This is a genomic window from Streptomyces sp. NPDC058145, assembly GCF_042884245.1.
Classification (GTDB): domain Bacteria; phylum Actinomycetota; class Actinomycetes; order Streptomycetales; family Streptomycetaceae; genus Streptomyces.
In genome coordinates this window covers 97,537-308,307 of sequence record NZ_JBHVUH010000011.1, presented here as the reverse complement: position 1 = coordinate 308,307, position 210,771 = coordinate 97,537, and the positions used below count along the sequence as shown (strand labels likewise).

At 71.4% G+C, this 210,771-nt stretch carries 174 protein-coding genes, 5 tRNA genes, 5 pseudogenes and 1 riboswitch (1 of these 185 only partly in view); of the genes and pseudogenes, 56 read left to right on the top strand and 128 right to left on the bottom strand.

Annotation, left to right across the window (positions count from 1 at the left end; all coding sequences use genetic code 11):
* Window positions 1-1,791, top strand: a 1,791-nt coding sequence (locus ACFVVO_RS25955; protein WP_390057983.1) for an AAA family ATPase, incomplete at its 5' end; no start/stop codon positions are given.
* A gap of 75 nt (window positions 1,792-1,866) precedes the next feature.
* Here ACFVVO_RS25955 and ACFVVO_RS25950 read toward each other — a convergent pair.
* The 9 genes from ACFVVO_RS25950 to rimP form a co-directional block, all read right to left on the bottom strand.
* Window positions 1,867-2,814: a bifunctional riboflavin kinase/FAD synthetase gene (locus ACFVVO_RS25950; RefSeq protein WP_390057982.1), complete on the bottom strand. Its 948-nt coding sequence runs from the start codon at window positions 2,812-2,814 to the stop codon at window positions 1,867-1,869.
* 129 nt (window positions 2,815-2,943) lie between these two features.
* Window positions 2,944-6,381 (bottom strand): trypsin-like peptidase domain-containing protein, encoded by a 3,438-nt coding sequence (locus ACFVVO_RS25945; protein ID WP_390057981.1) that lies wholly within the window; start codon window positions 6,379-6,381, stop codon window positions 2,944-2,946.
* 1,201 nt (window positions 6,382-7,582) lie between these two features.
* Window positions 7,583-8,488: a tRNA pseudouridine(55) synthase TruB gene (truB, locus tag ACFVVO_RS25940; RefSeq protein WP_390057980.1), complete on the bottom strand. Its 906-nt coding sequence runs from the start codon at window positions 8,486-8,488 to the stop codon at window positions 7,583-7,585.
* The gene (gene rbfA / locus ACFVVO_RS25935) at window positions 8,485-8,946 is read right to left on the bottom strand and encodes a 30S ribosome-binding factor RbfA (protein ID WP_390057979.1); all 462 of its coding nucleotides are present in this window, start codon (window positions 8,944-8,946) and stop codon (window positions 8,485-8,487) included. The genes truB and rbfA overlap by 4 nt, the downstream gene beginning before the upstream one ends.
* Window positions 8,947-8,998: 52 nt before the next feature.
* On the bottom strand, window positions 8,999-9,292 hold the full coding sequence (locus ACFVVO_RS25930) for a DUF503 domain-containing protein (RefSeq protein WP_390057978.1): 294 nt from the start codon (window positions 9,290-9,292) through the stop codon (window positions 8,999-9,001).
* Window positions 9,293-9,503: 211 nt separating this feature from the next.
* On the bottom strand, window positions 9,504-12,575 hold the full coding sequence (gene infB, locus ACFVVO_RS25925) for a translation initiation factor IF-2 (RefSeq protein WP_390057977.1): 3,072 nt from the start codon (window positions 12,573-12,575) through the stop codon (window positions 9,504-9,506).
* 149 nt (window positions 12,576-12,724) lie between these two features.
* Window positions 12,725-13,030, bottom strand: a complete 306-nt coding sequence (locus ACFVVO_RS25920) for a YlxR family protein (RefSeq protein WP_390057976.1) — start codon at window positions 13,028-13,030, stop codon at window positions 12,725-12,727.
* Between the two features lie 101 nt (window positions 13,031-13,131).
* A complete protein-coding gene (gene nusA / locus ACFVVO_RS25915; RefSeq protein WP_351664219.1) occupies window positions 13,132-14,130 on the bottom strand; it encodes a transcription termination factor NusA in 999 nt (332 codons plus the stop codon).
* A gap of 2 nt (window positions 14,131-14,132) precedes the next feature.
* Window positions 14,133-14,642, bottom strand: coding sequence for a ribosome maturation factor RimP (gene rimP / locus ACFVVO_RS25910; protein ID WP_390057975.1), 510 nt, complete (start codon window positions 14,640-14,642; stop codon window positions 14,133-14,135).
* A gap of 228 nt (window positions 14,643-14,870) precedes the next feature.
* On the opposite strand from rimP, the gene ACFVVO_RS25905 reads away from it, so the two are divergent.
* From ACFVVO_RS25905 to ACFVVO_RS25895, 3 genes are read left to right on the top strand one after another with little or no spacing between them, the layout of a single operon-like run.
* Window positions 14,871-15,407: a hypothetical protein gene (locus tag ACFVVO_RS25905; RefSeq protein WP_390057974.1), complete on the top strand. Its 537-nt coding sequence runs from the start codon at window positions 14,871-14,873 to the stop codon at window positions 15,405-15,407.
* The gene (locus ACFVVO_RS25900; protein ID WP_390057973.1) at window positions 15,404-15,889 is read left to right on the top strand and encodes a ferritin-like domain-containing protein; all 486 of its coding nucleotides are present in this window, start codon (window positions 15,404-15,406) and stop codon (window positions 15,887-15,889) included. Before ACFVVO_RS25905 ends, ACFVVO_RS25900 begins: the two co-directional genes overlap by 4 nt.
* A 52-nt stretch (window positions 15,890-15,941) precedes the next feature.
* On the top strand, window positions 15,942-16,850 hold the full coding sequence (locus ACFVVO_RS25895; RefSeq protein ID WP_390057972.1) for an aminoglycoside phosphotransferase family protein: 909 nt from the start codon (window positions 15,942-15,944) through the stop codon (window positions 16,848-16,850).
* A 461-nt stretch (window positions 16,851-17,311) separates the two neighbouring features.
* Here the strand turns inward: ACFVVO_RS25895 and ACFVVO_RS25890 are convergent, their stop codons facing one another.
* The 3 genes from ACFVVO_RS25890 to ACFVVO_RS25880 all read right to left on the bottom strand — a co-directional run bounded on the left by ACFVVO_RS25890 (window position 17,312) and on the right by ACFVVO_RS25880 (window position 20,528).
* Window positions 17,312-19,015 (bottom strand): proline--tRNA ligase, encoded by a 1,704-nt coding sequence (locus ACFVVO_RS25890; RefSeq protein ID WP_390057971.1) that lies wholly within the window; start codon window positions 19,013-19,015, stop codon window positions 17,312-17,314.
* 109 nt (window positions 19,016-19,124) lie between these two features.
* Window positions 19,125-19,658, bottom strand: a complete 534-nt coding sequence (locus ACFVVO_RS25885) for a GNAT family N-acetyltransferase (RefSeq protein WP_390057970.1) — start codon at window positions 19,656-19,658, stop codon at window positions 19,125-19,127.
* Window positions 19,659-19,679: 21 nt separating this feature from the next.
* Complete coding sequence (locus tag ACFVVO_RS25880; protein ID WP_390057969.1) at window positions 19,680-20,528, bottom strand: GNAT family N-acetyltransferase; 849 nt, start codon at window positions 20,526-20,528, stop codon at window positions 19,680-19,682.
* A gap of 267 nt (window positions 20,529-20,795) precedes the next feature.
* Between ACFVVO_RS25880 and ACFVVO_RS25875 the strand changes: the two genes are divergently transcribed.
* Window positions 20,796-22,646, top strand: coding sequence for a SpoIIE family protein phosphatase (locus ACFVVO_RS25875; RefSeq protein WP_390057968.1), 1,851 nt, complete (start codon window positions 20,796-20,798; stop codon window positions 22,644-22,646).
* A 342-nt stretch (window positions 22,647-22,988) separates the two neighbouring features.
* Here the strand turns inward: ACFVVO_RS25875 and ispG are convergent, their stop codons facing one another.
* The 3 genes from ispG to dxr form a co-directional block, all read right to left on the bottom strand.
* Window positions 22,989-24,146, bottom strand: a complete 1,158-nt coding sequence (gene ispG / locus ACFVVO_RS25870) for a flavodoxin-dependent (E)-4-hydroxy-3-methylbut-2-enyl-diphosphate synthase (RefSeq protein ID WP_390057967.1) — start codon at window positions 24,144-24,146, stop codon at window positions 22,989-22,991.
* A 170-nt stretch (window positions 24,147-24,316) separates the two neighbouring features.
* Window positions 24,317-25,621, bottom strand: a complete 1,305-nt coding sequence (locus ACFVVO_RS25865) for a M50 family metallopeptidase (RefSeq protein WP_390057966.1) — start codon at window positions 25,619-25,621, stop codon at window positions 24,317-24,319.
* Complete coding sequence (dxr, locus tag ACFVVO_RS25860) at window positions 25,618-26,883, bottom strand: 1-deoxy-D-xylulose-5-phosphate reductoisomerase (RefSeq protein ID WP_390057965.1); 1,266 nt, start codon at window positions 26,881-26,883, stop codon at window positions 25,618-25,620. Before dxr ends, ACFVVO_RS25865 begins: the two co-directional genes overlap by 4 nt.
* Window positions 26,884-27,160: 277 nt before the next feature.
* Between dxr and ACFVVO_RS25855 the strand changes: the two genes are divergently transcribed.
* Window positions 27,161-27,622, top strand: a complete 462-nt coding sequence (locus ACFVVO_RS25855) for a hypothetical protein (RefSeq protein ID WP_390057964.1) — start codon at window positions 27,161-27,163, stop codon at window positions 27,620-27,622.
* A 29-nt stretch (window positions 27,623-27,651) separates the two neighbouring features.
* On the opposite strand, the gene ACFVVO_RS25850 is transcribed toward ACFVVO_RS25855, so the two are convergent.
* Window positions 27,652-29,589: an acyl-CoA dehydrogenase family protein gene (locus tag ACFVVO_RS25850; RefSeq protein WP_390057963.1), complete on the bottom strand. Its 1,938-nt coding sequence runs from the start codon at window positions 29,587-29,589 to the stop codon at window positions 27,652-27,654.
* 313 nt (window positions 29,590-29,902) lie between these two features.
* On the opposite strand from ACFVVO_RS25850, the gene ACFVVO_RS25845 reads away from it, so the two are divergent.
* Entirely contained in the window at window positions 29,903-30,916 is a 1,014-nt protein-coding gene (locus tag ACFVVO_RS25845; protein WP_390057962.1) for a LacI family DNA-binding transcriptional regulator, read from the top strand.
* A gap of 90 nt (window positions 30,917-31,006) precedes the next feature.
* Window positions 31,007-31,174 (top strand): hypothetical protein, encoded by a 168-nt coding sequence (locus ACFVVO_RS25840; RefSeq protein WP_390058026.1) that lies wholly within the window; start codon window positions 31,007-31,009, stop codon window positions 31,172-31,174.
* A 250-nt stretch (window positions 31,175-31,424) separates the two neighbouring features.
* On the opposite strand, the gene ACFVVO_RS25835 is transcribed toward ACFVVO_RS25840, so the two are convergent.
* From ACFVVO_RS25835 to ACFVVO_RS25825, 3 genes are all read right to left on the bottom strand, one after another.
* Entirely contained in the window at window positions 31,425-32,870 is a 1,446-nt protein-coding gene (locus ACFVVO_RS25835; protein WP_390057961.1) for an aldehyde dehydrogenase family protein, read from the bottom strand.
* A gap of 249 nt (window positions 32,871-33,119) precedes the next feature.
* Window positions 33,120-34,694 carry a PucR family transcriptional regulator gene (locus ACFVVO_RS25830; protein WP_390057960.1) on the bottom strand — a complete coding sequence of 525 codons (1,575 nt, stop codon included), beginning with the start codon at window positions 34,692-34,694 and terminating at the stop codon, window positions 33,120-33,122.
* Between the two features lie 139 nt (window positions 34,695-34,833).
* Window positions 34,834-36,960: an ATP-binding protein gene (locus ACFVVO_RS25825; RefSeq protein WP_390057959.1), complete on the bottom strand. Its 2,127-nt coding sequence runs from the start codon at window positions 36,958-36,960 to the stop codon at window positions 34,834-34,836.
* A gap of 289 nt (window positions 36,961-37,249) precedes the next feature.
* Between ACFVVO_RS25825 and gabT the strand changes: the two genes are divergently transcribed.
* Together gabT and ACFVVO_RS25815 are read left to right on the top strand one after the other, a co-directional pair.
* Window positions 37,250-38,584 carry a 4-aminobutyrate--2-oxoglutarate transaminase gene (gabT, locus tag ACFVVO_RS25820; RefSeq protein WP_390057958.1) on the top strand — a complete coding sequence of 445 codons (1,335 nt, stop codon included), beginning with the start codon at window positions 37,250-37,252 and terminating at the stop codon, window positions 38,582-38,584.
* A 374-nt stretch (window positions 38,585-38,958) separates the two neighbouring features.
* Window positions 38,959-39,618, top strand: a pseudogene (locus tag ACFVVO_RS25815) (phosphatase PAP2 family protein); the annotation flags it as partial.
* Here the strand turns inward: ACFVVO_RS25815 and ACFVVO_RS25810 are convergent.
* From ACFVVO_RS25810 to ACFVVO_RS25775, 8 genes are all read right to left on the bottom strand, one after another.
* Window positions 39,560-41,374: a chitinase gene (locus tag ACFVVO_RS25810; RefSeq protein WP_390057957.1), complete on the bottom strand. Its 1,815-nt coding sequence runs from the start codon at window positions 41,372-41,374 to the stop codon at window positions 39,560-39,562. The pseudogene ACFVVO_RS25815 and the gene ACFVVO_RS25810 overlap by 59 nt on opposite strands.
* A gap of 69 nt (window positions 41,375-41,443) precedes the next feature.
* Window positions 41,444-41,917, bottom strand: coding sequence for a hypothetical protein (locus ACFVVO_RS25805; protein ID WP_390057956.1), 474 nt, complete (start codon window positions 41,915-41,917; stop codon window positions 41,444-41,446).
* Window positions 41,918-42,040: 123 nt separating this feature from the next.
* On the bottom strand, window positions 42,041-43,471 hold the full coding sequence (locus ACFVVO_RS25800) for an NAD(P)/FAD-dependent oxidoreductase (RefSeq protein ID WP_390057955.1): 1,431 nt from the start codon (window positions 43,469-43,471) through the stop codon (window positions 42,041-42,043).
* Between the two features lie 23 nt (window positions 43,472-43,494).
* The gene (locus ACFVVO_RS25795; protein ID WP_390057954.1) at window positions 43,495-44,295 is read right to left on the bottom strand and encodes an ABC transporter permease; all 801 of its coding nucleotides are present in this window, start codon (window positions 44,293-44,295) and stop codon (window positions 43,495-43,497) included.
* Window positions 44,296-45,225, bottom strand: a complete 930-nt coding sequence (locus ACFVVO_RS25790) for an ABC transporter permease (RefSeq protein WP_390057953.1) — start codon at window positions 45,223-45,225, stop codon at window positions 44,296-44,298.
* A 2-nt stretch (window positions 45,226-45,227) separates the two neighbouring features.
* Window positions 45,228-46,397: an ABC transporter ATP-binding protein gene (locus ACFVVO_RS25785; RefSeq protein ID WP_390057952.1), complete on the bottom strand. Its 1,170-nt coding sequence runs from the start codon at window positions 46,395-46,397 to the stop codon at window positions 45,228-45,230.
* Between the two features lie 5 nt (window positions 46,398-46,402).
* Window positions 46,403-47,650 carry a PotD/PotF family extracellular solute-binding protein gene (locus ACFVVO_RS25780; protein WP_390057951.1) on the bottom strand — a complete coding sequence of 416 codons (1,248 nt, stop codon included), beginning with the start codon at window positions 47,648-47,650 and terminating at the stop codon, window positions 46,403-46,405.
* A 49-nt stretch (window positions 47,651-47,699) separates the two neighbouring features.
* Entirely contained in the window at window positions 47,700-49,238 is a 1,539-nt protein-coding gene (locus tag ACFVVO_RS25775; RefSeq protein ID WP_390057950.1) for a gamma-aminobutyraldehyde dehydrogenase, read from the bottom strand.
* A gap of 215 nt (window positions 49,239-49,453) precedes the next feature.
* Between ACFVVO_RS25775 and ACFVVO_RS25770 the strand changes: the two genes are divergently transcribed.
* Window positions 49,454-50,017 (top strand): NADAR family protein, encoded by a 564-nt coding sequence (locus ACFVVO_RS25770; RefSeq protein WP_390057949.1) that lies wholly within the window; start codon window positions 49,454-49,456, stop codon window positions 50,015-50,017.
* 37 nt (window positions 50,018-50,054) lie between these two features.
* Here ACFVVO_RS25770 and ACFVVO_RS25765 read toward each other — a convergent pair whose 3' ends face one another.
* Window positions 50,055-50,927, bottom strand: a complete 873-nt coding sequence (locus ACFVVO_RS25765) for a DUF4190 domain-containing protein (protein WP_390057948.1) — start codon at window positions 50,925-50,927, stop codon at window positions 50,055-50,057.
* A 123-nt stretch (window positions 50,928-51,050) separates the two neighbouring features.
* Between ACFVVO_RS25765 and ACFVVO_RS25760 the strand changes: the two are divergent.
* Together ACFVVO_RS25760 and ACFVVO_RS25755 are read left to right on the top strand one after the other, a co-directional pair.
* A pseudogene (locus ACFVVO_RS25760) lies at window positions 51,051-52,207 on the top strand (adenosine deaminase).
* A 62-nt stretch (window positions 52,208-52,269) separates the two neighbouring features.
* The gene (locus tag ACFVVO_RS25755) at window positions 52,270-52,971 is read left to right on the top strand and encodes a glycerophosphodiester phosphodiesterase (protein ID WP_390057947.1); all 702 of its coding nucleotides are present in this window, start codon (window positions 52,270-52,272) and stop codon (window positions 52,969-52,971) included.
* A 534-nt stretch (window positions 52,972-53,505) separates the two neighbouring features.
* Here ACFVVO_RS25755 and ACFVVO_RS25750 read toward each other — a convergent pair.
* Entirely contained in the window at window positions 53,506-54,012 is a 507-nt protein-coding gene (locus ACFVVO_RS25750; RefSeq protein ID WP_390057946.1) for a hypothetical protein, read from the bottom strand.
* A gap of 208 nt (window positions 54,013-54,220) precedes the next feature.
* On the opposite strand from ACFVVO_RS25750, the gene ACFVVO_RS25745 reads away from it, so the two are divergent.
* Window positions 54,221-56,617 (top strand): ATP-binding cassette domain-containing protein, encoded by a 2,397-nt coding sequence (locus ACFVVO_RS25745; protein ID WP_390057945.1) that lies wholly within the window; start codon window positions 54,221-54,223, stop codon window positions 56,615-56,617.
* Between the two features lie 6 nt (window positions 56,618-56,623).
* On the opposite strand, the pseudogene ACFVVO_RS25740 reads toward ACFVVO_RS25745, so the two are convergent.
* Together ACFVVO_RS25740 and ACFVVO_RS25735 are read right to left on the bottom strand one after the other, a co-directional pair.
* A pseudogene (locus tag ACFVVO_RS25740) lies at window positions 56,624-56,917 on the bottom strand (spermidine/putrescine ABC transporter substrate-binding protein); the annotation flags it as partial.
* A 167-nt stretch (window positions 56,918-57,084) separates the two neighbouring features.
* Window positions 57,085-58,524, bottom strand: a complete 1,440-nt coding sequence (locus ACFVVO_RS25735) for a gamma-aminobutyraldehyde dehydrogenase (protein ID WP_390057944.1) — start codon at window positions 58,522-58,524, stop codon at window positions 57,085-57,087.
* Window positions 58,525-58,729: 205 nt separating this feature from the next.
* Between ACFVVO_RS25735 and ACFVVO_RS25730 the strand changes: the two genes are divergently transcribed.
* The 7 genes from ACFVVO_RS25730 (at window position 58,730) to ACFVVO_RS25700 (ending at window position 65,488) form a co-directional block, all read left to right on the top strand.
* Window positions 58,730-59,251 carry an Lrp/AsnC family transcriptional regulator gene (locus tag ACFVVO_RS25730; protein ID WP_390057943.1) on the top strand — a complete coding sequence of 174 codons (522 nt, stop codon included), beginning with the start codon at window positions 58,730-58,732 and terminating at the stop codon, window positions 59,249-59,251.
* Window positions 59,236-60,618, top strand: coding sequence for an aspartate aminotransferase family protein (locus tag ACFVVO_RS25725; RefSeq protein ID WP_390057942.1), 1,383 nt, complete (start codon window positions 59,236-59,238; stop codon window positions 60,616-60,618). Before ACFVVO_RS25730 ends, ACFVVO_RS25725 begins: the two co-directional genes overlap by 16 nt.
* Window positions 60,619-60,827: 209 nt before the next feature.
* Window positions 60,828-61,568: an ABC transporter ATP-binding protein gene (locus tag ACFVVO_RS25720; RefSeq protein ID WP_390057941.1), complete on the top strand. Its 741-nt coding sequence runs from the start codon at window positions 60,828-60,830 to the stop codon at window positions 61,566-61,568.
* Entirely contained in the window at window positions 61,550-62,941 is a 1,392-nt protein-coding gene (locus tag ACFVVO_RS25715) for a hypothetical protein (protein ID WP_390057940.1), read from the top strand. The genes ACFVVO_RS25720 and ACFVVO_RS25715 overlap by 19 nt, the downstream gene beginning before the upstream one ends.
* A gap of 109 nt (window positions 62,942-63,050) precedes the next feature.
* Window positions 63,051-63,458, top strand: a complete 408-nt coding sequence (locus ACFVVO_RS25710; RefSeq protein WP_390057939.1) for a VOC family protein — start codon at window positions 63,051-63,053, stop codon at window positions 63,456-63,458.
* Between the two features lie 44 nt (window positions 63,459-63,502).
* Window positions 63,503-64,630: an LOG family protein gene (locus tag ACFVVO_RS25705; RefSeq protein ID WP_390057938.1), complete on the top strand. Its 1,128-nt coding sequence runs from the start codon at window positions 63,503-63,505 to the stop codon at window positions 64,628-64,630.
* Between the two features lie 159 nt (window positions 64,631-64,789).
* Entirely contained in the window at window positions 64,790-65,488 is a 699-nt protein-coding gene (locus ACFVVO_RS25700; protein ID WP_390057937.1) for an LAETG motif-containing sortase-dependent surface protein, read from the top strand.
* 75 nt (window positions 65,489-65,563) lie between these two features.
* Here ACFVVO_RS25700 and ACFVVO_RS25695 read toward each other — a convergent pair.
* The 6 genes and pseudogenes from ACFVVO_RS25695 to ACFVVO_RS25670 form a co-directional block, all read right to left on the bottom strand.
* Window positions 65,564-65,959, bottom strand: a pseudogene (locus ACFVVO_RS25695) (hypothetical protein); the annotation flags it as partial.
* 118 nt (window positions 65,960-66,077) lie between these two features.
* On the bottom strand, window positions 66,078-67,100 hold the full coding sequence (locus tag ACFVVO_RS25690) for an ABC transporter ATP-binding protein (protein WP_390057936.1): 1,023 nt from the start codon (window positions 67,098-67,100) through the stop codon (window positions 66,078-66,080).
* Window positions 67,100-68,701, bottom strand: a complete 1,602-nt coding sequence (locus ACFVVO_RS25685) for an ABC transporter permease (RefSeq protein ID WP_390058021.1) — start codon at window positions 68,699-68,701, stop codon at window positions 67,100-67,102. The genes ACFVVO_RS25690 and ACFVVO_RS25685 overlap by 1 nt, the downstream gene beginning before the upstream one ends.
* A 47-nt stretch (window positions 68,702-68,748) precedes the next feature.
* A complete protein-coding gene (locus ACFVVO_RS25680) occupies window positions 68,749-69,834 on the bottom strand; it encodes a thiamine ABC transporter substrate binding subunit (RefSeq protein WP_390057935.1) in 1,086 nt (361 codons plus the stop codon).
* Between the two features lie 80 nt (window positions 69,835-69,914).
* Window positions 69,915-70,022: riboswitch (TPP riboswitch) on the bottom strand.
* 23 nt (window positions 70,023-70,045) lie between these two features.
* Window positions 70,046-71,152 carry a 23S rRNA (adenine(2503)-C(2))-methyltransferase RlmN gene (gene rlmN / locus ACFVVO_RS25675; RefSeq protein ID WP_390057934.1) on the bottom strand — a complete coding sequence of 369 codons (1,107 nt, stop codon included), beginning with the start codon at window positions 71,150-71,152 and terminating at the stop codon, window positions 70,046-70,048.
* Between the two features lie 335 nt (window positions 71,153-71,487).
* Window positions 71,488-72,627, bottom strand: coding sequence for a PP2C family protein-serine/threonine phosphatase (locus tag ACFVVO_RS25670; RefSeq protein ID WP_390057933.1), 1,140 nt, complete (start codon window positions 72,625-72,627; stop codon window positions 71,488-71,490).
* Between the two features lie 327 nt (window positions 72,628-72,954).
* On the opposite strand from ACFVVO_RS25670, the gene ACFVVO_RS25665 reads away from it, so the two are divergent.
* A complete protein-coding gene (locus ACFVVO_RS25665; RefSeq protein WP_390057932.1) occupies window positions 72,955-73,608 on the top strand; it encodes a YceI family protein in 654 nt (217 codons plus the stop codon).
* Between the two features lie 72 nt (window positions 73,609-73,680).
* Here the strand turns inward: ACFVVO_RS25665 and ACFVVO_RS25660 are convergent, their stop codons facing one another.
* From ACFVVO_RS25660 to rpsB, 5 genes are all read right to left on the bottom strand, one after another.
* A complete protein-coding gene (locus ACFVVO_RS25660; protein WP_390057931.1) occupies window positions 73,681-74,784 on the bottom strand; it encodes a phosphatidate cytidylyltransferase in 1,104 nt (367 codons plus the stop codon).
* Window positions 74,784-75,341, bottom strand: coding sequence for a ribosome recycling factor (gene frr / locus ACFVVO_RS25655; RefSeq protein ID WP_390057930.1), 558 nt, complete (start codon window positions 75,339-75,341; stop codon window positions 74,784-74,786). The genes ACFVVO_RS25660 and frr overlap by 1 nt, the downstream gene beginning before the upstream one ends.
* A gap of 184 nt (window positions 75,342-75,525) precedes the next feature.
* Window positions 75,526-76,284 (bottom strand): UMP kinase, encoded by a 759-nt coding sequence (pyrH, locus tag ACFVVO_RS25650; protein WP_365718564.1) that lies wholly within the window; start codon window positions 76,282-76,284, stop codon window positions 75,526-75,528.
* Window positions 76,285-76,476: 192 nt separating this feature from the next.
* On the bottom strand, window positions 76,477-77,313 hold the full coding sequence (tsf, locus tag ACFVVO_RS25645) for a translation elongation factor Ts (protein WP_390057929.1): 837 nt from the start codon (window positions 77,311-77,313) through the stop codon (window positions 76,477-76,479).
* 172 nt (window positions 77,314-77,485) lie between these two features.
* A complete protein-coding gene (rpsB, locus tag ACFVVO_RS25640) occupies window positions 77,486-78,436 on the bottom strand; it encodes a 30S ribosomal protein S2 (protein WP_390057928.1) in 951 nt (316 codons plus the stop codon).
* 288 nt (window positions 78,437-78,724) lie between these two features.
* On the opposite strand from rpsB, the gene ACFVVO_RS25635 reads away from it, so the two are divergent.
* Window positions 78,725-79,300, top strand: coding sequence for a M23 family metallopeptidase (locus tag ACFVVO_RS25635; protein WP_390057927.1), 576 nt, complete (start codon window positions 78,725-78,727; stop codon window positions 79,298-79,300).
* A gap of 257 nt (window positions 79,301-79,557) precedes the next feature.
* On the opposite strand, the gene ACFVVO_RS25630 is transcribed toward ACFVVO_RS25635, so the two are convergent.
* From ACFVVO_RS25630 to ACFVVO_RS25550, 17 genes and pseudogenes are all read right to left on the bottom strand, one after another.
* Complete coding sequence (locus ACFVVO_RS25630; RefSeq protein WP_390058020.1) at window positions 79,558-80,115, bottom strand: TetR/AcrR family transcriptional regulator; 558 nt, start codon at window positions 80,113-80,115, stop codon at window positions 79,558-79,560.
* 65 nt (window positions 80,116-80,180) lie between these two features.
* On the bottom strand, window positions 80,181-81,023 hold the full coding sequence (gene whiG / locus ACFVVO_RS25625; RefSeq protein ID WP_390057926.1) for an RNA polymerase sigma factor WhiG: 843 nt from the start codon (window positions 81,021-81,023) through the stop codon (window positions 80,181-80,183).
* 349 nt (window positions 81,024-81,372) lie between these two features.
* Window positions 81,373-82,533: a DNA-processing protein DprA gene (dprA, locus tag ACFVVO_RS25620; RefSeq protein ID WP_390057925.1), complete on the bottom strand. Its 1,161-nt coding sequence runs from the start codon at window positions 82,531-82,533 to the stop codon at window positions 81,373-81,375.
* Window positions 82,530-84,149: a YifB family Mg chelatase-like AAA ATPase gene (locus tag ACFVVO_RS25615; protein WP_390057924.1), complete on the bottom strand. Its 1,620-nt coding sequence runs from the start codon at window positions 84,147-84,149 to the stop codon at window positions 82,530-82,532. The genes dprA and ACFVVO_RS25615 overlap by 4 nt, the downstream gene beginning before the upstream one ends.
* A gap of 1 nt (window position 84,150) precedes the next feature.
* A complete protein-coding gene (locus tag ACFVVO_RS25610) occupies window positions 84,151-84,546 on the bottom strand; it encodes a YraN family protein (protein ID WP_390057923.1) in 396 nt (131 codons plus the stop codon).
* An 85-nt stretch (window positions 84,547-84,631) separates the two neighbouring features.
* Complete coding sequence (locus tag ACFVVO_RS25605; protein ID WP_003965949.1) at window positions 84,632-84,940, bottom strand: DUF2469 domain-containing protein; 309 nt, start codon at window positions 84,938-84,940, stop codon at window positions 84,632-84,634.
* A gap of 56 nt (window positions 84,941-84,996) precedes the next feature.
* Window positions 84,997-85,521 (bottom strand): NUDIX hydrolase, encoded by a 525-nt coding sequence (locus ACFVVO_RS25600; RefSeq protein WP_390057922.1) that lies wholly within the window; start codon window positions 85,519-85,521, stop codon window positions 84,997-84,999.
* Window positions 85,511-86,287, bottom strand: a complete 777-nt coding sequence (lepB, locus tag ACFVVO_RS25595; RefSeq protein ID WP_390057921.1) for a signal peptidase I — start codon at window positions 86,285-86,287, stop codon at window positions 85,511-85,513. The genes ACFVVO_RS25600 and lepB (ACFVVO_RS25595) overlap by 11 nt, the downstream gene beginning before the upstream one ends.
* A gap of 111 nt (window positions 86,288-86,398) precedes the next feature.
* Window positions 86,399-87,412, bottom strand: coding sequence for a signal peptidase I (gene lepB / locus ACFVVO_RS25590; RefSeq protein ID WP_390057920.1), 1,014 nt, complete (start codon window positions 87,410-87,412; stop codon window positions 86,399-86,401).
* Window positions 87,303-88,397, bottom strand: a pseudogene (lepB, locus tag ACFVVO_RS25585) (signal peptidase I); the annotation flags it as partial. The pseudogene lepB (ACFVVO_RS25585) and the gene lepB (ACFVVO_RS25590), both read right to left, overlap by 110 nt.
* The gene (gene lepB / locus ACFVVO_RS25580) at window positions 88,390-89,094 is read right to left on the bottom strand and encodes a signal peptidase I (RefSeq protein ID WP_390057919.1); all 705 of its coding nucleotides are present in this window, start codon (window positions 89,092-89,094) and stop codon (window positions 88,390-88,392) included. The gene lepB (ACFVVO_RS25580) and the pseudogene lepB (ACFVVO_RS25585), both read right to left, overlap by 8 nt.
* A 45-nt stretch (window positions 89,095-89,139) precedes the next feature.
* Window positions 89,140-89,490 carry a 50S ribosomal protein L19 gene (gene rplS / locus ACFVVO_RS25575; protein ID WP_199212174.1) on the bottom strand — a complete coding sequence of 117 codons (351 nt, stop codon included), beginning with the start codon at window positions 89,488-89,490 and terminating at the stop codon, window positions 89,140-89,142.
* Between the two features lie 135 nt (window positions 89,491-89,625).
* The gene (gene trmD / locus ACFVVO_RS25570; RefSeq protein ID WP_390057918.1) at window positions 89,626-90,459 is read right to left on the bottom strand and encodes a tRNA (guanosine(37)-N1)-methyltransferase TrmD; all 834 of its coding nucleotides are present in this window, start codon (window positions 90,457-90,459) and stop codon (window positions 89,626-89,628) included.
* A complete protein-coding gene (gene rimM / locus ACFVVO_RS25565; RefSeq protein ID WP_390057917.1) occupies window positions 90,456-91,001 on the bottom strand; it encodes a ribosome maturation factor RimM in 546 nt (181 codons plus the stop codon). The genes trmD and rimM overlap by 4 nt, the downstream gene beginning before the upstream one ends.
* 83 nt (window positions 91,002-91,084) lie before the next feature.
* Window positions 91,085-91,324 carry an RNA-binding protein gene (locus ACFVVO_RS25560; protein WP_005479813.1) on the bottom strand — a complete coding sequence of 80 codons (240 nt, stop codon included), beginning with the start codon at window positions 91,322-91,324 and terminating at the stop codon, window positions 91,085-91,087.
* A 5-nt stretch (window positions 91,325-91,329) separates the two neighbouring features.
* Complete coding sequence (rpsP, locus tag ACFVVO_RS25555) at window positions 91,330-91,749, bottom strand: 30S ribosomal protein S16 (RefSeq protein WP_061925778.1); 420 nt, start codon at window positions 91,747-91,749, stop codon at window positions 91,330-91,332.
* 326 nt (window positions 91,750-92,075) lie between these two features.
* Window positions 92,076-92,672: a hypothetical protein gene (locus ACFVVO_RS25550; protein WP_390057916.1), complete on the bottom strand. Its 597-nt coding sequence runs from the start codon at window positions 92,670-92,672 to the stop codon at window positions 92,076-92,078.
* A gap of 525 nt (window positions 92,673-93,197) precedes the next feature.
* Between ACFVVO_RS25550 and ACFVVO_RS25545 the strand changes: the two genes are divergently transcribed.
* Entirely contained in the window at window positions 93,198-94,124 is a 927-nt protein-coding gene (locus ACFVVO_RS25545; RefSeq protein WP_390057915.1) for a class I SAM-dependent methyltransferase, read from the top strand.
* A 35-nt stretch (window positions 94,125-94,159) separates the two neighbouring features.
* Here the strand turns inward: ACFVVO_RS25545 and ftsH are convergent, their stop codons facing one another.
* The 6 genes from ftsH to ACFVVO_RS25515 form a co-directional block, all read right to left on the bottom strand.
* The gene (gene ftsH, locus ACFVVO_RS25540; protein WP_390057914.1) at window positions 94,160-96,097 is read right to left on the bottom strand and encodes an ATP-dependent zinc metalloprotease FtsH; all 1,938 of its coding nucleotides are present in this window, start codon (window positions 96,095-96,097) and stop codon (window positions 94,160-94,162) included.
* Between the two features lie 90 nt (window positions 96,098-96,187).
* Entirely contained in the window at window positions 96,188-97,735 is a 1,548-nt protein-coding gene (gene ffh, locus ACFVVO_RS25535) for a signal recognition particle protein (RefSeq protein ID WP_390057913.1), read from the bottom strand.
* Window positions 97,736-97,849: 114 nt separating this feature from the next.
* Window positions 97,850-100,300: a [protein-PII] uridylyltransferase gene (locus ACFVVO_RS25530; protein ID WP_390057912.1), complete on the bottom strand. Its 2,451-nt coding sequence runs from the start codon at window positions 100,298-100,300 to the stop codon at window positions 97,850-97,852.
* Window positions 100,301-100,326: 26 nt separating this feature from the next.
* Window positions 100,327-100,665, bottom strand: a complete 339-nt coding sequence (locus tag ACFVVO_RS25525; RefSeq protein ID WP_100828472.1) for a P-II family nitrogen regulator — start codon at window positions 100,663-100,665, stop codon at window positions 100,327-100,329.
* Window positions 100,662-102,005 carry an ammonium transporter gene (locus ACFVVO_RS25520; protein WP_390057911.1) on the bottom strand — a complete coding sequence of 448 codons (1,344 nt, stop codon included), beginning with the start codon at window positions 102,003-102,005 and terminating at the stop codon, window positions 100,662-100,664. Before ACFVVO_RS25520 ends, ACFVVO_RS25525 begins: the two co-directional genes overlap by 4 nt.
* 331 nt (window positions 102,006-102,336) lie before the next feature.
* A complete protein-coding gene (locus ACFVVO_RS25515) occupies window positions 102,337-103,815 on the bottom strand; it encodes a hypothetical protein (RefSeq protein WP_390058019.1) in 1,479 nt (492 codons plus the stop codon).
* Between the two features lie 456 nt (window positions 103,816-104,271).
* Between ACFVVO_RS25515 and ACFVVO_RS25510 the strand changes: the two genes are divergently transcribed.
* A complete protein-coding gene (locus tag ACFVVO_RS25510) occupies window positions 104,272-104,940 on the top strand; it encodes a bifunctional DNA primase/polymerase (RefSeq protein WP_390057910.1) in 669 nt (222 codons plus the stop codon).
* Between the two features lie 141 nt (window positions 104,941-105,081).
* On the opposite strand, the gene ftsY is transcribed toward ACFVVO_RS25510, so the two are convergent.
* Window positions 105,082-106,284: a signal recognition particle-docking protein FtsY gene (ftsY, locus tag ACFVVO_RS25505; RefSeq protein WP_390057909.1), complete on the bottom strand. Its 1,203-nt coding sequence runs from the start codon at window positions 106,282-106,284 to the stop codon at window positions 105,082-105,084.
* Between the two features lie 169 nt (window positions 106,285-106,453).
* Between ftsY and ACFVVO_RS25500 the strand changes: the two genes are divergently transcribed.
* Window positions 106,454-107,926, top strand: a complete 1,473-nt coding sequence (locus ACFVVO_RS25500; protein WP_390057908.1) for a cytosine permease — start codon at window positions 106,454-106,456, stop codon at window positions 107,924-107,926.
* A gap of 595 nt (window positions 107,927-108,521) precedes the next feature.
* Here ACFVVO_RS25500 and ACFVVO_RS25495 read toward each other — a convergent pair.
* From ACFVVO_RS25495 to ACFVVO_RS25480, 4 genes are all read right to left on the bottom strand, one after another.
* Entirely contained in the window at window positions 108,522-109,940 is a 1,419-nt protein-coding gene (locus tag ACFVVO_RS25495; protein ID WP_390057907.1) for a sugar porter family MFS transporter, read from the bottom strand.
* A 226-nt stretch (window positions 109,941-110,166) separates the two neighbouring features.
* Window positions 110,167-113,760, bottom strand: a complete 3,594-nt coding sequence (gene smc / locus ACFVVO_RS25490; protein ID WP_390057906.1) for a chromosome segregation protein SMC — start codon at window positions 113,758-113,760, stop codon at window positions 110,167-110,169.
* Window positions 113,761-114,003: 243 nt separating this feature from the next.
* On the bottom strand, window positions 114,004-114,207 hold the full coding sequence (locus ACFVVO_RS25485) for a hypothetical protein (RefSeq protein ID WP_018544743.1): 204 nt from the start codon (window positions 114,205-114,207) through the stop codon (window positions 114,004-114,006).
* Between the two features lie 381 nt (window positions 114,208-114,588).
* On the bottom strand, window positions 114,589-114,870 hold the full coding sequence (locus tag ACFVVO_RS25480; RefSeq protein ID WP_390057905.1) for an acylphosphatase: 282 nt from the start codon (window positions 114,868-114,870) through the stop codon (window positions 114,589-114,591).
* A 181-nt stretch (window positions 114,871-115,051) separates the two neighbouring features.
* On the opposite strand from ACFVVO_RS25480, the gene ACFVVO_RS25475 reads away from it, so the two are divergent.
* Entirely contained in the window at window positions 115,052-116,149 is a 1,098-nt protein-coding gene (locus ACFVVO_RS25475) for a CAP domain-containing protein (protein ID WP_390057904.1), read from the top strand.
* 20 nt (window positions 116,150-116,169) lie between these two features.
* Here ACFVVO_RS25475 and ACFVVO_RS25470 read toward each other — a convergent pair whose 3' ends face one another.
* Genes ACFVVO_RS25470 through ACFVVO_RS25455 form a run of 4 tightly spaced genes read right to left on the bottom strand, consistent with a single transcriptional unit; the run spans window position 116,170 to window position 119,352 of the window.
* Window positions 116,170-117,408, bottom strand: coding sequence for a tyrosine-type recombinase/integrase (locus ACFVVO_RS25470; protein WP_390057903.1), 1,239 nt, complete (start codon window positions 117,406-117,408; stop codon window positions 116,170-116,172).
* Window positions 117,408-117,599, bottom strand: coding sequence for an AlpA family transcriptional regulator (locus tag ACFVVO_RS25465; RefSeq protein WP_055493513.1), 192 nt, complete (start codon window positions 117,597-117,599; stop codon window positions 117,408-117,410). The genes ACFVVO_RS25470 and ACFVVO_RS25465 overlap by 1 nt, the downstream gene beginning before the upstream one ends.
* A complete protein-coding gene (repSA, locus tag ACFVVO_RS25460) occupies window positions 117,596-119,023 on the bottom strand; it encodes a replication initiator protein RepSA (protein ID WP_390057902.1) in 1,428 nt (475 codons plus the stop codon). The genes ACFVVO_RS25465 and repSA overlap by 4 nt, the downstream gene beginning before the upstream one ends.
* Window positions 119,020-119,352, bottom strand: coding sequence for a hypothetical protein (locus ACFVVO_RS25455; protein ID WP_390057901.1), 333 nt, complete (start codon window positions 119,350-119,352; stop codon window positions 119,020-119,022). The genes repSA and ACFVVO_RS25455 overlap by 4 nt, the downstream gene beginning before the upstream one ends.
* A 200-nt stretch (window positions 119,353-119,552) precedes the next feature.
* On the opposite strand from ACFVVO_RS25455, the gene ACFVVO_RS25450 reads away from it, so the two are divergent.
* From ACFVVO_RS25450 to ACFVVO_RS25440, 3 genes are all read left to right on the top strand, one after another.
* Window positions 119,553-120,311: a GntR family transcriptional regulator gene (locus ACFVVO_RS25450; protein WP_390057900.1), complete on the top strand. Its 759-nt coding sequence runs from the start codon at window positions 119,553-119,555 to the stop codon at window positions 120,309-120,311.
* The gene (locus ACFVVO_RS25445) at window positions 120,308-120,868 is read left to right on the top strand and encodes an AAA family ATPase (protein WP_390057899.1); all 561 of its coding nucleotides are present in this window, start codon (window positions 120,308-120,310) and stop codon (window positions 120,866-120,868) included. The genes ACFVVO_RS25450 and ACFVVO_RS25445 overlap by 4 nt, the downstream gene beginning before the upstream one ends.
* A gap of 444 nt (window positions 120,869-121,312) precedes the next feature.
* Window positions 121,313-121,996 carry a hypothetical protein gene (locus ACFVVO_RS25440; RefSeq protein WP_390057898.1) on the top strand — a complete coding sequence of 228 codons (684 nt, stop codon included), beginning with the start codon at window positions 121,313-121,315 and terminating at the stop codon, window positions 121,994-121,996.
* Between the two features lie 276 nt (window positions 121,997-122,272).
* Here ACFVVO_RS25440 and ACFVVO_RS25435 read toward each other — a convergent pair whose 3' ends face one another.
* Window positions 122,273-122,857, bottom strand: a complete 585-nt coding sequence (locus tag ACFVVO_RS25435) for a flavodoxin family protein (protein ID WP_390057897.1) — start codon at window positions 122,855-122,857, stop codon at window positions 122,273-122,275.
* A 115-nt stretch (window positions 122,858-122,972) separates the two neighbouring features.
* Between ACFVVO_RS25435 and ACFVVO_RS25430 the strand changes: the two genes are divergently transcribed.
* Window positions 122,973-123,371: a winged helix-turn-helix transcriptional regulator gene (locus ACFVVO_RS25430; RefSeq protein ID WP_390057896.1), complete on the top strand. Its 399-nt coding sequence runs from the start codon at window positions 122,973-122,975 to the stop codon at window positions 123,369-123,371.
* A gap of 13 nt (window positions 123,372-123,384) precedes the next feature.
* Here ACFVVO_RS25430 and mutM read toward each other — a convergent pair whose 3' ends face one another.
* The 8 genes from mutM to recG all read right to left on the bottom strand — a co-directional run bounded on the left by mutM (window position 123,385) and on the right by recG (window position 130,805).
* Complete coding sequence (gene mutM, locus ACFVVO_RS25425; protein WP_390057895.1) at window positions 123,385-124,242, bottom strand: bifunctional DNA-formamidopyrimidine glycosylase/DNA-(apurinic or apyrimidinic site) lyase; 858 nt, start codon at window positions 124,240-124,242, stop codon at window positions 123,385-123,387.
* A gap of 83 nt (window positions 124,243-124,325) precedes the next feature.
* Window positions 124,326-125,117, bottom strand: coding sequence for a ribonuclease III (rnc, locus tag ACFVVO_RS25420; protein ID WP_390057894.1), 792 nt, complete (start codon window positions 125,115-125,117; stop codon window positions 124,326-124,328).
* 8 nt (window positions 125,118-125,125) lie between these two features.
* Window positions 125,126-125,299, bottom strand: coding sequence for a 50S ribosomal protein L32 (gene rpmF, locus ACFVVO_RS25415; protein ID WP_007493396.1), 174 nt, complete (start codon window positions 125,297-125,299; stop codon window positions 125,126-125,128).
* A gap of 2 nt (window positions 125,300-125,301) precedes the next feature.
* Window positions 125,302-125,946, bottom strand: a complete 645-nt coding sequence (locus ACFVVO_RS25410) for a YceD family protein (RefSeq protein ID WP_390057893.1) — start codon at window positions 125,944-125,946, stop codon at window positions 125,302-125,304.
* Between the two features lie 145 nt (window positions 125,947-126,091).
* Window positions 126,092-127,327 carry a cell division initiation protein gene (locus ACFVVO_RS25405; protein WP_390057892.1) on the bottom strand — a complete coding sequence of 412 codons (1,236 nt, stop codon included), beginning with the start codon at window positions 127,325-127,327 and terminating at the stop codon, window positions 126,092-126,094.
* Between the two features lie 57 nt (window positions 127,328-127,384).
* Window positions 127,385-127,864 (bottom strand): pantetheine-phosphate adenylyltransferase, encoded by a 480-nt coding sequence (coaD, locus tag ACFVVO_RS25400; RefSeq protein WP_390058018.1) that lies wholly within the window; start codon window positions 127,862-127,864, stop codon window positions 127,385-127,387.
* 26 nt (window positions 127,865-127,890) lie between these two features.
* Window positions 127,891-128,478, bottom strand: a complete 588-nt coding sequence (rsmD, locus tag ACFVVO_RS25395) for a 16S rRNA (guanine(966)-N(2))-methyltransferase RsmD (protein WP_390057891.1) — start codon at window positions 128,476-128,478, stop codon at window positions 127,891-127,893.
* A 110-nt stretch (window positions 128,479-128,588) separates the two neighbouring features.
* Window positions 128,589-130,805, bottom strand: a complete 2,217-nt coding sequence (recG, locus tag ACFVVO_RS25390) for an ATP-dependent DNA helicase RecG (RefSeq protein ID WP_390057890.1) — start codon at window positions 130,803-130,805, stop codon at window positions 128,589-128,591.
* A gap of 202 nt (window positions 130,806-131,007) precedes the next feature.
* On the opposite strand from recG, the gene ACFVVO_RS25385 reads away from it, so the two are divergent.
* The gene (locus ACFVVO_RS25385; RefSeq protein WP_390057889.1) at window positions 131,008-132,834 is read left to right on the top strand and encodes an HSP90 family protein; all 1,827 of its coding nucleotides are present in this window, start codon (window positions 131,008-131,010) and stop codon (window positions 132,832-132,834) included.
* Complete coding sequence (locus ACFVVO_RS25380; protein ID WP_390057888.1) at window positions 132,834-135,782, top strand: tetratricopeptide repeat protein; 2,949 nt, start codon at window positions 132,834-132,836, stop codon at window positions 135,780-135,782. Before ACFVVO_RS25385 ends, ACFVVO_RS25380 begins: the two co-directional genes overlap by 1 nt.
* Window positions 135,783-135,805: 23 nt before the next feature.
* Here the strand turns inward: ACFVVO_RS25380 and ACFVVO_RS25375 are convergent, their stop codons facing one another.
* Complete coding sequence (locus tag ACFVVO_RS25375) at window positions 135,806-137,515, bottom strand: DAK2 domain-containing protein (protein ID WP_390057887.1); 1,710 nt, start codon at window positions 137,513-137,515, stop codon at window positions 135,806-135,808.
* Between the two features lie 260 nt (window positions 137,516-137,775).
* Here ACFVVO_RS25375 and rpmB point away from each other — a divergent pair, with 260 nt between their 5' ends.
* On the top strand, window positions 137,776-137,961 hold the full coding sequence (rpmB, locus tag ACFVVO_RS25370; RefSeq protein WP_003993230.1) for a 50S ribosomal protein L28: 186 nt from the start codon (window positions 137,776-137,778) through the stop codon (window positions 137,959-137,961).
* Between the two features lie 146 nt (window positions 137,962-138,107).
* Here the strand turns inward: rpmB and thiD are convergent, their stop codons facing one another.
* Together thiD and ACFVVO_RS25360 are read right to left on the bottom strand one after the other, a co-directional pair.
* A complete protein-coding gene (gene thiD, locus ACFVVO_RS25365; RefSeq protein ID WP_390057886.1) occupies window positions 138,108-138,899 on the bottom strand; it encodes a bifunctional hydroxymethylpyrimidine kinase/phosphomethylpyrimidine kinase in 792 nt (263 codons plus the stop codon).
* Window positions 138,896-139,861: a thiamine-phosphate kinase gene (locus tag ACFVVO_RS25360; RefSeq protein WP_390057885.1), complete on the bottom strand. Its 966-nt coding sequence runs from the start codon at window positions 139,859-139,861 to the stop codon at window positions 138,896-138,898. The genes thiD and ACFVVO_RS25360 overlap by 4 nt, the downstream gene beginning before the upstream one ends.
* A 205-nt stretch (window positions 139,862-140,066) precedes the next feature.
* On the opposite strand from ACFVVO_RS25360, the gene ACFVVO_RS25355 reads away from it, so the two are divergent.
* Together ACFVVO_RS25355 and ACFVVO_RS25350 are read left to right on the top strand one after the other, a co-directional pair.
* The gene (locus ACFVVO_RS25355) at window positions 140,067-140,300 is read left to right on the top strand and encodes an Lrp/AsnC family transcriptional regulator (protein WP_390057884.1); all 234 of its coding nucleotides are present in this window, start codon (window positions 140,067-140,069) and stop codon (window positions 140,298-140,300) included.
* Between the two features lie 20 nt (window positions 140,301-140,320).
* On the top strand, window positions 140,321-140,839 hold the full coding sequence (locus tag ACFVVO_RS25350; protein WP_390057883.1) for a DUF3515 domain-containing protein: 519 nt from the start codon (window positions 140,321-140,323) through the stop codon (window positions 140,837-140,839).
* 10 nt (window positions 140,840-140,849) lie between these two features.
* Here the strand turns inward: ACFVVO_RS25350 and ACFVVO_RS25345 are convergent, their stop codons facing one another.
* The 3 genes from ACFVVO_RS25345 to ACFVVO_RS25335 all read right to left on the bottom strand — a co-directional run bounded on the left by ACFVVO_RS25345 (window position 140,850) and on the right by ACFVVO_RS25335 (window position 143,981).
* Complete coding sequence (locus ACFVVO_RS25345) at window positions 140,850-142,007, bottom strand: D-alanine--D-alanine ligase family protein (protein ID WP_390057882.1); 1,158 nt, start codon at window positions 142,005-142,007, stop codon at window positions 140,850-140,852.
* Window positions 142,008-142,152: 145 nt separating this feature from the next.
* Entirely contained in the window at window positions 142,153-143,163 is a 1,011-nt protein-coding gene (locus tag ACFVVO_RS25340) for an NAD(P)H-dependent glycerol-3-phosphate dehydrogenase (protein ID WP_390057881.1), read from the bottom strand.
* Complete coding sequence (locus ACFVVO_RS25335) at window positions 143,160-143,981, bottom strand: lysophospholipid acyltransferase family protein (protein ID WP_390057880.1); 822 nt, start codon at window positions 143,979-143,981, stop codon at window positions 143,160-143,162. The genes ACFVVO_RS25340 and ACFVVO_RS25335 overlap by 4 nt, the downstream gene beginning before the upstream one ends.
* A 218-nt stretch (window positions 143,982-144,199) precedes the next feature.
* Here ACFVVO_RS25335 and cofC point away from each other — a divergent pair, with 218 nt between their 5' ends.
* Window positions 144,200-144,838, top strand: coding sequence for a 2-phospho-L-lactate guanylyltransferase (gene cofC / locus ACFVVO_RS25330; RefSeq protein WP_390057879.1), 639 nt, complete (start codon window positions 144,200-144,202; stop codon window positions 144,836-144,838).
* Between the two features lie 140 nt (window positions 144,839-144,978).
* On the top strand, window positions 144,979-145,182 hold the full coding sequence (locus ACFVVO_RS25325) for a hypothetical protein (RefSeq protein ID WP_390057878.1): 204 nt from the start codon (window positions 144,979-144,981) through the stop codon (window positions 145,180-145,182).
* Window positions 145,183-145,264: 82 nt separating this feature from the next.
* Here the strand turns inward: ACFVVO_RS25325 and ACFVVO_RS25320 are convergent, their stop codons facing one another.
* From ACFVVO_RS25320 to leuC, 4 genes are all read right to left on the bottom strand, one after another.
* Complete coding sequence (locus ACFVVO_RS25320) at window positions 145,265-145,915, bottom strand: HU family DNA-binding protein (RefSeq protein WP_390057877.1); 651 nt, start codon at window positions 145,913-145,915, stop codon at window positions 145,265-145,267.
* 136 nt (window positions 145,916-146,051) lie between these two features.
* Entirely contained in the window at window positions 146,052-146,282 is a 231-nt protein-coding gene (locus ACFVVO_RS25315) for a hypothetical protein (protein WP_390057876.1), read from the bottom strand.
* Between the two features lie 265 nt (window positions 146,283-146,547).
* Window positions 146,548-147,141 (bottom strand): 3-isopropylmalate dehydratase small subunit, encoded by a 594-nt coding sequence (leuD, locus tag ACFVVO_RS25310; protein WP_390057875.1) that lies wholly within the window; start codon window positions 147,139-147,141, stop codon window positions 146,548-146,550.
* 5 nt (window positions 147,142-147,146) lie between these two features.
* Complete coding sequence (gene leuC, locus ACFVVO_RS25305) at window positions 147,147-148,571, bottom strand: 3-isopropylmalate dehydratase large subunit (RefSeq protein ID WP_390057874.1); 1,425 nt, start codon at window positions 148,569-148,571, stop codon at window positions 147,147-147,149.
* A 189-nt stretch (window positions 148,572-148,760) separates the two neighbouring features.
* Here leuC and ndgR point away from each other — a divergent pair, with 189 nt between their 5' ends.
* Complete coding sequence (ndgR, locus tag ACFVVO_RS25300) at window positions 148,761-149,477, top strand: IclR family transcriptional regulator NdgR (protein ID WP_390057873.1); 717 nt, start codon at window positions 148,761-148,763, stop codon at window positions 149,475-149,477.
* Window positions 149,478-149,558: 81 nt separating this feature from the next.
* On the opposite strand, the gene ACFVVO_RS25295 is transcribed toward ndgR, so the two are convergent.
* Window positions 149,559-150,083, bottom strand: coding sequence for a DUF4188 domain-containing protein (locus ACFVVO_RS25295; protein WP_390057872.1), 525 nt, complete (start codon window positions 150,081-150,083; stop codon window positions 149,559-149,561).
* Between the two features lie 81 nt (window positions 150,084-150,164).
* Between ACFVVO_RS25295 and ACFVVO_RS25290 the strand changes: the two genes are divergently transcribed.
* Window positions 150,165-150,809 carry a MerR family transcriptional regulator gene (locus ACFVVO_RS25290; RefSeq protein WP_390057871.1) on the top strand — a complete coding sequence of 215 codons (645 nt, stop codon included), beginning with the start codon at window positions 150,165-150,167 and terminating at the stop codon, window positions 150,807-150,809.
* A gap of 53 nt (window positions 150,810-150,862) precedes the next feature.
* Here the strand turns inward: ACFVVO_RS25290 and ACFVVO_RS25285 are convergent.
* From ACFVVO_RS25285 to ACFVVO_RS25245, 9 genes are all read right to left on the bottom strand, one after another.
* Window positions 150,863-150,935: transfer RNA gene (locus ACFVVO_RS25285), tRNA-Glu, on the bottom strand.
* A gap of 28 nt (window positions 150,936-150,963) precedes the next feature.
* A tRNA-Gln gene (locus ACFVVO_RS25280) sits at window positions 150,964-151,035 on the bottom strand.
* A 21-nt stretch (window positions 151,036-151,056) separates the two neighbouring features.
* Window positions 151,057-151,129, bottom strand: a tRNA-Glu gene (locus ACFVVO_RS25275).
* A 29-nt stretch (window positions 151,130-151,158) separates the two neighbouring features.
* Window positions 151,159-151,231, bottom strand: a tRNA-Glu gene (locus ACFVVO_RS25270).
* 38 nt (window positions 151,232-151,269) lie between these two features.
* A tRNA-Gln gene (locus ACFVVO_RS25265) sits at window positions 151,270-151,341 on the bottom strand.
* Window positions 151,342-151,432: 91 nt separating this feature from the next.
* Entirely contained in the window at window positions 151,433-152,167 is a 735-nt protein-coding gene (locus tag ACFVVO_RS25260; RefSeq protein WP_390057870.1) for an HAD family hydrolase, read from the bottom strand.
* Between the two features lie 124 nt (window positions 152,168-152,291).
* A complete protein-coding gene (gene gltX / locus ACFVVO_RS25255; RefSeq protein WP_390057869.1) occupies window positions 152,292-153,776 on the bottom strand; it encodes a glutamate--tRNA ligase in 1,485 nt (494 codons plus the stop codon).
* On the bottom strand, window positions 153,769-154,554 hold the full coding sequence (locus tag ACFVVO_RS25250; protein ID WP_390057868.1) for a fumarylacetoacetate hydrolase family protein: 786 nt from the start codon (window positions 154,552-154,554) through the stop codon (window positions 153,769-153,771). The genes gltX and ACFVVO_RS25250 overlap by 8 nt, the downstream gene beginning before the upstream one ends.
* Window positions 154,555-155,018: 464 nt before the next feature.
* On the bottom strand, window positions 155,019-155,210 hold the full coding sequence (locus ACFVVO_RS25245) for a hypothetical protein (RefSeq protein WP_351664614.1): 192 nt from the start codon (window positions 155,208-155,210) through the stop codon (window positions 155,019-155,021).
* Between the two features lie 565 nt (window positions 155,211-155,775).
* Here ACFVVO_RS25245 and ACFVVO_RS25240 point away from each other — a divergent pair.
* The 8 genes from ACFVVO_RS25240 (at window position 155,776) to ACFVVO_RS25205 (ending at window position 166,293) form a co-directional block, all read left to right on the top strand.
* Window positions 155,776-159,507: a nitrate- and nitrite sensing domain-containing protein gene (locus ACFVVO_RS25240; RefSeq protein WP_390057867.1), complete on the top strand. Its 3,732-nt coding sequence runs from the start codon at window positions 155,776-155,778 to the stop codon at window positions 159,505-159,507.
* A gap of 9 nt (window positions 159,508-159,516) precedes the next feature.
* Window positions 159,517-159,930 carry a roadblock/LC7 domain-containing protein gene (locus ACFVVO_RS25235; protein WP_005479910.1) on the top strand — a complete coding sequence of 138 codons (414 nt, stop codon included), beginning with the start codon at window positions 159,517-159,519 and terminating at the stop codon, window positions 159,928-159,930.
* Window positions 159,931-160,041: 111 nt separating this feature from the next.
* Window positions 160,042-160,440 (top strand): DUF742 domain-containing protein, encoded by a 399-nt coding sequence (locus ACFVVO_RS25230; protein WP_143635912.1) that lies wholly within the window; start codon window positions 160,042-160,044, stop codon window positions 160,438-160,440.
* Window positions 160,421-160,996 (top strand): ATP/GTP-binding protein, encoded by a 576-nt coding sequence (locus ACFVVO_RS25225; RefSeq protein ID WP_390057866.1) that lies wholly within the window; start codon window positions 160,421-160,423, stop codon window positions 160,994-160,996. The genes ACFVVO_RS25230 and ACFVVO_RS25225 overlap by 20 nt, the downstream gene beginning before the upstream one ends.
* Before the next feature lie 377 nt (window positions 160,997-161,373).
* Entirely contained in the window at window positions 161,374-164,643 is a 3,270-nt protein-coding gene (locus ACFVVO_RS25220) for a nitrate- and nitrite sensing domain-containing protein (protein WP_390057865.1), read from the top strand.
* Window positions 164,644-164,653: 10 nt separating this feature from the next.
* Window positions 164,654-165,067, top strand: coding sequence for a roadblock/LC7 domain-containing protein (locus ACFVVO_RS25215; protein WP_005479603.1), 414 nt, complete (start codon window positions 164,654-164,656; stop codon window positions 165,065-165,067).
* Between the two features lie 94 nt (window positions 165,068-165,161).
* The gene (locus ACFVVO_RS25210; protein WP_390057864.1) at window positions 165,162-165,731 is read left to right on the top strand and encodes a DUF742 domain-containing protein; all 570 of its coding nucleotides are present in this window, start codon (window positions 165,162-165,164) and stop codon (window positions 165,729-165,731) included.
* Window positions 165,712-166,293 carry an ATP/GTP-binding protein gene (locus tag ACFVVO_RS25205; RefSeq protein ID WP_013000463.1) on the top strand — a complete coding sequence of 194 codons (582 nt, stop codon included), beginning with the start codon at window positions 165,712-165,714 and terminating at the stop codon, window positions 166,291-166,293. The genes ACFVVO_RS25210 and ACFVVO_RS25205 overlap by 20 nt, the downstream gene beginning before the upstream one ends.
* A 276-nt stretch (window positions 166,294-166,569) precedes the next feature.
* Here ACFVVO_RS25205 and ACFVVO_RS25200 read toward each other — a convergent pair whose 3' ends face one another.
* From ACFVVO_RS25200 to ACFVVO_RS25185, 4 genes are all read right to left on the bottom strand, one after another.
* Window positions 166,570-166,758 carry an acyl-CoA carboxylase subunit epsilon gene (locus ACFVVO_RS25200; RefSeq protein ID WP_390057863.1) on the bottom strand — a complete coding sequence of 63 codons (189 nt, stop codon included), beginning with the start codon at window positions 166,756-166,758 and terminating at the stop codon, window positions 166,570-166,572.
* A gap of 57 nt (window positions 166,759-166,815) precedes the next feature.
* Window positions 166,816-168,411, bottom strand: coding sequence for an acyl-CoA carboxylase subunit beta (locus ACFVVO_RS25195; RefSeq protein ID WP_390057862.1), 1,596 nt, complete (start codon window positions 168,409-168,411; stop codon window positions 166,816-166,818).
* Between the two features lie 154 nt (window positions 168,412-168,565).
* Window positions 168,566-170,893: a polysaccharide lyase 8 family protein gene (locus ACFVVO_RS25190; RefSeq protein WP_390057861.1), complete on the bottom strand. Its 2,328-nt coding sequence runs from the start codon at window positions 170,891-170,893 to the stop codon at window positions 168,566-168,568.
* A 24-nt stretch (window positions 170,894-170,917) separates the two neighbouring features.
* The gene (locus ACFVVO_RS25185) at window positions 170,918-171,424 is read right to left on the bottom strand and encodes a hypothetical protein (RefSeq protein WP_390057860.1); all 507 of its coding nucleotides are present in this window, start codon (window positions 171,422-171,424) and stop codon (window positions 170,918-170,920) included.
* A gap of 269 nt (window positions 171,425-171,693) precedes the next feature.
* Between ACFVVO_RS25185 and ACFVVO_RS25180 the strand changes: the two genes are divergently transcribed.
* Complete coding sequence (locus tag ACFVVO_RS25180; RefSeq protein ID WP_390057859.1) at window positions 171,694-172,299, top strand: YceI family protein; 606 nt, start codon at window positions 171,694-171,696, stop codon at window positions 172,297-172,299.
* A 123-nt stretch (window positions 172,300-172,422) separates the two neighbouring features.
* Here the strand turns inward: ACFVVO_RS25180 and ACFVVO_RS25175 are convergent, their stop codons facing one another.
* Entirely contained in the window at window positions 172,423-173,775 is a 1,353-nt protein-coding gene (locus tag ACFVVO_RS25175) for a hypothetical protein (protein ID WP_390057858.1), read from the bottom strand.
* A gap of 58 nt (window positions 173,776-173,833) precedes the next feature.
* Window positions 173,834-176,845: a carbohydrate binding domain-containing protein gene (locus ACFVVO_RS25170; protein WP_390057857.1), complete on the bottom strand. Its 3,012-nt coding sequence runs from the start codon at window positions 176,843-176,845 to the stop codon at window positions 173,834-173,836.
* A 235-nt stretch (window positions 176,846-177,080) separates the two neighbouring features.
* Here ACFVVO_RS25170 and ACFVVO_RS25165 point away from each other — a divergent pair, with 235 nt between their 5' ends.
* The 3 genes from ACFVVO_RS25165 to ACFVVO_RS25155 all read left to right on the top strand — a co-directional run bounded on the left by ACFVVO_RS25165 (window position 177,081) and on the right by ACFVVO_RS25155 (window position 180,150).
* Window positions 177,081-178,949 (top strand): ricin-type beta-trefoil lectin domain protein, encoded by a 1,869-nt coding sequence (locus ACFVVO_RS25165; RefSeq protein ID WP_390057856.1) that lies wholly within the window; start codon window positions 177,081-177,083, stop codon window positions 178,947-178,949.
* Between the two features lie 34 nt (window positions 178,950-178,983).
* Window positions 178,984-179,466, top strand: a complete 483-nt coding sequence (locus ACFVVO_RS25160) for a hypothetical protein (protein WP_390057855.1) — start codon at window positions 178,984-178,986, stop codon at window positions 179,464-179,466.
* Window positions 179,467-179,547: 81 nt separating this feature from the next.
* Complete coding sequence (locus ACFVVO_RS25155) at window positions 179,548-180,150, top strand: GPP34 family phosphoprotein (protein WP_390057854.1); 603 nt, start codon at window positions 179,548-179,550, stop codon at window positions 180,148-180,150.
* Window position 180,151: 1 nt separating this feature from the next.
* Here ACFVVO_RS25155 and ACFVVO_RS25150 read toward each other — a convergent pair whose 3' ends face one another.
* From ACFVVO_RS25150 to ACFVVO_RS25110, 9 genes are all read right to left on the bottom strand, one after another.
* A complete protein-coding gene (locus ACFVVO_RS25150) occupies window positions 180,152-180,580 on the bottom strand; it encodes a VOC family protein (protein ID WP_390057853.1) in 429 nt (142 codons plus the stop codon).
* Window positions 180,581-180,593: 13 nt separating this feature from the next.
* Window positions 180,594-182,204 carry a citramalate synthase gene (gene cimA / locus ACFVVO_RS25145; RefSeq protein WP_390057852.1) on the bottom strand — a complete coding sequence of 537 codons (1,611 nt, stop codon included), beginning with the start codon at window positions 182,202-182,204 and terminating at the stop codon, window positions 180,594-180,596.
* Between the two features lie 340 nt (window positions 182,205-182,544).
* Complete coding sequence (locus ACFVVO_RS25140; protein WP_390057851.1) at window positions 182,545-183,156, bottom strand: TetR/AcrR family transcriptional regulator; 612 nt, start codon at window positions 183,154-183,156, stop codon at window positions 182,545-182,547.
* A gap of 9 nt (window positions 183,157-183,165) precedes the next feature.
* Complete coding sequence (locus ACFVVO_RS25135; protein ID WP_390057850.1) at window positions 183,166-184,185, bottom strand: agmatine/peptidylarginine deiminase; 1,020 nt, start codon at window positions 184,183-184,185, stop codon at window positions 183,166-183,168.
* Between the two features lie 15 nt (window positions 184,186-184,200).
* Window positions 184,201-185,925 carry an urease subunit alpha gene (locus tag ACFVVO_RS25130; protein ID WP_390057849.1) on the bottom strand — a complete coding sequence of 575 codons (1,725 nt, stop codon included), beginning with the start codon at window positions 185,923-185,925 and terminating at the stop codon, window positions 184,201-184,203.
* The gene (gene ureA / locus ACFVVO_RS25125; protein ID WP_390057848.1) at window positions 185,922-186,632 is read right to left on the bottom strand and encodes an urease subunit gamma; all 711 of its coding nucleotides are present in this window, start codon (window positions 186,630-186,632) and stop codon (window positions 185,922-185,924) included. The genes ACFVVO_RS25130 and ureA overlap by 4 nt, the downstream gene beginning before the upstream one ends.
* 210 nt (window positions 186,633-186,842) lie before the next feature.
* Window positions 186,843-187,931 (bottom strand): branched-chain amino acid aminotransferase, encoded by a 1,089-nt coding sequence (locus ACFVVO_RS25120; RefSeq protein ID WP_390057847.1) that lies wholly within the window; start codon window positions 187,929-187,931, stop codon window positions 186,843-186,845.
* Window positions 187,932-188,177: 246 nt separating this feature from the next.
* Window positions 188,178-189,221, bottom strand: coding sequence for a 3-isopropylmalate dehydrogenase (locus ACFVVO_RS25115; protein ID WP_390057846.1), 1,044 nt, complete (start codon window positions 189,219-189,221; stop codon window positions 188,178-188,180).
* Window positions 189,222-189,359: 138 nt separating this feature from the next.
* Window positions 189,360-189,491, bottom strand: coding sequence for a hypothetical protein (locus ACFVVO_RS25110; RefSeq protein WP_359553267.1), 132 nt, complete (start codon window positions 189,489-189,491; stop codon window positions 189,360-189,362).
* Window positions 189,492-189,840: 349 nt separating this feature from the next.
* Here ACFVVO_RS25110 and ACFVVO_RS25105 point away from each other — a divergent pair, with 349 nt between their 5' ends.
* A complete protein-coding gene (locus ACFVVO_RS25105; RefSeq protein ID WP_390057845.1) occupies window positions 189,841-190,449 on the top strand; it encodes an SMI1/KNR4 family protein in 609 nt (202 codons plus the stop codon).
* A 68-nt stretch (window positions 190,450-190,517) separates the two neighbouring features.
* Here the strand turns inward: ACFVVO_RS25105 and ACFVVO_RS25100 are convergent, their stop codons facing one another.
* Complete coding sequence (locus tag ACFVVO_RS25100; RefSeq protein WP_390057844.1) at window positions 190,518-195,038, bottom strand: hypothetical protein; 4,521 nt, start codon at window positions 195,036-195,038, stop codon at window positions 190,518-190,520.
* Window positions 195,039-195,370: 332 nt separating this feature from the next.
* Between ACFVVO_RS25100 and ACFVVO_RS25095 the strand changes: the two genes are divergently transcribed.
* Window positions 195,371-196,249, top strand: a complete 879-nt coding sequence (locus ACFVVO_RS25095; RefSeq protein WP_390057843.1) for an alpha/beta fold hydrolase — start codon at window positions 195,371-195,373, stop codon at window positions 196,247-196,249.
* Here ACFVVO_RS25095 and ACFVVO_RS25090 read toward each other — a convergent pair.
* The 3 genes from ACFVVO_RS25090 to ACFVVO_RS25080 form a co-directional block, all read right to left on the bottom strand.
* A complete protein-coding gene (locus tag ACFVVO_RS25090) occupies window positions 196,209-197,078 on the bottom strand; it encodes an alpha/beta fold hydrolase (protein WP_390057842.1) in 870 nt (289 codons plus the stop codon). The genes ACFVVO_RS25095 and ACFVVO_RS25090 overlap by 41 nt on opposite strands.
* A gap of 91 nt (window positions 197,079-197,169) precedes the next feature.
* Window positions 197,170-198,801, bottom strand: coding sequence for an L-glutamate gamma-semialdehyde dehydrogenase (gene pruA / locus ACFVVO_RS25085; protein WP_390057841.1), 1,632 nt, complete (start codon window positions 198,799-198,801; stop codon window positions 197,170-197,172).
* 39 nt (window positions 198,802-198,840) lie between these two features.
* Window positions 198,841-199,767 (bottom strand): proline dehydrogenase family protein, encoded by a 927-nt coding sequence (locus ACFVVO_RS25080; protein ID WP_390057840.1) that lies wholly within the window; start codon window positions 199,765-199,767, stop codon window positions 198,841-198,843.
* Window positions 199,768-199,932: 165 nt separating this feature from the next.
* On the opposite strand from ACFVVO_RS25080, the gene ACFVVO_RS25075 reads away from it, so the two are divergent.
* On the top strand, window positions 199,933-201,150 hold the full coding sequence (locus tag ACFVVO_RS25075) for a PucR family transcriptional regulator (RefSeq protein ID WP_390057839.1): 1,218 nt from the start codon (window positions 199,933-199,935) through the stop codon (window positions 201,148-201,150).
* Window positions 201,151-201,166: 16 nt separating this feature from the next.
* Here the strand turns inward: ACFVVO_RS25075 and ACFVVO_RS25070 are convergent, their stop codons facing one another.
* Window positions 201,167-201,748, bottom strand: a complete 582-nt coding sequence (locus tag ACFVVO_RS25070; protein ID WP_390057838.1) for a TetR/AcrR family transcriptional regulator — start codon at window positions 201,746-201,748, stop codon at window positions 201,167-201,169.
* 98 nt (window positions 201,749-201,846) lie between these two features.
* On the opposite strand from ACFVVO_RS25070, the gene ACFVVO_RS25065 reads away from it, so the two are divergent.
* Window positions 201,847-203,394: an MFS transporter gene (locus tag ACFVVO_RS25065; RefSeq protein ID WP_390057837.1), complete on the top strand. Its 1,548-nt coding sequence runs from the start codon at window positions 201,847-201,849 to the stop codon at window positions 203,392-203,394.
* A 71-nt stretch (window positions 203,395-203,465) separates the two neighbouring features.
* On the opposite strand, the gene serA is transcribed toward ACFVVO_RS25065, so the two are convergent.
* From serA to ACFVVO_RS25040, 5 genes are all read right to left on the bottom strand, one after another.
* Window positions 203,466-205,055 (bottom strand): phosphoglycerate dehydrogenase, encoded by a 1,590-nt coding sequence (serA, locus tag ACFVVO_RS25060; protein WP_390057836.1) that lies wholly within the window; start codon window positions 205,053-205,055, stop codon window positions 203,466-203,468.
* A 229-nt stretch (window positions 205,056-205,284) separates the two neighbouring features.
* Entirely contained in the window at window positions 205,285-206,283 is a 999-nt protein-coding gene (gene ilvC, locus ACFVVO_RS25055; RefSeq protein ID WP_390057835.1) for a ketol-acid reductoisomerase, read from the bottom strand.
* Between the two features lie 118 nt (window positions 206,284-206,401).
* Window positions 206,402-206,926: an acetolactate synthase small subunit gene (ilvN, locus tag ACFVVO_RS25050; protein WP_390057834.1), complete on the bottom strand. Its 525-nt coding sequence runs from the start codon at window positions 206,924-206,926 to the stop codon at window positions 206,402-206,404.
* Between the two features lie 28 nt (window positions 206,927-206,954).
* Window positions 206,955-208,802: an acetolactate synthase large subunit gene (locus tag ACFVVO_RS25045; protein ID WP_390057833.1), complete on the bottom strand. Its 1,848-nt coding sequence runs from the start codon at window positions 208,800-208,802 to the stop codon at window positions 206,955-206,957.
* Window positions 208,803-209,046: 244 nt separating this feature from the next.
* Window positions 209,047-210,771 carry the 3' portion of a putative bifunctional diguanylate cyclase/phosphodiesterase gene (locus ACFVVO_RS25040; protein ID WP_390057832.1) on the bottom strand. Its footprint extends 1,299 nt past the window's final position, so 1,725 of the gene's 3,024 nt are visible here — the last part of the coding sequence; the start codon falls outside the window, past its right edge; it ends in the stop codon at window positions 209,047-209,049.

Here is a 210,771-nt window from a genome sequence, read left to right as displayed (position 1 = left end):
CCCACTCCCCCCGGCGGCTACGGCTTCCCCCAGCCCGGGCAACAGCAGCCGAACGCGACCGCACCCCAACCGCAGCAGCCCGGCACGCCCAACCCACCGGCCCAACCCGGCGGTTACGGCTTCCCCCAGCCCGGACAACAGCAGGCCCCCACCGGCCCCACTCCCCCCGGCGGCTACGGCTTCCCCCAGCCCGGGCAACAGCAGCCGAACGCGACCGCACCCCAACCGCAGCAGCCCGGCACGCCCAACCCCCCGGCCCAACCCGGCGGTTACGGCTTCCCCCAGCCGGGGCAGCACGGGCAGCCGCAGCCTCCCGCGCAGAGCCCGGAGGCCGGTCCGGCGGGCCAGGCCGCGCAGCCGGCCGCCGATCCCCGGGCCGGTGCCGCCTGGCCGCAGCCGATCCAGCACGACCAGCGGCAGCCGACCAACCCGGGGGCCGCGCCGCTGGGTTACACCGCGGCCGTGGAGCTGTCCTCGGACCGGCTGCTCAACAACAAGCGGCAGAAGGCGAAGAGCGGCCGGCCCGCCGCCGCGGGGTCCCGTTTCAAGCTGGGCGGGAAGAAGGAGGAGGCCGAGCGGCAGCGGAAGCTGGACCTGATCCGCACGCCGGTGCTGTCCTGCTACCGGATCGCGGTCATCAGCCTCAAGGGCGGCGTCGGCAAGACGACCACCACCACCGCCCTCGGCTCGACCCTCGCCTCCGAGCGGCAGGACAAGATCCTCGCGATCGACGCGAACCCGGACGCCGGCACGCTCGGCCGCCGGGTGCGCCGGGAGACCGGGGCGACCATCCGCGACCTGGTCCAGGCGATCCCGTACCTGAACTCGTACATGGACATCCGGCGGTTCACGTCGCAGGCGTCCTCCGGCCTGGAGATCATCGCCAACGACGTCGACCCGGCCGTCTCGACCACGTTCAACGACGAGGACTACCGGCGCGCCATCGACGTGCTGGGCAGGCAGTACCCGGTGATCCTCACCGACTCGGGCACGGGCCTGCTCTACAGCGCGATGCGCGGGGTGCTCGACCTCGCCGACCAGCTGATCATCATCTCGACGCCGTCCGTCGACGGGGCGAGCAGCGCCAGCACCACCCTGGACTGGCTGTCCGCGCACGGGTACGCCGACCTCGTCTCCCGGTCGCTCACGGTCATCTCCGGGGTGCGCGAGACCGGCAAGATGATCAAGGTCGAGGACATCGTGTCGCACTTCGAGACCCGCTGCCGCGGGGTGATCGTGGTGCCCTTCGACGAGCACCTGGCCGCCGGTGCCGAGGTCGACCTCGACATGATGCGGCCGAAGGTGCGTGAGGCGTACTTCAACCTCGCGGCCATGGTCGCCGAGGACCTCGTGCGGCACCAGCAGATGCACGGTCTGTGGACCAACGACGGCAACCCGCCGCCGGTGGCCGCCCCGCCGATGCCGGGCCAGCCGATGCCGGCCCAGCCGTACCCCGGTCAGCCGATGCCGGCCCAGCCGTACCCGGGCCAGCCCATGGCGGACCAGCCGTACCCGGGTCAGCCGTATCCGGGCCAGCCCCACCAGGGCCAGCCCTATCCGCCGCAGCCCGGCAGGCCGCAGCAGCCCGGCCAGCCGTACGCGCCGCAGCAGCAGCCGTACCCGCCGCAGCAGGCACAGCCTGGCCAGGCGCAGCCTTACCCGGAGCAGCAGGCTCAGCCGGGCCTGCCCCACCAGCAGGGCGCTCCCGCCCAGCCCTACCCGCCGCAGCCCGGCAGGCCCCAGGCGCAGCCGCCCCAGGCCCAGCCTCCGCAGGCTCCGCCGCGGCAGTAGGCCCCGGACAGGGGGACGGTACGACGAAGGGCGGCCGGTGCGCATCGCACCGGCCGCCCTTCCATGTCCCGGGGCCTACGCCTGCGCGGCCACGATCTCCCGGCACCGCTTCACGTCGTCGGCCATCTGCTCCAGCAGCGCCTCGAGCGACTCGAACTTCGCCTGGCCGCGGACGTAGGCGACGAAGTCGACGGCGACGTGCAGGCCGTACAGGTCGAGTCCGACGCGGTCGATGGCGTACGCCTCCACCGTGCGCTCGGTGCCGTCGAACTGCGGGTTGGTACCGACCGAGATCGCGGCCGGCATGAGCTCGCCCTGCGCGTGCAGATAACCGGCGTACACGCCGTCGGCCGGGATCGCGGTGTGCGGGAGCGTCTCCACGTTGGCCGTGGGGAAGCCCATCTCACGGCCGCGCTGGGCGCCGCGCACCACCACGCCCTCCACGCGGTGCGGACGGCCCAGGATCTCGCGGGCGCCGGTCACATCGCCCTCGGCGACCAGGCGCCGGGTCAGGGTCGAGGAGAACGGTTCGCCGCCGCCCGCCTCGCCGGTGACGTACAGGTCGACGACCTCGACCTCGAAGTCGTAGATCTTGCCCTGCTCGGTGAGGAACTCGACGTCGCCGGCGGCCTTGTGGCCGAAGCGGAAGTTCGGGCCCTCGACGACCGCCTTGGCGTGCAGCTTGTCGACCAGGACCTTGACCACGAACTCGGCGGGCGACAGCTTCGAGAACTCGGTCGTGAAGGGGAGGATCAGGACCGCGTCGACGCCCAGCTCCGTCATCAGCTCGGCCCGGCGGTGGTGCGGGGCGAGCAGCGGCGGGTGGCTGCCGGGGCGGACGACCTCGCTGGGGTGCGGGTCGAAGGTGACGACGACGGCCGGGACACCCAGTTCGCGGGCGCGGTCGACGGCGTGCTTGATGATCAGCTGGTGGCCGCGGTGGACGCCGTCGTAGGAACCGATGGTGACGACGCTGCGCCCCCAGTCCTGGGGGATGTCCTCCAAGCCACGCCAGCGCTGCACTGTGACCGCTCCTCGAACCCTTGTCCGTGTCTACCGTTGACCTCTTGTGCAGGTCTAAGGGTGCCATGCCGGGTGCCGGGTGCCCGCATCGGCATGGGGGCTGTGACCGGGCGCACGTTCCCCGGCAGCTCAGGCCGGTACGCGGACGCCGGCCAGGTTCTCGATCATGCGGTGCGCGCTGGGACCCACCACCGCGGCCCAGTCGTCGGGGGCCTCGCTCAGCCAGCGGGCCATCCGGGCGGCGAAGCCGGGCGCGTGCCGGGCCAGGTCGACCAGGGCGCAGTCGAAGCGGGTGGCGCCGTCGGGGGTGCGGACGAGGAGCAGGCCGGTGCGGTGGACCAGTGCGCGCAGCTCCGTCTCCCGGCCGTCTCCGTGCGGGGCCGCGGCGTACAGGACGGCGTCCAGGACGGCCGGTTCCCGCTCGTGGGCGAGCAGGAGGTCCAGCAGCTCGCGCCGCAGGGGCCGGGACGCGGGGGCTCCGGGAGCGGCGAGGACGGTGGCGAGGGCCGCCCGGACTTCTTCGGGGCCGTCGTCGAGCAGCCCGGTGACCAGGGGCAGCAGGACGGGGCGGGCGGCGGGCCCCCGGTCCAGGCAGCGGTCGACGTAGTCGGCCGCGGGTCCGGCCAGCTCCGGGCGCGTCTCCACCGCGTCCCGGACCAGGGCGGCGACCCGGCCGGCGACGCCATGGGGGGTGACGTCGGCGAGCGTGCGCAGCGTCTCCCCGGCGTCCGGGCCACCACCGCCGCTGAGGCGGGCGCGGAACGCCTCCAGGACCGGCTCGGGGTGGGTGTTCAGGGCCGGAACCAGGGCGCCGGGCGGGCACAGCGGATCGCCGTCGGCGAAGTGGCGCAGGGCTTCGGTCAGGTGCCCGTCGCGCGTCTCGGGGTCGCGGACCAGGAGGGCGAGGGCGCCGCCGTGCAGGGTGCGGTCGGCGGGGCGGGCGAGCAGGGCGAGGGCGGCGTAGCGCAGCAGCTCGCGATCGGCCGCCGAGTGGACGTGGGGGGCCGCGCGCAGCCCGGACGCGACGGCCGCGGCGCGGCGGGCGGGGCGCTCGTCGTGCGCCCAGCGGTCGACGGCCCGGCAGACCGCCGAGGGCTCGTCCTCGGCGAGGACGGCGAGCAGCTCGTCGGCGCGCGGGTGCTCACTGGTCACGAGGACCTCGGTCAGGTCGTCCAGGGCCCCGTGCCGATGGGTGTGCAGCAGCGCCTGCGCGGCGGTCGCCACGGTGGCGTCCGGGGTCGCGGGCAACGGCCGCTCGTCGTCGAACCAGCCGGTCAGGTAGGGCTGTACGACGCCGGGCTCGGTGGCCAGGAGCCGCGCCACGGCGTCGAGGTGGCGCCCGTCCGCGTCGGCCGGCTCCGGTGGCGCGGCGTCCGCCAGGACCAGCTCGCGCAGCAACGAGAGGCGTTCCTCGACCGGGACGGGCAGTGCGGTCCAGAAGGCGGGCCCGAACTCGGCCGGCACGACACGCTGTTCGCGGCGCCAGGTGACGATGTGGTCGGCGAGGATGCGCAGCACCCCGGTGTACGGCGTCGCGTCCGGGACGGCCAGCAGGGTACGGGCGAGGAGGCGGGCGGCCCACCAGGAGCTCGGCTCCAGGTCCAGGGCGTCCGTCAACTCGCGCAGTTGCAGCGCGAGTTCGCGGTGACCCTGCTGGCGGCCGAGGAGGAGCAGGGCCTGGACCACCGGGCCGACTCGGTGGTGCGGCAGGGGCGTGAGGTGCGGGTCCCCCGGGGTGCGGGGGCGGTGGACGAGGGCGTCGAGGGCCTCGTCCAGGTCGAGGTGCAGGCCCTGGATCCAGTCGGCCAGCTCCTCGTGGGCGAAGCGGTAGCCGTCGCCGGCCTGGACCAGGAGGCCTTCGGCGAGGACGGCGGAGGCCCAGCCGGAGCCGCCGCCCAGCCGGGCCGGAGCGGGCCCCCAGGGGAACACCGCCTCGAAGGACTTCCGGTCCAGCTCGCCCTGTCCGGTGCCGAGGCTGCGCCGGGCGGCCTCGTGCACCTGCCCGGCCACCCGGGCGGCGAGCCGCCGTACGGCCGTGCCGCGCAGGCCGTTCTCGGCGGCGAGGCGGACCGCGACGCGCAGGCACATCAGGTCGAGGTGGGCGGCGAAGACCTCGTGCCGGTCGACGGGACCGGCGGGTGGGGCGTCGTCCGGAAGGGCGGCCCGGACCTCGGAGAGCAGGCGCAGGGTGAGCGGGTGCCGGGCGTCGCGGTCGTCGAGGGCTCCCTCGGGGATGCGGTGGCGGGCGCGAGCCTCGCGGGCCTCCTCCCGGGTGAGCTCGGCGAGCCGCACGCACGGCGGGAGCGGGTATCCGGCGTCCGTCGCCGTGGGCGCGTGCAGCAGGCCGGCGGGGAACTCGGCCCCAACTCGCTCCCAGTACTCTTCCCGGCAGGCCACCACGAGCCGCGCCCCGGTCTGCCCCAGCCACTCCGCCGTGCCCCTGATCCACTCGGGCAATCGGCGGGCGAGGGCAGGCGGCATCTCCTCCGGTCCGTCGAGCAGGAGCAGCAGCGGGCGGCCGGCCCGCCGTGCGAGGCCGGCCACCCGCTCGGGGGTGAGGCAGGCGGTGGCGGCGGGCGGCGCGGAGGGGCCGGCGGCGACGATGCGTGCGGCTCGCGCCAGGCTGCGGCGCACCGCGTCGGCCACGGACTCGTCGGCGTCCTCCAGGTCGGCGCCACGCAGCCACAGGGTGGGGGCGGGCCGCTCGGCCCCGTGACGGCGGGCGGCGAGGGTCCCCAGTTCCGTCGTACGGCCGCTGCCCGGGGCGCCGACGAGGCCGAGCACGGCACGGCCGGCGACGTGATCGGCATCGGCATCGGCATCGGCGAAGGCGCTCAACTCGCCTGTCACTTGCTCTCGTTCGACCGGCCGCAGCGGAGTGGGGCCGGCCGCCCCGGTGTGTCCGGCCAGGGCTCCGGTCGGGCCGTCCTGGCCCACCGAGGTGGCGGTCAGTTCGAGGACACCGGCCAGGTTGAGGTCGGCGCCGTAGGCGGGCACGGTAGCCGCGTTGCGGGTGAGCAGTTCGGCGAGCGGGCCCTCGGCGGGTCGCAGGGGCACCGCGAATCCGGTGTCGCGCCGGGCGGAGTGCAGGGCGGTGCCGAGCACGGCGAGCACCGCGCCGGTCCCGGCGTCGAGCACCGGTCCCCCGGCCGCGCCACCCCCGAGCCGGAGCGCGTCCTGGCCCGCCGTTCCGATGGCCAGCTCCAGGGCGTCCTCGATGAGGTGGAAGCGGTCGGTGGCGGTGTAGGTCACCTGGGTGGCGGCCAGTACCCGTGCCTCGCGCCAGCAGCCGGCGGCGACTCGTACGTAGGCACCGGCCTCGACACGTTCGCGAACCGTCAGCGGCAGCGGCGCCACGTCCAGCCCCTCCGTACGGACCAGGGCGAGCCCGAGCTCGGGCAGCTCGGTGACGGCCTCGGCACCTACCAGGCAGGTGCGCTGCCCGGCGGCGTGCAGCACCAGCCGCCCGAGCCCGTCGACGGCCTCGTGGCTGGTGAGGAGGGTGCCACGGTGATCCGCGAGAAACCCTGTCCCACGAGGGCGTCCGGCCAGATCACGAATCAGCACGAGCCCGTCGAACCCGGCACGGTCCGTGCCGTCGCCGCGGCCGGCGACAACGGCCCGAGTCGGAACCGCGATCCGGCTCAGGTCACCGGCCCGCCCCGGATCACCGGTCCCCCTCGGGCCGCCGGTCGGCCCGAGACCGCCGGCACGGCGCGGGGCGCCAGTTCCACCCGTGACAGCGATCCGGCTCAAGTCGCCGGCCCGGCCCGGATCACCGGTCCCGCCCAGGTCTGCGACACCGCTGGAGCCGCCAGTCCGCCCCTGAACGGCGGGCCGGCTCGGGTCGCGAGTTCCACCCGGAACGGCGACCGGCCCCGAGTCGCCAGTCCCGCCGTGGTCGCCGGCGCAACTGGAGCCGCCAGTCCGACCCTGGACGGCAGGCCGGCTCGGCTCGCGAGTTCCACCCGGAACGGCGGCCGGCCCCGAGTCGCCAGTCCCGCCGTGGCCGCCGGCGCCACTGGAGTCACCGGTCCGGTCCTGGACGGCGGACCCGCTCGGGCCGCCGGTCCCGCTCGGGGCGGCGATCCAGCCCGGGAGGCCCACCCAGCTCGCATGGACGGTCCGCCTCGGGACACCGATCCCACCTGAGTCACCGACCCCGTCCGGCTCGCCGACCGGCCTAGGCGCGCCGGTCCCGCCGAGGTGGCCGATCGGGTCCGGGGCGCCGGCACGACCCGAAGCGGGGTCCCGGGCCGGATCGCCGGTCCGGGCCGGGAAGCCTGCACTCCGCCCCTCAGCCCCACCCGAGTCACCGACCCGGCCCCCGACGCCGATGTCGATGTCGTCCGTGAGCCCGACCGGGCTCGGACCGGCCGGGACGACAGCCCTGCTCGAGTTGCCTCCGCCGTGGTCCGGAAATCCCGCGTGGCTCCCGAACCGGGCAGCGTCGAAGACGTCGGTGGGCGCTGGCTTTTCGTCCCGTGCCGCCATGGCCGTACCCTCCCCGCCCGTACCCACGTGCCCTCGTCTTCGACGGTAGGCGGGGATGATCAGCGGGATAGTTCGCGGGGCGAAAGCGCCCCCTTCCGCTCCCCCGGTTCACTCCGAGCGCCTGCCCGGTCGGGTGAATGGGCGGGGGTGGCTGGATACACCCTAGGGGTGGGGGAACCGAGGGGGGACCGTGGAGCGGCGGCAGTGGCAGTACCCCGTGGCCGCCGCCGCTCCACGGGCAGGCTCGCGCGCCGGCCGGACGCCGGGTGCCTGGTCAGCCGAAGACGGCCAGGCTCTTCGCCTTGCCCTTGTGCTCCTCGACGAGGGCGAGGAATCGGCCCTCCAGGTCGAACACGGCGACGGGACCGGCGCCCGCGTACTCCTCGGGCATCTCCAGGCGGACGCCGTTGAGCAGCAGCCGGGCGCGCCGGACGTCCACCTGCCAGCGCGGGAACGCCGTCGTGGCCGCCTCGGCGATGGGCATCACGGTCAGCTCCTGCTGGAGCTGGTCCAGCGTCTTCGCGGAGTCGATCTTGTACGGCCCGACGCGCGTCCTGCGCAGCGCGGTGAGGTGGCCGCCGACGCCCAGGTCGGCGCCCAGGTCGCGGGCGAGGGCACGGATGTAGGTGCCGGACGAGCAGACCACCGAGACGACCAGGTCGAGCACGGCGGTGCCGTCCTCGGCGACGGCGTCCCGGACGTCGTACACGGCGAAGGAGGACACGGTGACCGGACGGGCCGGGATCTCGAACTCCTCGCCCTCCCGGGCCCGCTTGTACGACCGCACGCCGTTGATCTTGATGGCGCTGACCTTGGACGGCACCTGCATGATGTCGCCGGTCAGCTTGGCGATGCCGGCGTCGACGGCCTCCCGGGTCACCTTGGAGGCGTCCGTGGTGGAGGTGATCTCCCCCTCGGCGTCGTCGGTGACCGTGTTCTGGCCCAGGCGGATGGTGCCCAGGTACTCCTTCTCGGTCAGCGCGAGGTGCCCGAGGAGCTTGGTGGCGCGCTCGACGCCGAGGACCAGGACACCGGTCGCCATCGGGTCGAGGGTGCCGGCGTGGCCAACCCGTCGGGTCCGGGCGATGCCGCGCATCTTGGCGACCACGTCGTGCGAAGTGAAGCCCGACGGCTTGTCGACGATGACAAGGCCGTCGGGCGTGGTGTGCTTCTGGGTCATTCCGCGGCGTCGCCGTCCGTCTCGGCGCTCTCGTCCTCGCCCGGCGTGCGGTACGGGTCGGCGCCGCCCGCGTACGCCGCGCCCGCGGAGGCCTCACGGACCTTCGCGTCGGACTGCCGGGCCTTGTCGAGGAGGTCCTCGATGGTCCGGGCGGTGTCCGGAAGGGCGTCCGCGACGAAGGCGAGGGTCGGCGTGAACTTCACACCGGCCGCGCGGCCGACCTCGGAGCGCAGGATGCCCTTGGCGCTCTCCAGGCCGGCGGCCGCGGCCTGCCGCTCCTCGTCGTCCCCGTAGACCGTGTAGAAGACGGTCGCCTCCCGCAGGTCACCCGTGACCCGGGTGTCCGTGATGGTGACGTGCGAGCCGAGCCGCGGGTCCTTGATCCCACGCTGCAGCTTCTGGGCCACCACCTCCCGGATGAGGTCCGCCAGCCTTTTCGCCCGCGCGTTGTCGGCCACTGGTCCGTCTCCCGTTCTTTCTTCTTCTGGCGTTCTGTGGGTCTGTTCGTCGTCAGTCGTCTTCGCCGTGGAGGCGCCGTCTCACGGACAGCAGTTCCACTTCGGGGCGGCCGGCGACCAGCCGTTCGCACCGGTCCATTACGTCGGTGAGGTGCGCCGTGTCGGCGGAGACCATGGCCATGCCGATGATCGCTCGCCGGTGGAGGTCCATGTGGTCCACCTCGGCCGCGCTCACCGCGTACTTCCGCTGGAGTTCGGCGACGATCGGGCGGACGACGGAGCGCTTCTCCTTCAGCGAGTGGACGTCGCCGAGGAGCAGGTCGAAGGACAGAGTCCCCACGTACATGTGTGTAACCGGTTCACCCGCCGGTACGGGATCGGTGGCCCCGGGTCCGTATGGCCGGGGACACCAAGAACGGTACCCCGTACCTGCCGGTGACTCGACAGGGTTTCCACGGCACCGTCGGCTGGACCGCTGCCCGGGGGCGGAGCCCCCGGGCAGCGGAGCGCCGGCCGACGGGACCTCAGTCCCGCCGGCCGGCGGCGAACCGTGGGGGTTACACCCGCGGCTTCTCCCGCATCTCGTACGTCGCGATGACGTCGTCGACCTTGATGTCGTTGAAGTTTCCGAGGTTGATACCACCCTCGTAGCCTTCGCGGATCTCGGTGACGTCGTCCTTGAAGCGACGCAGGCCCTCGATGTTGAGGTTCTCCGCGACCACCTTGCCGTCGCGGATGAGGCGCGCCTTGGTGTTGCGCTTGACCTCGCCGGACCGGATGAGCACACCGGCGATGTTGCCCAGCTTGGACGACTTGAAGACCTCGCGGATCTCCGCCGTGCCGAGCTCGACCTCCTCGTACTCCGGCTTGAGCATGCCCTTGAGGGCCGCCTCGATCTCCTCGATCGCCTGGTAGATGACCGAGTAGTACCGGACGTCCACGCCCTCGCGCTCGGCCATCTGCGCCGCGCGGCCTGCCGCGCGGACGTTGAAGCCGATCACGATGGCGTCCGAGCCCATCGCCAGGTCGATGTCGGACTCCGTGACCGCACCGACGCCGCGGTGCAGGACGCGGATGTCGACCTCTTCGCCGACGTCCAGCTGGAGCAGGGAGGACTCGAGGGCCTCGACGGAACCGGAAGCGTCACCCTTGATGATCAGGTTCAGCTGCTGGACCTCGCCGGCCTTGAGCACCTTGTCCAGGTCCTCCAGGGACACGCGGCGCGTGCGCTTGGCGAACGCCGCGTTGCGCTCACGGGCGGCGCGCTTCTCGGCGATCTGACGGGCCGTACGGTCCTCGTCGACCACCAGGAAGTTGTCGCCCGCACCCGGGACGTTGGTCAGGCCCAGGACCTGGACCGGCGTCGAGGGTCCGGCCTCGGCGACGTTGTTGCCGTTGTCGTCGAGCATGGCGCGCACGCGACCGTAGGCGTCGCCCACGACCATCGTGTCGCCGACCCGCAGCGTGCCTCGCTGGACGAGGACCGTCGCCACGGCACCGCGGCCGCGGTCGAGACGGGACTCGATCGAGATGCCCTGCGCGTCCTGGTGCGGGTTGGCCCGCAGGTCGAGCGAGGCATCGGCCGTGAGGACCACGGCCTCCAGCAGCGAGTCGATGTGCAGACCCTGCTTGGCGGAGATGTCGACGAACATCGTGTCGCCGCCGTACTCCTCGGCCACCAGGCCGTACTCGGTCAGCTGACCGCGCACCTTGGTCGGGTCGGCACCCTCGACGTCGATCTTGTTGACCGCGACGACGATCGGCACCTCGGCGGCCTTGGCGTGGTTGAGCGCCTCGACCGTCTGCGGCATGACGCCGTCGTTGGCCGCGACGACCAGGATCGCGATGTCGGTCGACTTCGCACCACGGGCACGCATGGCGGTGAACGCCTCGTGACCCGGGGTGTCGATGAAGGTGATCTTGCGCTCTTCGTCGTTGACCTCGGTCGCGACCTGGTAGGCACCGATGTGCTGGGTGATGCCACCGGCCTCGCCCGCGATGACGTTCGTCTTGCGGATGGCGTCGAGCAGTCGGGTCTTACCGTGGTCGACGTGACCCATGACGGTCACGACCGGCGGACGGACGACCAGGTCCTCCTCGGAGCCCTCGTCCTCGCCGAACTCGATGTCGAAGGACTCGAGCAGCTCACGGTCCTCCTCCTCGGGGCTGACGATCTGAACGGTGTAGTTCATCTCGCCGGCGAGGAGCTGCAGGGTCTCGTCGGAGACGGACTGCGTGGCGGTGACCATCTCGCCGAGGTTCATCATGACCGCGACGAGGGACGCCGGGTTGGCGTTGATCTTCTCCGCGAAGTCCGTGAGCGACGCGCCGCGGGAGAGGCGGATGGCCTCACCGTTGCCGCGCGGCAGCATCACGCCGCCGACGCTCGGGGCCTGCATGGCCTCGTACTCCTGGCGCCTCTGACGCTTCGACTTGCGGCCACGACGCGCGGGACCGCCGGGACGGCCGAAGGCGCCCTGCGTGCCACCGCGGCCACCGGGACCGCCGGGACGGCCACCGAAGCCGGGACGGCCACCGCCGCCACCGGGACCACCGGGACGACCGGCGAAGCCGCCGCCGCCACCGGGAGCACCGGGACGACCGGCGAAGCCGCCACCGCCGCCACCCGGACGACCGGCGAAGCCGCCGCCGCCACCCGGACGACCGCCGCCGCCACCACCGGGACGACCGCCGCCGCCACCGGGACCACGGCCGCCGGGGCCACCGCCACCGGGACGCGGGCCGGCAGCGGGACGCTGCGGCATCATGCCGGGGTTCGGACGCGGACCGGCCGGGCCGGGACGCGGACCGCCCTGCGGGCGGGGCATGCCGGACGGCGACGGACGGTTACCGCCCGGAGACTGGGGACGCGGCCCGCCACCCTGGCCGCCGGCAGCCTGCGGACGGGGACCGGCGCCGGGGGCACCGGGACCGCCGGGACGCGGGCCGCCCTGCGGGCGGGGCGCCTGCGGGCGCGCCATACCGGTGGAACCACCGGAGGTGAAGGGGTTGTTACCCGGACGCGGGCCGGCCGGGCGGGCACCCGGACGCTGACCCTGGCCACCGGGGCGCTGGCCACCCTGGCCCGGACGGCCACCCTGGCCCTGACCGGCAGCCGCGGGACGGCCACCGGGCTTCGGCGCACCCGGACGGGCGCCGGGACGCGGACCCTGCGCGGCCGGACCCTGCGCGGCCGGAGCCTGCGGGGTCTGGGCGGGCGGAGCCGGCGGAGCCGGCGGAGCGGTGAACTCCGGGGCGGCCGGGGCCGGACGCGGCGCGGGCTTCGGACCCGGGACCGGACGCGGGCCGGGGGCCGGCGTCGAGGCCGCGGGAGCCGACGGAGCCGCGGGCTGCGGGGCAGCCGGCGGCTTGGGGGCGCCCGGCTTCGGGGCACCCGGACGGGCCGCCTGCGCCGGAGAGGGCGCGGCGGGCCTGGGGGCGGCCTTACGGGGGGCGGACTTGCCGGAGCCACCGCCCTGGAAGGCGTCGGTCAGCTTGCGTACTACGGGCGCTTCGATCGTCGAAGACGCCGAACGGACGAATTCACCGAGTTCCTGGAGCTTGGCCATGACGACCTTGCTCTCGACACCGAACTCCTTGGCGAGTTCGTAGACCCGGACCTTAGCCACTTCGCTCCTCTGAGGTCCGGGTTGCGTCCGGACCGTCGCTAGTTCATGGGCGTACTCATCGCGTACTCATCGAGTGCTCATCGCAATCTCGACCTGCTTTCGACTCGCGAGGTACCAGGCCGCACGGGGGGTTCCGCACGGCTCGCTTTTTACGGTGTTGCCTGCGTTGCCTGCTCGGCAACTGTCTGTCGCTCGACGTAGCGGCGCAACGCCTTTACGTCGAGCGGTCCGGGGACGCGGAGCGCCCGAGGGAACGCCCGGCGGCGCACCGCCTGATCGATACAGACCAGGTCGGGGTGTACGTAGGCACCCCGGCCGGGCAGCGTACCGCGAGGATCGGGAACGCACTGTTCCTGATCCGCCACGGTCCGCAGCAGAGCGTCCTTGGCCGCTCGCTGCCTGCACCCCACACAGGTGCGTTCAGGGCATGCGCGGGCTTGCGTCCGGCCAGACACTCCTAAGTCTACCTCCCCGCACCGACCTCACCCCACCGAGGGAGAAGTCGAGCAGTTGCTTGCTGCAGGCTGACGTGATCTCAGCGTCACTCGGCCGGGATCTATTCCCCGTCGCGGTCCCCGGCCTGCTCGGTGTCCGGCCGGATGTCGATCCGCCAGCCGGTCAGCCGGGCGGCGAGCCGGGCGTTCTGCCCTTCCTTGCCGATCGCCAGCGACAGCTGGTAGTCCGGCACGGTCACCCGGGCGGACCGGGCGGCCAGGTCCACGACGTCCACCTTGCTCACCCGGGCGGGTGACAGCGCGTTCGCCACCATCTCGGCCGGGTCGTCCGACCAGTCGACGATGTCGATCTTCTCACCGTTCAGCTCGCCCATGACGTTGCGCACCCGGCCGCCCATGGGGCCGATGCAGGCGCCCTTGGCGTTCAGGCCCGAACGGGTGGACCGCACGGCGATCTTGGTGCGGTGACCGGCCTCGCGGGCGATCGCGGCGATCTCGACCGAGCCGTCGGCGATCTCCGGCACCTCCAGGGCGAAGAGCTTCTTCACCAGGTTGGGGTGCGTGCGGGAGAGGGTCACCGAGGGGCCACGGACACCCTTGGCCACCCGGACGACGTACGACCGCAGGCGCATGCCGTGCGGGTACGTCTCGCCCGGCACCTGCTCCTGCACCGGCAGGATGGCCTCGAGCTTGCCGATGTCCACGAGCACGTTCTTGGGGTCGCGGCCCTGCTGGACCACGCCGGTGACGATGTCGCCCTCGCGGCCGGCGTACTCGCCGAGCGTCGCGTCGTCCTCGGCGTCGCGCAGCCGCTGCAGGATCACCTGCTTGGCGGTGGTGGCGGCGATCCTGCCGAAGCCGGACGGGGTGTCGTCGAACTCGCGGGGGGCCTGGCCCTCCTCGAGGTCCTCCGGGTCCTCCTTCGCCCACACGGTCACATGCCCGGTCTCCCGGTTGAGCTCCACGCGCGCGTGCCGGCGGCTTCCCTCGGTGCGGTGGTAGGCGATGAGGAGGGCCGACTCGATCGCCTCGACCAGCAGGTCGAAGGAGATCTCCTTCTCCCGCACCAAGCCCCGCAGGGCGCTCATGTCGATGTCCACGGCTACGCCTCCTCCTCTTCCTTCATGTCCTTCTTGTCCTTGCGGTTGAACTCGACCTGCACGCGCGCCTTCGCGATCTCCGGGAATCCGAGTCTGCGGGCGGTCGCCTTGCGGCCCTTCACCCCGGGCACCTCGACCTCGATGCCCTCCTCGCCCACTTCGAGGATCCTCGCGACCAGTTCGCCGCCCTCGGTCAGCTGGAACCTCACCAGCCGGTCGGTGGCGCGCACAAAGTGCCGGTGCTCGGTCAGGGCGCGCTCCGCGCCGGGGGTGCCGACCTCCAGGTCGTACGCGTCGTCGCCCATCGCGTTGGTCTCGTCGAGCTTCGCCGAGAGCGCGCGGCTCACATCGGCGATCCGGTCCAGGTCCGCTCCGGTGTCGGAGTCGACGGTCACACGCAGCACACGCTTGCGTCCGACGGATTCCACGGTGATCTCTTCGAGGTCCAACCCCTGAGAGGTGACGAGCGGTTCAAGCAGCTCTCGCAGCCTCTCGCTCTGGGTGGTGCTCATCCGGGTGACTCCTCGGCCGCGTGTGCTGTTGTGGGATGGGTCGCGTGTCTGGTCAAAGGGTATCCGGTCGCAGGGAGTGTTGCCGTCCACCTGTGTACGCGCGGTGCCGGTGAGTGGCGTACCAGCGGGGCGCGGGTACGGTGATCACGGGCATGCCGCCCGACGGTCGTTCCCCCTCCTTGCCGTTGCCTGCCGTTCCCTTCGTACGAGTGCCCGAGGACGTCTGCAGTGTCGTACCCCCCGCCGCCGCGCACCCCCTCGGGTCCGCGCAGAAGATCCCTGCTCGCCTCGGCCGCCGGGGCCGCCCTGCTGGTGGGCTGCTCGGCCGGTCCCGACTCCGCCGCCGGCGGGACTCCTTCGGCGACCGCGCGGGCACGCGCGCGTGCGGCCCGGGACAGCGAGGGGCTGCTGGAGCGGTACGACGCGGTGCTCGCCGCGCACCCCGCGCTGGCGGAGCCGCTGGGACCGCTGCGGGCGCAGGTCGCGGCACACCGGGCGGCGTTCGCCGGCCGCACCGCCGCCGGCACGCAGGCGCCCGCGTCCGCCCCTCCCGGTTCTGCCTCACCCACCGCTTCGTCGCCGGCCCTGGCCGTGCCCGCCGGTGAGAAGGACGCGCTGGCGTTCCTCGCCACCGCCGAACGGAGCCTCGCCGACCGCCGGGCGAAGGACCTGCTGGACGTGCCGGGCGAACTGGCCCGGCTGATGGCGTCGGCGTCGGCGGCCGGGGCGGCGCACGCGTACCTGCTGACCGAGGGGGCCAAGTGAGCGAGCGGGACAGGCCGGCCGAACTGACCGCGCTGCAGGCCGCGCTGGCGGCGGAGCACGCCGCGGTGTACGGGTACGGCGTCGTCGGCGGGCGCGTCGGCGACAAGCGGCTGACGCAGGCGCGGGCGGCCTACGACGCCCACCGGGCCCGCCGGGACGCGCTGGTGCGCGAGGTGCGCGAGCTGGGCGGCGAGCCGGTCGCCGCGAGCGCCGCGTACGCGCTGCCGTTCCCGGTGGCGGACACCGCGGCCGCGGTGCGGCTCGCCGCCGACCTGGAGGAGCGGGTGGCCGGGGTCTACTCGGACCTGGTGCGGGCGACGACCGGGGAGCGGCGCGGTGCGGCCGCCGGGGCGCTGCGGGAGGCCGCGGTGCGGGCGGTGCGCTGGAGCGGGGAGAGCGTAGCCTTCCCTGGGCTCGCCGAGCGGACCGGTGACGACACGGGTGCGGCGGGGCCGAGCACCTCGGCGTCCCCGTCGAGGTGACGGCGGAGCCGCCCGCAGGGCAGGCCCAGGAGAGGAAGGAAACGACTCGCGCATGGTTTTCGAACCGCCCCGGCGGCTGGTGCGGGCGCTCGGTGAGACGGCGCCGGCCGGGGACGACTGGCTGGCGCGGCTGCCGGAGACGGCCGAACGGACGGTCGCGCGGCGCGAGTTGACCGTGGAGCGGGTCCAGGTGCCGGGCGGCCGCAGCAGCCTGGTGGTACTGGTCCGGCGGGCGGACGGCACGCCGGCGGTGCTGAAGCTGGCTCCGGACCGGGCCCGGCCGGAGAGCGAGCGGGCGGCGCTGGCGCACTGGGCGGGACGGGGTGCCGTACAGCTGCTGGAGTCGGACGCCGGGGACAGTGCGGACGGGGTGCTGCTGCTGGAGCGGCTGCACCCGGACGTCTCGGTGCGGTCGCTGCCGGAGGCGAAGGCGCTGCTGGAGGCGGCGGGGACGCTGCGGCGGCTGTGGGTCGAGCCGCCGGGCGGGCACGCCTTCGAGACGGTGGCGGAGCGGACCGGGCGGCAGGCGGAGGCGATGCGGGCGGGCGCGCTGGCCGAGCCGGAGACGGCACCGCTGGTGGACGCGGCGCTCACGGCCCGTGAGGAGCTGCTGGCCGCACCGCCGGACCACCGGCTGCTGCACGGCACGTTCCGGCAGAGCAAGGTGCTCGCCGGGGAGCGGATGCACTGGCTGGCGGTGGGCCCGGACCCGGTGGTCGGCGAGTGTGCCTTCGACCTCGCGCGGCTGGTGCGCGACCGGGTGGAGGACCTGATCGCCAACCCGTCCGGCGCGTCCACCACCCGGCGCCGGATCAAGCGGCTCGCGGAGTCACTGGAGGTGGACCTGGACCGGCTGCGCGGCTGGACCCTGTTCCGCGCGGTGGAGTCCGGAGCCCGGGCCCTCCGGGTGGGCCGCCCGAAGGACGCGGAGCTGCTGCTCGAATTCGCGGGCTGGCTGTAGCCCCGCCGGGCAACGGCCGGTACGGCGAGACGCGCTGAGGCGTCGGCGCGTGTGGCGCACGGCCGGGGAAGGTCACCGACGCGGCGGGGCCCGGAGCGCCCAGGCTGTCTTCCCGCGCCCGGGCTCTCCTCCTGGGGACGCCGGACGCGCGCGGTGACCGCCCTGGGACCGGGTCCGCCGGCCGCCGCCATGAGCCCGAGCGCGGCGCCGACACGGCAGGAACCCGACAGGCGCCAAGCCCCGCGCCTTCCGGCCCGATGCACGAGCCACCCGCCCGCAACGGCTCCTTGCGGGACGCCGAGGCGCGTCAACGGCCACTCGACGCCCGGCCTGCCGGGCCACGAGCCCGAGCACGGCATGGACGCGGCGGCGACCCGGCGCGAACCCACGTAAACACCCAGGGCGCCCACGGCAGAACGCCCCGCGTCCCCGAACGGGGCGCGGGGCGCGGGCCGCCGGTGTCAGGCGGACAGGCGGTTGGTGGCGTCCTCGACGGACAGTTCCTCGCGCTCGCCGGTCCTGCGGTCCTTGAGTTCCAGCACGCCCTCGGCGGAGCGGCGACCGGCCACCAGGATCTGCGGTACGCCGATCAGCTCGGCGTCGGTGAACTTGACGCCCGGGGAGACACCGGCCCGGTCGTCGACCAGGACGCGCAGGCCGGCGGCCCGCAGCCGCTCCGCGACGTCGAGCGCCAGCTCGGTCTGCAGTGCCTTGCCGGCGGCGACGACGTGCACGTCGGCCGGGGCGACCTCCTTGGGCCAGACCAGGCCGTGCTCGTCGGCGTGCTGCTCGGCGAGGGCGGCGACGGCGCGGGAGACGCCGACGCCGTAGGAGCCCATGGTCACGCGGACCGGCTTGCCGTTCTGGCCGAGGACGTCCAGCTTGAGGGCGTCGGCGTACTTGCGGCCGAGCTGGAAGATGTGGCCGATCTCGATGGCGCGGTCCAGCTTCAGGCCGGTGCCGCACTTCGGGCAGGGGTCGCCGTCGCGCACCACCACGACGTCCACGTACTCGTCGACCTCGAAGTCACGGCCGGCGACCACGTTCCTGGCGTGCGTGTGCTCCTTGTTGGCGCCGGTGATCCAGGCGGTGCCGGGGGCCACGCGCGGGTCGGCGAGGTACTTGACCTTGTCGCCCAGGCCCTGCGGGCCGACGTAGCCGCGCACCAGGTCGGGGCGGCCGGCGAAGTCCGCCTCGGTGACCATCTCGACGCCGGCCGGGGCGAAGTGCTCCTCCAGCTTGCCGAGGTCCACCTCGCGGTCACCGGGCACGCCGACGGCGACGATCTCGCCGCCCACCTTGACCAGCAGGTTCTTCAGGGTGGCCGAGGCCGGCACACCGAGCGAGGCGGCGAGGGTCTCGATGGTCGGGGTGTCGGGGGTGGGGATCTCCTCGAGCGCGGGGACGTCCGAGCCGTCCACCGGCTTCAGCTCGTAGGTGATCGCCTCCGTGTTGGCGGCGAAGTCGCAGTTCGGGCAGTCCGCGAAGGTGTCCTCGCCGGCCTCGGCCGGAGCGAGGAACTCCTCGGACTTCGAGCCGCCCATGGCGCCGGCGGTGGCCGCGCAGATGCGGTAGTCGAGGCCGAGCCGGTCGAAGATGCGCTGGTAGGCCTGGCGGTGCAGGGCGTAGGACTTCGCCAGGCCCTCGTCCTCGAGGTCGAAGGAGTACGAGTCCTTCATCAGGAACTCGCGGCCGCGCAGGATGCCGGCGCGGGGGCGGGCCTCGTCACGGAACTTGGACTGGATCTGGTAGAGGATCACCGGCAGGTCCTTGTAGGACGTGCACTGGTCCTTGACCAGCAGGGTGAAGATCTCCTCGTGGGTCGGGCCGAGGAGGTAGTCGCCGCCCTTGCGGTCCTTCAGCCGGAACAGCTCCTGGCCGTACTCGTCCCATCGACCGGTCACCTCGTAGGGCTCGCGCGGCAGCAGAGCGGGGAGGGAGACCTCCTGGCCGCCGATGGCGTCCATCTCCTCGCGGACGATCCGCTCCACGTTGGCGAGGACCTTCTTGCCGAGCGGCAGCCAGGACCAGATGCCGGCGGCGGTGCGGCGGACGTAGCCGGCGCGGACGAGGAGTTTGTGGCTGAGGACCTCGGCGTCGGCCGGGTCGTCGCGCAGCGTCTTCGCCATCAACTGGGACATGCGCTGGACCGGTGCGTTCGCCATGGTTCTCGTACTCCTGCCGGATGGGGGTCCCCCGCTCGAGCGCGGCCGAGAACGGGGGATGGTGATGGCATAGGAGGTTAGCCGGGCGGGCTGTGCCGGTGGAAATCGGTTAACCCCGGCGTAGCGGCAGGGGGGCGCCCATCACTGCGTACGGCTTGGCGGCGCTCGGGAAGTGCACCTGGCGGGCGAGGTCGATGTAGCCGAGGGAGTGGTAGAGCCCGCGGGCGGGGCTCTCGGTGTCGATCGCGGAGAGGATCGAGCGGGGTTCGTCGGCGCTGTCGGTGATGGTGGTGATCAGGCGGCGGCCGATGCCCCGGTTCTGGTGGTCGGGGTGGACGTGCAGCTCGGTGATGACGAAGGAGTCGTCCAGCCAGAACTCGTTCCGCCGGGCGCGGAGGTAGGGCTCCACGACGGTGGACCACCAGTGGCCGCGGGAGTTGGGCATGCCGTAGACGAAACCCACGAGGTGGCCCTGCGGGGTCGTCGCGCCGAAGGCCCGGGCTCCCGGGTACTGCATGTGGCGCTGGACGATCTGGCGGCGTACGGCGACTTCCTCCGGGCCCAGTCCGAAGGCGAGGGCTTGGACGGACAACGCCTCGTCCACGTGGGCTGCGAGGTCCAAGGGGCCGATCACGAGGTCCATGTCGGGGAGGGTACAGGGGCCTCAGAAGAGGATGCTCATGAAGGCTCCCACCTCCTGGAAGCCCACCCGGCGGTACGTTCGTCGCGCCGCCGTGTTGAAGTCGTTCACGTACAGGCTGACCACGGGCGCCACGTCGGCCAGGGCGTAGCGCAGCACCGCCGCCATGCCGGGCGCCGCCAGGCCCCGGCCCCGGTACTCGGGGGCGACCCACACGCCCTGGATCTGGCAGGCCCGGGGGGTCGCCGCGCCGATCTCCGCCTTGAAGACGACCCTGCCGTGCTCGTCGAGGCGGGCGAAGGAGCGGCCGGAGCCGACGAGCTCGGCCACCCGGGCCTGGTACAGCAGGCCACCGTCCCCGGCCAGCGGGGACACCCCGACCTCCTCGGTGAACATCGCCACGCACGCCGGCATGATCGTCTCCACCTCGTCCTTGCGGATGCGACGGACGTAGGGATCCGGGGCGATGTCGTGGGGCATGTGGTCGGTGACCATCAGGGGCTGCTGGGCGCGGACCTCGCGGGCCGGGCCCCAGTGCGGTTCGAGCAGGCGCCACAGCTGGGCGGTGGAGTCGGCGGGCCCGACGATGGAGGAGCAGCGGCGGCCGGCCCTGCGGGCGCGGTCGGCGAAGGCGCGCACCGCGCGCGGGGAGGCGCAGATGGGGACGAGGTTGGCGCCGGCGTAGCAGAGGGACGTGAGCATGCCGTCCTCGTACCAGCCCCACATCTCGCCGCCGAGCCGCCAGGGGTCGAGGCCCGCCACCTGCACCCGGGAGGTCACGAAGGCGTTCGCGACCGGCTCGCGGTCGAGGACGGCGAGCGCGGCGTCAAGGTCGCTCGGTTCGAGCACCCGGGAGGTGGTCTGGGTCAACACGGGCGGGGCCTCACGCTGGGGTTCTGCTGATCTCCGCACTGTACCTGCGGATTCTGGGCGGCGCCGCCCCCGGTACCGGGCCCAGGGCTCGCAGGGGGGCGGGCGGCAACACGCCGTGCCGAAGGCGGAGCGGCCTGCGGGTAAAGGTGAAAATGCCACAAGAAGCCATTTTTCGGACGGCGACGGGAACGCGGTGGGTGCGGTGCCGGAACGCGCGGTGCCGGAACACCGGACGGCCGTCCGGTACGACGACGAGGGCGTGAGGACATGAGCGGGGCAGCCGCGAGCCGTGAGCCGGAGCTCCCGCACGCGATCCTGCGCGATCTGGGCACCGGTGTCTTCACCATCGACCTGGCCGGGCGCATCACGTACGTCAACCCGTGGGCCGAGCGGCTCCTGGGCAGGACGGCGGGCGAGATGCTCGGTCATGACGCGCACGACCTGCTGCACCGCCGCCCCGACGGCAGCGCGGTGCCCCGCGAACAGTGCCTGATGCGGGCACCGCTGCACGACAACCGGTCCGTCGGGCAGGGCAGTGAGGAGCACTTCCTGCGCGCCGACGGCACGACCCTGCCGATCATCTGGGCGACCACTCCCCTGCGGCTGGCGGGCCGCAGGGCTGGGCTGGCGATCGTCTTCAGCGACTTCAGCCTGCACCGGGAGGCCGAGCGGCGGGCGACGGCGCGCACCACCGCCCTGGAGGCGCTGACGGCCCGGCTGAACCTGGTGTCGAAGATCTCCTCCGTGCTGATCTCGGCCCGGAACCCGACCGCCCAGATGCGCCGGGTGCTGCGGATGCTCGTCCCGGAGCTGGGCGACTGGGCCGCGGTGGCCCTGCGCTCGGAGCGGACCGGGGCGCTGGAGCGGGTCGCCGTCCGCTGTCCGGCGCACCCGCACCGGGCGAAACGGCTGGAGGGACCACTGCCGCCGCTGCCGCCCAGGGCCCGCCGGGCGCTGACGCGGGCGACGAACAACGAGGAGCCCGTGCTGCTGGTCGCGGAGGAGCTGCGGGACCGGGACGCCCCGCTCGCCGCGACCCACGGGCCGCTGTTCGAGCGGCTCGGCGGTCGCTCGGCCGTCGTGGTACCGCTGCGCGCCCGCCGGCACCACTACGGGATGCTGACCGTCGGCCGCGCCGAGGCGTCCCCCGCGTTCACCGACGCCGAGGTAGGGCTCCTCGCCGACCTGGGCTGGCGCGTGGCGCTGGTGCTGGACAACGAGCGGCTCTACGAGGAGCAGCGCAACGTCGCCGCGACCATGCAGCGCCAGCTGCTGGCCCCGCTGCCCCAGGTGAACCACCTGCGGATGGCCGCGCGCTATCTGCCCGCGCAGCGGGCGATGGAGATCGGCGGCGACTGGTACGACGCCTTCCTGCTCAGCGACGGGGTGATGGCCCTGGTGATCGGGGACGTGGTGGGCCACGACCTGGAGGCCGCCGCCCACATGGCCGAGGTCCGCAACATGCTGCGGGGTCTGGCCTGGGTGGACCGGGAGCCGCCCAGCGTGATCATGCGCCGCCTCGACGAGGCGGTGACGAACACCAGCGACGCCCCGATGGCCACGCTGCTCTTCGCCCGGATCGAGGGTCCCCTGGGCGGTCCCTGGCGGCTGCGCTGGGTGAACGCCGGGCACCCGCCGCCGCTGCTGGTGACCCATGAGGGCGACGCGCGGTTCCTGACCGGCGGGCACGGGCCGCTGATCGGCATGAGCGCCACCCTGCACCTGGGCCTGAGCTGGCCGGACGCCTCCGAGGAACTGCCCGCCGAGTGCACGCTGCTGCTCTACACCGACGGTCTCGTGGAGAGCCGGGACCGGCCGATCGACCTCGGCATGGCCAAGCTGCGCCACCACGCCTCCATGCTGGCCCGGCGGCTGGACGAGGGGACCGTGGACGACTTCTGCGACGAGCTGCTGAAGCGGATAGGGCCGAGCGGTGACGACGTCGCCCTGCTCGCGCTGCGTCTGCCGGCCGCCGGCGCGGGCGCCCCCGGCGACCGCAGCGCCCCGCCGCCTCCGCAGTCCTCCTACAGCCCGGCCGCCCCGGACCGCGCCGCCCCCGGGTCCGTCCAGCAGGACGCCCCGGTACAGGACCCGACACGAGGCGAACCAGAGGAGTGAAGGGACCCGACGCATCCCGCCCGGCTCGCCGGGGGACTCCCGCTCCGTTCCGCGGCACGCCCGGGGACGGGGCCTGACACGGGGCGAACGAGTGGAGTGGACGGACCCGGCGCCGCCAAGCTCGCGGCCGGCCGTCGTGAGCGCCCGACGCGCCGCCGGGGACCCACGGACACGCCCGTCGACCTCGCCGCGCCGCCGCCTCCGTGCCTCCCCGACAGCCGGACGCCCCGCACCGGGGCCGCCCCGGATGCGTCCAGCAGGACGTTCCGGCGCAGGGCCCGGCACGGGCGCGCGACAGGGGGGAGCGGGCCCGGCGTTTCCCGGGCCGGTCCGTGTGGGGGCTCAGCCCGCTACCGAGACCTCGGGCTCGCCGGAGGCCACGCCGTCGGCCTCCATGGCCTCGGCGAGCTTCATGGCCTCCTCGATGAGGGTCTCCACGATCTTGGACTCCGGGACGGTCTTGATGACCTCGCCCTTGACGAAGATCTGGCCCTTGCCGTTGCCGGAGGCGACGCCGAGGTCGGCCTCACGGGCCTCGCCGGGGCCGTTCACGACGCAGCCCATGACGGCGACGCGGAGCGGGACCTCCATACCGGTCAGACCGGCGGTGACCTCTTCGGCGAGCTTGTAGACGTCGACCTGGGCGCGGCCGCAGGACGGGCAGGAGACGATCTCCAGGCCGCGCTGCTTGAGGTTCAGGGACTCCAGGATCTGGTTGCCGACCTTGACCTCCTCCACGGGAGGCGCGGAGAGGGAGACGCGGATGGTGTCGCCGATGCCCTGGGAGAGCAGGGCGCCGAAGGCGACCGCGGACTTGATCGTGCCCTGGAAGGCGGGGCCGGCCTCGGTGACGCCGAGGTGCAGCGGGTAGTCGCACTGCTCCGCGAGCTGCCGGTAGGCCTCGATCATCACGACCGGGTCGTTGTGCTTGACCGAGATCTTGATCTCGCGGAAGTCGTGCTCCTCGAAGAGGGACGCCTCCCACAGGGCCGACTCGACCAGCGCCTCCGGGGTGGCCTTGCCGTACTTCTGCAGCAGCCGCCGGTCCAGGGAGCCCGCGTTGACGCCGATCCGGATCGGGGTGCCGTGGTCCTTGGCGGCCCGCGCGATCTCGCGGACCTTGTCGTCGAACTGCTTGATGTTGCCGGGGTTGACGCGGACGGCGGCGCAGCCGGCCTCGATGGCGGCGAAGACGTACTTCGGCTGGAAGTGGATGTCCGCGATCACCGGGATCTGCGACTTGCGCGCGATGGTCGCGAGGGCGTCGGCGTCGTCCTGGGTGGGGCAGGCGACCCGGACGATCTGGCAGCCGGACGCGGTCAGCTCGGCGATCTGCTGCAGGGTCGCGCCCACGTCGGACGTACGGGTCGTGGTCATCGACTGGACCGATACGGGCGCGTCTCCGCCGACCGCCACGGTTCCGACCTGGATCTGCCGGCTCTTCCGGCGCTCGGCGAGCTTGGTCGGAACGGACGGCATGCCGAGAGAAATCGCAGTCATCTGCTGTGCAACCCCAAGTCGTGGATCAAGATCCGGTCCCGTGATCGGCGGGCTCCAGGCTTCGAGATTACGGCACCGGCGCGTGCGCGGGCACATCCCACCCGGCAAACACACTCATTGGAAGGCGGCCCGGAATACGGTGTCCCGGGCCGCCTTCCACCATCCGGTGGCTAGGAGATTTTCACCGGGTTAACGACGTCGGCGATCAGCACGAGGATCGTGAAGCAGACGAAGATCCCCGCCACCACGTACGCCACCGGCATCAGCTTCGCCACGTCGAAGGGGCCCGGGTCCGGACGGCGCAGCACGCGGGCCACGTTGCGCCGCAGCGACTCCCACAGGGCGCCCGCGATGTGCCCGCCGTCGAGCGGGAGCAGCGGGAGCATGTTGAACAGGAACAGGGAGAGGTTGAACCCGGCGACCACGAACACGGCCATGGCGAGCTGCTGCGAGGCCGGGATGTCCAGCGTGGCGATCTCGCCGGTGACGCGGGCCGCGCCGACGATGCCCATCGGGGAGTCCGGTTCGCGCGGGCCGTCGCCGAAGGCCGCGTCCCACAGGGCGGGGATCTTGCCGGGCAGGGCGATGAGCGAGTCGACGGCGTCGCCCACCCGGTCGGTCATCCAGGTCACGGACTGGCCGAAGTCCTGTTTGACGACGCCGGTGGCGGAGCTGAAGCCGAGGAACCCCGCCTTGACGTACTGGCCCTGGACGTAGGTTCCGCCGGAGTCCTTCTTGGCGACCTGGTTCGTGGCGATCTTCGCGTGCAGGGTCAGCTCCTGGCCCTTGCGGTCGACGACGATCGCGACGTCCTTGCCCGCGCTGTCCCGGATGAGGTCGGACAGCGTGTTCCAGTCCCCGGTCGGCGTGCCGGCGAAGGAGACGATGCGGTCGCCGTTCTTCATGCCGGCGGCCGCCGCCGGGGAGGCGGGGTCGGACTTCTTGCAGCTGTCGCGGTTCTCGCTCTGCGCGATGACGCAGGGCGAGACGGAGGCGACGGTGGTGGTCTGCTGCTGGATGCCGAAGCCCATCAGCACGGTGAGGAACAGGCCGATCGCGAGCACCAGGTTCATGAACGGGCCGGCGAACATGACGATGACGCGCTTCCACGGCTTGCGCGTGTAGAACATGCGCGTCTCGTCGCCCTCCTTCAGCTCCTCGAAGGCGGCGGAGCGGGCGTCCTCGATCATCCCGCGCCACGGAGAGGTGGAGCGGGCGGAGACCCGGCCGGCGTCGTCGGGCGGGAACATGCCGATCATGCGGATGTAGCCGCCGAGCGGGACGGCCTTGATGCCGTACTCGGTGTCGCCCTTCCTGCGCGACCAGATGGTCGGGCCGAATCCGACCATGTACTGCGGGACGCGGATGCCGAAGAGCTTGGCCGTGGACAGGTGGCCCAGCTCGTGCCACGCGATGGAGACGAGCAGGCCGACCGCGAAGACCACTATGCCGAGGATGAACATCAAGGTCGTCATGCACGCGCCTCCGCGGTCCGGTCTGTCAGTTCGAGGGCCCTGGCCCGGGCCCAGGTCTCCGCTTCGAGGACGTCCGACACGGTGAGTGAGGTTCCCGTGTCCGGGGTGCCGTGCTCCTCCACCACCCGGGTGACGGTCTCCATGATCCCGTTGAAGGGCAGTGCGCCGCTGCGGAACGCCTCGACGCATTCCTCGTTGGCGGCATTGAACACCGCCGGAGCGGTGCCCGCGAGCTGCCCCACGTGCCGGGCGAGGTTCACCGAGGGGAAGGCCTCGTCGTCGAGCGGGAAGAACTCCCACGTGGAGGCCTTGCTCCAGTCGAAGGCGGGCGCCGCGTCCGGGACGCGTTCGGGCCAGCCCAGACCGATGGCGATGGGCCCGCGCATGTCGGGGGGCGTCGCCTGGGCGATCGTGGATCCGTCGGTGAACTCGACCATCGAGTGGACATACGACTGCGGATGCACGACGACCTCAATGCGGTCGAAGGGAATGTCGTAGAGCAGGTGCGCCTCAATGACTTCCAGGCCCTTGTTGACGAGGGTCGCCGAGTTGATCGTGATCACCGGGCCCATCGCCCAGGTGGGGTGCGCGAGGGCGTCCTCGACGGTGACGTTCGCCAGCTCCGCCCTGGTCCGGCCGCGGAAGGGGCCGCCGGACGCGGTGACGACGAGCTTGCGCACGTCGGCGCGGGTGCCGGAGGCGAGGGCCTGGAACAGCGCGGCGTGCTCGGAGTCGACCGGGATGATCTGCCCGGGCTTGGCGAGCGCCTTGACCAGCGGGCCGCCGACGATCAGCGACTCCTTGTTGGCGAGCGCGAGGGTGCGGCCCGCCTCCAGGGCGGCCAGGGTGGGCGCGAGGCCGATGGACCCGGTGATGCCGTTCAGCACGGTGTGGCAGTCGGAGGCCGCGAGGTGGGTGGCCGCGTCCGGTCCGGCGAGGATCTCGGGCAGCGGCTCCGCGGCGCCGTAGAGCCCGGTCAGCGCCTCGCGCAGGGCCGGCACGGCGTCCTGGCGGGCGACCGCGACGGTCCGCGCCCGCAGGCGGTGCGCCTGCTCGGCGAGCAGGGCCGGGCGGGCGCCGTTCGCGGAGAGGGCGGTGACCCGGAAGCGGTCGGGATGGCGCAGTACGAGGTCGATGGCCTGGGTTCCGATGGACCCGGTGGAGCCGAGGATCACCACGTCCTTCGGGCCGTCTCCCGCGAGGGGGTCGTACACGAGGTGCGGGTCGGCGAGGGGCGCGGGGCTGGCGGGACTGTCGGTCATTCCCCCATTGTCGCCGCAAGCGGCGGCCGTCCGGACAGGACGTCCCTCATGGAAGGGCGCGTCACCTGTTTTCGTCGACGGAACGAGTTGATTGTCCGTATGTCTCCTGATGTGGGTCTGGCGTGAAAATCATCCATGCCCGGGGCGTCAACGACGCGACCGCGAGTACCGCCGGACCGGGTGAATTCCCGGGCGCGGGGCCCTCGCTCATGGCATTCTGCCCGCTGGAGCCAAGTCCAAGTGGCTCACAGGGGGAGGAGACACCACGATGAACCGCATGCGCACGACCGCGACCGTCCTGGCGGCGGCGGGGGTCGTCACCGCCGCTCAGCTCGGTCTGGGCGGTGTCGCGTCGGCCGCGACGGGGACGAGCACCGGCTGCCCGGTCGACCTGGTCTACCCGAGCCGTTTCTACGTCGACTCGCACGGCTGGGTGACCAACGGCGGCCTGTACTTCGGGATCAAGAACAAGAGCACCAGCAAGAGCTTCAAGAAGGTCACGTTCACCGTCACGAACGTCCGCAACATCCGCTTCGGCACGGCCAAGGCGAAGGGCGGCAAGGTCACCAAGAACACGACCAGGACGGTGTCCGTGTACACCACGACGCTCAAGAAGAAGACCAGCCTCGGGGTGAAGGTGCCCACGCACCTGCTCAACACCCGTTCCTACAAGGTGAAGTTCACCCTGAAGGGCACCGGCTGGAACTGCGCCTCGAACCAGGGCACCTGGGGCGTCTGAGCCCAGGTGCCCTGTCCGGGACGGGATGTTCAGGCGCCGAAGGGGCGCCGCTCGCTCGGCCGTGCGGACGGTCCGGGGGTCGCGTCGGCGATCCACGGGCCGTCCCCGGACGGGTCGACCACGCCCTCCTCCAGCCAGGTGTAGGCGCCGCCGAGGACTCCCTTGACCACCTTGCGGTCGAGGTCGTCGGTGTTGGCCCACAGGCGGCCGAAGAGTTCCTCGATCCGGATGCGGGCCTGGCGGCAGAAGGCGTCGGCGAGCTGGTAGGCCTCGCGGCCGTGCTCGCCCTCGTTGCGCAGCCGCTCGGCGCGGACACAGGCCGCGCTCATCGCGAACAGTTCGGCGCCGATGTCCACGATCCGGCCGAGGAAGCCCTGCTTGGTCTCCATCCGGCCCTGCCAGCGGGACATGGCGTAGAAGGTGGAGCGGGCCAGTTTGCGGGCGTGCCGCTCGACGTAGCGAAGGTGGCCGGAGAGGTCGACCTCGCGCTTGAACTCGCCGTAGGAAGACGGCAGTTGTCCGGGCCCGGCGACCAGCTTCGGCAGCCACTTGGCGTAGAAGACACCCGCGTTCGCGCCCGCCTTCGCCTTGTCCGAGAGGGTCTTGTCGGGGTCGATGAGGTCACCGGCGACCGAGAGGTGGGCGTCGACGGCCTCGCGGGCGATCAGCAGGTGCATGATCTCCGTGGAGCCCTCGAAGATGCGGTTGATGCGCAGGTCGCGCAGCATCTGCTCGGCGGGGACGGCCCGCTCGCCGCGCGCCCTCAGGGACTCGGCGGTCTCGTAGCCGCGGCCGCCGCGGATCTGGACCAGTTCGTCGGCCATCAGCCAGGCCATCTCGGAGCCGTAGAGCTTGGCGAGGGCGGCCTCGATGCGGATGTCGTTGCGGTCCTCGTCGGCCATCTGCGAGGACAGGTCGAGCACGGCCTCCAGGGCGAAGGTGGTGGCCGCGATGAAGCTGATCTTGGAGCCGACGGCCTCGTGCAGCGCGACCGGCTTGCCCCACTGCTCCCGCTCCGCCGCCCACTCCCGGGCGATCTTCAGACACCACTTGCCGGCACCGGCGCACATCGCGGGCAGCGACAGCCGGCCGGTGTTGAGGGTGGTGAGCGCGATCTTCAGACCCGCGCCCTCCGGGCCGATGCGGTTGGCGGCGGGCACCCGGACCTGGTGGAAGCGGGTGACGCCGTTCTCGATGCCGCGCAGCCCCATGAAGGCGTTGCGGTTCTCCACGGTGACGCCCTCGGCGGTGGCCTCCACCACGAAGGCGGTGATGCCGCCCTTGTGCCCCTCGGACTTCGGCACCCGGGCCATGACGACGAGCAGGTCGGCGACGACCCCGTTGGTGGTCCACAGCTTCACCCCGTCGAGGACGTAGTCGTCGCCCTCGGGCACGGCCGTGGTCGCCAGGCGCGCCGGGTCGGAGCCGACGTCCGGCTCGGTGAGCAGGAAGGCGGAGATGTCGGTGCGGGCGCAGCGGGGCAGGAAGGCGTCCTTCTGCTCCTGGGTGCCGAAGATCTTCAGCGGCTGCGGTACGCCGATCGACTGGTGGGCGGAGAGCAGGGCGCCGACCGCGGGGCTGGCGGAGCCGGCCAGGGCCAGCGCCTTGTTGTAGTAGAGCTGGGTCAGGCCGAGACCGCCGTACTTCGGGTCGATCTTCATGCCGAGGGCGCCGAGTTCCTTCAGGCCCGTGATGACCTCGTCGGGGATGCGGGCCTCGCGTTCGATGCGGGCGGAGTCGACCGTCGACTCGCAGAAGGCGCGCAGTTCGGCCAGGAACGCCTCGCCGCGCCGTACGGACTCGGCGTCGGGGAGCGGATGGGGGTGGATGAGGTCGAGCCGGAAGCGGCCGAGGAACAGTTCCTTGGCGAAACTCGGCTTGTGCCAGTCCTGTTCCCGGGCGGCCTCCGCCACCTGGCGGGCCTCACGTTCGGTGACGTTGGTGCGTTGGGTGGTGGGGGCGGACATTGAGGCTCACCTCGCCGCGAAGAGGGATCATTGAGGGTCGTTCACTACCGACCGGTGCTACTGGATCGTTGGTACCCGAAACGGGCCGACCTCACCACCCCTCGCGCGCCGTTCGGGTGGAATGGCCGCCGAAGGCCGGTGACGGCGAGGTGTACTGGTTTCCTGCGGCACTTCGGGCCCCGGGGATTTGCTGTCGAAGCGCTTCGACAGCCTATGCACACCCACTCGCACTGGGGCTACTGTCGAGACACCCTCACTCGCCCTTGTCAGCCATGCGCCGTGTCGAAGCGCTTCACAAAGCTTGGAGAGCTGGATGGTCACCCTCGCCGAGGTCGCCCAGCACGCCGGAGTCTCGGCGAGCACGGTGAGCTATGTCCTCAGCGGCAAGCGGTCCATCTCCGCCACCACCCGGGAACGGGTCGAGCAGAGCATCCGGGAGCTCGGCTACCACCCGAACGCCGGGGCCCGCGCCCTGGCGAGCAGCCGGTCGAACATCATCGCGCTGATGATCCCGCTGCGCACCGACCTGTACGTGCCGGTGATGATGGAGATCGCCATCGCGGTGGCCACCACGGCCCGCGCCCACGGGTACGACGTCCTGCTGCTCACCGGCGAGGAGGGCCCCGACGCGGTGCGCCGGGTCACCGGCAGCGGGCTCGCCGACGCGATGATCCTGATGGACGTGGAACTGGAGGACGAGCGGCTGCCGCTGCTGCGCGGCTCGCACCAGCCGTCCGTGCTGATCGGCCTGCCCGCCGACGCCGGCGGGCTGACCTGCGTCGACCTGGACTGGACGGCGACGGGCGCACTGTGCGTGGAGCATCTGGCCGGGCTCGGGCACCGCGACATCGCTGTCATCGGCGAGGCCCCTGCCGTGTACGAGCGGCACACCGGCTTCGCCGAGCGCACCCTCGACGGGCTCCGCTCCCGGGCCCGGCAGGCGGGCGTCCGGTTGCTGCACCGGCCCTGCGAGGGCGGGTACGACGCGATGGCCGTGACCCTGGCCCGGATCCTGGACGAGCGGCCCGGGACCACCGGGTTCGTCGTGCAGAACGAGTCCGCGGTGGAGCCGCTGCTCGCCCTGCTGCGCCAGCAGGGCCGGGCGGTGCCCGAGGACGTCTCCGTGGTCGCGATCTGCCCGGACCAGGTCGCCGTGCGGGCCTCGGTACGGCTGACCTCGGTCGCCATCCCCGCGCAGGAGATGGGCCGGCACGCCGTGGAACACCTGATGGCCAAGCTGGACGGGCGGGGCGGCGACGAGGTCGTGCTGATCACGCCCGAGCTGACGGTACGGGCGAGTACGGGGCCGGCGCCCGCCGCGCCCTGACCCTTCCCTCGCCTTCCCACCCCTCGCCCCGGCCGCCCGGGGCACACCGCTGCCTGCCTTCCCTGTCTGCACTCCTTCAGGAGCATGCCCGTGAACCAGCCTGCCGGAATTCAGCCCAAGGTCAGCCTCGCGCAGTCCTCCCCCACCGTCGGCACCTTCCGCGAGCGGGACGGCGCGCTACCACCGGCCGCACCGTCCTGGGCGGCGGGACGCCGGCCGCCGACGCCTACGACGTCCTGGCCGAGCAGTGCGCCCTGAGCATCCCAAGGAGAGCGGCGGCGCGCGGGAACCGGTCGAGCCGTGCGTCCCTCGGGTCCGCTCCCTGCGGCCCTGGCGGGCGGTCCGCAGGACAGTCATTCGGGGCCCTCTGCCCGGAAGGGAACGGCACCGCACGCGTGCCGCGTCCCCTGGCTCGCCCGCTGAGCCGGTCAGCCGGCCCGGAAAAGGGAGACGGCCGGAGCCCCCGCACAGTGGGCTCCGGCCGTCTTGCCGACCTGTTCGTGTCAGGTCAGAGCGCGAGCCCGGTGAGGACCAGCACGCGCTCGTATGTGTAGTCGTCCATCGCGAACCGCACGCCCTCACGGCCCACACCGGACTGCTTGGCGCCGCCGTACGGCATCTGGTCGGCGCGGTAGGACGGCACGTCGCCGATCACGACGCCGCCGACCTCGAGGGCGCGGTGGGCGCGGAAGGCGACCTGCAGGTCGTGGGTGAACACACCCGCCTGGAGGCCGTACTTGGAGTCGTTGGCGGCGGCGAAGGCCTCGGCCTCGCCGTCCACCTTCCGCACGGTGAGGACCGGCCCGAAGACCTCCTCGCAGGAGATCGTGGTGTCGGCGGGCACCTCGGTGAGGACGGTCGGCGCGTAGGAGGCGCCGTCGCGCTCGCCACCCGTGAGCAGCTTCGCCCCGGCGGCGACGGCCTCGTCCACCCAGGACTCGACGCGCCTGGCGGCGTCCTCGCTGACCAGCGGGCCGACGTCGGTCCTGGCGTCGCTCGGGTCACCGGTGACCTGGGCCTCGACGGCGGCGACGATGCGCGGCAGCAGACGGTCGTACACGGAGGCGTCCGCGATGACCCGCTGCACGGAGATGCAGGACTGGCCGCCCTGGTAGTTGGAGAAGGTCGCGATGCGGGTCGCGGCCCAGTCCAGGTCCTCGTCGCTCGCGAAGTCGCCGAGCACGACGGCCGCGCCGTTGCCGCCGAGTTCCAGGGTGCAGTGCTTGCGCGGCACCGAGTCCATGATCGCGTAGCCGACCTTCTCCGAACCGGTGAAGGAGATCACCGGCAGGCGCTCGTCCTGGACCAGGGCGGGCATCCGGTCGTTGGCGACCGGGAGGATCGACCAGGAACCGGCGGGCAGCTCGGTCTCGGCGAGCAGGTCACCGAGGATGAGGCCGGACAGCGGGGTGGCCGGGGCGGGCTTGAGGATGATCGGGGCGCCGGCGGCGATGGCCGGGGCGATCTTGTGCGCGCACAGGTTCAGCGGGAAGTTGAACGGCGCGATGCCGAGGACGACGCCCTTGGGGAAGCGGCGGGTCAGCGCCAGCCGGCCCTGGCCGCCGGCGTCGGTGTCCAGACGCTGGGCCTCGCCGCCGTTGAAGCGGCGTGCCTCCTCGGCGGCGAACCGGAAGACGGAGACGGCACGGCCGACCTCGCCCCGGGCCCACTTGATCGGCTTGCCGTTCTCGGCGGAGATCAGCTGGGCGATCTCCTCGGTGCGCTCGACCAGACGCTTGCTGACGTGGTCGAGGGCGGCGGCCCGCACGTGGGCCGGGGTGGCGGCGAAGTCCTCACGGACGGCGTACGCGGCGGCCACGGCCTCCTCGACCTGGGCCTCGGTCGGCACGCTGACCTTGCCGACGAGACGGCCGTCCCACGGGGAGGTGACGTCGAAGGTGTCCTCGCCGGTGGCCTGGCGGCCGGCGAGCCAGAAGGCGTGGGTGGAAGTCATTGAGTCGTCCCGGCCCTTCCGCGTTGTGGGTGTGCTTTCGGTTCGTGGTCCACGGTAGGGCGGGGGCAGGCGGCGGTCGCTTGTCCGAGTCGTAGCAGTCGGGGGGTGGGGTGCGCCGGTTTGGCGCGGTAGGGGTCGCGGGGGCGGGTTCTTCACCCCCGCACCCCCTGCCCGTGCCGTCCTCGAGGGGCTCCGCCTCGCGGACCCCGATCGGCCTGAACGGCCTCGTCCTCGAACGCCGGACGGACTTCATTGCTCCGACGACGTCGCCTTCAGGGCCAGCCACAGTTCCATGCGGACGTCAGGGTCGTCCAGGCTGCGCCCCAGGATCTCCTCGACGCGTCGCATCCGGTACCGCAGCGTGTGCCGGTGGACGCCCAGGTCCGCCGCGGCCGCGTCCCACTGGCCGTGCCGGGAGAGCCAGGCGCGCAGCGAGGCGACCAGGTCCCCGCGGCCCGTCGCGTCGTGCTCGTACAGGGGCCGCAGCAACCCGTCGGCGAAGGCCTTCACCGCGTCGTCGGCCAGCAGCGGCAGCACCGAGCCCGCGGCCAACTGGTCGTGCTCGACGAGCACCCGTCCGCGCCGCCGCGCCACCGAGAGCGCCTGCTCGGCCTGCTTGTAGGCAGCGGCCGCCGCGATCGGGCCGGCCGGCGCCGAGAGGCCGACGACCAGGTCGTCCTCCTCCGCCGCCCCCTGCTCGGGCACGGCCCGCGCGCCCTCCAGCGCCGACGCGTACCCGGTGCACGCGGCCACCGCCGCGCCCCCGTCGGCGACCAGCACCACCAGCCGCTCCCCCTCCGGCACCACGAGCACCGCCTCGGCGGAGCGTGCCGCCGCGGCCTCGACCGTCTCCGTGAGCGTGCCCAGCGGGTCGCCGCCGGACACCGACTCGGCGACGATCATCCGGAACGGCGCGTCGAGCAGCCCGCCGTACAGGTCCCCGGCGACCGCGCGGGCGTGGTCGGGCTCGCCGGCGAGCAGCATGCGCAGCACCGCCGCGCCGATCCGCTGTTCGGCCGCGTGCAGCGAGCGGGAGCGTTCGGTGGTGAGGGTGAGCAGGGCGATCGCGGAGTGCAGGGCGTAGCGCTCGGCGGTGCCCAGCGCGGCCGCCGTCCCCACGGCGAGCGCGTCCCGCGGGCGCTTCCCCGTCCCCAGGGAGTGCAGCTCCACCCGGTCCTCGTTCTCCGGTCCGCCCACCACCGACGACGCCGGAGCGGGCCGTTCCCGCAGCCGCTCCACCTCTGCGGTGAGCCGGGCGGCGCGGCGGCCTGCCCACTCGGGCGCGGCGGCCACGACGGCGCCCGAGGCGTCGTACAGCGCCGCCCAGCCGTCGATCTGCGCGGCGAGCGCGCCGAGCAGCCCCTCGGGGCCGGCGTTCAGCGCCTGCCGGGTCAGCTCGCGCTGGGCGGCGAAGCCTGCCGTGACGGCCCGGTACTGGTCGGCGGCGATCGCGGCGGAGACGGCCTTGCTGATGGCGAGGAACGGGGTGCGGCGGGGCACCTCCAGCAACGGCAGCCCCTCCTCCCCGGCGGCGTCGACGAGGGCCTCGGGGATCTCCTCGTAGTTGACCCCGACCGCGAAGCCGAGCCCGACCACTCCCGCGCCGGCCAGCCGCCGCACGTACCGCCGCATGGCCTGCGGGTCCTCCGCGTCCAGCTTGAGCGCGGTGATCAGCAGCAGCTCGCCGCCCTCCATGTAGGGCACGGGGTCGGCCAGCTCGCTCACGTGCGCCCACCGGACGGGCACGTCGAGGCGGTCCTCGCCCGCGCGCACGGTCAGCTTGAGCGCGGAGTGGTGGACGAGCGAGGCGAGGGTCGGGGGCATGGCGCCTTCAGGTCGTGGTGAACCGGTCGGACGGGAGTCCCGGTGACGGCCGGCTCGGGATCATTTGGCCGCCGCGTATGAACAGCCTATGCCGATTCTGCCGCACCGTACGGTCCGCCGATGCCCGTTCGGCCCTGTCTCAGCCCCGCAGATCCACCAGCAGCGGCGGCGCGTGCTCGCCCCGCACGGTCGTCAGCGACAGCACCGCGTGCCCGGGCGGCACCCCGTGCGCCAGCTCGGAGGCGGACCAGCGCTCGCGTTCCACCTGGCGGACGGTGACGGCCCGGGCGGTGGGCGCCTGCCCGGTGATGACCCGGCGCAGCATGTGCACGGCCTTGCCGGCCGGGGTCTCGGCGATGATCTGCCGGTCGGTGACGTCCCGGGTCTCGATCCACTCCTTGCCCCACACCTCGGCGAAGTCCTGCCCGTCCCAGGGAGTGAGCCCGGACAGCGCCATCCGGCATCCGGTGGAGCCGAGCAGCGGGCCGCGCAGCGGCCGGGGCACGTCGTCCAGGGTGCGCAGCGTCAGTACGGCGCCCGCGCCCGCCGACCGCAGCCGCTGGATGCCGCGGACCGCCTCGGGGGTGACCACGCCGGAGGCGTCGTCCAGCAGCAGGCAGGCGAAGAGCGACCGGTCCTCCCGCGCCGTCACACTGGCCGTGAACTGGGCGAGCACCAGCCGGGCCAGGATCCGGGAGGCGTCGGCGTGGCCGCGCTGCGGCAGGTCGATGCGGACCCGCACCGGGTGGTCGAGAGCCTTCAGCGAGAACGGCCGGGACTCCCCGGAGGTGTCGAAGAAGGCGGCGAAGGCGGGCCGGTCGAGCAGTGCGACCCGGTCGGCGAGCACCGCGCCGACATCGCCCGGGTGGGCCATCTGCCGCTCGCGGGCGTCCAGTTCGCGCAGCAGCGAGGCCTGCCCGGTGTCGGTGAGCGTCTTGCGGAGGGCGGCCAGCGGGCCGGGGGTGCCGTCGAGCAGCTGGCGCAGCTCGGGGACGGAGGGGAAACGGGCGTGGACGGCCCGGAAGGGGCCGAGGAGCTGGGCGAGGACGGTGGTGGAGCGGCGGCTGTCGCTGCCGGGGTGCGGGTCCGCGAGGTCGCCGACGAGGGCCTCGGCGAGTATGGCGGCGGCCTCGTCCGGGTCGGTGGTGCCGCCGTACAGGTCGAGGTCGTAGACGGAGTCGGGGTGCCCGACCCGCACGACGACGTCGTAGGACTCGGCCGGCCCGAGTCCGGCGCCCGCCGCGCCGACGACCACGAGCGCGGCCTGTCCGGCGAGCGCGTGCAGGCACAGCGACTCGGCGAGCGGCCGGACCACGGAGCCGGTCTTGCCGGAGCCGGCCGGGCCGACGGCGAGCAGGGAGGTGCCGAGCAGCTCGGGCCCGAGGGCGAGTCCGGCGCCCCGGTAGTGGTAGGGGTTGCGCGGGTCGTCGGCGGTGGTGCCGAGCCGCACCTGACCCGTGACCAGGTCGTGCCGGGCCTGCCGGGCGGGCAGGTCGCGCTCGCCGGAGGGGTGCGGGCAGGCGGCGGCGCCGTCCTGCAGCACGGCGCCCGTGAAGGTGGCGAGGCTGTGCGCGCCGGACCGCACGCCCTGCCAGGCCCGGCTGATCCGGGCGTGGTCGACGTCCCGCATCAGCCCGGCCCGCGCGTCGGCGGCCAGCCGGGCGGCGGCCTCGTGCGCGCCGGAGGCACGCAGCTGCGGCCACTCGGCGGGGTCCTGCTCGGGCGCGGGGGGCGGTTCGGTGGCGGGCGCGGCCGGACGCCAGGCGGGCGGCCCGTAGCGCCGCCAGACCTCGCCCCAGCGGCCGAGCCGGCCGACGACGAGCATGATGACGACGGCGATGAGCGTGTAGTACGAGTACCAGAGGACGGCGTTGCCGACGCGGCTGTTGCCCTGACGCCAGGAGTCCGGGGTGAACAGCTCGAGCGGCAGCACCCACCAGCCGCCGAGGTAGCCGTTCCACAGCAGGGACCACACCAGCCAGCCCACCAGGAACGCGATCAGCGCGCCGCTCAGCAGTTGCCGGGCGGGGATCAGCTCGGGTTCCTGTTCGGGCCGCGGCCGGTGCCCGAACCGCCACACGCCGGGCGCCGCCTGCGGCCTGGACGCCCGCAGCCAGGCGAGGAAGGCCGAGCCGTCCGGCCGCGGGGGCGCGCCCGGCGGAACCGGGGGCATGGGCGGTAGGGCGGCGCCCTCCGGGGGCGCCGCCGGGCGCGGCACCGGATTCGCATGCGTGCCGCGCGCGTCCCGCATCCCGTCGCTGTCCATGGCCCGTTCCCCCTGACCTGCCGTTCCGTCCACCGTCAGCGAGCCAATCTAACGCCCCGGGAACGGGAGTTCACCGCTTACGCGGCCGGGCGGACGGCCGGTCCTGGCACATCCGTCACCCGCTGCTATGTCCACCACGGACAACGGGCCTCCCCGACAACGCCCACATGGAGCATGCCCACCCACCTTTCCCGGCCCTAACCTGCGAAGAAAGAGACAAGCGTCCGAAAAACGCACCGTCCGGAACCCCCGGGAACACCCGGTACGCAAGATCACAGGGAGAGCCCCCATGACCGCACTTCCGCAGGAGCGCCGCGTCGCCACCGCCATCCCCGGCCCGAAGTCGCAGGAGCTGCAGGCCCGCCGCACCGCCGTGGTCGCGCAGGGCGTGGGCTCCACGCTGCCGGTCTTCGTCACCCGCGCCGGCGGCGGCATCATCGAGGACGTCGACGGCAACCGCCTGATCGACTTCGGTTCCGGCATCGCCGTGACCTCGGTCGGCGCCTCCGCCGAGGCCGTCGTGCGGCGCGCGGGCGCCCAGCTCGCCGACTTCACCCACACCTGTTTCATGGTCACCCCGTACGAGGGCTACGTGGCGGTCGCCGAGGCCCTCGCCGAGCTGACCCCGGGCGACCACGCCAAGAAGTCGGCGCTGTTCAACTCCGGCGCCGAGGCGGTCGAGAACGCCGTCAAGATCGCGCGTGCCTACACCAAGCGCCAGGCCGTCGTCGTGTTCGACCACGGATACCACGGCCGTACGAACCTGACCATGGCGCTGACCGCGAAGAACATGCCGTACAAGCACGGCTTCGGTCCGTTCGCCCCCGAGGTCTACCGCGTTCCGGTCGCCTACGGCTACCGCTGGCTCACCGGTCCGGAGAACGCGGGCCCGGAGGCCGCCGCCCAGGCCATCGACCAGATCACCAAGCAGGTCGGCGCCGACAACGTGGCCGCGATCATCATCGAGCCGGTGCTCGGCGAGGGCGGCTTCATCGAGCCGGCCAAGGGCTTCCTGCCGGCCATCCGCCAGTTCGCCGCCGACAACGGCATCGTGTTCGTCGCGGACGAGATCCAGTCCGGCTTCTGCCGTACCGGCCAGTGGTTCGCCTGTGAGGACGAGGGCATCGTCCCGGACCTGATCACCACCGCCAAGGGCATCGCCGGCGGTCTGCCGCTGGCCGCCGTCACCGGCCGTGCCGAGATCATGGACGCCGCGCACGCGGGCGGCCTCGGCGGCACCTACGGCGGCAACCCGGTGGCCTGCGCCGGTGCGCTCGGCGCCATCGAGACGATGAAGGAGCTGGACCTCAACGCCAGGGCGAAGAACATCGAGGCGATCATGAAGTCCCGCCTCGGTGCCATGGCCGAGAAGTTCGACATCATCGGTGACGTGCGCGGCCGCGGCGCGATGATCGCCATCGAGCTGGTCAAGGACCGCGCCACCAAGGAGCCGAACCCGGAGGCCACCGCGGCGCTCGCCAAGGCCTGCCACGCCGAGGGCCTGCTGGTGCTCACCTGCGGCACCTACGGCAACGTGCTGCGCTTCCTGCCCCCGCTGGTGATCGGCGAAGACCTGCTGAACGAGGGCCTCGACATCATCGAGCAGGCCTTCTCGCGCATCTGAGCGACCTGGTCGCACCTCTGAACAGTCCTGCGGCAGGCCATGTGAAGAAGGTGTGCGGGGTGGATGGCGGGACGCGATTCCGTCTGCCCAAGCGCCCCGGCCTGCCGTAGGTTCTACCCAGATGAGAGATACACCCCGCCCACAGGGGACTGTGGGCGACCTCAGGCCGGGGCCTCCCCAGCTTCGACCTGGTCGTGCCCTCGCGCACACAACCGGGGCCTGACGGCTCCGGGATCTCCTCACCGATCGGACGGTCGCCGCCCCAAACCCCCCGGGGCGAGCGACGTTCCGGTCCGGACGGCCGCCCCGGAACGCCCCCCCTGTTCCTGGGCGGCCGACCTCCTTCCCGGCCGAAACCTGCCAGTCTGTCCCCCATGGCTGTGCTCCTGGGTCTGTGCCTTCTCCTTCTTCTGCTCTTCGCGGTGATCACCTGGCAGGTGGTCGCCGACGGTCCGCTGACGCGTGTGGACGAGCGGCTCAGTCACGCCCTGGTCCACCCGGACCGGTTCTCCGGAGGACTCTCCGACCTCGGCAACGTCGAGGTGGCGGTCCCCGTGCTGCTCCTGGCCGCCGGGTACGTCGCCTGGCGCGGCCGCACCGCGGGCACGGACCTGTGGTGGCTGCGGCCGGCCACCGCGGCCGCCGTGATGGCTCTGGTCCCGGCGGTCGTCGTCCCGCTGAAGGAGTGGACCGCCCGCCCGGGAACACCCGTGGTGCCCCCGGGGACCGGCTACTTCCCGTCCGGTCATACGGCGACGGCGGCGATCGCGTACGGCTCCGCGACCCTGCTGCTGCTTCCCTGGCTCCGCTCCCCCACCGCCCGCCGGATCCTCGTCGGCGGCTGCGCGTCCCTCGTGCTCGGCGTCTCCTACGGTCTGGTCCGCCGAGGCTGGCACTGGCCGCTGGACGTGGTGGCCAGCTGGTGTCTGAGCACCGTGCTGCTGGCCACCCTGTTCCTCGTTCCCCGCGTCGTGCTCAGCCGAAGTACGCGTCGAAGTTCTTCCGGAACTCCCAGTTCGCGTAGCGGTCCCAGTTCACCGACCACGTCATCAGCCCCCGCAGGGCGGGCCAGGTCCCGTGGGTCGCGTACGAGCCGCAGTTCGTCCTCTTCGTGAGGCAGTCAAGGGTCTTGGTGACCTCGGACGGGGAGACGTAGCCGTTGCCCGCGTTGGTCGACGCCGGCATGCCGATGGCGACCTGGTCGGGGCGCAGCGGCGGGAAGACGTTGTTCGCGTCGCCCGCGACCGGGAAGCCGGTGAGCAGCATGTCGGTCATGGCGATGTGGAAGTCGGCGCCGCCCATGGAGTGGTACTGGTTGTCCAGGCCCATGATCGGGCCGGAGTTGTAGTCCTGCACGTGCAGCAGGGTCAGGTCGTCGCGCAGGGCGTGGATGACCGGGAGGTACGCCCCGCAGCGCGGGTCCTGGCCGCCCCACTTGCCGGTGCCGTAGAACTGGTAGCCGTTCTGCACGAAGAAGGTCTCCGGCGCCGCGCTCAGCACGAACTTCGAGCCGTACTCGGCCTTCAGGGTCTTCAGGGCCGAGATCAGGTTGACGATCACCGGGGTCGTGGGGTTCCTGAAGTCCGTGTCGTTCGCGTTCAGGAAGAGCGAGTGGCCCTCGAAGTCGATGTCGAGGCCGTCCAGGCCGTAGTCGTCGATGATCTTCGAGACCGAGGCGACGAAGGTGTCCCGCGCGGCCGTCGTGGTGAGCTGGACCTGGCCGTTCTGGCCGCCGATGGAGATCAGCACCTTCTTGCCGGCCGCCTGCTTGGCCTTGATCGCCGCCTTGAAGTCGGCGTCGCTCTCGACGTCGGGGCATTCGGTGACCGGGCAGCGGTCGAACCGGATGTCGCCGGAGGTGACCGAGGTCGGCTCACCGAAGGCGAGGTCGATGACGTCCCAGCTCTCGGGCACGTCGGCGAGGCGGGTGTAGCCGGAGCCGTTGGCGAAGGTGGTGTGGAGGTAGCCGACCAGCGCGTGCGCGGGCAGGCCGGGTGAGCCGCCGCCGGTGCCGCCCGGGGTCGTAGCGGTCACGGTGGCCGACTTGGCGGACTCGCCCGCGTCGTTGGTCGCGGTGACCTGGAAGCCGTATGCCGTCGAGGGCGTGAGTCCGGTGACGGTGGCCGAGGTGCCGCTCACCGTCTGCACCCTGACCCCGTCGCGGTAGACCGCGTAGCCGGTGGCGCCGGTCACCGCCGACCAGGACAGGGCGACGGAGGACGAGGTGACGGTGCCGGTCCTCAGTCCGGCGGGCACGGCGGGCGGCTGTCCCGTGCTTCCGCCGGGGCCGGTCAGGGAGATGTCGTCGGCGTAGTAGGCGCCGGTGCCGTACCAGCCGTGCGTGTAGACGGTCACCTTCGTGGTGGCGGCGCCGGTGGTGAAGGTGGTGGTCAGCTGCTGCCAGTCGGCGGCGGACTGGGTCCAGGTGGAGACGTCGGTGGTGCCGGTGCCGGTCGCGCCCAGGTAGACGTAGGAGCCGCGGACGTAGCCGGACAGGGTGTACCGCGCGTTGGGCCGCACGGTCACCGTCTGCGCGCACTGGGCGTTGTCGCTGCCGGCCGGGGTGGCCTGCAACGCGGAACCGCCGCTGTGCACGGGTGAGGTGACCGTAGTCCCGGCCGTGCAGGTCCAGCCGTCGAGGCCGGACTCGAAGCCGCCGTTGCGCGCGAGGTCCGCGTCGGCCGCGCGGGCGGCCGACGAGAGCGCGGTGATGCCTGGTACGGCCAGCAGCGCGGCCGTGAACAGGGCGAGGAGGGATCTGGGGCGTCGGTCGCGTCTGGCGCGGTCCACAAGGGCCTCCGGAGCGGGGGGAGTTGGAGGGGTGGAGCGCACTCAACTTGGTCCAGACCAATCCTGTTGTCAAGATGTCGAGCCGCTGTCCCTCCCTCTCCCGCCCCCGGCCAGCTCCGCCGCCGCCTCGTGCATCGCCAGTTCCAGCAGCGCGGGGTCGCTCAGCGTCCCCGAGCCGTCCGGCGGCACCAGCCAGCGCACGGTCCGGGTCGCCCGGCCCGGGTACGGCACGACGATCCAGGTTCCGGCGCCGGCGGTACGGATGCCGGTGCCCAGCCAGCGGGCCGCGGTGCCGGGCGGCACGAAGAAGCCGACCCGGCTGTCGCCGAAGTCGACGAGCACCGGGCCGGGCCGGTCGAGGACCCGGGTGAGCACGTCGAGCGTGGGATACCCGAGCTCCCCCGGCAGGATCAGCACGTCCCAGGCCCGGCCGGCGGGCAGCAGCGTGACCCCGAGCGGATTGCGCTCCCAGGCCCAGCGGCAGGCCTCGGGATCCGGCGCGACGGCCACCAGCCATTCGATCGCCGTCTTGGCCGCACTCATCAAGAAGACCTCCCTCTGCGTTCCGGACGCGGTCGCGTCCAGAAGGAAGAAGGAGGTCGTCCGGGATGCATTACGCGGGTTGCCGCTCCTCTTTCGAGTGAGCCGGGTCACCCCACGCCGGGTTCAGCTGTCGAAGCCGAGGCCCAGCCGGTCCATCGTGCGCAGCCACAGATTGCGCCGGCCGCCGTGCGCGTCCGCGCGGGCCAGGGACCACTTGGTCAGGGCGATGCCGGTCCAGGCGAAGGGCTCCGGCGGGAACGGCAGCGGTTTGCGGCGCACCATCTCCAGCTCGGTCCGCTCGGTGCGCTCCCCGTCCAGCAGGTCCAGCATCACGTCGGCGCCGAAGCGGGTGGCGCCGACGCCGAGGCCGGTGTAGCCCGCCGCGTACGCCACCTTGCCCTGGTGGGCGGTGCCGAAGAACGCCGAGAAGCGCGAGCAGGTGTCGATCGCGCCGCCCCAGGCGTGGGTGAAGCGGACGCCCTCCAGTTGCGGGAAGCAGGTGAAGAAGTGCCCGGCGAGCTTGGCGTAGGTCTCCGGGCGGTCGTCGTACTCGGCGCGCACCCGGCCACCGTAGTGGTGGACGGCGTCGTAGCCGCCCCACAGGATCCGGTTGTCGGCGGACAGCCGGAAGTAGTGGAACTGGTTCGCCGAGTCGCCGAGTCCCTGGCGGTTCTTCCAGCCGATGGACGCCAGTTGGCCGGCGCTCAGCGGCTCGGTCATCAGCGCGTAGTCGTAGACCGGGACGGTGTACGAGCGCACGCGCCGCAGCAGGCTCGGGAAGATGTTCGTGCCGAGCGCGACCCCGCGGGCACGGACCGAGCCGTACGGGGTGCGTACGGCCATAGCGGCGCCGTACTGCTTGAGGGTGAGGGCGGGTGTGTGCTCGTAGACGCGCACCCCGAGCTCCATACAGGCCCGCTTCAGGCCCCAGGCCAGCTTGGCCGGATGCAGCATGGCCACGCCCCGGCGGTCCCACAGGCCCGCCTCGAAGGTGGGCGAGTTCACCTGCTCGCGCACCGCGTCGGCGTCCAGGAACTCGATGCCGTCGGCGAGGCCCTCGGCCTCCATTTCCCGGTGCCAGTCGCGCAGTTCCCGGGCCTGATAGGTCTCGGTGGCCACGTCGATCTCACCGGTGCGCTCGAAGTCGCAGTCGATGCCGTGCCGGGCCACGGCGGCCTCGATGCCGTCGAGGTTGCGCCGGCCCAGCTCCTCCAGCCGGTGGATCTCGTCCGGCCAGCGGGTCAGGCCGTTGGGCAGGCCGTGGGTGAGGGAGGCGGCGCAGAAGCCGCCGTTGCGGCCGGAGGCGGCCCAGCCCACCTCGCGGCCTTCCAGCAGGACCACGTCCCGCCGCGGATCGCGCTCCTTGGCGTTGAGGGCGGTCCACAGTCCGCTGTACCCGCCGCCGACGACCAGCAGGTCACAGGTCTCGGTGCCGGTGAGGGCCGGCTCCGGGTGGGGCTTGCCGGGGTCTTCCAGCCAGTACGGGACCGGCTGGGCTTCGGAGAGAGCGGAGATCCAGTTGTCTTTGCCACGACTCATGGCGCTCGGGGCCATGATTTCAACTCCCTACAGGGCTGTTACGCCTTCTGGCTGTTACGGCGGTTGGTGATGAGCATCGAGACCAGGACGAACAGCACGGCGACGAGGAACATGGCCGTACCGATGACGTTGATCTGCACGGGCGTTCCGCGTTGCGCCGAGCCCCACACGAACATGGGGAAGGTGACGGTCGAACCGGCGTTGAAGTTGGTGATGATGAAGTCGTCGAAGGAGAGCGCGAACGACAGCAGCGCGCCCGCCGCGATGCCCGGTGCCGCGATCGGCAGGGTCACCCGCAGGAACGTCTGCACCGGCCCGGCGTACAGGTCGCGGGCGGCCTCCTCCAGGCGCGGGTCCATCGACATCACGCGCGCCTTGACCGCGACGACGACGAAGCTGAGGCAGAACATGATGTGCGCGATCAGGATCGTCCAGAAGCCGAGCTGAGCGCCCATGTTGAGGAACAGGGTGAGCAGCGAGGCCGCCATGACGACCTCGGGCATGGCCATCGGCAGGAAGATCAGCGAGTTCACGGCGGACCGCGCGCGGAAGCGGTAGCGGACCAGCGCGAAGGCGATCATGGTGCCGAGGAGGGTGGCCCCGACCGTCGCCCAGAAGGCGATCTGGAGGCTGAGGGACAGCGAGCCGCACATGTCGGCGACCCCGCACGGGTCCTTCCAGGCGGCCGTGGAGAACTGCTGCCACTCGTAGTTGAAGCGCCCCTTCGGCTTGTTGAAGGAGAACACGGTGACGACGATGTTCGGCAGCAGCAGATAGGCGAGCGTGAACAGCCCGCCGATGACCACGAGATGGCGCTTGAGCCAGGTGACGAAGGGCATTTAGACCAGGTCCTCCGTCCCGGACCGGCGGATGTAGACCGTGACCACGAGCAGGATCGCGGCCATGAGTATGAAGGACAGAGCCGCGGCGGTCGGATAGTCCAGGATCCTCAGGAACTGGGTCTGGATGACGTTTCCGATCATGCGGGTGTCGGTGGAACCGAGGAGTTCGGCGTTGACGTAGTCACCGGCCGCGGGAATGAAGGTGAGCAGCGTGCCGGAGACCACGCCCGGCATCGACAGCGGGAAGGTCACCTTGCGGAAGGTGGTCCACGGCTTGGCGTACAGGTCGCCGGCCGCCTCGTGCAGCCGCCCGTCTATCCGCTCCAGCGAGGTGTACAGCGGCAGGATCATGAACGGCAGGAAGTTGTACGTGAGACCGCACACCACCGCCAGCGGGGTGGCGAGGACGCGGTCGCCCGCCGTCCAGCCGATCCAGTTGGTCAGGTCCAGGACGTGCAGCGAGTTCAGCGTGTGCACGACCGGGCCGCTGTCGGCGAGGATCGTCTTCCAGGCCAGGGTGCGGATCAGGAAGCTGGTGAAGAACGGCGCGATCACCAACACCATGATCAGGTTGCGCCAGCGGCCCGCACGGAAGGCGATGAGGTAGGCCAGCGGGTAGCCGAGCAGCAGGCACAGGACGGTCGCGGCGGCCGCGTAGAGAACGGAGCGCAGGAACTGCGGCCAGTACTCGGCCAGGGCGTCCCAGTACGTCGCGAAGTGCCAGGTGACCTTGTAGCCGCCCTCCAGGGAGCCCGTCTGCACGGACGTGGAGGCCTGGTAGATCATCGGCAGCGCGAAGAACACGACCAGCCACAGCAGGCCGGGCAGCAGCAGCCAGTACGGAGTGAGCCGGCCGCGCCTGCGCGGGGGCTTCTGCGCGGGTTCGGCGGGGGCGAGGGGCGGTGGCGCCTCGGTCAGCGTCGACATGGTCAGGCTGCCTCTTCCTCGACGGTCTCCACACCTGCGGAGCCCACCGTCCCGGCGACCAGGGACTGCGCCGCGTCCATGCCGAAGGTGTGCGCCGGGCTCCAGTGCAGGACGACCTCGGCGCCGGGTACCAGGCGGCCGTCGCGCTCGACGTTCTGGACGTAGACCGCGAGATCGTCGCAGACGGGGCTGTCGATGACGTACTGCGTGGAGACGCCGATGAAACTGGCGTCGGCGATCCTGCCGGTGAGCCGGTTGCGGCCCTCGGGTATGGAGCCGGCGTCGTCGGCGTGGGTGAGGGCGATCTTCTCGGGCCGGATGCCGACCAGCACCTTGCCGCCGGCCGTCGCCGGGGCGGAACACCGGGCCTGAGGCAGCACCAGCCTGCCGTCGCCGGCCTTGAGCACGATGTCGTCGCCGTTCCTGGTGTCGACCTCGGCCTCGATGAGGTTGGACGTGCCGAGGAAGTTCGCCACGAAGGTCGTCCGCGGGTTCTCGTACAGGTCGCTGGGCGCGCCCAGTTGCTCGACCCGGCCGGCGTTCATCACCGCGACCGTGTCGGCCATCGTCATGGCCTCCTCCTGGTCGTGGGTGACGTGCACGAAGGTGATGCCGACCTCGGTCTGGATGCGCTTGAGCTCGAGCTGCATCTGGCGGCGCAGCTTGAGGTCGAGGGCGCCGAGGGGCTCGTCGAGGAGGAGCACCTTCGGGTGGTTGATCAGCGCGCGGGCCACCGCGACCCGCTGCTGCTGGCCGCCGGAGAGCTGGTGCGGTTTCTTGCGCGCCTGCTCGCCGAGCTGGACCAGTTCCAGCATCTCCTCGACCTGCTTCTTCACGCTCTTGACGCCGCGCCGGCGCAGGCCGAAGGCGACGTTCTCGAAGATGTCGAGGTGCGGGAAGAGGGCATAGGACTGGAAGACCGTGTTCACGGGCCGCTTGTACGGCGGCAGATGGGTGACGTCCTGGTCGCCGAGGTGCACGGTGCCGGAGGAGGGTTCCTCCAGGCCGGCGATCATGCGCAGGGTGGTCGTCTTGCCGCAGCCGGAGGCGCCGAGCAGGGCGAAGAAGGAACCCTGCGGCACGGTCAGGTCGAGCGGGTGCACGGCGGTGAAGGAGCCGTAGGTCTTGGAGATGCCGCTGAGGCGGACGTCGCCGCTGTTGTCTGTCGTCATGGTCGTCACGCCCCTGTGAGCTTCGCGAACTTCTCTTCGTATGCCGTCTCTTCCTTCTGGCTCAGCGAGCGGAAGGAGTGCGACTTGGCCTGCATGGCCTTGTCGGGAACGATCAGCGGGTTGTTGGCCGCGCCCTTGTCGATCTTCGCAAGGTAGGGCTTCACACCGTCGACGGGAGTCGCGTAGTTGATGTACGCGGCGAGCTCGGCGGCCTGCTCCGGCTCGTAGTAGAAGTCGATCAGCCGCTCGGCGTTCGTCTTGTGCCGCGCCTTGTTGGGCACCAGCAGGTTGTCGGTCGAGGTCATGTAGCCGCTGTCCGGGATGACGAAGTCGATGTCCGGGCTGTCCGCCTTGAGCTGGACCACGTCCCCGGCCCAGGCGACGCAGGCGGCGATGTCGCCCTTGGTCAGGTCCGAGGTGTAGTCGTTGCCGGTGAAGCGGCGGATCTGGCCCTTGTCGACGGCCTTCTGCAGCCGGGCTGTGACCGCGTCGAAGTCGTCGTCGGTGAACTTCGCCGGGTCCTTGCCCATGTCGAGCAGGGTCATGCCGATGCTGTCGCGCATCTCGGACAGGAAGGAGACGCGGCCCTTGAGCCTCGGGTTGTCGAGCAGGTCGGAGACCGACTTCACCTCGATGCCGTCGAGCGCCTTCTTGTTGTAGGCGATGACCGTCGGGATGCCCTGCCAGGGGTACGAGTAGGCGCGGCCGGGGTCCCAGTCGGGGTCGCGGAACTGCGGTGACAGGTTGGTGTAGGCGTGCGGCAGGTTGGACGGGTCCAGTTTCTGGACCCAGCCCAGGCGGATCAGCCGGGCGGCCAGCCAGTCGGTCAGGACGATCAGGTCGCGGCCGGTGGCCTGGCCGGCGGCGAGCTGCGGCTTGATCTTGCCGAAGAACTCGTTGTTGTCGTTGATGTCCTCGGTGTACTTGACCGTGATGCCGGTCCGCCTGCGGAACGCCTCGAGCGTGGGGTGGTGCTTTCCGCTGTCGTCGACGTCGATGTACTCGGTCCAGTTGGAGAAGTTCACGACCTTCTCCTGCGCCGAGTGGTCCTCGGCGGACGTGCCGCCCTGGGTCTTGCCCGCCGCGGGGATACCGCAGCCGCTCAGCGCCCCGAGACCGCCGACCGTGAGCGCGCCGCCCGCGGAGGCGCGCAGCAGCGACCGGCGGGTCATCGCGGCCCTGCCGTTGCGCAGACTGCGCCGCATCGCGGCGGCTTGGGCCGGGGAGAGGCGGTCGGGCTCGTACTGCTCCATGCGCGTGGTGCCCTTTCGGATGGGGTCGGCCTGGTCGGGCCGGTCGTCGCTAGCGGTCCCCGAACACGGTGCGGTGCCAGTCCTTCCTGGCAACCGCGGTGTTGTCGAACATGACGTGCTTGACCTGCGTGTACTCCTCGAACGAGTACGCGGACATGTCCTTGCCGAAGCCGGAGGCCTTGTAGCCGCCGTGCGGCATCTCGCTGATGATCGGGATGTGGTCGTTGATCCACACGCAGCCGGCCTTGATCTCGCGGGTGGCGCGCCCGGCCCGGTAGACGCCGCCGGTCCAGGCGGAGGCGGCCAGGCCGTACGGGGTGTCGTTGGCCAGCCGGATGCCCTCGTCATCACTGTCGAACGGCAGAACGACCAGCACGGGGCCGAAGATCTCGGACTGGACGATCTCGCTGTCCTGGGCCGCGCTGGTGACCAGGGTGGGCCGGTAGTAGGCGCCCTTGCCCAGGTCCCCCTGGGGCGCCTCGCCGCCGGTCACCACGCGCGCGTAGCCGCGCGCCCGGTCCACGAAGCCGGCGACCCGGTCGCGCTGGGCGTGCGAGACGAGCGGGCCGAGGTCGGTGCCGGACGCGAACGGGTCGCCGAGCCGTACGGTCTCCATCAGCGCGGCCGTCCGCTCCACGAAGGCCTCGTACAGCGGTCGCTGCACGTACGCGCGCGTGGCGGCCGTGCAGTCCTGGCCGGTGTTGATGAGCGCGCCGGCGACGGCTCCGTTGGCGGCCGCCTCCAGGTCCGCGTCGTCGAAGACGACGAAGGGTGCCTTTCCGCCCAGCTCCAGGTGGAGGCGCTTGACGGTGGCGGTGGCGATCTCGGCGACCCGCTTGCCGACGGCGGTGGACCCGGTGAAGGAGGTCATGGCCACGTCGGGGTGGCCGACGAGGTGCTCGCCGGCCTCCCTGCCGGTCCCGGTGACGATGTTGATCACCCCGCCCGGGATGCCCGCGTCCGTGGCGGCCTGTGCGAACAGCAGCGAGGTGAGCGGGGTCGGCTCGGCGGGCTTGAGCACGATGGTGTTGCCCGCGGCGACGGCCGGGAGGATCTTCCAGGCGGCCATCTGCAGCGGGTAGTTCCAGGGCGCGATCGACCCGACGACACCGATCGGCTCGCGCCGGACGTACGACGTGTGGTCACCGGAGTACTCACCGGCCGCCTGCCCCTGCAGATGACGGGCGGCACCGGCGAAGAAGGCGGTGTTGTCGATGGTCCCCGGCACGTCGAACTCACGGGTGAGCTTCAGCGGCTTCCCGCACTGCAGGGACTCGGCGCGGGCGAACTCCTCGGCGCGCTCCGCGAGCACGGCGGCGAACCGGTGCAGGGCGTCGGAGCGTTCGCCGGGGGTGGCGGCGGCCCAGCCCGGAAAGGCCTCGCGCGCCGCGGCGACGGCCGCGTCGACGTCGTCGGCGCCGGCCAGGTCGTAGGTGTACACCTCCTCGCCGGTGGCCGGGTCGACCACGGTGTGGGTACGGCCCGAGGTGCCCTTGGTCAGCCGGCCGGCGATGAACTGCGCGCCGTCCGCGAGGCGGTCCTGGGCGGGAAATCGTTCCGGGGTGGCGGTGCTGCCCGGGTTGTGCATGTCGCTCTCCTCCGCCGTTCGTCCCGTCCCCCGGGGGGGGGGTGGGTGGCGTAGCTCCAGCTCGATTTGAGTGCCGATCCTGACAGAGCAAGTGGACTCCAACAAGTGATTCCGTTGTTGCCTTTTGGTTACGCGACGAAATCTGTCGACCAGGTGTCGAGTCGGTACACAAAAGGACGGACGGAGTGTCAGTGGTGCGTGCCACACTCGCGTGCATGGGGAAGATCGACGGGGTGGAGGCCCTGATCAGAGAGGTCCGGGCGGGCGCCCGGATCAAATACCTGCACTTCTGGGGGCACCGGCCGCTGCCGGACGGCCGGATCGGCGCGAGCTGTCTGAGCCAGTGGTGGCCGTCACCGTTCGTGGTGGAGGGCGTCGGCTACGCGACGGCCGAGCACTGGATGATGGCGGAGAAGGCGCGGCTGTTCGGGGACGCGGAGGCGGAGCGCCGGGTGCTGGCGGCGGAGCATCCCGCCGAGGCCAAGAAGGCGGGGCGGCTGGTCCGCGGTTTCGACGAGGCGATATGGGAGCGGGAGCGCTTCCGGATCGTGGTCGAGGGCAGTGCGCACAAGTTCGCCGCGCACGCCGGTCTGGGCGCGTTCCTGCACGGCACCGGCGACCGGGTCCTGGTGGAGGCGAGCCCCGTGGACCGGGTGTGGGGCATCGGTCTGGCGGCCGGTGACGAGGCGGCGTCGGATCCCGAGCGCTGGCGGGGGCCGAATCTGCTGGGGTTCGCGCTGATGGAGGCGCGCGAGCGGCTCGCCGCGTCCGCGCGCTGAGCGCCGGGCGGCCCGGCCGGGCCGCCCGGGGTCAGGGTCAGTCCTGCGTCAGCACGGGTGCCGACACCCGGGGCGCGGAGTTGTAGTACGGGTCGTCGTACTCGCTGTCGTGCTTCTTGTCCTCGTTGACGGCCATCACGATGGCGAACACGAGGAACGCGGCGGCGGCCAGGCCGACGATGATCCCGATGATGCCCGTGATGAAGCCGGCCTGGGCCTGCCCGTGGTTGGTGGCCTCGCCCCGCTCGGCCCGCTTCTTGCCCTTGACGCCGAGCACCACGGCTATCACGCCGAGCACTATGGACACCACGCCGTAGAGGCAGAACAGGCAGATGGACAGGATGCCCAGCACCATCGCCGCGGTGCCCATGCCGTTCTGCGGGCCCATCGGCATGCCGGGCCAGCCGTAGCCCTGCTGCGGGTACGCGGGGTAGCCGTACCCGCCCGGGGCGGCGGGGCCCGGGCCACCGGGCGCGGCCGGCGGGGGCGGCATGGCGGACCCGGTCCAGCCCTGGGCCGGCGGCGGTGCGGGCGGGCCGTAGCCCGGCGCCGGCGCTCCGAAGCCGGCGCCCGGCGCGGAGATCATGGTGGCCTGGTCGTGCACGGACGGCTGCGGCGCCGGGGGCTGCTGCGGATCGGCGGCCGGGGGCTGCGGGGCCTGACCGGGCACCTGGTCCTGCGCGGGGGGCTGCTGTGCCGGGGGCTGCTGCGCGGGGGGCTGCTGTGCCGGGGGCTGCTGTGCCGGGGGCTGCTGCGCGGGGGGCTGCTGTGCCGGGGGCTGCTGCGCGGGGGGCTGCTGCCCGTACGCGCCGGGCTGCGGGCCCTTCTCCAGCGAAGGCTTGCTCTCGGGCGGCGCCCACGGGTCGAAGCCCCCGCCGCCGCCTGCGCCCTGCTGTCCCTGGTCCGCCACGTCCCCGCCCCTCCATCGATGGTCAGGCCATGGTAAAGCGTTGGTTCCGCGGCCCCGCGCCGGGTCGCCGTTCCCACCGGCACCGCGAGCACCGCCGCCGGCCCGGCCTACGATGACCCCCGAATCACCGATCAGCCGATCACCCGCGCCCGGACCACGGATCTCGGTCCGCGGGCGCCGTTCCCGGGGAGGAACCCTTGACCGACCGCAGCGCCGCATCCCGCTCGGTACCCGCCGCCGGCACGCCCGACCGCGATCTGCACGCCTTCATCGCCGGACTGCCCAAGGCCGAACTGCACGTCCACCACGTCGGCTCCGCCTCCCCGCGCATCGTCTCCGAACTGGCCGCCCGCCACCCGGACTCCAAGGTCCCCACCGACCCCGAGGCCCTGGCCGACTACTTCACGTTCACGGACTTCGGGCACTTCATCGAGGTGTACCTGTCCGTGGTGGACCTCATCCGCACCCCGGAGGACGTCCGGCTGCTGACCTACGAGGTGGCCCGCGACCTGGCCCGGCAGCAGGTGCGGTACGCCGAGCTGACCATCACCCCGTTCTCCTCGACCCGGCGCGGCATCGAGGAGACGGCCTTCATGTCGGCGATAGAGGACGCCCGCAAGGCGGCCGAGGCCGAGTTCGGGACCGTGCTCCGCTGGTGCTTCGACATCCCCGGCGAGGCCGGTCTGGAGTCCGCCGAGGAGACCGCCCGGCTGGCCACCGACGACCGGATCCGCCCGGAGGGCCTGGTGTCGTTCGGGCTCGGCGGCCCCGAGATCGGCGTACCGCGCCCGCAGTTCAAGCCGTACTTCGACCGGGCCATCGCCGCGGGCCTGCACTCCGTCCCGCACGCCGGCGAGACGACCGGCCCGGAGACGGTGTGGGACGCGCTGACCGAGCTGCGCGCCGAGCGCATCGGACACGGCACCAGCTCCGCGCGGGACCCCCGGCTGCTCGCCCACCTCGCCGAGCACCGCATCCCGCTGGAGGTCTGCCCGACCTCCAACATCGCCACCCGCGCGGTCGCCACCCTGGACGAGCACCCGGTCAAGGAGTTCGTCCGGGCCGGCGTGCTCGTCACGATCAACTCCGACGACCCGCCGATGTTCGGCACCGACCTCAACAACGAGTACGCGGTGGCCGCCCGCCTCCTCGAGCTGGACGAACGGGGGCTGGCCGGCCTGGCGAAGAACGCCGTCGAGGCGTCCTTCCTGGACGGGCCGGGCAAGGCGCGCATCGCGGCGGAGATCGACACCTACACCGACGCCTGGCTCGCCCCCTGAGGCCCTGACCGAAGCCCTGACCGAAGCCCTGCCCGTAGGGGGCGCACCCCACAATGGGGGCCATGCAGACCGTGACCGCCGTGGCCCACCGCGGCGCCCCCTACCGTTTCCGCGAGAACACCCTCGACTCGCTGCGTTGCGCGCCCGGCCTGGGCGCGGACGCGGTCGAGATCGACGTACGGCTCACCCGCGACGGCGTCCCCGTGCTGCTGCACGACGAGACGCTGGAGCGGCTGTGGGGGCACCCCCGGCCGCTGCGCTCGCTGTCGGCCGCCGAGCTGAGCGGGCTCACGGCGGGCGGGGTGCCGACGCTGGAGCAGGCGCTGGCCGCGACGGACGGCAGCCGGGTGATGGTGGACCTGTGCGGCCGGGTCGACCGCCGGACCGTGCGGGCGGTCATGGACGTCGTCCGGCAGGGCGGGGCCGGGGACCGGGTGTACTACTGCGCGGGCGCGGAGGCCATGCTCGCCGTACGGGCCGCCGATCCGGCCGCCGAGATCGCCCTGACCTGGACGACGCTCGCCCCGCCCCGGCCCGCGCTGCTGGACGCGGTGCGCCCCCGCTGGCTCAACTACCGCTTCTCGCTGGTCGACCGGGACCTGGCGGCCCGCGTCCACCGGGACGGCCACCTGCTGTCGGTGTGGACCCCGGACACCCGCCGCTCCCTGCGCCGCCTGCTCGACCTGGGCGTCGACTCGATCACCACGAACCGCGTGGACGCGCTGCACGCCCTGCGCACCGCCGGCCACCACCTCGAGCGCTGACCCGACGGGCGGCTCGCGACGTCGGAGAACGACCGGTGGACGGGAGCCGAGGTACCGGTGTGGCGGGAGCGGCGAGTCCGTCCGGCAGGGACGACCGCCCGCTCGTGATCCCGCCGGTGACCGCTTTCGGGCCGTGCGGACACAGCAGCGGTCGGGGAAGGGCCGGTCGCAGGGCTCCCCGCGCGCCCCGCCGACCAGCTCTCCGAGTCGGCGCTCCCGCACCGCCTCGAGGCCCGTGTCACGCCGGCCGACGGCCGGGCCACGACCCTGGAACTCGCCCTCGACCAGGGCGCGGGCGCCCAGCGCCGGGCTTTCCGCGTGGGCGAGGTCGGCGCGGTCCGCTTCACCCTCGACTCCGCCTGTCGGCCCTCCGCGACGAAGCAGGTGGCGATCGCCGAGATCGAGTTCTCCGGCCCGTCGAACGCGAACTGACGGACCGTGGCCCGTGCGACGACCGGCCCTGACGCCGCAGCGCTCGCCGGCGCGATCGCCGGGCTCACTGCCCTTCACGCTGCCCGCCGTGGCCGGTGCGCGCTACGGCGTCGGCCCGCTCATCCGCTCCAGCCGCTTGATCCTCTTCCGTACGACGTACAGCGGCAGGACGCCGAACACCCCGAAGGACATGTCGATCAGGGTCCACCAGAACGGGATCCCGCGGACCGGGCCGCACACGAGGGCGAGCGGGATGATCCCGGCGCAGGCGATCATCCCGAACTCGACGACCCAGACGTTGCGCACCGGGTCGCGGTAGGGCCCGTAGAAGGCGACGGCGATGACGAGGTGCGCGAAGGCCAGCCAGTCCGTGCCGTACAGAACGAACGGGTACTCGGCGTCGACGGCGTCGAGCCCCTCGCGCACCCGGGTGATCCAGTCCATGAGCCCCGGCAGCAGTTCGGGCACGGACAGCGCCCGAAGTCCGCCCTCCGTCCAGCGCAGTTCGTGCACCAGCGGAAACGCGGTGGCCCCGCTAAGCACGAGGCACACGACGAAGAGAACCAGCCAGACACGGATGCCCCGGAGCAGGGCGGCTCTGTCACTCATGGCAGAAGCGTACCCACTATTTGAACATGTTCAAAACTGCTTCCGGGCGAGAAATCGGCCGACCGGTCAGGAATCGAGAAGCGCCGGACCGGGGCGCGCGGCTAGCGTGCTGCCTGGACCGAGCCGGCGATCGAGCCGAGGGTCCGAACCGGGCGACGCCGAGGGAACCGCGCGGGCGGCGCCCCCAACGGATGGAGACAGGAAGAGCATGGCCACGAGGACGGACGCCACCCAGCCGCCTGCGCCGCACGTCGCCGACAGCCACGGCCTGATCCGGGTGCACGGCGCGCGCGAGAACAACCTCAAGGACGTCAGCATCGAGCTCCCCAAGCGCCGGCTGACGGTGTTCACCGGTGTCTCCGGCTCGGGCAAGAGCTCACTGGTGTTCGACACCATCGCGGCCGAGTCGCAGCGGCTGATCAACGAGACGTACAGCGCCTTCGTGCAGGGCTTCATGCCGGCCCTCGCCCGGCCCGAGGTCGACGTGCTCGACGGGCTCACGACCGCGATCACCGTCGACCAGCAGCGGATGGGCGGCGACCCGCGCTCCACGGTCGGCACCGCCACCGACGCCAACGCGATGCTGCGCATCCTCTTCAGCCGGCTCGGGCGGCCGCACATCGGCTCGCCCAAGGCGTTCTCCTTCAACGTCGCCTCGATCAGCGGCGCGGGCGCGGTCACCGTCCAGCGCGCCGGGCAGACCATGAAGGAGCGCCGCAGCTTCAGCATCACCGGCGGCATGTGCCCGCGCTGCGAAGGCCGGGGCACGGTCTCCGACATCGACCTCACCCAGCTCTACGACGACTCCAAGTCACTGAGCGAGGGGGCGCTCACCATCCCCGGCTACAAGGCGGGCGGCTGGAACTACCGTCTCTACAGCGAGTCGGGTTTCTACGACCCGGACAAGCCGATCAGCAAGTACACCAAGAAGGAGCTGCGGGACTTCCTGCACCGCGAGCCGACCCGGATGAAGATCGCGGGCATCAACATGACCTATGAGGGGCTGATCCCGCGGATCCAGAAGTCGATGCTCGCCAAGGACCGGGAGGCGATGCAGCCGCACATCCGGGAGTTCGTGGACCGCGCGGTCACCTTCACCACCTGCCCCGACTGCGACGGCACCCGGCTGAACGAGGGCGCCCGGTCGTCGAAGATCGGCGGGATGAGCATCGCCGACGCCTGCGCGATGCAGATCAGCGACCTGGCCGCATGGGTGCGCGACCTCGACGAGCCGTCGGTGGCGCCGCTGCTGGCGAAGCTGCGGCAGACCCTGGACTCGTTCGTGGAGATCGGCCTCGGCTACCTCGCCCTCGACCGGCCGGCGGGCACCCTCTCGGGCGGCGAGGCGCAGCGCGTGAAGATGATCCGCCACCTGGGCTCCTCGCTCACCGACGTCACGTACGTCTTCGACGAGCCCACCGCGGGTCTGCACCCGCACGACATCCAGCGGATGAACGAACTCCTGCTGCGGCTGCGGGACAAGGGCAACACGGTGCTCGTCGTGGAGCACAAGCCGGAGATGATCGCGATCGCCGACCATGTCGTCGACCTCGGCCCCGGCGCCGGTACGGCGGGCGGCGCCGTCTGCTTCGAGGGCACCCTCGAGGGCCTGCGGGCCAGTGGCACGCTGACCGGCCGTCATCTCGACGACCGGGCCGCCGTCAAGAAGACGGTGCGCAAGCCGACCGGCACCCTGCAGATCCGCGGGGCGTCGGCGAACAACCTGCGCGACGTCGACGTCGACATCCCGCTCGGGGTGCTCGCCGTCGTCACCGGTGTCGCCGGGTCCGGCAAGAGCTCCCTCGTGCACGGCTCGATCCCGGCCGGCGCGGGCGTGGTGTCGGTCGACCAGACCCCGATCCGCGGCTCTCGGCGCAGCAACCCGGCGACCTACACCGGGCTGCTCGACCCGATCCGCAAGGCGTTCGCCCAGGCCAACGGCGTCAAGCCGGCCCTGTTCAGCGCCAACTCCGAGGGCGCCTGCCCCACCTGCAACGGCGCCGGCGTCGTCTACACCGACCTGGCGATGATGGCCGGCGTCGCCACCACCTGCGAGGAGTGCGAGGGCAAGCGGTTCGAGGCGTCGGTGCTGGAGTACCACCTCGGCGGCCGCGACATCAGCGAGGTGCTCGCGATGTCGGTCTTCGAGGCCGAGGAGTTCTTCGGCGCCGGCGAGGCACGCACCCCGGCGGCGCACCGCGTCCTGGGCCGGCTCTCCGACGTCGGACTCGGCTACCTCACCCTCGGCCAGCCGCTCACCACCCTGTCCGGCGGCGAGCGGCAGCGGCTGAAGCTGGCCACCCACATGGGGGACAAGGGCGGCGTCTACGTCCTCGACGAACCCACCTCCGGTCTGCACCTCGCCGACGTCGAGCAACTGCTGGGCCTGCTCGACCGGCTCGTCGACTCCGGCAAGTCGGTCATCGTCGTCGAACACCACCAGGCGGTCATGGCACACGCCGACTGGATCATCGACCTCGGCCCCGGCGCCGGCCACGACGGCGGCCGGATCGTCTTCGAGGGCACCCCCACCGACCTGATCGCCGCCCGCCCGACCCTCACGGGCGAGCACCTGGCGGCCTACGTCGGCGACGGCGCGGTCTGACTCCTGGAGCCCCACGATCGTGTTCCAGCGCTTCGCGAGTTCCGGTCGTTCCGTGGAGGTGATGCCGCGGGCGATGGCCAGGCGTCCGCGCACGGTGGAGTCGGGGAAGATCAGGGGGTTGTGGGCCAGGGCGGCCGTGTCCTTGTCCTTGGACGCGGCCAGGACCTCCCTGGCCGCCGGCACGGGGCAGACGTAGTTGACCCAGGCGGCGAGCTCCGCGGCGACCTCGGGTTCGTAGTAGTGGTCGATCAGTCGCCCGCCGCTGGACCTGTGGCGGGCCCGGTCGGGGATCATGACGGTGCGTCGAGCGGACCGGGCCGTACCCGACACCCTGTCCATCGGCATCGAGGCCCGCCGTACGAGCGCACTGCCCCGGACGGGGAGGTGTCCCGTCCGGGGCAGCGCGGGCCTGCCCTCGGGTCCACGAGCCAGGGGCCCGGGCGCCGGAGGCCTGAGCGTCAGGGGCCCTACGCGTCGAGCGACGTCATCACGTGCTTGATCCGCGTGTAGTCCTCGAAGCCGTACGCCGACAGGTCCTTGCCGTAGCCGGACTTCTTGAAGCCGCCGTGCGGCATCTCGGCGACCAGCGGGATGTGGGTGTTGATCCACACGCAGCCGAAGTCGAGCTTCTTGGACATGCGCATCGCGCGGCCGTGGTCCTTGGTCCACACCGAGGAGGCGAGGGCGTACTCGACGCCGTTGGCCCACTCGACGGCCTGGTCCTCGTCCGCGAAGGACTGGACGGTGATGACCGGGCCGAAGACCTCGTTCTGGATGATCTCGTCGTCCTGCTTCAGGCCGGAGACGACGGTCGGGGCGTAGAAGTAGCCCTTGTCGCCGACCTGCTGGCCGCCCGCCTCCACCTTGGCGTGCGCGGGCAGCCGCTCGATGAAGCCGACGACCTGCTTGAGCTGGTTGGGGTTGTTCAGCGGGCCGAAGAGGACGTCCTCGTCGTCCGGCTGTCCGGTCTTGGTCTCGGCGGCGGCCTTGGCCAGCGCGGAGACGAACTCGTCGTGGATGGACTCGTGGACCAGGACGCGGGTCGCGGCCGTGCAGTCCTGGCCGGCGTTGAAGAAGCCCGCCACGGAGATGTCCTCGACGGCCTTGGCGATGTCGGTGTCCTCGAAGACCACGACGGGGGCCTTGCCGCCCAGCTCCAGGTGGACCCGCTTGACGTCCTTGGACGCGGACTCGGCGACCGACATGCCGGCCCGGACGGAACCGGTGATGGAGGCCATCGCCGGGGTCGGGTGCTCGACCATCAGGCGGCCGGAGTCGCGGTCGCCGCAGATGACGTTGAAGACGCCCTTGGGCAGGATCGAGCCGAGGATCTCGGCGATCAGCACGGTCGAGGCGGGGGTGGTGTCCGAGGGCTTCAGCACGACCGTGTTGCCCGCGGCGATGGCCGGGGCGAACTTCCACACGGCCATCATCATCGGGTAGTTCCACGGGGCCACCTGGGCGCAGACGCCCACCGGCTCGCGGCGGATGATCGAGGTCATCCCGTCCATGTACTCGCCGGCCGAGCGGCCCTCGAGCAGCCGGGCCGCACCCGCGAAGAAGCGGATCTGGTCGACCATCGGCGGGATCTCCTCGGAGCGGGTCAGCCCGGTCGGCTTGCCCGTGTTCTCCACCTCGGCCGCGATCAGGTCCTCGGCGCGCTCCTCGAACGCGTCGGCGATCTTCAACAGGGCCTTCTGGCGCTCCGCGGGGGTGGTGTCGCGCCAGGCCGGGAAGGCCGCGGCGGCGGCCGCCATCGCGGCGTCCACGTCCGCCTGGCCGGACAGCGGCGCGGTCGCGTACGCCTCGCCCGTCGCGGGGTTGACCACCTCGGTGGTCCGTCCGTCGGCGGCGTCCCGGAACTCACCGTCGATGTAGTTGCGCAGACGACGCAGCTCGGTGCTCACTGCCGGCCTCCTGATCTGGTTCGAGGGTTCGAGCTGTCCAGCCCGGACAGCCGCTCCGGCTGTCCGAAGACTGAGACACCCCACCCTAATCGGCACGCCCACGTTTTCAACACCCCCGTCGCCACCTGTTCTGCGAAATCCGCACGGTTGGGAGTCGTAAACAACGAATTTCATCGCCACGGCCTTGCGATTCTGTCGAGACGTCGTGCAGAGTGAGCCCGTGGCCAGTCGAAGCGCAGACCAGAGGGACTCGCCCCGCGAGTCCAGGAACGGCAGCAGTCCCCAGCTGGACGCCGTCTCCCTCGCCATCATTCAGCAGCTCCAGGAGGACGGCCGCCGGCCGTACGCCGCGATCGGCAAGGCCGTCGGCCTGTCCGAGGCGGCCGTGCGCCAGCGCGTCCAGAAGCTGCTGGACCAGGGCGTGATGCAGATCGTCGCCGTCACGGACCCGCTCACCGTGGGCTTCCGCAGGCAGGCGATGGTCGGGATCAACGTCGAGGGCGATGTCGAGTCGATCGCGGACGCGCTGACCGGCATGTCGGAGGTCGAGTACGTGGTGATGGCCGCGGGCTCGTTCGACATCCTCGCCGAGATCGTCTGCGAGGACGACGACCACCTGCTGGACGTCATCAACAAACGCATCCGGGCCCTGCCCGGCGTGCGCTCCACCGAGAGCTTCGTCTACCTGAAGCTCAAGAAGCAGACCTACATGTGGGGAACCCGATAACCGTGACCGAGAAGGACCTCAGCCGCACCGCGTACGACCACCTGTGGATGCACTTCACCCGCATGTCCTCGTACGAGAACTCCCCCGTCCCGACCATCGTCCGGGGCGAGGGCACCTACATCTACGACGACAAGGGCAGGCGCTACCTCGACGGTCTCGCGGGCCTGTTCGTGGTCCAGGCCGGTCACGGCCGCACCGAACTCGCCGAGACCGCCTTCAAGCAGGCCCAGGAGCTGGCCTTCTTCCCGGTGTGGTCCTACGCCCACCCCAAGGCCGTCGAGCTGGCCGAGCGCCTGGCTCACCACGCCCCGGGCGATCTGAACAAGGTCTTCTTCACCACCGGCGGCGGCGAGGCCGTCGAGACCGCCTGGAAGCTCGCCAAGCAGTACTTCAAGCTGCAGGGCAAGCCGACCAAGTACAAGGTCATCTCGCGTGCGGTCGCCTACCACGGCACCCCGCAGGGCGCCCTGTCAATCACCGGCCTGCCCGCCCTGAAGGCCCCCTTCGAGCCGCTGGTGCCCGGCGCGCACAAGGTCCCGAACACCAACATCTACCGTGCGCCGATCTTCGGTGACGACCCGGAGGCCTTCGGCCGCTGGGCCGCCGACCAGATCGAGCAGCAGATCCTCTTCGAGGGCGCGGACACGGTCGCCGCGGTCTTCCTGGAGCCGGTGCAGAACGCCGGCGGCTGCTTCCCGCCCCCGCCCGGCTACTTCCAGCGCGTGCGCGAGATATGCGACAAGTACGACGTGCTGCTCGTCTCGGACGAGGTCATCTGCGCCTTCGGCCGCCTGGGCACGATGTTCGCCTGTGACAAGTTCGGCTACGTCCCGGACATGATCACCTGCGCCAAGGGCATGACCTCGGGCTACTCCCCGATCGGCGCCTGCATCGTCTCCGACCGCCTCGCCGAGCCGTTCTACAAGGGCGACAACACCTTCCTGCACGGCTACACCTTCGGCGGCCACCCGGTGTCGGCCGCGGTGGGCCTCGCCAACCTCGACCTGTTCGAGCGCGAGGGCCTGAACCAGCACGTGCTGGACAACGAGGGCGCGTTCCTGCGGACCCTGCAGAAGCTGCACGACCTGCCGATCGTCGGCGACGTCCGCGGCAACGGCTTCTTCTACGGCATCGAGCTGGTGAAGGACAAGAACACCAAGGAGTCCTTCAACGAGGAGGAGACCGAGCGCGTCCTGTACGGCTTCCTCTCCAAGGCGCTGTTCGACAACGGCCTGTACTGCCGTGCCGACGACCGCGGCGACCCGGTCATCCAGCTCGCCCCGCCGCTGATCTCCAACCAGGAGACGTTCGACGAGATCGAGCAGATCCTGCGCGCCACCCTCACGGAGGCGTGGACGAAGCTCTGAGCCTCCGGCGCGAGCCCGGATCATCCGACCGGATGATCAACACCGGCCCCGGTGCCGCCCGTTCGAGTGAGAACGGCGGCCCGGGGCCGTGTGCTGTCCGGGCTCCCGCGGTGGGCTGCCTAGCGTGCCAGTGACCGATCGGCGCTGCCTTCGTTCACCCGGACGAGCGATCAGGCACGGGAAAACGGATCAGAACCGAGGTGTACGCCATGGAGGCCCCGCCGGACAACGACGTGCTCTGGGCACGCTCCCTGCACTTCAGGCACCAGGACGGCTCCCCCGGCCTCGCCGGGGTCTCGCTCGGCGTGCGGGTGGGCGAGATCCTCGCCGTCGCCGGCCCGCGCGGCAGCGGCAAGACGACCCTGCTGCACTGCCTGTCCGGACTCCTCCCGGTGCGCGAGGGCGAGGTCTGGTTCAACAGCTCGCCCGTGCACACCATGGGCCCGACGGCCCGCGAGCGGCTGCGCCGCGACCACTTCGGCTGGGTCGAACCGGCCCCGGCGCTGGTACCGGAGCTGAACGTCTGGGAGAACACCGCCCTGCCCCTGATGCTGCGCGGCATCGGCCGCCGGCGCGCCAAGGTGGCCGCGCTGGAGTGGCTGGAGCGCCTCGACGCCGGCGAGCACGCGCGCAGGCACCCGCGGGAGCTGCAACAGGCCGAACGCCAGCGCGTGGCCATCGCCCGCGCGCTCGCCCCGGGGCCCACGGTCCTCTTCGCGGACGAGCCGACGGCCCCGCTGCACCGCGGTGACCGGGCGCACGTGCTGCGCACCCTCACCACGGCGGCCCGCTCGCACGGCATCACGGTCGTTCTGGCCACGCACGACGCCGACACCGCCGCCCTCGCCGACCGCACCGTCTCCCTGCTGGACGGGCGGCGGGTGCGGACCGTGTCGCTGCCGGAGGCCGCGGAGACGGAAGGCCGGGCCGCGTGCTCGCTCTCCGTCTGACCCGCGCGGCCCGGCCCGCCGTCCAACTGCGCCGGCTGCTCGTGGCCGCGGCCTCCGCGGGCACCGGTTTCCTCCTCCTGTCCTCCCTCGGCTACGCGCTGGCCCACCCCGGGGCACCGGGCGCGGCGGTGCCGCGGCTGGCCTGGTGCGTGGCCCCGCTCGCGGCCACGGTGTACTTCGCGCTCGCCGTGGCCCGCACGGATCCCGGCACCAGGCCCCGTCCGGGTCTGTCGGCTGTGGGCCTCGGCCCGGCGCGGCTGATGGCGGTCTCGGTCCTGACCACCGTGCTGTCCTGCGGCCTGGGTTCGCTGCTGGCCCTGCTGCTCTTCCTGCACCTGCGCGGCGACCTGGCGGGCACACCGCTGGACGGCGCGGCGGCCCGGTTCCTGGCCACGGACCAGCCCCTGCCGCTGCCCGCGGCGCTGACCCTGCTGACCCTGGTCCCGACGCTCGCCGCCGCGACGGTCGCGGTCGCCCTGCGCCCCCGGGACCCGCATCCGCCGGCCGGCGCCCCGCGCGCCCTCGGCCGCTTCGGCGCGTACGGCCACTCGGCGCCCCGGGAGACGTTCGGGGCGTACGGAAGGTTCGGGGCGCGGCTGCGCACACCCGCGGCGACGAAGCAGGGCGCCGCCCGGCCCCCGGCCGCCGGGGCCACCACGGCGGCGGTCACCGAGCCCGAGGTGCACGGGTCCGAGGTGAACGGGGCCGAGGTGAACGGGGCCGAGGTCCTGGACGCCGACGACGCCGGCACTCCCGGCCGCCGGCCCTCCCCGGCCGCCACCCCCGCCGGTCTGCCCTGGGGCATCGCGGCCGTCGCCGCCGGGCTCGCCGTACAGGCCTACTCTGGCGGGCCCGCGTCCGCCCCCGCCCTCACCCATCTGCCCACCGAGGCCATGGCCGTCCTGGCCGGCTGGATCCTCACCGCCGCCGGGCTCGTGCTCGCCACCCCCGGCCTCACCCACCTGTGCGGGCGCCTGCTGCAGTCCACCCACCCCGGAGCGCTCCGGCTGCTGGCCGGCCGCGTGCTCATGGCGGAGGCCCCACGGATCGGCCGGCCGCTCGGCGTGGCCTGCGCGGCCGCCTCGGCCACGTACGCCATGACCGTCCTGTACGAGGGCCCGGCCGCGTCCCCCGGCCCGCTCACCGCGCTCGGCGCGCTCGTGGTCACCGGATGCACCGTGGCCACCCTGCTGACGGCGGCCGTCGAGGCCCGTCAGTGCCGTGCCGAGACCACCGCCGCCCTGCTGCGGCTCGGCGCCCCGGCGGGAATGCTGCGTACCGCCGCCGCCCTGCGCGCGGCCGCCCTGCTGGCGCTGTTCGGCCCGCTCACGCTGGTGATCGCCCATCTCGCGGCGCTGGCGTCGGCCCACTGAGATCCCGCGCCGGAGCCGGGCGGAAGAAGATCGCCACCCGGCGATGAGTTTTCCCGCCGCCCGGTGTCCAACCCACGACAGCAGCGACCGCAGCCCAGGGAGGCACCCCGTGTACCAGCAGATGATCTTCGTGAACCTGGCCACCGACGACGTCGAGGCCTCGAGGAAGTTCTTCACCGGGCTCGGCTACTCGATCAACCCGCAGTTCAGCACCGACGACTGCGCCTGCGTGGTGATCAGCGACACGATCGTCGCGATGCTGCTGAGCAAGCAGCGCTACGCCGATTTCACCAAGAAGGAGATCGCGGACTCCACCAGGACCAGCGAGGTGCTGATCTGCCTGAGCGCGGAGAGCCGCGAGAAGGTGGACGAGCTGGTCGACGGGGCGATCGCGGCCGGCGGCTCGGCGAGCGGCGAGACCCAGGACCACGGCTTCATGTACGGCCGCGCCTTCGACGACCTCGACGGCCACACCTGGGAGGTGATGTGGATGGACCCGGCCGCGGTCCAGGGCTGACCCTTCCGGCCGGGCACGCGCACACGCACGCCTAGCATGGGCGGGTGGATCAGACACCCGCCCAGCCGAACCGAGCCGCCCACGACCGTGAGATCGAGTCCCTCGCCGAGTTCGACGAGGTGGTCGCCGCGCACGGCTCGCTGACCCGATTCCGTGTCCAGGCCGTCGATCTGACGGCACGTACGAACGAGCTGCTCACCGCCGACACCGCGGGCGCCGTCTTCCTCGGCTGCCCGATGGACCCCGAGGCCGCCGCGCACGTCCGCTCGGCCGGCGCCCTGGTCTTCCCGCCGATACCGGGGCTCCCCTTCGATCCGTACCGCGGGTTCGCCTACACGCCCGACGAGTTGTTCGAGTCACTCGACGACGGCTACGAGGCGACGCCCGACGCGCGGGCCTACGCCTGGTTCCAGCGCACCAAGGCGGACGGCGACGTCTTCGCCTCGATGCTGCGCGCGATCCACGACGACTCGGTCTCCGACTCCCTGGACGAACTCCTCGCCGGCGCCCGGGTGGTGGGCGTCATGGGCGGACACGCGATGGCCCGTGGCACCGCCGAGTACGCCGGCGCGGCCCGGCTGGGCCGCGAGCTGACGCGCGCCGGGTTCACGGTCGCCACGGGTGGCGGACCGGGCGCGATGGAGGCGGCGAACCTCGGCGCGTACGCCGCGCCCTTCGCCGACGGCATGCTCGAGGAGGCGCTCCTGCTCCTCGCCAAGACGCCGTCCTTCCGGCCGTCCGTCACCGACTGGGCACGGGCCGCCTTCGAGGTGCGCGAACGCTGGCCCGGCGGTGGGGAGTCGGTGGGCATCCCGACCTGGTTCTACGGGCACGAGCCGCCGAACGCCTTCGCCGCGCACATCGCGAAGTACTTCACCAACGCCATCCGCGAGGACGGCCTGCTGGCCCGCTCCACCGCCGGGGTGGTGTTCCTGCCGGGCGCGGCCGGGACCGTACAGGAGATCTTCGACAACGCGACGCCGAACTACTACGAGTCGCGGGGTGGGCCCACTCCCATGGTGCTCGTGGACGAGGAGCACTGGACGCGGCGGCTGCCCGCCTGGCCGCTGCTGCGGTCGCTGGCCGGGGGCCGGGCGATGGAGTCCCGAATCAGCCTGGTTGACCGGATCGAGCAGGCTCCCGAGGCATTGAAACGCCTGCGAGGGCAATAAGAAGGCAAAGCCAACGTGCGTTGCGGGCATATGCATTGACACTTCTTATGGAACGCTTATAGACCTGTGTGTCTCTTGGGGGTGCTGGGATCTCATCTCATCCATGTGCCTCAACACCCCCTCTACCCCCCGCAGTTATGCACTCTGTAAAGGACAAACGTGTCCATAACTCGCCGTAACGCACGTCGTTCCGTGCGCATCCTGGGCGTCGCCTCCGCCTCCGCCGCGCTGGCGCTCGGTGTCGCGGGCTCCGCCTCGGCCTGCAACATCCGCGACTTCACGGCCGTGGCCGGCTGCACCGGTGAACAGGGCCAGATCACCGTCACGGACACCGACGCCTCCGGCACCAACGCCACCGTCACCGTCTACGAGAAGACCGACGCCGGCGAGACGAAGGTCGGTCAGAAGGACGTCCAGGGTTCGGGCGGCGCAGGCACGCCGGTCGTCTTCGACGTGGACTGGAAGGCCAGCACGACCTACCGCATCCACGTCGACGTCAAGACCCAGCGGTTCGACGTCAACGATGACATCAAGCCCGACCTGACGACCCCGGCCACGGCCTGCAAGAAGGAGGAGTCCTCCTCCCCGAGCGCGCCGGCGAGCCCGTCGTCGAAGCCGTCCCCGTCCGCCCCGGAGGAGTCCGCCACGCCGACTCCGTCTGAGTCGGAGAGCAGCACCGCCCCGGCGGGCACCTCGAGCAACGCGCCGTCCCCGGCGGCCGGTGACTCGAACCTGGCCGAGACCGGTGCGAACTCCAACACCGGCATGATCGCCGGTGTCGCCGGCGCGCTGGTCGTCGTCGGCGGTGGCGCGGTCTTCTTCGGCATGCGCCGCCGTGGGGCGAAGAACGGCGGCTGACGCCCTACTTCGCACACCCCTCGTGCAACACCGCGGCCCGTCCCCGTATCCCCGGGGGACGGGCCGCGGTCGTGCTCAGCCGAAGCTGGTCCGCTCGAGCCAGAACTCCAGCACCGCGCGCTCGCCCAGCACTTCGAGACCGGGCGCGTCCAGCGGCAGCCTGCGGTAGAAGGCGAGCAGCACCGAGGTGAGCGGGCCGCGCAGGGCGACGGTGGCCTTCTCGTGGCCGCGGCGCCGGCCGACGCCCTCCTCGCCCAGTTCGACGATCCACTCGGCGTTCAGCGCCGGGTCGGTGTCCGTGGCGTGCAGGTGGATGCCATGCCCGGGGCCGCGCAGTTCCGCCGCGGCCGGATGCGCCGCGTTCCGCTGGACCCACTCCACGAGCTGGAGCCACTCGTCCAGCGCGTCGGCGGCGATGTCGGGCGCCACCTCGTAGGGCAGGCCGGCCGCGAGCGTCGCGTCGGCGCGGTGGCGGCGAAATCAGCGCGGAGGTCACCACGGCCCTCAACTGCTGTACCTGACGGTCGATTTCGTCGCAGTACCGGTCATGTGCGAGCAAGGTCGTGCCCTCACCCCAGGCACGCGGTGATCACCCGAGCACGACGATCTCGGCCGCGTCGAACGCGAGCCCCACCTCGGCCCCGGGCTCCGGCGCGGCCCGGAGCGCGCAGGCCGCCTCCAGGGGCGGGCCGCCGTCCCGGGGCAGCAGCCGGACGGCCACATGGGTGCCCTTGAAGGTACGGGCGGTCACCGCGCAGGGCAGACCCTCGTCCGCCGCCACGAGCCGCACACCCGCGGGCCGGACCAGCAGCGGGCGGTCGCCCTGGGGCGAGCCGTCGGGGACGGGCAGCTTGCCCCAGGGGGTGTCCGCGGCGCCGTCGGAGACGGTCGCGGGCACCACGTTCTCGAAGCCGAGGAACCGGGCCACAAACTCGTCCGCGGGCCGCTGCCAGACCTCCAGCGGGGTGCCGGACTGGGCGATCCGCCCGTCCCGCATCACGACCACCCGGTCGGCCAGCGCGAACGCCTCGCCCTGGTCGTGCGTCACGGCGAGCACAGTGGTACCCAACCGGCGGAAGAGTTCGCGGAGTTCGACCACGAGCCGGTCCCGGAGCGAGCGGTCGAGCTGGCCCAGCGGCTCGTCCAGCATCAGCAGCCGGGGCCGGGGCGCGAGCGCCCGGGCCAGCGCCACCCGCTGCTGCTCGCCGCCGGACAGCCCGGCCACGGCCCGCCGGGCCGCCCCCGGCAGACCGACCAGCTCCAGCAACTCCCCCACCTCGGTGTCCCGTTGCCCCTTGCCGACCCCGTGCATCCGCAGCCCGAAGGCCACGTTGCCGCCGACGTCCCGCTGCGGGAAGAGCTGGTGGTCCTGGAACATCAGCCCGACACCGCGCTTGTGCGCCGGCACGCCCGCCTGGTCCCGGCCGCCGAGCAGCACCCGCCCCGAGTCCAGCGGCTGCAACCCGGCCACCGCCCTGAGCAGCGTCGACTTCCCGCTGCCGCTGGGCCCGAGCACACACACCACCTCGTGCTCGGCGACGTCGAGGCCCACCGCGTCGAGCACGGCCCGTCCGCCCAGGCGCACGGTCGCGGCCTCGAGGCTCAGCAGCATCAGAACTCCCCCGTCCGGTCCGTGCGCAGCCGCTCCAGGACCAGCAGCGCGGCGGCGCACACCACCATCAGAATCGTGGACAGGGCCATCGCCTGCCCGTAGTTGAGCTCCCCGGGCCGGCTCAGCAGCCGGGCCACGGCGACCGGAAGCGTCGGGTTGTCGGGCCGCGCGATGAACACGGTCGCCCCGAACTCCCCCAGCGACACCGCGAAGGCGAACCCGGCCGCGACCAGCAGCGCCCGCCGCACCAGCGGCAGGTCGACCTCCCGCCACACCCGCCAGGGCGAGGCGCCGAGCACGGCCGCCGCCTCCCGCAGCCGGCCGTCCACCGCCCGCAGCACGGGCAGCATGGTCCGTACCACGAAGGGGGCGCCGACCAGCGCCTGGGCGAGCGGAACGAGGATCCAGGACTGCCTGAGGTCCAGCGGCGGCCGGTCCAGGGCGATCAGGAAGCCGAAGCCGACGGTGACGGCGGAGACGCCGAGCGGCAGCATCAGCAGCGCGTCGAAGCCGCGCACCAGCCGTCCCGCGTCCCGGCGGGCCAGCGCGGCGGCGGCGAGACCCCCGATCAACAGGGCGATGGCGGTGGCGGCGACGGCGTACTCCAGGGAGGTCCACACGGCGTGCAGCGGCGCCACCAGGAAGGTGCCGCCGTCGGCGTCGGTCAGCGCCCGGTAGTAGCCGAGGCCGGGTGCGTCCAGGGAGCGCTGCACGAGGACGGCGAGCGGCAGCACGAGCAGCAGCACGACGGTGAGCAGGACGCCGGCGAGCAACGCCCACTGCCCGGCGCCACGCGGCCGGCGGGCGGTCACCTTCGGGTCGACCAGACGCAGGGCGCTCTCGCGCCGCCTCACCGTCCAGGCGTGCACGGCGAGGATCGCGCCCACCGCGACGAACTGGAGAAGGGTCAGGACGGCCGCCGTGGAGAGGTCGAAGACCTCCGAGGTCTGCCGGTAGATCTCCACTTCCAGGGTGGAGAACATGGGGCCGCCGAGGATCTGCACCACGCCGAAGGAGGTGAAGGTGAACAGGAAGACCATCAGCGCGGCGGCGGCCACGGCGGGCGCGAGGGCGGGGAGGGTGACCTTCCGCCACGCCGTCAGCGGTGAGGCGCCCAGCATCCGCGCGGCCTGTTCCTGCCGGGGGTCGAGCTGGGCCCACAGCCCGCCGACGGTCCGTACGACGACCGCGTAGTTGAAGAAGACGTGCGCCAGCAGGATCGCCCACACGGTGGTGTCCAGCCGTACGCCCCACAGGTCGTCGAGCAGCCCGCCGCGTCCGACGAGCGCCAGGAACGCCGTGCCCACGACGACGGTCGGCAGCACGAACGGGACCGTGACGACCGCCCGCAGCAGATGTTTGCCGGGGAAGTCGAGGCGGGCGAAGACATGGGCGGCGGGCAGCGCGAGCAGCAGGGTGAGCGCGGTGGAGGCGAGCGCCTGCCAGGCGGTGAACCACAGCACGTGCCGGATGTCCGGCTGGGTGACGACGTCCGCCATCCGCCCGAACTGCCAGACACCGTCCGCCTTCAGCCCGCGCGCCACGATCGCGGCGACGGGCCAGGCGAAGAACACGGCGAAGAACGCGACGGGCAGGGCCATCAGCCCCAGCCGCGCCGCGCTCCCGCGCGCGGTGCCCTCGCGGGCCGCTACCTCAGTACGAGCGACGTCCACGACTTGACCCAACTGTCACGGTTGGTGGCGATGGCGCCGGGGGCCATGGTCTCGGGGTTCTTGGCCTGCGGCCCGTACTTCGCGAAGTCCGGCGGCACCGCCGCGCCCTCGCGCACCGGGTAGACGAACATGTTGAGCGGCATGTCCTCCTGGAACTCCTTGGTGAGCAGGAAGTCGAGGAACGCCTTGCCGCCCTTGGTGTTCTTCGCGTTGCTCAGCAGGCCCGCGTACTCGGTCTGCCGGAAGCAGGTGCCCTGGGACACCCCGGTGGGGGCGGTGCTGGGCCGCTTCTTCGCGTAGATGACCTCCGCGGGCGGCGAGGAGGCGTACGACACCACCAGCGGCCGGTCGCCGCCGGCCTTCCTGCCCTCCGACGACCCGGAGAACTCCTGGTAGTAGGCCTGCTCCCAGCCGTCGACGACCTTGACGCCGTTGGCCTTGAGCTTCTTCCAGTAGTCCTGCCAATTGTCGTTGCCGAACTTCGCGGCGCTGCCCAGCAGGAAGCCGAGGCCCGGCGAGGAGGTGGCGGCGTTCTCGGTGACGAGGAGGTTCCTGTACGCGGGCTTGGCGAGGTCGGCGAAGGACTGCGGCGGGGTCAGCTTGTGCTCGCTGAAGTAGGCCTTGTCGTAGTTGACGCAGATGTCGCCGGTGTCCACGGGTGTGACGCGGTGCTTGTCCTGGTCGACGCGGTACTGGGGCAGTACCAGGCCGGAGCCCTTCGGCTCGTAGGACTGGAACAGCCCGTTGTCCAGGGCGCGGGAGAGCAGGGTGTTGTCGACGCCGAAGAAGACGTCGCCCTGCGGGTTGTCCTTGGTCAGCAGCGCCTTGTTCACGGCCTGCCCGGCGTCGCCGCTCTTGAGGACCTTGACCTTGTACCCGGACTTCTTCTCGAAGTCCTTCATGACGCTCTTGGAGACGAGCCACGAGTCGTGGCTGACGAGGGTCACGGTCCTGGAGTCGGCGGCGGAGTCCTTGGCGTCGCCCGACCCGCACCCGGTCAGCACGGGCAGGGCGAGGAGGCCGAGCCCGGTCGCCACGGCCACGAGGGTCTTGTTGTGCACTGGATGTCCTCCTGGGGTTGGCCAGGAAGAGACGCGGCCCTGCCCGGGCTCCACGGGGAAGTCCGGGCAGGGCGCAACAGCTTGAGTGATGACCGAACTTCCTACCCAGAATGACCTGGGCGAGGTTCAGAGGGTCTGCGGCCCGGTTGCCGCACTCTCAGCGCTGTGGCGCTCCCCTGTCGGAATATGCAGATGTGTTGACGTGGCCAGATTATCGCTCGGTCGCCGCGAGCTGACCACAGGCCCCGTCGATCTCCTGCCCCCGGGTGTCCCGGACCGTGACCGGTACGCCATGGGCCGCGATCGCCTCCACGAACGCCTTCTCGTCCTCGGGCCGCGAGGCGGTCCACTTCGAGCCCGGCGTCGGGTTCAGCGGAATGAGGTTGACGTGCACGGGCCTGCCCCTGAGCAGCCGGCCGAGCCGGTCGCCGCGCCAGGCCTGGTCGTTGATGTCCCGGATCAGCGCGTACTCGATGGACAGCCGGCGCCCGGACTTCGCGGCGTACTCGAAGCCGGCGTCCAGCACCTCGCGCACCTTCCACCGCGTGTTCACGGGGACGAGGGTGTCACGCAGCTCGTCGTCGGGGGCGTGCAGGGAGATCGCGAGCCGGCACTTGAAGCCCTCGTCGGAGAACCGGTGGATGGCCGGGACCAGCCCGACCGTCGACACGGTGATGCCGCGCTGCGACAGCCCGAGCCCGTCGGGAGCGGGGTCGGTCAGCGCCCGGACGGCACCCACGACCCGCTTGTAGTTGGCGAGCGGCTCCCCCATGCCCATGAAGACGATGTTGGAGAGCCGCGCGGGCCCGCCCGGCACCTCTCCGTCCCGCAGCGCCCGCATCCCGTCCACGATCTGGTGCACGATCTCCGCGGTGGACAGGTTGCGGTCCAGCCCGGCCTGCCCGGTCGCGCAGAACGGGCAGTTCATCCCGCACCCGGCCTGCGAGCTGATGCACATGGTGACCCGGTCCGGGTACCGCATCAGCACGGACTCCACGAGCGTGCCGTCGAACAGCCGCCACAGCGTCTTGCGGGTCGTCCCCTGGTCGGTCGACAGATGCCGCACGACGGTCATCAGCTCGGGCAGCAACGCTTCCCGCAGTCTGCCGCGCGCGGCGGCGGGGATGTCGGTCCACTCCGCCGGGTCGTGCGCGTACCGCGCGAAGTAGTGCTGCGACAGCTGCTTGGCACGGAACGGCTTCTCACCGATCTCGGCCACGGCGTCCTTGCGCTCGGCAGGCGTGAGATCAGCAAGATGCCGCGGCGGCTTCTTGGCTCCGCGGGGGGCGACGAAAGTGAGTTCTCCGGGCTTGGGCATGGTGGTACCAGTGTCGCAGATCCAATCGGGTGACCTGCGGCCGTCGCTCGCCACGCCTGTGGTGAGGAGCCGTCACCGTTCGTCACGAGCGACACCGGACGGCCCGAAGACGGCCCAGCGGTGATCATCGGTGAAGCCGCACGGCTCTACGCCGATGAGTGGACCGTCTCCATCACCGACGTCACATCGCTCACCCGCTGCATCCACGCGCACGTACAGGACGCAGAACCTCGACGCCGCACGGCAACTGCCGCCCACCCCGGGCCGGAGCCCGCTGCAATGGGCACTGGAGCGGACCGGTTCCGGGCAGGAGAAGCGCTCGGGCACCGCGTGGTTCACGGGGTGTGTCCGAAGCCGCTCGAGTGGATGACGCGGCCGTGACGGCGGTGTCCGTGGCGGTCCGGGTGGCGGTGCAGGGCGACGAGAGCGGCGTCGTCGTTGAGGCGTCCGCGGGTGTGGGAGAGCAGATCGCGGTGGATGTGGTGGAGCAGCGATTCGGGGCCGGTCCTGTTCCACTGGGCGACCCGCGTCTCCAGGGGGTAGAAGCGGCCGTCGCGGTCGCGGGCTTCGATGACGCCGTCCGTGTAGAGCAGCAGGGTGTCGCCCGGCTCGAAGGAAGCCGCGTCGATGGCGTACGCCTCCGGTCCCGTTTCCGTGGTCCCCAGCGGTGGTGCGGGGTGCAGGCTGGGGACCGTGAGGGTGCTGTTCGGACTGAGCAGCAGCGGAGGGGGGTGGCCGCAACTGATCATCCGGATGGTGTGGTCGTCGTCGGGGAGTTCCAGCAGCAGCATGGTCGCGAAACGCTCGCCGGCCTCCGCGGTCGGCTCGAAGTCGGCCAGGTACCGGGTCACGCTGTGGTCCAGCGTGGTGGCCAGGTCGGGAAGGGTGGCGTGGCGGTGGGCGGCCTCGCGGAAGGCGCCGAGGAGAAGGGCGGCCTCGCCGATGGCGGACAGCCCCTTGCCCCGGACATCACCGATCATGATGCGCACGCCGCCGGTGACGCGGGTGGCCGCGTACAGGTCGCCGCCGATCTTCGCTTCGTCCTCGGCGGCCAGGTACAGACAGGCGATCTGCAGGGGCCCCATACGCTCCGGCAGCGGCCACAGCAGGCCGTGCTGTGCGGCCTCGGCGACCGACCGCACCTGGGCCAGTTGGCGCTGGCGGCGCTCGCGCATCAGGCAGAAGACCACGCTCAGGGCCGAGAGCACCGCCAGGGCGAGAATCTGGACCAGCACGTTGCGCGAGAAGAGCACGCCGAAGTGCCAGCCGATGTACGCCTGTGCCGCCACCGCCAGGGAGCCGATCACGCCAGTGAGCCACGCGCCCGTGAACGAGGCGGTGATCGCGGGGGCGATCACGAGCAGCGGGCCGAGATGGATGTCCTCCGGGACCAGCTGGTCGACCGCCGTGATCACGACGATGAGGACGATCGGAATCAGCAGCAACGCGTGACTCGACCGCCGTAGCTGCCACATACCGGCTGAGCTGTCCTCAGCTTTCACATCTCCCACATTGCCACCGTCGAGGACGCCCGACGAGCAGACGCCACGGCGCCCGGGGCACACATGCCGGCCGAGGGCGTCGGCGCCGGCCGTTTCGTCACGACAGCCCTGTCCGGGCCGGGAACGACGGTCAGGACAGCGAGGACACCGGCCAGGGCGACCAGTTGTAAAACACTCGCTCAACATCGCACCGGCGCCCGGGTCCACTCTCCTCCCCACCTGTGAAGTTCTGCGGGTGAACGGTCGGGTTTCCTGGTCGGGTCTTGCCGGGCCGGGCGTGCTGCCGTAGCAAGGTGCTCCATGAACCTTTTCGGCCGCAGCCCTTTCCAGCGGCGTCTGGAGGCGCCCGCCTCCCCCGCCACGCACCCCGCCTCGGCGTCCGGTGCCACCGCTGTCCTGCCCGATCCCGGACTGGCGTCCCTCACCGGGGAGTGGGCGATCGACCCCGCGCACAGCAGGATCGGGTTCTCCGTGCGGCACGCGATGGTGACCACGGTGCGCGGTGCCTTCACGGAGTACGAGAGCAGGCTCTACTTCGACGCCGGTGACCCGGCCCGCTCCCGGGCCGACATCGTGATGTACACGGCCAGCGTGGACACCGGGGTGGAGCAGCGCGACGCCCATCTGATGGGCCGCGAGTTCCTGGACGCGGCGACGTATCCGCGGATGACCTTCACGAGCAACGCCGTACGGCTCGCCGGCGAGGACGTCTACCGGATGACCGGCGACCTCACCATCAAGAACGTCAGCCGCCCCGTCGACCTGGAACTCACCTACATCGGTCATGTGACGGACCCGTTCGGCTACGAGCGGGTCGGCTTCGACGGCACCACGACCATCAACCGGTGCGACTGGGGTCTGACCTACGACGCCAGGCTCGCCCAGGGCGGGGCCATGGTGAGCGAGAAGGTCCGCCTCCAGTTCGACATCGCCGCCATCCGCACCACCTCCTGAACTCAGCGCGTACGACGACGGGCCCCACCCTGTGGCCAGGATGGGGCCCGTCTTCCGTGCGCTCCGGGCGGCTCAGGCGGAGCCGACGAACAGCACCAGGAGGAGCCAGACCACCGGCGCGGTCGGCAGCAGCGAGTCCAGGCGGTCCATGATGCCGCCGTGACCGGGGAGCAGGGTGCCCATGTCCTTGATGCCCAGGTCGCGCTTGATCATGGATTCGCCGAGGTCCCCGAGGGTGGCGCTGGCGGCGACGGCGAGGCCGAGGAGGAGGCCCTGCCACCAGCGGCCGTCGTCGATCAGGAACTGCATGCACAGCGCGCCCGCGACCATGGCGAACAGCACCGCGCCGAGCAGACCCTCACGGGTCTTGCCGGGGCTGATGCGCGGGGCGAGCTTGTTCTTGCCGAAGCGCCAGCCGACGGCATACGCGCCGGTGTCGCTGACCACCGTCAGGAGCAGGAAGGTCAGCACACGCCAGGAACCGTCGTCGGCGGTGAGCATCATCGCGACGAACGTGGCCAGGAACGGCACGTAGAACGCCGCGAAGACACCGGCGGTGACGTCCTTGAGATAGCCCTCCGGCGGTTCCGTCATGCGCCAGACCAGTACCGCGAGCGCGGTCAGCGCCATCGCGACCCACGCGCCCTCGGCGCCGCGGACGTACCCGGCGGCCACCATCGCCGCACCGCCCACCGCGAGCGGCACCAGCGGCGCCCCGATGTCCTTGCGCTCCCGCAGCCTGCTGGTCAGCTCCCACAGCCCGACGACCACAGCGACCGCGATCACGCCCACGAAGACGGCCTTGACGACGAACAGGGACGCGATGATCACCACACCGAGCCCGACTCCGACGCCTATCGCGGCGCTCAGGTCGCGGCCCGCGCTCTTCTTCTGCGGCGCGGGCGCCGGCTGCGGGGCGTCGGGCATGGGCTCCGGATTCTGCGTCTCGTTGCGGAACAAGGGGCCACTCAGCCGAGCGGCCCCCCGGTCGTCGTCCTGGTCTCCGCCATGCGCGGGTACGTCGGGCACGATGGGCATGGGGCGAGTCTGCTGCGCCTCAGGCGCATCGTACGCGGGACCCGCCGGGGCAGCCCCCTGGACAGGCCCACCCTCGGTGGGCCCCCAGTAGCCGGTCTGCCCCGCCGTTGGCGGCGCCCCCCAGGAAGAGTGGCTCATCAGACTTCGAGCAGCTCCGCTTCCTTGTGCTTCAGGAGCTCGTCCACCTGAGCGACGTACTTCGCGGTGGTGTCGTCGAGCTCCTTCTCCGCACGGCGGCCCTCGTCCTCACCGACCTCGCCGTCCTTGATCAGCTTGTCGATGGCGTCCTTGGCCTTGCGGCGCACCGAGCGGATCGACACCCGGGCGTCCTCCGCCTTGCTCTTGGCGACCTTGATGTAGTCGCGGCGGCGCTCCTCGGTGAGCTCGGGGAACACCACGCGGATGATGTTGCCGTCGTTGCTCGGGTTGACGCCCAGGTCGGAGTCCCGGATCGCCTGCTCGATGTTGCGCAGCGCGCTCTTGTCGAACGGGGTCACGACCGCCATGCGCGGCTCCGGCACGGAGAACGAAGCCAGCTGGTTGATCGGCGTCGGCGCGCCGTAGTAGTCGGCCACGATCTTGTTGAACATCGCCGGGTGCGCACGGCCGGTGCGGATCGCGGCGAAGTCCTCCTTGGCGACCACGACGGCCTTCTCCATCTTCTCCTCGGCCTCGAGGAGGGTCTCTTCGATCACCACTTGCTCCTGCGTGTCTTGAGTAAGGCCCGGCTGCGGTTCCTCTGTCGGGCGGCGGCCGGCTGCGTCGCGTCTTCTTCCTGCACGGTTCCCGACCGGCAGGACATTGTCCATCCCCCGGCCAGGGCGCGTCCCGTCCGTCCCCCGGACAGGTGTCGTACCCCGGGCGCCCGGGGTGTGCCGGTCAGTCCCGGCTGCCCTGGTCACCCACCAGCGTGCCGATCTTCTCACCCTTGACGGCCCGGGCGATATTGCCCTCGGCGAGCAGCTCGAACACGAGGATCGGCAGCTTGTTGTCACGGCACAGGGTGATGGCGGTGGCGTCGGCGACCTTGAGGTCCCGGGTGATGACCTCGCCGTAGCCGAGGGCGTCGAACTTGACGGCGTCGGGGTTGGTCTTGGGGTCGGAGTCGTAGACGCCGTCCACGCCGTTCTTGCCCATGAGCAGCGCCTCGGCGTCGATCTCCAGGGCGCGCTGGGCGGCGGTGGTGTCGGTGGAGAAGTACGGCATGCCCATTCCGGCGCCGAAGATGACCACGCGGCCCTTCTCCAGGTGGCGCACGGCGCGCAGCGGGATGTACGGCTCGGCGACCTGGCCCATGGTGATGGCGGTCTGCACCCGGCTGTCGATGCCCTCCTTCTCCAGGAAGTCCTGGAGGGCGAGGCAGTTCATCACGGTGCCGAGCATGCCCATGTAGTCGGAGCGGGCGCGGTCCATGCCGCGCTGCTGGAGTTCGGCACCGCGGAAGAAGTTGCCGCCGCCGATGACGACCGCGACCTCCGCGCCGTCCCGGACGACGGCCGCGATCTCGCGGGCGATCTTGTGCACCACGTCCGGGTCCACGCCCAGGCCCCCGCCACCGGAGAAGGCCTCTCCGGACAGCTTCAGCAGAAACCGGCCGCGTACTTTGCCGTCGTCGCTCTTCTGGGCCTTGGTGGTCATGGGGATCCCGCCTCTTTCACGTGTTGCACATACGAAGAAGGCCATTGCCGGTTGGGGTCGCTTTTCGCTCCCATGCGCGGCAATGGCCTCCTCGTCAGATCTGCTGCCGTCCGCCACGTGCCCGGGTGTGGCGGTGTGCGCGGACGACTGCTGTCGACCCTATAGCGGTCGCGCGTCGATCGCGGTACGGACTCAGATGCCGACCTTGATGCGCGAGAAGCGCTTCAGGGTGACACCGGCCTCGTCCAGTACCTTCTGGACCGACTTCTTGTTGTCCAGCGCGTACGGCTGGCCGAGCAGCGTGGCGTCCTTGAAGAAGCCGTTGACGCGACCGTCGACGATCTTGGCGATCGCGGCCTCGGGCTTGCCCTCGGCGCGGGTGGTCTCCTCGGCGATGCGACGCTCGGCCTCGACGACCTCGGCCGGCACGTCCTCCTTGGCGAGGTACTTCGGCGCGAAGGCGGCGATGTGCTGGGCGATGCCCTTGGCGACCTCGGCGTTCGGCTTGTCCAGCTCGACGAGGACACCGATCTGCGGGGGCAGGTCGGGCATGGTGCGGTGCATGTACGCGGTGACGAAGCCGTCGGAGAACTGCGCGAAGCGGTCCAGGACGATCTTCTCGCCGAGGTTGGCGTTGGCCTCGTCCACGAACGCCTGCACGGTCTTACCGGCCTCGATCTCGGAGGCGAGCAGGGCCTCGAGGTCGGCCGGGGAGGTCTTCGCGACGTGCTCGGCGATGGTCCGGGCCACGGCCTGGAACTTGTCGCCCTTGGCCACGAAGTCCGTCTCGCACTTCAGCTCGACGATGACGCCGGAGGAGTTGTCGTCGGCGATGACGGAGACCACGGCGCCGTTCTCGGCGGAGCGGCCCTCGCGCTTGGCGACGCCCTTCTGGCCCTTGATGCGAAGCGCCTCGACGGCCTTCTCGACGTTGCCCTCGGCCTCGTCCAGCGCCTTCTTGCAGTCCATCATGCCGGCGCCGGTCAGCTCACGGAGCTTCTTGACGTCGGCGGCGGTGTAGTTCGCCATGAGTCTGTGAGTCTTTCTCGAAGTCTTCGGAGAACGGAGATCCGCACGGTCCGTGTCCACTTGTAGCCGTGGATCGCGGACGGCGTGCCGACCTACGGGTGAACGGTGGGGGCGGACTTACCCGCGCCGGAGGCGCAATGGATCCGTACCGCCCCCACCGTCGACGCTGACGTCAGGCCTGCTCGCCCTCGGCGGCCGGGGCGGCCTCGGCGGCGGGGGCCTCAGCCGGCTTCTCGGCCTCGGCGGCGGGGGCCTCGGCGGGCTTCTCGGCCTCGGCGGCGGGGGCCTCGGCCGGCTTCTCGGCCTCGGCGGCCGGAGCAGCCTCGGCGGGAGCGGCCTCGTCGGCCTTCTTCTCGCCCTCGAGCAGGTCGCGCTCCCACTCGGCGAGCGGCTCGGCCGCGGCCTTCTCGCCCTTGTCACCGGTGGCGACACGAGAGCGGGAGATGAGGCCCTCGGCGACCGCGTCGGCGATCACACGGGTGAGCAGGGTGACGGAGCGGATCGCGTCGTCGTTGCCCGGGATCTTGTAGTCGACCTCGTCGGGGTCGCAGTTGGTGTCGAGAATCGCGACGACCGGGATGTTCAGCTTCCGGGCCTCACCAACGGCGATGTGCTCCTTCTTGGTGTCCACGATCCAGACGGCGCTGGGCACCTTCTGCATCTCGCGGATACCGCCGAGGGTCTTCTCCAGCTTGGCCTTCTCGCGGGAGAGGACGAGCAGCTCCTTCTTGGTGAGGCCGGAGGCGGCCACGTCCTCGAAGTCGATCTGCTCGAGCTCCTTCAGGCGCTGCAGGCGCTTGTAGACGGTCGAGAAGTTGGTGAGCATGCCGCCCAGCCAGCGCTGGTTGACGTAGGGCATGCCGACGCGGGTGGCCTGCTCGGCGATGGCCTCCTGCGCCTGCTTCTTCGTACCGACGAACATGACCGTGCCGCCATGGGCGACGGTCTCCTTGACGAACTCGTAGGCGCGGTCGATGTACGACAGCGACTGGAGCAGGTCGATGATGTAGATGCCGTTGCGCTCGGTGAAGATGAAGCGCTTCATCTTCGGGTTCCAGCGACGGGTCTGGTGACCGAAGTGGACGCCGCTCTCCAGCAGCTCCCGCATCGTGACGACGGCCATGGCCGTATCTCCTTGAGTTTCTCGGTTGTGCCGCGACTGCCGGTCGGCCGTCGCGCCTGACGCCCGCGTTGCGCCGGTGCCACGAAGGACCGAGGGGCGCTGATACGGACCGTCCGACAAACGTCGTCCGACGAGACCCGTACCGGGGCGTGCGAAGTCGACCCGGTGACCCGGATCGCCAGAGAAAGTGTACGGGACCGCCGGGGCAGCGGGTGACGCCGCTGTCCACAACCGGGGGGTGGTCCACAGATCCCGGCCGTGATCACTCGGGTGCGGGAGGGTTCCGGCATGCGACGAGTGATGCGGCATTCGGGTGTGTGGGCGGGCTTGGTGCTCGGTCTCGCGGCACTCGTGCCTACGCCCCTGGCCTCCGCGGACACCCCGGCCCCGGCGCCCTCACCGCCTTCGCGGGCACCGGTTCCGGCCATCGCCCGCGCCTGGCCGGTGGGGGTCCGGCCGGTGGTGGTACGGGGCTGGGAGCCGCCGGCGACGGTGTACGGCCCCGGGCACCGGGGTGTGGACCTGGGCGCGCCGGCCGGTGCCCCGGTACGGGCGGTGGCACCCGGACGGGTGTCCTTCGCGGGACGGGTGGCGGGGCGTGGCGTGGTGTCGGTGGAACTGACGGGGACGGATCTGCGCACGACGTACGAGCCGGTGGCCCCGTCGGTGCGGAAGGGGGACGAGGTCGGGGCGGGTGACGTGGTCGGCACGGTGGAGGCCACGGCCCCGCACTGCCCCACCACCTGCGTGCACTGGGGCCTGCTGACCGGCGAGACCTACCTGAACCCGCTGACCCTGCTACCACCGTGGCTACTGCGCAGGGGACCATCCCGACTGCTACCGGTGCTGAACGTGCCGGCTTAGCGGCCTGGCGGCGGCCGGCTACCCGTAGCCGCGGGCATGCGTGCCCTCCCCCAGTGCCTCAAGGGTCGGGGGGACCCAGGGCGGCACGGGTGGGCGATGGGGGTCCCCCCGCTCGAGCGGAGCCGCGGGTGAGGGAAGCCGCGAGTGAGGGAAGCACCCCGCAAGCGCGGGCAAGCGCAACACCTGCCGGCCCACACCGGCAAAGGGCGCCCTGAAAGCACGAGGCCCAAACCCCGCCCAGCCTCGCGGCAGCCCCTTCAGCCCTGAACCCCCCGCAGAGCCATCCGGACAGCGGCGTCCGTGATCCTGGCCGGCTCCTCGGCCGCACCCAGCTCGATCCGCCGCACGGCCGCGTCCACGACCCCCTGCAACAGCATCGCCGCCAGCCGGGGCTGCTCGTGCCCCATCTCCGCCAGGGCCTCGACGACCATCGCGACCAGCCCTCCGTGAGCCGCGCGGATCTTCTCGCGCGCCCCCGCGTCCAGCTCACTCGCCGAGATCGCCACGACGGCCCGGTGCCGCCGGTCCCCGACCAGCGCCAGCTGCTGCCGCACGTACGCCTCGACCTTGCCCTCGGCCGTCGCCGCGCGCTCCATCGCCGTCGCGACCTCCGCCGCCCAGACGGGGAAGTCGACCTCGCACAGCTCCTCGACCACGGCGGCGCGCGAGCGGAAGTACTCGTACACGGACGACCGTGCCAGGCCCGTCCGTTCGGCCAGCGCGGGAAACGTCAGCGCGTCGGTCCCGCCAGCGGACAGCAGGGACCGAGCCGCGTCCAGCAGGGCGGCTCGCTGCATCGACCGGTGCTCGGCCACGGAGGCCGCTCGAATCCTTGGCACGTCGACCACTTTACGGACGCGTCCCCGTGAACGGGAACGACTCAGCGTCCGAAGCTCGCCAGCTTCGCCCTCAGCTGGAGCACTGACTTGGTGTGGATCTGGCTGACCCGGCTCTCGGTGACCCCGAGCACATTGCCGATCTCGGCGAGGGTGAGCCCCTCGTAGTAGTAGAGCGTGACGACCGTCTTCTCCCGCTCCGGCAGCGTGTTGATCGCGCGCGCGAGGAACCGCCGCAGTTCCCGGTCCTCGACGACCTCCACCGGGTTGTCGGCGGCGGTGTCCTCGAGCGTGTCCATGAGGCTGAGCCGGTCGCCGCCGTCGCCGCCGACATGCAGCAGCTCCTCCAGCGCGACCACGTTGGCCAGCGACAACTGGCTGAACACGGCGTGCAGCTCGTCCACCTCCATGTCCAGCTCGGCGGCGACCTCCCCCTCCGTCGGGGTTCGCCGCAGCCGCGCCTCCAGGGTGGCGTAGGCCCGTTCGACATTGCGCGCCTTCTGCCGGACGGACCGGGGGATCCAGTCCAGCGCCCGCAGCTCGTCGATCATGGCGCCCCGGATCCGGGTGATCGCGTACGTCTCGAACTTGATCTCCCGGTCGATGTCGAACTTCTCGATCGCGTCGATCAGTCCGAACACTCCCGAGGAGACGAAGTCGGCCTGCTCCACGTTGGGCGGCAGACCGACGCTGACCCGGCCCGCCACGTACTTGACCAGCGGCGAGTAGTGCAGGATCAGTTGCTCCCGCAGCCGCTCGTCCCCCGTCGCCTTGTACGACCGCCACAGTTCGTCGAGCGTCGAGGGAGCGGGCGGCCGCACGCTGCCACCGTCGCGGGCGGCTGGTGGGACCGCCGCCCGGTCGGAGCCGGAGGTGTGCTGGGGCATTCGTCGCCTTGTGCCGTTCTGCCGTGAAGTGCCGTGATCTGCCGTGAAGTGCTGCGAGGTGGGGTGGTGAGCGGAAGTGGTGCGCGGTGGATCACCTTGGGTGAAGTGGGGCACCCGGGTGAGCTGTCGGTCTGATGGCGAGTCGGCGCGGTCTGCGCCCGGACTTCGTGAGCGTAGCGTGACTGTGGAGTCGCGGTGTGCGAACAACGAGGCACCACCCCTGCGCGGAGCTTCTCCACGGGTCGCACCATCACAGTCGCCGGCTCGCTCTGCGTGACCACCCGGATGCGCCAACTCCGGGAATTCCCAAGGGCTTAGGGCATTCCCCCGGACGGCCGAACACGCTCGGTCAGCACGGAGATGGGCCGCCCCGGGCCGAGATCAGCGCCTGGCGTGTCAACTTCCAGCCATCGCCGTGTCGTTCGACGTAACCAAGTGCTCGGAGTTCGTACAGTCTCGCGATCACCTCGTCCGGGGTGGTCCGCGCGCCGCGCGCGATCTCCCCGGCGTCGGCCAGGCCGTTTCCGGGCAGGGCGGCGAGGACGGCCCGCGCGGCCGGTTCCAGCAGGTCACGCGGGAGCACGGGGCCACGCCGGGGCGGGGCCAGCTCACCCATGTCACCCACGAGTTCGATGACGTCCGCGGCATCGGTGACCAGCGTGGCCCCGCCGCGCAGCAGTTCGTGCACGCCGGAGGAGAGAGAGCTGGTGACCGGCCCCGGGACACCCATCGTGAACCTGCCGAGCCGCTCGGCGGCCCGCGCGGTGACCAGCGAGCCGCTGCGGCAGGCGGCCTCCACGACGACGGTGCCCCGGGTGAGCGCCGCGATCACCCGGTTCCGCAGGATGAACCGGCTCGGCGTCGGGTGATCGCCGGGCGGCAGCTCCCCCACCACCAGGCCCTGCTCCGCGATCCGGTTGATCAGCGCGGTGTGCCCGCGCGGGTAGGGCCGGTCGACGCCGCAGGCCAGCACGGCGACGGTGGCCCCGCCGGCCGCGAGGGCGCCCCGGTGGGCGGCCCCGTCGATGCCGTAGGCCCCGCCGGACACGACGACCCATCCCCGCTCTGCCAGCTCGGCGGCGAGGGTGGCCGCCACATGCGTCCCGTACTCGGTGCAGGCGCGCGCCCCGACCACGGCGACGGAGCCGAGCGCCCATATCCGCAGACTGGGCGTGCCGCGCACCCACAGGCCCGTGGGCCGCTCGTCGCCCAGGTCGTCGAGCCGGCCCGGCCACTCGATGTCGCCCGGGCACACGAACCGCACACCGGCGTTCCGCGCCTCCTCAAGGTCCCGCTCCGGCTCGGCCCGTCCGGCCCGCGCCACCAGTCCGGCCCACCGTTTGCCGCTCACCCCCGGCAGCCGCCGCCCGCCGTCGCGCAACCGCCGGACCACTTCCGCCACCCCGAACTCCCGCAGCCACCGCCCGCCGGCCTCGTCCCCCGGCTCCATGACCCGGGCGAGGAAGACCCGCCCCAGCCGCTCCTCCCCCGCGTCGGCCCCCATGGTCATGCCAGGACCCCGAGGGCCATGGGCACGCCCCGTGGAATCCCGGTGCGCAGTTGCAGGGCGAGGCAGACGTCGCCGGCGTCCGGGCGGTCGTGGCCGACGAGGTCCGCGACCGTCCAGGCGACGCGCAGCACCCGGTCGATGCCACGGGCCGTGAGCACGCCCCGCTCGAGGCTGCGCTCGGCCTCGTCCATCGCACCGGCGGCGGCGTGGAAGCGGCTTCGCAGCTCTCTTCCGGGCACCTCGCTGTTGCTGCCCCAGGGAGTTCCGGCGAGGCGGGCCGCGGCCCGCTCCCGGGCCGCCCGGACCCGGTCGGCGACGGTCGCCGAGGACTCGCCCCGGGCCCCGGGTTCGGTGAGCTGGGCACGGGTGACCGGATCGACCTCGACCCGCAGGTCGACCCGGTCCAGCAGCGGGCCGGACAGCCGGGCCTGGTACCGGCGGATCGCCGACGGCGGGCAGTCGCACAGGGAGTCCCGCTGCGAGAACCGCCCGCAGGGGCAGGGGTTGGCCGCCAGGACCATCAGGAACCGGGCGGGGAACCGGACCACTCCCGCGCTGCGGGCGATCACCACGTGCCCGGACTCCAGCGGCTGCCGCAGGGCGTCCAGCGTCTGGCCGTGGAACTCGGGCGCCTCGTCCAGGAACAACACGCCACGGTGGGCCAGGGACACGGCGCCGGGCCGCGCGACGCCCGGGCCGCCCCCGACGAGGGACTGCATCGTGGCCGAGTGGTGCGGGGCGCAGTAGGGCGCGACCTCGACGAGGGGTTTGCCAGGGGGGAGCAGTCCGGCCACCGAGTGGACCGCCGTGACCTCCAGGGACTCCTGCCGGGTGAGCGGGGGCAGCACGGCGGGCAGCCGCTCGGCGAGCATGGTCTTGCCCGCTCCCGGCGGGCCCTCGAGGAACAGGTGGTGCCCGCCGGCGGCGGCCACCTCGACGGCCGTGCGCGCCGAGGTCTGGCCCACGACGTCGGCGAGATCGTGGTCGGGCTGCTGGGCGCCGCCGCCGAGCATGCCGGTGGCCGCCCCGGTGCCGGGTACGCGCAGCCCGGCCAGCAGGGGGTCCGGGCGCCCCTGCCCGTCCGGTTCCTCCTCGGGCACGGGCTCGTCGGTGAGGACGGCGATCAGCTGTCGCAGGCTGCGGACGCCGAGCACGGACACCCCGGGGACCAGCGAGGCCTCGGCGGCGGCGCTCTCGGGCACGACCACCTGTTCGTATCCCGCGTCGGCGGCGGCGAGGACGGCGGGCAGGATGCCCCGCACCGGCCGCACCCGGCCGTCCAGCCCCAGCTCTCCGATCATCACGATCTCGGCGAGGACCCGCGGGTCGATCCGCTCGGCGGCGCCTAGCACCGCGCAGGCGACGGCCAGGTCGAAGCCGGAGCCGGCCTTGGGCACGGACGCCGGGCTCAGTCCGACGGTGAGCTTCTTCTGCGGCCATTCGCCGCCCGAGTTCACCACCGCCGCCCGGACCCGGTCCCGGCTCTCCGTCAGGCTCTTGTCCGGCAGGCCCACCAGGGTGAAGGCCGCCACGCCGGGTTCCAGGTCGGCCTGCACCTCGACGACCACGCCCTCGACGCCGACGAGGGCGACGGAGCACGTACGGGCGAATCCCATCTCAGGCCACCCCCCGCGCGTGCTCGACGGCCGGGGCGCCCCGACGGGGCAGCAGCACGCCGACCAGGTCGATGCGCACGCCGCCCGGCGGGGCTCCGCCGTGGGCCTGGATCCAGCGTTCGGCCAGGCCGTGCAGGCGTCGGGCCTTCTCGGGCGTGACGGCGGCCATCGGGTGCTGGAAGCCACCGGCCCTGCGGGTCTTCACCTCGCAGACGACCAGTGTGTTCCCGTCCCGGGCCACGATGTCGATCTCACCGGAACGACCGCAGCGCCAGTTGCGCCGCAGGATGGTCATCCCTGCCTCGGTCAGCCGCCGCGCGGCCAGATCCTCGCCGTACCTGCCGAGTCCACTGCGTGCCCTGCTCATGTCGGCACCACCTCCGGCACCCACGGTCACGCAGCATGCGAGCAGAAGTGGATCTTGGTGGGCTACTCGCCGGTTGTGGAGAACCCCGTCACCCGTACGACGGATTCCGGGGTCGTCAGCCGCCCGGAAGCTCGAGGTCGCTCTTGTTCAGCTCCTCGATGTTCACGTCCTTGAAGGTGAGGACACGCACCTGCTTCACGAAACGGGCCGGCCGGTACATGTCCCAGACCCAGGCGTCCGCCATCGACACCTCGAAGAACACCTCGCCCTGGACCGAGTGCACCTGCATCTCGTAGTCGTTGGTGAGGTAGAAGCGCCGCTCGGTCTCGATAACGTATTTGAACAGACCGACGACATCTCGATACTCCCGGTAGAGCTTCAGCTCCATCTCGGTCTCGTACTTTTCGAGGTCCTCGGCGCTCATGGCATGTTCCCCTTCAGCCGTGCGATCCCCCCATTGTGCGCCAGTCCGACGAGCCCTCAGACGATTTCCGTGTCCAGAGTCACGGGCCTGGCGGGGGGACCTTCGTCGAGCAGCGTGCGCAGCAGCCCGGCGAGTCTGGTCGGATACACCGTCTCATGTGCCCGGGTCAGTTCCTGGCACGTCCACCAGCGCGCTCCGGCGACACTGCGCCGCTCCAGCTCGGTCAGGCCCAGGGCCGCGGTGGCCGTCTGGGTCGTGCGGGCCAGGTAGTACCACTCGTCCTGGTCCCAGCGCCGGCCCGCGAACGGGAAGGAGCATTGCCTGCGCCACAGCACGGGGCCCAGGGCGACGTCGGTGATGCCGGTCTCCTCGGCGAGTTCCCTCAGCGCGGCCTCTTCGCGCGTCTCGTCGCCCTCCAGACCGCCGCCGGGGGTGAACCACCAGTCGTCGGCCGGATCGTCCGGCTCATGACCGTGCAGCAGAAGGATGCGGTCCTCGGGGTCGAGCAGGACCACCCGGGCCACCCTGCGCGGTCCGCCTTCGTAGGTGTCCTCGCCCGGCCGCGTGGTCTCAGCGGGCACCGGCGGGCCCCGGGCGGTTGCGCTTGCGGCCCAGCCGCTTGGCGATCGAGCCGTACGCGCCGCCGCCGAGGACCAGGACGGCGCCGGCGACGATCACCAGCTCGATGATCCTGAGCGGGCCCGGCTGGGAGAGGGCACCCAGCGTCTCGAATCCGGTGGGGCGCTCGAGCATGCCGTTCATGGGCCAGACGACGGAGTCGACACGCGCGGAGACGGCGCCGCGCGCCACCGTGCCCCGGGCGGCGTCGGTGAGGTGGGCGGTGGAGTCCAGGGAGCCCTGGCGTTCGTCGCCGAGGAGGAACAGCCGGCCCTTGGGGACGGTGATGGTCGGGAAGTTCGTGATCTCGGCCGGGCTGCCCGCGGGCAGGTAGGGCTCGTCGATCTTCTTGCCGTTGACGGTGAGCTTGCCGTCGGTGCAGCAGGAGACGGTGTCACCGCCGACCGCGACGACCCGCTTGACCACGTTGGCGTCGGTGACCCAGCTCTTGTCGCGGAAGACGACCACGTCGCCGCGCCGCACCTCAGTGCCGTCGACCCGCTGGGCCAGTACCCGGTCACCGGCGTCGATGGTCGGCGTCATCGAGCTGGTCGGCACGGTGTACGGCCGGTAGACCACGGCTCCCCAGGCGAAACCACCGAGGAACAGCACCAGGCCCAGCGCCATGGCCACCCCGGAAAGCCGCTCCCCGAGCCGGCCACCGCCGGCCCGTGCCGTGCCTGTGCCCGCGGTGCGCGGGGCCGTACGCGTGGTGCTCTCGCCGCTCATGGACCCGCACCCTACCTGCCGGTACCGAACGGGGGCAGCCCCTCTTTCAGGACCCTGGGAACAGCTTTCCCAGAGCTTCACAGAGGGGCCCCACACGCACGGCCAGCAGGCTCAGCGCTTTCCGGCGGCCTCCGTCGCCTGGACGCCGGTCCGCAGCCGGTCCGCGCGCCTGCGCCGCCAGACCGCCACCGGCAGCACGGCCGCCAGCGCCACGCCCTGCGGCGCCACGGTCAGGGACGCCGCCGCGGAGGACTGCACACCGAGGCCGGGCTGGTCGAAGGTGTCCGGCACCGGCAGCGTGCCCCAGCGGTTGATGGGCCAGGCGCGCACGATGGCGCGGCCGACGACCTTGTCGACGGGGACCATGCCGTGGTGGCTGTCGGACTGGTTGTAGCGGGAGTCACGGGAGTTCTGGCGGTGGTCGCCCATCACCCAGATGTAGCCCTGGGGAACCTTCACCTTGAACTGGCCGCCCTGGTCGTCCAGGCTGCACGGCGTGTTGCCGGGGTAGACGAACGGCTCGTTCAGCGCCTTGCCGTTGACCTGCAGCGGGCCGTTCTTGTTGCACTCGATCGTGTCGCCGCCGACCCCGATCACCCGCTTGATCAGGTCCTTCTCCTCGGCGGACGGCATCAGGCCGATCCAGCTGAGGACCTTCTGCACCGGGTTCGGGTTGGGCGCGGGCTCGCCCGCCAGCCAGTTGTCCGGGTCGTGGAAGACGACGACCTCGCCGCGCTCGGGCTCGGAGCCGAACCACGGGGTGAGCTTGTCGACCAGGACGCGGTCACCCTGCTGGAGGGTGTTCTGCATCGAGTCCGAGGGGATCGAGAACGCCTGCACCAGGAACGTCTTGATCAGCAGCGCCAGGACCAGCGCGATGCCGATCAGGATCGGCAACTCCTTCCAGAAGGAACGCGGCTTCTTCGGCCGGTTCGCCGTGCCGTCCGTGCCCTCGCCGTCGCTCCGGAGCCGGTGCTCCTCCGGCCCGCCGTCCCCGGACGCCGAGAAGTCGGAGTTCCCGGACGTCACGGCGCCGTCCGGAGCGGGGGCGTTCGCCTCCACGGGGTGCCCGCGGTGCTCCTCGCCGTCGTGTCCCGACCGTGCGCCAACCGCCACATCCCCCACGCCAACTCCTTACTCTCTGCCGCCGCCTGCGCCATCCACGATGCAGGCCCACCACTCCCATAACGAGCGGGAGTTCCGCAGGGGTCGGGAGTCGGTTCGTTCCGTTCGGATCGCCGGAGGCAACCCTATGCGACAGCGGAGGGGCCGCGGTCGACCCCGACACGGAGTTGGCAACGCTTGCGAAGGTTTTAGGTTCGTCGAGGCTGGTCCAGTGGCCGATGGGCCAGCCGATCACCATGGCCCGGCCCACCACCGAGTCCTCGGAGACCGTGCCGCCGTACGGGGTGTTCTGATGCGCGCGCGAGTCGGCGGAGTTGTCGCGGTGGTCGCCCATCACCCACAGCCGTCCCTGCGGCACGGTGATGTCGAACGGGGTGACGGACGGGGCACTGCCCGGATTCAGGTAGTCGGTCTCGCTGAGCGGACTTCCGTTGACGGTGATCCGGCCCTGCGCGTCACAGCACTTGACGTGGTCCCCGCCGACCCCGATGACCCGCTTGATCAGGTCCTTCTCGTTGTCGGAGGGCAGCAGGCCGATGAAGGTGAGGCCTTCCTTGAACTGCTTGACGACCACCGGGTCGTCCTTCTTCTGGGTGGTCTGCTCGTCGGCCAGCCAGCCGCCCGGGTCGTGGAAGACGACGACGTCCCCGCGCTGCGGCTTGGAGCCGAACCACGGGGTGAGCTTGTCGACCAGGACACGGTCGCCGATCCGGATCGTCTGCTCCATGGAGCCGGACGGGATCACGAACGCCTGCACGAGGAACGTCTTCAGGACCAGGGCTATGAGCACCGCGACACCGACGAGAAGGGGGATCTCCCGAACGGCTGACCGCCTGCGCTTGCGCTTCACCTTGCGCTGGAGCTTGCGTCGCTCCGCGCGCGTGCGGCCACCGCCCGTTCCGGAGCTGGTGCGGCGGGTCCCGGTGGGCAGCAGGCTCTCGGCGGCGGCAGCCGGCACTCCGCGCGGCTTGCCACGGTTACCCACGCGCGCCCCTCGCGGGGGTGGCCGCGGGCACGCGCGCGTAGGCCGACGGCCGCGTCAGATGCCGCCAGTGCCCGTAGGGCCAGGCGACCCAGTCCGCCCGGCCGATGACGTCTTCCACCGGGATCATGCCGCCGCCGGGCGAGCCCAGGTGGTCGCGGGAGTCGCTGGAGCGACTGCGGTGGTCCCCGAGGACGAACATGCGGTCCGCGGGCACGACGACGTCGAAGGGGACGCTGGACGGGCTGTCCCCGGGATGGAGGAACGCCGTCTCGTCGACCGGCCGGCCGTTCACCTCGAGCCTCCCCTCCTTGTCGCAGCAGACCACATGGTCTCCCTCTAGTCCCGCAACGCGCTTTATGTAGTCGGCGTCCCCGAAATACCCGGTTCCGTCGAAGACAACCACGTCACCGCGGAGCGGCTGGGCACCGAAACGGTACGCCAACTTATTTACGAGGACGCGGTCACCGATCCTCAATCCCTGTTCCATGGATCCGCTCGGAATCTGGAACGGTTGCACCACGAAAGCGTTGAGGAGGAGCAAAAACGCCAGACAGACGAAGAGGGTGAGGGTGATCCTGCCGCCCGGCAGCCATGCGGCGAGCCGCGGCACCAACGCGAAACGCGACCGTCCCTCCGTCCCCGTGGTACCGGGTCGGGAGGAGCGATCGCGTTGCGTCGGCTGTGCTTCGGTGTCCATCGAGGCCAGATGCTATCCGCCCCGATGTGACCGAAGGAAAAGCGCTCAGTTCTCGCGCTTCTCCTTGATCTTCGCGGCCTTGCCGCGGAGCTCACGGAGGTAGTACAGCTTGGCGCGGCGCACGTCACCACGGGTGACCAGCTCGATCTTCTCGACGATCGGGGTGTGCACCGGGAAGGTGCGCTCGACGCCGACGGAGAACGAGACCTTGCGGACCGTGAAGGTCTCGCGGACGCCGGAGCCCTGGCGACGGATCACAACGCCCTTGAACTGCTGCACACGGGAGCGGTTGCCCTCGATGACGCGGACGTGGACGTTGACGGTGTCACCCGGGCGGAAGGCGGGGACGTCGCTGCGCAGCGACGCGGCGTCGACGGTGTCGAGCAGGTGAGACATTTCGTCTGCTTTCTTCGCTGATGCCACAGGTCATCAACGGGAACTAGGTTTCCATGAGGACTGCCGTGCGGGTCGGTGCGGGCGTCGTGTCCCCCTGTGGCAGGGGCGCACGCCGGACGGGCGCACAACAGCGGCCTATTGTTCCATGCCGCCGGCCTGGCGCCAAAACCGGCCGTACGGCTCCCCCTCCGGGTCCGGTTCCCAGCCCAGGATGGAGAGCATCTCCCGGTCCTTCTTGTCGAAGGCCTTGGGGTCGCAGCGCTCGATCAGGTCGGGCCGGTGGGCCGTGGTGCGCCGCAGGGCCTCGTCGCGGCGCCAGCGGGCGATCCGGCCGTGGTGGCCGCTGAGCAGCGTCTCGGGGATGTCCCGGCCGCGCCAGACGGGCGGTTTGGTGTAGACCGGGCCTTCCAGGAGGTTGGCCATCGCGCCGGGCGCGAAGGAGTCGTCCCGGTGGGACTCGGCGTTGCCGAGGACACCGGGCAGCAGCCGGGCCACGGCCTCGGTCACGACCAGGACGGCCGCCTCACCGCCGGCGAGCACGTAGTCGCCGATGGAGACCTCGTAGACGGGCATCCGGGTCGCGTACTCGTCCATGACGCGCCGGTCGATGCCCTCGTAGCGGGCCGGTGTGAAGATCAGCCAGGGGCGCCCGGAGAGTTCGACCGCCAGTTCCTGGGTGAAAGGACGGCCGCTGGGGGTGGGGACGATCAGCGCGGGGGCCCGGGCGCCGGTCTCGTAGCCGTCGGCGAGCACCGTGTCGAGCGCGTCGCCCCAGGGCCCGGTCTTCATGACCATGCCGGGGCCGCCGCCGTAGGGCGTGTCGTCGACGGTGTTGTGCCGGTCGTACGTCCACGCGCGCAGGTCGTGCACATGGACGTTCAGCTGCCCACGCGCGCGTGCCTTGCCGACGAGGGAGACGTTCAGCGGCTCGAGGTACTCGGGGAAGATCGTGACGACGTCGAGCCTCATGCGTCCTCTTCCCGGGACGAGGCGATCTCGGCGCTGTCGTCGATCAGGCCCGGCGGGGGCGAGATGACGGCCTTCTGCTCCTCGAGGTCGATCTCGGTCACGATCTCCTCCACGAAGGGGATCATCACCTCGCTGCCGTCCGGGCGCTCGACGATGAACAGGTCCTGGGAGGGCAGGTGCGAGATCTCGGTGATCCGGCCGACCTCCGTGCCGTCCTCGGTGACCACGTCGAGATCCATGAGCTGGTGGTCGTAGTACTCGTCCTCGCCCTCGGGCAGTTCCTCGGGGTCGATCTCGGCGATCAGCAGGGTGTTGCGCAGCGCTTCGGCGGCGGTGCGGTCGCCGACACCCTCGAAGCGCAGCAGGAGGCGGCCGCTGTGCACCCGGCCGGTGGCGATGGTGAGCGGTCCGGCGGAGGCCGGGTCGGTGGCCAGAACGGCTCCCGGGGGGAGCCGCAGCTCCGGCTCGTCGGTACGTACCTCGACGGTGACCTCGCCCTTGATGCCGTGGGCGCGGCCGATCCGTGCGACTACCAGCTGCACTGTGCTCGATCTCCTGTCATACGACTACGGGCCGGGGACGGCCCAGTGGCCCTCCCCGGCCCGAGCCGGTGCTGCGCTGAGCGTCAGCGGACGTGGTCCACGTCGACGAGGTCGACGCGGACACCACGGCCACCGATGGCACCCACGACGGTACGCAGAGCACGCGCGGTACGACCGTTACGGCCGATCACCTTGCCGAGGTCGTCGGGGTGGACCCGGACCTCCAGCACGCGCCCGCGGCGCAGGTCGCGCGAGGCGACCTGCACATCGTCAGGGTTGTCGACGATGCCCTTCACGAGGTGCTCAAGGGCCTCTTCGAGCATGCTGCTCAGGCCTCGGTCGACTCGGACTCGGCAGCGGCCTCGTCCTTCTTCTCAGCCTTCTTCTTCTGGGTGATCGCCTCACCCTTGCCCTCGTCGTCACCGCCGAGAGCCTCGAACGACGGACGCGTGGCCTTCGGCTCGGCGACGAGCAGCGGCGCGGGAGCCGGCTCGCCCTTGAACTTCTGCCAGTCGCCGGTCTTCTTCAGGATGGCGAGAACGGGCTCGGTCGGCTGCGCGCCGACACCCAGCCAGTACGCCACCCGCTCGGCGTCCACCTCGATGACCGACGGGTTGTAGGTCGGGTGGTACTTGCCGATCTCCTCGATGGCCCGGCCGTCACGGCGGGTACGGGAGTCGGCGACGACGATGCGGTAGTGAGGCGAACGGATCTTGCCCAGACGCTTCAGCTTGATCTTGACTGCCACGGGAGTGGACTCTCCTGGTTTTGACGTGGTTGGGCACGGCGAGTTGCCGCGTGGGGTTGCGGTACCCGAATGCCCGATGGACGCGTCAGCCGGAGGAGAGAGGGGTCCTGTGCGGCTGTCGAGTGCAGCTAGCCATTCTGCCATACCCATCGGGTCACTCTTCGCCACGGGGGTACGGACTGATCCTGGGCATGCCCGAGCGGCACCCGGCGCGGGGGTGAGGTCACGTCGGGTGCGCCGCTCGGCGCCGCGAGGCGCCGACGGCAGCCACGCGGGGACGAGCCCGCGTCCGGCACCCACGAGATGCCGGTACTCGCGGCTCGCGACTACGCCACTCCCACGACCTCCGGGATCCGGAACGGCTTGCCGCAGCCGCCGCACACGATGGGGGCCTGGGCCAGGACCGAGGGCACCACCCGGACGTTGCGGCCGCAGTCGCAGACCGCCTTGACGCGGACGCCGCCGCCGGAGGAGCCGTGGCGCGCCGCCGGGCCGCGGAAGGTGCGTGAGGTGTCGGCGGAGGTGGCTGCCGTGTGGGCCTTCAGGGCGCGCTGGAGGCGTTCGATGGTCGGACGGTAGCGCCGCTTCGCCTCGGGATTGAGCGTGACCAGCGAGAAGCCGCTGCTGGGATGCGGCTCCTCGGGGTGGTCCAGGCCCAGTTCCTCGGCGATGGCCAGGAAGCGGCGGTTGTGGTAGCGGCCGGCGCGGGAGGTGTCGCGGACACCGCGGGCGGCGGCGATGCCGTGGACGGCCTCGTGGAGCAGGCGCTCGAAGGAGAGTTCGTGACCGCACGCGGACGACGACTCCCCGATCAGGGACTCTGGCGCGGCAAGGTCAGGCAGCTCGGGGTGGTACCGCTGAATGTCGGCCCACGCCTGTGCCAGCTCTGCGGCGAGAACAGGTGGTGTCTGTGTCGTGCTCACGTAATGACAACGAGCGTGGGTGCCACTCTGTTCCTATTCCGGGCCATCCCAAATAATTTGCACGTACCCGTCAGTTGCCGCTGATGCGTCCTGACGAGGGCGGGTGCGCTGATCTGCGGAGAAGCCTCACAGCTCGTACCAAGCCGGTGCGTAGTCCGACGTACGACGCGACATGTAAGCGGTGCTGTGGCGGTGGGCGGCGGATGCGCAAGGTGCGTTTCGGTCGCTCTCGCGTGTGGCCGTCACCTCTGTCAGCGTCCGCGCCGATCGTGACGTTACCGGGTGCGTCCGCACCCCTCGTCACCGGCCCGTCCCTCCCGAGAGCGGACACCGTACGGTCGCCCGGGTTGCGTGGATGTGAAATCTCGCCACTTGTGTGCTCAGTCCCCAAGCAGGGCCCCACGACCCCTGGACGGCATCGCGAGCCGGGAGTTACCTGACATAGGTGGAGGGTGCGAGCGATCGGCACGGGGGCCTCGCAATCGGGCACTGCGACGAACTGTCGGCGGATTGGGGCGCTTACCTATGACACCTACGCTCGTGCGGGAGCGCTTGTCTCACGCGGGTTCCGTACCACCCGGCGTGAACCCGTGCGCACGCGCGCGTGACTGGTCCGAGATCCAGGAGCGGATGCTGGTCCCGCTCTACGAGGCCGTCTACGAGCGGCTCGAGGTGGGGCCGGCGACACGGCTGCTGGGCCTGCACTGCGGTTCCGGTCTCGCCCTGCTGATGGCGTCCTCCAGAGGGGCCGCCGTGACCGGCGTCGACTCCTGCCGGGAACTGCTCGCCCTCGCGCGCGAGCGCCTGTCGCCGGACGCCACGCGGGGCACGCGCGCGCGTACGCGTCCGGGCACGGAAACGGCCACGGGCAGAGGAAGTGGCACGGGACCGGGCGCGGGCAGGGAAACGGGCACGAGGCTCGTCGAGGACTTACCGGGCCACGGGGCGGCCGCGGAGACCCCTGCGTACACCCTGATGACCGTCTTCGAGCCGATCGGCTGTCTGGCGGGCGACTCCGAGGGCCTGGGCGGCGTGCTGGCGGGCGCGCTGCCGCTGGCCGCGCGCGGGGCGGCCGTGGTGCTGGCCGGCTGGGGCCCGCCGGAGCGCTGCGCCACCTCCTCCGTGCTGCGGGTGGCGACGAAGCTCGCCGATCCGCTGCGCAGCCCGGGCAGTTGGCGGCCCGCCCGCCGCGACGACCTGGAGGAGGTCGCCCAGCGGGCCGGGCTGAAGCCGGACGGCTCGGGACGGGTGACCTGCCCGTTCGGGTACGCCGATGTCGACAGCGCGGTACGCGGCCTGCTGTCGACCGGACTCTTCGACGCGGCGATCGCGGCCACCGACGGCAAGCAGGTGGACAAGGAGCTGGCGGAGGCGCTGCATCCGTACCGGCGCGCGGACGGGACGGTCTGGATGCCGAACGTCTTCCGCTATCTGATCGCCCGCGTGCCGTAGACGCGCTCCCCGCCCGGTATCGCAGGCCTGTCCCTCTAGGCTTCCGCGTCCTTGGCCAGGCGGGTGACGCCGGCGATCCGGTAGGCGTCCGCCTCCTCCAGCGTCTCGTTCTCCAGCAGCGCCTGTGCCAGTGCGTCCAGCCGGCCGCGGTGGTCGCGCAGCTTCTGGCAGGCCTCCGCGTAGCACTCGTCGACGATCCGGCGCATCTCGGCGTCGATCACGTCGAGGGTCTGCGGGGCGGCCGACAGTCCGTACGCCTGCTGGGCGTCGCTGGGGAGCGCGGAGAGCCGGCCGACACGCTCGCTCATGCCCCAGCGGGCCACCATCCCGCGCGCGATGTTGGTGACCTGCTCGAGGTCGCTCTCGGCGCCGGTGGTGACGACTCCGTAGACGACCTCCTCCGCGGCCATGCCGCCGAGCGCGCCGATGATGCGGCCGCGCAGATAGCCCTCCGAGTGCGCGTACCGCTCCACCTCGGGCGTGGACATGGTCACCCCGAGCGCCCGTCCGCGCGGCACGATGGTGATCTTTCGGACCGGGTCGGCGCCGGTCTGCAGCATGCCGAGCAGGGCGTGGCCGCTCTCGTGGTAAGCGGTGCGGCGGCGGTCCTCCTCGGGCATCACCAGGGTGCGCTCGGCGCCCAGTTGCACCTTCTCCAGTGCCTCGGACAGGTCTGCCCGCGTCACCTGCTCCTGCTTGCCCTTGACCGCGAGCAGCGCGGCCTCGTTGGCGAGATTGGCCAGATCCGCACCCGTCATTCCGGGTGTCACCCGCGCCAGCCGGGCCAGGTCCACATCGTCGGCGAGCGGCATCTCCCGGGTGTGGATCCGCAGGATCGCCTCGCGTCCGCCGCGGTCCGGCGGGGCCACGCTGACCACCCGGTCGAAGCGGCCGGGCCGGGTCAGCGCCGGGTCGAGGATGTCCGCGCGGTTGGTCGCCGCGATGACGATCACGCCCTCGGAGCCGGAGAAGCCGTCCATCTCGGTGAGGATCTGGTTCAGGGTCTGCTCGCGCTCGTCATGGCCGCTCATCGAGGCGCCGCCGCCGCGCACCCGTCCGATGGTGTCGATCTCGTCGATGAAGATGATCGACGGTGCCACCTTGCGGGCCTCGGCGAACAGCTCACGGACCCGGGACGCGCCGACGCCGACGATCATCTCGATGAACTCGGACGCCGAGGCCGAGAAGAACGGCACGCCGGCCTCGCCCGCGACCGCGCGCGCGAGCAGGGTCTTGCCGGTGCCCGGGGATCCCGCGAGCAGGACTCCACGGGGCAGCTTGGCGCCCATCTTGCGGTAGGTGTCGGGGTGCTTGAGGAAGTCGACCACGTCGTCCAGCTCGCCCTTGACCTCGTCGATGCCGGCCACGTCGGCGAACGTGGTGCGCCCGTTGCCGGGCCGCAGCTCGACCGGTTTGGGCGGTGCCTTGCGCCCGAACATGCCGCCCGCGCCGCCCAGCCCCGTGCCGACCCGCCGGGCGATGAAGATCCACACCGCGGCCAGCAGCACGATCGGGATCAGGGAGATCAGCAGGTTGGAGAGGAGTCCGCGCTCCTGTACGACCGGACGTGCCGTCACCGTGATGCCGTGGCTGCTCAGGTTCTGCCACAGCTTGTCGTCGGCGAAGGCGGGCCGCTGTGTCCGGAACTTGGTGTAGTCACCGCCGCCGTCGGGGTTGGCTCGGGGGCTCTTGAGCTGGCCCTGGATCGCGTCGCCCTTGGAGTAGATCTTGGCGACGTTGCCGGCGCCGACCTCCCGGCTGAACTCCGTGTAGGAGATCGTCGGCTCGTTTCCCTGGCCCAGGTAGTTGAGGCCGACGTACGCCAGCAGGAAGACGATCACCGCGGTGACGAGCAGGCCCCACCACTTGCCGCCGCGCAGTCCGCCGCCGGACGGCCGGGGCGTCTCGTCCGGGGTGCCCTCGGCGCGCCACGGCTGGTCAGGGGCCTTGCGGGGTGGCGCCGCATTGCTCATACCTGGACGTTACGGCACCACGCCTGCCTCGGCATGCGCTGAGGGCGCCCCCTGACTCAGGGGGCGCCCTCAGGGATGTACCGGCGGGACTCAGCCCATGAACTTCTTGAACTCGTCCGGCAGCTCGAACTCCTGGCCGCCCTGCTGCGGCAGCCCGAAGGCGCCGCCCTCAGCGGCCGCCGCGCGCCGGGCCGCCTCCTCCTGCTCCTGCTGCTTGCGCTTCATCGGGTTGCCGGAGCGCTGCTTGCCCTTGGCCTTCTTCGGCTGCTTCTTGGTCCGGCCGGGGCCACCGCCCATGCCCGGAATCCCCGGCATGCCCGGCATACCGCCGCCCTGCGCCATGCGGGACATCATCTTGCGGGCCTCGAAGAACCGCTCGACGAGGTTCTTCACCGCGCTGACGTCGACGCCGGAACCCTTGGCGATGCGGGCGCGACGGGAGCCGTTGATGATCGTCGGCTCCTGGCGCTCGACCGGGGTCATCGACTTGATGATCGCGGCGGTGCGGTCGACGTCCCGCTCGTCCAGGTTGTTGATCTGGTCCTTGATCTGGCCCATGCCCGGGAGCATGCCGAGCAGCTTGGAGATGGAGCCCATCTTCCTGACCTGCTCCATCTGGGCCAGGAAGTCGTCCAGGGTGAAGTCCTGGCCCTTCTTCGACGCCAGCTTGGAGGCCATCTTGGCGGCCTCTTCCTGGCTGAAGGTCTTCTCCGCCTGCTCGATCAGGGTGAGCAGGTCACCCAGGTCGAGGATGCGGGAGGCCATCCGGTCCGGGTGGAACGCGTCGAAGTCGTCGAGCTTCTCGCCGTTCGACGCGAACATGATCGGCTTGCCGGTGATCTGCCGGATCGACAGGGCGGCACCACCGCGGGCGTCACCGTCGAGCTTGGAGAGCACCACGCCGTCGAAGCCGACGCCGTCGCTGAAGGCCTCGGCGGTGTTGACGGCGTCCTGACCGATCATCGCGTCGACGACGAACAGGATCTCGTCCGGGGAGACGGCGTCGCGGATGTCCGCGGCCTGCTGCATCATCTCCTGGTCGATACCGAGACGGCCGGCGGTGTCCACGATCACGATGTCGTGGACCTTGGTCCGCGCGTGCTCGATGGAGTCCCTGGCGACCTTGACCGGGTCGCCGACACCGTTGCCCGGCTCCGGGGCGTAGACGGCGATACCGGCGCGCTCGGCGACGACGCTCAGCTGGTTGACGGCGTTCGGGCGCTGGAGGTCGGCGGCGACGAGCAGCGGCGAGTGGCCCTGCTCCTTGAGCCACTTGCCGAGCTTGCCCGCGAGGGTGGTCTTACCGGCACCCTGCAGACCCGCGAGCATGATCACGGTGGGGGGCTGCTTGGCGAAGCGGAGCCGGCGGGTCTCGCCGCCGAGGATGGTCACCAGTTCGTCGTTGACGATCTTGAGGACCTGCTGGGCGGGGTTCAGCGCCTTGGAAACCTCGGCGCCGAGCGCGCGTTCCTTGACGTTCTTGATGAACGACCGGACGACGGGCAGGGCCACGTCGGCTTCGAGAAGTGCGATGCGGATCTCGCGCGCCGTGGCGTCGATGTCCGCTTCGCTCAGTCGGCCTTTCCCACGGAGGTTCTTGAAGGTCGCACTGAGGCGGTCGGAGAGGGTATCGAACACGGCGGCGTCGGTCCTCGGAAGTCGGGGGCGTTCTGGGCTGTCCTCCAGGGTATCCGCCCGGAGGGCGGATATCCCCCGCCCGCCCCACGCAGCGGACGGGAACGGCACCTCACGTCATCCGCGCAACGTCTCCTCCAGCACCTTGGCCGTCGACGCCGCGTCCTCCGGCGGCAGCGGCGCTCCGGTGCCCGTCGTCACGTAGAAGGCGTCGACCGCGTTGGAGCCCAGGGTGCTGACGTGCATGCTGCGCACCCGCACCGCCGCCTTCTCCAGGGCCATCCCGATCCGGAACAGCAGCCCGGGGGCGTCCTGCGCGCGTACCTCGATCACCGTGGCGTGGTGGGATGCCGCCGGGGCCACCGTCACCCGGGGCGGCGGGGCCACCCAGCCGCGGCGGCGCGGGTAGGCCGCGTCCCGCTCGGCGAGGCGGCCGGCGATGTCGAGGGAGCCGTCGAGGGCCCGGACCAGGTCGGCACGCAGCCGGGTGGCCTGCGGCAGGGAGCCGTACTCGGCGGCGACCCGCCAGTTCAGCAGCAGGACCGACGCGTCTTCGACGTCGTGGGGCAGGCGCAGGGCGCGCAGCCCGGCCGTGCGGACGGTCAGCCGGTGCACGGCGAGGACGCCGGCGACCGCCGGCAGCACGCCCGGCTGGTCCGGTACGGCGATGAGCAGTTCGACGCCGAGCGGTTCGGGCTCGCCCTGGGCCTCCTCCTCGGGCGCCGGTTCGGGCTGCGCGCGCAGCGCGAGGACGGGGCTGCCGGTGCGGAAGGCCTCGATGGCGAGGCGTTCCTGCTCGGCGGTGGGCGCGGCGGGCTCGGGTTCCTCGACCGCGTCGCCGGCCAGGACCGCGGCCACGCGCCGCACCAGGTCGGCGACGAGGGAGCCGCGCCAGGAGGACCAGGCGGCGGGGCCGGTCGCGAGCGCGTCGGCCTCGGTGAGGGCGTGCAGCAGTTCCAGGGTGCTCTGGCTGCCGACGGCCTCGGCGACCGAGTGGACGGTGGCGGGGTCGTCCAGGTCGCGCCGGGTGGCCGTCTCGATCAGCAGCAGATGGTGCCGGACGAGCGTGGACAGCACCGTGACGTCGGCGCGGTCGAAGCCGATCCGCATGGCCACGTCCTTGGCGATGATCTCGCCGGCCACGGAGTGGTCGCCGGGCCAGCCCTTGCCGATGTCGTGCAGCAGCGCGGAGACGAGGAGCAGGTCGGGGCGGCTGACGCGGCGGGTCAGCTCGGATGCGCGGACCGCGGTCTCGATCAGATGCCGGTCCACCGTCCAGATGTGGACGGCGTTGCGCTGCGGCCGGCAGCGGACCCGTTCCCAGTCGGGCAGGAGCCGGCTGATCAGGCCCTCCGCCTCCAGTGCCTCCCAGACGTCGATGGTCGGGCGGCCGGAGCCGAGCAGTGTGACCAGTTGTTCGCGGGCCTCGGCGGGCCAGGGCGTGGGCAGCGGGCGTGTGGTGGCGGCCATGCGCCGTACGGCGTGCAGCGAGAGCGGAAGGCCGGCCTGGGCCGCCGCGGCCGCGGCGCGCAGCGGCAGCACGGGGTCGCGTTCGGGGCGTGCGGCGCGGGCGAGCACCACCTCGCCGTCCTGCTCGACCACGCCCTCGGCCAGCGGCGAGCGCTCGGTGACCGGTTTTCCGCCGCCCAGCATGGCGCGTAGGCGCGGACGGACGGCGCGCGAGCGCAGCACGCGCCCCACCTCGCGCCAGGTGACGTCGCTGGCGTACGAGATCACCCGCGCCGCCTCGTACACCTGGCGCAGCAGGGTGTCGGCGTCCAGCAGGCCCAGCCCGGCCGCGACCTGGTCCTGTTCCTGGAGTGCCAGCCGGTCGGTGGCACGGCCGGTGGCCAGGTGCAGGGCGTCCCGGACGTCGAGCAGGTGCCGGCGGGCGTCCGCGAGACCCTCGCGCGGAGCGTCGGCCAGCCAGGAGGCGGCGACGGCGCGCAGGGCGGTGGCGTCCCGGAGGCCGCCGCGGGCCTCCTTGAGATCGGGTTCCAGCAGGTACTGCAGCTCACCCTGCCGTTCGGCGCGCTCGGCGCAGAGTTCCTGCAGCTCGGGGAGGCGTTTGGGGGCCTGGTTGCGCCAGTCGGCCAGGACGGCGGTGCGCAGTCCCGCGGTGAGGCCGAGGTCGCCGGCGAGGTGCCGGGCGTCCAGCAGGCCGAGCTGGACCTTCAGGTCCTCGCCGGCCGTTCTGCGGGCCTCGGCCGGGGTGCGCACCGAGTGGTCGAGGGCGAGGCCGAGATCCCAGACCGGGTACCAGAGGCGGTCGGCCAGGGCGGCGACCGCGCCGGGGTCACCGCCGTCGTGCAGCAGCAGGAGATCGAGGTCGCTGCGCGGGGACAGCTCCCCGCGGCCGTAGCCGCCGACGGCGACGAGCGAGACGCCCCTCAGTCCCCCGGCCGCGGCCGTGAAGAGGCCGGAGAGCCAGTCGTCGGTCAGCTCGGCGAGCGCGGAACGGCGCGGCGGCCCGGACCGCGCCTCCTCGGTGAGGAGGCGCAGCCGGGCCGCCGCGTAGCCGCCGGGTCCCGAGTCGTCCGTCTCTTTGCGCACATTCGTACCCGTCACCCAGCGACTCCTGTCCTAGCGTCGTGTCAGAGCGCGTCCGGGCCGCGCTCGCCGGTGCGGACGCGTACGGCCGTCTCCACCGGCAGCGACCAGACCTTGCCGTCACCGATCTTGCCGGTGCGGGCCGCCTTGACGATGACCTCGACCAGCTGCTCGGCGTCGTCGTCCTCAGCCAGTACCTCGATACGGATCTTCGGAACCAGGTCGACGGTGTACTCGGCACCGCGGTAGACCTCGGTGTGGCCCCGCTGACGACCGTAACCGCTGGCCTCGGTGACCGTCAGTCCGTGGACGCCGAAGGCCTGAAGGGCCTCCTTGATCTCATCCAGCCGGTGTGGCTTGACGACGGCGGTGATGAGCTTCATGCGTCCACCTTCTTGGAGGGCTTGGCGGCCGGGGCCGGACCGGGGGTGGCAGAGCCGATGACACCGCCGCCGGTGCCGCTGAAGTCGTAGGCGCTCTCGGCGTGCTCGGCCTGGTCGATGCCGGAGATCTCCTCGTCCTCGGTGACCCGCATGCCGATCGTCCGGTCGATCAGGAAGGCGAGGACGGCGGAGGCGACCAGAGAGTAGGCGAGGACCGCGAAGACACCGGCGCACTGCTTCCACAGCTGGTCGAAGGAGTGGTCGCCGTAGAAGACGCCGGTGGCGTCGGACTGACCCTTTCCGGTGGCGAAGAAGCCGATGAGCAGCGAGCCGATGATGCCGCCGACCATGTGGACGCCGACGACGTCGAGGGAGTCGTCGTAGCCCCACTTGAACTTCAGGCCGACGGCCGCGGCGCAGGCGACACCGGCGATGACGCCGACGGCGATCGCGCCGAGCGGGGAGACCGCGCCGCCCGACGGGGTGATCGCGACCAGGCCGGCGACCGCGCCGGAGGCGGCGCCCAGCGTGGTGAACGCGCCGTGGCGGATCTTCTCGTAGGCGAGCCAGGCGAGCATGGCGGCGGCGGTGGCGACCTGCGTGTTCACGAACATCAGCGCGCCTACGCCGTCGTCGTTGCCCAGCCAGGAGCCGGCGTTGAACCCGAACCAGCCGAACCACAGCAGACCGGCGCCGAGCATGACCAGCGGAAGGCTGTGCGGTCGCATCGGGTCCCTCTTGAAGCCGACCCGCTTGCCGATGACCAGGATGACGCCGAGGGCCGCGGCACCGGCGTTGATGTGGACCGCGGTACCACCGGCGAAGTCGATCACGCCGAGCTTGTAGGCCCAGCCGTCGGCGCCCCACACCCAGTGGGCGACCGGGACGTAGACGATCGTGGCCCACAGCGCGATGAACAGCGACCAGGCCGAGAACTTGACGCGGTCGGCCAGGGCACCGCTTATCAGGGCCGGCGTGATGATGGCGAACATCATCTGGAAGACCATGAAGACGTAGACCGGGATCGTGTAGCCGTCCCAGAGCTCCGTCAGCCCGATGTTGCTGAGGCCGAGCCAGTCGGCGTTCCACCCGAGCAGGCCGGATCCCGAGCCGAAGGCGAGGGAGAAGCCGTAGAGCACCCAGAGGATGGTGATGATGCCCATGCTGATGAAGCTCATCATCAGCATGTTCAGGGTGCTCTTGACGCGGACCATGCCTCCGTAGAAGAAGGCCAGGCCCGGGGTCATGATCAGCACCAGGGCGGAACAGATGAGCATGAAGCCTGTGTTCGCGGCGGACAACTTGGGTGCCTCCGCGGCAAGCGTGATGGCTGGTGCCATCGGCGTCTCCTCGTCGGTTGGTACGGCCCCGTGCGGGCGGTGCCTGAGCGGTCCGGTCGGGTGAGGGGCGGGCCGGTTATGCGCCATGAGACTGGCGCAGCGCGGTTTCGGCGGAGGCCCCTCGTTGTTTCGCCGGGGTGACGAAGGCGCCCTGCGTGTTACGCGTCGATGAAGAGCGAGATGTCGGGCTGCGGGATCGTTATCGTGGCGCAACCTTCGCGGAAGGAAAAAAACCGGCCGCGGCGGGCCTCTCCGATGACCTGGCGCGGGGGAGCCGAGTCGGGCGGTTCGGGAGGACCGGCCGCGGCCGGCGTATGGGTGTCCTGCGGGGTCAGACGGCCTCTGCGGCCTCCGGCAGGTCCACGGCGAGCTGGTCGGAGAGGTCGACGACGGCGGTGAGGTCGCCGAAGTCGCGCACGGCGGTGTCGACCGTCTTGCGGATCCGGGTGTTCACCCGCTCGGAACGCACCTTCTTGGCGACCCGCATGGCGTCGGAGGCGTACTGGGTGCTCTGCTCGGGCTCGCGCCGCAGCAGGTGCACGGTGGCCATGCCGATCAGGTTCAGCGCGTACGACCGCTGGTGCTCCTGGTCCTTGGCGAACAGCTCCACCGCCCGCTCCATCAGCGGCTGGGCCAGGGAGGCGTAGGTGGGGCTGCGGCCGGCCACGTAGGCGAGATCGCGGTAGGAGTGCGAGTTCTCCGCGAACAGTTCGGCCTCGGAGAAGAAGCGGATCCAGTCGGGGTCCGGCTCGTCCCACTCGTCGGCATCGGCGAAGGTGTCCTCGGCCATGCGGACCGCCCGCTTGCACTTCCCGGGCTGGCCCATATTGGCGTAGGCGCGGGCCTCCATCGCATACAGCATGGCCTGGGTGCGCGGGCCGGCGCAGTCGCGGCTGCCGTACTGGGCGAGATGGATCAGCTCCAGGGCGTCGTCGGGCCGGCCGAGATGGATCATCTGGCGGCTCATGTCGGACAGGACGTAGGAGCCGAGCGGTTTGTCGCCGGCCTCCTTCGCGGCGTGCAGGGCGAGGACGAAGTACTTCTGCGCGGTGGGCTGGAGACCCACGTCGTACGACATCCAGCCCGCGAGTTCGGCGAGTTCGGCGGCGACCTTGAAGAGCTTGCGGCTGGTGGCCTCGGGCTGGGGCTCCTGGAGCAGGTCGGTGACCTCGTGCAGCTGCCCGACGACCGCCTTGCGGCGCAGGCCGCCACCGCACTGGGCGTCCCACTGGCGGAACATCCGCGTGGTGGACTCCAGCAGCTCGAGCTCGGGTTTGGAGAGCCGGCCCGGCCTGCGGGAGTCGAGGGCGGTCTCGGGCTCCGGCGCGTGTGGCGAGGAGGGAGCCGGCACGAGCCAGCGCTGCAGGGGCTCGACCAGGGACGGGCCGGCGGCCAGGGCCAGCGAGGTCCCGAGGAAGCCGCGCCGCGCCAGCATCAGGTCGCTGCGCGAGAACTCGCTGAGCAGGGCCACCGCCTGCGGGCCCGTCCAGGGCAGGTCGACGCCGGACGCGGAGGGTGCCTGGCGGGCGGCGCGCAGGCCGAGGTCCTCGATGGAGACGACGCAGCCGAAGCGCTCGGACAACAGCTCGGAGAGGATCCGCGGGATCGGCTCGCGCGGGTTCTCGCCGTCCAGCCAGCGACGCACCCGCGAGGTGTCCGTGGAGATGTGGTTGGCACCCAACTGGCGTGCCCTGCGGTTCACTTGGCGGGCCAGCTCACCCTTGGACCAGCCGCTGCGCACGAACCACGAACCGAGCAGCTCGTTGGGGCGCTTGTCAGCGTTCGTCCCGCTTCCGCCGTTGCCGCCCACTGGCACGCCCCCATCCCTGAGACCACTTGCCGCCGAGTGCGCCAAGCCCTATCAGAATGCCGGTAAATAGGGCCTCCCGTCCGCCGGTTCTCACCCTTCGAACGAACCGACGGCTTGCCTCCGGCATACCCGCGAGAGCATGTGCCCCCAGGCCTCACACACTCACAGTAATCCCACGATCACCCGTCCAGCCATGGCGAACCTGGAAACGCCACCATTCGCCACCCCTTCGAATGAACTCCCGGTCGGCACAACGCGATTCACTTGACATAGGACGACAGGACGTCGGCGGGGTGATGCACGCGGGGGCGCACGATCCTCCTCACGCCACCCACGACGCTTCGACGCGCCGCCTCGGCCTCACGGAGCGAGCGGAACCGCAGCCGTAGCGTCACGTTCCGCTTCCGTCTCGTTCCGCGTCGTAACCACCGGCGCGCCGGACCCGTTGGAGGGGGCATGGGCTTCACGATCGGCGGTATGCGCGAGATCCGCTCCGGCACGCGTCGGCGCGGCCGTTCGTCGGAGTGCACCGCCGTCGCGGCGTTCACCGGACTGTGGGGCTGGGACGTGGTGCCCGGCGCGCGGGCCGCGGGGGGCGTCTGCTCCTGCGGGCGCGCCGGCTGCCGGGCCCCGGGCGCGCATCCGCTCGGCTTCGCGCCGCCGGTGCCGGCCGGCGCCACGCTCGACGAGGTGACCAGGGCCTGGGCCGGGTTCCCGGGCGCCTCCGTGATGCTCGCGGTCGGCCGTGCGTTCGACGTCATCGAGGTGGCCGAGCCCGCCGGGCGCCGCGCCCTGGTCCGGCTCGAGCGCATGGGCCTCCCGCTCGGCCCGGTCACCGCGACCCCCGACGGACGCGCTCACTTCTTCGTCACCCCGGGCGGCGCCGCCGACCTCCCCCAGCTCCTCTACCGCATGGGCTGGGACGACCCGTCCACGCTGGACCTGCGCGGCCTCGGCCCCGGGACGCACATCACCGCGCCGCCCTCCGACCGGGGCGGCCTCGGCCCGGTGCGCTGGCTGCGCCCGCCCGCGCTGGACTCGGTGACCCGGCTCCCGGCCGCCCGGCTGCTGCTGGGCACGCTGGCCTATGTGGCCCACCGGTCGCGGGCGCGGGCGCGGGCCTGAGCGCCCTGCGCGCGAGGGCCTTCCGCATGAGCGTCGTCCGCGCGACCGCCTCGTGGCGGCGTGCCGGAAAGGGCGAAGCGCCCGCCCCACTGTCCTGGGGGCGGGCGCTTCTTGGATCCGGCGGGTGAACACACCCCGTCGTCAGTCACCGATGAGCGCATCCACGAACGCCTCCGGCTCGAACGGCGCCAGGTCGTCCGCGCCCTCACCGAGGCCGATCAGCTTGACCGGGACGCCCAGCTCGCGCTGGACCGCGACCACGATGCCGCCCTTGGCGGTTCCGTCGAGCTTGGTCAGCACGATGCCGGTGATGTTCACGACCTCGGCGAACACGCGGGCCTGCACCAGACCGTTCTGGCCGGTGGTGGCGTCCAGGACGAGCAGCACCTCGTCCAGCGGCGCGTGCTTCTCGACCACGCGCTTGACCTTGCCCAGCTCGTCCATGAGGCCGGTCTTGGTGTGCAGTCGGCCGGCGGTGTCGATGAGGACCACGTCGACCCCCATCTCCTTGCCCTCCTTGACCGCGTCGAAGGCGACGGAGGCGGGGTCACCGGCCTCGGGGCCGCGCACGGTGTAGGCACCGACGCGCTCGCCCCAGGTCTGGAGCTGGTCGGCGGCGGCGGCCCGGAAGGTGTCGGCGGCGCCCAGCACGACGGTGCGGCCGTCGGCCACGAGCACCCGGGCGAGCTTGCCGGTGGTGGTGGTCTTTCCGGTGCCGTTGACCCCGACGACCATCACGATGCCGGGCTTGCGGTCCTCGGGCTCGGTCCTGACCGAGCGGTCGACCTCGGTGCCGACCAGCTTGAGCAGTTCCTCGCGCAGCAGACTGCGCAGCTCCTGCGGGGTGCGGGTGCCGAGCACCTTCACCCGCTCGCGCAGCCGCTCGACCAGCTCCTGGGTGGGCTGCACACCGACGTCGGCGGTGAGCAGCGTGTCCTCGACCTCCTCCCAGGTGTCCTCGTCGAGGTGCTCGCGGGACAGCAGCGTGAGCAGGCCCTTGCCCAGGGCGTTCTGCGAGCGGGAGAGACGGGTGCGCAGGCGGACCAGCCGCCCCGCGGTGGGCTCCGGGATCTCGATCTCGAAAGCCTCGACGGTGGGCGGCTCCTCGACGACGACCGGGGCGGGGCCGCCGGGAAGATCCACCTCCTCGATCGTCCGGCGCGGTTCGTCGCGCGGGGTCTCGGCCTCTTCGCCGACGTGCGGCTCGGCCGGGGGCGCGGTGATGTCGGGCGTGCTGGGCGGCGGCGGGGGCAGCGGCTTGCGGCGCCGGCTGCCGACGATGAGCCCGCCGAGCGCGCCGAGGACGACCACGGCGATGACTACAGCAAGGATGATGGTTTCCATAACGCGTCCAGTATCGGCCATGGGTACGCCGCCGCCGGGTTCGTGGCTTCCTCCGAGAGACAAAAGCCACTGGAAGGCAGGAGTCGGATCAAAGTACGATGGTATTGACTCCGTCCACGCGCGTAGAGTCCCCGACGTCCCGTCCCCCCACCCCGAGGCACCCTCTTTCATGAGCAAGACAGCCGAGGCCGAAGGCGCTCTCGAGACCCGTGGCATCGAGCAGGTACCCGACCACGAGCGGACCGCGAGAACCCGTGAACTGTTCCCGACCTGGGTCGGCGCCAACATCAGCGTGCTGCTGCTCACCATGGGCGCGAGCCTGGTGGTGGCGTACGGCCTGAACATCTGGCAGGCCCTCGTCGTCGCGGCCGCCGCGCCGGTCGTGGCGTACGGGCTGGTCGGCCTGATCGGCATCGCCGGCAAGCGGGGCGGCGCCCCGGGCATGGCACTGTCGCGCGCGGTGTTCGGCCAGCGCGGCAATCTGCTGCCCGGTTCGCTGATCTGGGTCGCCCGCTGGGGCTGGGAGACGATCAACGCGGTGACCGGCGCGTACGCGATGCTCACCATCGTGGACATCGTGTTCGGCATCAGGGCGAACAGCGTGCTGGACATGGTGATGCTGCTGGCCTTCGTCGTCGCGACCTTCGCGATCTCCGGTCTCGGCATCAACGCCGTGCAGAAGTGCAACAAGTACGCGACCTATGTGTTCGGCGTCTTCTCCGTGCTGGTCCTGGGCTACCTGGCCGTGAACACGGACTGGTCGAAGGTGATGCACCACGGCGCCGGCTCCACGGCCGCCGTGATCACCGGCATCGGGATGATCGCGGCGGGCGGGGTCAGCTGGATCCCGTCCGCGCCGGACTTCACCCGTTACCTGCCGCGCACCGCGTCGTCGAAGGCGATCGTGGGCACGGCGGTGGGCGGCGCCGGGATCGTCGTACTGCCGATGGTGCTGATGGGCGCGGTCATGGCGGTCTCGACTCCGGACCTGGCCTCGGCGGCGGACCCGGTCTCCTTCCTGGGCGAGATCCTGCCGACGTGGATCGCGGTGCCGTACCTGCTCATCGCGCTGATCGGCATGCTGCTGATCAACTCCATGTCGATGTACTCGGCGGGCTTCACCGCGCAGACCCTGGGCTTCAAGGTGCCGCGCCGCTGGGCGGTCTCGGTGAACGCCATGATCTCGCTGATCCTCGGCGGGGTGCTGATGCTGGTGGCGACGAGCTTCATGGGCTCGTTCATCGCCTTCCTCTCCCTGCTGGCGGTCGCCTTCTCGGCCTGGGTGGGCGTGTTCGGCGCGGACATGCTGCGGCGCACGGAGTACGACGGCCGGGCCATGGCCGACACCACGCGCACCAGCGCCTACTGGTACCGGGGCGGCTTCTCCCCCGCCGCGGTGGTGGCCTGGGCGGTCGGTCTCGTCGCGGGCCTGCTGTTCACCACCTCGGACTGGTTCACCGGCCCGCTGGCGAAGAACAACGTCGTCGGCGAGTACGGCCTCGGCTGGGTCGCCACGGTCGTGATCTCCGGGCTGCTGTACGCGGCCCTGCCGAAGCCGGCGGTGGCGCCCCCGACGGAGGCCGGCGAGCCCGCCGCCGGATCCGGCGAGCCCGCCGAGGAGCCCGCGACCGCCGCCGTCTGACCGGGCCCGCCCGCGGGGCCGCGATGGCCTTCTGACGCTCCGCCGGCCGACGTCCCCCTGCACACCCGCAGGGGGACGCAGCCATGCCCGGCACGGTCGTACGTTTCAACCCGGCCGAACCAGGCGCCACCCCCGCCGCCGAGAGCCCGCTGCCGCACCTCGCCGGGGATCCGGACCGGGCCCGGGCCGGGTACGGCGAGCACTTCCCGCACCAGACGCGGGCGTACGCCTCCTCGCAGTCCGGCGGGACCCGCTCGGCGGTGCGGTCGGCGGTCCACGACGGTCCGCGACCTGCGCGAGGAGGGCGTGTACCGGGTCCTCACCCCGGGCAGTGCGTGAGCCTGCGCCTGGCCGGCCTCGTCCTGCATCCGCTGGTGGGCGGGATGCCGCCGGCGGAGGGCCGGCGGAGCCTGCGGCTGTTCGCGGAGCGGGTGGCCCCGGCGCTGGACGGCCGACCCCGGCGAGGCCGGCTGCCGGCGTGCGCCCGCCGGCAAAGAGCCGCCCCCGCTCGGGCAGTGACCGAGCGGGGGCGGCGGGGGTTCGAGGAGAGGGGCAGCGGGGACTTGGCCCTTCTCCTCGGGACTTGGCGGGGCGGTCAGCCCATCTCCTCCAGCGTCTTGCCCTTCGTCTCCTTGACGAACTTCAGGACGAACGGGATGGAGAGCGCGGCAAAGACCGTGTAGATCACGTACGTGCCGGACAGGTTCCAGTCGGCCAGCGACGGGAAGCTCGCGGTGATCGCCCAGTTGGCGATCCACTGGGCGGCGGCTGCCACGCCCAGCGCGGCGGCACGGATCCGGTTCGGGAACATCTCGCCGAGCATGACCCAGACGACCACGCCCCAGGACAGGGCGAAGAAGAGCACGAAGATGTGGGCGGCGACCAGGGCGACCCAGCCCTGGGTCGCGGGCAGCTTGCCGTCGACGAGGTGGTACGAGAACGCCCAGGCCTCCAGCGCCAAGCCCACGGCCATGCCGACGGAGCCGATGAGGGCGAGCGGCTTGCGGCCGATGCGGTCCACGAAGATCATCGCGATCACGGTGCCGAGGATGTTGATGATCGACGTCGTGAAGGAGTAGAAGAACGAGTCCGTCGGGTCGACACCGACCGACTGCCACAGCGTCGAGGAGTAGTAGAACGCGACGTTGATGCCGACGAACTGCTGGAACACAGACAGGCCGATACCGACCCAGACGATCGGCTTGAAGAAGAAGCCACCGCCGAGCAGGTCCTTGAAGGTGGATTTGTCCTCGCTCTTCATCGCGTGCTCGATCTCGGCGACGCGTGCGTCCAGGTCCACGTCCTTGCCCTCGACCTCGGCGAGGATCGCGCGGGCGCGGTCACGCTTGCCGACGGAGAGCAGGAAGCGCGGGGACTCCGGGATCGCGAAGGAGAGCAGACCGTACAGAGCGGCGGGGACCACCATGACGCCGAGCATGACCTGCCAGGCCTCGATGCCCATCAGCGTGCCCCGCTGGTCGCCGCCGGCGGCGTTCAGCAGACCCCAGTTGACCAGCTGGGAGATGGCGATACCGACGACGATCGCGGCCTGCTGGAAGGAGCCGAGCCGGCCGCGGTAGGCGGGCGGGGCGACCTCGGCGATGTAGGCCGGGCCGATGACGGAGGCCATGCCGATGGCGAAGCCGCCGACGATGCGCCAGAAAGCGAGGTCCCACAGCGCGAAGGGCAGCGCGGAGCCGACGGCGCTGACCGTGAACAGCGCGGCGGCGATCTGCATGCAGCGGATGCGGCCGATCCGGTCGGCTATCCGGCCGGCGGTCGCGGCACCGATGGCACAGCCGATCAGCGCGACGGCGATGACCTGGGCCAGGGCCGCGGACCCGATGTCGTAGCGATCCCGGATGGCCTCGACGGCGCCGTTGATCACCGAGCTGTCGTAGCCGAACAGGAAACCGCCCATGGCGGCCGCCGCCGCGATGAAGATGACGTGCCCGAGATGATCGGGGTGAGCCGTCCCGGCTCTCGACTTGGGTGCCTGCGCAGTGCTGGTCACGAATAACTCCTCGGGCCACGGCAACGCTGCCGCGTGGGGGTGAGCCCTTACAGGTATCCCGTGGCGTCGCGATCACACCACTTAGACCTGAAGGTAAAAGCAACGTTGCAGAGACTATGCCTTCAAGTTTCGAAGTCAATACTTGTGTTGCTGTGAGTTTTGAGACGCACTGGATCACCCTGTGTTCAAATGGTGAACACAGGGTGGGTGGATCTTGGAGTAGGGATCAGCGAAGGCGCTGCGAGATGACCTTCGACACGCCGTCGCCCTGCATGGAGACGCCGTAGAGCGCGTCGGCGACCTCCATCGTGCGCTTCTGGTGTGTGATCACGATCAGCTGCGAGCTCTCCTGGAGCTCCTGCATGATCCGGATCAGCCGCTGGAGGTTGGTGTCGTCCAGGGCCGCCTCGACCTCGTCCATGACGTAGAACGGGCTGGGCCGGGCCTTGAAGATCGACACCAGCAGCGCCACGGCGGTCAGCGAGCGCTCGCCACCGGAGAGCAGGGACAGCCGCTTGACCTTCTTGCCCGGCGGACGCGCCTCGACGTCCACGCCCGTGGTGAGCATGTTGTCGGGGTCGGTCAGCACCAGGCGTCCCTCGCCGCCCGGGAAGAGCCGGCTGAACACGCCCTCGAACTCCCGCGCGGTGTCCCGGTAGGCCTCGGTGAAGACCTGCTCGACGCGCTCGTCCACCTCCTTGACCACCTGAAGGAGGTCGGCGCGGGTCTTCTTCAGGTCCTCCAGCTGCTCGCTGAGGAACTTGTGCCGCTCCTCCAGCGCCGCGAACTCCTCCAGCGCCAGCGGGTTGACCTTGCCGAGCTGCTGGTAGGCGCGCTCGGCGGCCTTGAGCCGCTTCTCCTGCTCGGCACGCGCGAACGGCAGGGGCCGGTTGCGCGGGTGCTCCGGATCCTCGGGCAGCTCCTCGCCGACGGCGGGGGGCGAGGGCGGCACGAGCTGGTGCGGGCCGTACTCCGCGACCAGCCCCGCCGGCTCGACGCCCAGCTCCTCCAGCGCCTTCGTCTCCAGCTGCTCGATCCGCAGCCGCTTCTCGGCGCCGAGCACCTCGCCCCGGTGCACCGAGTCCGTCAGCTTGTCGAGTTGCGACTTCAGTTCACGGCCCGCGTTCCGGGCGGCGGTCAGCTCCTGCTCCCGCCAGGTCTTCGCGGCCTCGGCGGCGGCCCGCTCCTCCGCCGCCCGCCCGAGGGACACCTCGACGTGCGCGAGCAGTTGCCGGGCGCCGGAGGCGACGGCCTCCGCGACGGCGGCCTCGTGCCTGAGCCGGGCCCGCCGCTGCTCGGCACGCGCGCGTGCCTCGCGCTCAGCGCGGGCGGCCCGGTCCAGCGAGTCGGCGCGTCCCGCGAGTCCCTTGACCCGTTCCTCGTGCGTACGGACCTGGAGGCGGGCCTCCATCTCGGTCTGCCGCGCGTTGGCGCCGTCGGCGGCGAGCCGGTCCCGCACCGAGGTGTCCGGCTCCTCCTCCACCGGCATCTCCTCGGCGACGGCGAGCCGTTCGGCCAGCTCCTCGGCCTCCTGTACGGCCCTGTCCAGCGCCTCCTGCGCGCGTGCCGCGGCCGCGGCCGACCGCTCGGCCTCCCCCGCCGCGCCCCGCGCCTGTCCCGCGAGCCGCCCGAGCTGCTGGGCCACGGCCGACTTCTCCCGGTCGGCGGCCCGCCGCCGCTCCCCCAGCTCCTCCACGAGCGTGGCGGCTCCGGTGCGCCGCTCGGCCGCCGCGTGCTGGGCCCCGGTCAGCTCCTCGCAGCGGACGGCCAGCTCCTCCAGCTCGGCGGCCGCCTCGTCCACGGATGCCTGCACCTCCAGCAGGCTGGGCGCGCCGGCCGAGCCACCGTGCGCGAAATGCGCGCCGAGCAGATCGCCCTCGGCGGTGACGGCGGTCAGTCCGGGGTGCGCGTGGACCAGGTCCTCGGCGTCCTCCAGCGTGCCGACGACCACGATCCGGCGCAGCAGCCGCCGGACGGCGGGCATGAGCTCGGCGGGGCCCCGCACCAGGTCGGCGGCGAAGGGGCTTCCACCGAGGCGCCCGTCCTGGGGTCCGTCGCCGGAGACGTCCGGGCCGCCCGGGCCGCCGTCGGAGGCCCCCCGGGTGTCGGTCAGGAGCAGGGCCGCCCGCCCTCCGTCCTGTTTACGGAGGAGGCGGATCGCGTCGGCCGCCGAGGCCGGGGACGTCACGGCGACGGCGTCGGCCGCAGCGCCGAAGGCCGCGGCCAGCGCCACCTCGTGGCCGGGGGTCACCGTCAGCAGTTCCGCCGCCGGGCCCAGGACTCCGGTGAGGCGGTCCCGGGCGTCCAGGAGTATGCCGGTGCCGTCCTTGCGCCTCAGGCCCAGCGCCAGCGCCTCGTGCCGGGCCTGGGTCGCGGCGCGCCGGCGTTCCGCGGCGGTGGCCGCCTCGCGGGCCTCGGTCAGCGCGGACTCGGCCTCGGCGAGCGCCCGCTTCGCCGTCTCGTGCCGCTCGGCGAGGTCGGCGTCGTCGGCGTCGAGACCGTCGACCTCCGTTCTCAGGGCCTCGTACTCCTCCTGGGCCCGGACCGCGCGCTCCTGGGCCTCGTCGCGGCTGGCGGCCAGCCGGTCGATCTCGGCCTGGGCGGAGGCGGCGCGCGAACGGGCCGCGTTGACCTGCCCGGAGAGGCGGGCGAGGCCCTCGCGGCGGTCGGCGATGGCGCGGGCGACGTCCTTCAGCCGGCGTTCCTCGACACCGAGTTGGCGCTCCAGCTCGGCGCGGTGGGCGACCGTGTCGTCCAGGGCCCGCTGGGCGGCCTCCAGAGCCGCCTCCAGCTCGGCCTCCTGCTCGCGGATGCGGGCGGCCTCGCGCTCCATGTCCTCGGGGTCGCGGCCGCGCCGCTCCTCGGGGGGCGCGGAGGTGGCGCTCTTCACGCGGGCGTCGGCCAGCGAGACGGTGCCGCGGACCCGTTCGGCAAGCTGGGACAGCTCGTACCAGGTCTGCTGGGCGCGCTGCAGGCGCGGTGTGAGCCGCCGTACCTCGTCCTCCAGCAGGGCCTCCCGCTGGAGCGCCTTCCTCAGCTCCCGCTCGGCGGACTCCTTGCGCTCCTTCAGGGCCGCCTCGTCGGCGATCTCGGACTTCAGTGCCTCGCGCAGGCGTACGAGGTCGTCGGCGAGGAGACGCAGCCGGGCGTCGCGGAGGTCCGCCTGGATGACGGCGGCGCGGCGGGCCACCGCCGCCTGCCGGCCGAGCGGTTTGAGCTGGCGGCGCAGTTCGTCGGTGAGGTCCTGCACGCGCGCGAGGTTGGCCTGCATCGCGTCGAGCTTCCGCAGCGCCTTCTCCTTGCGCTTGCGGTGCTTGAGGACACCGGCGGCCTCCTCGATGAACGCCCGGCGGCCGGTCGGGTCCGCGTGCAGGACGGAGTCGAGCTGGCCCTGGCCGACGATGACGTGCATCTCGCGGCCGATGCCGGAGTCGGAGAGCAGGTCCTGGATGTCCAGCAGACGGCAGGTGTCGCCGTTGATCTGGTACTCGCTGCCGCCGTTGCGGAACATGATCCGCGTGATGGTGACCTCGGCGTACTCGATGGGCAGGGCGCCGTCGGAGTTGTCGATGGTCAGGGACACCTCGGCACGGCCCAGCGGCGGGCGGCCGGTGGTGCCGGCGAAGATGACGTCCTCCATCTTGCCGCCGCGCAGCGACTTGGCGCCCTGCTCGCCCATGACCCAGCTCAGTGCGTCCACGACATTGGACTTGCCCGAGCCGTTCGGACCGACGACGCACGTGATACCCGGTTCGAACCGGAGCGTGGTCGCCGAGGCGAACGACTTGAACCCGCGGAGAGTCAGGGCCTTGAGGTGCACGCCGCTGGACTCTACCCGCCGCCGCTATCTCACTCCACGGACACTCGCAACCGCACGGTTTCGCCATTGAACACGCAGGGCAAACCAAACGTTAAAGACGGTGAAAGGATGCACGGGGGAAGAAAGAAGGGACGCCGAAGCGTCCCTTGCAACTCTGGCGACCGGGTCGCGGTTGCTTACAACTAGTGCGGTTGATACGGGCACCCCAACCGCTGCGACTGCTGTCGTGGAGCGATGCAGCGATCAGGTGAGCGCAGGCTCCGCCTGGTGTGCGTCGATGCTCTCCATGATCCTGTCCTGAGAAGCGGCAGCCGCCAGCGCGTCGTTCTCCGCCTGGATCCGTACGAGCTCGGACTCCAGGTCCTGTACACGCTGCTGCAGCCGTCGCATCTCGGCGAGGAGTCGAGGGTCGGAGCCGCCGACGTAACCGAGAAGCGCCTTTGCCATGATGGATGGTCCTCCACAATGAGTGACCGACCGATGCGGTGTGGGTCGTGAGGGATTCGCACCCGCGGTGCTTGACACACTCGAGTGTTGCTCTGCGTTCCTACATGCCAAACAGCGAAGGTGCGCGGGGCTTTCAGCGTCTCACCAAAAAGTTTGACGGTCAACACGATCACACCCCGTATTGGCGGGCGAACCCGGGGCGCACGGCCACCGGACGGCGGCGCTGCGTCTCCTGCGGGGCCCTCAGGGCGTGGCGATCAGCTGTATCTGCGGAGCCTGCCACGTGGCGCTCTTCTTGGCAACCACCAGCCCATTTCTGCTGCGGGCATGTGCCAGGGGCAGGTCACCACGCGGTGGCCTGGGCGGCTTTACAAAATCGGTTCAGCGGATGGCGAAGCCGTCGTAGCCGCCACGGGGTGTGTCCCAGATCTCGGTGACCCCGTCGACGCGTCCGGGCGTGTCGCCGTCCTGGAGCCAGTCCAGCAGACCCTCGCAGCCCTTCCGGGACCCCTCGGCGACGACCTGGACGCGACCGTCGCCCAAATTGAGAGCAAAACCACTCAGGCCGCCGAGCTCCAGCGCCTTGGCCCGCGTGAACCAGCGGAAACCCACACCTTGGACGCGTCCCCTCACCCAGGCGACCAGTCGAACATCCTCGCTCATGGGTGCAACCTAACCGGCCAATGTCACTCGGGACACACCCCGCCCCAGTGGCATGCGGTACCGTCCCGACCCAATGAATCTCATATGAAACTCACTCGTTCGAGTGAGTGGAGTTGACCATACGGAGTCGCTCACCACCATGGCGCCGGGTCGACCGCGAGACGAGGAAGAGGGCAAGGGCATGGGACGCCACCGACGCTCCGCCGCCGGCCGCGCCGCCACCGGCCGGGCCACGGGGGTCGCGCAGACCCACCACTCGGCCACGGGCGGCGAGAACCCGCAGGAGTCGTACGCGGGCGACCGCGCGCCCATGGGCATCGCGCCGTATCTGCACCCGGAGGCGTACGCCGAGACCACCGCCCGGAGCACCGCCTACCTGTACTCGGTGTACGACGAGCCCGCGCAGGCACCCGGCGACGACGGCTTCACCCCGGCCGGCGGCCCGCCCCACGGCCGCCGGCGCAGGAAGAAGGCGGCCACCCCGGTGCGCACCGGGCTGCTCGGCGTCTCCGCCGCCGTGGCCCTCGGCACTGTGGCGGTGGCCACCGGTGTGGTGCCCGGCCTGGAGAACTACCAGCTCGGCGGCGGCACGAACACCACCGGCGGCGACCAGGTGCAGGCGGCGGACTCCCCCAGCAACACCGCGTCCGAGCAGGGTGGCAACTCGGGCAGCGCGGACAGCCGCGACGGCGGCTCCGCCGCGAGCCGCGACACCCAGCGGGCGACCTCACCGGCCCCCTCCGACTCCGCGTCCAGGTCCGCCTCGGCCTCCCCCACCCCGACGAAGGCGCCGTCGAAGAAGCCCTCGCCCCCGGCGAAGGCCCCCGAGCGGAAGAGCACCCCGTCGCGCACGTCGACCAAGGCCCCGAAGCGGACCTCCGCGCCGGTGACGGTGTCGACGCAGACCGCCGTCGAGGCGGAGGTGCTCAAGCTGGTCAACGAGGAGCGGGCCAAGGTCGGGTGCACCGCGCTCTCGGCGAACTCCTCGCTGACCGCGCTGGCCGAGGCCTTCAGCGACGACATGGCCGCGCGGGGCTTCTTCGACCACACCGACCCGGGCGGGGCCACCCCCTGGGACCGGGCTGCGAAGGCGGGCATAACCGACCTCGGCGGCGAGAACATAGCCCGCGGCCAGGCGGACGCGGCGGCCGTGATGGAAGCCTGGATGAACAGCCCCGGCCACCGCGCCAACATACTGAACTGCGACTTCAAGACCCTCGGAGTCGGCGTGCACCTGGGCTCGGGCGGTCCTTGGTGGACGCAGGACTTCGGCTATTGAGATAACCGCAGGTCAGCGCCCTATGAGGTGCCCTGGGCCGTCTCAGGGCCGTCATCGGTAACCGAGTCGTCCCCGAAGACCGCATCCACGGCGGCCCGAGTCCGGGTCGCGCTGGTCGGCATGAGGTGGGTGTAGGTCCGCAGGGTGAAACCGGGGTCGTGGTGGCCCAGGTACTCGCTCAGGGCCTTGATGCTCTCCCCCGCGTCCAGGAGAACCGACGCGTAGAAGTGCCGTAGGGCATGCATGCCGTTGTCCCGCCCCGCAGTCACACCGGCAGCGCGGAGGGCAGGACGCCACTGCCGGTCGTTGAAGCGGTTGCGGTTGAGAGGCAGTCCCTCAGGACTCCGGAAGATCAGCGTTGCCGTGACCGGCGGCCCGTCCAGGGTCTTCCACGGCAAGGTCACCTCGGCGGCCGGGAAGCGCGTCAAGTGGCCGGCGAGCGCGAAGGCGATGGACTCGGGCAACGGTACGTCCCGCTCCTTGCCTCCCTTGGGTGGCGCGAAGACCGGCCGGTTTCGCAGCAGCTTGACTTGCCGGACGACGTGGACCAGGCCGCCGAGGAAGTCGACGTCTTCGACCGCCAGGCCGAACGCCTCCCCCTGACGAAGGCCACAACCGGCAGCACAGTCCACGAGCGCCCGATACTGCTCGGGCAGCTCAGTCCGCACGGCCTTCACCCGCTCAGTAGGCCAAGGCTTCACCTTGCGAGGGTCGAGCCGCGGGGCCTTCACCGATCGAGAGCTGCACGGATTCGCCCGGATGAGCCGGTCCTCCACGGCCGCCGTGAACACCGTCGAGACGTGGGCGAAGATCCCGCGCCGGTAGGCCGCTGACAGCCCGGAGTCTTCCAGCGCGCGCATCCAGAGGCGCAGGTGTGACGGATTGAAGGAGCCCAAGGGACGCTTGCCGATGTGCGGGATGGCATGCACCCGAAGCCGCATCTCGACGGATTCGCGCGTCGCCGGGTCCGTCATCTGCGTGCGCATCCACCTGGTGGCGTACTGCTCGAACGTGACGTTGCCAGCGTCTGGAGCGATGTAGTCGCCACGCGACATGTCCGCTTCGATGTTGGCCAGCCACGTCTCAGCCTTGCGCTTCTGCTTGTCCGGGAAGCTCTTGGACTTCTCCGTCCCATCCGGGCCGATGTAGCGCGCGCGATAGCGCAGGCCCACGCCGTAACGGTCAGTCTTGACCTTCACTGGCTTGCCGTCCGGGCCGGTCTCGACCTTGTACCAGCGGTCCTGAATGTGCCCAGCCATCAGGCAGCCTCCATCAGGTTGTTGACCCAGGCGCGCACGTCTTCGGGGTCGAAGCGGAGATGCCGGCCAACGCGGAAGCCCCGAGGCCCGGTTCCCTTGCGCCGCCACTGGTAGACGGTTTCGACGGGCACGCCTAGGAGGTCAGCGAGGTCCACGGGCGTCAGGTAGCGATCAGGCAGCGTGCGCTTCACGCCGACACCTCCCAGCCGTCCAGGTCGGGCAGATCGGCGAGAGCTTCGCGCGCCGTCTCTCGGTTCAGGCGGATGTCCCTTGCGATCGAGGCGGCCAGCCAGGACTCACCGGGGGTGTGGCCCTGCCCGGCGTAGGCCCAGTGGGCGAGCACGAGCGTGGAACCCTCCGTGTCGTCGAGGTCCTCTGAGAGCCCGCGTTCGTGCCGTTCCTGCCGGGCTCGGTAGTCGGCGCGGACCTGGCGCAGAGCGCGAAGGGTGGTCGAGTAGCGGCGGGACTTGGTGGAGAAGTGGCCGCGGAAGCCGAGCATGTGAGCCCAGCGGGCCAGCAGCCGTTCCGGGTAGGCGTCGTCCAAGTCCCAGCAGGCTTCGATCAGGCGTCGGGTGTGGGGAGGAAGCGGCAGGCGGTCGAGTTCGGAGAGCTCCCCGATCCGGCGGTCGAGCGTGCCAGTGGTCTCGGCTGCCTTGGTGGCGTACTTGGCCACGTAGGACGCAACGGCCTGTTCGGTCAGCTCCTCCTGCCCCAGGGCACCGATGGGCTGCACATCGACTTGCGATCCCCACCGAAGGGAGCGCGCCGGAAAGTCGCCGGACGCGGGCACCGGCACGGCTACTCGAGCGGCAGCAGCAGTGATGGCTCCGTCCAGGAGCGCGACCGTGGCCCATGCCGGCGGGGCGGAGTTCGGGCCGTCCGGGCCATCGAGCCGCACCACGGCGTGGAAGTGGACCAAGCCGCGCTTCTGGAACTCCGCGACTTTGCCGAAGGAGACCCGGCACACCTCTTTGAGGGCCGACTGAGTTAGGCCCGCACGGGCGGCGATCTCTCGGCGCAGGTAGATGGTGAAGCGCCGCCACAGGTCCCCGGCGTGGTTGTTCCACAACACCGCGCCCGCGTAGTCGTAGCGCTCCGGGTCCAGAGCTGTGCCCAGCGCCGCATCGTCCTCGGCGTGGGAGCTCCCGCAGCGGCAACGGCCGGTGTCGGGCCGGTTGTGGACCGGGCCGAAGGACGGAGCGGTGAGGGTGGCGAAGACCCGGGGGTGGTCCCGGACCGTCGCCGGGACGTCCTTGCGTGCATCGCCGGTGATCCCAGCCCGGATCAGGTGGTACGTATCCCCGGCGTACGTCCAAGCACAGGCAGGGCAGCGAGAGGCCCGCCGGTTGCCGCACGCGACCCGCAGCATGCCGCCCGGCTCCTGCTCAGTGCTGTAGGAGTAGAGGACGTCACCGCTCTTGGCGTCACGGGTGACGGTCCCGCCCGTAAGGCGGATTGGGCTGGCACAGCCGCCTGTGCGTCGGATCTGTTCCTGCCAGCGGTCGAAGCCCGGCGAGTTCGCCACCCGCAGTAAGTCAGCCAGGGTGATCGGGTCGGTGCCCAGAGAGGCCGCAGCGCCAGCTACGGCCTCAGGGGCGACAGGGAAGGCTGTCACGCGGCCACCGCCACCGGGGTCGTGGATACGAGCGCGGTCAGGTGGGCGACGTACTCCGCGTGCCGCTTCTTGGCACGGTCGCTGATCTGCGCTGAGGTGATCCCGCCGGGCGAGTACTCGTTGAGGCCCGAGCCATCGCACCAGCCGCAGAAGATCTCCAGCGGTGCCTCTTCACCGGCCCAGCCCGTGCCGTCACAGGCGGTGCAGTCGCCCCACGGGCGCGAGGTCAGGAAGTACAGGCACTCTGCCGGGTCGGCACACCGAACCTCTAAGCAAGCCGGGCAAGCCCGCTGGAGCGAGAGGTGCACTCGGATGGGAGAGGAAGGCATCATGGAGCTCCCTTTGAGGGGCCCAGGGGCGGCGATTCTTCTTGGCGGATGAGCGCCGCCCTTGGGTTAGGCGTAGTGGTGCCGGACGTACCTACAGGCCGGACGGCCCGTCAGGTACATCCCTAAGGTTCCCTAGGGCACCCTAGGGTGTCAAGCGGTATGCTAGGCAACCGATGCACTTTTCAGAGGGAGCTGACGAGATGTCGGACCAGGCCGACAATCGAGCGCCGTACGCGCAGATTGCCGCCCACTACGCGGGGCTGATCACGTCCGGCGAGCTTGAGCCGGGCACGCTCTTGCCGAGCATCAAGACACTCTCGCAAGAGTGGAAGGTCAGTACGGCGACGGCCGAGAAGGCCCTGCGGAAGCTGCGCAACGAGGGGCTCGTCAGGGGCATCCACGGGATCGGCACTGAAGTGCTGGACCGGCCCGGCCCGATGTCTTCGGGGTCTCAGCGGCAGGACCGAGGACGCCGTACCGGATCGAGTTGGGGTTCCGGCGAACGGTCCGACTCCCATCAGGCCGCAGTGGTGCCGGCGCCCGCGGATGTCGCGCAGGCGTTGGACATCAAGCCTGGCTCCGATGTGATCAGGCGCTGTCGCGTGTACCGCGACCGACACGGCATCGTGGCCCACTCCACGTCGTGGATTCCTACTCGGTACCTCAAGCTGATCCCGCAGTTGGCGAAGAGCGACCGACTGACCGGGGGCACGTCGCTACAGCTCATCACGGAGGCCACAGGCCGCCCGATCGCTCAGCGAATCGACACCGCGTCGGCGCGATTGCTGACGCCTGAGGACGCCGAGCTCCTGGAGCTGGACCCCTCGAAGCCGCCGACTGCGCCAGTAGTCGTGATGACGGCGAAGTTCGTCGACAGAGACGGCAACGTCGTGGAGTACGGCGTAGACCTTGGAGGCCCCGGCCGTACGTGGCGCACGGAATCGGAAGTCACCCAGTGACGGCCCCCAACGACACCCGGCGGCCGTTCTGTGTCCTGATGGTGGGCCTCCCCGGCTCGGGCAAGACGACGCTGGCGCGTGCCCTTGTTGCCCACGGCTTCGTCAGGCTGTGCCCGGACGAGGAGATGTTCCGTCGACACGGCGTGTACGGGGTCGACTTTCCCCGGGGGACGTTTCCGACCCTGGAGCGTCCTGTCCTCGAAGAGATCTCCTTGGAGCTCCGGGAGGAGCTTCGGTCCGGGCATGACGTGGTGGTCGATCATGGCTTCTGGACACCGGAGGACCGCGCACGGTGGCGATCGATCGCTACAGATGTCGGTGCGACTCCGGTGGTGGTCTACCTGGAGGCAAGCCACGAAGAGCTGTGGTCACGCGTGAGCAAGCGGAACGCACTCCACGAAGCCGACCCGAACTCGATCTTCTTCGCTGAAAGCGACCTGCTGCGCTACCGGACCCGGTTCGTGCCGCCCGAGCCGGACGAGCCCCACGTCCTCTACAACGGTGATCCCGCTTCGGTGCTCAAGGCTCTGGAAGAGGACTCGACGCCACGTCCGTGACCATGGGACCAAGCACGCGCAGGAGCGAATCGCACCAAGTGCCGAGCGATCCCGTTACAGGTTTCTCTACCTCATCAAGCCCCGGCTGCGCTCCGCTCCGCCGGGCGCGCTCCCGGCTCCGCTGCGGGCGCCGCTCCTGCCTCCGGCCCGCTCCGCCCGCGCTGCGCCGACGCGCGCCCTGGTCAGGGTTGGCCGGCAGCATGAGGGCAGAACACGTCGTGGCTGGGGCGGTCGGCTCCACGGCTTTAGGCAGCCACCTTGGCGCGAGCCTCGAAGATCATGGCCCCAACGTCGTGCTTTACCGGGCAGGTCCACAGACTGCCCGACTCGCCGGAAGCTTACGGGGCCATGATCACTCGCGCCAAGGCAGCTCCAGCCCAAAGCCGCTCCACCGACCTGATTATTCGGCTGACTCAAGCACGGAGCGAATGCCACACTAAGCCCATGGATGAACTCGACTTCTCACTCATTGAGTCAGTTTCGAGACGACTAGCCTGGGGAGTCGTAGATAGAGCGATCAGTGGCGGCCTAGTCAACCTTGCCGAAATGACCGACGAGGAAGTGGTGAGCACCGCGCTTTTCGGATTCCTCAATCAAAGGGAGCCCGGGGATTCGGCACCCGAAGCGAACGACAAGTCCGCCAGCGATGAAGTACATGTGGTCACCGATCACTCTGAAGACCTGCTCCGCAAGGCATCCGAGGCCTTGGAATGCGAGGAGTACTGGTTTGCGATCCTCTTCTACGCCACATGGGTCGAGCATTGGATCAACAACATCCTGATCGGCCTGAGCTGTCGATCCAACATCCCTGAAGGCGTAGCAGTAGCACTAATTCGCAGCTGTAGCTTCAATCTAAAAATGAAGGACGTTTGGACATCATTGGGGGCGGCGCCAATCGAAAAAGATGTCATGCGCACCATGACTGAGCTTATGGAATTAAGGAATGGGTTCGTGCACTACAAATGGCAGGCGCGAATACACGCCGACAAAGAGCGCCAAGACCAGCGGGTGAAAGAAGTGGCACTTGAAGGGCAGAAGTTGATTACGATTCTGCAAGAAGTCGAGGATCAAGTCCTATTCCTCGGGCGCCGAAAATCACTTCGCGCTCAACTCGGACTCTTCGACTGAGCGCCCTAACCTGTGGCCGCCGGTGAGATCTATGCAGCCTTGAGCGGTCCGCCCTCATCCGCCCATACCTGATGCACCCTCCGGGCCGTCTCGGGGCCGTCAGAGGGCGCTCAACGCCGACCAACGCTGACAACCACCGACAGCTAAGTCGCAGGTCACAGCGTTGATCGATAACACGGCCGCAGGTCAGAGACCCGACCCGTCACTTCTTCGGCTACTGAGCCGGCCCCCCGCGCGCCCGGTCACGCGTCGGGCGCGCTGACCGCTTCCCGCTCGTCAGGCCGCCGCGCGGCCGCGGGCCAGTACGCGGGCCGTCTCGGTGACCCGGCGGCCAAGGTGTTCCGCCGTGGCGATGTCCGCCTTGTGCACGGCGTCCGGGCCCTCGTCCACGTTGGTCTGGGCGGCCGCGCCCGCGAAGACGCCGAGGCGGTTGAGGTCGTGCTCGGAGCCCTCGCTGTTGTTCCAGCCCGGGTGCAGGCCCAGGTTGACCCAGTGCATGCCGTGCTGCCCGGCGAGGATCTGGAAGAACTGCAGCGTGTGCAGCTTGTCGCCGCTCTTGGAACCGGAGTTGGTGAAGCCGGCCGCCAGCTTGTCCTTCCAGTCCTGCCCGAACCAGCGCTTGGAGGACGCCTCTGCGAAGACGTGGAAGGCGCCGGAGGCGGTGCCCATGTAGGTGGGTGAGCCGAAGACGATGGCGTCGGAGCGGTCCAGCGTCTCCCACTGCTCGTCGGTGATCTCGTCGACCTTGATCAGGTGGACCTCCGCACCTGCCTCCGCGGCACCGGCACGGACGGCCTCGGCGAGCACGGCGGTGTGGCCGTAGCCGGAGTGGTAGGCGATGGAGACAACGGGCGTGGTCATACGAACTCCTCGAACATCCTCGAAGGGGCAGCTCACTAACGATGATGAAAGGAAAGCACTAACTTCTGGTTAGTGCAACCTAGTGGTGAGCGCTGTGTTCGCGTACGCTTGTGGTATGAGCACAGACCAGCAGCCCGTCATCGAGGACGACCTCGCGTTCAACGTGTTCGCCAAGGCGTGCCCCTCGCGCGGCACGCTCGAGCACGTCACGGGCCGCTGGGGCGGGCTGACGCTCGGCGCGCTTCACGAGGGCTCGCTGCGCTTCAACGAGCTGCGCCGCCGCGTCGACGGCGTGAGCGAGAAGATGCTGTCCCAGACGCTGCACGCGCTGGAGCGCGACGGTCTGGTGCACCGCGAGGCCCAGCCGACCAACCCGCCGCGCGTCGACTACGAGCTGACCCCGCTCGGTCACCGGGTCGCGGAGCGACTGCTCGCCCTCATCCACTGTGTGGAGGGCTCGATGGACGACGTGCTCGCCTCCCGCGCGGCCTACGACGCCCGGCAGCCGTACTAGGACCTGCCGTCGACTACTGGTCGCGCGGGGCCCGTTGGCACTTCGGGCAGAAGTAGCTGGACCGGTTCATCCACGGGCGGCGCCGCATGGGCGTGCCGCACCGCTTGCAGGGCAGACCCTCGCGGCCGTACGCGTCCAGGGACCGGTCGAAGTAGCCCGACTCGCCGTTCACGTTGACGTAGAGGCTGTCGAAACTGGTGCCGCCGACGGCGAGGGCCGCGTTCATCACATCACGGACGTGGCCGAGGAGTTCGGCGGTGCGCGGCCGGGTGAGGCCGGCCGTGGGCCGTTCGTAGTGGAGGCGGGAGCGCCACAGGGCCTCGTCCGCGTAGATGTTGCCGACCCCGCTGATCAGCGACTGGTCCAGCAGGGCGCGCTTGATGGTGGTGCGCTTGCGGCGCAGGGCGAGGTGGAAGGCCTCGTCGTCGAACAGCGGGTCGAGGGGGTCGCGGGCGATGTGCGCGATGACGTCGGGCAGGCCGTCCGGGGTGTTGTCGTGCAGCGAGAGTCCGCCGAACGTCCGCTGGTCGACGAAGCGCAGCTCGGTGCCGAGGGAGTCGGCGAACCGGACCCGGACGCGCAGGTGCTTCTCGTCCGCCGTCTCGTGCGGCTGCACCAGCAGCTGGCCGCTCATGCCGAGGTGGGCGAGGACCGACTGGTTCGTCTCCTCCAGCGGCAGCCACAGATACTTGCCGCGCCGGCTTGGCGTACCGATGTGGTGGCCCTTGAGCCGGTGCGCGAAGTCGTCGGCGCCCGCGACATGCCGGCGCACGGCACGCGGGTGCAGCACCTCGACGTCGGCGACCGTGCGGTGGGCGACCCACCGCTCCAGGCCGCGCCGGACGACCTCGACCTCGGGCAACTCGGGCATCGTGACCCCCGTACGAACCGTGGGATGAAGGCGAGCGCCCGCCCCGGCGTGAACGTCGGGGCGGGCGCTCGGTGTTGCTCTCGTCAGGCGGGCGCGGACGACGTGTCGTCGTCCTCGACGGCCTCCTTGGCCGCCTTGGCGCGCTCGTCCGCGGCGGCCCGGATGGCCCGCCAGGCGGACTCGGCGGCCTGCTGCTCCGCCTCTTTCTTGCTGCGGCCGGTGCCGGTGCCGTACGAGACGCCTCCGACGCGGGCGGCAGCAGTGAAGGTCTTCTCGTGATCCGGACCGGTTTCCGTGACCAGGTACTCGGGGACGCCGAGCCCTTCGGTCGCGGTCAGCTCCTGGAGACTGGTCTTCCAGTCCAGGCCGGCACCGAGATTCGAGGACTTCTCGATCAGCGGGTCGAACAGGCGGTGCACCAGTTCGGAGGCCGCGTCGAGGCCCTGGTCGAGATAGACCGCGCCGATCACCGCTTCAAGGGTGTCGGCGAGGATGGACGCCTTGTCCCGGCCGCCCGTGCCCTCTTCACCCCGGCCGAGCCGGATGAAGGCGCCCAGGTCGAGCCCGCGGCCCACCTCCGCCAGCGCACGCGAGTTGACCACCGCGGCCCGCAGCTTGGCCAGCTGGCCTTCGGGCAGGTCGGGGTGGGTGCGGTACAGCGTGTCCGTGACGACGAGGCCGAGCACGGAGTCCCCGAGGAACTCCAGCCGCTCGTTCGTCGGCAGACCGCCGTTCTCGTACGCGTAGGAACGGTGGGTCAGCGCTCGCACCAGAAGGGCGGACTCGAGCTGATAGCCGAGCCGCCCTTCCAGAAGCGTGTGGGACGAGGCCTGGTTTTCCGCCGCCTTCTTGGGACTGGACACAGTGCCTCTCACCAGCCCGCTCAGACTTCGAGGACCTGGCGCTTGTTGTAGGTGCCGCAAGACGGGCACGCGATGTGCTGCAGCTTGGGCTCGTGGCAGCGCTCGCACGCAACCAGGGTGGGGACCGCAGCCTTCCACTGCGACCGGCGGTGGCGCGTGTTGCTGCGCGACATCTTCCGCTTCGGAACAGCCACGGCTACTTCTCCTGCTTCTCGTCGACGCCCGCTTCGGCGCCGCTCATCTCGTCCTTCTCGCCGTCCTGCATGGTGCCGGCGAGTCCCTGCAATGCCGCCCAACGAATGTCGACGGCGTCATGGTGGTGGTCCGGGTCGTCCGCGAGCCGCGCTCCACACTCGGAGCACAGGCCCGGGCAGTCGTCCTGGCACACCGGCTGCATCGGCAGTGCGAGCACCACCGCATCGCGCAGCAGAGGTTCGAGGTCGAAAAGTCCGTCCTCGAGGAAGAACCTGTCCTCGTCGTCCTCGGCGTCGTCGCCCGGTTCCGCGATCACACGGCCCCGGTCGTCGGCGTCAGGGTACGAGAACAGCTCCTGGAAGTCCGCTTCGAGCTCCAGCCCGAGCGGCTCCAGACACCTTACGCACTCCCCCTCGGCCTGTGCACGGGCGGTGCCCGTGACGAGCACCCCTTCCATGACCGACTCGAGTCGGAGTTCGAGCTCCACCGGGGCGCCTTCCGGCACTCCGATGACTCCCTGCAGACCGAGGTCCCTGGGGGCGTCGATCGTGCGGGTCAGGCGCTGCAGCGCGCCAGGACGCCGACCCAGCTCGTGCGAATCGAACACGAGGGGGTTGCGGTGGTCCAGCCGGGCGTTGGAAGCCATTCCTGCTTTCGATCTTCGAACTCGGAGGGCCGCCACCCGTCGGTGTTCCGGGCAGCGGTGATCGCGGACGTACACGCGACCGAAGAGCCAGGATACTGGACCTTTCGCTCAGGGCCCAATCCGGTGGTGGCTCCAGGGGCACCGGCTACAGGCCGCGCCCCTGTTCGTACGCCCGCAGCTGCTCCGCGCTGATCATGCCGGTGTCGAAGAGGCTGGTCTCGTCGAGGGCGTAGCCCTGCTGCTCCTGCGCCTGCTGGGACTGGTGCGGCTGCTGGGACTGGTGGGTCTGCTGGGGGTCGTACGGGGCCTGCTGGGGGTCGTACGGGGCCTGCTGGGGGTCGTACGGGGCCTGCTGGGAGTCGTACGCGGCCTGCTGGGAGTCGTAGGCGCCCTGCTGGGAGTCGTAGGCGCCCTGCTGGGAGTCGTAGGCGCCCTGATAGGCGTAGGGGTCGGCCTGCTGGTAGCCGTACGGGTCCTGCTGCGCGTAGTCGGGCTGCCGCGGGAAGCCCCCGTACGGGTCGGGCTGCTGCTGGACGGGGGCGCTTGCCGCCGGGGCGTAGCCGGAGGCGGGGGAATAGGCCGGCTGCGGCTCGTACGACGGCTGCGGCGGCTGGACGGGCTGCGGTGGCTGCTGGGCCGGTGCGGGGCGCGCGGCCGGGACGTCGGCGAGGGCCGCGAGGTCGGCCAGGTAGTCGGCGTCGCTGGAGTGCTGGAAGGTCGTGGTGTCGTCGGCGAGGGCGCCGAGGTCGTCCGTGGCGATCCGGCCGTGCAGCTTCTGCCGGCCGCGGCCGACGGCCTCCAGGGTCTTGGCCAGGACCGCCTCGAAGGCACCGAGCTTGACGTCGACGTACGCGTCGGCGTTGTGGCGCAGGGTCTCGGGGTCCTGGCTGCGCTCAGGCGCGTCCTCGTCCTCGTAGCCGTTCTCGTCCAGGCCGGGGCCGGTGCCGAGCAGCTTCTCGCGGCCGCGGCCGACCGAGCCGAGGGTCTTGGTGAGGACGACCTCGAAGTTGGCGAGCTTGGAGTCGACGTAGTCATCGGCCTCGGCGCGGATCTCCTCGGCCTCCGTACGGGCCTCGGTGAGGATCCGGTCGGCCTCGGCCTGGGAGCGGCGGGCGATCTCGGTGTCGGAGATCAGCGAGCCGCGCTCGGCGTGGGCGCTCTCGATGATCCGCCCGGCCTCGACGCGGGCCTGCTCGACCATCTGCTCACGGTCGCCGATCAGCTCCTGGGCCTGCGCGAGCGAGCCGGGCAGCGCCTGGCGCACCTCGTCGAGGAGCGCGAGCAGCTCGGCGCGGTTGACCACACACGAGGCCGACATCGGCATGGACCGGGCGCCGGTGACCGCGGCGACGATCTCGTCGAGCTTCTTCTGGACGTCCACCTGTGCTCGCCACTCTCTACAGCTGTGTTGGAGACGGACGGGACGACTGTAGTCCCATCAGCCCTTGCGCAGACGCCCGTTCAGGGCCTCGAGAACCGCGGGCGGAACCAGGTGGGAGACGTCGCCGCCCCAGGCCGCGACCTCCTTGACCAGCGAGGAGGAGAGGAAGCTGTAGGTGGGGTTGGTGGGCACGAACAGCGTTTCGACCCCGGTGAGGCCGATGTTCATCTGGGCCATCTGCAGCTCGTAGTCGAAGTCGCTGACCGCGCGCAGGCCCTTGACGATGGCGGGGATGTCGCGCTGCTTGCAGAAGTCCACGAGGAGGCCGTGGAAGGCCTCGACCCGGACGTTGCCGTACTCGGCGGTGACCTCGCGGATCAGCTCGATCCGCTCCTCGATCTCGAACAGGCCCTTCTTGGACTGGTTGATCATCACCGCCACGTAGACCTCGTCGTACAGACGCGAGGCGCGGGCGATGATGTCGAGGTGTCCGTTGGTGATCGGGTCGAACGACCCGGGACAGACGGCGCGGCGCACTTGTGATCCCTCGCTCTCCGGTCCGGTCATCGTGCGTCTTCGCACGTTGAGGCGGCGCGACCGTACCAAAACGTTCCCTCGCCGTAGCGACGGGACCGGATCGCCTCGAAGCCGTCCGGCCAGTGGAATTGGCCGCCTCTGGTGCTGCGCTCCACGGTGACGAGGGCTTCTTCGGCGAGCCAGCCCCCCGTGCGGAGTGTGAGCAGGATCTCCCGAAGATCGTCGTCCGTGACGGCGTACGGAGGATCCAGGAAGGCCAGCTCGTAGGGGGCGGCGGGGGGTGCCGTTCTGATCACTTGTTCCGCTTTGCCCGCTCTCACCTCGGCGCCGGGCAGGCCCAGGTTCCGCACGTTGTCCCGGACGGTCTTCGCCGCGCGGGCGTCCGCTTCGACCAGGAGGGTGTGGCCGGCGCCCCGGGAGAGGGCCTCCAGGCCCACGGCACCGGATCCGGCGTAGAGGTCGAGGACCCGTTCGCCGTCCAGGGGGCCGCCGAGCAGGGACTGCCAGGTGGAGAAGAGACCTTCGCGGGCGCGGTCGGACGTGGGGCGGGTTCCGGTGCCGGGTGGTACTGACAGGCGCCGTCCGCCGGCCCGGCCGGCGATCACGCGGGTCATGTGGGGGTCCTTCTCCGTGGGCGGCTTTACGCCTCATTGTGGCCGGTCGCGCCCGCGCGGCGGTAGCCGCCCGCGGAGTACGGCCCCGTGCCCCTGCGGGTGGGTCCGCGTCAGCCCTTCTCCAGGTACTGCTCCCGCTCCTCGTCCAGCAGGGCGTCCAGGGCGGTCCGGAGGCCCGGAAGGTTCGCCAGCTCGGGGTCGGCCGCCACCACCGCCGCCGCCTCCTGCCTGGCCTCGGCGATGAGTTCCTCGTCCTCGATGACCGCGAGGACGCGGAGGCTGGTGCGGGCGCCGGACTGGGCCTGGCCGAGGACGTCGCCCTCGCGGCGCTGCTCGAGGTCGATGCGGGAGAGCTCGAAGCCGTCGAGGGTGGCGGCGACGGCGTTCAGGCGCTGGCGGGCGGGACTGGCCTCGGGCATCTCGCTGACCAGGAGGCAGAGGCCGGGGGCCGAGCCGCGGCCCACCCGGCCGCGGAGCTGGTGGAGCTGGGAGACGCCGAACCGGTCCGCGTCCATGATCACCATGGCGGTGGCGTTGGGTACGTTGACGCCGACCTCGATGACCGTGGTGGCGACCAGGACGTCCGTCTCGCCGGCCGCGAAGCGGCGCATGACGGCGTCCTTGTCGTCCGGGTGCATTCGGCCGTGCAGGACCTCGATCCGCAGGCCCTGGAGCGGGCCGCGGGCGAGCTGGTCGGCCACCTCGAGCACCGCGAGCGGCGGGCGTTTCTCGGCCTCGTCCTCGGCGGACTTCTTCGCGCCCTTCCCGGGGTCGTCCTCCTCGTCGCCGATCCGCGGGCAGACCACGTAGGCCTGGTGGCCGTTCTGCACCTCCTCGCGGACCCGCTCCCAGGCGCGGGCGAGGAAGTGCGGCTTGTCGGCGGCGGGGACGACATGGCTGGCGATCGGCGAGCGGCCGGCCGGGAGCTGGTCGAGGACGGAGGTCTCCAGGTCGCCGAAGACGGTCATGGCGACCGTGCGCGGGATGGGGGTCGCCGTCATGACCAGCAGGTGCGGGGGCTGCTTGCCCTTGCCGCGCAGGGCGTCGCGCTGCTCGACGCCGAAGCGGTGCTGTTCGTCCACGACCACCAGGCCGAGGTCGTGGAACTGGACCTTGTCCTCGATCAGGGCGTGGGTGCCGATGACCAGGCCGGCCTCCCCGGTGACCAGGTCGAGCAGGGCCTGGCGGCGGGCGGCCGCGCCCATCGAGCCGGTGAGCAGCACCACCTTGGTGGCGTGCTCGGCGCCGCCCAGCATGCCTCCCTCGGCCAGCTCGCCCATCATCTCGGTGACCGAGCGGTGGTGCTGCTGGGCGAGGACCTCGGTGGGCGCGAGCATCGCGGCCTGGCCGCCCGCGTCGACCACGGCGAGCATGGCGCGCAGCGCTACGAGCGTCTTGCCGGAGCCGACCTCGCCCTGGAGGAGGCGGTGCATCGGGTGCTCGGTGGCGAGGTCGTCGAAGATCTCCTCGGAGACCTTCCGCTGGCCCTCGGTGAGGGTGAAGGGCAGCCGGTCGTCGAAGGCCGTCAGGAGGCCGTCGGGTTCGGGTCTGCGGGCCACCGCCGGGAGCTGGGCGTCGGCGTGGCGGCGGCGGGCGAGGGCGACCTGGAGGACGAAGGCCTCGTCCCACTTCAGGCGGGCCCGGGCGTCGGCGATGTCGGCCGGGGTGTGCGGGCGGTGGATCTTGAGCAGGGCCTCGGGGAGGCCGACAAGGCCGCGGCCCTCCTGGAGGGCGGGCGGCAGGGGGTCCACGGCTTCCTGGGCGCTGGGCAGCACCGTCTGGACCGCCTTGCCGATCTTCCAGGACTCCAGTTTGGCGGTGGCCGGGTAGATCGGGATCAGGGCGCCGGCCCAGGTCTCGACGGTCTCCTCGCTGTCACCGCGCAGCAGTTCGTAGGCCGGATGGGCGAGTTGGAGGCGGCGGTTGAAGACGGAGACCTTGCCGGCGAACATCGCCCGCGTGCCCGGCAGCAGCTCCATGTGGGGCTTGTGCACGCCGTTGCCGAAGAAGACCAGCTGGAGCCTGCCGCTGCCGTCGGTGATCGTGACCTCGAGGCGCTGCCCCTTGCCGCGCGGGGCCCGGGACGAGGCGAAGGTGTGCAGGCGGGCGTCCGCGACCTGGGCGACCACCGTGACGTGCTCGTCCATCGGGAGTTCGGCGAGGGGGGTGAGCCGGCCGCGCTCCTCGTATCTGCGCGGGTAGTGGTGCAGGAGGTCGCCGACTGAAGTCAGGCCGAGGTGCTCGGCCATCACCTTCGCGGTGGCGGGGCCGAGCACTGACTTCAGTGGTTGCTTCAGTGGTTCTTCCAGTGCGGGCACGGGATCCATTGCACACCACCGCACTGACAAAGCCGTAGAGGCCGCCCGACGGCTTCGGGTCCGCGAGCCGTACCGATTCGGGAAACCGCTGGTCAGGTGGTCCGCTCCGGCTCTAGGATGGCGCGCTCCGGCCATCCCCCGCGGTCACCGCCCCATCCGGGACCGCCCGACCCCGCGCCGAACGCACGCTCCCCCCGCCGGCGCTGCGACGATGGACTCCCAGACCTCACAGTCATCCCAGGCATCCCAGTCACCCCACACGTTCCAGGTCGACCTGCGCGGTCTGGTGGACCTGCTCTCCCATCACCTCTACTCCAGTCCCAAGGTCTATCTGCGCGAGCTGCTGCAGAACGCGGTGGACGCCATCACGGCCCGGCGGGCCGAGGACCCCGGCGCCCCGGCGCGGGTGCGGCTGCACGCGGCGGACGGGACGCTGCGGGTGGAGGACTCCGGCGTCGGGCTCACCGAGTCGGACGTGCACAGCCTGCTGGCGACCATCGGCCGCAGCTCCAAGCGGGCGGACGGCCTGCAAGAGGCCCGGTCCGACTTCCTCGGGCAGTTCGGCATCGGTCTGCTGGCCTGTTTCGTGGTCGCCGAGCGGATCCGGGTGGTCAGCCGCAGCGCCCGTACGCCCGGGGCCCCGCCGGTGGAGTGGACGGCCCGCGACGACGGCTCGTACACCGTGCGCACGCTGCCGGACGCGGAGCGGCCCGAGCCGGGCACCACCGTGCACCTGGTGGCCCGGGCCGGTGCGGCGGAGTGGCTGTCGCCCGAGCGGGTCCGTGCCCTGGCCCGGGACTTCGGTTCGCTGCTGCCGTACGACGTCCGGGTGGGCGAGGAGGCGGTCACCGACCTGCCGGCGCCCTGGGACCGCACGTACCCCTCTCCGGCCGCCCGGAGGGTGGCGCTGGCCCGGCACTGCCACGAGCTGTTCGGGTTCACGCCCCTGGACTCGATCGGCCTGGACGTGCCGGTCGCCGGGATCCGCGGGGTCGCGTACGTGCTGCCGTCGGCGGTCAGCCCGGCGCAGCGGGCAACGCACCGGGTGCACCTGAAGGGCATGCTGCTCACCGAGCGGGCCGAACAGCTCCTGCCGGACTGGGCGTTCTTCGTGCGCTGTGTGCTGGACACCGACAGCCTGCGGCCCACGGCCTCGCGCGAGGCGCTGTACGAGGACGAGACGCTGGCGGCCGTGCGGGAGGCCCTGGGCGAGCGGATCAGGTCCTGGCTGACCGGGCTGGCGGCCGGCGACCCGGAGCGGCTGGCCGCGTTCCTCGCCGTGCACCACCTGGGGGTGAAGTCCCTGGCCCGGCACGACGGGGAGATGCTGCGCACGATGCTGCCGTGGCTGCCGTTCGAGACCACCGACGGTCAGCTCTCCCTGGAGGAGTTCGCGCAGCGGCACCCGGTGGTGCACTTCACGCGGACGGTCGAGGAGTACCGGCAGGTCGCGCCGATCGCCTCCGCGCAGGGCGTCGGGGTGGTCAACGGCGGTTACACGTACGACAGCGAGCTGGTGGAGGCGCTGCCTTCGGTGCGGCCGGGCACGGTGGTCGCCGAACTGGACGCGGACACGGTGACCGCGCACCTGGACGCGGTGGATCCGGCGGAGGAGCTGGCGCTGTCCGGCTTCCTGGCGGCGGCGCGGGCGAAGCTCGATCCCCTGGGCTGCGATGTCGTCCTGCGCGCGTTCCACCCGCTGTCGGTGCCCGCGCTGCACCTGGACGACCGGGCCGCCCGGCACGAACAGGCCCGGGCCGAGGCCGAGGAGCGGGCCGACGACCTGTGGGCGGGCATCCTGGGCTCGCTGCGCGGCAGCGCACCGCGCGCGCGGCTGGTGCTCAACCATCTCAACCCGCTGATCCGGCGGATCGCTTCGGTCAGGGACCCGGAGCTGATCGGCACCGCCACCGAGTCGCTGTACGGGCAGGCGCTGCTGATGGCGCGGCGCCCGCTCAGGCCGGCGGACTCGGCGCTGCTCAACCGGGCGTTCATCGGCCTGCTGGAGTGGGCCACACACGGGGAGAACGGTCACTGATGGGCGAGATCACGGACTTCGACGCGCTGCGCCGGGCGATGGCGGAGAACTCCGGGCAGCCGGAGGGGCCGGCCCGCAACGCGCGCGCGGAGCAGTTGCTCGCCGAGGCCGAGCGGCTGAACCTCCCGCTCGCCGTGATCGAGGCGCTCGGACACCAGCTGAAGGTCTACAACTACAGCTCCGAGAAGGACAAGATGTTCGTCCCGTTCGCGCGGCTGCTGCGCCTGTGGGACGAACGGCCCGAGGACTTCGACGAGTACGAGACGCACTCGCTGCACTGGGTCTTCAAGTGGATGTCGGCCGGCATGCTGGACCAGCCGCACGTCCCGCTGGCCTCGGTCGAGAAGTGGCTCGGCGAGATGGAGCACCGCTACCGGCTCGCCGGGCACTCCGAACGGGCCGTGCGCGCCGCCGAGTTCAGCGTGGCCGCGCACATCGGTGACCTGGCCCGGGCCGGGCGGGCGTTCGCCGCCTGGCTGGCCGCGGACCGGGACCGGATGGCCGACTGCCACGCCTGCGAGCTGCACGGGCAGGGCACCTGGCAGGTGGAGTGCGGCGAGGACGCGGAGGCGCTGCGACTGTGGCGGCCGGTGCTGGAGGGCGAGTACAGCTGCGCCCACGAGCCGCACACCGTGCTGGCCTCCTCGCTGGCGCCGTTGCTGCGGCTGGGCCGGACGGACGAGGCCCGCGCCCACCATCTGCGCGGTTTCCGCCTGGTGCGCCCCATGGAGAGCATGCGCGGCGCCTACGCCGACCATGTGGAGTTCTGCGCGCTGACCGGCAACGAGGCGCGCGGTCTGGAGCTGCTGGCCGAGCGGCCGGCGTACTTCACGGACACCGGGCATCCGCGCAGCCGGCTGGACTTCCTGGCCGTGGTGGCCCTGCTGATGGACCGGATGACCGTCCTCGGTCTGGGCGGGCAGCGGGTGCCGGGGCCAGCCGGGCGGGCCTGGACCGCGGGGGAACTGGCCGCCCACGCGCGCGCGGAGGCGCTGGAGCTGGCCGCGCGGTTCGACGCGCGCAACGGCACGTCGTACGTCGGCGACCGCGTCCGCGCGCGGATGGCCCAGGAACCGCTGGTGGAGCGGCTGCCGCTGGGAGTGCGCACGGTGCGCGCCCACCCTGCGCCGGTGGCCGCGCCGCCCGTGCCCGCGGCGCCCGAGAGGGACGCGGGCTCCGGCGAGTCCGGCCTGGCCGCCCTGCTGGCCGAGGCGCGCCGGCTGTCGGACACACTGCGGCCGCACGCGCTGGAGGCGTGGGCGGCGGTCGCGCGGGCCGCCGAGGGGGTGGAGCTGGAGCCGCGCGGCCGGGCGGAGATCGCCGACCACGAGGCGATGGAACGCGGCCCCGAGGGTGGTCCCCTGTTCGAGCGGGCCGCCGCGCTGTACGCGGAGGCGGGCGACCCCGGCGAGGCGCTGGCGGCACGCGCGCGCGGTGCGTATGTGCGGGCGCTGGCGGGTGAGGTGGACGCGGCGGTGACGGCGGTCGCCGCGCTCCGCGACGAGGTGCTCGCGCTGTACGCCGCGGAGGACACCGGTGTACGGCAGGCGGCGGCGGTGCTGATGAGCCGGGCGCGGATCCTCGTGCGGCGGCTGCACGACCGCGGCGGGGACGGCGACGTCGGCGACCCGGAGGAGACGCTCGCGGAGGCCGGGCGGGCCGTTCGGGAGGTGCTGGCGCTCGTCGGGGGACGCGCGGACGGCGACGTACGGCTGGCCGCTCGGGCCGCCGAGGCGCGCGGGATGCTCGCCGGGCTGGCCGCGCTCGCCGGGGACGCGGAGCGGGCCGCCGAGGGTTACCGGCTGGCCGCCGCCGAGTACGTGGCGGCCGGTCTGCCCTGGTTCGCGGTGGAGTACGAGGTCGAGGCGGCCGGGCTGGCCCATGGGCTCGGCGATCCGGCCGGGACCGAGCGGGCGCTGCGGTCGGCGCTGGAGCACGGCGGCCCGTACGTGGAGCCGGCCGGGCGGGCCCAGCTGCATCTCCAGCTCGCCGAGGTGATCGGCGGCCGGGGCGGGACCGGGGAGGCCGCGGAGCACGCGCTGGAGGCCGCGCACTGGGCCGACGCGGCGGGCGAGAGCGGCACCCTGGGCGCGTGGGCACGGCACCAGCTCGGCGGTTTCCTGCTGCGTGAGGGGCGGTGCGCGGAGGCCGCCGAGGTGCTGGAGTCGGCGCTGCCCGACCTGACCGCCGAGACGCACGGCGAAGGAGCCGTCGTACAGGCGCAGTGGTGGCTCGGGGACTGCCTGAGCGAACTGGGCGAGCACCGGGCGGCGGCGGAACGGCGGCTGCGGGCCGCCGAGATCGCCCGGCACTGGCCCGAGCAGCAGGACCACGCCACGCTCGCCCATCTCGCCGCGGAGTCGCTGGGCGACGCGGGGCTGCTCGAGGACGCGGACCGCGCCTACGCGCGCGCGGGCGAGCTGTGGCGCGGGCTCGGCAACCCGTACTTCCTGGTGCGCTCGCTGCGTGCCCGTGCCTGGCTGGCGTTGCGCGGCGAGGGGCCGGCGGACGGGGCGCGGGAGCTGATGGCGGAGGCGGTGCGCGAGTGCGAGCACGCCCTGGAGGCGGCGGAGCCGGCGGTCCGGGACCGGCTCACCGCGGAACTGGCGAACACTCACCTTCAGTTCGGTGATCTGCTGGCCCGGTCGGCGGCCGGGGGCACCGAGGACGGGGACCAGGAGATCAAGGAGACCTTCGAGGCGGCGATGGCCCGGATGGACCGCGCGGCCGAGGTGTTCGGCTCGCTCGGCGCGGAGGGGCTGCACGGCCGCACCGGCGCCGAACTCGCCGCGGGCCGGCTGGCGGCCGACCTCGGACGTCCGGCGGAGGCGGCGGCACGCGCGCGCGGTGTCCTCGCTGCCTACGAGGACACCCGCACCCCGGACGACACGGCCCGCTCCCGCCGCGCCGAGGCCGAGGAGCTCCTCGACGCCCTGCCGGAGCACTGAGCGGGCGCCTCACACCACCGGGGTCACTCCACGCCGATGAGCAGCAGGGATCCCTGGCGGCCACCCCGGTGGACCAGCGTGTCCACCGCGAGGTAGGACTCGCGGACGTGGGTCTCCAGGTGGGTGGCGACGGACTCGGGGGCCTCGTCCCCGACGACGAGGGTGACCAGTTCGCCGCCCGCCCGGAGCATACGGTCCAGGAGGGTCACGGCGGTGGCGATGAGGTCCGGCCCGATCACCGCCACATCGCCGTCGATCAGGCCCAGCACGTCCCCGGCCTGGCAGATGCCGGCCGACGTCCAGGACTGGCGTTCGGCGACGAGCACCTCGGCGTACCGGGTGGCGCCCGCCGCCGAGGTCATCTGGACGACGTCCTCGTCGAACCGCCGCTCCGGCGCGTGCACGGCGAGCGCGGCGATGCCCTGGACCGCCGAGCGGGTCGGGATCAGGGCGACCCGGATGCCCTCGGTGCGGGCCTGCTCGGCGGCCGCGGCGGCGGTGTGGCGCAGTTCGGCGTCGTTGGGCAGCAGCACCACCTCGCGCGCGTGGGCACGCCGTACGGCCTGCACCAGCTCCCCGCTGGCGGGCGGCTCTCCGGGACGGGCGAGCACGGTGGTCGCGCCGGCCTCGCCGTACAGCCCGGCCAGACCCTCGCCGGGCACGACGGCGACGACCGCCCGCTGGGCGCGCTCGCGCGGCGGCCGCTCGCCCCCGGTGTGCACGTCGCCGGCCCCGAAGTGGGTGATCCGGATCCGGTACGGCCGGCCCGCCTCGACGCCCGCCTCGACGGCGGCCCCCGCGTCGTCGACGTGCACGTGCACGTTCCACAGTCCGTCGCCGCCGACCACGACGAGGGAGTCCCCGAGGGCGTCGAGCCGCGCGCGCAGCCGGGCCACGGCCTCGTCGCCGGCCTCCAGGAGATAGATCACCTCGTAGGCGGGGCCGTCGTCGTCGGTGCCGTCGGCGCAGGTCTCGGCGTCGGGGACGGCCGCCACGCGCGCGTGCGCCTCGGCGACGGCGGCCGCGGTCTCGCGGACGGCCTCCCGCGCCCTGGGGATCTCGTTGACCGCCTCTCCCGTGCACGCCTCCACCAGGGCGCCGAGCACCGTGACCAGCCCCCGGCCGCCCGCGTCGACCACTCCGGCCCGCCGCAGCACGGCCAGCTGGCCCGGGGTCGCCGCGAGTGCCAGGCCGGCGCCCTCGTAGGCGGCCCGGGCGACCGCCCCGCAGTCGCCCTCCGCTCCCCCGGCGGCGGCCGCGGCATCCGCGGCCGCCGCGGCGACGGTGAGCACGGTGCCCTCGACGGGGTGGGCCACGGCCCGGCGGGCGGAGTCGGCGGCGTGCCGCAGGGCCAGGCGCAGCCCGGCGCCGTCGCAGTGGGACGCAGCACCCGCCTCTCCCCCGGCGAGCACCTGGGCCATGCCCCGCAGCAGCTGGGCGAGGATCGTGCCGGAGTTGCCCCGGGCCCCGATGAGCGCCCCGTGGGCCATCGCGTGCGCGGCGTCCGCGAGGGAGGGCTCCTCGGCCCCGGTCCCGTACCCGGCGAACACGGCCTCCACGGCGGTGGCCGCCGATTCCACGGTCAGGTACAGATTGGTCCCGGTGTCACCGTCGGCCACGGGATAGACGTTGATCGCGTCGATCTCCTCGCGCGCCCTCCCGAGCGCGCGCAGCGCCAGACCGCACCAGGTGCGCACCGCGAGAGCATCCAGTGTCTGCGGCACCTGCGCCACCTGCGCCTCCCTGAGCTGCTTGGACGTGGACGCAGCGTAGACCCCGGAGCGGTGGCCTCCGGAGGAAGGCCGGGAGCGGGCCCCTGAGCTGCCATGGTAGTTTCGCGGTACGGACGCAGCCGTTGTATGCTGCTCCGGTTGCCCGATCCTGATCGGGCCATTCCCCCCTGGCAGCGCCACTCAAGATCTCAGATCCTAGGATCTCGATCCCGGCATGCCGGGATCAACCGTAAGTGCATCTGAAGTCTTTGGAGTGACCCGTGGCTGCCAACTGCGACGTCTGCGGCAAGGGGCCGGGCTTCGGCAACAACATCTCGCACTCGCACCGCCGTACGTCCCGCCGCTGGAACCCGAACATCCAGCGTGTGCGTACCGTGGTCGGTGGGACGCCGAAGCGCGTGAACGCCTGCACCTCGTGCATCAAGGCCGGCAAGGTCTCGCGCTGACGCATAGTTGAGCGCGCGGCCACTGTCCGGTCCGCTGCACTGAGCCGGTCCACCTCCGGGTGGGCCGGCTTTTTGCCGTATCCGCGCTCACGGCCCGTACGCGCGCGATCGTCTCCCGCACGGGATCATCTCCCCCAGCGGCAAGATCACTTCGGTGACCGGAACCGCCAACCGTGGTCTACCGGTCCGATCCCGGCGCCCAGCGCGAACCCGGCGGCGATCGCCCCGGTCACGTACTCCTTGGCCCGCGTCACCGCCTCCGGCACGGTCAGTCCCTTCGCCAGCCCCGACGCGACGGCCGAGGCGAGCGTGCAGCCCGTGCCGTGCGTGTGCCGGTTGTCGTGGCGCGGGGCCCGCAGCCAGTGCTCCCGCGAGCCGTCCGTGAGCAGATCCACGGCGTCGCCGGGCAGATGCCCGCCCTTGATCAGCACCCATCGCGGCCCGTACTCCAGCACGGCCGCCGCGGCCCGGCGCAGATCGCCCTCGGACTCGACCCGGACCCCTGTGAGTTGGGTCACCTCGTCGAGGTTGGGCGTGGCCACGGTCGCCACCGGCAGCAGCCTGCCCCGGACCGAGTCCAGGGCGGAGGCGGCGAGCAGCGGATCGCCGTGCTTGGAGACGCCCACCGGGTCCACGACGGCCGGAGCGTCGGTGCCGGAGATCAACTCGGCGACCGCCTCGACCAGTTCCGCCGAGGCGAGCATCCCGGTCTTCACGGCCTGCACGCCGATGTCGTCGACCACGCTGCGGTACTGGGCCCGTACGGCCTCCACCGGCAGCTCCCAGGCGCCCTGCACGCCCAGCGAGTTCTGCGCGGTCACCGCCGTGATCACGCTCATCCCGTGCACGCCGAGCGCCAGCATCGTCTTCAGGTCTGCCTGCACGCCCGCACCGCCGCCCGAGTCGGACCCGGCGACGGTGAGTACCCGGGGGATCACGATTCGATGTCCCCGAAGTGGTCCCAGCCGCCCTTGCTGGTCCACGGGGCCCCGTCGACGGTCACCTGGGGCAGCGCCGAGGGGTTGAGGACCTCGCCGATCACCTTCCAGCGGGCCGGGAGCTTGGCGTCCGGTGGGAACGTGGCCACGATCGCGTGGTCCTCTCCCCCGGTCAGCACCCACTGGAGCGGGTCGACGCCGACGGCCTGCCCGATGTCGTTCATCTGCGTCGGGATGTCGATCGCGCCGGACCGGATGTCGATGCGCACCTTGCTGGCCTCGGCGATGTGCCCGAGGTCGGCGATCAGGCCGTCGCTGACGTCGCACATCGCGGTGGCGCCGAGCGCGGCGGCGGCCGGACCCGCGTGGTACGGCGGCTCGGGGCGCCGGTGGGCCTCCACGAAGGCGCGCGGCGAGCGGAAGCCGCGGGAGAGCACCGCGTAGCCGGCCGCGGACCAGCCCAGCCAGCCCGTGACGGCCACGAGGTCGCCGGGCTGGGCGCCGGCGCGGGTCACCGGCTCCTGGTTGCGCAGATCGCCGAGCGCGGTGATCGACACCATGATGGTGTCCCCGCGCACGACGTCCCCGCCCACCACCGCGGCACCCGCGACCTGGCACTCGTCGCGCAGCCCGTCCATCAGCTCGGTCGGCCAGGTGACCGGGAGTTCGGCCGGGACGACCAGGCCGAGCAACACCGCGGTCGGTACGGCGCCCATCGCGGCGATGTCCGCCAGGTTCTGCGCCGCGGCCTTGCGCCCGACGTCGTACGCCGTGGACCAGTCGCGGCGGAAGTGCCGTCCCTCCAGCAGGATGTCGGTGCTCGCCACCACCCTGCGGTCGGGCGCGGCGACCACCGCGGCGTCGTCACCGGGGCCGACCCGGACCACCGGGGTCGTGGTGAGACGGGAGGTCAGCTCCCGGATGAGCCCGAACTCACCCAACTCACCCACTGTGCCCTTCATTGCCTCAAGCCCCTTCTGTGCCTCTGCGTGCCCGGTCGCGCGTCATCAGTCTCCCCGATACCGTCGAGGTGACCGTCAACTTCTGTCGTGCCTGCACCCCCGGCGCGCAAGCCCGGTCCCCGCGGGTCTCCCCGCGGGGAGCGGCGACGCGATACCGTGGCGTTCCTTTTCCCCACATGATCCTCGTGGCCGCCCTGGAGGTTCCGTGGTACAGGCGTACATCCTGATCCAGACGGAGGTCGGCAAGGCGTCGACCGTCGCCGAGACGATCGGCAAGATCCCTGGAGTGATCCAGGCCGAGGACGTGACGGGACCGTACGACGTCATCGTGCGCGCCCAGTCCGAGACGGTCGACGAGCTCGGCCGCATGGTGGTCGCGAAGGTCCAGCAAGTGGACGGCATCACCCGCACCCTGACCTGTCCGGTCGTCCATCTGTAGCCCCCGTCTACGCTTGGCCGGTGAACTTCTTCCGCCACCGGCCGTTCGGCCTGCTCGCGCCCGCGCTGCTGCTCGCGGTCGCGGGCTGCTCCACAGCAGACGACAGCGCCACGTCCGCGGTTCCCACCCCCGACGCGAAGACGGCGAAGGCCTGCCGGGACCTGCACCGGGCGCTGCCCGGGAAGCTCGACGGACGGAGCCGTCACGACCCCGAGCCCCGGTCCGCCTACACGGCGGGCTGGGGAAGCCCGGCGATCATACTGCGCTGCGGTGTCGTACGGCCGCCGAAGATGGTCGACCCCAAGGTGGCACAGGGCGGCGACCCGGACGCCGTCGCGGGCCGGGTGAACGGTGTCGACTGGCTGATGGAGAAGCGCGGCGACGGCACCTGGCGCTTCACCACGGCGAACCGCGTGGCCTATGCGCAGGTGAGCCTGCCCGGGGGGATGTCGGCACAGGACGAGGGCGCCTCGGTGCTCACGGACCTGGCGGACGCCGTGAAGAAGGCGATCCCCAAGGGGATCGCCTCCATGCGGTGAGCGCGCGGGGTCAGCGCAGTCCGGTCGAGCGGCGCAGGGCCGCCTGCACCAGCCGGTCCACCAGCTCCGGGTAACTGATCCCGGTGGCCTGCCACATCTGCGGGTACATCGAGATCGGCGTGAACCCGGGCATGGTGTTGATCTCGTTGATCACGAACTCGCCGTCCTCGTCGAGGAAGAAGTCGGCGCGGACCAGGCCCTCGCAGGAGGCCGCCTCGAACGCCTCCACCGCGAGCCCCCGCACCTCGGCGGTCTCCTCGTCGGTGAGCGGGGCCGGGACGATGCCGGGCGTGGAGTCGATGTACTTGGCCTCGAAGTCGTAGTACGCGTGCGCGTCCGGCGGCGGGATCTCGGCCGGCACGGAGGCGCGCGGTCCGTCCTCGAACTCCAGGACACCACACTCGATCTCGCGGCCGCGGACGGCGGCCTCGATCAGGATCTTCGGGTCGTGCGACTGGGCCTCGGCGATCGCCTCGTCCAGGCCGGAGAGGTCGTCGACCTTGGTGATGCCGATGGAGGAACCCGCGCGCGCGGGCTTCACGAACAACGGCCAGCCGTGCTCGCCGGCGAAGTCGACGATCCGCTTGCGGGCCGCGGACTCGTTCTGCTCCCACTCGCGGGGGCGGATCACCATGTACGGGCCGACCTTGAGCCCGAAGGAGGTGAACACCCGCTTCATGTACTCCTTGTCCTGGCCGACGGCCGAGGCGAGCACACCCGAGCCCACGTACGGCACTCCGGACAGCTCGAGGAGGCCCTGGAGGGTGCCGTCCTCGCCGTACGGGCCGTGCAGCACCGGGAAGACCACGTCGACCTCGCCGAGGGCCTTGGGCACCGAGCCGGGCTCGCTGTAGACGACCTCGCGGTTCGCGGGGTCGACGGGGAGCACCACACCGCCCTCGTCCGACTCCGCCAGCTCGGCCACACTCGGGGTGCGGCGGTCGGTGATGCCCATCCGGTCCGGCTCGTCGGCTGTCAGCGCCCAACGGCCGTCCGCGGTGATGCCGATCGGCAGGACGTCGTACTTCGTCCGGTCGATGGCCTTGAGGACGGCGCCCGCGGTGACCACGGAGATCCCGTGCTCGGAGCTGCGCCCGCCGAACACGACGGCCACACGCGGCTTGCGGGACGGCTGGTCAGGGCTCTGGGGGAGGTTCTCGGTGCTCATATCGGGTTGAGAGTACCCGTTGGTATTCCCCAAGTCAGCGGCCGCTCCGGCGCGGTCGCTCAGCGTCGCGCGGACGGTCGCTCAGCGTCGCGCGGACGGTCGCCCGGCGCCGGGCCGACACCGCCCGGCGCCGCGTGGGAGGGGTTCAGCGCCGCTCGGACTTGGCGCTGCGCGACATCAGCTCCTTGAGGGCGACCACCGGCGGCTTGCCCTCGTGCACGATGTCCACGACCGTCTCGGTGATGGGCATCTCGACACCGTGCCGACGGGCCAGATCCGCCACCGACTCGCAGGACTTGACGCCCTCGGCGGTCTGCTTGGTGACCGCGATGGTCTGCTCGAGGGTCATGCCCTTGCCGAGGTTGGTGCCGAAGGTGTGGTTGCGGGACAGCGGCGAGGAGCAGGTGGCCACCAGGTCGCCGAGGCCCGCTAGGCCGGAGAACGTCAGCGGGTCCGCGCCGAGCGCCATGCCGAGCCGGGTGGTCTCGGCGAGGCCGCGCGTGATGAGCGAGCCCTTGGCGTTGTCACCGAGGCCCATGCCGTCGGCGATGCCGACCGCGAGGCCGATGACGTTCTTGACGGCGCCGCCGAGTTCGCAGCCGACCACGTCGGTGTTGGTGTACGGCCGGAAGTACGGCGTGTGGCAGGCGGCCTGGAGCCGCTGGGCGACGGCCTCGTCGGTGCAGGCCACCACGGCCGCGGCGGGCATGCGGGCGGCGATCTCCCGGGCCAGGTTGGGCCCGGTGACGACGGCGATGCGGTCGGCGCCGACCTTGGCGACGTCGTCGATCACCTCGCTCATCCGCATGGTGGAGCCCAGCTCGACGCCCTTCATCAGGGAGACGAGCACGGTGCCCGGCGCGAGCAGCGGGGTCCACTCGGCGAGGTTGGCGCGCAGGGTCTGGGAGGGGACGGCGAGGACGGTGAAGTCCGCGTCGCGCAGCGCCTCGGCGGCGTCGGCGGTGGCCCTGAGGTTCCGCGGGAGTTCGACGCCGGGCAGGTAGTCGGGGTTGGTGCGGGTGGAGTTGACCGCCTCGGCCAGCTCCGGACGGCGGGCCCACAGGGTCACCTCGCAGCCCGCGTCGGCGAGGACCATGCCGAAGGCGGTGCCCCACGAACCGGTGCCCATGACGGCGGCACGGACAGTCCTGCTCACTTGGCGCTCTCCTCCTCGGTGCCGGTCCGCGAGACTTCCCGGCCGGCCTCCGTGGCCTCCGGGCCGGTGGCCGCCGGCGCGGCCTGCGCGGCGGTCCTGCGGCGCTGCTCGATCCGCTCGCGGCGCGGGTCGTAGGGGGTCTCGGGCGCCTTCTCGCCGCGGATCTCCTCGAGCAGGCGGGTGACGGCCGCCATGATGACCTCGGTGACCTCCTTCAGGAGGTCGGCGGTCATCTCCTTGTCGTAGAAGGGGGAGAGGTCCACGGGCGGGCCCGCCAGGACCTGGTGCGTCTTGCGCGGCAGGAGGTGGGGCTTCTTGGCGTAGGGCGGCAGCAGTTCGTTGCAGCCCCACTGGGCGACCGGGATCACCGGGCATTTGGTCTGCAGGGCCACGCGGGCGGCGCCGGTCTTGGCGGTCATGGGCCAGCCGTCGGGGTCACGGGTGAGGGTGCCCTCGGGGTAGAAGGCGACGCACTCGCCGCGCTCCACGGCGTCGATCGCGGCCCGGAACGCGCTGAGCGCGTCCGTGCTCTCGCGGTAGACGGGGATCTGTCCGGTGCCGCGCATGGCGGCGCCGACGAATCCCTTCTTGAAAAGGCCGCTCTTCGCCAGGAATCGCGGAACCCGTCCGGTGTTGTACTGATAGTGCGCGTACGCGAAGGGGTCGACGTGTGAATTGTGGTTCACCGCGGTGATAAATCCGCCCTCGGCCGGAATGTGCTCCATTCCACGCCAGTCCCGCTTGATCAGAACCACCAGCGGCGGTTTGCAGAGGACCGCAGCGAAGCGGTACCAGAACCCGATTTGGCGGCGGGGCACGCGGACACCTTCCTCTAGGCCTCTAAGGGCTGTCACCTCGGCACCTCGGCCAGGGGCCGCACAAGTGTCGCCCCAGGCCGCCGGTCTGTCGAGAACACCGTACGCCCGCCCGTCCCCGGCCACCGCCCTGCCGGGAGCCTCGCGTCCTCACCGGTACCCGGCCCGGCCGGACGCGGCCCGGGTGACAATGAGCGCGACAAGAGAGGGGCGGTACGCCGGTGCAGTGGACCTTGGTCATCCCCCTGAAGCCTCTGGCGCGGGCCAAGAGCAGGCTCTCGGACACCGCCGCGGACGGGGTGCGCCCCGGGCTGGCGCTGGCGTTCGCGCAGGACACGGTGGCCGCGACGCTGGCCTGCACCGCGGTCGCGGATGTGGTGGTCGTCACGGACGACGCGCTGGCCGGCCGGACGCTTCAGGCGCTGGGCGCCCGGATCGTCCCGGACGCTCCGGGCAGTGGGCTGAACGCCGCGCTCGGGCACGGGGCGGCCGCCGTAAGGGAATCGCGCCCGGCCGCCGCGGTCGCGGCGCTGAACGCGGATCTCCCGGCGCTGCGCCCAATGGAATTGTCCCGGGTGCTGGAAGCGGCGGCCGAATATCCGCGGGCCTTTCTCGCGGACGCGGCCGCGGTGGGCACCACTCTGCTGAGCGCGGCGCCGGGACGGCCGTTGCGGCCGGCATTCGGCACCGATTCCCGGGCCCGGCACCGGGCATCGGGTGCCGCGGAACTCGGGCTCACGGACGTGAATTCCGTACGGCAGGACGTGGACACCGGCGAGGATCTGCGGGCCGCGCTCGCGCTGGGGGTGGGGCCGTACACGGCGGCGGTGTCCGCGGGGTTGCTGATTCCGGGGTCCTGAGACGGCTGTCCGGTCGCCCGGTGTGGAGGCGGCGGGGGTGCTGCGCCCGCCCGCGCCGGCGGGGTGCCGCCGCGCCCACCCGTGCCGCCCCTGGCGGTACGCATGCCCGCAGCCATGCAGGGGGCGTTACGCTGGCCGTCATGCAGGCCACCGCATACACGTACGACCCCGGCACCCGCAGCGGGCAGGTGCTGCTCGACGACGGGACCCCCGTGCCCTTCGACGCGGCGGCGTTCGACGCGGGCGGGCTGCGGTTGCTGCGGCCCGGGCAGCGGGTGCGGATCGAGACGGAGCGCGAGGGCGCGGCCGTACGGATCACCCTGGTGACCCTGCAGACGTTCTAGGGGTGTTGATCAGGGCGGCACACACGCCGCGGGCCGGGCTCCCGAGGGGAGTCCGGCCCGGCGCGTGAGTGCCCTGGCGACCTCAGGAGGCCTTGCGGGCGGTGGCCTTCTTGGCGGTGGTCTTGCGGGCCGTCGACTTCTTGGCCGGCGCCTTCTTGGCAGTGACCTTCTTGGCCGGGGCCTTCTTGGCCGTCGCCTTCTTCGCGGTGGTCTTCTTCGCCGCGGCGGTCTTGGCGGTCGCCGTGGTCTTCTTGGCGGTCGTCTTCTTCGCCGTGGCCTTCTTCGCGGCGGCGGTGGTCTTCTTCGCCGGTGCCGCCTTCTTGGCGGTGGCCTTCTTCGCCGCGGCCGCCTTGGTCGTCTTCTTCGCGGCGGCCTTCTTGACCGTGGCGGAAGCGCCGCCGGTCAGGCTGCCCTTGGGCGCCTTCTTCACCGAGACCTCGCCGCCCCGCGGCAGCTTCTTCGAGCCGCTCACCAGGTCCTTGAAGCCCTGGCCCGCGCGGAAGCGCGGCACCGAGGTCTTCTTGACGCGAACCCGCTCGCCCGTCTGGGGGTTACGGGCGTAGCGGGCGGGGCGGTCCACCTTCTCGAAGGACCCGAAGCCGGTGACCGAGACCCGCTCGCCCGCGACGACCGCGCGGACGATGGCGTCCAGGACATGATCGACAGCCTCGGCGGCCTGCTGGCGGCCGCCCATCCTGTCGGCAATCGCTTCTACGAGCTGCGCCTTGTTCACGTCTTCCCCTTCGGAGACATCGCCAGAACGAAAGTGTTCAAGCTTTTTCGCACGTTAGGCAGATATATACCGCAAATCAAACACGAAACGGGCTTATCACCCTTGTGCCGCAGCGAAATCGGCTGTCCCGGACCGCTCAGTGGCCCTCTTCGGGGATTCGTCCCTCGTCGAGGTCCGCGTTGAACCGCTCCAGTCGCCTTGCCGCACCGGCGAGATCGTGCTTGGCCGCGGCCGTAATGACCAACAGCTTCCGGGTCAGCGCCATCCGTACGCCCTCCGGGACTTGCAGTGCGCGCACTCTTGAGTGCGCTTCCTTGAGTTGGTCCGCGACCGCCGTATAGAGCTCGAGTTGGCCGTCGTGTTCCATGCACAGATTGTGCCATCTGGGGCGAGTTGTCGCCTGCGCAGGGTGCAACTGCCGCGCCGGACAGTCCTGTCGGCGCTCGCGCGGACCCCCGGCCCCGCAGAGCGCCTACCCGGCCAACCAACGCTCTAACGTGGGACGTTGTGCGGGCCGAGGGGCTGGCGTGGGGCCGTTCGGGTGCAGACACGGCTGTACCCCCAATCGTGGCGATCGGGGGTACAGCCGGTGTGTTGGGGTGGCCGAAAGTCGACCTGCCGGGGCCGCCGGGTCAGAGCTGGAGCGTGCGCGGCTTGTAGGCGGGCCGCTTGCCCTCGTAATCGGCGATGTCGGGCTCGTTCCGCAGGGTGATGGAGATGTCGTCCAGCCCGTTCAGCAGCCGCCAGCGGGAGTTCTCGTCGAGCTCGAAGGAGGCGGTGACGCCCTCGGCGCGCACCTCGCGGGTCTGCAGGTCGACGGTGATCTCGGCCTGCGGGTCCGCCTCGGTCAGCGCCCACAGCGCGTCCACGACCTGCTGGTCGAGCACCACCGTGAGCAGGCCGTTCTTCAGCGAGTTGCCCCGGAAGATGTCCGCGAAGCGGGAGGAGATCACGGTCTTGAAGCCGTAGTTCTGCAGCGCCCACACGGCGTGCTCCCGGGAGGAGCCGGTGCCGAAGTCGGGACCGGCGACCAGGACGGTCGCGCCCTGCCGCTCGGGACGGTTGAGCACGAACTCCGCGTCCTTGCGCCAGGCCTCGAACAGCCCGTCCTCGAAGCCGTCCCGGGTCACCTTCTTGAGCCAGTGGGCGGGGATGATCTGGTCGGTGTCGACGTTGCTGCGGCGCAGCGGGACGGCCCGGCCGGTATGGGTGGTGAAGGCTTCCATGATTCTCAGACTCCAGCGGGCGTGCGGTCGTCGGTCAGGTCGGCGGGCGAGGCCAGGTGCCCCAGGACCGCGGTGGCCGCCGCGACCTGCGGCGACACCAGGTGGGTACGGCCGCCCTTGCCCTGCCGGCCCTCGAAGTTGCGGTTGGAGGTGGACGCGGAACGCTCACCCGGGGCCAGCTGGTCGGGGTTCATGCCGAGACACATCGAGCAGCCCGCGTGCCGCCATTCGGCGCCGGCCTCCTTGAAGACCACGTCCAGGCCCTCGGAGACGGCCTGCAGACCGACCCGGACGGAGCCCGGGACGACCAGCATCCGTACGCCGTCGGCGACTTTGCGGCCGCGCAGCAGATCGGCGGCGGCACGCAGGTCCTCGATGCGGCCGTTGGTGCAGGAGCCTACGAAGACGGTGTCCACGTCGATGGAGCGCAGCGGCTGGCCGGCCGCCAACCCCATGTACTTCAGGGCGTTTTCGGCGGCGAGGCGCTCCGAAGCGTCTTCGTACGAAGCCGGGTCGGGGACGGACGCCGAAAGCGGCGCGCCCTGGCCGGGGTTGGTACCCCAGGTGACGAACGGCGACAGCTCGTCGGCGGCGATGACGACCTCGGCGTCGAAGACCGCGTCCTCGTCGGTGCGCAGGGTCTTCCAGTACTCGACCGCGGCGTCCCAGTCGGCGCCCTCGGGGGCGTGCGGACGGCCCTTGAGGTACTCGAAGGTGGTCTCGTCGGGGGCGATCATGCCCGCGCGGGCGCCGGCCTCGATCGACATGTTGCAGATGGTCATCCGGGCCTCCATCGAGAGCTTCTCGATGGCGGAGCCGCGGTACTCCAGGACGTAGCCCTGACCGCCGCCGGTGCCGATCCGCGCGATGATCGCCAGGATCAGGTCCTTGGCGGTGACGCCCTCGGGCAGCTCGCCCTCGACGGTGATGGCCATGGTCTTCGGGCGGGCCATCGGCAGCGTCTGGGTGGCCAGCACATGCTCCACCTGGGAGGTGCCGATGCCGAACGCCAGCGCGCCGAACGCGCCGTGCGTCGAGGTGTGGGAGTCGCCGCAGACCACGGTGGTGCCGGGCTGGGTCAGGCCCAGCTGGGGGCCGACGACGTGCACGACGCCCTGCTCGACGTCGCCCAGCGGGTGCAGCCGCACCCCGAACTCGGCGCAGTTCTTGCGCAGCGTCTCCAGCTGGGCGCGGGAGACCGGGTCGGCGATGGGCTTGTCGATGTCGAGGGTCGGGGTGTTGTGGTCCTCGGTCGCGATGGTGAGGTCGAGACGGCGCACCTGACGACCGCTCTTGCGCAGGCCGTCGAAGGCCTGCGGGCTGGTCACCTCGTGCAGCAGGTGCAGATCGATGTAGAGGAGGTCGGGCTCGCCCTCGGCGCGCCGGACGACGTGGTCGTCCCAGACCTTCTCCGCGAGTGTCCTACCCATCGCTTTCCCTCCGGCCGGCAAGCGTCCACCGGCCCAACTCGAGATCTTGGGGAGACGGCGCCCGCGCCCCGGTTCTCGGACGTCCGCCGCCGGGCCCTGTGGTGCACGGGCCGCTGTGTGATTCCAGGGTGGCGCGTTCCACGGAAAATTGAACTTGCGTTTCACAGAGTGAGACGCGAGTATCGTTTCATGGACAACAGTAGCGGCGTCGGCGTTCTGGACAAGGCGGCCCTCGTCCTGAGCGCTCTGGAGTCCGGTCCGGCCACCCTCGCGGGTCTGGTCGGCGCCACCGGACTGGCACGACCCACGGCCCACCGCCTGGCCGTGGCCCTGGAACACCACCGCATGGTGGCACGCGACATGCAGGGCCGGTTCATCCTCGGCCCGCGCCTCGCGGAACTGGCGGCGGCGGCCGGCGAGGACCGCCTGCTCGCCACGGCGGGCCCCGTGCTCACCCACCTCCGCGATGTCACCGGCGAGAGCGCGCAGCTCTACCGGCGCCAGGGTGACATGCGGATCTGCGTGGCCGCGGCGGAGCGTCTGTCCGGCCTGCGGGACACGGTCCCGGTCGGCTCCACGCTGACCATGAAGGCCGGCTCCTCCGCCCAGATCCTGATGGCCTGGGAGGAGCCGGAGCGCCTGCACCGCGGTCTGCAGGGCGCCCGTTTCACGGCGACGGCCCTGTCGGGCGTACGGCGGCGCGGCTGGGCCCAGTCCATCGGCGAGCGCGAACCGGGCGTGGCGTCCGTCTCCTCGCCCGTGCGCGGCCCCTCCAACCGTGTGGTGGCCGCGGTGTCCGTCTCCGGCCCGATCGAGCGCCTGACCCGTCACCCGGGCCGTATGCACGCCCAGGCGGTCATCGACGCGGCGGCCCGCCTCTCCGAGGCGCTGCGCCGCACCGGCTGAGCCGCGAATCCCCGGGAACGTCACCGGGGAGGGTCCGCCCCAACGCCGCGGCGAGCCCTCCCCGGTCCCCCGATCCCCCCGTCAGACGGTCTTCCCGGACTCCTGCGCCCGCTGCGAGCGGTACGCGAACCGGTCCTCTGCATGGCGGCCGCGCCGCTCCACGGGCACCTGGCCGTGCGCCTTCGCCAGGCCGAAGGCCGGCATGTCGAAGTAGATGGACTCGTGGGAGCCCTCGGGCGCGACGTACGTCTCGTGCCACAGGCCCACGTGTCCGCGTGCCTTGCCCTGGCGCTCCTTGCGGTTGACGACCGCCCAGGCCCGGTGGTGGAACATGTCCGGCGAGGTCGCGTAGGCGTACAGCTTCTCCTTGGACTCCCAGTACTGGACGACGTAGTACGTCCGCGGCGAGGCCGTCAGCAGTACGTGCCCCAGCAGCCCCCGGTCAGGGTCCCGCGCGAGCTCCCCCAGCATGCGGATCATCGACAGCATGACCGGAAGCCACTGGTGCACCGCCCGGAAGTGGTTGATCCGCATGCCGATGAGCAGTACCACCACATCACCCTCGGCCGCCGCGGTCGTACGGCCCCGCACAGGCTTTGCGAACATGCCGGTCCCCCTCATCAGATAGCGACACTATCCTTCTGGCGATGATTGGATAGTGGCACTTCCCAAGGAGAGGCGCAAGAGATGCGGCTGGCGGAGCTCAGCGAGCGCAGCGGTGTGTCCACGGCGACGATCAAGTACTACCTGCGTGAAGGGCTGTTGCCGCCGGGCCGCCAGGTCAACGCCAGGACGGCCGAGTACGACGAGGAGCATCTGCGCCGGCTGCGGCTGGTACGGGCGATGATCCAGGTGGGCCGGGTGCCGGTGGCGAAGGTGCGCGAGGTGCTCGGGCACGTGGACGACGACTCCCTGGGCCGCACGATCCGCCTGGGAGCGGCGATGTGGGCGCTGCCGCAGGTGCCGGATCCGGACGAGGAGGACGAGGACGTCCGGGCCGCGCACGAGGAGGTCGCCGCGCTCCTGGACCGGCTCGGCTGGGAGAACGCCAAACGGCTGACGACCATCTCCCCCGCGTACCGCTCACTGGTGGTGGGAGTGGCCGCCTTCCGCCGGCTCGGCTACGGCTGGGGGGCCGAACAGCTCGCGCCGTACGCCGAGTTGATGCACCGGACAGCCGTCCTCGACCTGGACAACATGGAGACGCATCCGTCGGAGGCCGAGCGGATCGAGTTCGCCGTCCTGGGGGCGATCCTCAACGAGCCGGTGCTGCAGGCGCTGCACCGGCTGGCCCAGGAGGAGGAGACGGCGCGGCGGTACGGCTTCGAGTAGCCGGCGCCGGGAACGGCGAAGGCCCTCCGCCGAAGCGAAGGGCCTTCCTGTTGTACCCCCGACCGGATTCGAACCGGCGCTACCGCCTTGAGAGGGCGGCGTGCTAGGCCGCTACACAACGGGGGCGTGGACACTGCGTTTCCGCAGGTCCGAGCTGGTCTACCTGGACTCGAACCAAGACTAACTGAACCAGAATCAGTCGTGCTGCCAATTACACCATAGACCAATGACGGCTTAGACCAGTCAGTACCCCCGACCGGATTCGAACCGGCGCTACCGCCTTGAGAGGGCGGCGTGCTAGGCCGCTACACAACGGGGGCCCTAGCGATCTCGAGTTGACCGAGATCAGTACCCCCGACCGGATTCGAACCGGCGCTACTGCCTTGAGAGGGCAGCGTGCTAGGCCGCTACACAACGGGGGCTTGCGGATGTGATCCGCGGCGCAGATGAGCTCTGCGAGCTGGCCTACCTGGACTCGAACCAAGACTAACTGAACCAGAATCAGTCGTGCTGCCAATTACACCATAGGCCACTGGAACTCAAGCCCCGGAAGGGTTCTCGTTCTAGTTTGCTCCTCCGGTTCGCGGCCTTTCGGCCCGCTCCCCGGCGGCGCAGGAAGAACATTACCCGAAGGTGGACGGGGCTCCAAAACGACTATCCGCGCCGAGGAGTCCGGGGAGTTCGGAGAGGGACGCGATGCGGTGCGGTCCGGTGGGCGGATCCAGGGTCGCGTAGGCGCCGCCGCGGTCGATCCAGACCGACAGCAGCCCCGCGTCGGCGGCACCCCGTCCGTCGATCTCCGGGTGGTCGCCGACGTACGCGACCTCGTGCGGGGCGAGCGAGAGGGCGTCGCAGGCGGCCAGGAAGGCGCCGGCCCGGGGCTTGGAGACGCCCAGCTCGGCGGCGCACAGCAGGGTCTCGAAGCGGTCGCGCACGCCGAGCAGGCGCAGCTTGCGGTCCTGAACGGTCAGGCTGGAGTTGGACAGCACCGCGTGCCGGTGGCTGGCGGCCAGGGCGTCGAGCACCGGCAGGACGTCCGGGAACAGGGACCAGGCGGCCTCGTAGTGCCGCACGTACCGCTGGAACCAGTCGTCGGCCTCGGTGTCCGTCAGCTCCGGCCGGTCCAGGAAGACCCGGGCGCGGTCGCGCCGCTGTGTGACGAAGTCGACCTCGCCGGCGGCGAAGCGGGCCCACTGCAGGTCGGTGATCTCCCGCCAGCGCCCGAGCGCCTCGTCCGGCGACCCGTACCCGGCGAGGAGCCCTTCTGCCACCAGGTGGGCGCGCATGCCCTCGCGGTCGGCGGTGGTGTAGTCGAAGAGGGTGTCGTCCACGTCCCAGACCACGGCGCGAATGCTCATGTCCCGACCGTAACCGGCGAGCGGCCACCGTGTCCGGGGGACGGGACGCGCACGGACCGCGGAGGGGTACGGCGGAGGGCGGCACCCGGCTGTCCCGGATGCCGCCCTCGGTGTGTCGCGTTCGTTACGCCGCGAGCTTCGCCAGTGCCGCGTCGACGCGGGCCAGCGTCCGCTCCTTGCCCAGGACCTCCAGGGACTCGAAGAGGGGCAGGCCGACCGTGCGGCCGGTGACGGCGACGCGGATCGGGGCCTGGGCCTTGCCGAGCTTGAGGCCGTGCGCCTCGCCGGCGGCCAGGACGGCCTCCTTCAGGGACTCGGCCGAGGTCCAGTCGGCCGACTCCAGCTTCTCCCTCGCCGTGCGCAGGAGGGCGTCGGAACCCTCCTTCATCGCCTTCGCCCAGGACGCCTCGTCGTAGACCGGCTCGGCCAGGAACAGGAAGTCGACGTTGTCGGTGATCTCGGACAGGACCTTCAGACGGGTCTGCGCGTGCGGGGCGATCGCCTGCCACTTGGCCTCGTCGAAGTCCTCCGGCGCCCAGGGGGCGACCGGGGCCTTCAGCCACGGGCGGCAGCGCTCGGTGAAGTCCTTGACCTCCAGCAGCCGGATGTGGTCGGCGTTGATCGCCTCGCACTTCTTCAGGTCGAAGCGCGCCGGGTTGGGGTTCACGTCCGCGATGTCGAAGGCCGCGACCATCTCCTCGATCGAGAAGATGTCCTGGTCGGCCGAGAGTGACCAGCCCAGCAGCGAGAGGTAGTTGAGCAGGCCCTCGGGCAGGAAGCCGCGCTCGCGGTAGAGGTTGAGCGAGGACTGCGGGTCGCGCTTGGAGAGCTTCTTGTTGCCCTCGCCCATGACGTACGGCAGGTGGCCGAAGGCCGGGGTCTGCTTGGCGATGCCCAGCTCGGTCAGTGCCTTGTACAGGGCGACCTGGCGCGGGGTGGAGGAGAGCAGGTCCTCGCCGCGCAGGACGTGGGTGATCTCCATCAGGGCGTCGTCGACCGGGTTCACCAGCGTGTACAGCGGAGCGCCGTTGGCGCGCACGATGCCGTAGTCCGGCACGTTCTCCGGGAGGTACGTGATCTCGCCGCGGACCAGGTCGGTGAAGGTGATCGGCTCGTCCGGCATGCGGAAGCGGACGATCGGGGTGCGGCCCTGGGCCTTGTACTCCTCGACCTCCGCCTCGCCCAGGTCGCGGCAGTGGCCGTCGTAGCCGGACGGCTTGCCCGCGGCGCGCGCGGCCTCGCGGCGGGTGTCCAGCTCCTCCTGGGAGCAGTAGCAGTGGTAGGCGTGGCCGGCGTCCAGGAGCTTCTGGGCGACGTCCTTGTAGAGGTCCATGCGCTGCGACTGGCGGTACGGCGCGTGCGGGCCGCCGATCTCGGGGCCCTCGTCCCAGTCGAAGCCCAGCCAGCGCATCGCGTCGAGCAGCTGGTTGTAGGACTCCTCGGAGTCGCGGGCCGCGTCGGTGTCCTCGATGCGGAAGACCAGGGTGCCCTGGTGGTGCCGGGCGAACGCCCAGTTGAACAGGGCGGTGCGGACCAGGCCCACGTGGGGGTTACCGGTGGGCGAGGGACAGAAACGGACGCGTACGGGTGAGCCGGATGCGCTAGCCACGCTTGACAACCTTGTTGGTGAGAGTGCCGATGCCTTCGATGGTGACGGCGACCTCGTCGCCGACGTTCAGGGGGCCGACCCCCGCGGGGGTGCCGGTGAGGATGACGTCGCCGGGGAGCAGGGTCATGGCCTCGGAGATGTTGACGACCAGGTCCTCGATGGGGTGGATCATCTCGCTCGTACGGCCGAGCTGGCGCTGTTCACCGTTGACGGTGAGCTGGACGGTGAGGTCGTTCGCCCGCTCCAGGTCCAGGTCCGTCTCCACCCAGGGGCCGAGCGGGCAGGAGGAGTCGAAGCCCTTCGCCCGCGCCCACTGCTTCTCGCGCCGCTGCACGTCGCGGGCGGTGACGTCGTTGGCGCAGGTGTAGCCGAGGATCACGTCCTTGACGCGCTCGCGCGGGACCTCGCGGCACATGCGCCCGATGACGACGGCCAGCTCGGCCTCGTGGTGCAGTTCCCGCGAGAAGGACGGGTACCGGATCTCGTCGCCGGGGCCGATCACCGAGGTGGAGGGCTTGAAGAAGGCGAAGGGGGCGTCGGGCACCTCGTTGCCCAGCTCGCGCGCGTGCTCGGCGTAGTTGCGGCCGAACGCCACGACCTTGTTGGGGAGCACCGGGGGGAGCAGCCTGACCTTGCTGAGCGGCACCTTCGTACCGGACAGCTCGTGATCCGCGAACGGGATGCCCTTGATGATGTCGAGGACGAGTTCGTCCTCCTTGTCGCCCTCGACCGCGCCGAAGGCTACGTTCCCGTCGATGGAGAACCTGGCGATGCGCACGGGATCCTGCGCCCCTCAACTAGAACCGGCGTACTGACGCCCCAGGTTAACCGGTCGGGCCGTGCGGCGTTCGGGCAGTACGGCGTGGCGGGGTTTTCCGGCTCGCCGATCCTCGTGCGGCGATCCCGAATTCCGCGGGATTACCCGCACGGGACATTCGCGCATTACTCGGGAATTCCCGGAGGCGCCCGCGTACTCGGCGGGGCCCTGCGGCGCCCGGGCCAGGGGCCCGCCCCACGAGGGCGCACGGCCGGGCCGGCGCGCCGGGCACCCTCGGCCACCAGCCCCGTCCCACGCGGAAAATCCGCCGCGAACGGGTGCCGGCGTATCGGATCGGTGGTGGTGGCATGGATTCCGGCGCGGGAGAAAAGAGGCTGGAGAGCGAATCCCGGTGAAAAAGGAGCGCGGCCCGGAGATCATGTGATCTCCGGACCGCGCTCGGTGTGTCCGGTGGCCGGGCTCGGCTACTCGCCGGCCGCGGCGGCGCCGACCGGGACCTCCATGAGGACGGTGCGCCGGGGGTTGGCCGTCTGGGCCGGGAGGTCGACGGAGTGCTCCGGCAGCTCCGGCGTCTGCAGTTCGTCGGCGTCCTCGAGGTGCGCCAGCGTCGTGCGCCGCGGGTTGGCTATGTTGCGGAACATCATCGTCGTCTTCACCGTTGTCATCCTGTGGCCGATGGTGGGTTGACAGAACATCTCATCCTGTAAAGCGCAAGGCTAAACATCGGATTCCCCGCCACGGACGTGAACTCCACAAGATCTCCATGTGAGTTTGCTCACGACCCCATGGGCAAATCGGTTAATTCCGGCCCCCGCTTTCCGCGAGGGAAACGGACATTGCCCCCCTGAAGCCCTCATTCCGCTCCTGATCATGGCGACTGGGACACCGGGCGACGAGCGGTCAGTCGCGGCGGTACGCCCGTTTTGTACGGGATCGACTTACACAGGTCGTAGCCTGGGCCTCACGGTCCGTCACGTAGGTCACAGCTCGGCTCATGGCCCTTGTTGGAGATCCGGCACTGTGCTGGAATTCCACGGACCGCCGCGGGATCGAGCCGGCACGCAGGGGGCGCAACGCAGCGCCGAGTGGCGGCGAGAAGGGGGAACCAGCGCCGGGTCACTCAAGACCACCGGGGGGCGTATTCAGGGCGCTCTCCAAGACGCCGACACCGTGTCCCTCCGTTCGCGCGGGGGGGCGCCTGGTCCAGAGGTTGCGACGCTAGTGCAGGGACGTTTCAAGAGGGATGGCAGCGCTTCGGCGGAGCCGGAGGCGCACGGCGGGACCGACCGCGGTTCCTCCCCCCAGCACGCCCAGAACCCGGGCCCGGCCCAGCCCGGCGACAGTGGTGAGCGCTCCAGGCGCCCCGGCACGTCGTCCACGGCGGGCCCGGCCGGTTCGGCGAAGACCCAGAACCCCACTCCGGCCGCGAAGCCGGCCGGCAGGAGCCCTAGCGGCCCCGGCTCGCGCATGGCCCTGCGCAACTGGCGCATCTCCACACGCCTGGTGTCGCTGCTGGCTCTCCCCGTCGTCGCGGCGACCTCGCTGGGCGCGCTGCGCATCAGCGACTCGATGGACGACATCCAGCAGCTCGACAACATGAAGCTGCTGACGGACATGACCAAGCAGGCGACCGAGCTGGCCATGGCGCTCCAGGACGAGCGCGACCAGTCCGCCGGCCCGCTGGCGCACGGTCTGAAGCCGACCGACTACACGGTCAAGGGCTACCAGGACAAGTCCGACCGGGCCCGGGAGAACTTCCTCGACGCGTCCGAGCAGATCGACGAGGCGAGCAAGAACGGCAACCTCCAGGGCGTCCGCGACACCCTGGTCAGCCTCGCCAACCAGCTCGACGGTCTCGCCAAGATCCGCCAGGACGCCTACAAGTCGAAGAACAACTCGACGCAGACGGTCGAGGCCTACCACCGGCTGATCACCCAGCTGATCGACCTCTCCCAGTCCATGGCCGAGGCGTCCAGCAACCCGGAGATGATCTCGCGCACCCGCGCCCTGGCGGCCTTCTCCAGCGCCAAGGAGTACGCCTCCGTGCAGCGTGCCGTCATCGCGGCGGCCCTGACCTCCAGCAACACCTCCAAGGGTGAGCTGTCCAAGAACGACCAGCTCTACGGCGAGTCGGCGTACTCGAGCGAGAAGTCGCAGATCGCGATCTTCCGGAAGATCTACAGCAGCCAGAACCCGGACGAGCTGCTCAAGCCGATCGAGGACAGCAACCCGACGATCCAGGCGGCGGACCTGTACGCCAAGCGGGTTCTGGAGTCCCCCGGCGGCCTCAACGACCTGCCGGCGCGCTCCTACCGCGACTGGGTCGACGACAGCTCCACCAAGATCCAGCAGATGAAGAACATCGAGCACACGCTGCTCGAGGACATGGAGCAGAAGGCCCGCGAGCTGAAGTCGTCCTCCGAGCAGGAGGCGATCCTCTCCGGTGCGCTGATCCTCATCGTGCTCGGCGTCTCGCTGGTCGGCGCCTTCGTCGTGGCCCGGTCCATGATCCGCTCGCTGCGCCGGCTGCAGGACACGGCCACCAAGGTCGCCCAGGACCGGCTGCCCGAGCTGGTCAAGCAGCTCTCCGAGTCCGACCCGCAGGACGTGGACACGTCCGTGGAGTCCGTCGGTGTGCACTCCCGGGACGAGATCGGCCAGGTGGCCGCGGCCTTCGACGACGTGCACCGCGAGGCGGTCCGCCTCGCCGCCGAGCAGGCCCTGCTGCGGGGCAACGTCAACGCGATGTTCACCAACCTCTCGCGCCGCTCCCAGGGTCTTATCCAGCGTCAGCTCTCGCTGATCTCCGAACTGGAGTCCCGCGAGGCCGACCCGGACCAGCTCTCCTCGCTGTTCAAGCTGGACCACCTCGCCACCCGTATGCGCCGTAACGGCGAGAACCTCCTCGTCCTCGCGGGTGAGGAGCCCGGCCGCCGGTGGACCCGCCCGGTCCCGCTGGTCGACGTGCTCCGCGCCGCCGCGTCCGAGGTGGAGCAGTACGAGCGCATCGAGCTGGCCTCCGTGCCGACCACCGAGGTCGCCGGCCGTGTCGTCAACGACCTCGTGCACCTCCTCGCCGAGCTGCTCGAGAACGCCACCTCCTTCTCCTCGCCGCAGACCAAGGTCAAGGTCACCGGTCACGCGCTGCCCGACGGCCGCGTCCTGATCGAGATCCACGACACCGGTATCGGCCTCTCCCCCGAGGACCTCGCGGCGATCAACGAGCGGCTCGCCGCGCCGCCCACCGTGGACGTGTCGGTGTCCCGCCGCATGGGTCTGTTCGTGGTCGGCCGCCTGTCGCAGCGGCACGGCATCCGCATCCAGCTCCGCCCGTCCGACTCCGGTGGCACGACCGCGCTGGTCATGCTGCCCGTCGACGTCGCCCAGGGCGGCAAGAAGCCCGCTCCGGGCAAGCCCGGCGCGCCCGCGGCGACCGGTGGCCCCGCCGCCGCGCAGGCCGCGGCCGGTGTCGCCGCCGCCCGTCGCAACAACGGCGGCGGTCAGGGCGGTGCCCTCGGCGGCGCGACGCCCGCCGGACGCCTCGGCGCCGGCCAGAGCCCGCGCGGCCAGGTCGGCTCCGCCCAGGGTCCGCGGGCCGCGCTGCCCGGCACGGGCCAGGGCGGCCGTCCCGGCGCGCCGGGCGGAGCGCGCGGTCCGCAGGGTCCGGGTGGCCCGCAGCAGGGCCGGCCGGCTCCGGCCGGCGCCGGCGCGGGCGGCTTCGGTGGTCACACGCCGGGCGCCGGGCAGGGCCCGCAGGACATGTTCGGCGGTCGCGGTCCGGCGGCGCAGCGCGGTGGCGCGGGCGCCTCCGACCAGGGCCGTCAGCCCCAGCTTCCGCCGCGCGGCGGCCACCGGGCCGAACTGCCCGGCGGCAACCCGCAGTCCGACCCCGCGGACTGGCGCGGCAACGCCCAGACCCCGCTGTCGCGTGCCTCGCTGGACGCCCCGCGCGGCCACGACGAGCAGGACCCGGCGCAGACCTCGCGCGTGCCGCGCTTCGACGACCGGCAGGGCCCGGGCACGACGGCGGAGATGCCGCGGATCGACGCGCAGGGGCCGGCCTCGACGGGCGAGTTCCCCCGCCCGGACTTCGGGATGAACGGCTCCACCGGCCAGTTCGCGCGTCCCGGCGCCGAGAACCCGCAGCAGACCGGCCAGTTCCAGCGTCCGGCCGCCCCGCAGGACAACGGCCAGTACGGCCAGCAGGGCGGCAACGGCCAGTTCGTCCGCTCCGACGTCTTCGGCACGTCGGCGTCCGGGCAGCAGGACCCGCAGAGCACCGGCCAGTTCGCGGCCCCGCAGGCGTACGACCGCGGCTTCGACGGCGGCTCCACCGGTCAGCACGCGCTGCCCGGCCGCCAGGGCCCGGCCGACACCGGCCAGTTCGAGCGTCCGCAGCCGAGCCCCCGCGCCGACTTCGGCGCGCCGCGTCCGCCGGCCCCGCAGCCGCAGCAGCCGCAGCAGCGTCCCGTCCGCCGCGAGCCGGAGGCGTTGCCGCCGGCCGCCGGTCCGGGCGACGGCCGCACCCCGCTGTACGACACGCTGGAGACCAACTGGTTCCACGGTCATCAGCAGGAGCAGCGGCAGCCGGACAGCACCCCGGCCGCGGTGCCGCAGCAGCAGGCGCCCGCGCCGGCCCCACAACGTCCCGCCGCCACCGGTTCCTGGCGCACCTCGCCGAACGACGAACTCGTCCGGCAGGCGGAGCGCGTACGGCAGCCCGCGGCGGGCGGCGTCACCACCTCCGGCCTGCCGCGCCGGGTGCCCCGGGCGAACCTCGTCCCGGGCACGGCTCAGCAGCAACAGCACCAAGCCGGTCCGCAGGTCTCGCGTGCGCCTGACGACGTACGCGGCCGGCTGACCAATCTCCGTCGGGGCATCGCGCAGGGCCGTCAGGCCGGCAACGGCCAGACCGGCAGCATCCAGAGCCCCACTCACCAGCAGGAGCGTTAGTTGAGTCCGATGAGCCAGGCGGCACAGAACCTGAACTGGTTGATCACCAACTTCGTGGACAACACCCCCGGGGTGTCGCACACGGTGGTGGTCTCCGCCGACGGCCTTCTGCTGGCCATGTCCGAAGGTTTTCCGCGTGACCGCGCCGACCAGCTGGCGGCCGTCGCGTCCGGGCTGACCTCGCTGACCGCCGGGGCATCCCGGATCTTCGAGGGCGGCGATGTGGCGCAGACGGTCGTCGAGATGGAGCGCGGGTTCCTCTTCCTCATGTCCGTCTCGGACGGGTCTTCCCTCGCGGTCCTGGCCCACCCCGAGTGCGACATCGGCCTGGTCGGCTACGAGATGGCACTGCTGGTCGACCGCGCAGGGGCGGTACTCACCCCGGATCTGCGCGCCGAACTCCAAGGCAGTCTGCTTCACTGACCGGCCCCGGCACCACCCACCTCACAAAAACACCGTCCGGCCGCCACAATCCCCCCACCGGCCCCTTCCGACGGCTTGCCTGACCGACTTGCTGTCCCGCCCGGAGGATTCATGACCCCGCCCACCGCCTCTCATGATCCGTACGCGGAGCCGTACGGAGACGAGGGCGACCAGCCACTGGTACGTCCGTACGCGATGACCGGTGGCCGGACCCGGCCGCGCTATCAGCTCGCCATCGAGGCGCTGATCAGCACCACGGCCGACCCGGCAGCGCTCATGGGACTGCTCCCGGAACACCAGCGCATCTGCCACCTCTGCCGTGAGGTCAAGTCGGTCGCGGAGGTGTCGGCGCTGCTGGCCATGCCGCTCGGCGTGGCCCGGATCCTGGTCGCCGACCTCGCAGAGGCCGGCATGGTCGCCATCCACCAGCCGGGTGGCGACGAGAACAACGGCGGCGCTCCGGACGTGACGCTGCTCGAAAGGGTGCTCAGTGGACTTCGCAAGCTCTGACGCGGGCCGGGCCACCACCTCCGCGAAGATCGTGGTGGCGGGCGGCTTCGGCGTGGGCAAGACCACGTTCGTCGGCGCCGTCTCGGAGATCAACCCGCTGCGCACAGAGGCCGTCATGACGTCCGCTTCGGCCGGCATCGACGACCTCACCCACACCGGTGACAAGACCACCACCACGGTGGCCATGGACTTCGGCCGCATCACGCTGGACCAGGACCTGATCCTGTACCTCTTCGGTACACCCGGTCAGGACCGCTTCTGGTTCATGTGGGACGACCTGGTGCGCGGCGCGATCGGCGCGGTGGTCCTCGTGGACACCCGGCGTCTCGCCGACTGCTTCCCCGCGGTCGACTACTTCGAGAACAGCGGCCTGCCCTTCGTCATCGCCCTCAACGGCTTCGACGGACAGCAGCCGTACAACCCGGACGAGGTCCGTGAGGCCCTGCAGATCGGGCCGGACGCCCCGATCATCACGACCGACGCCCGGCACCGCTCGGACGCCAAGAGTGCGCTGATCACGCTGGTCGAGCACGCGCTCATGGCCCGTCTGCGGTAACACTCAAATGAGACGCGACGTACGGCAGTTGCCGTAGCGCAAGTGGAGCCGGCTGTGGCCTTTGACACGGTCGGCTCCGGTGTTCATAACAGTTCGGCAGAGGAATCGCCGTACTTCACCACGCGACGCGTTCGCGCGGTGCCGCTGTGCGCACGACTGCCCCGCCTTTTGGCGGGGCTCGCTCTTTATGCCCGTTTTATCTAGGACTTACATCACTCGGAACCTCAGGTTCCGAGTGTTTGGAAGAGCGGATGCTGACGTGCTGGAATGCCTGAACTGCCTATTAGTCAAAGACGTACTGAGTGGTCGATGACGAACCGGGCTCTGAGAGACTGCGGCACGACGAAGGTGCCGACCGCCGAGAGGTTGTTGGTCGAGTGAGGCGAAGCAAGAACGGTCCCGAGCCGTCGGCGCGGGGCAACTTCACCCCGCCGCCGCGCGCTGCGGTGCCCACCCCTGGGCCGGGTGCCGAGCCCTCGGCCACTCCCCCGGCCGGCGGTGGCCGTTTCTCACCGCGCAACTGGCGGGTGCCGACCCGCCTGAACGCGATCCTGCTCATACCCGTGGCGGTCGGCCTCATCATGGGCGGCTTCCAGGTGAAGAGCTCGATCGACACCTGGAACGAGGCCCGGGACGCGGAGAGCACCGCCCGCCTGGTGCGTGCCTCCCTCGGCTACGCGGACGCGCTCGAGAACGAGCGTGACGTCACCGCCGCCCCGCTGCTGCTGGGCAACCAGCAGGCCGTCGTGACCGCGGCCCGCAAGCAGACGGACCAGGCGGCCGACGCCTTCGACCAGGCCGCGCAGGACATGCCGGACAAGCCCGGCCTCAAGCGCCGTCTGCAACTGTTCCGCAAGGCGGAGCCCACGCTGCAGACGCTGCGCCAGGTCGCGTACTCCAAGAAGACCACCGGCGTGAAGACCGAAGAGGGTTACGTCGAGGTCGCGCACCCCCTGATGGAGTTCGCCAACGAACTCGGTCTGGGCACCGGCAACATCACCTCCTACGGCCGTACCGTCTATGCCATGTCGCTCACCAAGGCGGCACTGTCGCTGGAGCGGTCGATCGGCATGCACCTGCTGGTCAAGCCCGGTCCGGACGACCCCAACCTGGCGACCCAGCGGGTCTCCCTGTCCTCGTACGCCTACCTGGAGCGCATCGCCCTCGAGGAGTACCTCGGCGGTGGCACCGACCAGGACGCGCAGAAGCTGACCGACGCGATGGCGAAGATCAGGACGGACGGCGCCGCGCTGGTCGCGCAGCAGAAGCAGCAGGACCCGAAGTACGTCGCGCCGCCGTCCAAGCCGAACGCGATGGTCTCGGCGCTGGCGACGATGAAGGACACCACCCCGCTGACCCGCCAGCAGATGGCGGCGGGCGGCGTGACGGCCCAGAACTGGTGGGCGGTCAACACCCTCAAGTACAAGGCCTACCGCCAGATCGAGGCGGACCTCGCCGACAAGGCCGTGAACGAGGCGTCCGGCATCGCCGACGACGCCAAGGCCTCGGCCATCACCACCGGTGCCGTGGTCGTCGTGGCCCTGCTGCTCGCCTTCATCCTGGCCGGCGCCGTGGCCCGTCAGATGAGCCGCTCGATGCGCCAGCTCCGCAACGCCGCCTTCGGCGTCGCCGAGCAGCGTCTGCCGATGCTGGTCGACCAGCTCTCCCGCACCGACCCGGGCCGGGTCGACACCCGGGTCGCCCCGATCCCGATCCACACCAAGGACGAGATCGGCGAGGTTGCCCGCGCCTTCGACCAGGTCCACCGCGAGGCGGTCCGGCTCGCCTCCGAGCAGGCGCTGCTGCGGGGCAACATCAACGCGATCTTCACCAACCTCTCCCGCCGCAGCCAGTCGCTGATCGAGGGCCAGCTGACCCTGATCACCGAACTGGAGAACAACGAGGCGGACCCGGACCAGCTCGAGAACCTCTTCAAGCTGGACCACCTGGCCACCCGTATGCGCCGCAACGGCGAGAACCTCCTGGTCCTCGCCGGCGAGGAGCCCGGCCGCCGCTGGGACCAGCCGGTCCCGCTGGTCGACGTGCTGCGCGCTGCCTCCTCCGAGGTGGAGCAGTACGAGCGCATCGAGCTGTCCGGCGTCCCGGAGGCCGAGATCCACGGCCGCGCGGTCACCGACCTCGTGCACCTGCTGGCCGAGCTGCTGGAAAACGCCACCACGTTCTCCTCGCCCCAGACCAAGGTGCGCGTCACCGCGACCCGTCTGCCCGACGGCCGCATCATGGTCGAGATCCACGACAAGGGCATCGGCCTGACCGCCGAGGACTTCGCGGACATCAACCACAAACTGGCCAACCCGCCGACCGTGGACGCCGCGATCTCCCAGCGCATGGGTCTTTTCGTGGTCGGCCGGCTGTCCGACCGGCACGGCATCCGGGTCCAGCTGCGCCCCTCGGGCGAGCAGGCCGGCACCACCTCGCTGGTCATGCTGCCGGACGCGATCACGCACGGCGGTGGCGGCGAAGCCCCGCTGGACCGCGAGGAGTTCACGGTCTCCCAGATCATCCCGGAGCAGCGGTTCCAGGGTGAGGACTTCGTCCAGGTGCAGCATCAGCCGATGCGCACCGCGGCCGAACTCGGCTTCGACGACAGCCGCTACTCGGAGGTCCCCGACGACCTCCGCGACCTGGACCCCGTGGGCCGCTCCCTGATGCGCGAGGAGCGCCGTGCCGCGCTGGAGGCCCAGTCGCACGACGAGCCGCAGCACGAGGCCGACGGGCAGCGCGGGTACGCGGACGAGTTCGACGCCCGGCAGACCGGCTACGACGGCGCCGCCGGCTTCGGTGAGCAGCCCGCCCAGCCCGCCGCCTTCGACGGACAGCAGGCCTACGGCGACCAGCGGCAGGCGTACGAGGAGCACCGGAACACCGGGTACCAGCAGTCGTACGACGACCAGTACTACGCGCCGAACGGCGGCATGCCGCGCGACGACGGCTTCGCCCCGAACGGCGGCGGCTACCCCGAGCCCACGTATGCGGAACCGGCCCAGGAGGAGCAGGCGCCCGCGCACGGCTCCGGGTCCGACGGATTCGGCTCCTACGAGAGCCAGTCCTACCAGGACGACTGGCCGCAGCAGGACAACTACCAGAACGGCTATCCGGCCCATTACGCTCCGGAAACGGAACCGCAGGCCGCTGACGCGGGTGAGCGGAACGGCGTAGGCTTCGACCGTCCGGGAACGGCTTCTTCCGCCGCCCACCAGATGACCGACGCCGGTCTGCCCCGCCGCGGGTCCGCGAGCGGTCCCAGCGGCTCGAACGGCGACGGACGGGTGCAGCCGGAGGCGCCGGCTCCGGCGGCGAACACCCCGGGGACCAACGGCGACTGGCGTTCGGCCAATGACGAGCGCTGGCAGCAGGCTTCGCAGCTCCGCAAGCCCAAGGCCGGCGGAGTCACCGCCTCCGGTCTGCCCCGGCGGGTACCCAAGGCCAATCTGGTCGAGGGCACCGCCGAGAGCACCCCTCAGGGAGGCCCGCAGGTCTCCCGCGCCCCGGAGGACGTCCGGGGCAGGCTGAGCAACCTGCGTCGGGGCGTCCAGCGCGGACGCAGCGCAGGCAGTGAATCGAACGGCCAGGCCACTGGGAATCAGCACAGTGGTCCTGACAGCACCTACAACCAGGAGCGTTAGTGTGAGCCCGATGAGCCAGGCGGCACAGAACCTGAACTGGTTGATCACCAACTTCGTGGACAACACCCCGGGGGTGTCCCACACGGTGGTGGTCTCCGCCGACGGACTCCTTCTGGCGATGTCCGAAGGGTTCCCCCGCGACCGCGCGGACCAGCTCGCGGCCGTCGCCTCCGGTCTGACATCCCTGACGGCAGGCGCCTCCCGCATCTTCGAGGGCGGCAGCGTGAACCAGACAGTTGTGGAGATGGAGCGGGGATTCCTCTTCATCATGTCCGTTTCCGACGGTTCCTCGCTCGCCGTTCTGGCCCACCCGGAAGCGGACATCGGCCTCATCGGGTACGAGATGGCACTTCTGGTGGACCGCGCGGGCACGGTTCTCACCCCGGATCTCCGCGCGGAGCTCCAGGGAAGCCTTCTCAACTAACAGACGAACGGTGCGTATTCGCGTTCCGGGGCCGTAAGGTTTCGGGACGCGGCTCCACACGGATGGGTGCCCGGCACAGTCGGAGGAGGAGAAAGTGGCAACACCCCCAGGCGGTTCGCATTCGGGTAACTGGTCGTACGGCCCTGCCCAGGGCCAGAGCGACGGTTCGGCGAACCGGTACGGCTTTCCCTCCACCCCTGGTCACCGCCAGCCGTACGCTCCGCAGGGCCCCGGGCCCTCGCCGTACGACCAGCCGCCGGCCCCGCGGATCCAGCCGGTCCAGCCGCAGCGCCGTCCCGAGCCGGCGCCGGCATCCGCAGCGAACAACCCCTTGGTGCGTCCGTACGCCATGACCGGCGGCCGGACCCGCCCGCGCTACCAGCTCGCCATCGAGGCACTGGTGCACACCACCGCCGCTCCGCACCAGATGCAGGGCCAGCTGCCCGAACATCAGCGGATCTGCAACCTGTGCCGGGAGATCAAGTCGGTGGCCGAGGTCTCGGCCCTGCTCACGATCCCCCTCGGCGTCGCCAGGATTCTCGTCGCCGACTTGGCGGAGGCAGGCCTGGTCGCCATCCATCAGCCCGGCGGCGACGAGAACGCCGGTGGCCAGCCAGACGTGACACTGCTCGAAAGGGTGCTCAGTGGACTTCGCAAGCTCTAGCGGCGGTCCTTCCCGCTCCACCACCTCCGCGAAGATCGTGGTGGCGGGCGGCTTCGGCGTGGGCAAGACCACGTTCGTCGGCGCCGTCTCGGAGATCAACCCGCTGCGCACAGAGGCCGTCATGACGTCCGCTTCGGCCGGCATCGACGACCTCACCCACACCGGTGACAAGACCACCACCACGGTGGCCATGGACTTCGGCCGCATCACCCTGGACCAGGACCTGATCCTGTACCTCTTCGGTACACCCGGTCAGGACCGCTTCTGGTTCATGTGGGACGACCTGGTGCGCGGCGCGATCGGCGCGATCGTCCTGGTCGACACCCGGCGTCTCGCCGACTGCTTCCCCGCGGTCGACTACTTCGAGAACAGCGGTCTGCCCTTCGTCATCGCCCTCAACGGCTTCGACGGACAGCAGCCGTACAACCCGGACGAGGTCCGTGAGGCCCTGCAGATCGGCCCGGACACCCCGATCATCACGACCGACGCCCGGCACCGCTCGGACGCCAAGAGTGCGCTGATCACGCTGGTCGAGCACGCGCTCATGGCGCGTCTCCGCTAGACGCTCCGCTCGGGGCACCGACTCCGGCTCCCGTCTCTCCTCGCGAGGGGCGGGAGCTTCGTCATGTGCGAGCGTGTCCCGATGGTCCGCCCACTCCGGTTCGGCCACCGGGGTGCCTCGACGGAGTGCATGCCGGCTGCGAGTCGTCGGCGGTCGCTCGCGCGGTTCCCCGCGCCCCTCTGCGGAGCCGACGGTGCCGGGGCGGCCGAAAAGGGCCCCTCCGTTCGGAGGGGCCCTTCTCGTGTGCTGTGTGGGCGGCCCGTGGGGCGGCGCCGGTCAGCCGTGCCAGCTGTGCGGGGCGCGGAAGCCGGGCTCGCGCTCCAGACGGCGCCAGCCGGCCTTGGCACGGCCGCGGTGCGCCGGGGTGGCCGGCTGGGCGGCCGCACGGGCCAGGAGTACGGCCGTGATGGCGGCGACTTCCTCGGGCTCGGCGTGGCCCTTCTCGACGCGGATGTCAGTGTTCATGGGTGTCAGTCTCCGTCAGGAAGAGGTCCGCGGGGTTGCCGCGACGGGTCCGCTCGGTTACTGCGGGGGGTTGCCGTGCTTGCGGGAGGGCAGGTCGGCGTGCTTGGACTGCAGCATCGCCAGCGACTTCACCAGCACCTCGCGGGTCTCGGCGGGGTCGATAACGTCGTCGACCAGACCGCGCTCGGCCGCGTAGTACGGGTGCATCAGCTCGGCCTTGTACTCCTTGACCATCTCCTGCCGCATGGCCTCGGGGTCCTCGGCGTCGGCGATCTGGCGGCGGAAGATGACGTTGGCCGCGCCCTCGGCGCCCATCACGGCGATCTCGTTGGTGGGCCAGGCGTAGGTGAGGTCGGCGCCGATCGACTGGGAGTCCATCACGATGTACGCACCTCCGTACGCCTTGCGCAGGATCAGGGAGATCCTCGGCACGGTGGCGTTGCAGTAGGCGTACAGCAGCTTCGCTCCGTGCCTGATGATTCCACCGTGCTCCTGATCGACGCCGGGCAGGAAGCCGGGTACGTCCAGAAGAGTGACGATCGGGATGTTGAAGGCATCGCACATCTGCACGAAGCGGGCGGCCTTCTCGGACGCCTCGATGTCCAGCACGCCCGCCAGCACCTGGGGCTGGTTGGCGATGATGCCGACGACCTGGCCGTCCAGCCGGGCCAGCGCGCAGATGATGTTCCGCGCCCAGCGCTCGTGGACCTCGAGGTACTCGCCGTCGTCGACGATCTCCTCGATGACCTTGGTCATGTCGTACGGGCGGTTGCCGTCGGCCGGGACCAGGTCGAGCAGGACGTCGGAGCGGCGGTCCACCGGGTCCGAGGCGTCGGTCCCGGGCGGGTTCTCGCGGTTGTTCTGCGGCAGCAGCGACAGGAGGTAGCGCACCTCGGCGATGCACGTCTCCTCGTCGTCGTAGGCGAAGTGGCAGACGCCGGAGGTCTCGGCGTGCACATCGGCGCCGCCGAGCCCGTTCTGGGTGATCTCCTCGCCGGTGACCGCCTTGACGACGTCCGGGCCGGTGATGAACATCTGCGAGGTCTCGCGGACCATGAAGACGAAGTCCGTCAGCGCCGGGCTGTAGGCCGCCCCGCCCGCGCACGGGCCGAGCATCACGGAGATCTGCGGGATGACACCGCTGGCCTTCGTGTTGCGCTGGAAGATGCCGCCGTAGCCGGCGAGCGCGGAGACGCCCTCCTGGATGCGGGCACCCGCGCCGTCGTTGAGGGAGACCAGGGGCGCGCCGGCCGCGATGGCCATGTCCATGATCTTGTGGATCTTCGTGGCGTGGGCCTCGCCCAGGGCGCCGCCGAAGATCCGGAAGTCGTGGGCGTAGACGAAGACCGTACGGCCCTCAACCGTGCCCCAGCCCGTGATGACACCGTCGGTGTAGGGCTTCTTCGCCTCCAGGCCGAACCCGCTCGCCCGGTGCCGGCGCAGCTGCTCCACCTCCTGGAAGGATCCCGGGTCCAGGAGCAGCTCGATGCGCTCCCGCGCCGTCAGCTTGCCCTTGGCGTGCTGGGCGGTGGTCGCCTTCTCGCTGGGGCCGGCCACGGCCCGGGCACGGATCTCGTGCAGCTCGGCGACTCGCCCACGCGCGTCCGCCGGCTCCGCGGTCGGCTCACCCGTCGTCTCTTCCAAAACGGTCATGTAGTGACCTTACGAAGGACACCAAGGAAAGCGAGCCGTCGACTCCGTACAGTCTCCGGACCGTTTTCCTGGTACCACTGAACAGAACCACAGCGACATGCAGCCGTTCCGACTGCTCAGAGGGCGCTTCGGTTGTAGAGGGGACACAAAGCCGTCACCCGAGAGCGACCTCACATTGATGGGTGGCACATGCCATCCCTGGAGTGACACGGAGCCTCAGACGGCGGTCGGCGGCGAGGATCTCCACGGTGTCGTCGGCGTGGACGACCGAGCGCACCGGACGGTCCCAGACGATCTCCAGCGGCACGCCCGTGCGGGGCGGCTCACTGATCCACAGCGTAGCCCTCCGCCCCCGGCGGCGGACCAGTACGCTCGCCCCGGCGGCGGCGGACAGGCCACCGGCCGTGCCGGCCTCCCAGAAGTTGACGGCGGTCAGGCCGAGCGAGGGCACGGCGACGGCCTGGCGGCGGGCGTCGTTGGCGAGGACGCGCAGCCAGTGGCGGTCGGCGGCCCGGGCGGCGACCTCGCCGCGGTCGGCGCCTGGCATCAGCACGTAGACGTAGGCCGCGTCGGCCGGATCGGTGCCGTGGTCCAGCCAGAGGGTCTGCCAGCGGCGGGTGCGCCGCTCGTCCGTACTGGTGGTGTTGATGTCGGACCAGGCGCCGGTGCGGTCCTCGCGGAGGGTGCGCAGCACGCCGCCGCTCGGCAGCAGCCAGCCGCCGTGGTCCTCCAGATGGGCCCAGCCGGGGCCGCGCACGAAGGTCTGGGCGCCGCCCTCGCCGAGGTTGCGGTTGTCGACGACGGTCTCGACCGGGACGCCGTCGGCACAGCGGATCCCGGCGCCGAGGCAGACCACCGCGTCGGCGAGGAAGAACCAGGACTTGCGGGCCTCCAGGGTGGACTCCAGGCCCTTCAGGTGCTGGCCCACGGCCGCGTACTCGCCGTCGGTCGTGCCGCCGACCCAGCGGACGTCCGGCCTGGGCGCGCCCCACTCGCCGCCGGCCCGGTCGGCGAGGCGTCCGGTGGAGACGGTGGTGCCGGGAAGCCGGTACCAGTCGACGGTCGGCCAGTACCAGTCCGTGTACTGGTCGGACCGGGCGCCGCGCCCCACGGGCCACCAGGAGAGCATCCCGGAGCCGGTGTGCCAGCCGCGCGGGTTCTCGCCGTTGCCGCATTCGTAGTGGGCGATGCGGTCGCCGGCCATGGAGAGCGCGGCGGTGAAGCGCGGGCGGCGGTGGACGGCCCGGTCCATGGCCGGGAAGAGGCGGTGGCCGAGGGGTTCGGGGGCCGCGGGGACGGGCGAGGCGGCGACGGTGTGCAGCCGGGCCAGGTCCGCGACGCCGAACTGAGGGGCCGTCAGGATCGGTGTCACGGTGTCCCGTTCGATCCAGCCCTTGATGCGGCCGTACCAGCGCTGCCGCTCCTCCTCGCGCGCGCCGCCGGCCAGCAGGGCGACGGCCGCGATCAGCGCCTGGCCGTGGTAGTGGTCGCCGCGCATGACGTGCAGGTCGTCGCCGCGCAGGTAACCCCGGCTGATGGCACGGCCGTTGACGCAGTCCATCACCAGTCCGTCGTGGATCAGCGGGGCGTAGGCGTGCTCGACGCCGTCCAGGACGTTCCGCCGGGCGGGGTCGGTGATCTCCCACTGGGAGCCGGCGAGCAGGGCGAAGAGCCGGCCCAGACCGTCCAGCAGGACCTGGCCGTAGGTGCCGGAGTAGGCGACCCAGGTGTGCTGTACGAAGGAGCCGTCGGCGTAGAGGCCGTCGCCCTCGGTGACGTACGGGAAGACCGGCGAGAGGGCGTCCCGGGCGAGCGCGAGGCGGTCGCCGGCCCGGCCGAGGATGCCGCGCAGGGCGACGGAACGGCACAGGTCGACACGGTTGGCCCCGGTGGAGGTGCCGGAGTACTCGGTGAGCATCGTGTCCGGGATGAAGTGGTCGACGGCGGCGCAGGCCGCCGCGACGCGGTCCGCGCCGAGGTGGTCGTACAGGGCGGCCGTGATGTCGGTCAGCAGCCGGGGGCTGCCGATCTGCCACTCCCACCAGTTGCCGTAACGCGTGGTGGCGGGGTTGTAGACGGTCGCGGAGAGGTGGTCGAGGCCGCGGAGCACGCCGGCGAGGAGGGCGTCGTCGCCGGTGGCACCGGTGCCGGGCTGGACGTACGCCTGGGCCATGGTCCACAGGCGGCCGTAGCTGAAGGTGATCCCGGCGGGCGGGTCGAAGGGGTGGCCGGGCCACAGGGAAGCGGCGGCGGGGGCCATGCCGGCGTGGAAGTCACGGGCCATCGCGCCGAGTTGGGCGAGGCGGGAGGCGTACGGCTCGGTGGCCGGGTCGTATCCGGTGCCGAGGGCGATGTCGAGCCAGCGGCGGCGGAGGGTGTCGAAGGGGTCGGCGCCGGCCGCCGCCGCGCGGGCCACGGGCGCCGTGGCGGCGGTGAGGGCGGCGGCCAGCAGCAGTGCGCGTCGGCTCGGTCCCGTGCTCATGCGGCCGGTCACCGCCCTCCTGACTCAGCAGCCGCCGCAGTTGTAGTACAGGACGTCCCAGTGGCTGCCCTCGTCGGCGTAGATGTTGCCGGAGCCGGACTTGTACTGCGGGGCGCCGTCCCCACGCAGACCGATGTAGCTGAAGTTGTTCTTGATGTACGAGGTGACGCAGGTGTTCTTGCCGTAGTCGAGCTTGTAGCCGTTCCAGTGCGAGTAGGTGCCCGAGGCGTGACCCGTCTCGGTGCCGCCGGTGATGTTGAGGGCGCAGCCGCTGGCCTTCTTGAGGGTCTGGGCGCCCTGGGCGGTGGCGAGGTTGAGCTGCTCGAACGAGGTGCAGGTGGAGTTGTACCGGTCGGAGCAGTTGCCGGAGGACGACCAGGTGATGCCGATGGTGCGGAACATCCCGGTGGCGGTCGAGTGACTGATCTTGGTGACGGCGAAGGCGTCGGTGGCGGTGCCGACCACGGCGACGCCGGGGGCGACGACGAGGGCGAGCGCGGTCAGGACGGAGCGGGCCTTCAGTGCCTTCATGGGGAGAGACCTTCCTGCGGTGGGCCGTGCTTCCTGTGGTTCGGCTGTGCAGGTGGTGCGGGTGCGCAGAGAGATGGTGCCCGAGGTCTACGCGCGTTCGCCAGAGGGCGTACCCGGTTACTCTCCGTTTGCTCGAGAACACGTGGCGGATGATGTTGAAAACTCAACGGAATAGGTCTACGGTCGAAGTCGTTGGGCTAGTTGAACGTTAAACAGAAACCCCGTCGCGGCTTCCCCACGGAGTCGCGACCGTCCCCAAGGAGCACCGCATGGGCATCTTCGGCCGCAAGGAAAGCACCCCCGAGACCACCGTCGCCCCCGCCGCCGGCGCCGAACTGGCCGCGCTGACCGGCGAGTACACGATCGACCCGGCCCACACCACGATCGGCTTCGTGGCCCGCCATGCGATGGTCACCAACGTGAAGGGGAGCTTCCAGGAGTTCACCGGCGCGCTGCACCTGGACGGCGGCGACCCCGCGAAGTCCACCGCCACTCTGGACGTCCGGATGGACAGCATCGACACCGGCAACGTCGACCGTGACGGGCACCTGAAGTCCTCGGACTTCTTCAAGACCGACGAGTTCCCGGCGATGACCTTCCGCTCCACCCAGGCCGAAGCGCTCGGCGGCGACGACTACCGCATCACCGGCGACCTCTCCATCCTCGGCGTCACCAAGCCGATCACCATCGGCCTGGAGTTCAACGGCGCCGCGAAGGACCCCTTCGGCAACGAGCGCGTCGGCTTCGAGGGCAAGGCCGAGATCCTGCGCTCCGAGTGGGGCCTGACCTGGAACGCGGCCCTGGAGACCGGCGGCGTCCTCGTCTCCGACAAGATCAAGCTGGTCTTCGACATCTCGGCCATCAAGAACGCCTGAGCCCGCGGCGCCTCACCCGCGCCCAGCCTCGCACCGTCACGCCTCATCTCGTCCCCGCGGGCCGCGACAACGGCGTGGCGAAGACCCGCGATCGTGCCCGCCGGGGCGGTCGGTGAGCGGGGGTCAGAAGCCGCCGCCGAAGTCGCCGCCGCCTCCTCCGCCGTCGAAGCCGCCGCCGTCGCCGAAGCCGCCGCCGAAGTCGCCCGGGTCGAAGTCGGCGCCGGAGATGTCGCCGCCCTGGTAGCCGGCGGCGCCGAAGTCGCCGTAGTCGGTGCCGTAGTCGGAGGCGTAGGACGGGGTGGACATCATGCTGCCGAGCAGGGTGCCGACCAGGAGGCCGGGGAGGATGCCGCCGCCGAAGTAGCCGCCGGCCCAGGGGCCGTAGGCGGGGCCGGCGTCCCAGTAGGGGCGGCGGCCGTAGTCGGTGTCGACCTCGCGGATCACCGGGTCGCGGCCGTCGGCCAGGCGGGTGGCGTCGGCGGCGCAGACCGGGACCTCACGGAGGCTGCCGCCGGGCGGGGTCCAGGCCGCGTCGGTGACGGAGGGGCCGTGGCGGGGGTCGAAGAAGCAGGGCGGGCGGCGCTCCGGCAGGGGGCGGCCCTCGCGGCGGGCGGCCAGCTGGGCGAGGGAGAAACGGCCGTCCTCCAGGGTCTCGGTGACCGGCCGGACGTCCTCGGGTCTGCGCGCCTCGGCCATGTCCTGCTTGGCCTTGTCGTAGGCGTCGAGGGCCCGTTCGTAGTCCGCGCGCATCGCGTCGTCGGCGCCCGGCTCGGCCGGGTGGAAGTCCAGACGGTCGAGCTCCTCGCCGAAGGCGGTGATGTCCTCGTCCACGACCACCCGCAGCCGGTCCAGCGCGGCCCGCTGCTCCTCGGCGTGACGGCGGCGGTTGCGGCGGACCAGGGTGTAGGCGCCCGCGCCGCCGGCCACCAGGATGACGCCCGCCGTGATCAGCGCCGTGCTCGACGCCCCTGACCCGCCGCCCTGACCACCCCAGCTCGCGGGGGCACGGCCGCCCATGTTGGCCAGGGCGCGGTCGGTGAAGTCGGTGAGCTGGGTCTTGGCGTCCTCGCCCTGCACGCTGGCGACCAGGTTCCGCACGGCGGTGCGGGAGAGGACCGAGGAGTCCGCTCGGGCGTCGAAGCGGTCGCCGAGCCGGATGGCGTACAGGCCGGTGATGCCGGTGGCCGTGCGCAGGTCGGAGAAGAGGTTCGCGGTCGGGTAGCCGGCGGGCAGGACCGTGACGAAGAGGGGCTTGCCGGCGCCCTTGACCTGCTTGGCGAGCCCGTCGGCGTCGGCCCTGGACAACTGCCCGGCGGCCGCCGGGTCGACGTAGACCGGGCTCTTGCGCAGGGCCTGGGCGATGCCGGACACACTGGTGGCCGCCATCGCGCCGGGGGCCAGGGTGGTCGCGACGAGCAGCGCCAGTGCGGCCAGCAGCAGCGCCGGGAGGCTTCGGGTCCGAGGGACGGCCTTCACCCTTCGAAACTACCCGAAGCCTCCCAAAAGAGTCAGGTACGCGGCTCGCCGGGGGGACTCACGCGGCCCGGTAGGCCTCCGTGAGCTTCTGCACCGCCTTTCCGTAGTGGCCGGTCAGCAGCAGGTGGTCCGCGTCGGCGAAGGGCTTCGCCACCGCCGCCGTCATCCGGTCGCCCACCTCCCGCTGGACGATCAGCCGCGCCCGGGTGACCAGCTCCCGTCCGGCCCGGTCGGCGCCCGTCCGCTCCGCCGCCGCTGCCGCCGTCCCGAGCGCCCGCAGCGTGGCCGCGCCGCCCCGCGGGACACGGGTGAGCGTGGTCAGGCCCCAGCCGTAGGGGAACTGCGGATCGTACGACGCGTCACCGACGTTGATCGGCAGCTGGGACTCCGAGCGGGGCCAGGTGACGGGGAGCTGCCCGGTGAAGGGCCGCCTGCCGTAGAGGACGTCGGCGACACCGGCGCCCTCGGTACCCGGCAGCCAGGAGGCGACCAGCGCGTCGACCCGGCCGAGCCGGTCACCGATCAGCTGCGGGCGCCCGGAGACGATCAGCACCGCGCACTTCATGGCCGCGCAGACCTTGTCCACGGCGGCCTGGTCGGCGGCCGAGAGGGCGAGCCGGTGGCCGTTGCCGACGTCGCCGACCCCCTCCGCGTACGGGGTCTCGCCGACGACGACCACACCGGCGTCGTAGCCGCCGGTCGGTGCGGAGGCGTCCTTGGAGTACGTGACGTCCCCGCCCGCCTCGCGCATGCCGTCGAGAATCGTCGTACCCGGGACGGTGTTCCCGGAGCCCCCCTGCCAGGTGACGGTCCAGCCGCCGGTCTGGTTGCCGATGTCGTCGGCGTTCGACCCGGCGACGTAGACCTTCTCGCCCTTCTTCAGGGGCAGCAGCCCGCCGCTGTTCTTCAGCAGCACCTGGGACTCGGCCGCCGCCCGGCGGGCCACCGTCCGGTGCGCCGGGGAGCCGATGGCGGCGGCGCCGCGGGTGTCGGCGTACGGGTGCTCGAAGAGGCCGAGCCGGAACTTCTGGGTGAGGATGCGGGAGACGGCGTCGTCGATCCGCCGCTCACTGATCCGGCCGGCCCGCACCTCGTCGGCGAGCGTGCCGGTGAAGTCCTTGTACGTGTACGGCACCATCATCATGTCCAGGCCCGCGTTGACCGAGGTGCGGACATGGGAGGCGTAGTCGCCGGGGAGCTGGTCGATGGCGTTCCAGTCGCTGATGACGAACCCGTCGAAGCCCATGCGGCCCTTGAGCACGCCGTTGATCATGTCGGCCCGGGCGTGCATCTTCACCGGGCCCTGTCCGTCGCCGAGGATGTCGAGCGAGGAGTACGACGGCATGACCGTGCCGATGCCCCGGTCGACGGCGCTCTCGAACGGCGCCAGGTGGACGGCCTCGAACTGCTTCCGGGTGACCTTGGTGACGCCCTGGTCGATCGTGTAGGTGCCGGTGGTCGAGGAGCCGTACCCGGTGCCGCCGTCACCGACGAAGTGCTTGGCGGTGGCGAGCACCTTGTCGCCGCGGCTCAGGTCCCTGCCGTCGGCCCGGCCCTGCAGTCCCTGGATGACGGTCTCCATCGACTCGACCAGCGCCGGGTCCTCGCCGAAGGACTCGTAGGAGCGTCCCCAGCGTTCGTCGCGGCTCACGCACAGGCAGGGCGCGAAGTCCCAGGGGATGCCGGTGGCCCGGACCTCGGCCGCCGTCACCGCGCCGGTCCGCTCCGCGAGTCGGGGATCACGGGTGGCACCGAGGCCGACGTTGTGCGGCATGATCGTGGCGCCGACCAGGTTGTTGTGGCCGTGGACCGCGTCGACCCCGTAGATCAGCGGGATCTGGAAGCGGGTCGCCCGCGCCCGCGACTGGAAGGCGTCGATCATCTTCGCCCAGGCGTCCGGCGTGTTGGGCGTGGGGGTCGAGCCGCCGCCGGAGAGGAGCGAGCCGAGCGCGTATCCGGCGATGTCCCCCTGGTCGGTCAGGGCGCCGCGCTCGGCCTGGGTCATCTGGCCGGCCTTCTCCGCCAGGGACATACGGCTCAGCAGGTCCGCCACCCGCTTGCGCACGGGCAACTTGGCGTCCAGGTAGGGCAGTCCGTGGGCGTCGATGACGACCTGCGGCGTCTCGGCGGGCGCCTTGGCGCCGGTCACCGTGAGGTTCAGCGGGATGGTCTCGGCGGGCTCGGCGGCCTTGTCCCGGAGGGTGGGCACCCGGACGGTCCGCGCGGTGCCGGAGGCGGTGCCCGCCGGGAAGGTGAGGGTGCCGGAGACCGGGGTGTAGTCGCTGCCGGGGCCGGCGGTGCCGCCCGCCGTCGTGTACGAGACGGTCACGGGTTCGTCGAGGGGCCGGGCACCGGTGGTGGCCACGGTGACCCCGACCTTCGCCGTACCGCCCTCCTCGACCGGGTACACGGCCGCGCCGGTGCTCACCGAGGCGCGCAGCGACTGGTCGGCCCGGCCGTACAACTCCACGTCGTCCATGGCGAAGTGGCCCTTGACGCCGGTCGGCAGCGTGACCGCGTAACCCCACATCCGGTCCAGGCCGAGGACGTGGTCGATGCCGCCGACGGGCTGGTAGTCCGTGCGATAGGTGAAGTCGGCGAAGGGGATCTCGATCTGTTTCCAGCCGGTGAAGTCGTCGGTGAAGGAGGTGGTCCACAGCTCGGAGGCCTCGCCGTGGGCGCCGCCGTCCTTGATCTCGAAGGCGATCTTCCCGCCGTTGTCCTGGCCGTCCCACCAGAACCGGATGCCCCGGTGGGCGGACCAGTCGTGGCCGGGCTCGGTGGCGGCGAAGTCGTGGGTGAACCCGCCGTAGCCGCTGATGTCGTAGGAGCCGGTGAGGACCTGGGCGCCCTCGGGGGCATCGGTGCGGGTGGCCGTCTGGAGGGCCGGCGGGTCGTCCGTGTCGCCGCCCCAGGTGAAGATGCCCTCGGCGGGCTGGGCGGCGAACGGGACCTCGCCCTCGAAGCGGTCTACGGGGACGGGGGCGGGATCGTCGGCGGCTCGCGCGGTCGCCCAGGGGAGCAGCCCGGTGAGGAGTGCGGCGGAGACGAGCAGGGCGGTTCTTCGCATGTACCTTCCCTCGGCTCTTGATTCACTCATGACTTAGATCACGTCGTGAGTTAACTGGCTCCCCACGGCGCCGTCAATACTTCACGTCAGAAGTGGTACGGGACCAACGGGCGGCCGGATGAAGGCGGTTGTGCGTTCGGAAGCTGAATGCGCAACCTCTTGACGCGCCCTCGAAGCCGTCATTTACTCACGGCTCGCACGCCCCCATCCCCCACCTCCCGAAGGGCGGCGCTCCATGAGACGACCCCTGCGCACGGCCCGGCTGCTGCTCGCCGGCCTGCTCACCACCGCCGGGCTCACGACCCTCGGCATGCCCTCCGCGCACGCGGCCGGCGAGCAGGTCACGGCCTGGCTCACCACCACCGACGACTCCGGCGGACGGCACGTCGTGCGCGGCCTCCAGGCGCAGACGCCGTTCGCCTTCCAGTCCGGGGCCGGCGGCAGCGGCGAGAACATCACCGTCGACGAGAACACCCGGTACCAGACGTTCACCGGCGGCGGCGCGTCGTTCACGGACACCGCGGCCTGGCTGATGAACGGCAGCGGCGCGCTCTCGCAGGCGACGCGGGACGCGACCATGAAGAAGCTGTTCTCGCCCACGGACGGCATCGGGCTGTCGTTCCTGCGCAATCCGATGGGCGCCTCGGACCTGGCGCGGTACGGGTACACGTACGACGACGTGCCGGCCGGGCAGACGGACCCGAACCTGAACAGCTTCTCCATCTCGCACGACCTCGCGGACGTCGTCCCGCTGACCAGGCAGGCCCTCCGGCTCAACCCTTCCCTGACTGTCATGGCCTCGCCATGGACGGCTCCGGCCTGGATGAAGGACAGCGGCTCGCTCAACGGCGGCTGGCTGAAGGCGGAGGACTACGGGGCCTACGCCTCGTACTTCGTGAAGTACCTCCAGGCGTACGAGAACCAGGGCATCGACGTCTCGTACGTCACCCCGCAGAACGAGCCGACGTGCTGCTCCGGCTATCCGTCGATGAGCTGGAACGCCTCCGGCATCCAGTACTTCCTCAAGAGCGAGCTGCTGCCCAGGCTCCAGTCCGCCGGACTCGGGACCAAGGTGCTGGCGCACGACTGGAACTGGGACGTCTACGACTCCTACGCGGCCCAGAGCGTCGACGACGCGGCCATCCGCAACCATCCCAACTTCGGCGGCATCGCCTGGCACGGCTACGGCGGTGACATCGCCAAGCAGACCTCGGTCCACAACCAGTACCCGAACCTGGACGCGTTCGGGACCGAGCACTCCGGCGGCACCTGGATCGCCAACCAGCAGCGCGAGGACATGAACAACATCATCGACTACACCCGCAACTGGGCGAAGTCGGTGACCAAGTGGTCCCTCGCGGTGGACCAGAACATGGGCCCGCACAACGGAGGTTGCGGCACCTGCACCGGTCTGGTCACCGTGCACAACGGCGACGGGGCGAGCGGGACCGTCGACTACACCGTCGAGTACTACACCATGGGCCACCTGACCAAGTTCGTCCGGCCGGGCGCCCAGCGCATCGCCTCGACGGCGTCGAGCGCCGTGCCCAACGTGGCGTGGCGCAACCCCGACGGGAGCAAGGCGCTGATCGCGTACAACGACTCGGCGTCGGCGAAGACGGTGACCATCGACTGGGGTGCACAGCACGCCACTTACTCGCTGCCCGGCAGGACCTCGGCCACGTTCACCTGGTCCGGCACCCAGTCCGGCGGCTCCGCCGTCAGCGGCTCGTTCGTCGGGCCGGCCGGCAAGTGCCTCGACGTGGCGGGCGGTTCGAGCGCGAACGGCACCGCGGTGCAGCTCTACGACTGCAACGGCAGCGCGGCGCAGAAGTGGACGGTCGCGGCCGACGGCTCGGTACAGGCGCTCGGCAAGTGCCTCGACGTCACGTCCGGCTCGACGGCCGACGGGGCCAAGGTGCAGTTGTACGACTGCAATGGAACCGGTGCCCAGCGGTGGTCGTACAACTCCGCCACCGGTGATGTGGTGAACACGGCGGCCGACAAGTGCCTCGACGTCACCGACAACTCCTCGGCGAACGGTGCCCGGGCCCAGATCTGGTCGTGCACGGGTGCCGCCAACCAGAAGTGGAAGCTGCAGTAGGGCGGGACACCTCCCGTCCGTGAGGGGGCGGGGCATGCGCAGGAGTGCCGTACTGACGACGGTCGCCGGGTGTCTGCTGCTCGGCGGCTGTACGGCGGTCGATCTGCCGCTGGCCGGGGTGGGGGTCGGCGCGGACGGTGCGCCGTACGCGCTGATCCGGCCGTGTGGCGACGACGGCTACCAGGGGCCCCACCTGGACGGGCGGCCGCGCGGCGGTGGTGCCGGGCCCGTCACCACGGGATGGGACGTGCGGAAGGAGGATCTGCACGGCGACGCCGACTTCCCCCTGTTCACGCCGCCGGGGAGCTGGCGGGCCCGGCACCGGGGCGAGCGGCGGCTGCTCCCCCGCCACCGGTACGAGCTGGGCTTCGGGCACTACGTGACCGGCGACTCGTACAACGGGAAGGTGGAGTTCACCGGGGAGCGGATCGGGCGGCTGAGGCCCGGGCAGGTCTGGGCCGACGGCCGGGTGATGAGCCGGGCCGGCTTCGAGAAGCTCGCGGCGGATTCCTGCTGAGCGGCACGCCTTGTCGCGGATCGGCTTTGCACGCTTCATGGTGGTCGTAGGGAAAGCCGTCCGGGACCGGGAGTGCGCCACATGACCACAGCACGGGATCTGTTCATCGTCGGCACCGACGTCCCCGGCGACCGCCCCGTGGAACAGGGCGACCTGTCTCTGGCGCTCGCGGGTGCCGAGCTCGTCGACCTGCTCGGCGCCCGTGCCGTGACCCTGGAGGGTGAGCGCATGGTGCCGGGGCCGCCGCTGGCCCTGGATGACCGGCTGCTGGACGAGGCGGGCTCGGCGCTGGTCCGGCAGGAGCCGTACGAGACGGTCGGGGACTGGCTGTGGCGCCGGGGCGAGGGGCTGGCCTCGGCCTACTTCGACGTCCTGGACACCGAGGGGCAGCTCACCGGCGAGCGCAGGCCCTGGTTCCCGCGCCGGCCGCGGACCGCCGCGGCCGCCGACACCGCGGCCCGGCGGCAGGCCACCGACCGCTGGGAGTCCCGCGAGCCGGTCCTCGCCACGCTCGCGGCCGCCCTGGGCATCGGGGGCGGGGAAGAGGCCGGGGAGGAGTTCACCGACGAGCCGGTCGTGACCGTGCTGGCCGCGGTCGGCGACGCGGTGACGGAGCTGACCGCAGTGCGGCAGCGCCGGGAGATCGAGAACGCGGCCTTCGACAACATCTGGCGCGCGCCCTGACTCAGCGCACCGGCTGCCCGATCCCCAGCAGGTTGCCCTCGCTGTCCCGGAACCAGGCGCCCCGCTCCCCGCGGGCGCCCTTGCTCGGGTAGTTGCCCTCGATCTCGGCGATGCCGTCCCGGGTGCGGAGCCCGGGCGCGTCGACCTCCTCGAAGACCACCCCACGCCGCCGCAGCTCCGCGACGACGGCCCCGAGGTCGCCGTCGGTCTCGAAGCCCATCTGGGTGAAGGTGCCGGGCGAGGCCCCGGTGGAGCGGAACAATACGAAGTCCGTTCCGCCGCACCGGTACAGCAGCCCGCCGGGACGTTCGTCGACGGGCCGCAGTCCGAGTTTCTCGGCGTAGAAGCGGCGGGCCCGGTCCAGGTCCGCGGCGGGCAGCCGGGTCGCCACGCGGGCGCCTGACAGGAGAGCGCTGTCGTCTTCGGTCATGCCTCCACTGTGGCTACTCGGCCGGCTCCACGCCCGCCCGCAGCAGCCCGTAGGTGTAGGCGTCCTCCAGGGCCTGCCAGGACGCGGCGATGACGTTCTCCGCGACGCCGACCGTGGACCACTCGGCGCCGCCGTCGGAGGTGGAGATCAGGACCCGGGTGGTGGAGGAGGTGCCGTGCACGCCCTCCAGGATGCGGACCTTGTAGTCCACCAGGTCCAGCTTGGCGAGCTGCGGGTAGATCTTCTCCAGCGCCACCCGCAGGGCGCGGTCCAGGGCGTTGACCGGGCCGTTGCCCTCCGCGGTGGCGACGATCCGCTCGCTCTTGGCCCACAGCTTGACGGTGGCCTCGTTGGCGTGGGTGCCGTCGGGGCGGTCCTCGACGATGGCCCGCCAGGACTCGACCTCGAAGTACTTCAGCGGCCTGCCCTCGACCTCGGCCCTGAGCAGCAGCTCGAAGGAGGCGTCGGCGGCCTCGTAGGTGTAGCCCTCGAGCTCGCGCTCCTTCACCCGCTCGACCACCCGGCCGACCAGCTCCCGGTCGCCGCCGAGGTCGATGCCGAGCTCCTTGCCCTTCAGTTCGATGGAGGCCCGGCCCGCCATGTCGGAGACCAGCATGCGCATGGTGTTGCCGACCAGCTCGGGGTCGATGTGCTGGTACAGATCGGGGTCGACCTTGATCGCGGAGGCGTGCAGGCCCGCCTTGTGGGCGAAGGCGGAGACGCCGACGTACGGCTGGTGCGTGGAGGGCGTGAGGTTGACGACCTCGGCGATCGCGTGCGAGATCCGGGTGGTCTCGCGCAGCCGGCCCTCCGGCAGCACCTTCTTGCCGTACTTCAGCTCCAGGGCCGCGACCACCGGGAACAGGTTGGCGTTGCCGACGCGCTCGCCGTAGCCGTTGGCCGTGCACTGCACGTGGGTGACACCGGCGTCGACGGCGGCCAGGGTGTTGGCGACCGCGCAGCCGGTGTCGTCCTGGGCGTGGATGCCCAGCCGGGCACCGGTGTCGGCGAGGACCGTGGAGACGACCGCGTTGACCTGGGCGGGCAACATGCCGCCGTTGGTGTCGCAGAGGATGACGACGTCGGCGCCGGCCCGTGCGGCCGTGCGCACGACCGCCTTCGCGTACTCGGGGTTGGCGCGGTAGCCGTCGAAGAAGTGCTCGCAGTCCACGAAGACCCGGCGGCCCTGTTCGCACAGGTATGACACGGTGTCCCGGACCATCTCCAGGTTCTCGTCCAGCGTGGTGCGCAGCGCCAGCTCGACATGCCGGTCGTGCGACTTGGCGACCAGCGTGATCACCGGGGCGCCGGAGTCGAGCAGGGCCTTGACCTGGGGGTCGTCCGCCGCCTTGGATCCGGCGCGGCGGGTGGCGCCGAAGGCGACCAGCTTGGCGTGCCGGAAGTCGATCTCCTGCTGGGCCCGTGCGAAGAACTCGGTGTCCCGCGGGTTGGCGCCGGGCCAGCCGCCCTCGATGAAGCCCACGCCGAAGTCGTCCAGGTGCCGTGCGATGGCGAGCTTGTCCGCGACCGTGAGGTTGATGCCCTCGCGCTGCGCGCCGTCGCGCAGCGTGGTGTCGAAGACGTGGAACGAGTCGTCGAGCTCGCTGGTTACCGTCTCGGTCATGAGTTCAAGGCTCCTGATTGTGAATCTTCGGTCTTACCGGAATGTCCGGCTCCACCGCCCCTGCGATACTCCTCGCGCCGCGCCTCCCGGCCGTGGGTGAGCCGGAAAACGAAAAGACCCCTCGCGGGTGCGAGAGGTCTGCGCGCGGGTCTGAGACGACGATGGCCATCCGCACCTGGTAGTACGAGATGGTCACTGCGGACCGGCGCGCCTGCTGCCGATAATCATGGCGAACGAGGGCACGGAGGAAGTTTCGCACAGTCCCGGCCCCGGCCGGCCGGCCGTCTCAGCATCCGGTCGCCGCGGTGGACGGGGCGCGGCCCCGGGCCCGCCCGCGACGTCAGGCGTCCGGCACCCGCGGTGCGTGCAGCGCTTCGGCGAGGAACTCCCGCACGTGGGAGATCACCTGCTCGCGGTCCGTGCCGCGCAGGCCGATGGCGACATGGATGGAGAAGCCGTCCAGCAGGGCGCGCAGCCGGGCGGCGAAGCGGTCCGCGTCGACCGGCCGGAACTCACCGCGCGAGACGCCCTCGGCGATCAGCGCGACCAGGTCGCGGTGCCAGGCGCCCTCGATGGCGGCCTGCCGCTCCCGGGCGTCCTCGGCGGCGTTCTGCGAGCGGTTCCAGACCTCCAGCCACAGGGTCCAGTGCGGGTCGCGGTGGCCGTCGGGGACGTACAGGCCGACGTACGCCTCCAGCCGCTCGCGGGCGGAGCCCGGGCGGGTGAGCAGCCGGCCGCGCTCGGCGCCGAGCCGGCCCTCGCTCCATTCCAGGGTGCGCAGCAGCAGCTCGTCCTTGGAGCGGAAGTAGTACAGCAGGTGGCCGCTGCTCATCCCGACCTCACGGCCGAGCGCCGCCATGGTGAGCTTCTCCAGACCGCGCTCGGCGATCATGTCCATGGCGGCTGCGAGGACGTCCTCGCGTGGCGGCGCGTTCCGGCGCGCACCGGCCATCGGCTGCTCCTAGCTCTTCGGCTGCTGTTGTGTGATGCAGTGGATGCCTCCCCCGCCGGCGAAGATCGTACGGGCGTTCACCGGCGTCACCTCCCGGTCGGGGAACAGGCGGCGGAAGAGGCCGGCCGCGACCTCGTCGTTCGGGTCGCCGAAGGCGCAGAGCACGACGCCGCCGTTGCACAGGTAGTGGTTGATGTAGGAGTAGTCGACCCAGTCGCCCTCCTCGTCCTTCAGGACGGTGGGAGCGGGCACCTCGACGACCTCCAGGGGGCGCCCCCGGGCGTCGGTCTCGCCGCGAAGGATCTCCAGGTACGTCCTCGAGCGGGCGTGGTCCGGGTGGGCGGGGTCCCGCTGGCTGTGCACCAGGACCGTGCCGGGCCGGGCGAAGGCCGCGACGATGTCGACATGGCCCTGGGTGCCGTACCTGCCGTAGTCGCCGGACAGGCCGTGCGGGAGCCAGATCGCCTTGCTGGTGCCGAGCCTGGCGTGGATCTCCGCCTCGACCCGCTCGCGGCTCCACCCGGGGTTGCGGCCGGCGCCGAGCTGGACGGTCTCGGTGAGCAGCACCGTGCCCTCGCCGTCGACGTGGATCGCGCCGCCCTCGTTGACGAGTTCGCTGCTCAGCACCGGCACCCCGGCCAGGTCCGCGACCTGGCGGGCGATCTTGGAGTCGTGCTCCCAGCGGGCCCAGTCCTGCCCGCCCCAGCCGTTGAACACCCAGTCCACGGCGGCCGGCCGGCCCTGCCCGTCGATCACGAAGGTCGGTCCGATGTCGCGCATCCACGCGTCGTCGAGCTCGCGCTCCACCAGCTCGACGTCCGGGCCGAGCAGCGCGCGCGCCGACTCGCCCTGGCCGGGGCCGTGCACCATCGTCACCGGCTCGAAGCGGCGCACCGCGCGGGCCACCCCCGCCCAGGCGGCGCGGGCCGCGGCCAGCTCCTCACCGTCGGCGAAGGTCGGGTTGGGGCCCGGCCAGGCCATCCAGGTGCGCTCGTGCGGGGCCCACTCGGGGGGCATGCGGTAGGTCATGGACAGGTCCTTGGATCAGAGGAAGTAGAGCCGGTTGAGGGACACGGACTCGGCGGGTTCGGAGCGCAGCGGGTCGCCGTCGAGCGTGACCAGGCCGGTACGCCGGTCGACGTCGACCGCTCCGGTACGGGAGTTGAGCCGCAGATCGGCCGGGCCGATGCCGCGGGTGCCGCGGACGGCGACCCGGCGGCGCCGGGTGGGCATCGTGTCGCTCCCCTGCTCGGCGGCGGCGCGGGCGACGAAGGCGACCGAGAGATCGGCGGCGGTGGCGCCGTACGAGCCGAACTGCGGTCCCAGCACGAGGGGTTCGCAGGTGTCGGTGGCCGCGTTGGGGTCACCGGTCACGCCGTAGGCCGGGAAGCCGGACTTGAGAACGAGCTGCGGCTTGGCGCCGAAGTACTCCGGACGCCACAGCACGATGTCGGCGAGCTTGCCGGTCTCGATCGAGCCGACCTCGTGCGAAAGGCCGTGCGCGATGGCCGGGTTGATGGTCAGTTTGGCGATGTAGCGCAGGACGCGGGCGTTGTCGTCGCCCTCGCCGTCACCCTCCAGCGGGCCCAGCTCGGCCTTCATCTTGCCGGCCATGGCGAAGGTGCGCCGGACCGTCTCACCGGCCCGGCCCATGCCCTGCGCGTCGGACGAGGTGATGCCGATCGCGCCCAGGTCGTGCAGGACGTCCTCGGCGCCCATGGTGCCGGCCCGGATGCGGTCGCGGGCCATGGCGGCGTCGCCGGGCAGGTCGGTCTTCAGGTCGTGGACGGAGACGATCATGCCGTAGTGCTCGGCGACCGCGTCCCGGCCGAAGGGCAGGGTGGGGTTGGTGGAGGAGCCGATGACGTTCGGGACGCCGGCCATCTTCAGCACGTTCGGCACATGGCCGCCGCCGCAGCCCTCGATGTGGAAGGCGTGGATCGTACGTCCCTCCAGCACCCGCAGGGTGTCCTCCACGGACAGGCACTCGTTCAGGCCGTCGCTGTGCAGGGCGACCTGGACGTCGTGCTCCTCGGCCACCCGCAGGGCCGTGTCGAGCGCGCGTGTGTGGGCGCCCATGTCCTCGTGCACCTTGAAGCCGCTCGCCCCGCCCTCGGCCAGTGCCTCGACGAGCGGTGCCTCGTGGGACGACGAGCCCCGGCCCAGGAAACCGATGTTGACCGGCCAGGCGTCGAAGGCGCCGAACGCGTGCCGAAGCGCCCAGGGCGAGTTGACGCCCACGCCCCACACCGGGCCGAACTCCTGCCCGATGATCGTGGTCACGCCGGAGGCGAGGGAGGCCTCCATGATCCGCGGCGACAGCAGGTGCACATGGGTGTCGACGGCACCGGCGGTGGCGATCAGCCCCTCCCCGGACACGATGGACGTGCCCGTGCCGACGACGACGTCGACGCCGTCCAGGGTGTCGGGGTTGCCGGCCCGGCCGATGGCGTGGACGCGCCCCTCGCGGATGCCGATGGACACCTTGCGGATGCCCTGGACCGCGTCGATCACGACGACGTTGCTGATCACGACGTCGCACGTGTCACGGACGGCGGCGGCCTTCAGGTGCAGCCCGTCGCGGGCGGTCTTGCCGAACCCGGCGAGGAACTCGTCGCCGTACCGCTGGGCGTCCGACTCGACCCGGACGGTGAGCCCGGAGTCGCCCAGGCGGACGCGGTCGCCGGCGCGGGGGCCGTGGGTGGCCGCGTAGGCGTGCGGGTCGACGTGGACCGACCTGCTCACCTCTCGCCCCTTCGAGCGGCTCATCGCTCCTCGCCTCCGTCCTCTGCGCCCTGGTGCGCGACGCCCAGGTATCCGCAGGCGGCGGCTCTGCGCAGCGCCTCCCGCCTCGCGCCGGGCGCGTCCAGCGGGCCGTCGACCAGACCGGCGAAGCCGATCGCGATCCGCTCGCCGCCGATCGGCACCAGGCCCACCTCCTCGCTCTCCCCCGGCCCGAACCGCACCGAGGAACCCGCCGGTACGGCGAGCCGCATGCCGTAGGACCTCTCGCGGTCGAAGTCGAGCCGCGGGTTGGCCTCGAAGAAGTGGAAGTGGGAGGTGACGGAGACCGGCACGGACGCGGTGTTGGTGACCTGGAGCCGGACGGCCGGTTCGGGGTCGGCGTGCCCGGGCCCTGGCAGCAGCGCGCCCGGCGCCCGCTCCCCCAGGCCGCCGCCGATGGGGTCGGAGACCACCGCCAGCCGGGAGCCGTCGTCGAAGACGGCCTCGACCATCACCTCGGTGACGATGTCGGCGACACCCGGCAGCACGTCCTCGGGACCGAGCACCGAGCGGGCCGCCTCGACGGCCTCCGTGAGCCGCCGGCCGTCGCGGGCCGCCTCGCAGACCGTGTCCGCGATCAGCGCGGTGGCCTCCGGCACGTTCAGCCGGAGACCGCGCGCCCGGCGGGCCCGGGCCAGCTCGGCGGCCCCGAAGAGCAGCAGCCGGTCTCGCTCGGTGGGGGTCAGTCTCACGACACCGCACCTCCTTGTCCTCCGCGATTTAGAGCATCACTCTAAACCTAATCATCGGACAGGAGGGGGATTGGCTGGCGAATCGATCAATATCACATTGAGCGTCGCTCGAACTCATCGGGCGAGGTGGCAGGGCAAAGGACTCCTGAACGCACGGGGGCCGCCCCGGACGCGGAGTCCGGGGCGGCCCCTGGGCGTGCCGGGCGGGCGTCAGCCCAGCTTGTGCATCCAGCCGTGCCGGTCCTCGGCCTTGCCGCGCTGGATGTCGAGGAGGGTCTGGCGAAGGCGGACTGTGACCTCGCCGGGCTCGCCACCGCTCTGCCGCCACTCGGCACCGGCCCGCTTGACGGTGCCGACCGGGGTGATCACGGCCGCGGTGCCGCAGGCGAAGACCTCGGTGAGGGTGCCGTTCTCGGAGTCGCGCTGCCACTGCTCGACCGAGACCCGGCCCTCCTCGGACTTGTAGCCGAGGTCGCGGGCGACGGCGAGCAGGGAGTCACGGGTGACGCCCTCCAGGATGGAGCCGGTCAGGGTGGGCGTGACGATCTTGTCGCCGTACACGAAGTACAGGTTCATGCCGCCCAGTTCCTCGACCCACTTGTGGTCCACGGCGTCGAGGTAGCAGACCTGGTCGCAGCCCTTGGCGGCGGCCTCGGCCTGGGCGAGCAGGGAGGCGGCGTAGTTGCCGCCGGTCTTGGCGTCGCCCATGCCGCCGGGGACGGCGCGGACGCGGTCCTCGGAGACCCAGATCGACACCGGCCGGACCCCGCCCGGGAAGTACGCGCCGGCCGGGGAGGCGATGACGATGAACAGGTACTCGTTGGCGGGCTTGACGCCCAGGCCGACCTCGGTGGCGATCATGAACGGGCGCAGGTAGAGGGACTCCTCGCCGCCGTGCGCGGGCACCCAGTCCCTGTCCTGCTGCACCAGGACGTCACAGGCCTCGACGAACGTCTCGACCGGCAGCTCCGGCATGGCGAGACGGCGCGCGGAACGCTGGAAGCGCTTGGCGTTCTGGTCCGGGCGGAAGGTGGCGACCGAGCCGTCGGGCTGGCGGTAGGCCTTCAGGCCCTCGAAGATCTCCTGGGCGTAGTGCAGGACGTTGGTGGCCGGGTCGAGGGGGATCGGCGCGTACGGAACGAGCTGGCCGTCGTGCCAGCCGCGTCCCTCGGTCCACTTGATCGTCACCATGTGGTCGGTGAAGTGGCGGCCGAATCCGGGGCTGGCCAGGATCGCCTCGCGCTCCGCGGCGGCGAGCGGGTGGGCGGAGGGCTTGAGCTCGATCGTGGGCGTCGTCATGAGTGGTTGTCCTTCACCGGTGAGTAGTGACCGGGCCGCGCTCACGCCCCTCACCGGCCGGTGGCCGGTGCTAGGACGTCCGAGCTTTCCCTCATGTCGCGGCTCCGCGTTCGATTATCGCGCGCGGGCCACGCCGGACGGAATCGGGGTGAAAGCGGCCCAGTGGATGATGGTGGCACCCGGCGAGGCACAAAAAAAGCCGCCGGGTGCGGATGCGACCCGACGGCTTGTGCGCGGCGCGGCGGGTCAGCCGGCTACGCGTACGGCGAGGGCGTCGCCGATCTCGGAGGTGCTGCGGGCCGGCTTGCCCACCCGCTCGGTGAGGTCGGCGGCGACCGCGGCGTCGATGCGGTCGGCCTCGGCGTCGTGGCCGAGGTGGCGCAGCAGCAGCGCGACGGACAGCACCGTGGCGCTGGGGTCGGCCTTGCCCTGGCCCGCGATGTCCGGGGCCGAGCCGTGGACCGGCTCGAACATGGACGGGAACTCGCGGCCGGGGTTGATGTTGCCGGAGGCGGCGACACCGATGCCACCGGAGACGGCCGCGGCGAGGTCGGTGATGATGTCGCCGAAGAGGTTGTCGGTGACGATCACGTCGAAGCGGGCGGGGTCGGTGACCAGGTAGATGGTCGCCGCGTCCACGTGGACGTAGTCGGTGGTGACCTCGGGGTACTCCTCGGCCACCTTGTTGAAGACGTTCGTCCACAGGTGTCCGGCGAAGGTCAGCACGTTGTTCTTGTGGACCAGCGTGAGCTTCTTGCGCGGGCGGGCCTGGGCGCGGGCGAAGGCGTCGCGGACCACACGCTCGACACCGTAGGCCGTGTTGACGGAGACCTCGGTGGCGACCTCGTGCTCGGTGCCCTTGCGGATGGTGCCGCCGTTGCCCGTGTAGGGGCCCTCGGTGCCCTCGCGGACGACCACGAAGTCGATCTCCGGCTGGCCGGCCAGCGGGGTGGAGACACCGGGCAGCAGCTTCGACGGGCGCAGGTTGACGTGGTGGTCGAAGGCGAAGCGGAGCTTGAGCAGGAAGCCGCGCTCCAGCACGCCGGAGGGGACCGACGGGTCGCCGATGGCGCCGAGCAGGATGGCGTCGTGCCGCTTCAGGGCGTCGAGGTCGGCGTCGGTGAGGGTCTCACCGGTGGCGTGGTAGCGCTTGGCGCCGAAGTCGTACTCCTTGGTCTCCAGCTTCACATCCTGCGGCAGGACGGCGGAGAGGACCTTCAGACCCTCGGCCACGACCTCCTGGCCGATGCCGTCACCGGGGATCACTGCGAGATTGATGCTGCGAGACATGTCGGCACCCTACCCCTCGTCCCAGAGGATGACATGCCCTGTCCGCGATGCGGACATGTGGGCCATCGGCCTCTTCCGGGGCGCGGCGAGGCCGCGCCCCGGAACCCGGGCGGGTGCGGCTCCCGGATCGGTGCCGGCTCAGTGGCCGGTCTCGCCGCCGTTGTCCCGGCGGTCGAGGGCGCGCTGGAGGGCGGCGGCGGCGTTCTTGCGCTCGGACTCGGTCGAGCGGGACACGTGGCGGACTCGGCGGCGGACGGTCGTCTCGGCCATGGTGGATCGACTCCTTCGGGAAACCGGAGTACGGCAAGGGGGTTGCGAGACTCCCCCGCTGCCTAATGGGCGCGGGCGGGGCCCCCGGAGGGCGGGGAGCGGTGCCGCAGGGGTCGCCTGCACGGGCCCGGCTCGCGACCGCCACTCGCTGGATCGAGCGAGACGTTCGACTCCTACAAAACTAAGGGAGCCCGCCGCGCCTGTCTGCACAATTACTCGGACTTCCTACTATCTGAGACGGCGGATCCCGCCACACGGCCGCGACCTGCGCTTTGTCCGTGTACGGTCGGCTCGGGCTTTCACTCGATCGACACGGACGTCCGCCACCGCCAGTAACGGAGAGGGTCGAATGAATCAATCCGCGCGCGAGGGGGCCTTCCGCCTCGAAGACCTGTGGCCGAGGTTCGAGGGGTGGCTCGCCCGCAACACCCCCGAGGACGAGGCGGCGCTCCGTCCGGGCGCGTCCGCAGCGGAGCTGGCCGGGCTCGAGGCCGAGCTCGGGTTCCCGCTCCACGTCGAGCTGAAGGCGCTGCTCGCCCGGCACAACGGTGTCGTCCCGCGCAGGTCTAGCACACAGGCCGGGGCCTTCGTCCTCGGTCACGGCCTGCTCGACACCGACGGGATCGCGGAGTGGCGCCGCAATCTCGCCGACATGGCGTCGGAGGCCGTGGAGGAGGGCTACGAGGACGAGGTCGTGGGGCGGACCGCGCACGAGCGGTGGGTGCCCTTCGCGCAGAGTCTCACCGGCGACCTGCTCTTCGTGGACCATCGCGGCGACCACTACGGCGAGGTCGGGGAGATCTCGTTCGGCGATCCCGAGTACCGGTGGCTGTGGCCGGGACTGGGCCTGATGCTGCACGACCTGTGCGAGTCGCTGGAGGGCATGGCTCCGCTGCCGACGGCGGGCCGCCGTCCCTCCGTCCACGAGGGGCGCATGCTCGAGTGGGTCACCGGCTGAGCGTGCCGGGAGACGGAACCGGCCCGCCAGGTATGTGACCTGGCGGGCCGGTTCACCGGCGCCTGCCGCTAGCCGATGTTGCAGACGGACTTGATGTCGCAGCCCTCGAAGCCGGTCTGGACGTAGTACGCGTCGTTGTCCAGGAGCCTGATCTCCGAGGTGAACCGTCCGAGGTCACCACCGGCGTCGGTGTTCTGCTTGGCCGGAACCGCGGCCCGGCCGCAGATCTCGTTCCAGCTCGGGTACGGGTAGTTGTTGTCCAGCTCCAGCATCCAGCTGCCGTCGGTCTGCTTGTCCGCGTACATCTGGACGCAGTACTTGCCGGAGCTGAGCGTCTGCCCGCCGCTCTCGCGCGACTTCGCGAAGGGGTACTCGTCGCAGCTCGTCCCGTCCGCGGCCGGGTTGGGGTTCCACTCCGCCACGGCGAGCATGCACATCTTGTCCCGGTTCTCCTTGGCCTTCGTATCGTCGGCCAGGCGGTGCAGCGGCTTGTCGTACTTCTCGCTGCCCGGGTGGGACGCCAACTTCTCCATGAGCACCCAGTAGTACGAGGCCGCGGCCGGGTACTTCTTGGTGTTCAGCTGCAGCGTCGGGGTGTACTTCGGGAAGACGCACCCCGTGTTGCCGCCCACCTTGTTGTCGCACCGGACGTCGAACCCGTTGTTGCTCCACTTCGGGACCGCCTGGACGGCGGCGTCCGGGGTGGACCAGCTGGTCTGCCAGGTGAAGTCGAGCAGTGCCTCGCCACCGCTGACCTTGTTCCACGAGAAGGTGTTGGTGCGCGTGGCGACGTGCGGGTCCCCCGCGGTCCAGGTGGTGCCGCCGGTCCAGGTGCCGTAGCTCTCCGAGCAGGCGGTGGTGGACCAGCACTCCTCGTCGTACGAGGTCATCGTGGTGGAGCTGATGCCCGTCATGTTGACCAGGGAGACCTCGGTCCACGTGGTGAACTGGTTCGACTTCGGGTCGAGGTTGATCTCCTGGATGACCTTGACGGTCGCGTTGCCGACGGGAGCGCCGTCACGGGTCGCGGTGAGCACGAGGAGCCCGCGCATGCAGCCCTGCGTCCTCGTCTGCATGGCGGCGCCGTTGATGTCCTTGCACCATCCCACGGGGCCCGCCGCGGCGGCCGCGGACGGCGCGGCGCCCTCGGCGGTCTTCGCGCTGTTGCCGCTCCTGGCGCTCCTCTCCTCCTTCTTGGTCAGCGGCTTGTACGTGGCGCACATGGTGACGCCGTCATGGCCGGTCGAGCACGACTCCCTGCCCGAGGCACCACTGAGCGCACGGGACATGAGCGAGGTCGTGGTGCCGACCTCCTTGGCGTCCTGGGCGGCCACGAAGTCCACGTCGGGGGCGTTCGGGTCCGCCTCGGGGAAGGTGATGGCGTTCAGGCCGTCGTGGTCGCCGGGCACGAACGCGAGGGCGTCGAAGGCGATGTCCTTGGTGCCGTCGCCGCCGTTGAAGTTGTCCAGGCTCACCTGCGGCGTGGTGTCGGTGAACCGGTAGGACCCCAGGGACACCCACTTGTTGGACTGGTTGTCCGCCTGCGAGATCTGCTTGGTGACGGTGCCGAACGCCGTCTGGATCCGGTAGTTGGCGGCGCCGGTCTGCGCCCCGTGGTCCGGGATGTGCGCGAACACCTCGGCCTGGCCGCCGTATTCGGTGATCTTCCGCCCCAGCTTCCAGGTCCCGGTCACCTTCATCCGGTCACCCGGCGGCGGGTAGGACTCCGGGGACCGGGTGTGGGTGAACCAGAAGTGGTTGCCGTAGCCGGCGCCGATCTGGTGGGTGTCGATCTTGCCGGGGTAGGTGGTGATGGTCTGCCCGGTCTCGGAGTCGACGATGTCGGAGGGCTGGTAGGTCAGGGTGAAGGTGCCGTCCGATTTCGCCGGGCCGCAGCCCCGTGAGTTCGATCCGGCCGGCGTCGTGCCGTCGGGGATGTCGTCGACGATCAGCGCGCCGGAGGGCAGACCCGAGGAGCAGCGCGGCGGATAGGAGGCCGCGTCGGCCTGTTCCGGGTAGCTGGTGTTGAAGCGGTGCACCTGGTGCCCGCACTGGGCCAGCTTGTCGCAGTCCTTCCACTGGGCCGACTTGTCCCACCAGCAGTGCAGCCAGTGCGGGTTGGTGTCGCTGTCGCCCGAGTCCAGGGTGCAGGCGCCCTGGCCGGGGTCGTTGGAGTCGTTGTCACCGATCTTGGACGGCTCGCAGTTGTTGCTGCTGTCGCAGAACAGGTCGACCGGCGGCTTGACCGAGGTGCGCTCGTCGACGCTGTTCCACCAGGCGGCGAGGTAGCCGGGGCGGAAGTCGCCTGGGGCGAACATCGCGGAGATGGGGCGTGCGGCCCAGCCGAGCACCTTCTCCTCGTAGGGCCAGTCCTGCGGGTGCGCGGCGTGGCTGTAGTCGTCCTTCGACGGGTCCACGGCGCTCTGCAGGAACGGCACGCGGTTGGCCTTCCACAGCGGGTTGGCCGGGTTGTTGGTCCAGCCCAGGCCCTGGTGGCCGGCGGAGTCCGGGGTGTTGTAGAAGCCGGAGTTGTAGGCCCACAGGGCGAAGAACCAGTTCTCGATCCACTGCGGGTTGCCGTTGTTGACCTTCATCCCCGCGTAGTACGTGTCGTTCCACTTGTGGGAGAGGATCTGCGCGCCATAGGCGATGTTGGCGGTGTAGTCCAGCGCGACGGCCTCCTGCGTGGCCGGCGGCAGCGCGGTCTCGCCCGGCTTGGTCTTACCCGCCAGGCGCATGCCGTCGGTGGCCTGGGTGATGCCGTAGCCGCAGTCGGCCTTGGAGAAGTTGACGCGCCAGGGGTCGGCCTGGGTGCCGTCGGAGGTGTACTGGGTGCCGTAGTAGTTGCCGATGAGGCTGTTGGAGGTCACCCCGGGGACCGCGAAGCGGGTGGCCTGCCACATGTTGGACTCCTGCGCGGTGACACCGAGCATCACCTGCGAGGGGATGTGCCACCGGTCGGTGACGTCGGGGTCCTCGTTGTCGAGGGTGCCGTTGGGGTCGCCTGCCAGCACCACCGGTGGGAACAGCCCGCCCGGGCTGTAGCCGTCCATGCCGGTGTTCTTCCAGTTGGCCGGACGGTCGAGGCGCAGCTCACCGACGACGGCCTGGTCCACGGCCCACTCGACCTGCCGCGGAGTGGGCTGGAACGCCTGCTTTCGCACGTCGTTGCGGGCGACGGCGCAGTAGCGCTCGTCGGTGCCCTCGCTCGGACCGGTCGGGGACGCCGACAGCGGCTGGCTGCGCGCCAGTTGCGTGGAGGCACCGCCCTTGCCTGCGGCCTTGCCTGTGGTCTCCCCGGCGGCCTTCCCGGTGGACCGCTTGCCCGTCGGGACGCCGAGCGCCGGGGACGGCCCGATGCCGGTCGCGGCGTTCCTCCCCTTGGCCTTCGGGGTGGTGTCCAGGGTGACGGACGCGCCGGTGGCCAGCACCCGCAGGCTGGTGCGGGCGGCCCGTGCGGCGTCGGCCTTGTCGGGGGTGATCAGACTGGTCCTGCCGTCCGCCCAGGTGGTGGTGACGGCGGCGTGTCCGAGGCTGGACATGCGGGCGCCCTTGGGCAGCCGGCCGGGGTTGGCGACCGTGCCGGGCAGGGCGCCCTCGCTGGTGGCCTTTCCGGTGATGAACACCTTGCCCGCCGGAGTGCCGGCCAGGTCCCACTCGGTGAGCTTCCCGGAGGCCACGGTCGTGGGGGTGGCCCGCTCACCGCCGCGGACCTTCGCCGGGGTGAGGTGCTGGGCCCGGCTCGTCGCCTTGTTCGTCGCCTTCTTGTCGGCGTCGCGGTCGATGAAGGTGATGCCGCCGTCGGCGTCGGCGGTGATCTGGAACGGCGTGTGGCGGGTCCGTGCCAGTTCCTTCTCGGTCCCGCCGTCGATGCGGACGAGCCGGTTGCCGTGGGCGGCGACGATGCCGTGCCCGGTGGGAATGGCGGAGGTGACCTCGCCGGGACGCCGGACCGGCTCGTCCTGCTTGCCGGTGTGCGTGTCGACGGATATCAGCCGGGTGGTCGGGGTCTTGTCGCCCTCGTAGGAGAGCTGGGTGAACACGGCTCCCTCGCCGTTGCCGCAGCCGGGGCTGAAGTAGGCCAGCGAGGAGGTGAACGGCAGTTTGGTGACCTTGCCGGAGGTGAGGTCGACCACGGCGGTGAACGCGCCGCGTGCCATCAGTTCGGGCCGGTTGGTGAACGTACGCGGGGCGTAGGAGACGGCCGCGTACCGGCCGGAGGCGGTCAGGCAGGCGTTGCCGATCCAGTTGTCCGCGTCGAAGCCGTCCTCACGCAGGGTGGCCGCCGTCCGCCATCCGTACCCGGCGGCCTCGTCGGCGACCAGCAGATGGAAGCCGGTGGCATCGCCGCTGGTGGTGAACGCCGTGTCCTTGGACGCCCGGTAGCCCGAACCCAGGGTCCGGGCACGGTCCTCGGCGGGAATCGCGGACGGCTCGGCCGTCACCTTGGCCGGCGCGCTCCGCCAGCCCTGTACCGCCCCCTTGGGCGGTGCGGGGTCGGCCGCCTGGGCGGGCACGGCGAGAGGCAGGGCGAGCGCGGTGGCGGCCGCTGCCGCCATCACCACGAGTGATCGCTTTCTGTGTCTCACAGATCCTTCTCGGTTGTGGGGGTTCGACCGGGCACGACCGGGACGACGGCGCCGCGCACAGAAGGAAGCCCCCGCGCCGGGTGTGGTGCGGGGACTCGACCGAACGCGCTTACTTCATGACTGGGTCATGCCAAATCAGAGGGTCGTTCGAACCCTATCCCGAGAGGGCGGGGTGGAGCATCGCGATTTCCGCTCGCTGATGCGGCGTCAAACTACGCTCCCGCCAGGCAAGTCGAAGGCCTGCAGGCGATGCGGCTCGGGTGCCCGCCCCCAGAAACCTAACCTGTAAAACTCCATTGACCAGTTAGGTCGGAGTGTGCTGGACTGCACCCATGTCCACTCACCGGGTCCACCACCGCACCGTCACCGTCCGCGGCCTCGAGGTGTACTACCGCGAGGCGGGCCCCTCCGACGCCCCGGTGCTGCTGCTCCTGCACGGCTTCCCGAGCAGCTCGCACATGTTCCGCGATCTGATCCCGCTGCTCGCCGACCGGTACCGGGTGATCGCCCCCGACCACATCGGCTTCGGCCGGTCGGCGACGCCCGGCCCGGCGGAGTTCTCGTACACCTTCGCCGAACTCGCCGCCATGACGGACGAGTTCACCCAGCGGCTGGGGCTGGAGCGGTACGCCCTGTACATCCAGGACTACGGCGCCCCGATCGGCCTGCGCCTCGCCCTCGCCCACCCCGGCCGGGTGACCGCGATCGTCACGCAGAACGGCAACGCCTACGAGGAGGGGCTCGGCGAGGAGGCCTGGGCGCCCGTGCTGGCCCTGATCGAGAAGCGGACGCCGGAGACGGAGGCGCCGGTGCGGGAGATCTACACCCCCGACGGCATCAAGTGGCAGTACCTGCACGGCGTTCCGGACCCCTCACTGGTCAGCCCGGACGCCTACGAGCACGACGCGGCTCTGCTGGCCCGCCCCGGCCAGTCGGAGATCCAGCTCGACCTGATCTCCGACTACGGCGCCAACTTCGCGCTCTACCCGTCCTTCCACGAGTACTTCCGCGCCACTCGGGTCCCACTGCTCGCGGTCTGGGGCGGACACGACGAGATCTTCGTGCCGGCCGGCGCGCTCGCCTTCCAGCGGGACCTTCCGGAGGCCGAGGTGCACCTGCTGCCCGCCGGGCACTTCGCCCTGGAGACGCACGCCGACCGGATCGCCGCGCTCATGCGGGACTTTCTCGGCCGTCACCTGCCCACCGGCTGAGCAGTTCGCGGAAGCCCTCGGGGTCTTCCATCCACGGCAGGTGCCCCGCGTCCTGGAGAGTCACCCGGCGGACGTGCGGCAGCGCCCCGGCGAGGGAGTCGACGGCGGTACGGGGGCGGATGTCATGGGCGCCGTCGACGATCAGCACCGGCACCCGGAGAGCCCGGCAGGCGGAGTGCAGCGCGCGGGTGCCCCAGGTGCGCTTGCGCTCCTCGTCGAGGGCTCCGGCGCACTGGGAGTTGATCCCGAACCATGGCTCGGCCATGCGCCCGGCCGGCTCCAGGGCCCGGTCCCGGTCCTCGAACTCCACGGACCAGTGCAGCACGGCCCGTTCCCGCTCCTCGTCCTCCGTGCGTTCGGTGCGGCCGGACAACTCCCGCCATCGGGCGAGGCGTTCGGGGTGATCGGCGAGGCGGGCGAGGAAGTTCTCCCTGTACCCGGGGTGCCAGTCGGCGTCCGGGCCGATGCCGATACCCGAGACGTACACCAGCGCGCTCACCCGGTCCGGATGCGCCAGTGCGTAGCTCAAGCCCAGCTGAGCGCCCCAGGAGTGACCGAGCAGCGCCATCCGCTCCAGGCCGAAGTGCCGTCGTACGGCGTCCAGATCGGCCACGAACCGCTCGCTCTTCCAGGGGCCGTCGCAGCGCTCCGAACGGCCGCAGCCGCGCTGGTCCCAGCGGATCACCGGGGTGACGTCCGCGAGCAGCGCGGCCAGGTCGCCGAACATGTCCCACAGGCCCGGGCCGCCGTGGCACAGCACCAGCGGGTCACCGTCGCCGCCCGAACGCTCCGCCCACAGCCGTACTCCGTCATCCGCTGTCACCGTCATGAACGCATTGTGACAGGGCCGGAATTGGCAACGGGCCGGGAAGCCTGCTCGGGGGTCAGGCTTCCCGGCCCGAGTTCACGGGACGGGCCGGTCAGCCCATGTGCGGGTAGGAGTAGTCGGTCGGCGGGACCAGGGTCTCCTTGATGGCGCGGGTCAGGGTCCAGCGCATCAGGTTCTGCGGGGCGCCCGCCTTGTCGTTGGTGCCGGAGGCGCGGCCGCCGCCGAAGGGCTGCTGGCCGACCACGGCGCCGGTCGACTTGTCGTTGATGTAGAAGTTGCCCGCCGCGTAGCGGAGCTTCTCCATCGTGTACGCCGCCGCGGCGCGGTCGCCCGCGATGACCGAACCGGTGAGGGCGTAGTCGGAGACCGACTCCATCTGGGTCAGCATCTCGTCGTACCGGTCGTCCTCGTAGACGTGCACGGCGAGGAACGGGCCGAAGTACTCGGTGGTGAAGACCTCGTTCTCCGGGTCGGTGCACTCGACGACGGTCGGGCGGACGAAGTAGCCGACCGAGTCGTCGTAGGTGCCGCCCGCGACGATCGTGCAGGCCGCGTCCGCCTTCGCGCGGTCGATGGCGGCCTTGTTCTTGGCGAAGGAGCGGTCGTCGATGACGGCGCCGATGAAGTTCGACAGGTCGGTGACGTCGCCCATGGTCAGGTGGTCGACCTCGGCCGCGAACTCCTCCTTGAAACCGGAGTTCCAGATGGACGCCGGGACGTAGGCGCGGGAGGTGGCCGAGCACTTCTGGCCCTGGTACTCGAAGGCGCCGCGGGTCAGGGCGGTCTTCAGGATCGCGCGGTCGGCGCTCGGGTGGGCGACCAGGAAGTCCTTGCCGCCGGTCTCGCCGACCAGACGCGGGTAGGAGCGGTACTTCTCGATGTTGTTGCCGACCGTCTTCCACAGGTACTGGAAGGTCTTCGTCGAACCGGTGAAGTGGATGCCCGCGAGGTCCCGGTGCTCCAGGGCGACCTTGGAGACCTCGATGCCGTCACCGGTGACGAGGTTGATGACGCCCTTGGGCAGGCCGGCCTCTTCCAGGAGCTGCATGAGCAGCACGGCGGCGTGGGTCTGCGTCGGGGACGGCTTCCAGACCACGACGTTGCCCATGAGCGCGGGGGCGGTGGGCAGGTTCGCGGCGATCGCGCTGAAGTTGAACGGCGTGATCGCGTAGACGAAGCCCTCAAGCGGGCGGTGGTCCATGCGGTTCCACACACCCGGGGAGTTCGCCGGGGGCTGCTCGGCGAGGATCTGGCGGGCGTAGTGGACGTTGAAGCGCCAGAAGTCGACCAGCTCGCAGGGGCTGTCGATCTCGGCCTGCTGGACGGTCTTGGACTGGCCGAGCATCGTGGAGGCGGCGATGGTCTCGCGCCAGGGGCCGGACAGCAGCTCGGCGGCGCGCAGGATGATCGCGGCGCGGTCGTCGAAGGACATGGCGCGCCAGGCCGGCGCGGCGGCCAGGGCCGCGTCGACGGCGTCCTGGGCGTCCTGCTGGGTGGCGTGCCGGCCGGTGCCGATGACGGCCTTGTGGTTGTGCGGCTGGACGACCTGGAAGGGCTCACCGCCGCCGAGGCGCTTCTCGCCGCCGATGGTCATCGGCAGTTCGATCGGGTTCTCGGCCAGCTCCTTGAGCTTGGCCTCCAGGCGGGAGCGCTCGGGCGAGCCGGGGGCGTAGCCGTGCACCGGCTCGTTGACCGGGGTGGGGACCTGGGTCACAGCGTCCATAGGATCCTTGACTCCTTGTACGTGAGCGGGTGTTCGGGCTCAGCCCTTGCTGACCATGCTGCGCAGGAAGAAGCGCAGGTTCGCCGGCTTCTCCGCGAGACGGCGCATGAAGTAGCCGTACCAGTCGGTGCCGTAGGCGGTGTAGACGCGCATGCGGTGGCCCTCGGCGGCCAGCCGCAGGTGCTCGTCGCCGCGGATGCCGTACAGCATCTGGAACTCGTACTCGTCCAGCTTGCGGCCGGCCTGGTGAGCCAGCTCCTGGGCTATGGAGATCAGGCGCGGGTCGTGGGACCCGATCATCGGGTAGCCCTCGCCCTCCATCAGCGTCCTCAGGATACGGACGTACGCCTTGTCGATCTCGTGCTTCTGCTGGTACGCGACCTCGGCGGGCTCCTTGTAGGCGCCCTTCACCAGGCGCACCCGGCTGCCGGCCTCCGCGAGGCGGCGGGCGTCGGCCTCGGTGCGGAAGAGGTAGGCCTGGATGACGCAGCCGGTCTGCGGGAAGTCCGTCCGCAGTTCCTCGTGGATGGCGAACATCGAGTCCAGGGTGGTGTGGTCCTCGGCGTCGAGCGTGACGGTGGTGCCGATGGCGGCGGCGGCCTCGACGACCGGGCGGACGTTGGCGAGGGCAAGCTCGTGGCCGCCCTCCAGCGCCTGGCCGAACATCGACAGCTTGACGGACATCTCGACCTTCTCGCCCAGCTCCAGCTCCTTGAGCCGGCCGATCAGCTCGAGGTAGGCGTCCCGGGCGGCGGCGGCCTGCTCAGGGGTGGTGATGTCCTCGCCGACGACGTCCATCGTCAGCTCCAGGCCCCTGGCCGTCAGGTCCCTGACGATCGGGACGATGTCGGTCACGGTCTCGCCGGGGATGAAGCGGTCCACGACCTGCTTGGTCACCGGGGCCGCCGAGATCAGGCGTCGCATCCGGTCGCTGCGCGACGCGGCGAGAATCACGGGACCCAGCACGGGGCACCTCCACTACAAAAGCACCGAAGACCGGCCGAGCCCGACGATTCGGGTACGGCACGGAGAACCACCGTGAAACCTATGGATTTCTTCGATCGTCTGCCATCGACAGCTGTCACGCATCCGCGACCGCGTTCTCAGACAGATGTATGAAGGGGCGCGTAAATGCGGGAGAATGCGGGGGTGACGTCGGACTACAAGGCTGACTACCAGGAGCTGGTGGACGAGGTCTCGGAGCTGCTGGGCGTCCCGGCGACCCTGGAGAACCGGGACTTCGAGCTGATCACCTTCGGCGCGTACGACAGCGAGGGCGACCTGGACCCGTCGGCCCTGGACCCGGTGCGCACCCGTTCGATCCTGACCCGGCGTTCCACCGCGGCGGTGCGGGAGTGGTTCGAGGGGTTCGGCATCACCCGCGCGACCGGCCCGGTGCGGATCCCGCCGACCCCGGAGGCCGGCGTCTACCGGGGACGCATCTGCCTGCCGGTGCGGCATCGGGGTGTGGTCCTCGGTTACGTCTGGCTGCTGGACGACGACCCGGGCCCGACGGAGGCGCAACTGGGCGCCGCCATGCAGGTGACGGGCCGGATCGGTGCCCTGCTCGCGGACGAGCAGCGGGCGGGGGCGGGGCTGGGCCGGGAGCTGCGGGCGGTGCTGACCGCGGAACGCGGCTGGCAGCAGGACATGGCGGTGGCCGAACTGCGCACCGCCCTGGGGACGCGCGGGGACGGCCCGCACACGCTGGTCTGCGTCGCCCCCTGGCCGTCGGCCGACCCGGACGACGCGCCGTCCGTCCGCACCGTCCCGCACGCCACGGCCCTGTGCACGGTCCCGTGGGGGGCCACGCAGCAGAGTCTGGCGGTGCTGGTGCGGCTCCGCTCGGCGGACGTGGCGACACCGGCCCTGACGGCGGCGTCACGGGTGCTGAAGGAGTCGGCGGGGGCGCGCGGCGCGCGCCGGCCCAGGGACGCGGCCGCCGCCGGGGTCGGTGAGTCTCGTATCGGGCTCGCCGAGCTGGGAGAGGTCTGGCAGGAGGCGTCCGCCGCGGCGCGTGCGGCGCTGGCGGAGCCGCGGTTCGGGCCGGTCGCCGAGTGGGGGCGCGTCGGGCCGTACCGGCTGCTGACCGCGCTGCCGCCGCAGACCGCCCACGACCCCGCGGTCGGCCCGCTGCTGGCCCCGGCCCACCGGGAGCTGGCCCGCACCGCCGAGGTCTACCTCGACTGCGCGGGTCAGGCCGGCCGCACGGCGGCCGAGCTGGGCGTCCACCGGCAGACCCTCTACTACCGCCTCTCCCGTGTCGAGCAGCTGACCGGCCTCGACCTGGACGACGGCGAGGACCGGCTGCTGCTGCACATGGCCCTGAAGCGGGCGCGGCTGACGTGAGGGCCGAGCCGAGCGGTCAGCCGCTCGCGGCCTCGATGATCCGGCGCAGGCCTTCGGTCAGCGCGTCCCCGTCGGGGGCGGTCTTCGGGTCGAAGGTCCACTGGGCGATGAGCCCGGTCATCAGGGTCACGTAGAACCTGCCGAGGGTGTCCGCGGTCTCGTCCGGGACGTCCTCCTCCCGGCCGCCCATGAGCATCGGGACGAGGCCGCGGCCGGCCTCCCGCTGGGCGAGCGCCAGATGGTCGCGGACCTCGGGCAGTTGGTCGCCCATGACCACGATCTCCATGCTGAGGCGCCACATCGAACCGGGCTCGCGCATGGTGTCGACGATGTTCGACCACACCCACCGGAAGCGTTCCAGGGACCCGGGCGCACCCTCCGGCTCCACGGCACCCCCTCCGTCGAAAGCGTCGGACGCGCCCTCCACCAGCGCGACGTACGCCTTGGCCAGCAGGGCGTCCTTCGACCCGTAGTGGTAGCCGATCGAGGCCAGGTTGGTCCCCGAGGCCTTGACGATGTCGCGCGCCGTGGTGCGCGCGAAGCCCTTCTCCAGCAGGCAGCTCTTGGCGCCTTCCAGCAGATCCTCACGGTGTCCCATGCGGGCCAGCCTAGCGCCGAATCCATACGACCGTCCTAGACGCATGACTTATACAAGCGTTCTAGACAAGCGTTTAGGACGTCCGTACAGTCACCGTCATGACGAACTCGACGAGCAACGACTCCCCCGGCGGCCGCGCCGGCCGCCGCGAATGGACCGCGCTCTGCGTGCTGATGCTTCCGCTGCTGCTGGTCTCGATGGACGTCTCCGTCCTGTACTTCGCCATCCCGGCGATCAGCGCGGACCTGGAGCCGAGCGGCACCCAGCAGCTGTGGATCTTCGACATCTACGCCTTCGTCCTGGCCGGCCTGCTGATGACGATGGGCTCGCTGGGCGACCGCATCGGCCGACGCCGGCTGCTGCTGATCGGGGCCGCCGCCTTCGGTGCCGCCTCCCTGGTGGCGGCCTACGCGAACAGCGCCGAGACCCTGATCGCGGCCCGCGCCGTCCTCGGTATCGGCGGCGCGACCCTGATGCCGTCGACCATGGCGCTGGTCCGCACGATGTTCACCGACCCCGCGGAGCGGGCGAAGGCGATCGGCATCTGGTCCGGCGTGATGACCGGCGGCATCGCGCTCGGCTCGGTGCTCAGCGGTGTCCTGGTCCAGTACTTCTGGTGGGGCTCGGTCTTCCTGGTCAACCTGCCCGCGATGGCGCTGCTGCTGCTCCTCGGCCCGGTACTGCTGCCCGAGTCGAGGAACCCGGAGCCCGGCCGCTTCGACCTGCTGAGCGTGCCGCTGTCGATGGCCGCGGTGCTCCCCGTGGTCTACGGCCTCAAGGAGATCCCGTCCGAGGGCTGGCACCCCCGGTACGTCGTCCCGATCACCGTGGGCCTGCTCTTCGCGGTGCTGTTCGTCCACCGTCAGCGCACGGCGGCCTCCCCGATGATCTCGCCGGCCCTCTTCCGCGGCCGCGGCTTCGCCCCCGCGGTCGTCCTGAACCTCGTCTCCTCGCTGGCGATGCTGGGTTCGGCCTTCTTCACCACGCAGTACCTGCAGTCGGTGCTGGACAAGAGCGCGATGGAGGCGGCCCTGTGGGCACTGCTGCCTTCGGTGCCGATCGGCATGGCGGCCCCGGCCGCGACCGCCCTGGTCCAGCGGGGCGTCGACCGCGCCCATGTGGTCACCGCCGGCTTCGCCGTCGCGGCGGCGGGCTACGGGATGCTGGCCCTGACCGGCACGGACTCGCTCTGGCTCGTCCTCGCCGCCTGTGGCGTACTGGCGTCCGGCATCGTCATGGTGATGTCCCAGATGACGGACCTGGCGATGGGCACGGCTCCGGTGGAGCAGGCGGGCGCGGCCTCGTCACTGCTGGAGACCGGCCAGGAGTTCGGCGGCGCGCTGGGCATGGCGGTCCTCGGCTCCATCGGCACGGCGCTCTACCGCCACGAGATGCCGGCCTCGGCCCCGGCCGAGGCGCACGAGACCCTGGGCGGCGCGCTCGCGGTCGCCGGACGGCTGCCGGGGCGCACGGGGGACGCCCTGGCGACCGCGGCCCGGGAGGCGTTCACCACCGGGATGCACGGGGCGGCGATCGCGGGGGCGGCGGTGCTGGCTCTCGCGGCCGTCGCGGCGGCGGTGACGCTGCGCGGAATCGGGACGCGGCGCACGCCGGCGGCCACGGCCGAGGTGGAGACCGCGGCCTGAGACGCGACCGAACACGAAGAAGCGCCGGACGGGTCCATGACCCCTCCGGCGCTTCCCGGTTGTCGGCTTGGTCAGACCAGGTTCACCGAGCGGGCGGACGTGGCCCCGATCTCCTCCGCGACCTCGGCCAGCACGCCGGCGGCCACCGTGTCGTCGACGGTCAGGACGGCCAGCGCCTCCCCACCGGCCGCCGCGCGGGCGACCTGCATGCCGGCGATGTTGAGGCCGGCCTCGCCGAGGATGCGGCCGACGGTGCCGACGACACCCGGACGGTCCTCGTAACGCAGGACGACCATGTGGTCGGCGAGGGCGAGGTCGACGTCGTAGTCGCCGACCGCGACGATCTTCTGCAGATGCTTCGGGCCGGCCAGCGTGCCGGAGACCGACACCTCCTCGCCGCCCGCCAGCGTGCCGCGCACGGTCACCACGTTGCGGTGCTCGGCGGACTCGGAGCTGGTGGTCAGGCGCACCTCGACACCGCGCTCCTGCGCGAACAGCGGGGCGTTGACGTACGACACCGTCTCGTCGACGACGTCCTCGAAGACGCCCTTGAGCGCGGACAGCTCGAGCACCTTCACGTCGTGCTGGGTGATCTCGCCGTAAACCTCGACGTCGAGGCGGACCGCGACCTCGCCCGCGAGGGCGGTGAAGATACGGCCGAGGCGCTCGGCGAGCGGCAGACCCGGCTTGACGTCCTCGGCGATGACACCGCCCTGGACGTTCACCGCGTCCGGCACCAGCTCGCCGGCGAGCGCCAGGCGCACGGACCGGGCGACGGCGATGCCGGCCTTCTCCTGGGCCTCGTCCGTTGACGCGCCGAGGTGCGGGGTGCAGACGACCTGGTCCAGTTCGAACAGCGGGGAGTCCGTGCAGGGCTCCTTCGCGTACACGTCGAGGCCGGCGCCGGCCACCCGGCCCTCCTTCAGCGCCGCGTACAGCGCCGCCTCGTCGACGATGCCGCCGCGGGCCGCGTTGACGATGCGGACGCTGGGCTTGACCTTGCGCAGCGCCTCGTCGCCGATCAGACCGAGGGTCTCGGGGGTCTTCGGCAGGTGGACGGTGATGAAGTCGGAGACCTCGAGCAGCTCGTCCAGGGAGAGCACCTTGACGCCCATCTGCGCGGCCCGCGCGGGCTGCACGTAGGGGTCGTAGGCGACGACCTTCATGCCGAAGGCCGACATGCGCTGGGCGACGAGGGCGCCGATGCGGCCCAGGCCCACGACACCGAGCGTCTTCTCGGCCAGCTCGACACCGGTGTACTTGCTGCGCTTCCACTCGCTGTTCTTCAGCGCGGAGTTGGCCTGCGGGATATTGCGGGCGGTGGCGAGGATCAGACCGCAGGCCAGCTCGGCGGCGGTCACGATGTTCGAGGTCGGGGCGTTGACGACCATCACGCCGGCCTTGGTGGAGGCGGAGACGTCGACGTTGTCCAGGCCGACGCCGGCTCGCGCGACGACCTTGAGCTGCTTCGCGGCGGCGACCGCCTCCGCGTCGACCTTGGTGGCGGACCGGATCAGGATCGCGTCGACGTCGGCGATGGCGGGGAGCAGCTCGGCGCGGTCCGCTCCGTTGCAGTGCCGGATCTCGAAGTCCGGGCCAAGCGCGTCGACGGTGGCGGGCGACAGCTCTTCAGCGATGAGTACGACGGGTTTCGAGCTCACGTGAGTCCTCACAAGTCCAATGCGGACGGCCGTCCCGACGGCCGCTGGCGGTGGAGGGGGCTAGCCGCGGAAGACGCACGACGCTGTGGGCCTGACGCGTATGTTCTGCAGCAGTCTAGTGGCGTACAGGAGGCCGTCTTGCGCCTCTGCGGAAGGATCACCCGTCCGTGGCTGGACGGGGTGGACAAAGGGGGCCGGAGCAGTGTGCCCCGACCCCCTGACGTGGGGCTTACGCCTCCTCGTTCACCCAGCTCATCAGCTTGCGGAGCTGCTTGCCGGTGGTCTCCAGCAGGTGCTCGGAGTCCTGCTGCTTGTACTCGTTGTACTTCTTCAGACCGCCGTGGTACTCGTCCATCCAGTTCTGGGCGAAGGAGCCGTCCTGGATCTCGGCGAGGACCTTCTTCATCTCGGCCTTGGTGGCGTCGGTGATGATGCGCGGGCCGGTGACGTAGTCGCCCCACTCGGCGGTCTCGGAGATGGACCAGCGCATCTTCTCCAGGCCGCCCTCGTACATGAGGTCCACGATCAGCTTCAGCTCGTGCAGGCACTCGAAGTAGGCGATCTCGGGCTGGTAGCCGGCCTCGGTCAGGGTCTCGAAGCCCGCCTTCACCAGCGCGGCGGTGCCACCGCACAGAACGGCCTGCTCGCCGAACAGGTCGGTCTCGGTCTCCTCGGTGAAGGTCGTCTTGATGACGCCGGCCCGGGTGCCGCCGATGCCCTTGGCGTAGGACAGGGCCAGCGCGAAGGCGTTGCCGGAGGCGTCCTGCTCGACGGCGGCGATGCAGGGAACGCCGCGGCCCTCCTCGTACTGGCGGCGGACCAGGTGGCCCGGGCCCTTCGGGGCGACCATGCAGACGTCCACGCCGGCCGGGGGCTTGATGAAGCCGAAGCGGATGTTGAAGCCGTGGCCGAAGAACAGCGCGTCGCCGTCCTTCAGGTTCGGCGCGATGGACTCCTCGTAGACCTGGCCCTGGAGCGGGTCCGGGACGAGGATCATGATGACGTCGGCCTCGGCGGTGGCCTCGGCCGGGGTCACCACGCGCAGGCCCTGCTCCTCGGCCTTGGCCTTGGACTTGGAGCCCTCGTGCAGACCGACACGGACGTCGACACCGGAGTCACGCAGCGACAGCGCGTGGGCGTGGCCCTGGCTGCCGTAGCCGATGACCGCGACCTTGCGGCCCTGGATGATGGACAGGTCGGCGTCGGCGTCGTAGAACAGCTCGGCCACTTTGGGTTCTCTCCTTGGTGTGCAGTTTCTGCTCCCACCGTATGCCGGTGAGGGGGAAGGAAGTTTCGGGGTCTCGGCATACGGGCGGACCGTGCGCGCCGGCCGCCCGTACCCAGCCTTACGCGGATCGGTCCAGCGCGCGAAGCGACCGGTCCGTGATCGAACGGGCGCCGCGGCCGATCGCGATCGTGCCGGACTGGACCAGCTCCTTGATGCCGAACGGCTCCAGCATCTTGAGCATGGCGGACAGCTTGTCGCTGGACCCGGTGGCCTCGATGGTCACGGCCTCCGGGGAGACGTCCACGGTCTTGGCGCGGAACAGCTGGACGATCTCCACGACCTGGGAGCGGGTCTCGTTGTCGGCGCGGACCTTCACCAGGACGAGTTCGCGCTGAACGGCCTGGCCGGGCTCCAGCTCCACGATCTTCAGCACGTTGACGAGCTTGTTGAGCTGCTTGGTGACCTGCTCCAGCGGGAACTCCTCGACGCTGACCACGATGGTGATCCGGGAGATGTCGGGGTGCTCGGTGACCCCCACGGCGAGCGAGTCGATGTTGAAACCGCGACGGGAGAAGAGGGCGGCGATCCGGGCGAGGATGCCGGGCGTGTTCTCCACCAGGACGGAGAGCGTGTGCTTGGACATGTCTGGTCTTCCTCTTCGCTCTTCCGGCTCAGTCGTCTTCGCTGTCGCCGAAGTCGGGGCGGACGTCCCGGGCGGCCATGATCTCGTCGTTGGAGGTGCCGGCGGCGACCATCGGCCACACCATCGCGTCCTCGTGGACGATGAAGTCGACGACGACCGGGCGGTCGTTGATGGAGTTCGCCTCCTCGATGACCTTGTCCAGGTCCTCCGGGCGCTCACAGCGGATCGCGTGGCAGCCCATGGCCTCCGACAGCTTCACGAAGTCGGGGACGCGGGTGCCCCTGGCCTCCGGGTTGACGTCCTCCGGACCGGAGTGCAGGACGGTGTTGGAGTACCGCTGGTTGTAGAACAGGGTCTGCCACTGGCGGACCATCCCGAGGGCGCCGTTGTTGATGATGGCGACCTTGATCGGGATGTTGTTCAGGGCGCAGGTGGTCAGCTCCTGATTGGTCATCTGGAAGCAGCCGTCGCCGTCGATCGCCCACACCGTGCGGTCGGGCCGCCCGGCCTTGGCGCCCATCGCGGCCGGGACCGCGTAGCCCATGGTTCCGGCGCCTCCGGAGTTCAGCCAGGTGGCGGGCTGCTCGTACTGGATGAAGTGCGCGGACCACATCTGGTGCTGGCCGACGCCCGCCGCGAAGATCGTGCCCTCGGGCGCGAGCCGCCCGACGCGCTCGATGACCGCCTGCGGGGACAGCGAACCGTCCTCGGGCTGGTCGTAGCCGAGCGGGTAGGTCTCGCGCCAGCGGCTCAGGTCGCTCCACCAGGCGGTGTAGTCGCCCTTGTGGCCCTCGCTGTGCTCCTTCTGCACGGCCTGGACCAGGTCGGCGATGACCTCGCGGGCGTCTCCGACGATCGGCACGTCGGCGGCACGGTTCTTGCCGATCTCGGCGGGGTCGATGTCGGCGTGGACGATCTTCGCGTACGGGGCGAAGCTGTCCAGCCTGCCGGTGACGCGGTCGTCGAAGCGGGCTCCGAGGGCGACGATCAGGTCGGCCTTCTGCAGCGCGGTGACGGCGGTGACCGCACCGTGCATGCCCGGCATTCCCACGTGCAGCGGGTGGCTGTCGGGGAATGCGCCGAGCGCCATCAGGGTGGTGGTGACGGGCGCTCCGGTGAGTTCGGCGAGGACCTTCAGTTCGGCGGTGGCCTGCGCCTTGAGGACTCCTCCGCCGACGTAGAGGACGGGACGCTTCGCCGTGGTGATCAGCTTGGCGGCCTCGCGGATCTGCTTGGCGTGCGGCTTGGTCACCGGGCGGTAGCCGGGCAGGTCCGTGACGGGGGGCCAGGAGAAGGTGGTCCTCGCCTGGAGGGCGTCCTTGGCGATGTCCACCAGGACCGGGCCGGGGCGGCCGGTGGAGGCGATGTGGAAGGCCTCCGCGATGGTCCGCGGGATGTCCTCGGCCTTGGTGACAAGGAAGTTGTGCTTGGTGATCGGCATGGTGATGCCGACGATGTCCGCCTCCTGGAAGGCGTCCGTGCCGATCGCCTTGGACGCGACCTGCCCGGTGATCGCCACGAGCGGCACCGAGTCCATGTGCGCGTCGGCGATCGGGGTGACCAGGTTGGTCGCGCCCGGGCCCGAGGTAGCCATGCAGACGCCGACCTTGCCGGTGGCCTGCGCGTAGCCGGTGGCCGCGTGGCCGGCGCCCTGCTCGTGCCGGACCAGGACGTGACGGACCCGGGTGGAGTCCATCAGCGGGTCGTACGCGGGCAGGATCGCACCGCCGGGAATGCCGAATACCGTGTCCGCGCCGACCTCCTCGAGGGAGCGGATGAGGGACTGCGCACCCGTGACGTGCTCGACGGGGGCGGACTGATGTCCTCCGGATCGGGGCCGCGGCTGCGGATGGGCCCCGGTGGCCTGCTCGGTCATCGGCATTCTCTTCTCGATGCTGAGGTCTTATGCGAGGTTTGGGCGGAGTCGAAGCGCTGCACGAAAGGCGCTCGTGCAACAAAAAACCCCTCGTGCCGTAGGGCAAGCGAGGGGAGCGCGCCGGGGGAGGTCGCTGGGGATTCCGGATCGTCCTCCGGTGGTTCCCAGCTCAGCCGACGCGCTGTCCAAGTACGAGAATTCGGGTGCGCATGGCACTGACCCTCCCCCCGGCACGCACCATGTGTCAAGTGGGTGGGACGGGCGTCTCAGTATGTGAGCGGCGGGCGCTGCCACCTCCGATGACGGCGGACACCCCTCCGGCGTACACCCCCGCGGTTCCACCGGCGAACGCCGGTTCGACAGGTGCGTGCGGCACCGGAAAGTGGCCGGATCCGAGCGCCCGGCGCAGCCGGTACTCGTCCAGCGGGCCCGCGAACGCGCTGCCCTGCCCGTGGGTGCAGCCCATCGCGCGCAGCACGGTCACCTGTTCCGGCAGGTCCACGCCCTCGGCCACGGACTGGAGCCCGAGATCGCAGGCGATACGGAGCAGTCCGCTGGTGATCTTGTGCAGCCGCGCGGACTCCACGACTCCCTCGACCAGGCCGCGGTCCAGCTTGAGGATGTCCACGGGCAGCCGCCTGAGGGCCGTGATGGCCGCGTGGCCGCTGCCGAAGCCGTCGAGCGCGATCCGCACGCCGAGCCGGCTGAGCGCGGTCAGCCGCCGCTCCAGCTCCTCCAGCGAGGTCCGGTGGTCGGTGTCGGACAGCTCCAGGACCAGCGCGCCGGGCGGCAGCCCGTGCCGGGTCAGCAGCGCCTCCACGGTGCCGAGGGGCATCGAGCGGTCCAGCAGCCGCCGGGCGCTCAGCCGCACGGCGACGGGCACGACGTGCCCGTCGGCGGCCCGCTCCGCGGCCTGGTCCACCGCCTCCCGCAGGATCCAGCGGTCCAGCTCCGCGGTCTTGTCGCCGTCCTCGGCCACTCTCAGGAACTCGGCCGGGGTGAACAGCACCCCCTGGGAGGAGCGCCAGCGCGCCTGCACGGAGACCGCCGTGATCCGGCCGTTCCCGAGGCTCACCACCGGCTGGTGCAGCAGCGCGAACTCGCCGTCGTGCAGGGCGGCGCGCAGCCGGGTGGCCAGCTCCGCCTTGCGTACGACGTCCTGCTGCATCTGCGGCCGGTACAGCTCGACGCGGCCCTTCCCGGCCGATTTCGCGCGGTACATCGCGAGGTCGGCGTTGCGCAGCAGCTCGCCCGCGCCCAGGCCCGGCTCGGCGAAGGCGACGCCGATGGAGGCGTTGACCCGGACATCGTTGCCGTCGATGGCGTATGGCTGGGAGAGGGTGGTCCTGAGGCGGTCGGCGAGCTCCAGGATGTTCCGCTCCCGGGCGGTCCGGTCGCGGGTGCCGTCCCCGGCGATCAGGGCCGCGAACTCGTCGCCGCCCAGCCGGGACGCGGTGTCCCCCTGCCGGACCGCGTCCTGGAGTCTGCGGGCGGCCTGGACGAGCAGTTCGTCCCCGGCCTGGTGCCCGATCGTGTCGTTGACGGCCTTGAAGCCGTCCAGGTCGATGAAGAGCACGGCCGTGCCGCGCAGGGCGGCGCCCCGGTCGGTGGCGCGGCGGCCGGAGAGGGCCTGCTGGACGCGCCGGGTGAACAGCGCGCGGTTGGGCAGGTCGGTGAGCGGGTCGTGCTCGGCGTTGTGCTGCAACTGGGCCTGGAGCCGGACCCTCTCGGTCACGTCCCGGCTGTTGAAGATCAGGCCGCCGTGGTGGCGGTTGACGGTGGACTCGACGTTGAGCCAGCCTCCCTCGCCCGACCGGAAGCGGCACTCGATGCGGGTGGTGGGTTCCTCCAGCGGGCTGGCGGCGAGGAAGCGGCGCACCTCGTGCACCACGCAGCCCAGGTCCTCCGAGTGGATCAGAGCGGCCAGTTCGGTGCCCACCAGGTCCTCGGCGGGCCGTCCGTAGACCCC

Bases quoted from the DNA above. Each gene is read 5' to 3' on its own strand.
- ndgR (WP_390057873.1), top strand. From the start codon at position 148,761: ATGGACAACAGTAGCGGCGTCGGCGTTCTGGACAAGGCGGCCCTCGTC.
- rlmN (WP_390057934.1), bottom strand. From the start codon at position 71,152: ATGCCCAAGCCCGGAGAACTCACTTTCGTCGCCCCCCGCGGAGCCAAG.
- ACFVVO_RS25140 (WP_390057851.1), bottom strand. From the start codon at position 183,156: ATGGCCGGTGCGCGCCGGAACGCGCCGCCACGCGAGGACGTCCTCGCA.
- dprA (WP_390057925.1), bottom strand. From the start codon at position 82,533: ATGACCATGGGGGCCGACGCGGGGGAGGAGCGGCTGGGGCGGGTCTTC.
- rsmD (WP_390057891.1), bottom strand. From the start codon at position 128,478: ATGACCCGCGTGATCGCCGGCCGGGCCGGCGGACGGCGCCTGTCAGTA.
- ACFVVO_RS25690 (WP_390057936.1), bottom strand. From the start codon at position 67,100: ATGCTGCTGAGCCTCGAGGCCGCGACCGTGCGCCTGGGCGGACGGGCC.
- ACFVVO_RS25045 (WP_390057833.1), bottom strand. From the start codon at position 208,802: ATGACCGAGCAGGCCACCGGGGCCCATCCGCAGCCGCGGCCCCGATCC.
- ACFVVO_RS25155 (WP_390057854.1), top strand. From the start codon at position 179,548: ATGACCACAGCACGGGATCTGTTCATCGTCGGCACCGACGTCCCCGGC.
- ACFVVO_RS25830 (WP_390057960.1), bottom strand. From the start codon at position 34,694: ATGCCCCCGACCCTCGCCTCGCTCGTCCACCACTCCGCGCTCAAGCTG.
- ACFVVO_RS25075 (WP_390057839.1), top strand. From the start codon at position 199,933: ATGCGGGAGAATGCGGGGGTGACGTCGGACTACAAGGCTGACTACCAG.
- ACFVVO_RS25480 (WP_390057905.1), bottom strand. From the start codon at position 114,870: ATGAGCGAGGATGTTCGACTGGTCGCCTGGGTGAGGGGACGCGTCCAA.
- ACFVVO_RS25775 (WP_390057950.1), bottom strand. From the start codon at position 49,238: ATGCACAACCCGGGCAGCACCGCCACCCCGGAACGATTTCCCGCCCAG.
- ACFVVO_RS25795 (WP_390057954.1), bottom strand. From the start codon at position 44,295: ATGCCCTTCGTCACCTGGCTCAAGCGCCATCTCGTGGTCATCGGCGGG.
- ftsH (WP_390057914.1), bottom strand. From the start codon at position 96,097: ATGAGCAATGCGGCGCCACCCCGCAAGGCCCCTGACCAGCCGTGGCGC.
- ACFVVO_RS25805 (WP_390057956.1), bottom strand. From the start codon at position 41,917: ATGAGTGCGGCCAAGACGGCGATCGAATGGCTGGTGGCCGTCGCGCCG.
- lepB (WP_390057921.1), bottom strand. From the start codon at position 86,287: ATGAGCGGCGAGAGCACCACGCGTACGGCCCCGCGCACCGCGGGCACA.
- ACFVVO_RS25520 (WP_390057911.1), bottom strand. From the start codon at position 102,005: ATGGCACCAGCCATCACGCTTGCCGCGGAGGCACCCAAGTTGTCCGCC.
- ACFVVO_RS25845 (WP_390057962.1), top strand. From the start codon at position 29,903: ATGGTCACCCTCGCCGAGGTCGCCCAGCACGCCGGAGTCTCGGCGAGC.
- ACFVVO_RS25385 (WP_390057889.1), top strand. From the start codon at position 131,008: ATGGACTCCCAGACCTCACAGTCATCCCAGGCATCCCAGTCACCCCAC.
- ACFVVO_RS25200 (WP_390057863.1), bottom strand. From the start codon at position 166,758: ATGAACACTGACATCCGCGTCGAGAAGGGCCACGCCGAGCCCGAGGAA.
- dxr (WP_390057965.1), bottom strand. From the start codon at position 26,883: ATGACCGACAGTCCCGCCAGCCCCGCGCCCCTCGCCGACCCGCACCTC.
- ACFVVO_RS25660 (WP_390057931.1), bottom strand. From the start codon at position 74,784: ATGAGCCACTCTTCCTGGGGGGCGCCGCCAACGGCGGGGCAGACCGGC.
- ACFVVO_RS25295 (WP_390057872.1), bottom strand. From the start codon at position 150,083: ATGTTCGCAAAGCCTGTGCGGGGCCGTACGACCGCGGCGGCCGAGGGT.
- ACFVVO_RS25825 (WP_390057959.1), bottom strand. From the start codon at position 36,960: ATGGACAGCGACGGGATGCGGGACGCGCGCGGCACGCATGCGAATCCG.
- lepB (WP_390057919.1), bottom strand. From the start codon at position 89,094: ATGGACACCGAAGCACAGCCGACGCAACGCGATCGCTCCTCCCGACCC.
- ACFVVO_RS25615 (WP_390057924.1), bottom strand. From the start codon at position 84,149: ATGGGATTCGCCCGTACGTGCTCCGTCGCCCTCGTCGGCGTCGAGGGC.
- ACFVVO_RS25895 (WP_390057972.1), top strand. From the start codon at position 15,942: ATGGTTTTCGAACCGCCCCGGCGGCTGGTGCGGGCGCTCGGTGAGACG.
- ACFVVO_RS25185 (WP_390057860.1), bottom strand. From the start codon at position 171,424: ATGAAGGCACTGAAGGCCCGCTCCGTCCTGACCGCGCTCGCCCTCGTC.
- ACFVVO_RS25770 (WP_390057949.1), top strand. From the start codon at position 49,454: ATGGGGAAGATCGACGGGGTGGAGGCCCTGATCAGAGAGGTCCGGGCG.
- ACFVVO_RS25685 (WP_390058021.1), bottom strand. From the start codon at position 68,701: ATGGCCCTGCCCGTCGCGTTCTTCGCCGTGTTCTTCGCCTGGCCCGTC.
- ACFVVO_RS25470 (WP_390057903.1), bottom strand. From the start codon at position 117,408: ATGGCTGGGCACATTCAGGACCGCTGGTACAAGGTCGAGACCGGCCCG.
- leuC (WP_390057874.1), bottom strand. From the start codon at position 148,571: ATGGGTAGGACACTCGCGGAGAAGGTCTGGGACGACCACGTCGTCCGG.
- ACFVVO_RS25855 (WP_390057964.1), top strand. From the start codon at position 27,161: ATGCGCACGACCGCGACCGTCCTGGCGGCGGCGGGGGTCGTCACCGCC.
- ACFVVO_RS25195 (WP_390057862.1), bottom strand. From the start codon at position 168,411: ATGACCGTTTTGGAAGAGACGACGGGTGAGCCGACCGCGGAGCCGGCG.
- ACFVVO_RS25745 (WP_390057945.1), top strand. From the start codon at position 54,221: ATGGCCACGAGGACGGACGCCACCCAGCCGCCTGCGCCGCACGTCGCC.
- leuD (WP_390057875.1), bottom strand. From the start codon at position 147,141: ATGGAAGCCTTCACCACCCATACCGGCCGGGCCGTCCCGCTGCGCCGC.
- ilvN (WP_390057834.1), bottom strand. From the start codon at position 206,926: ATGTCCAAGCACACGCTCTCCGTCCTGGTGGAGAACACGCCCGGCATC.
- ACFVVO_RS25095 (WP_390057843.1), top strand. From the start codon at position 195,371: ATGTCCACTCACCGGGTCCACCACCGCACCGTCACCGTCCGCGGCCTC.
- ACFVVO_RS25545 (WP_390057915.1), top strand. From the start codon at position 93,198: ATGACACCTACGCTCGTGCGGGAGCGCTTGTCTCACGCGGGTTCCGTA.
- ACFVVO_RS25835 (WP_390057961.1), bottom strand. From the start codon at position 32,870: ATGACTTCCACCCACGCCTTCTGGCTCGCCGGCCGCCAGGCCACCGGC.
- ACFVVO_RS25290 (WP_390057871.1), top strand. From the start codon at position 150,165: ATGCGGCTGGCGGAGCTCAGCGAGCGCAGCGGTGTGTCCACGGCGACG.
- mutM (WP_390057895.1), bottom strand. From the start codon at position 124,242: ATGCCCGAGTTGCCCGAGGTCGAGGTCGTCCGGCGCGGCCTGGAGCGG.
- ACFVVO_RS25065 (WP_390057837.1), top strand. From the start codon at position 201,847: ATGACGAACTCGACGAGCAACGACTCCCCCGGCGGCCGCGCCGGCCGC.
- ACFVVO_RS25380 (WP_390057888.1), top strand. From the start codon at position 132,834: ATGGGCGAGATCACGGACTTCGACGCGCTGCGCCGGGCGATGGCGGAG.
- ACFVVO_RS25345 (WP_390057882.1), bottom strand. From the start codon at position 142,007: ATGAGCACCGAGAACCTCCCCCAGAGCCCTGACCAGCCGTCCCGCAAG.
- ACFVVO_RS25130 (WP_390057849.1), bottom strand. From the start codon at position 185,925: ATGAGCCGCTCGAAGGGGCGAGAGGTGAGCAGGTCGGTCCACGTCGAC.
- ACFVVO_RS25170 (WP_390057857.1), bottom strand. From the start codon at position 176,845: ATGCGAAGAACCGCCCTGCTCGTCTCCGCCGCACTCCTCACCGGGCTG.
- ACFVVO_RS25800 (WP_390057955.1), bottom strand. From the start codon at position 43,471: ATGGCCCCGAGCGCCATGAGTCGTGGCAAAGACAACTGGATCTCCGCT.
- ACFVVO_RS25785 (WP_390057952.1), bottom strand. From the start codon at position 46,397: ATGACGACAGACAACAGCGGCGACGTCCGCCTCAGCGGCATCTCCAAG.
- tsf (WP_390057929.1), bottom strand. From the start codon at position 77,313: ATGGCGAACTACACCGCCGCCGACGTCAAGAAGCTCCGTGAGCTGACC.
- ACFVVO_RS25150 (WP_390057853.1), bottom strand. From the start codon at position 180,580: ATGACCGAAGACGACAGCGCTCTCCTGTCAGGCGCCCGCGTGGCGACC.
- ACFVVO_RS25450 (WP_390057900.1), top strand. From the start codon at position 119,553: ATGTCGGACCAGGCCGACAATCGAGCGCCGTACGCGCAGATTGCCGCC.
- ACFVVO_RS25235 (WP_005479910.1), top strand. From the start codon at position 159,517: ATGAGCCAGGCGGCACAGAACCTGAACTGGTTGATCACCAACTTCGTG.
- ACFVVO_RS25105 (WP_390057845.1), top strand. From the start codon at position 189,841: ATGAATCAATCCGCGCGCGAGGGGGCCTTCCGCCTCGAAGACCTGTGG.
- ACFVVO_RS25160 (WP_390057855.1), top strand. From the start codon at position 178,984: ATGCGCAGGAGTGCCGTACTGACGACGGTCGCCGGGTGTCTGCTGCTC.
- ACFVVO_RS25930 (WP_390057978.1), bottom strand. From the start codon at position 9,292: ATGTACGTGGGGACTCTGTCCTTCGACCTGCTCCTCGGCGACGTCCAC.
- ACFVVO_RS25135 (WP_390057850.1), bottom strand. From the start codon at position 184,185: ATGACCTACCGCATGCCCCCCGAGTGGGCCCCGCACGAGCGCACCTGG.
- trmD (WP_390057918.1), bottom strand. From the start codon at position 90,459: ATGAGGCTCGACGTCGTCACGATCTTCCCCGAGTACCTCGAGCCGCTG.
- whiG (WP_390057926.1), bottom strand. From the start codon at position 81,023: ATGCCCCAGCACACCTCCGGCTCCGACCGGGCGGCGGTCCCACCAGCC.
- cimA (WP_390057852.1), bottom strand. From the start codon at position 182,204: ATGACCGAGACGGTAACCAGCGAGCTCGACGACTCGTTCCACGTCTTC.
- ACFVVO_RS25070 (WP_390057838.1), bottom strand. From the start codon at position 201,748: ATGGGACACCGTGAGGATCTGCTGGAAGGCGCCAAGAGCTGCCTGCTG.
- ACFVVO_RS25325 (WP_390057878.1), top strand. From the start codon at position 144,979: ATGCAGGCCACCGCATACACGTACGACCCCGGCACCCGCAGCGGGCAG.
- ACFVVO_RS25410 (WP_390057893.1), bottom strand. From the start codon at position 125,946: ATGGCTTCCAACGCCCGGCTGGACCACCGCAACCCCCTCGTGTTCGAT.
- ACFVVO_RS25865 (WP_390057966.1), bottom strand. From the start codon at position 25,621: ATGACGACCTTGATGTTCATCCTCGGCATAGTGGTCTTCGCGGTCGGC.
- ACFVVO_RS25875 (WP_390057968.1), top strand. From the start codon at position 20,796: ATGAGCGGGGCAGCCGCGAGCCGTGAGCCGGAGCTCCCGCACGCGATC.
- rplS (WP_199212174.1), bottom strand. From the start codon at position 89,490: ATGTCTCACCTGCTCGACACCGTCGACGCCGCGTCGCTGCGCAGCGAC.
- ACFVVO_RS25510 (WP_390057910.1), top strand. From the start codon at position 104,272: ATGGGCTTCACGATCGGCGGTATGCGCGAGATCCGCTCCGGCACGCGT.
- pruA (WP_390057841.1), bottom strand. From the start codon at position 198,801: ATGGACGCTGTGACCCAGGTCCCCACCCCGGTCAACGAGCCGGTGCAC.
- ACFVVO_RS25750 (WP_390057946.1), bottom strand. From the start codon at position 54,012: ATGAGTGACAGAGCCGCCCTGCTCCGGGGCATCCGTGTCTGGCTGGTT.
- ACFVVO_RS25230 (WP_143635912.1), top strand. From the start codon at position 160,042: ATGACCCCGCCCACCGCCTCTCATGATCCGTACGCGGAGCCGTACGGA.
- ACFVVO_RS25435 (WP_390057897.1), bottom strand. From the start codon at position 122,857: ATGACCACGCCCGTTGTCTCCATCGCCTACCACTCCGGCTACGGCCAC.
- ACFVVO_RS25440 (WP_390057898.1), top strand. From the start codon at position 121,313: ATGGATGAACTCGACTTCTCACTCATTGAGTCAGTTTCGAGACGACTA.
- gabT (WP_390057958.1), top strand. From the start codon at position 37,250: ATGACCGCACTTCCGCAGGAGCGCCGCGTCGCCACCGCCATCCCCGGC.
- ACFVVO_RS25475 (WP_390057904.1), top strand. From the start codon at position 115,052: ATGGGACGCCACCGACGCTCCGCCGCCGGCCGCGCCGCCACCGGCCGG.
- ACFVVO_RS25635 (WP_390057927.1), top strand. From the start codon at position 78,725: ATGCGACGAGTGATGCGGCATTCGGGTGTGTGGGCGGGCTTGGTGCTC.
- ACFVVO_RS25560 (WP_005479813.1), bottom strand. From the start codon at position 91,324: ATGCTCGAAGAGGCCCTTGAGCACCTCGTGAAGGGCATCGTCGACAAC.
- ACFVVO_RS25260 (WP_390057870.1), bottom strand. From the start codon at position 152,167: ATGAGCATTCGCGCCGTGGTCTGGGACGTGGACGACACCCTCTTCGAC.
- ACFVVO_RS25180 (WP_390057859.1), top strand. From the start codon at position 171,694: ATGGGCATCTTCGGCCGCAAGGAAAGCACCCCCGAGACCACCGTCGCC.
- ACFVVO_RS25165 (WP_390057856.1), top strand. From the start codon at position 177,081: ATGAGACGACCCCTGCGCACGGCCCGGCTGCTGCTCGCCGGCCTGCTC.
- ACFVVO_RS25525 (WP_100828472.1), bottom strand. From the start codon at position 100,665: ATGAAGCTCATCACCGCCGTCGTCAAGCCACACCGGCTGGATGAGATC.
- ACFVVO_RS25605 (WP_003965949.1), bottom strand. From the start codon at position 84,940: ATGAGCGCCGAGGACCTCGAAAAGTACGAGACCGAGATGGAGCTGAAG.
- ACFVVO_RS25720 (WP_390057941.1), top strand. From the start codon at position 60,828: ATGGAGGCCCCGCCGGACAACGACGTGCTCTGGGCACGCTCCCTGCAC.
- ACFVVO_RS25430 (WP_390057896.1), top strand. From the start codon at position 122,973: ATGAGCACAGACCAGCAGCCCGTCATCGAGGACGACCTCGCGTTCAAC.
- ACFVVO_RS25455 (WP_390057901.1), bottom strand. From the start codon at position 119,352: ATGCCTTCCTCTCCCATCCGAGTGCACCTCTCGCTCCAGCGGGCTTGC.
- ACFVVO_RS25890 (WP_390057971.1), bottom strand. From the start codon at position 19,015: ATGGCGAACGCACCGGTCCAGCGCATGTCCCAGTTGATGGCGAAGACG.
- recG (WP_390057890.1), bottom strand. From the start codon at position 130,805: ATGGATCCCGTGCCCGCACTGGAAGAACCACTGAAGCAACCACTGAAG.
- ACFVVO_RS25790 (WP_390057953.1), bottom strand. From the start codon at position 45,225: ATGTCGACGCTGACCGAGGCGCCACCGCCCCTCGCCCCCGCCGAACCC.
- truB (WP_390057980.1), bottom strand. From the start codon at position 8,488: ATGACCCAGAAGCACACCACGCCCGACGGCCTTGTCATCGTCGACAAG.
- ACFVVO_RS25500 (WP_390057908.1), top strand. From the start codon at position 106,454: ATGAGCAAGACAGCCGAGGCCGAAGGCGCTCTCGAGACCCGTGGCATC.
- ACFVVO_RS25115 (WP_390057846.1), bottom strand. From the start codon at position 189,221: ATGTCTCGCAGCATCAATCTCGCAGTGATCCCCGGTGACGGCATCGGC.
- ACFVVO_RS25485 (WP_018544743.1), bottom strand. From the start codon at position 114,207: ATGGCAAAGGCGCTTCTCGGTTACGTCGGCGGCTCCGACCCTCGACTC.
- ACFVVO_RS25120 (WP_390057847.1), bottom strand. From the start codon at position 187,931: ATGACGACGCCCACGATCGAGCTCAAGCCCTCCGCCCACCCGCTCGCC.
- ACFVVO_RS25215 (WP_005479603.1), top strand. From the start codon at position 164,654: ATGAGCCAGGCGGCACAGAACCTGAACTGGTTGATCACCAACTTCGTG.
- ispG (WP_390057967.1), bottom strand. From the start codon at position 24,146: ATGACTGCGATTTCTCTCGGCATGCCGTCCGTTCCGACCAAGCTCGCC.
- ftsY (WP_390057909.1), bottom strand. From the start codon at position 106,284: ATGGAAACCATCATCCTTGCTGTAGTCATCGCCGTGGTCGTCCTCGGC.
- ACFVVO_RS25315 (WP_390057876.1), bottom strand. From the start codon at position 146,282: ATGGAACACGACGGCCAACTCGAGCTCTATACGGCGGTCGCGGACCAA.
- ACFVVO_RS25360 (WP_390057885.1), bottom strand. From the start codon at position 139,861: ATGAAGGGCACAGTGGGTGAGTTGGGTGAGTTCGGGCTCATCCGGGAG.
- ACFVVO_RS25090 (WP_390057842.1), bottom strand. From the start codon at position 197,078: ATGACGGTGACAGCGGATGACGGAGTACGGCTGTGGGCGGAGCGTTCG.
- pyrH (WP_365718564.1), bottom strand. From the start codon at position 76,284: ATGACCACCAAGGCCCAGAAGAGCGACGACGGCAAAGTACGCGGCCGG.
- rpsB (WP_390057928.1), bottom strand. From the start codon at position 78,436: ATGGCCGTCGTCACGATGCGGGAGCTGCTGGAGAGCGGCGTCCACTTC.
- ACFVVO_RS25665 (WP_390057932.1), top strand. From the start codon at position 72,955: ATGAACCTTTTCGGCCGCAGCCCTTTCCAGCGGCGTCTGGAGGCGCCC.
- ACFVVO_RS25850 (WP_390057963.1), bottom strand. From the start codon at position 29,589: ATGTCCGCCCCCACCACCCAACGCACCAACGTCACCGAACGTGAGGCC.
- ACFVVO_RS25670 (WP_390057933.1), bottom strand. From the start codon at position 72,627: ATGTGGCAGCTACGGCGGTCGAGTCACGCGTTGCTGCTGATTCCGATC.
- rimP (WP_390057975.1), bottom strand. From the start codon at position 14,642: ATGAGCACCACCCAGAGCGAGAGGCTGCGAGAGCTGCTTGAACCGCTC.
- ACFVVO_RS25110 (WP_359553267.1), bottom strand. From the start codon at position 189,491: ATGGCCGAGACGACCGTCCGCCGCCGAGTCCGCCACGTGTCCCGCTCG.
- ACFVVO_RS25190 (WP_390057861.1), bottom strand. From the start codon at position 170,893: ATGAGCACGGGACCGAGCCGACGCGCACTGCTGCTGGCCGCCGCCCTC.
- ACFVVO_RS25780 (WP_390057951.1), bottom strand. From the start codon at position 47,650: ATGGAGCAGTACGAGCCCGACCGCCTCTCCCCGGCCCAAGCCGCCGCG.
- ACFVVO_RS25755 (WP_390057947.1), top strand. From the start codon at position 52,270: ATGCAGACCGTGACCGCCGTGGCCCACCGCGGCGCCCCCTACCGTTTC.
- ACFVVO_RS25885 (WP_390057970.1), bottom strand. From the start codon at position 19,658: ATGGACCTCGTGATCGGCCCCTTGGACCTCGCAGCCCACGTGGACGAG.